This is a genomic window from Roseomonas sp. CAU 1739 (genome assembly GCF_039839775.1).
GTDB lineage: Bacteria > Pseudomonadota > Alphaproteobacteria > Acetobacterales > Acetobacteraceae > Neoroseomonas.
In genome coordinates, this window is sequence record NZ_JBDOQQ010000004.1 from 1 (window position 1) to 227,142 (window position 227,142).

At 69.3% G+C, this 227,142-nt stretch carries 214 protein-coding genes and 3 tRNA genes (1 of these 217 only partly in view); 117 read left to right on the plus strand and 100 right to left on the minus strand.

Translation table 11 applies throughout. The annotated features are described in order from the left end of the window. Positions 1-46: 46 nt before the first annotated feature. A tRNA-Met gene (locus tag AAFN86_RS08485) sits at positions 47-123 on the plus strand. Between the two features lie 249 nt (positions 124-372). Here AAFN86_RS08485 and AAFN86_RS08490 read toward each other — a convergent pair. Then, complete coding sequence (locus tag AAFN86_RS08490) at positions 373-1,155, minus strand: IclR family transcriptional regulator (RefSeq protein WP_347542864.1); 783 nt, start codon at positions 1,153-1,155, stop codon at positions 373-375. 313 nt (positions 1,156-1,468) lie between these two features. Here AAFN86_RS08490 and AAFN86_RS08495 point away from each other — a divergent pair, with 313 nt between their 5' ends. Genes AAFN86_RS08495 through AAFN86_RS08515 form a run of 5 tightly spaced genes read left to right on the plus strand, consistent with a single transcriptional unit; the run spans position 1,469 to position 6,550 of the window. Then, positions 1,469-2,542: a dihydroorotate dehydrogenase gene (locus tag AAFN86_RS08495; protein ID WP_347542865.1), complete on the plus strand. Its 1,074-nt coding sequence runs from the start codon at positions 1,469-1,471 to the stop codon at positions 2,540-2,542. A 4-nt stretch (positions 2,543-2,546) separates the two neighbouring features. Beyond that, complete coding sequence (locus AAFN86_RS08500; RefSeq protein ID WP_347542866.1) at positions 2,547-3,560, plus strand: tripartite tricarboxylate transporter substrate binding protein; 1,014 nt, start codon at positions 2,547-2,549, stop codon at positions 3,558-3,560. A gap of 40 nt (positions 3,561-3,600) precedes the next feature. Then, positions 3,601-4,623, plus strand: a complete 1,023-nt coding sequence (locus AAFN86_RS08505) for a tripartite tricarboxylate transporter substrate-binding protein (RefSeq protein ID WP_347542867.1) — start codon at positions 3,601-3,603, stop codon at positions 4,621-4,623. Positions 4,624-4,670: 47 nt separating this feature from the next. Further along, complete coding sequence (locus AAFN86_RS08510; protein ID WP_347542868.1) at positions 4,671-5,579, plus strand: hypothetical protein; 909 nt, start codon at positions 4,671-4,673, stop codon at positions 5,577-5,579. A gap of 35 nt (positions 5,580-5,614) precedes the next feature. Then, positions 5,615-6,550 carry a DUF6282 family protein gene (locus AAFN86_RS08515; protein WP_347542869.1) on the plus strand — a complete coding sequence of 312 codons (936 nt, stop codon included), beginning with the start codon at positions 5,615-5,617 and terminating at the stop codon, positions 6,548-6,550. Positions 6,551-6,907: 357 nt separating this feature from the next. On the opposite strand, the gene AAFN86_RS08520 is transcribed toward AAFN86_RS08515, so the two are convergent. The 5 genes from AAFN86_RS08520 to opgC form a co-directional block, all read right to left on the minus strand. Beyond that, complete coding sequence (locus tag AAFN86_RS08520) at positions 6,908-7,930, minus strand: aspartate-semialdehyde dehydrogenase (RefSeq protein ID WP_347542870.1); 1,023 nt, start codon at positions 7,928-7,930, stop codon at positions 6,908-6,910. Between the two features lie 113 nt (positions 7,931-8,043). Beyond that, complete coding sequence (locus AAFN86_RS08525; RefSeq protein WP_347542871.1) at positions 8,044-10,365, minus strand: methyl-accepting chemotaxis protein; 2,322 nt, start codon at positions 10,363-10,365, stop codon at positions 8,044-8,046. Between the two features lie 45 nt (positions 10,366-10,410). Then, positions 10,411-11,073, minus strand: coding sequence for a DUF1109 domain-containing protein (locus tag AAFN86_RS08530; RefSeq protein ID WP_347542872.1), 663 nt, complete (start codon positions 11,071-11,073; stop codon positions 10,411-10,413). After that, positions 11,070-11,729, minus strand: coding sequence for a sigma-70 family RNA polymerase sigma factor (locus AAFN86_RS08535; protein WP_347542873.1), 660 nt, complete (start codon positions 11,727-11,729; stop codon positions 11,070-11,072). The genes AAFN86_RS08530 and AAFN86_RS08535 overlap by 4 nt, the downstream gene beginning before the upstream one ends. Next, positions 11,726-12,844 carry an OpgC domain-containing protein gene (gene opgC, locus AAFN86_RS08540; RefSeq protein WP_347542874.1) on the minus strand — a complete coding sequence of 373 codons (1,119 nt, stop codon included), beginning with the start codon at positions 12,842-12,844 and terminating at the stop codon, positions 11,726-11,728. Before opgC ends, AAFN86_RS08535 begins: the two co-directional genes overlap by 4 nt. Positions 12,845-12,964: 120 nt before the next feature. On the opposite strand from opgC, the gene AAFN86_RS08545 reads away from it, so the two are divergent. Continuing rightward, complete coding sequence (locus tag AAFN86_RS08545; protein ID WP_347542875.1) at positions 12,965-13,390, plus strand: DUF1489 domain-containing protein; 426 nt, start codon at positions 12,965-12,967, stop codon at positions 13,388-13,390. Positions 13,391-13,726: 336 nt separating this feature from the next. Here the strand turns inward: AAFN86_RS08545 and AAFN86_RS08550 are convergent, their stop codons facing one another. The 7 genes from AAFN86_RS08550 to AAFN86_RS08580 all read right to left on the minus strand — a co-directional run bounded on the left by AAFN86_RS08550 (position 13,727) and on the right by AAFN86_RS08580 (position 21,491). Next, on the minus strand, positions 13,727-14,260 hold the full coding sequence (locus AAFN86_RS08550; protein WP_347542876.1) for an NADH-quinone oxidoreductase subunit NuoB: 534 nt from the start codon (positions 14,258-14,260) through the stop codon (positions 13,727-13,729). Beyond that, positions 14,260-14,640 (minus strand): glyoxalase superfamily protein, encoded by a 381-nt coding sequence (locus AAFN86_RS08555; protein ID WP_347542877.1) that lies wholly within the window; start codon positions 14,638-14,640, stop codon positions 14,260-14,262. Before AAFN86_RS08555 ends, AAFN86_RS08550 begins: the two co-directional genes overlap by 1 nt. Positions 14,641-14,902: 262 nt before the next feature. Beyond that, positions 14,903-16,414 carry a hydrogenase expression protein HypE gene (locus AAFN86_RS08560; RefSeq protein ID WP_347542878.1) on the minus strand — a complete coding sequence of 504 codons (1,512 nt, stop codon included), beginning with the start codon at positions 16,412-16,414 and terminating at the stop codon, positions 14,903-14,905. Then, complete coding sequence (locus AAFN86_RS08565) at positions 16,411-17,850, minus strand: hydrogenase 4 subunit F (RefSeq protein WP_347542879.1); 1,440 nt, start codon at positions 17,848-17,850, stop codon at positions 16,411-16,413. Before AAFN86_RS08565 ends, AAFN86_RS08560 begins: the two co-directional genes overlap by 4 nt. Next, positions 17,850-18,518: a hydrogenase-4 component E gene (locus AAFN86_RS08570; RefSeq protein WP_347542880.1), complete on the minus strand. Its 669-nt coding sequence runs from the start codon at positions 18,516-18,518 to the stop codon at positions 17,850-17,852. Before AAFN86_RS08570 ends, AAFN86_RS08565 begins: the two co-directional genes overlap by 1 nt. Further along, positions 18,515-19,468 (minus strand): NADH-quinone oxidoreductase subunit H, encoded by a 954-nt coding sequence (locus AAFN86_RS08575; protein WP_347542881.1) that lies wholly within the window; start codon positions 19,466-19,468, stop codon positions 18,515-18,517. The genes AAFN86_RS08570 and AAFN86_RS08575 overlap by 4 nt, the downstream gene beginning before the upstream one ends. A gap of 7 nt (positions 19,469-19,475) precedes the next feature. Then, complete coding sequence (locus AAFN86_RS08580) at positions 19,476-21,491, minus strand: proton-conducting transporter membrane subunit (protein WP_347542882.1); 2,016 nt, start codon at positions 21,489-21,491, stop codon at positions 19,476-19,478. A 190-nt stretch (positions 21,492-21,681) separates the two neighbouring features. Between AAFN86_RS08580 and AAFN86_RS08585 the strand changes: the two genes are divergently transcribed. The 3 genes from AAFN86_RS08585 (at position 21,682) to AAFN86_RS08595 (ending at position 25,176) form a co-directional block, all read left to right on the plus strand. Beyond that, positions 21,682-22,230, plus strand: a complete 549-nt coding sequence (locus AAFN86_RS08585) for a TRAP transporter small permease subunit (protein WP_347542883.1) — start codon at positions 21,682-21,684, stop codon at positions 22,228-22,230. A 4-nt stretch (positions 22,231-22,234) separates the two neighbouring features. Continuing rightward, complete coding sequence (locus AAFN86_RS08590) at positions 22,235-23,647, plus strand: TRAP transporter large permease subunit (RefSeq protein ID WP_347542884.1); 1,413 nt, start codon at positions 22,235-22,237, stop codon at positions 23,645-23,647. A 191-nt stretch (positions 23,648-23,838) separates the two neighbouring features. Then, on the plus strand, positions 23,839-25,176 hold the full coding sequence (locus AAFN86_RS08595; RefSeq protein WP_347542885.1) for a DUF4157 domain-containing protein: 1,338 nt from the start codon (positions 23,839-23,841) through the stop codon (positions 25,174-25,176). Positions 25,177-25,292: 116 nt separating this feature from the next. On the opposite strand, the gene AAFN86_RS08600 is transcribed toward AAFN86_RS08595, so the two are convergent. The 5 genes from AAFN86_RS08600 to pdxH form a co-directional block, all read right to left on the minus strand. Continuing rightward, a complete protein-coding gene (locus AAFN86_RS08600; RefSeq protein ID WP_408906595.1) occupies positions 25,293-26,126 on the minus strand; it encodes an aldo/keto reductase in 834 nt (277 codons plus the stop codon). A gap of 328 nt (positions 26,127-26,454) precedes the next feature. Continuing rightward, positions 26,455-27,165, minus strand: a complete 711-nt coding sequence (locus tag AAFN86_RS08605; protein WP_347542887.1) for a pirin family protein — start codon at positions 27,163-27,165, stop codon at positions 26,455-26,457. Between the two features lie 310 nt (positions 27,166-27,475). Next, positions 27,476-28,354, minus strand: a complete 879-nt coding sequence (locus tag AAFN86_RS08610; protein WP_347542888.1) for a universal stress protein — start codon at positions 28,352-28,354, stop codon at positions 27,476-27,478. 51 nt (positions 28,355-28,405) lie between these two features. Continuing rightward, positions 28,406-29,869 carry an AAA family ATPase gene (locus tag AAFN86_RS08615; RefSeq protein WP_347542889.1) on the minus strand — a complete coding sequence of 488 codons (1,464 nt, stop codon included), beginning with the start codon at positions 29,867-29,869 and terminating at the stop codon, positions 28,406-28,408. 268 nt (positions 29,870-30,137) lie between these two features. Next, entirely contained in the window at positions 30,138-30,827 is a 690-nt protein-coding gene (pdxH, locus tag AAFN86_RS08620) for a pyridoxamine 5'-phosphate oxidase (protein ID WP_347542890.1), read from the minus strand. Positions 30,828-30,971: 144 nt separating this feature from the next. Between pdxH and fabI the strand changes: the two genes are divergently transcribed. Then, the gene (gene fabI / locus AAFN86_RS08625) at positions 30,972-31,814 is read left to right on the plus strand and encodes an enoyl-ACP reductase FabI (RefSeq protein WP_347542891.1); all 843 of its coding nucleotides are present in this window, start codon (positions 30,972-30,974) and stop codon (positions 31,812-31,814) included. Further along, on the plus strand, positions 31,811-32,188 hold the full coding sequence (locus AAFN86_RS08630; protein ID WP_347542892.1) for a hypothetical protein: 378 nt from the start codon (positions 31,811-31,813) through the stop codon (positions 32,186-32,188). The genes fabI and AAFN86_RS08630 overlap by 4 nt, the downstream gene beginning before the upstream one ends. 93 nt (positions 32,189-32,281) lie before the next feature. Here the strand turns inward: AAFN86_RS08630 and AAFN86_RS08635 are convergent, their stop codons facing one another. Then, complete coding sequence (locus AAFN86_RS08635; protein ID WP_347542893.1) at positions 32,282-33,043, minus strand: MBL fold metallo-hydrolase; 762 nt, start codon at positions 33,041-33,043, stop codon at positions 32,282-32,284. Positions 33,044-33,186: 143 nt separating this feature from the next. Here AAFN86_RS08635 and AAFN86_RS08640 point away from each other — a divergent pair, with 143 nt between their 5' ends. Then, positions 33,187-33,756 (plus strand): helix-turn-helix domain-containing protein, encoded by a 570-nt coding sequence (locus AAFN86_RS08640; protein WP_347542894.1) that lies wholly within the window; start codon positions 33,187-33,189, stop codon positions 33,754-33,756. Positions 33,757-33,814: 58 nt separating this feature from the next. Beyond that, entirely contained in the window at positions 33,815-34,921 is a 1,107-nt protein-coding gene (aroC, locus tag AAFN86_RS08645; protein WP_347542895.1) for a chorismate synthase, read from the plus strand. 145 nt (positions 34,922-35,066) lie between these two features. On the opposite strand, the gene AAFN86_RS08650 is transcribed toward aroC, so the two are convergent. Next, on the minus strand, positions 35,067-35,657 hold the full coding sequence (locus AAFN86_RS08650; RefSeq protein ID WP_347542896.1) for a DUF4269 domain-containing protein: 591 nt from the start codon (positions 35,655-35,657) through the stop codon (positions 35,067-35,069). Further along, the gene (locus tag AAFN86_RS08655) at positions 35,654-37,696 is read right to left on the minus strand and encodes a 4Fe-4S dicluster domain-containing protein (protein WP_347542897.1); all 2,043 of its coding nucleotides are present in this window, start codon (positions 37,694-37,696) and stop codon (positions 35,654-35,656) included. Before AAFN86_RS08655 ends, AAFN86_RS08650 begins: the two co-directional genes overlap by 4 nt. 89 nt (positions 37,697-37,785) lie before the next feature. Between AAFN86_RS08655 and AAFN86_RS08660 the strand changes: the two genes are divergently transcribed. The 13 genes from AAFN86_RS08660 to AAFN86_RS08720 all read left to right on the plus strand — a co-directional run bounded on the left by AAFN86_RS08660 (position 37,786) and on the right by AAFN86_RS08720 (position 48,926). Next, positions 37,786-38,481: a biotin/lipoate--protein ligase family protein gene (locus AAFN86_RS08660; protein WP_347542898.1), complete on the plus strand. Its 696-nt coding sequence runs from the start codon at positions 37,786-37,788 to the stop codon at positions 38,479-38,481. Next, the gene (locus AAFN86_RS08665; RefSeq protein ID WP_347542899.1) at positions 38,478-39,026 is read left to right on the plus strand and encodes a DUF6505 family protein; all 549 of its coding nucleotides are present in this window, start codon (positions 38,478-38,480) and stop codon (positions 39,024-39,026) included. The genes AAFN86_RS08660 and AAFN86_RS08665 overlap by 4 nt, the downstream gene beginning before the upstream one ends. Continuing rightward, positions 39,023-40,063 (plus strand): DUF6352 family protein, encoded by a 1,041-nt coding sequence (locus tag AAFN86_RS08670; protein WP_347542900.1) that lies wholly within the window; start codon positions 39,023-39,025, stop codon positions 40,061-40,063. The genes AAFN86_RS08665 and AAFN86_RS08670 overlap by 4 nt, the downstream gene beginning before the upstream one ends. Continuing rightward, positions 40,060-40,572, plus strand: a complete 513-nt coding sequence (locus AAFN86_RS08675) for a DUF3305 domain-containing protein (protein ID WP_347542901.1) — start codon at positions 40,060-40,062, stop codon at positions 40,570-40,572. The genes AAFN86_RS08670 and AAFN86_RS08675 overlap by 4 nt, the downstream gene beginning before the upstream one ends. Then, the gene (locus AAFN86_RS08680; protein WP_347542902.1) at positions 40,569-41,141 is read left to right on the plus strand and encodes a DUF3306 domain-containing protein; all 573 of its coding nucleotides are present in this window, start codon (positions 40,569-40,571) and stop codon (positions 41,139-41,141) included. Before AAFN86_RS08675 ends, AAFN86_RS08680 begins: the two co-directional genes overlap by 4 nt. 99 nt (positions 41,142-41,240) lie before the next feature. Further along, positions 41,241-41,843: a molecular chaperone TorD family protein gene (locus AAFN86_RS08685; RefSeq protein WP_347542903.1), complete on the plus strand. Its 603-nt coding sequence runs from the start codon at positions 41,241-41,243 to the stop codon at positions 41,841-41,843. Between the two features lie 22 nt (positions 41,844-41,865). After that, positions 41,866-42,114 carry a twin-arginine translocation signal domain-containing protein gene (locus tag AAFN86_RS08690; RefSeq protein ID WP_347542904.1) on the plus strand — a complete coding sequence of 83 codons (249 nt, stop codon included), beginning with the start codon at positions 41,866-41,868 and terminating at the stop codon, positions 42,112-42,114. A gap of 16 nt (positions 42,115-42,130) precedes the next feature. After that, a complete protein-coding gene (locus AAFN86_RS08695; RefSeq protein WP_347542905.1) occupies positions 42,131-45,067 on the plus strand; it encodes a formate dehydrogenase subunit alpha in 2,937 nt (978 codons plus the stop codon). A 15-nt stretch (positions 45,068-45,082) separates the two neighbouring features. Next, positions 45,083-45,679, plus strand: a complete 597-nt coding sequence (gene fdh3B / locus AAFN86_RS08700; RefSeq protein WP_347542906.1) for a formate dehydrogenase FDH3 subunit beta — start codon at positions 45,083-45,085, stop codon at positions 45,677-45,679. Positions 45,680-45,693: 14 nt separating this feature from the next. Then, entirely contained in the window at positions 45,694-46,683 is a 990-nt protein-coding gene (locus tag AAFN86_RS08705; RefSeq protein WP_347542907.1) for a formate dehydrogenase subunit gamma, read from the plus strand. Between the two features lie 78 nt (positions 46,684-46,761). Next, positions 46,762-47,292: a molybdopterin-guanine dinucleotide biosynthesis protein B gene (gene mobB, locus AAFN86_RS08710; protein WP_347542908.1), complete on the plus strand. Its 531-nt coding sequence runs from the start codon at positions 46,762-46,764 to the stop codon at positions 47,290-47,292. Then, a complete protein-coding gene (gene glp, locus AAFN86_RS08715; RefSeq protein ID WP_347542909.1) occupies positions 47,293-48,570 on the plus strand; it encodes a gephyrin-like molybdotransferase Glp in 1,278 nt (425 codons plus the stop codon). It begins immediately after the preceding gene. A gap of 8 nt (positions 48,571-48,578) precedes the next feature. Continuing rightward, on the plus strand, positions 48,579-48,926 hold the full coding sequence (locus AAFN86_RS08720; RefSeq protein WP_347542910.1) for a hypothetical protein: 348 nt from the start codon (positions 48,579-48,581) through the stop codon (positions 48,924-48,926). Between the two features lie 9 nt (positions 48,927-48,935). On the opposite strand, the gene AAFN86_RS08725 is transcribed toward AAFN86_RS08720, so the two are convergent. The 11 genes from AAFN86_RS08725 to AAFN86_RS08775 all read right to left on the minus strand — a co-directional run bounded on the left by AAFN86_RS08725 (position 48,936) and on the right by AAFN86_RS08775 (position 57,415). After that, on the minus strand, positions 48,936-49,061 hold the full coding sequence (locus tag AAFN86_RS08725) for a hypothetical protein (protein ID WP_347542911.1): 126 nt from the start codon (positions 49,059-49,061) through the stop codon (positions 48,936-48,938). Positions 49,062-49,085: 24 nt separating this feature from the next. Continuing rightward, complete coding sequence (mobA, locus tag AAFN86_RS08730; RefSeq protein WP_347542912.1) at positions 49,086-49,727, minus strand: molybdenum cofactor guanylyltransferase MobA; 642 nt, start codon at positions 49,725-49,727, stop codon at positions 49,086-49,088. Next, a complete protein-coding gene (fdhD, locus tag AAFN86_RS08735) occupies positions 49,717-50,613 on the minus strand; it encodes a formate dehydrogenase accessory sulfurtransferase FdhD (RefSeq protein ID WP_347542913.1) in 897 nt (298 codons plus the stop codon). The genes mobA and fdhD overlap by 11 nt, the downstream gene beginning before the upstream one ends. Positions 50,614-50,787: 174 nt before the next feature. Further along, positions 50,788-51,390, minus strand: coding sequence for a hypothetical protein (locus tag AAFN86_RS08740; protein WP_347542914.1), 603 nt, complete (start codon positions 51,388-51,390; stop codon positions 50,788-50,790). Next, positions 51,387-52,184, minus strand: coding sequence for a creatininase family protein (locus AAFN86_RS08745; RefSeq protein ID WP_347542915.1), 798 nt, complete (start codon positions 52,182-52,184; stop codon positions 51,387-51,389). The genes AAFN86_RS08740 and AAFN86_RS08745 overlap by 4 nt, the downstream gene beginning before the upstream one ends. Position 52,185: 1 nt before the next feature. Next, positions 52,186-52,761, minus strand: a complete 576-nt coding sequence (locus AAFN86_RS08750) for a peroxidase-related enzyme (protein ID WP_347542916.1) — start codon at positions 52,759-52,761, stop codon at positions 52,186-52,188. Between the two features lie 70 nt (positions 52,762-52,831). Next, the gene (locus tag AAFN86_RS08755) at positions 52,832-53,290 is read right to left on the minus strand and encodes a hypothetical protein (RefSeq protein WP_347542917.1); all 459 of its coding nucleotides are present in this window, start codon (positions 53,288-53,290) and stop codon (positions 52,832-52,834) included. Next, on the minus strand, positions 53,287-54,243 hold the full coding sequence (ftsY, locus tag AAFN86_RS08760) for a signal recognition particle-docking protein FtsY (RefSeq protein WP_347543188.1): 957 nt from the start codon (positions 54,241-54,243) through the stop codon (positions 53,287-53,289). The genes AAFN86_RS08755 and ftsY overlap by 4 nt, the downstream gene beginning before the upstream one ends. A 263-nt stretch (positions 54,244-54,506) precedes the next feature. Further along, the gene (gene mtaB, locus AAFN86_RS08765) at positions 54,507-55,802 is read right to left on the minus strand and encodes a tRNA (N(6)-L-threonylcarbamoyladenosine(37)-C(2))-methylthiotransferase MtaB (protein ID WP_347542918.1); all 1,296 of its coding nucleotides are present in this window, start codon (positions 55,800-55,802) and stop codon (positions 54,507-54,509) included. After that, the gene (gene dapF / locus AAFN86_RS08770) at positions 55,799-56,629 is read right to left on the minus strand and encodes a diaminopimelate epimerase (RefSeq protein WP_347542919.1); all 831 of its coding nucleotides are present in this window, start codon (positions 56,627-56,629) and stop codon (positions 55,799-55,801) included. The genes mtaB and dapF overlap by 4 nt, the downstream gene beginning before the upstream one ends. 186 nt (positions 56,630-56,815) lie before the next feature. Continuing rightward, entirely contained in the window at positions 56,816-57,415 is a 600-nt protein-coding gene (locus tag AAFN86_RS08775; protein ID WP_347542920.1) for a protein phosphatase CheZ, read from the minus strand. A gap of 214 nt (positions 57,416-57,629) precedes the next feature. Here AAFN86_RS08775 and rpmI point away from each other — a divergent pair, with 214 nt between their 5' ends. From rpmI to AAFN86_RS08800, 5 genes are all read left to right on the plus strand, one after another. Next, positions 57,630-57,836 (plus strand): 50S ribosomal protein L35, encoded by a 207-nt coding sequence (rpmI, locus tag AAFN86_RS08780; protein WP_188971138.1) that lies wholly within the window; start codon positions 57,630-57,632, stop codon positions 57,834-57,836. A 15-nt stretch (positions 57,837-57,851) separates the two neighbouring features. After that, positions 57,852-58,208: a 50S ribosomal protein L20 gene (gene rplT, locus AAFN86_RS08785; RefSeq protein WP_347542921.1), complete on the plus strand. Its 357-nt coding sequence runs from the start codon at positions 57,852-57,854 to the stop codon at positions 58,206-58,208. Between the two features lie 105 nt (positions 58,209-58,313). Continuing rightward, positions 58,314-59,393 (plus strand): phenylalanine--tRNA ligase subunit alpha, encoded by a 1,080-nt coding sequence (gene pheS, locus AAFN86_RS08790; protein WP_347542922.1) that lies wholly within the window; start codon positions 58,314-58,316, stop codon positions 59,391-59,393. Between the two features lie 192 nt (positions 59,394-59,585). After that, positions 59,586-62,108, plus strand: a complete 2,523-nt coding sequence (gene pheT, locus AAFN86_RS08795) for a phenylalanine--tRNA ligase subunit beta (RefSeq protein WP_347542923.1) — start codon at positions 59,586-59,588, stop codon at positions 62,106-62,108. Continuing rightward, positions 62,105-63,298 (plus strand): MFS transporter, encoded by a 1,194-nt coding sequence (locus AAFN86_RS08800; RefSeq protein WP_347542924.1) that lies wholly within the window; start codon positions 62,105-62,107, stop codon positions 63,296-63,298. The genes pheT and AAFN86_RS08800 overlap by 4 nt, the downstream gene beginning before the upstream one ends. On the opposite strand, the gene AAFN86_RS08805 is transcribed toward AAFN86_RS08800, so the two are convergent. After that, positions 63,283-64,767: a patatin-like phospholipase family protein gene (locus AAFN86_RS08805; protein WP_347542925.1), complete on the minus strand. Its 1,485-nt coding sequence runs from the start codon at positions 64,765-64,767 to the stop codon at positions 63,283-63,285. The two genes, AAFN86_RS08800 and AAFN86_RS08805, sit on opposite strands and share 16 nt — an antisense overlap. Positions 64,768-64,916: 149 nt before the next feature. Then, positions 64,917-65,966: a hypothetical protein gene (locus AAFN86_RS08810; protein ID WP_347542926.1), complete on the minus strand. Its 1,050-nt coding sequence runs from the start codon at positions 65,964-65,966 to the stop codon at positions 64,917-64,919. Between the two features lie 261 nt (positions 65,967-66,227). Here AAFN86_RS08810 and lepA point away from each other — a divergent pair, with 261 nt between their 5' ends. From lepA to AAFN86_RS08865, 11 genes are all read left to right on the plus strand, one after another. Continuing rightward, positions 66,228-68,033 carry a translation elongation factor 4 gene (gene lepA / locus AAFN86_RS08815; protein ID WP_347542927.1) on the plus strand — a complete coding sequence of 602 codons (1,806 nt, stop codon included), beginning with the start codon at positions 66,228-66,230 and terminating at the stop codon, positions 68,031-68,033. A 125-nt stretch (positions 68,034-68,158) separates the two neighbouring features. Next, entirely contained in the window at positions 68,159-69,148 is a 990-nt protein-coding gene (locus tag AAFN86_RS08820; protein WP_347542928.1) for a tripartite tricarboxylate transporter substrate-binding protein, read from the plus strand. A gap of 64 nt (positions 69,149-69,212) precedes the next feature. After that, positions 69,213-69,303 (plus strand) — tRNA-Ser (locus tag AAFN86_RS08825). Positions 69,304-69,451: 148 nt separating this feature from the next. Next, positions 69,452-70,750: a phage integrase central domain-containing protein gene (locus AAFN86_RS08830; RefSeq protein WP_347542929.1), complete on the plus strand. Its 1,299-nt coding sequence runs from the start codon at positions 69,452-69,454 to the stop codon at positions 70,748-70,750. Continuing rightward, complete coding sequence (locus tag AAFN86_RS08835) at positions 70,747-70,989, plus strand: hypothetical protein (RefSeq protein WP_347542930.1); 243 nt, start codon at positions 70,747-70,749, stop codon at positions 70,987-70,989. The genes AAFN86_RS08830 and AAFN86_RS08835 overlap by 4 nt, the downstream gene beginning before the upstream one ends. A gap of 279 nt (positions 70,990-71,268) precedes the next feature. Further along, entirely contained in the window at positions 71,269-71,460 is a 192-nt protein-coding gene (locus AAFN86_RS08840; protein WP_347542931.1) for a helix-turn-helix domain-containing protein, read from the plus strand. A 225-nt stretch (positions 71,461-71,685) separates the two neighbouring features. Beyond that, entirely contained in the window at positions 71,686-72,318 is a 633-nt protein-coding gene (locus AAFN86_RS08845) for a hypothetical protein (RefSeq protein WP_347542932.1), read from the plus strand. Then, positions 72,318-72,488 carry a hypothetical protein gene (locus AAFN86_RS08850; protein ID WP_347542933.1) on the plus strand — a complete coding sequence of 57 codons (171 nt, stop codon included), beginning with the start codon at positions 72,318-72,320 and terminating at the stop codon, positions 72,486-72,488. The genes AAFN86_RS08845 and AAFN86_RS08850 overlap by 1 nt, the downstream gene beginning before the upstream one ends. 30 nt (positions 72,489-72,518) lie before the next feature. Then, on the plus strand, positions 72,519-72,935 hold the full coding sequence (locus tag AAFN86_RS08855; RefSeq protein ID WP_347542934.1) for a hypothetical protein: 417 nt from the start codon (positions 72,519-72,521) through the stop codon (positions 72,933-72,935). Between the two features lie 512 nt (positions 72,936-73,447). Then, positions 73,448-73,810, plus strand: a complete 363-nt coding sequence (locus AAFN86_RS08860; RefSeq protein ID WP_347542935.1) for a hypothetical protein — start codon at positions 73,448-73,450, stop codon at positions 73,808-73,810. Between the two features lie 619 nt (positions 73,811-74,429). Continuing rightward, complete coding sequence (locus tag AAFN86_RS08865) at positions 74,430-75,173, plus strand: TIGR02391 family protein (RefSeq protein ID WP_347542936.1); 744 nt, start codon at positions 74,430-74,432, stop codon at positions 75,171-75,173. Between the two features lie 759 nt (positions 75,174-75,932). Here AAFN86_RS08865 and AAFN86_RS08870 read toward each other — a convergent pair. The 6 genes from AAFN86_RS08870 to AAFN86_RS08895 all read right to left on the minus strand — a co-directional run bounded on the left by AAFN86_RS08870 (position 75,933) and on the right by AAFN86_RS08895 (position 82,489). Beyond that, positions 75,933-76,274 (minus strand): hypothetical protein, encoded by a 342-nt coding sequence (locus AAFN86_RS08870; protein ID WP_347542937.1) that lies wholly within the window; start codon positions 76,272-76,274, stop codon positions 75,933-75,935. 666 nt (positions 76,275-76,940) lie between these two features. Beyond that, the gene (locus AAFN86_RS08875) at positions 76,941-78,470 is read right to left on the minus strand and encodes a type VI secretion system contractile sheath domain-containing protein (RefSeq protein WP_347542938.1); all 1,530 of its coding nucleotides are present in this window, start codon (positions 78,468-78,470) and stop codon (positions 76,941-76,943) included. Between the two features lie 183 nt (positions 78,471-78,653). After that, positions 78,654-79,784, minus strand: coding sequence for an alpha-hydroxy acid oxidase (locus AAFN86_RS08880; RefSeq protein WP_347542939.1), 1,131 nt, complete (start codon positions 79,782-79,784; stop codon positions 78,654-78,656). Further along, positions 79,781-80,797 carry a C-terminal binding protein gene (locus AAFN86_RS08885; protein WP_347542940.1) on the minus strand — a complete coding sequence of 339 codons (1,017 nt, stop codon included), beginning with the start codon at positions 80,795-80,797 and terminating at the stop codon, positions 79,781-79,783. The genes AAFN86_RS08880 and AAFN86_RS08885 overlap by 4 nt, the downstream gene beginning before the upstream one ends. Beyond that, the gene (locus AAFN86_RS08890) at positions 80,797-81,474 is read right to left on the minus strand and encodes an RraA family protein (protein WP_347542941.1); all 678 of its coding nucleotides are present in this window, start codon (positions 81,472-81,474) and stop codon (positions 80,797-80,799) included. Before AAFN86_RS08890 ends, AAFN86_RS08885 begins: the two co-directional genes overlap by 1 nt. Before the next feature lie 46 nt (positions 81,475-81,520). Next, positions 81,521-82,489, minus strand: a complete 969-nt coding sequence (locus AAFN86_RS08895) for a tripartite tricarboxylate transporter substrate-binding protein (protein ID WP_347542942.1) — start codon at positions 82,487-82,489, stop codon at positions 81,521-81,523. A gap of 141 nt (positions 82,490-82,630) precedes the next feature. Between AAFN86_RS08895 and AAFN86_RS08900 the strand changes: the two genes are divergently transcribed. Beyond that, positions 82,631-83,530 (plus strand): LysR substrate-binding domain-containing protein, encoded by a 900-nt coding sequence (locus tag AAFN86_RS08900; RefSeq protein ID WP_347542943.1) that lies wholly within the window; start codon positions 82,631-82,633, stop codon positions 83,528-83,530. A 304-nt stretch (positions 83,531-83,834) separates the two neighbouring features. Here the strand turns inward: AAFN86_RS08900 and AAFN86_RS08905 are convergent, their stop codons facing one another. From AAFN86_RS08905 to AAFN86_RS08920, 4 genes are all read right to left on the minus strand, one after another. After that, a complete protein-coding gene (locus tag AAFN86_RS08905; RefSeq protein ID WP_347542944.1) occupies positions 83,835-84,338 on the minus strand; it encodes a hypothetical protein in 504 nt (167 codons plus the stop codon). Positions 84,339-84,610: 272 nt separating this feature from the next. Continuing rightward, a complete protein-coding gene (locus AAFN86_RS08910; protein ID WP_347542945.1) occupies positions 84,611-84,823 on the minus strand; it encodes a dodecin in 213 nt (70 codons plus the stop codon). Between the two features lie 126 nt (positions 84,824-84,949). Continuing rightward, complete coding sequence (locus AAFN86_RS08915) at positions 84,950-86,902, minus strand: NADH:flavin oxidoreductase (RefSeq protein ID WP_347542946.1); 1,953 nt, start codon at positions 86,900-86,902, stop codon at positions 84,950-84,952. Continuing rightward, positions 86,903-87,880: a tripartite tricarboxylate transporter substrate binding protein gene (locus AAFN86_RS08920; protein WP_347542947.1), complete on the minus strand. Its 978-nt coding sequence runs from the start codon at positions 87,878-87,880 to the stop codon at positions 86,903-86,905. A gap of 273 nt (positions 87,881-88,153) precedes the next feature. On the opposite strand from AAFN86_RS08920, the gene AAFN86_RS08925 reads away from it, so the two are divergent. Next, a complete protein-coding gene (locus tag AAFN86_RS08925; protein WP_347542948.1) occupies positions 88,154-88,483 on the plus strand; it encodes a hypothetical protein in 330 nt (109 codons plus the stop codon). Between the two features lie 71 nt (positions 88,484-88,554). On the opposite strand, the gene AAFN86_RS08930 is transcribed toward AAFN86_RS08925, so the two are convergent. After that, complete coding sequence (locus tag AAFN86_RS08930) at positions 88,555-88,734, minus strand: 3-keto-5-aminohexanoate cleavage protein (protein ID WP_347542949.1); 180 nt, start codon at positions 88,732-88,734, stop codon at positions 88,555-88,557. Positions 88,735-88,817: 83 nt separating this feature from the next. Further along, positions 88,818-89,273 (minus strand): enolase C-terminal domain-like protein, encoded by a 456-nt coding sequence (locus AAFN86_RS08935; RefSeq protein WP_347542950.1) that lies wholly within the window; start codon positions 89,271-89,273, stop codon positions 88,818-88,820. Positions 89,274-89,348: 75 nt separating this feature from the next. Between AAFN86_RS08935 and AAFN86_RS08940 the strand changes: the two genes are divergently transcribed. The 3 genes from AAFN86_RS08940 to AAFN86_RS08950 all read left to right on the plus strand — a co-directional run bounded on the left by AAFN86_RS08940 (position 89,349) and on the right by AAFN86_RS08950 (position 92,658). Further along, entirely contained in the window at positions 89,349-89,726 is a 378-nt protein-coding gene (locus AAFN86_RS08940; protein ID WP_347542951.1) for a hypothetical protein, read from the plus strand. A gap of 342 nt (positions 89,727-90,068) precedes the next feature. Then, entirely contained in the window at positions 90,069-92,336 is a 2,268-nt protein-coding gene (locus AAFN86_RS08945; RefSeq protein ID WP_347542952.1) for a DUF3604 domain-containing protein, read from the plus strand. A 106-nt stretch (positions 92,337-92,442) separates the two neighbouring features. Next, entirely contained in the window at positions 92,443-92,658 is a 216-nt protein-coding gene (locus AAFN86_RS08950; RefSeq protein ID WP_347542953.1) for a tripartite tricarboxylate transporter substrate-binding protein, read from the plus strand. A gap of 115 nt (positions 92,659-92,773) precedes the next feature. Here AAFN86_RS08950 and AAFN86_RS08955 read toward each other — a convergent pair whose 3' ends face one another. After that, a complete protein-coding gene (locus AAFN86_RS08955) occupies positions 92,774-93,043 on the minus strand; it encodes a 2-dehydropantoate 2-reductase N-terminal domain-containing protein (protein WP_347542954.1) in 270 nt (89 codons plus the stop codon). Positions 93,044-93,334: 291 nt separating this feature from the next. Between AAFN86_RS08955 and AAFN86_RS08960 the strand changes: the two genes are divergently transcribed. The 7 genes from AAFN86_RS08960 to AAFN86_RS08990 all read left to right on the plus strand — a co-directional run bounded on the left by AAFN86_RS08960 (position 93,335) and on the right by AAFN86_RS08990 (position 99,098). Further along, a complete protein-coding gene (locus AAFN86_RS08960; RefSeq protein WP_347542955.1) occupies positions 93,335-93,778 on the plus strand; it encodes a biotin/lipoyl-containing protein in 444 nt (147 codons plus the stop codon). Continuing rightward, the gene (gene accC / locus AAFN86_RS08965; protein ID WP_347542956.1) at positions 93,775-95,151 is read left to right on the plus strand and encodes an acetyl-CoA carboxylase biotin carboxylase subunit; all 1,377 of its coding nucleotides are present in this window, start codon (positions 93,775-93,777) and stop codon (positions 95,149-95,151) included. Before AAFN86_RS08960 ends, accC begins: the two co-directional genes overlap by 4 nt. After that, entirely contained in the window at positions 95,138-95,809 is a 672-nt protein-coding gene (pxpB, locus tag AAFN86_RS08970) for a 5-oxoprolinase subunit PxpB (protein WP_347542957.1), read from the plus strand. Before accC ends, pxpB begins: the two co-directional genes overlap by 14 nt. Beyond that, the gene (locus AAFN86_RS08975; protein WP_347542958.1) at positions 95,806-96,810 is read left to right on the plus strand and encodes a biotin-dependent carboxyltransferase family protein; all 1,005 of its coding nucleotides are present in this window, start codon (positions 95,806-95,808) and stop codon (positions 96,808-96,810) included. Before pxpB ends, AAFN86_RS08975 begins: the two co-directional genes overlap by 4 nt. After that, complete coding sequence (locus AAFN86_RS08980) at positions 96,807-97,217, plus strand: biotin/lipoyl-containing protein (RefSeq protein WP_347542959.1); 411 nt, start codon at positions 96,807-96,809, stop codon at positions 97,215-97,217. The genes AAFN86_RS08975 and AAFN86_RS08980 overlap by 4 nt, the downstream gene beginning before the upstream one ends. Continuing rightward, positions 97,214-97,981 (plus strand): 5-oxoprolinase subunit PxpA, encoded by a 768-nt coding sequence (locus tag AAFN86_RS08985; protein WP_347542960.1) that lies wholly within the window; start codon positions 97,214-97,216, stop codon positions 97,979-97,981. Before AAFN86_RS08980 ends, AAFN86_RS08985 begins: the two co-directional genes overlap by 4 nt. A 133-nt stretch (positions 97,982-98,114) precedes the next feature. Further along, a complete protein-coding gene (locus AAFN86_RS08990; protein WP_347542961.1) occupies positions 98,115-99,098 on the plus strand; it encodes a tripartite tricarboxylate transporter substrate binding protein in 984 nt (327 codons plus the stop codon). Between the two features lie 10 nt (positions 99,099-99,108). On the opposite strand, the gene AAFN86_RS08995 is transcribed toward AAFN86_RS08990, so the two are convergent. After that, complete coding sequence (locus AAFN86_RS08995) at positions 99,109-99,900, minus strand: helix-turn-helix domain-containing protein (protein WP_347542962.1); 792 nt, start codon at positions 99,898-99,900, stop codon at positions 99,109-99,111. A 134-nt stretch (positions 99,901-100,034) separates the two neighbouring features. Here AAFN86_RS08995 and AAFN86_RS09000 point away from each other — a divergent pair, with 134 nt between their 5' ends. Next, on the plus strand, positions 100,035-101,237 hold the full coding sequence (locus tag AAFN86_RS09000; RefSeq protein ID WP_347542963.1) for a pyridoxal phosphate-dependent aminotransferase: 1,203 nt from the start codon (positions 100,035-100,037) through the stop codon (positions 101,235-101,237). 382 nt (positions 101,238-101,619) lie between these two features. Here the strand turns inward: AAFN86_RS09000 and AAFN86_RS09005 are convergent, their stop codons facing one another. From AAFN86_RS09005 to AAFN86_RS09035, 7 genes are read right to left on the minus strand one after another with little or no spacing between them, the layout of a single operon-like run. Next, on the minus strand, positions 101,620-102,600 hold the full coding sequence (locus AAFN86_RS09005) for a tripartite tricarboxylate transporter substrate binding protein (RefSeq protein ID WP_347542964.1): 981 nt from the start codon (positions 102,598-102,600) through the stop codon (positions 101,620-101,622). Positions 102,601-102,652: 52 nt separating this feature from the next. Beyond that, entirely contained in the window at positions 102,653-103,543 is an 891-nt protein-coding gene (locus AAFN86_RS09010) for a dihydrodipicolinate synthase family protein (RefSeq protein WP_347542965.1), read from the minus strand. After that, positions 103,540-104,724 (minus strand): exo-alpha-sialidase, encoded by a 1,185-nt coding sequence (locus AAFN86_RS09015; RefSeq protein ID WP_347542966.1) that lies wholly within the window; start codon positions 104,722-104,724, stop codon positions 103,540-103,542. Before AAFN86_RS09015 ends, AAFN86_RS09010 begins: the two co-directional genes overlap by 4 nt. Before the next feature lie 10 nt (positions 104,725-104,734). Next, positions 104,735-105,856, minus strand: a complete 1,122-nt coding sequence (locus AAFN86_RS09020) for an iron-containing alcohol dehydrogenase (protein WP_347542967.1) — start codon at positions 105,854-105,856, stop codon at positions 104,735-104,737. 11 nt (positions 105,857-105,867) lie between these two features. Further along, on the minus strand, positions 105,868-106,899 hold the full coding sequence (pdxA, locus tag AAFN86_RS09025; protein WP_347542968.1) for a 4-hydroxythreonine-4-phosphate dehydrogenase PdxA: 1,032 nt from the start codon (positions 106,897-106,899) through the stop codon (positions 105,868-105,870). Then, positions 106,896-108,011, minus strand: a complete 1,116-nt coding sequence (locus AAFN86_RS09030) for a four-carbon acid sugar kinase family protein (RefSeq protein WP_347542969.1) — start codon at positions 108,009-108,011, stop codon at positions 106,896-106,898. Before AAFN86_RS09030 ends, pdxA begins: the two co-directional genes overlap by 4 nt. Beyond that, the gene (locus tag AAFN86_RS09035; RefSeq protein ID WP_347542970.1) at positions 108,008-108,835 is read right to left on the minus strand and encodes an IclR family transcriptional regulator; all 828 of its coding nucleotides are present in this window, start codon (positions 108,833-108,835) and stop codon (positions 108,008-108,010) included. Before AAFN86_RS09035 ends, AAFN86_RS09030 begins: the two co-directional genes overlap by 4 nt. Before the next feature lie 118 nt (positions 108,836-108,953). Here AAFN86_RS09035 and AAFN86_RS09040 point away from each other — a divergent pair, with 118 nt between their 5' ends. Together AAFN86_RS09040 and AAFN86_RS09045 are read left to right on the plus strand one after the other, a co-directional pair. After that, positions 108,954-109,643, plus strand: coding sequence for an SDR family oxidoreductase (locus AAFN86_RS09040; RefSeq protein ID WP_347542971.1), 690 nt, complete (start codon positions 108,954-108,956; stop codon positions 109,641-109,643). Positions 109,644-110,242: 599 nt separating this feature from the next. Then, positions 110,243-111,067 (plus strand): prolyl oligopeptidase family serine peptidase, encoded by an 825-nt coding sequence (locus AAFN86_RS09045; RefSeq protein ID WP_347542972.1) that lies wholly within the window; start codon positions 110,243-110,245, stop codon positions 111,065-111,067. 218 nt (positions 111,068-111,285) lie between these two features. On the opposite strand, the gene AAFN86_RS09050 is transcribed toward AAFN86_RS09045, so the two are convergent. Continuing rightward, the gene (locus AAFN86_RS09050) at positions 111,286-112,179 is read right to left on the minus strand and encodes a LysR family transcriptional regulator (RefSeq protein ID WP_347542973.1); all 894 of its coding nucleotides are present in this window, start codon (positions 112,177-112,179) and stop codon (positions 111,286-111,288) included. 238 nt (positions 112,180-112,417) lie between these two features. Here AAFN86_RS09050 and AAFN86_RS09055 point away from each other — a divergent pair, with 238 nt between their 5' ends. The 6 genes from AAFN86_RS09055 to AAFN86_RS09080 all read left to right on the plus strand — a co-directional run bounded on the left by AAFN86_RS09055 (position 112,418) and on the right by AAFN86_RS09080 (position 118,681). Beyond that, positions 112,418-112,753, plus strand: coding sequence for a carboxymuconolactone decarboxylase family protein (locus AAFN86_RS09055; RefSeq protein WP_347542974.1), 336 nt, complete (start codon positions 112,418-112,420; stop codon positions 112,751-112,753). A gap of 4 nt (positions 112,754-112,757) precedes the next feature. Next, complete coding sequence (locus tag AAFN86_RS09060) at positions 112,758-113,693, plus strand: NAD(P)-dependent oxidoreductase (protein ID WP_347542975.1); 936 nt, start codon at positions 112,758-112,760, stop codon at positions 113,691-113,693. Positions 113,694-113,698: 5 nt separating this feature from the next. Further along, entirely contained in the window at positions 113,699-115,681 is a 1,983-nt protein-coding gene (locus tag AAFN86_RS09065) for an FAD-dependent oxidoreductase (RefSeq protein ID WP_347542976.1), read from the plus strand. Next, positions 115,678-116,472, plus strand: a complete 795-nt coding sequence (locus tag AAFN86_RS09070; protein WP_347542977.1) for an N-acyl homoserine lactonase family protein — start codon at positions 115,678-115,680, stop codon at positions 116,470-116,472. The genes AAFN86_RS09065 and AAFN86_RS09070 overlap by 4 nt, the downstream gene beginning before the upstream one ends. Positions 116,473-116,533: 61 nt before the next feature. Beyond that, positions 116,534-117,520, plus strand: coding sequence for a tripartite tricarboxylate transporter substrate binding protein (locus tag AAFN86_RS09075; protein WP_347542978.1), 987 nt, complete (start codon positions 116,534-116,536; stop codon positions 117,518-117,520). A gap of 156 nt (positions 117,521-117,676) precedes the next feature. Further along, the gene (locus AAFN86_RS09080; protein ID WP_347542979.1) at positions 117,677-118,681 is read left to right on the plus strand and encodes an aldo/keto reductase; all 1,005 of its coding nucleotides are present in this window, start codon (positions 117,677-117,679) and stop codon (positions 118,679-118,681) included. Positions 118,682-118,687: 6 nt separating this feature from the next. On the opposite strand, the gene iolE is transcribed toward AAFN86_RS09080, so the two are convergent. Beyond that, positions 118,688-119,578: a myo-inosose-2 dehydratase gene (gene iolE / locus AAFN86_RS09085; protein ID WP_347542980.1), complete on the minus strand. Its 891-nt coding sequence runs from the start codon at positions 119,576-119,578 to the stop codon at positions 118,688-118,690. A 1-nt stretch (position 119,579) separates the two neighbouring features. Further along, positions 119,580-121,412 carry a 3D-(3,5/4)-trihydroxycyclohexane-1,2-dione acylhydrolase (decyclizing) gene (gene iolD, locus AAFN86_RS09090; protein WP_347542981.1) on the minus strand — a complete coding sequence of 611 codons (1,833 nt, stop codon included), beginning with the start codon at positions 121,410-121,412 and terminating at the stop codon, positions 119,580-119,582. 82 nt (positions 121,413-121,494) lie between these two features. On the opposite strand from iolD, the gene iolG reads away from it, so the two are divergent. The 7 genes from iolG (at position 121,495) to AAFN86_RS09125 (ending at position 130,832) form a co-directional block, all read left to right on the plus strand. Continuing rightward, positions 121,495-122,493 (plus strand): inositol 2-dehydrogenase, encoded by a 999-nt coding sequence (gene iolG / locus AAFN86_RS09095; protein ID WP_347542982.1) that lies wholly within the window; start codon positions 121,495-121,497, stop codon positions 122,491-122,493. Then, on the plus strand, positions 122,490-123,272 hold the full coding sequence (locus AAFN86_RS09100; protein ID WP_347542983.1) for an SDR family oxidoreductase: 783 nt from the start codon (positions 122,490-122,492) through the stop codon (positions 123,270-123,272). The genes iolG and AAFN86_RS09100 overlap by 4 nt, the downstream gene beginning before the upstream one ends. Beyond that, entirely contained in the window at positions 123,269-124,045 is a 777-nt protein-coding gene (locus AAFN86_RS09105) for an inositol monophosphatase family protein (RefSeq protein ID WP_347542984.1), read from the plus strand. The genes AAFN86_RS09100 and AAFN86_RS09105 overlap by 4 nt, the downstream gene beginning before the upstream one ends. A gap of 81 nt (positions 124,046-124,126) precedes the next feature. Beyond that, on the plus strand, positions 124,127-125,155 hold the full coding sequence (locus AAFN86_RS09110) for an ABC transporter substrate-binding protein (RefSeq protein ID WP_347542985.1): 1,029 nt from the start codon (positions 124,127-124,129) through the stop codon (positions 125,153-125,155). Positions 125,156-125,161: 6 nt separating this feature from the next. Next, the gene (locus AAFN86_RS09115; RefSeq protein WP_347542986.1) at positions 125,162-127,336 is read left to right on the plus strand and encodes an iron ABC transporter permease; all 2,175 of its coding nucleotides are present in this window, start codon (positions 125,162-125,164) and stop codon (positions 127,334-127,336) included. A 74-nt stretch (positions 127,337-127,410) separates the two neighbouring features. Further along, a complete protein-coding gene (locus AAFN86_RS09120) occupies positions 127,411-128,445 on the plus strand; it encodes an ABC transporter ATP-binding protein (protein WP_347542987.1) in 1,035 nt (344 codons plus the stop codon). Positions 128,446-128,567: 122 nt separating this feature from the next. Continuing rightward, on the plus strand, positions 128,568-130,832 hold the full coding sequence (locus AAFN86_RS09125; protein WP_347542988.1) for a penicillin acylase family protein: 2,265 nt from the start codon (positions 128,568-128,570) through the stop codon (positions 130,830-130,832). Between the two features lie 156 nt (positions 130,833-130,988). On the opposite strand, the gene AAFN86_RS09130 is transcribed toward AAFN86_RS09125, so the two are convergent. The 4 genes from AAFN86_RS09130 to AAFN86_RS09145 form a co-directional block, all read right to left on the minus strand. Then, positions 130,989-132,689 carry an acyl-CoA dehydrogenase family protein gene (locus tag AAFN86_RS09130; protein WP_347542989.1) on the minus strand — a complete coding sequence of 567 codons (1,701 nt, stop codon included), beginning with the start codon at positions 132,687-132,689 and terminating at the stop codon, positions 130,989-130,991. Positions 132,690-132,729: 40 nt separating this feature from the next. Further along, entirely contained in the window at positions 132,730-134,136 is a 1,407-nt protein-coding gene (locus AAFN86_RS09135) for a saccharopine dehydrogenase C-terminal domain-containing protein (RefSeq protein WP_347542990.1), read from the minus strand. 19 nt (positions 134,137-134,155) lie between these two features. Further along, a complete protein-coding gene (locus AAFN86_RS09140; RefSeq protein ID WP_347542991.1) occupies positions 134,156-135,379 on the minus strand; it encodes a type III PLP-dependent enzyme in 1,224 nt (407 codons plus the stop codon). Between the two features lie 600 nt (positions 135,380-135,979). Continuing rightward, positions 135,980-136,945, minus strand: a complete 966-nt coding sequence (locus AAFN86_RS09145; RefSeq protein ID WP_347542992.1) for an arginase family protein — start codon at positions 136,943-136,945, stop codon at positions 135,980-135,982. Between AAFN86_RS09145 and AAFN86_RS09150 the strand changes: the two genes are divergently transcribed. The 5 genes from AAFN86_RS09150 to AAFN86_RS09170 all read left to right on the plus strand — a co-directional run bounded on the left by AAFN86_RS09150 (position 136,944) and on the right by AAFN86_RS09170 (position 142,206). Then, positions 136,944-138,122 (plus strand): pyridoxal phosphate-dependent aminotransferase, encoded by a 1,179-nt coding sequence (locus tag AAFN86_RS09150; RefSeq protein WP_347542993.1) that lies wholly within the window; start codon positions 136,944-136,946, stop codon positions 138,120-138,122. The genes AAFN86_RS09145 and AAFN86_RS09150 overlap by 2 nt on opposite strands. A 56-nt stretch (positions 138,123-138,178) precedes the next feature. Beyond that, positions 138,179-138,373: a hypothetical protein gene (locus tag AAFN86_RS09155; protein WP_347542994.1), complete on the plus strand. Its 195-nt coding sequence runs from the start codon at positions 138,179-138,181 to the stop codon at positions 138,371-138,373. Further along, positions 138,370-139,755 (plus strand): amidase, encoded by a 1,386-nt coding sequence (locus tag AAFN86_RS09160; RefSeq protein WP_347542995.1) that lies wholly within the window; start codon positions 138,370-138,372, stop codon positions 139,753-139,755. The genes AAFN86_RS09155 and AAFN86_RS09160 overlap by 4 nt, the downstream gene beginning before the upstream one ends. An 11-nt stretch (positions 139,756-139,766) precedes the next feature. Further along, on the plus strand, positions 139,767-140,750 hold the full coding sequence (locus tag AAFN86_RS09165) for a zinc-dependent alcohol dehydrogenase family protein (protein ID WP_408906593.1): 984 nt from the start codon (positions 139,767-139,769) through the stop codon (positions 140,748-140,750). 76 nt (positions 140,751-140,826) lie between these two features. Further along, positions 140,827-142,206 carry a GDSL-type esterase/lipase family protein gene (locus AAFN86_RS09170; RefSeq protein ID WP_347542996.1) on the plus strand — a complete coding sequence of 460 codons (1,380 nt, stop codon included), beginning with the start codon at positions 140,827-140,829 and terminating at the stop codon, positions 142,204-142,206. A 12-nt stretch (positions 142,207-142,218) separates the two neighbouring features. Here AAFN86_RS09170 and AAFN86_RS09175 read toward each other — a convergent pair whose 3' ends face one another. The 5 genes from AAFN86_RS09175 to AAFN86_RS09195 all read right to left on the minus strand — a co-directional run bounded on the left by AAFN86_RS09175 (position 142,219) and on the right by AAFN86_RS09195 (position 145,958). Beyond that, positions 142,219-142,650 carry an EVE domain-containing protein gene (locus tag AAFN86_RS09175; RefSeq protein WP_347542997.1) on the minus strand — a complete coding sequence of 144 codons (432 nt, stop codon included), beginning with the start codon at positions 142,648-142,650 and terminating at the stop codon, positions 142,219-142,221. Further along, complete coding sequence (locus tag AAFN86_RS09180; RefSeq protein WP_347542998.1) at positions 142,650-143,009, minus strand: VOC family protein; 360 nt, start codon at positions 143,007-143,009, stop codon at positions 142,650-142,652. Before AAFN86_RS09180 ends, AAFN86_RS09175 begins: the two co-directional genes overlap by 1 nt. Before the next feature lie 66 nt (positions 143,010-143,075). Continuing rightward, positions 143,076-143,765 (minus strand): YafY family protein, encoded by a 690-nt coding sequence (locus AAFN86_RS09185; RefSeq protein ID WP_347542999.1) that lies wholly within the window; start codon positions 143,763-143,765, stop codon positions 143,076-143,078. A gap of 7 nt (positions 143,766-143,772) precedes the next feature. Continuing rightward, positions 143,773-144,570 (minus strand): RMD1 family protein, encoded by a 798-nt coding sequence (locus tag AAFN86_RS09190; RefSeq protein WP_347543000.1) that lies wholly within the window; start codon positions 144,568-144,570, stop codon positions 143,773-143,775. Positions 144,571-144,572: 2 nt separating this feature from the next. Next, positions 144,573-145,958 (minus strand): aminotransferase class III-fold pyridoxal phosphate-dependent enzyme, encoded by a 1,386-nt coding sequence (locus tag AAFN86_RS09195; RefSeq protein ID WP_347543001.1) that lies wholly within the window; start codon positions 145,956-145,958, stop codon positions 144,573-144,575. 154 nt (positions 145,959-146,112) lie between these two features. Between AAFN86_RS09195 and AAFN86_RS09200 the strand changes: the two genes are divergently transcribed. Continuing rightward, a complete protein-coding gene (locus tag AAFN86_RS09200) occupies positions 146,113-148,521 on the plus strand; it encodes a recombinase (protein ID WP_347543002.1) in 2,409 nt (802 codons plus the stop codon). Between the two features lie 94 nt (positions 148,522-148,615). Here the strand turns inward: AAFN86_RS09200 and AAFN86_RS09205 are convergent, their stop codons facing one another. After that, complete coding sequence (locus tag AAFN86_RS09205; RefSeq protein ID WP_347543003.1) at positions 148,616-149,407, minus strand: sterol desaturase family protein; 792 nt, start codon at positions 149,405-149,407, stop codon at positions 148,616-148,618. A gap of 80 nt (positions 149,408-149,487) precedes the next feature. Here AAFN86_RS09205 and AAFN86_RS09210 point away from each other — a divergent pair, with 80 nt between their 5' ends. Then, complete coding sequence (locus AAFN86_RS09210; RefSeq protein ID WP_347543004.1) at positions 149,488-150,084, plus strand: HupE/UreJ family protein; 597 nt, start codon at positions 149,488-149,490, stop codon at positions 150,082-150,084. A gap of 202 nt (positions 150,085-150,286) precedes the next feature. Next, a complete protein-coding gene (locus AAFN86_RS09215; RefSeq protein ID WP_347543005.1) occupies positions 150,287-150,955 on the plus strand; it encodes a hypothetical protein in 669 nt (222 codons plus the stop codon). Positions 150,956-150,974: 19 nt separating this feature from the next. Here AAFN86_RS09215 and AAFN86_RS09220 read toward each other — a convergent pair whose 3' ends face one another. Then, positions 150,975-152,180 carry an MFS transporter gene (locus AAFN86_RS09220; protein WP_347543006.1) on the minus strand — a complete coding sequence of 402 codons (1,206 nt, stop codon included), beginning with the start codon at positions 152,178-152,180 and terminating at the stop codon, positions 150,975-150,977. Positions 152,181-152,277: 97 nt separating this feature from the next. Between AAFN86_RS09220 and AAFN86_RS09225 the strand changes: the two genes are divergently transcribed. The 14 genes from AAFN86_RS09225 (at position 152,278) to AAFN86_RS09290 (ending at position 167,535) form a co-directional block, all read left to right on the plus strand. After that, positions 152,278-152,736, plus strand: a complete 459-nt coding sequence (locus tag AAFN86_RS09225) for a MaoC family dehydratase (protein ID WP_347543007.1) — start codon at positions 152,278-152,280, stop codon at positions 152,734-152,736. Positions 152,737-152,753: 17 nt separating this feature from the next. After that, positions 152,754-153,464 (plus strand): metal-dependent hydrolase, encoded by a 711-nt coding sequence (locus tag AAFN86_RS09230; RefSeq protein WP_347543008.1) that lies wholly within the window; start codon positions 152,754-152,756, stop codon positions 153,462-153,464. Beyond that, positions 153,461-154,252, plus strand: coding sequence for an enoyl-CoA hydratase/isomerase family protein (locus tag AAFN86_RS09235; protein WP_347543009.1), 792 nt, complete (start codon positions 153,461-153,463; stop codon positions 154,250-154,252). The genes AAFN86_RS09230 and AAFN86_RS09235 overlap by 4 nt, the downstream gene beginning before the upstream one ends. Positions 154,253-154,325: 73 nt before the next feature. Continuing rightward, a complete protein-coding gene (locus tag AAFN86_RS09240) occupies positions 154,326-155,345 on the plus strand; it encodes a tripartite tricarboxylate transporter substrate-binding protein (RefSeq protein WP_347543010.1) in 1,020 nt (339 codons plus the stop codon). Positions 155,346-155,357: 12 nt separating this feature from the next. After that, complete coding sequence (locus AAFN86_RS09245; RefSeq protein ID WP_347543011.1) at positions 155,358-157,058, plus strand: gamma-glutamyltransferase; 1,701 nt, start codon at positions 155,358-155,360, stop codon at positions 157,056-157,058. Positions 157,059-157,183: 125 nt separating this feature from the next. Then, positions 157,184-158,857: a thiamine pyrophosphate-requiring protein gene (locus AAFN86_RS09250; RefSeq protein ID WP_347543190.1), complete on the plus strand. Its 1,674-nt coding sequence runs from the start codon at positions 157,184-157,186 to the stop codon at positions 158,855-158,857. 53 nt (positions 158,858-158,910) lie between these two features. After that, positions 158,911-159,957, plus strand: coding sequence for a sn-glycerol-3-phosphate ABC transporter ATP-binding protein UgpC (locus tag AAFN86_RS09255; protein ID WP_347543012.1), 1,047 nt, complete (start codon positions 158,911-158,913; stop codon positions 159,955-159,957). Between the two features lie 38 nt (positions 159,958-159,995). Next, positions 159,996-161,336: an extracellular solute-binding protein gene (locus AAFN86_RS09260; protein WP_347543013.1), complete on the plus strand. Its 1,341-nt coding sequence runs from the start codon at positions 159,996-159,998 to the stop codon at positions 161,334-161,336. A gap of 59 nt (positions 161,337-161,395) precedes the next feature. After that, the gene (locus tag AAFN86_RS09265) at positions 161,396-162,349 is read left to right on the plus strand and encodes a sugar ABC transporter permease (protein WP_347543014.1); all 954 of its coding nucleotides are present in this window, start codon (positions 161,396-161,398) and stop codon (positions 162,347-162,349) included. A gap of 12 nt (positions 162,350-162,361) precedes the next feature. Next, positions 162,362-163,261, plus strand: a complete 900-nt coding sequence (locus tag AAFN86_RS09270) for a carbohydrate ABC transporter permease (protein ID WP_347543015.1) — start codon at positions 162,362-162,364, stop codon at positions 163,259-163,261. 22 nt (positions 163,262-163,283) lie between these two features. Further along, a complete protein-coding gene (locus AAFN86_RS09275; RefSeq protein WP_347543016.1) occupies positions 163,284-164,327 on the plus strand; it encodes a C-terminal binding protein in 1,044 nt (347 codons plus the stop codon). A 175-nt stretch (positions 164,328-164,502) separates the two neighbouring features. Beyond that, positions 164,503-164,916, plus strand: a complete 414-nt coding sequence (locus tag AAFN86_RS09280; RefSeq protein WP_347543017.1) for a DUF3830 family protein — start codon at positions 164,503-164,505, stop codon at positions 164,914-164,916. Positions 164,917-164,976: 60 nt separating this feature from the next. Beyond that, entirely contained in the window at positions 164,977-165,945 is a 969-nt protein-coding gene (locus AAFN86_RS09285; RefSeq protein WP_347543018.1) for a tripartite tricarboxylate transporter substrate binding protein, read from the plus strand. A gap of 84 nt (positions 165,946-166,029) precedes the next feature. Beyond that, complete coding sequence (locus AAFN86_RS09290) at positions 166,030-167,535, plus strand: ATP-binding protein (RefSeq protein ID WP_347543019.1); 1,506 nt, start codon at positions 166,030-166,032, stop codon at positions 167,533-167,535. A 279-nt stretch (positions 167,536-167,814) separates the two neighbouring features. On the opposite strand, the gene AAFN86_RS09295 is transcribed toward AAFN86_RS09290, so the two are convergent. Both AAFN86_RS09295 and AAFN86_RS09300 read right to left on the minus strand, forming a co-directional pair. Further along, positions 167,815-168,612 carry a glucose 1-dehydrogenase gene (locus AAFN86_RS09295; RefSeq protein WP_347543020.1) on the minus strand — a complete coding sequence of 266 codons (798 nt, stop codon included), beginning with the start codon at positions 168,610-168,612 and terminating at the stop codon, positions 167,815-167,817. Positions 168,613-168,632: 20 nt separating this feature from the next. Next, positions 168,633-169,475 (minus strand): amidohydrolase family protein, encoded by an 843-nt coding sequence (locus AAFN86_RS09300; RefSeq protein WP_347543021.1) that lies wholly within the window; start codon positions 169,473-169,475, stop codon positions 168,633-168,635. 128 nt (positions 169,476-169,603) lie between these two features. Between AAFN86_RS09300 and AAFN86_RS09305 the strand changes: the two genes are divergently transcribed. From AAFN86_RS09305 to AAFN86_RS09315, 3 genes are read left to right on the plus strand one after another with little or no spacing between them, the layout of a single operon-like run. Beyond that, positions 169,604-171,271, plus strand: coding sequence for an NAD(P)/FAD-dependent oxidoreductase (locus tag AAFN86_RS09305; RefSeq protein ID WP_347543022.1), 1,668 nt, complete (start codon positions 169,604-169,606; stop codon positions 171,269-171,271). Further along, on the plus strand, positions 171,264-172,517 hold the full coding sequence (locus AAFN86_RS09310; protein WP_347543023.1) for an aminopeptidase: 1,254 nt from the start codon (positions 171,264-171,266) through the stop codon (positions 172,515-172,517). The genes AAFN86_RS09305 and AAFN86_RS09310 overlap by 8 nt, the downstream gene beginning before the upstream one ends. A 7-nt stretch (positions 172,518-172,524) precedes the next feature. Then, positions 172,525-174,123 carry an NAD(P)/FAD-dependent oxidoreductase gene (locus AAFN86_RS09315; protein ID WP_347543024.1) on the plus strand — a complete coding sequence of 533 codons (1,599 nt, stop codon included), beginning with the start codon at positions 172,525-172,527 and terminating at the stop codon, positions 174,121-174,123. A gap of 5 nt (positions 174,124-174,128) precedes the next feature. Here the strand turns inward: AAFN86_RS09315 and AAFN86_RS09320 are convergent. Beyond that, a tRNA-Gln gene (locus tag AAFN86_RS09320) sits at positions 174,129-174,202 on the minus strand. A gap of 172 nt (positions 174,203-174,374) precedes the next feature. Between AAFN86_RS09320 and AAFN86_RS09325 the strand changes: the two genes are divergently transcribed. Beyond that, positions 174,375-175,448 (plus strand): Ppx/GppA phosphatase family protein, encoded by a 1,074-nt coding sequence (locus AAFN86_RS09325; protein WP_347543025.1) that lies wholly within the window; start codon positions 174,375-174,377, stop codon positions 175,446-175,448. Between the two features lie 13 nt (positions 175,449-175,461). Continuing rightward, positions 175,462-176,151, plus strand: a complete 690-nt coding sequence (locus tag AAFN86_RS09330; protein WP_347543026.1) for an RlmE family RNA methyltransferase — start codon at positions 175,462-175,464, stop codon at positions 176,149-176,151. 256 nt (positions 176,152-176,407) lie between these two features. Here the strand turns inward: AAFN86_RS09330 and AAFN86_RS09335 are convergent, their stop codons facing one another. The 6 genes from AAFN86_RS09335 to AAFN86_RS09360 all read right to left on the minus strand — a co-directional run bounded on the left by AAFN86_RS09335 (position 176,408) and on the right by AAFN86_RS09360 (position 184,400). Then, positions 176,408-178,237, minus strand: coding sequence for an SLC13 family permease (locus tag AAFN86_RS09335; RefSeq protein ID WP_347543027.1), 1,830 nt, complete (start codon positions 178,235-178,237; stop codon positions 176,408-176,410). Positions 178,238-178,248: 11 nt separating this feature from the next. Further along, entirely contained in the window at positions 178,249-178,929 is a 681-nt protein-coding gene (locus AAFN86_RS09340; protein ID WP_347543028.1) for a MarC family protein, read from the minus strand. Between the two features lie 13 nt (positions 178,930-178,942). After that, entirely contained in the window at positions 178,943-179,404 is a 462-nt protein-coding gene (locus tag AAFN86_RS09345; protein ID WP_347543029.1) for a hypothetical protein, read from the minus strand. A gap of 142 nt (positions 179,405-179,546) precedes the next feature. Then, entirely contained in the window at positions 179,547-181,082 is a 1,536-nt protein-coding gene (locus AAFN86_RS09350; RefSeq protein WP_347543030.1) for an AbgT family transporter, read from the minus strand. A 10-nt stretch (positions 181,083-181,092) separates the two neighbouring features. Then, positions 181,093-182,475 carry a M20/M25/M40 family metallo-hydrolase gene (locus tag AAFN86_RS09355; RefSeq protein WP_347543031.1) on the minus strand — a complete coding sequence of 461 codons (1,383 nt, stop codon included), beginning with the start codon at positions 182,473-182,475 and terminating at the stop codon, positions 181,093-181,095. A gap of 227 nt (positions 182,476-182,702) precedes the next feature. Next, positions 182,703-184,400 (minus strand): DcaP family trimeric outer membrane transporter, encoded by a 1,698-nt coding sequence (locus tag AAFN86_RS09360; protein WP_347543032.1) that lies wholly within the window; start codon positions 184,398-184,400, stop codon positions 182,703-182,705. 521 nt (positions 184,401-184,921) lie between these two features. On the opposite strand from AAFN86_RS09360, the gene AAFN86_RS09365 reads away from it, so the two are divergent. Genes AAFN86_RS09365 through AAFN86_RS09410 form a run of 10 tightly spaced genes read left to right on the plus strand, consistent with a single transcriptional unit; the run spans position 184,922 to position 196,793 of the window. Continuing rightward, entirely contained in the window at positions 184,922-185,983 is a 1,062-nt protein-coding gene (locus tag AAFN86_RS09365) for an efflux RND transporter periplasmic adaptor subunit (RefSeq protein WP_347543033.1), read from the plus strand. Then, on the plus strand, positions 185,980-189,045 hold the full coding sequence (locus tag AAFN86_RS09370) for an efflux RND transporter permease subunit (RefSeq protein WP_347543034.1): 3,066 nt from the start codon (positions 185,980-185,982) through the stop codon (positions 189,043-189,045). The genes AAFN86_RS09365 and AAFN86_RS09370 overlap by 4 nt, the downstream gene beginning before the upstream one ends. A gap of 1 nt (position 189,046) precedes the next feature. After that, the gene (locus tag AAFN86_RS09375) at positions 189,047-189,520 is read left to right on the plus strand and encodes a Na+/H+ antiporter subunit E (RefSeq protein ID WP_347543035.1); all 474 of its coding nucleotides are present in this window, start codon (positions 189,047-189,049) and stop codon (positions 189,518-189,520) included. Next, complete coding sequence (locus AAFN86_RS09380; protein WP_347543036.1) at positions 189,513-189,791, plus strand: monovalent cation/H+ antiporter complex subunit F; 279 nt, start codon at positions 189,513-189,515, stop codon at positions 189,789-189,791. Before AAFN86_RS09375 ends, AAFN86_RS09380 begins: the two co-directional genes overlap by 8 nt. Then, positions 189,788-190,081: a monovalent cation/H(+) antiporter subunit G gene (locus tag AAFN86_RS09385; RefSeq protein ID WP_347543037.1), complete on the plus strand. Its 294-nt coding sequence runs from the start codon at positions 189,788-189,790 to the stop codon at positions 190,079-190,081. Before AAFN86_RS09380 ends, AAFN86_RS09385 begins: the two co-directional genes overlap by 4 nt. Then, positions 190,078-191,004 carry a hydrogenase subunit MbhD domain-containing protein gene (locus AAFN86_RS09390; RefSeq protein ID WP_347543038.1) on the plus strand — a complete coding sequence of 309 codons (927 nt, stop codon included), beginning with the start codon at positions 190,078-190,080 and terminating at the stop codon, positions 191,002-191,004. The genes AAFN86_RS09385 and AAFN86_RS09390 overlap by 4 nt, the downstream gene beginning before the upstream one ends. Further along, complete coding sequence (locus AAFN86_RS09395) at positions 191,001-191,285, plus strand: NADH-quinone oxidoreductase subunit K (RefSeq protein ID WP_347543039.1); 285 nt, start codon at positions 191,001-191,003, stop codon at positions 191,283-191,285. The genes AAFN86_RS09390 and AAFN86_RS09395 overlap by 4 nt, the downstream gene beginning before the upstream one ends. Next, positions 191,282-192,769 (plus strand): proton-conducting transporter membrane subunit, encoded by a 1,488-nt coding sequence (locus tag AAFN86_RS09400; protein ID WP_347543040.1) that lies wholly within the window; start codon positions 191,282-191,284, stop codon positions 192,767-192,769. The genes AAFN86_RS09395 and AAFN86_RS09400 overlap by 4 nt, the downstream gene beginning before the upstream one ends. Continuing rightward, positions 192,766-194,373 carry a proton-conducting transporter membrane subunit gene (locus AAFN86_RS09405; protein ID WP_347543041.1) on the plus strand — a complete coding sequence of 536 codons (1,608 nt, stop codon included), beginning with the start codon at positions 192,766-192,768 and terminating at the stop codon, positions 194,371-194,373. The genes AAFN86_RS09400 and AAFN86_RS09405 overlap by 4 nt, the downstream gene beginning before the upstream one ends. Continuing rightward, positions 194,370-196,793: an AsmA family protein gene (locus AAFN86_RS09410; protein ID WP_347543042.1), complete on the plus strand. Its 2,424-nt coding sequence runs from the start codon at positions 194,370-194,372 to the stop codon at positions 196,791-196,793. Before AAFN86_RS09405 ends, AAFN86_RS09410 begins: the two co-directional genes overlap by 4 nt. A gap of 33 nt (positions 196,794-196,826) precedes the next feature. Here the strand turns inward: AAFN86_RS09410 and AAFN86_RS09415 are convergent, their stop codons facing one another. The 8 genes from AAFN86_RS09415 to AAFN86_RS09450 form a co-directional block, all read right to left on the minus strand. Further along, on the minus strand, positions 196,827-197,849 hold the full coding sequence (locus AAFN86_RS09415; protein ID WP_347543043.1) for a lipid A deacylase LpxR family protein: 1,023 nt from the start codon (positions 197,847-197,849) through the stop codon (positions 196,827-196,829). Positions 197,850-197,893: 44 nt separating this feature from the next. Next, positions 197,894-198,877, minus strand: a complete 984-nt coding sequence (locus AAFN86_RS09420; protein ID WP_347543044.1) for an asparaginase — start codon at positions 198,875-198,877, stop codon at positions 197,894-197,896. Beyond that, complete coding sequence (locus AAFN86_RS09425; RefSeq protein WP_347543045.1) at positions 198,874-200,502, minus strand: MFS transporter; 1,629 nt, start codon at positions 200,500-200,502, stop codon at positions 198,874-198,876. The genes AAFN86_RS09420 and AAFN86_RS09425 overlap by 4 nt, the downstream gene beginning before the upstream one ends. 24 nt (positions 200,503-200,526) lie before the next feature. Continuing rightward, positions 200,527-201,531, minus strand: a complete 1,005-nt coding sequence (glsA, locus tag AAFN86_RS09430) for a glutaminase A (protein ID WP_347543046.1) — start codon at positions 201,529-201,531, stop codon at positions 200,527-200,529. A gap of 191 nt (positions 201,532-201,722) precedes the next feature. Beyond that, the gene (locus AAFN86_RS09435) at positions 201,723-202,295 is read right to left on the minus strand and encodes an ABC-type transport auxiliary lipoprotein family protein (RefSeq protein ID WP_347543047.1); all 573 of its coding nucleotides are present in this window, start codon (positions 202,293-202,295) and stop codon (positions 201,723-201,725) included. A gap of 4 nt (positions 202,296-202,299) precedes the next feature. Further along, complete coding sequence (locus tag AAFN86_RS09440) at positions 202,300-203,988, minus strand: MlaD family protein (RefSeq protein ID WP_347543048.1); 1,689 nt, start codon at positions 203,986-203,988, stop codon at positions 202,300-202,302. Continuing rightward, positions 203,988-205,319 (minus strand): paraquat-inducible protein A, encoded by a 1,332-nt coding sequence (locus AAFN86_RS09445; protein WP_347543049.1) that lies wholly within the window; start codon positions 205,317-205,319, stop codon positions 203,988-203,990. Before AAFN86_RS09445 ends, AAFN86_RS09440 begins: the two co-directional genes overlap by 1 nt. 88 nt (positions 205,320-205,407) lie before the next feature. Next, positions 205,408-206,070, minus strand: coding sequence for an aspartate/glutamate racemase family protein (locus AAFN86_RS09450; RefSeq protein WP_347543050.1), 663 nt, complete (start codon positions 206,068-206,070; stop codon positions 205,408-205,410). Between the two features lie 163 nt (positions 206,071-206,233). Between AAFN86_RS09450 and AAFN86_RS09455 the strand changes: the two genes are divergently transcribed. The 5 genes from AAFN86_RS09455 (at position 206,234) to AAFN86_RS09475 (ending at position 210,098) form a co-directional block, all read left to right on the plus strand. Then, positions 206,234-206,953 carry a hypothetical protein gene (locus AAFN86_RS09455; protein WP_347543051.1) on the plus strand — a complete coding sequence of 240 codons (720 nt, stop codon included), beginning with the start codon at positions 206,234-206,236 and terminating at the stop codon, positions 206,951-206,953. 63 nt (positions 206,954-207,016) lie between these two features. Then, complete coding sequence (locus AAFN86_RS09460) at positions 207,017-207,814, plus strand: MBL fold metallo-hydrolase (RefSeq protein ID WP_347543052.1); 798 nt, start codon at positions 207,017-207,019, stop codon at positions 207,812-207,814. Then, complete coding sequence (locus AAFN86_RS09465; RefSeq protein ID WP_347543053.1) at positions 207,811-208,593, plus strand: class II aldolase/adducin family protein; 783 nt, start codon at positions 207,811-207,813, stop codon at positions 208,591-208,593. The genes AAFN86_RS09460 and AAFN86_RS09465 overlap by 4 nt, the downstream gene beginning before the upstream one ends. Before the next feature lie 238 nt (positions 208,594-208,831). After that, complete coding sequence (locus tag AAFN86_RS09470; protein WP_347543054.1) at positions 208,832-209,167, plus strand: carboxymuconolactone decarboxylase family protein; 336 nt, start codon at positions 208,832-208,834, stop codon at positions 209,165-209,167. A 4-nt stretch (positions 209,168-209,171) separates the two neighbouring features. Further along, the gene (locus AAFN86_RS09475; RefSeq protein WP_347543055.1) at positions 209,172-210,098 is read left to right on the plus strand and encodes an NAD(P)-dependent oxidoreductase; all 927 of its coding nucleotides are present in this window, start codon (positions 209,172-209,174) and stop codon (positions 210,096-210,098) included. A gap of 156 nt (positions 210,099-210,254) precedes the next feature. Here AAFN86_RS09475 and glpD read toward each other — a convergent pair whose 3' ends face one another. The 6 genes from glpD to AAFN86_RS09505 all read right to left on the minus strand — a co-directional run bounded on the left by glpD (position 210,255) and on the right by AAFN86_RS09505 (position 216,444). Beyond that, entirely contained in the window at positions 210,255-211,766 is a 1,512-nt protein-coding gene (gene glpD, locus AAFN86_RS09480) for a glycerol-3-phosphate dehydrogenase (RefSeq protein WP_347543056.1), read from the minus strand. A gap of 53 nt (positions 211,767-211,819) precedes the next feature. Then, positions 211,820-212,074 carry a hypothetical protein gene (locus AAFN86_RS09485; RefSeq protein WP_347543057.1) on the minus strand — a complete coding sequence of 85 codons (255 nt, stop codon included), beginning with the start codon at positions 212,072-212,074 and terminating at the stop codon, positions 211,820-211,822. Between the two features lie 149 nt (positions 212,075-212,223). Further along, the gene (gene gltA, locus AAFN86_RS09490) at positions 212,224-213,528 is read right to left on the minus strand and encodes a citrate synthase (protein ID WP_347543058.1); all 1,305 of its coding nucleotides are present in this window, start codon (positions 213,526-213,528) and stop codon (positions 212,224-212,226) included. A 122-nt stretch (positions 213,529-213,650) separates the two neighbouring features. Next, positions 213,651-214,160 (minus strand): thermonuclease family protein, encoded by a 510-nt coding sequence (locus AAFN86_RS09495; RefSeq protein WP_347543059.1) that lies wholly within the window; start codon positions 214,158-214,160, stop codon positions 213,651-213,653. A gap of 161 nt (positions 214,161-214,321) precedes the next feature. After that, on the minus strand, positions 214,322-215,818 hold the full coding sequence (locus AAFN86_RS09500) for a CHAD domain-containing protein (RefSeq protein ID WP_347543060.1): 1,497 nt from the start codon (positions 215,816-215,818) through the stop codon (positions 214,322-214,324). A gap of 89 nt (positions 215,819-215,907) precedes the next feature. Next, positions 215,908-216,444, minus strand: coding sequence for a histidine phosphatase family protein (locus AAFN86_RS09505; RefSeq protein ID WP_347543061.1), 537 nt, complete (start codon positions 216,442-216,444; stop codon positions 215,908-215,910). Between the two features lie 112 nt (positions 216,445-216,556). Between AAFN86_RS09505 and AAFN86_RS09510 the strand changes: the two genes are divergently transcribed. The 3 genes from AAFN86_RS09510 to AAFN86_RS09520 are packed head-to-tail and all read left to right on the plus strand — an operon-like array spanning position 216,557 to position 219,662. Next, on the plus strand, positions 216,557-217,282 hold the full coding sequence (locus tag AAFN86_RS09510) for an SDR family oxidoreductase (RefSeq protein WP_347543062.1): 726 nt from the start codon (positions 216,557-216,559) through the stop codon (positions 217,280-217,282). A 10-nt stretch (positions 217,283-217,292) separates the two neighbouring features. Continuing rightward, positions 217,293-218,843, plus strand: a complete 1,551-nt coding sequence (locus tag AAFN86_RS09515) for a cryptochrome/photolyase family protein (protein ID WP_347543063.1) — start codon at positions 217,293-217,295, stop codon at positions 218,841-218,843. Between the two features lie 48 nt (positions 218,844-218,891). After that, positions 218,892-219,662 (plus strand): creatininase family protein, encoded by a 771-nt coding sequence (locus AAFN86_RS09520; protein ID WP_347543064.1) that lies wholly within the window; start codon positions 218,892-218,894, stop codon positions 219,660-219,662. 342 nt (positions 219,663-220,004) lie between these two features. Here the strand turns inward: AAFN86_RS09520 and AAFN86_RS09525 are convergent, their stop codons facing one another. From AAFN86_RS09525 to AAFN86_RS09540, 4 genes are read right to left on the minus strand one after another with little or no spacing between them, the layout of a single operon-like run. After that, entirely contained in the window at positions 220,005-220,688 is a 684-nt protein-coding gene (locus AAFN86_RS09525) for a PAQR family membrane homeostasis protein TrhA (RefSeq protein ID WP_347543065.1), read from the minus strand. Positions 220,689-220,728: 40 nt separating this feature from the next. After that, positions 220,729-221,697 (minus strand): polyphosphate kinase 2, encoded by a 969-nt coding sequence (ppk2, locus tag AAFN86_RS09530; RefSeq protein WP_347543066.1) that lies wholly within the window; start codon positions 221,695-221,697, stop codon positions 220,729-220,731. 40 nt (positions 221,698-221,737) lie between these two features. After that, on the minus strand, positions 221,738-222,517 hold the full coding sequence (locus AAFN86_RS09535; protein WP_347543067.1) for a metallophosphoesterase: 780 nt from the start codon (positions 222,515-222,517) through the stop codon (positions 221,738-221,740). After that, a complete protein-coding gene (locus tag AAFN86_RS09540) occupies positions 222,514-223,953 on the minus strand; it encodes a deoxyribodipyrimidine photo-lyase (RefSeq protein WP_347543068.1) in 1,440 nt (479 codons plus the stop codon). The genes AAFN86_RS09535 and AAFN86_RS09540 overlap by 4 nt, the downstream gene beginning before the upstream one ends. A gap of 63 nt (positions 223,954-224,016) precedes the next feature. Between AAFN86_RS09540 and AAFN86_RS09545 the strand changes: the two genes are divergently transcribed. Next, complete coding sequence (locus tag AAFN86_RS09545) at positions 224,017-224,190, plus strand: hypothetical protein (protein ID WP_347543069.1); 174 nt, start codon at positions 224,017-224,019, stop codon at positions 224,188-224,190. An 89-nt stretch (positions 224,191-224,279) separates the two neighbouring features. Here the strand turns inward: AAFN86_RS09545 and AAFN86_RS09550 are convergent, their stop codons facing one another. The 4 genes in view from AAFN86_RS09550 to AAFN86_RS09565 are tightly spaced (at most 5 nt apart) and all read right to left on the minus strand, a layout consistent with a single transcriptional unit that may run on beyond the window. Then, positions 224,280-225,572 carry an LLM class flavin-dependent oxidoreductase gene (locus tag AAFN86_RS09550; RefSeq protein ID WP_347543070.1) on the minus strand — a complete coding sequence of 431 codons (1,293 nt, stop codon included), beginning with the start codon at positions 225,570-225,572 and terminating at the stop codon, positions 224,280-224,282. A gap of 5 nt (positions 225,573-225,577) precedes the next feature. Then, complete coding sequence (locus tag AAFN86_RS09555; protein ID WP_347543071.1) at positions 225,578-226,321, minus strand: ABC transporter permease; 744 nt, start codon at positions 226,319-226,321, stop codon at positions 225,578-225,580. Continuing rightward, a complete protein-coding gene (locus AAFN86_RS09560; RefSeq protein ID WP_347543072.1) occupies positions 226,318-227,061 on the minus strand; it encodes an ABC transporter permease in 744 nt (247 codons plus the stop codon). Before AAFN86_RS09560 ends, AAFN86_RS09555 begins: the two co-directional genes overlap by 4 nt. Then, on the minus strand, positions 227,058-227,142 hold the end of the coding sequence (locus tag AAFN86_RS09565; RefSeq protein ID WP_347543073.1) for an ABC transporter substrate-binding protein. Its footprint extends 923 nt past the window's final position; only the last 85 of its 1,008 coding nucleotides appear in the window; its start codon lies beyond the right edge, outside the window — the gene reads right to left on this strand; it ends in the stop codon at positions 227,058-227,060. The genes AAFN86_RS09560 and AAFN86_RS09565 overlap by 4 nt, the downstream gene beginning before the upstream one ends.

A 227,142-nucleotide genomic window follows, 5' to 3' on the forward strand; every position in this document is an offset into this window, starting at 1 on the left:
CCTGGCGGGATCATCTAACCCCCCCACCAAGGACACCCATCACCACCGCGGGGTGGAGCAGCCCGGTAGCTCGTCAGGCTCATAACCTGAAGGTCACAGGTTCAAATCCTGTCCCCGCATCCAGCTTGACCGAACCAACGAACAGATCAGGCCCGACGGCAGTAGCCCTCGGGCCTTTTGCATGTCCGGGCTCCGGAGCGCTCATCACATCAGCCGAGCCGGCCATCCGGGCTAACGGAGAACAGACTCTGATCATGAACAAGGGCATCCAAGTGGCAGGGTCAGAGCCGATCAAGACCGCTACACTGCACGTGGCATAGGCCACCCATTCCCAAACGCCCAATAGCTGGTTCGCTCGACGGCCCAGTCCAATCAGTCGGCGGATTTCAGAATGAGGCGCTCGGCACGTCGTGCGAGATCCTGCACGATCTTCACCAACTGCGTGCTGGGTTGCACAGCGATGTGTTGAATGGAACCAACCAGCGCCACCGCGGCAACAATGACGCCATTCGGATCAAGCACCGGTGCCGCCAATGCATTCACGCCAAGCAGCACTTCCTCGGGCGCGACCGCGTAGCCCTGCGCTCGGACACGGGTGATTTCGGCCCTCAGGGCTGCGGCATCCGTGATGGTATGAGCGGTGAAAGCCGGGGGCGGCGAGGCCAGGAGGCGGTTCAGCAACCCCGGAGTCCCGAAGGCCAGGAACACCTTGCCCTGCGCCGACGCGTGCAGGGCCAGGCTGCTGCCGACCCGCACACCGATGTCTACCGGCTGCAGACCCGAGACTGTCGTGAGCACGAAAGCGCCCTGCGGCGTCGGTGTGCTGAGCACGACACTCAGCCCGGAGGTGTCGCGCGCCTCCCGAAGCGCGGGCTGGATGGCCACGGCGAGATCATCGCCGCCAGGCGCCAAGCGCGCCAACAAAGACACCTTCGGCCCAAGACTGAAGCGGCTGGAAGCGGGATCCTGCACCAGGTAGCCGCGATCGAGGAGCGTACGCAGGTGTCGGAAGGCGGCGCTCTTCGCGATGCCGACGGCGCTGGCAACATGGGTAACGCCGATCGGTTCGTCGGCATAAGCGACGGTCTCGAGCACGCTCAGCACGGTGTCCGCCGCCTGTACGCCGGTCCTCGCCGATCCGTTGATTTCACGCATTGGGAGGCATCACCTTCGTGTTCGCGATGAGAGAACAACGCCATGCCCGCCTGGATTGTCAAGCCATTCTGCGGCGGGTGGCCATAAGACTCTGTAATCACGGAATATATCGAGTGCCACAGAAATCCCGGCGGGATTTCAACGTATAGACGCTTGACTCCATCATGCGATCCAGGGTTCCTAGAGAGAGAACAATGTTCGCATGTGGGGAACGTCCTGTGATCACCTTGAACACCGTGGCGCACTGCAAGGCGCCTCGACTGGCCAGGCCGGCCCAAGCCGTTCGGATACTCCTGGATCGGATCGCTGACTGATGAGCGCGTCGCTCGAAGTCTCGATCGGCACGTTGCGGCTGAAGAACCCCGTCGTCGCCGCGCCAGCCGAGCACATGGTCGATGCGGATGGCGTGCGTGCGGCGATCCGTGCCGGCGCCGGCGCTGTGGTGGTGAAATCCACCAATGAATCCGACGCGGCGAAGGACCAGTTGCAACGCGCCGAATACGTCGCGCTGGATGAACATTGGCAACCCGTGCCCTGGAACCAGAAGGCGCCGCGTTCGGTCACCCTCGCCACGCGCTCGGGGCTTTCTCCGCTGCGCTTCGACGCCTGGCTGGACCAGGCGGTCGCGCTGGATCGCCTGGCGCGGGCCGAGGATGCGCTGCTGGTGCCGAGCCTCATCCTCGGCGCCATGGAACCGGCGCTCGCGATGGCACGCCAGGTCGAGCAGGCCGGCCTGCGCGTGCTCGAATTCAACATTGGCACGCCCTATGCCAGCCAGGCGGCAAAGGGTGTCGTCGCGACGGAACTCTCCCCCGCCCGCGTCGGCGAGATCGTCACGCAACTCCGCGCAACGACGTCCCTGCCGGTGTGGATCAAGATCACGGGGCAGAGCGAGCGCGTCCCCGACCTCGCCGCCGCTGCCTTCGATGCCGGCGCGCAATCCGTCGTCATGGCCGGGCGGCTGCTCGGCCTGGTGCCGGACCTCGAAACCCTCGCGCCCATGCTGGGCACCAGCCTCGGCATCGGCGGATATTGGAACCTGCCGCTGACCTGCCATTGGCTCGCACTGTCGCGCGCAAAGCTGGGGCCGGACGCGTCGCTGGTCGGCATCAATGGCGCGCAGGATGGGCTGGACGTCGCGCGCATGATGCTGGCGGGTGCCTCGGGCGTCGGCATCGCCTCGAATGTCATGCTGCGCGGCTTCGATGTGCTGACGCACGCCGTGACACAGCTCGCAGACTATCTGAACCGCAAGGGGCTCGACGCCGAGCAGATCATCGGCCGCGCTGCCGATGCGCGGCGCAGCTTCGCCGACATGCCGCTGCGAACCGACCATTGGCGCGAATTCATCCCGTCGATGGACGGGCAAATCACACAGGAACGCTGAGACCATGCCGGAGAGGATCACTCCCCCTACCACCCTGTCCCGCCGCCGGGCCTTCGCCGCGGGCGCATTGCTCGCAGCACCCGCCCTGTTGCGCGCCGGCCCCGCGATCGCACAGCAGGGGTGGCCCGATCGCCCGCTGCGCCTTGTCGTAGGCTTCGGTCCGGGCGGCGCGGGTGACCTCACCGCGCGGCTGATCAGCCCGAAGTTGACGGAAGCGTTGGGACGGCCCGTGGTGATCGAGAACCGGCCCGGCGCCGGCAGCATCGTCGCGGCGGAATCCGTCGCTCGGTCGCAGCCGGACGGCTATACTTGGCTGCTCGCGACGAACACCACCGCGACGGCGCCGTACCTCTACAACCGCCTGCCCTTCGACCCGATGCGCGACTTCGATCTGGTCTCGCGCGTGTCCTTCTTCGATCATGTCATCGCCGTGACGCCGAATCTGCCGGTGCAGAAGCTGTCCGACCTGCCGGCCTATGCGCGCGCCAATCCGGGCAAGCTGAACATCGGCTCGATCAGCGTCGGGAATGCGACGAATCTCGGGGCGGAACTGCTGCGCAGCATGCTCGGCCTGCAGGACGTCACGCTCGTCACCTACCGCAGCACACCCGAACTGCTGAACGCCACGGCGACCGGTGAAGTGCAGGTCGCCTCGGAGATCCTGCCACCGGCGCTGCCGCAGATCACCGCCGGGCGCATCCGTGCCATCGCCATCGCCGCACCGGAGCGCTTCGCCCGACTGCCGGATGTCCCGACCTCCGCCGAAAGCGGCCTGCCGGGCTACGTCGTGCGATCCTGGAACGGCATCGCGCTGGCGGCCCGCACGCCGCGTCCGATCGTGGACAAGCTGAACACCGAGTTGAAGCGTATCCTCGACCTGCCCGATGTGCGCGACAGGCTGCTCGACATGGGCGTCAGCCCCAGCACGACAACGCCGGAGGAATTCCGCGCCTTCTTCGTCGAGGAGGCCGCGCGCTGGGCTCGCGTGATCGCGGACGCTGGGATCGAGAAGCAGTAGCCGTCGGGCGAACCGACGAGCCATCAGGAGGAAAATTGCGATGCAGGACGACAGGACTGAAACGCCGGGATCCGTACGCGCCAAGGCGGGTCTCGCGCCCCGCCGGGCCATGCTGGCCGCAGGGCTGTGCGGGTTGCTGGCATCGCCGGCCTTGGCACAGCCAGCCTGGCCGTCGCGGCCGATCCGCTGGGTCGTCGGCTTCGCACCGGGCGGTGTGGGTGATCTGACCACGCGCCTCGTTGCGGCGAAGATGGGCACCGCGCTCGGCCAGACCGTGGTGGTAGAGAACCGCCCGAGCGCCGGCGGCATCGTCGCGGCCGAGACCGTCGCTCGCGCCGCTCCCGACGGCTACACGCTGCTGCTGCTGACCACCACGGATGCGACGGCGAGCGCGATCTATCAGCGCCTGCCCTACGACATCATGCGCGACCTGGAATTCGTCGGGCAGATGTCCTTCTTCGACCATGTGCTCGTCACCGGTGCCAACTCGCCTTATCGCACGCTGGGCGATGTGATCGCGGCGGCGCGCACGCGGCCGGGCAGCATCAATCTCGGCTCCATCGCGGTGGGCAATGCGCAGCATCTGGGTGCCGAGCTGTTTCGCAGCATGACGCAGACCGAGATGGTGGTCGTACCCTATCGCGCCACGCCGGATCTGCTGAATGCGACGGCGACCGGCGACGTGCAGCTTGCCTCGGAAATCCTGGCGCCGGTGCTGCCGCAGGCCACGGGCGGGCGGCTGCGGGTGCTGGCAGTGGCCGCGCCGCAGCGTTTCTCCGGCCTTCCCGATGTGCCGACGGCGGAGGAGGCCGGCGTGCCCGGCTATGTCGTGCGGTCCTGGAACGGCATTGCAGTGCCGGCGCGCACGCCGCGCCCCATCGTGGACCGGTTGAACGCCGAACTGCTGCGCACCGTGGCGCTGCCGGAGATCCGTGAGAAGTTGCTGGAACTGGGCGTGCAGCCCGTCACGGCCACCACGCCCGAAAGCTTCCGCGCCTATGTCGTGCAGGAGCATGCGCGCTGGTCTCAGGTAGTCACGCAGGCCGACATACCGCGCCAATGACGGGCGCGGTTCGCGCCACCCCCGATACCGACCAGGATTGATGTGCGATGTATGACGCTTCCGACCCGCGTGCGGCGCTTGCCGGCCCGCCGAATACCAGGCGCACCGCGACGGAATTCGCGGGCGCCGAGATCGCCCGCTTCTATGAAGAACCCCCGCAGGATCTTGGTTCCGAAGGCAGTACCTGGTATGTCCGCGGCCAGAATTTCCTGATCGCCTACACGCGCGCCGAGCCTGGCGCCGTGCTGTCCCGCGCGGCGCAGCCCGATGAGTATGTGGTACTGCTGCAGGACCCCGCCGCCTCGGTGATCATCGAGGCGGGTGGGCAGCAGGTGGAGGTGCCCGGCTATTCGCTGGCCGTGGTGCCGCCGGGTGCAAGCAGCGTCACCGTGCCGAAGGGTGGCGAGGTGGTGCGCATCTTCAGCACGCAATCCGAGGATCTGGCGGCGCGTTGCGTCAACGCCGCCTCCTACGCCACGCCGCATCCGAACCTGCCGCCCTATGCGCCCTGGCCCGCACCGCGCGGTGGTTACCGCATTCGTGCCTACAGCCTCGACGTGCCGCCGGCGCCCGGTCGGTTTGGCCGGATCTTCCGCTGCTCCACGCTGATGGTGAACATCATCGATCCCTACGAGGGGCCGCGCGACGTCACGAGGCTGTCGCCGCATGACCACGACGACTTCGAACAGGGCTCGCTGGCGTTGGGCGGCGCCTTCGTCCACCACCTGCGCTGGCCCTGGACGGTGGACATGACGCAGTGGCGGGATGATCTGGCCGCCCATTGCGCGGCGCCGTCCGTCTGCGTGATCCCGCCGCCGTCGATTCACACCAGCCGTGGCGTCGATGCGGGCGTGAACCAACTGATCGATATATTCGCACCCCCGCGCGTCGACTTCTCGGAGAAGCCGGGCTGGGTGCTGAACGCCAACGACTATCCGATGCCCGGCCAGGATTGAGCCCTCGTCCCCGCCCCATATTTCCGGAGCAGAGCATGTCCGCAACTGATACCATCGAGGCCCGCATCGACCGCATCCTGGTCGGCGCCGTCGATCCGCATGTGCATTCCGGCCCGTCCATCGCGCCGCGCGCCATCGACCATCTGGAACTGGCGCGTGAATACGAGAAGGCCGGCTTCGCCGCGGTCATCACCAAGGATCATGACTACAGCGGCGTGATGACCGCCGCGTTGATCGCGCGCCACAACCCGGATCTGCGCACCAAGGTCTATTCCAGCCTGGTGCTCAACAACGTGGTCGGCGGCATGAACCCCTATGCCGTCGAACACCATGCGGCGATGGGCGGCAAGATCGTGTTCATGCCGACGTTGGCGGCGGAGAACCATCTGCGCTGGGAGAAGACGTCCAACTGGTCGCATCCGGCCTCGACCCAGAAGATGCGCCCCGCCGCACCGGTGCCCGTCCTCGATGCGCATGGCAAGGTGCGTGACGATGTGAAGGAGGTGCTGGACATCGTCGCCCGCACCGACATGGCGCTGGCGAGCGGCCACATCCATGTCAGCGAGACCTGGCTGGTCTTCGAGGAAGCGCAGCGGCGCGGCGTGAAGCGCCTGGTCTTCACCCATCCCGAGGAGATCGTCGGCGCCAGCCTGAATGATGTTCGCGGCATCGCCGCGATGGGCGCCTTCGTCGAGCATTCCATCTGCATGTTCATCGAGGGCTCGAAGTTCAAGGTGTGCGAGGAGGAGTCCCTGCGCGGTCAGATCGACGCCGCTGGCATCGGGCAGACCATCATCGCGTCCGACCTTGGCCAGCCTGGGACGCTGACGCCGCTTGAAGGGTTGCGGCGCGGCGTGCGGCTGTGCCTCGACCTCGGCTATGGTGACGAGGATATTCACCGGATGGTCTCGACCAATGCCGCGCGGGCCTTCGGCCTCGAGGCGGATGTGGCGGCGGTGACCGCGGGCTGAGTTGCCTGCCGCACCTTCACCGTGTCGGCTTTTTGCCGCATGCGCGTGATCTTGCCGTCCCTGAGCTTATGGAGACGGACGAGCCCGGGGCACATTGAATGTCCGGTCGCCTTGCAGGTGCCGGAATAGACCGCCGAAGGCGGCGACGCGGTCGCCAACCTCCAGGAAGGTATGGACATCGGCGCGATAGCCGATCCATGCGCTACCGCATCTGTTCACGGCCAATCCGTGCCACGACATGCCCGGGCCAGATGCCTGAAGCGTGATCGCCGCAGGTGGAATCACCGGAGGCGTGAATCACACGATCAAACAAAGGCATGGAGCAGGAGGCGTGAGCGAAAACGAACGGATCCTGCTCTACGCGGCGAGCACGCCGTTCCGCAGCACTTCTTCGGCGATCTGCACGGCGTTCAGTGCCGCCCCCTTGCGTAGATTGTCCGCGACGCACCAGAGGGCGAGCCCGTTCGCCACGGTCGGATCGCGCCGCAGACGCGATACGAACACGGCATCCTCCCCGGCGATCTCGATTGGCGTCGCATATCCGCCATCGTCACGCGTATCGAGCAACGTCAGCCCCGCTGCTCCGCGCAGCGCCTCGCGCGCCTCGCGTTCGGTGATGGGCCGTTCGAATTCAACATGCACCGCCTCGCCATGGCCGATCATCACCGGCACGCGCACGCAGGTGGCGATGACCTGGATGTCGGGATCCAGGATCTTGCGTGTCTCCACCGCCATCTTCCATTCCTCCTTCGTCGCGCCATCGTCCATGAAGCTGTCGATATGCGGGATGACATTGAAGGCGATGGGCTTGGTGAACTGCTCGGCCAGCGGCGGGTCGTTGACGAAGATGCCGCGTGTCTGGGACCACAGCTCGTCCATCGCTTCCTTCCCCGCGCCGGAGACCGATTGGTAGGTCGCGACCACGACGCGCCTGACCTTGGCGAGGTCATGCAGCGGCTTCAGCACCAGCACCATCTGAATGGTTGAGCAGTTGGGATTGGCAATGATGCCCTTCTTCGGTCGCTTGGCGATGGCCAGCGGATTCACTTCCGGAACCACCAGCGGCACGCCGGGCTCCATGCGGAACTGGGAGGTATTGTCGATGACCAGGCAGCCTGCCGCCGCAGCCCGCGGCGCATGCACCGCGGATACCGCCGCGCCAGGCGAGAACAGCCCCAGCTGCGTACCGGCGAAGTCGTATCGATCGAGGTCTCGCACCTTCAGGACCTTGTCCGGCCCGAAGGAAATTTCCGCTCCGGCCGAACGACCTGACGCCAGAGCAACCACCTCGCTGACTGGAAAGCCACGTTCGGCGAGCGTCTTGATGATTTCGCGCCCCACCGCACCGGTGGCGCCGACAACCGCGACCTTGTAGCTCATGGGGCGCTCCCGCTTCTGGAGAGAGCCCTCTAGCAGTGCGGCGCAAAACAATCAGCCCCGGGCACCAATTCAACACCCTCAACGGCCGCTGGCCGTAGCCTTCCCGCCGCTCCCTAGGCCACCCGCACCGCCCGCAGGAAGCCGTCGGCGCGCGCCCGCAGCGTGGCTGCGTCGCCCGACAGCGCGCCCGAGGCCTGCAGCACCGCTCCTGCCGACCCGCCTGTCGCATCGGCGGCAGCGCGGATACCTTCGATCTTCTGCGCCACCGTTCCTGTCGCCTCCGCGACCTGCGCGGCGGAACGCGCGATCTCTCGGGTCGTGGCACCTTGTTCCTCGACCGCCGCGGCGATCGCGGTGGCGATGTCGCTGGTGCGGTCGACGGTGGTGCCGATGGCACGGATCGCATCAACCGCCTGGTTCGTCGCACTCTGCATTTCGCTGATCTGGCGGCCGATCTCCTCGGTCGCTTTCGCCGTCTGGCCGGCAAGGTTCTTCACCTCACTTGCCACCACAGCGAAGCCCTTGCCCGCCTCCCCGGCACGCGCCGCCTCGATGGTGGCGTTCAGCGCCAGCAGGTTGGTCTGGCCGGCGATCTCGCCGATCAGGCGGACCACATCGCCGATGCGCGATGCCGCCTCCGCCAGGCCCCGCACGGTTGAATCTGTGGCCTTGGCTTCGGCCACGGCCCGGCGGGCCACATCCGCCGCCTCGGCAACGCGACGGGTGATTTCCTCGACGGACGCCGCCATCTCCTCGGCGGCCGCCGCCACCGCCTGCACGTCCGCATTGGCCTGCATGCCTGCCTCGGAGACGGCGACCGCCTCCCGCCCGGCCTCCGCTGCCGCATCCGTCAGGGTGCGCGCGGCGTCCTGCAACTGCCCGGCGGAGGTTGCAACGGAATCGACCACCGCGCCGATATCGGCCTCGAAGGTATCGGCGAGGCGCGCCTGTTCGGTCACCCGCTGCCAGGCCAGCATGGCACCCACATACTGACCCTGCGCATCGCGGAGGGCCGAGATGTTGAGCTCGAGCGTCTCCGGCCCAATTGCCAGCCGCGTCTTGTGCGGCAGGTGCGACGGGTCGGCGAGAAGCCCGCGAACCCGCCCGGATTCCGTGTCGAAGATGTCGATGCTCTGCCCGACCATGTCGTCGACCCCGATTGCGAGATGATCCTTCAACGAACGAAGCAGCGCCTGCGCATAGCCATTGGCATAGGTGATCCTGAACGCCTGGGCCGGATCGGCGACCGAGACGCCGAGCGGCAATTGCTCAATCATCTGGCCGCGGCTGAAGGCCTCGCCCACGGTGACGCGCAGCCCCTCCACCGCATCGGCGATCCGGCCGATCTCGTCGCGTCGCCCGCGGTCGGTGACGGCGACGGCGGCTTCGCCTGCGGCGATGGCGGCGATTGTGCCTGCCATGCGGCGCAGCGGCGCGCAAACGCTGCGCGCCAACGCCCAGGCCGACAACAGCAGCACCAGGGCAATACCGCCGGCCGCGATGAAGACCAGACGCGTCTGGTGGCCGAGCGAGGCCTCGACGGCCGTACCCGCCTCCCGGTCGATCTGGTGCAGGCGGGTGTTGGTGGCTTCGACCGCCGCGACCAGCGCATCGCGCGCCGCCGTCACCCTTTGCTGCGTGAAACTGGCCAGCGCGGTTCCGCGCTCAATTGTCGCCAGCGCGCCGTCAGCGGCCTGCTCGGCGATCCGGCCAATGCGCTCCAGTTCCTCCTTCACCCGCAGCTGGGATGCGGCGGTCGAGATGGTGCCGCGCAGATGAACCCGGGCCTGCGCCGCCGCGCGCCGCGCGCGCTGCGCCTGTGCCGCATCCCCCGTGGCGAGGTAGCGCAGGGTCGAGGCCCGCATATCGTTCACGCCCTGGTGGAACGCGACGAAGCGTGTCCGCGCATCCTCGCGCGCATCGCCGGACAGGTCGAACTCGATGGCAGCATTCGCGCCCTCGAACGCCTGGTCGTATTCCGCGGCACGGGCGAGGAACACGCCATCGCGCGCCTCCAGGATGGCGTTCCGCTGGCTGCCCTGATCGCGGATCAGCGATGCGTAGTCCTCGGCAGCCCCGACCAGCCGATTGAGCAGCGACTGCACCGAGGTGTCGTCCATGGCCTGGCCGGCCCGGCGCGCCTGAGCGACAGTGGCGTCCAGCGACGCGACGGCCAGGTCGCGCGCCGTCTCTACATCGACGGCGCGGTTGGCGGACAGCATCGCCTGGACATGGTTCGGCGCTTCCGATGCCGCGCTGATGGCGGCGGTCAGGAGCCTCGATGCCTCGCCCAGCTGAGCCTGCCGCGCCACGGTCTGCGACAGGTCGCGCCCGGTCAGGGCCACCGTGCCCGCGATGCCACCCAGCATGACCAGGGCCAGCAGGCTGGAGGTCAGCAGCTTCAGGCCGACCGATAGGTTGATGAAGGCGCGCATGAGGGCCTCTTGGCGTCAGGGTCCCCCAATGTGCTTCGCCTCATCTTAAACGGCGGTGAAGCGCTCCGCTTCACGATCGCGCCACCGCCGGCCGGCCATCAGGAAACCGAACACGACCAGGAGCGTGCTGCCGCCATGCCACAGAAGCACCATCAGCGCCGCGTCCAGGTGGTGGAACAGCGACAGCCCCGCCGCCGACAGCGCCGCGCCCGCCAGCCCGCCAAGGGCGGCCACCGGCACCGGCCGGATCGGGCCGGCATAGCGCAGCATCCACACCAACGAGACCGCCAGCGGCACGCCCATCAGCACGATGAAGCGGAAGCAGCCCCAGGAGGTGCCGAGGGCGAGCGCCTCCGGCCCCATCCGCGCCATATCCGCCAGGCAGCCCATGCCGAGGCTGCCGCCCCACAGGATCGCCGTCGGCAACGGCAGCAAGGCCCAGCGTTCCGACCGGTCGGGCAGGGACAGTTCGAAGGCGGCAATCGCCGCCAGCACGCCGGTCGCCACGGTGAAGGCGAATTGCGCGACCTCATGCGGGCGCTGCATGCGTTCCATCAGGTCGTGGCGAGGGCCGAAGAAAACGACACAGGCCGCCACCACCAGCATCGCGAACCCGACCCACAGCGCGGCGCGCAGGCCCGGCGGCGGCAGCCGGCGCACCGGGCGCAACTCGGTGGCGAGCCGGCCGATCAAATCCTCGGTCCTCACGGCGTATCCTCCCCGCCCAGGCGGCGGCGCAGCGTCTTCAAGGCGCGGTGGGTAGCCACCTTCAGCGCCCCGACCGACAGGCCGGACCGGCGTGCGGCCTCGGCGAGCGGCAGGTCTTCGAGCTTGGCCAGCCGCAGCGCGGTGCGCTGACTTTCCGGCAATTCGGCGACCGCCTCGCGCAGTTGGCGGCCGGCGATCCGGTCCTCCCCGGTTTCCCCGGCCGGTGCAGCCAGCGTCTCCGCGTGGTCGTCGATCGGGCTCTCCCGCCCGGCCCCGCGGCCACGGCGGCGCAGGCGGTCGATGCAGCGGCGCTCGGCGATGGCGACGATCCAGGGGCGCAGCGGACGAGTGGGGTCGTAGGCGGCGATCATGCGGTGGATGGTCAGCAGCGTGTCCTGCACCGCGTCCTCGGCCTCATGCGTGTCGCGGATGCGCCGGCGCGCGACGGCACGCAGCAGCGGCAGGCAGTCGCGCAGCAACAGGTCATAGGCACGCGCATCGCCCGCCTGCGCCGCGACCATCCAAGCTTCCCAACGGCCATCGCTGTCGCCGGCCACGGCGCGCCCCCTGTGCTGCGCGCGCACACTAGGCCCGCACGGCGCCGGCATGAAGGGCAGCGTCAGCGTCAGTGGCGGGCGATGGGCGGTGGCGCTCATCGCGGCACCAGCACGGGTGTCATGCGCCGGCGATCCATCAGCAGCGCCTGGCCCAGCAGGATGCCGATGCCGAGAACGCTCAGCAGCGGGTCCAGCCACCAGGACGCCGGCGCCACCCGGAAGGCGACGGTGACGCCCCAGGCCAGGAACAGCCCGGTGCGGAACACTTCGAGGCTGTGCCGCCCCGCCGCCGCCATGGCCTGCGCCAGCGGTTGGTGCATCCAGGACGCGTCCTTCGGCACCAGCACGGCGAACAAATAGGCCAGCGCCAGTGCGTGCAGCAGCGCGACCGGCCCGAGATGCGTCTTGCCCGCCAGGATCCAGATGAGGGGAAAGTCGAGCGCAGGGTCGATGCGGATGGCGATGCTGAGCGCGACGCCGGCACCCAGCAGCGCCGCCGCGGCCGCAACCGCCCAGATGTGCCGGCGTACCGCTGCGCCGGTCAGCAACGCCCGCCGTCCGAACCAGGCGCCCAACATGAACACGAACTGCCAGGCGAGCGGTTCGAGCCCGGTCGGCAACCAACCCGGCCAGTGCCACAGCCCGAACTGAACTCCGCCCCACAACAGGGCTGGGGCCATCAGCGCCGCCACGCCGATCCGCCCGACCAGCCACAAGAACCCCGGCAACGCCAGCATGGACAGCACGAAGACCGGCAGGATGTCCATGTAGACCGGCATGTAGAGCAGCAGCGCCGCCCCCGGCAGCGCGATCAGGGGTTGTTCGGCCAGCATGCGCCAGCCCAGGCGATTAACCTCGCCGGGTAGCGGGATGCCCATATCGGCCCACAGGATCAGCGCCCCGGTCATCAGGAACAGCAGCAGGTGCACGAGCCAAAGACGCGCGGCGCGCCGCCAGATATCGCGCGCCGCAGCCAACTGGCCCTCCCGGCCCGCCTTCAGCGTGTGCACCGACGCCAGCACGAAGCCGGACAGAAACAGGAACTGTTCGGAACTGTCCGACAGGCCCCAGGCGGCATGGATGCCAAAGGCGCCGAAGGCCGAGCCCACCGCGTGCGCGCCGAAGATCGACACCTGCAGCCAGCCGCGGATGATATCCAGCCGGAGGTCCCGCGCCGGGCGGGAAAGGGGGCGATGCGCGACGGCGCTGGCCATGTGGATGGTCTCTCCGGGCCGGCCGGTGCGGCTGCCCTCCATCTGCGCCTTCGCCGGCCGGCACGATCCGGTTACGCAGGGCCCTTGCCGACTCGACCGCCGAAGCGACATGGATAGATCGTGCTGCACCTCATCAAGCTGTCCGTCGGTCCCAAGGATGTCGCCGCTCTGGCGGCGCTGCAGCAGGAACGGCTGCGCACCGACCCGCCGCTGCGCGCCTGGACGCGCATGTTCCCCAAGCGTATCGACGAAATCGTCGATGGCGGCTCGATCTACTGGGTGGTGGCCGGCTTCGTCCGCGTGCGCCAGCGCATCCTGGGGCTGCGGGAAGAACAATGGGACGACAACACGCCCTGCGCCGCCCTGCTGCTGGACCCGACCCTGGTCCTGGTCGAGGCCCGGCCGATGAAGGCCTTCCAGGGCTGGCGCTACCTGAAGCCCGATGAAGCACCCGCCGACGTGGCCACGGCACGGCCTGCGGCGCGCGGTCTCGATCGCCTGCCGCCTGGCCTGCGCCGCGAACTGGCGGAATTGTGCCTGATCTGAACGGGACGGTGCGGCTGTATCTGGCGGTTGATAGGTGCCTTGTCCTGCAACCATCGCGCGTTGCGGTTTATTAAGGATCCTGCCACGCAGCCGAGAGGCGTGGCCTGCGAACGTGCCGTTGTCGCGGTGGCTTATTCCCGGCAGGCCACCGCCTGACTGGCCTTTCCGCAAGGCGAGGTCTTTGGCCCGGCTGGAGCAATCCGGCCGGGCCGATTTTATTCGATCGGCCGCCGGAGGCTTCCTTCGACCTCAAGTGCCGGCGCCGGCGGCCATGCGCTCGGCTTGCGCGCCGCGCAGCGTCGCATTGGCGGCCGGGCCCGGCAACATCGCGCCGTGCTACGGGCGGACGGGCGCCGCCTCCGCCTCCAGCAGTGCGAGCAGTCCCTCGAGCAATTGCTCGGGCGAGGGCGGGCAGCCGGGGATCAGCAGGTCGACAGGCAGTACTGCGCCGACGCCGCCATGCACGGCATAGGAGCCCTTGAATACGCCGCCATCCACGGCGCAGTCGCCAGCGGCGACCACCCAGCGCGGTTCCGGTGTGCAGGCGAGCGCGCGTTCCATCGCCTCGGCCATGTTGCGGCAGGCCGGGCCGGTCACCAGCAGCACATCGGCATGCTTCGGCGATGCGACGAAGCGCAGTCCGAAGCGCTCCAGGTCGTAGGCGACGTTCTGCAGCGCATTCACTTCCAACTCGCAGCCATTGCAGGACCCGCTATCCACCTCCCGGATCGACAGGCTCCGGCCGAGCCGCGCGCGCGCGGTCGCGGCCAGCCGTTCGCCCAGGGCGGCGATGGTCGGCTGCGACAGGGCCGGCGCGGGATCGGTCAGCGGGCGGCCGACCAGCGCACGGGCGAGGCGGGGCCAGAGCATCAGTCGCACTCCGCGATGCGTTCGGAGAAGACCAGGCAGTTCCCGAACGGATCGTCGATCATCATGTCGCGCCAACCCCAGGGTTGGTCATGCATGCCGGGCCGCGCGTGGCGATAGGCCTTGGCGGTCAGTTCAGCATGGAAGCCGTCGAGGCCGGTCATGCGCAGGATCACCTTGCCGCCTGGCGTGCCGTCCCCGAAATGCTCACTCAGGAACAGCAGCAGCCCGTCGCGTGAAACCTGCGCGAAGACCGGCAGGTCGGGTTCGAAGCGGTGCTCCCAGTCCCAGCTCATGCCAAGGAAATCGACATAGAATTCGCGCGCCTTGGCGAGGTCGAAGATGCGCAGGATGGGGATCGTCTCGTCGAAGCGGATGGTCATGGGCGGGCTCCATGACGACGGGCGGCTGTTGGAGGGGCGCCGCCCCTCCAAACCACCCCGCCAAATGACAGTGTCATTTGGAAAGCCATCTCCTGGTGTCGTGCCATACGACCGTACCGCCCCTGCGCAGCATGCTTGCTGCATGAGTGCGGGTCCTGGCAGCGGCGCCCGGTACCAGTTCGAGGTGTCCAGAGGCCCTTGAGCCTTTGGCGGGGAGAGCCAGAGAGGGGCGGCGCCCCTATCGGTCCCGCCTGCGGCGCCATCACAGATCTACCCCGCTGTAGGAACAGTTGAACGACTTGTTGCAGATCGGGAAGTCCGCGACGATGTTGCCCTCGATCGCCGCTTCCAGCAGCGGCCATTGCAGCCAGGACGGGTCGCGCAGGAATATCGCGCGGATCAGCCCGCCCTCATCCAGCCGAAGCCAGGCGAGACATTCGCCGCGGAAGCCTTCGACCAGCGCCGCGCCTTCGCCGGCACGGGAGGGCAGGGGCACGATGGTCTCGCCGCCCGGCAGGTCCGACAGCAGGCGCCGCACCAGGCCCATCGCGGTCACCAGTTCCGCCACCCGCACGCGCAGCCGCGCATCGACATCGCCGCCGGCTTCCACCGCGATGGCCGGTGGCAGGGTGTCATAGGGCGCGTAGCCCGGCGCCAGCCGCGCATCGAAGGCACGCGCCGAGCCACGCCCGACGAAGCCGCCGGCTGCGTAGCGCGCCACGAAGGCAGGATCGAGGAACCCGGTCCCGACCACCCGATCCTGCAGGCTGGCGTGGCTGTCATAGATGCGCAGGAGCGCCGGGACCTCGGCCTCGATGGCCGTGAGTGCCGCGAGGATTGCCGCGGCACCGCCCGGCGCGATGTCGGTGGCGACGCCGCCGGGCAGCACGCGGTCCATCATCAGCCGGTGCCCGAAGGCGGCAGCGCAGGCGCGCAGTACGCCCTCGCGCAGGAAACCGCAGCGCGCATGGGGGAAGGCGAAGGCGGCATCGTTGCAGATGAAGCCCCAGTCGTTCAGGTGGTTGTGGATGCGTTCCAACTCGCCCATCACGGCGCGCAGGGCTATCGCGCGCGGCGGGACGGTCACACCCAGCGCCGCTTCGGCCGCCGCGGCGAAGACCCAGCCGAAGGCCACCGTGGAATCGCCCGACAGCCGCGCCGGGAACACCGCGGCCGCACGCGGCGACTTGCCCAGCATCAGCGACAGCGTGCCCTTGTGCTTGTAGCCGAGCCGCGCCTCCAGCCGGACCACGACCTCGCCCTGGATGTGGAAGCGGAAATGACCGGGCTCGATCACCCCGGCATGGATCGGGCCCACCGGGATCTGGTGGATGCCTTCGCCTTCGACGGGCAGGAATTCGGGTTGCGGCGGCTCGGCGCCGGGCAGGGCGACCGGCGCGCCCGACATCGGCCCCGCCACCGGCCAGCGCCCATGATCGAGCCATGGGCGCAGATCGACCGCATTCTCGGCGACCAGTCCCCAGAGATCACGGATCATACGCTCGAAGCGGATGGCGCCGGGCCGGGCCGGTGACAGCGCGGCATAGCGTCCGCCTTCCGCGGGCGCCGATGCCAGCAGCATCGCGCCGGCCGCTTCGTCAAGGAAGGCCGCGTGCACCAGCCCAGGCTCGGCCCAAAGGGCGAGCAGCGCCAGTCCCGGCTGGTCGACCAACGCCGTTGGCAGGCGCCCCCAGGCCGCCGCGTCCAGCAGGAAGCGTTCGAAGGGCACCGCCCCCTGCGGCGCGCCGCTGCGGATCAGGGCGGTCGCGCTCATCCGATCACCCGCGCGGCGGCGCCAAGCATCGCCGCCAGCCCCGCCGGCATGGCAAGGGCGAGCCCCGTCGCCACCGCCATGTGAATCCAGAGCGGCGTCGATGCCGCCATCTCCTGCCAGCCACGGGGCGAACCGCCCGGCGCATCCGGTGTCGGCGTGCCGAAGCACAGCCCCTGCAGCACGGTGATCAGCGCGGCCAGCGCGGTGACCATGCCGATTGCCAGCGGGACGGCGAGCCACGGCGCCTCCGCTGCCGCCGCCGACAGCAGCCGGAACTCCGAGACGAACAACAGGGCCGGCGGCAACCCGCCGATCGCAGCGATGGCCAGTGCCAGCCCCCAGCCCAGCGCCGGATGCGTGGCCACCAGCCCGCCGATATCGGCGATCTTCTGGCTGCCCTTGGCCTGGCAGGCGCGCCCGACGCCAAAGAAGATCGCGCTTTTCACCAGCGAATGCCCGATCAGGTGCAGCAGCCCCGCGAGGTTTGCCACTGGCCCGCCCAACCCGAAGGCGAAGGCGGCAAGGCCCATGTGTTCGATGGACGACCAGGCGAAGAAGCGCCGCGCATCGCGTCGCCGCCACAGCGCGAGGGACGCCAGCAGCACGGTCGCCAGCCCCATCGCCAGCAGGAAGGGTCCGGCCGCGATGGCCGCTGGGTTCGCGCCGACAATCGCCTTGCTGCGCAGCACCGCGAGCATCGCGGCATTCAGCAGCAGACCCGACAGCACCGCCGAGATCGGGACCGGCCCTTCCGCATGGGCATCCGGCAGCCAGGAATGCAGTGGCACGAGCCCGACCTTGGTGCCATAGCCCAGCAGCAGGAAGGCGAAGGCGAGGTTGAGTGTCGCCGGGTCGCAGCGCGCCGCGACCGTCATCAGCGCGGTCCAGGACAGCCCCGTCGTCTCATCCAGAAGGGGCTGCGCGGCCAGATACAGCACGATGGTCCCGAACAGCGCCAGCGCGATGCCCACGCCGCACAGGATGAAGAATTTCCACGCCGCCTCGATCGCCGCCGGCGTGCGATGCACCGCCACCATCGACACGGTGGCGAGTGTCGCGATCTCGATCGCCACCCACATGACGCCGAGATTGTCGGCGAGCAGCGCGAGCGTCTGCGCGCCCATGAAGATCTGGTAGGCGGCGTGATAGGCGCGGATGCGCCAATGGTCGAAGCCCTCGGCATCGAGCGTCGCTGCCGAGAACACCGCCGTGGTCAGTCCGACGAAGGCCGAGACGAGGATGAAGGGCAGGTTCAGCGCATCGGTATGCGTCCAGCCATGCTGCGCGAATGGCTGGACGATCAGCGCAACGGCCAGCAGGAAGGTCCCGGCGCTGACCGCGACATTGGCCCAGGTCGCATGGCGCAGGGTGGGGATCGCCGCCAGCGCCACAGCGCCACTCCAGGCCCAGAAGACGATCACCCATTGCAGCGGCATCAGCGGCGTTCCCCGCGATGCTCTTCGAGACTGCCGGTGTCGAGCGTGTCGAAGCGCTCCCGGATCTGGAAGGCGAATACGCCGGCGACGATGGCCAGCATCAGCACCAGCGCGGCGGTGGACAGTTCCACCACCAGCGGCATGCCGGCGACGCCCACCGCGGCGAGGATCAGCCCGTTCTCCAGCGACAGCAGCCCGATCACCTGGCTGATCGCATTGCGCCGCGTGATCATCATCAGCATGCCGAGCAGCACGACGGACATGGCCAGGGCGAGGTTCTCCCGCGCCAGTGCGCGCACGCCCTCGGTCGCCGGCAGCGTCACCAGGATGCTCAACCCGACCAGTGCGACGCCCGCGGTCATCGAAAGCCCGATGCCCAGCGCCGTTTCCACCGATCGGTGCAGGTTCAACTCCCGCACCAGTCGGTGCAGGGCCAACGGAATCAGCACCCCTTTCACCGCGAGCGCCAGCAGCGCGGTCAAATACAGGCCGGGTGCCCCCTGCGCATGGGCCGCCCAGGCCGCGGCCAGCGCCAGCAGCGTTCCCTGGGTAGCGAAGGCGTTGATCACCGCCCCGATGCGCCGCTGGTACAGCAGCACGAAGGACAGCAGCAGCACCGCGCCGCCCAGCAGATGCGACAGGTCGTAGGTGAGCTGCCCGAACCTCACGCCAGCCCCGTCGAGACGAACAGCAGCACCGCACCAAGCAGCCCGAGCAGCAGCGCCGCACCGAGGAACTCCGGCACGCGAAACACGCGCATCTTGGCGATCGCACTCTCGAAGGCGGCCAGCCCCAGCGCGAGTCCGCCGATCTTCACGGCCCAGGCTGCCAGACCGACGACCCACAGATGCGGCGCCGACCCGGCCGGCGCCTGCCCCAGCGGCAGGAACACCGCCGCCAGCAGCGCCAGCCACAGCAGCAGACGCATCTGCGCCGCGTAATCCCATAGCGCGAGGTGACGGCCGGAGGCTTCCAGGATCATCGCCTCATGCACCATGGTCAGTTCCAGATGCGTCGCGGGATTGTCCACGGGGATGCGGGCATTCTCGGCGATGGCGACCGCCAGCAGCGCGACCAGCGCCAGGCCGAGCGAGACGCGCAGCCCGAGCCCGCCGTCACGGAACGACCCGGCGATGCCATCGAGATTGGTGGTTCCCGCCAGGATGGCGAGCGATAGCGCCGCGACCACCAGCGCCGGTTCGGCGAAGGCGGCGAAGGACATCTCCCGCGCCGCGCCGAGTCCACCGAAGGGCGTGCCGACATCCATCCCCGCCAGTGCCATGGCAACGCGCCCCAACGCGAGCAGCCCCGCCACCAGGATCAGGTCGGCGAGCGGCGCCAGCGCCATGCCGCGGGCGAAGCTCGGCACCAGCACCGCCGCCGCCACCGCCGCCCCCGCGGCCAGATAGGGCGCGACAAGCGAGACGGCCGAGGCATTCTCCGCCAGCACCGGCTTCTTGCGCAGCAGCTTGGCGAGGTCGCGCAGCGGCTGCAGCGGATGCGGCCCCCGTCGGCCCATCATCCGCGCCTTCAGCCAGCGCACCAGCCCGGTCAGCAGCGGCGCTGCGGCGACCACCAGCGCGATGTGAAGCACCTGCGCCAGGATGGACCAGACCATCGCCATCTCAATGCGCCCCCATCCAGGCGAGCAGCACCAGCATCATCACCACCGCGCCGAATGTCAGGCCCAGGCATTGCCGGATCGACAGGTCGCGCAACCGTTCCGCCCGTGCGGTCGCGGCGTCGCGCCAGCGTGGCAGCGGGCCCTGCAGGGCGGCCAGCGCCGGGTCGCGGAAGCCGGCCTCCAGCGTGGCGGGCGCGGTCGCGCCGGGCTCCGGCATGCGCACCCGCTCATAGGCACCGAGCAGCCCCTGGCCCAGCATTCGCCGCAAGGGCTGGCCGAAGCCCGCGGCGCTGGGCTGGGAGGCGGGGTCGCCAAAGGGCAGGTGCGGCGGCGCGGCGATGAAGCCGCAATCCCAGGCCGGGCCGCGCACCACGCCCGGAGGCGCGCGCCGGCGCACCGCCCAGACCACCAGGCCGATCGCCACGGCAAGCAGCAACGCCACGGCCAGTGGCCAGTAGCGCGCGCCGCCCTCGGCCGCGCCGATCGCTGCCCAGCTGGCGCGCGGCGCCGCCGTGCCGGCCATCAGCCGTAATGCCGGCTCGGCGAGGTCGAGCATCAGCCCCGGCACAAGCCCCAGCAGCAAGCAGAGCCCCGCAGGGACCGCCAGCGCCCAGCGCGCCGCACCGCCGGCCTCCTCCGCCCCCGCCGCGCGCGGGGTGCGCGGCCGGCCGAGAAAGACCAATCCCCAGAACCGCACCATCGCCGCCGCGCCCAGCGCAGCCGCCAGCGCCGCCAGCGCCGTCACCGCCGCGGCCCCCATCTGGAAGGCGATGTCGCCGATCCGCCAAGCCGCCAGCAGCGCCTGCAGCAGCAGCCATTCCGAGGCGAAGCCGGACAGTGGCGGCAATGCGGCCGCGGCCATCGCCCCGGCCAGTGCCGCCCAGGCGGTCCAGGGCATGCGGTGGACCAGGCCCCCCAGCCGGTCGATCTGGCGCGACAGCGCGCCGTGCAGCACCTCGCCCGCCGCGAGGAACAGCAGCGTCTTGAACACGGCATGGTTCAACGCGTGCAGCAGCGCCGCACCCCCCGCCAGGGCGGCCAGCGCCGGCAGGTCCGCACCCCGGAACGCCACCGCCAGCCCGAGCCCGATGGCGATCAGCCCGACATTCTCGATGGTCGAGCAGGCGAGCAGCACCTTGGTGTCGGTCTCCAGATTCGCCCGCAGCGCCCCGATCACCGCCGAAGCGGCGCCCAGTGCGATCAGCGGCGCCCCCATCCAGATCGGCTGGGCCGGCCCCATCAGGTCGAACAGGAAGCGCGCCAGCACATACAGCGCGACCTTGGTCATCGCCCCCGACATCACCGCCGAGACATGGCTGGGTGCCGCCGGATGGGCCAGCGGCAGCCAGACATGCAGCGGTGCCAGCCCGGCCTTGGACCCCGCGCCGGCGAGGACAAGCAGCATCACCGCCACGGCACGCAGTCCTTCGGGCGGCGTCTCCCGCAGTGCCGCGAAGGCGACATCCCCCGCGCCGCCCGCCAGCACGCCGAAGGCGAGCACCAGCGCCAGCCCTCCATATCCCGCGAAGCCCAGATAGATGCGCGCCGCCTCGCGGTTCTCGGCCCGCCCATGGTCATGCGCCACCAGCGCCCAGGAGGCGAGGGACATCGCCTCGAAGCCCAGCAGCAGGGTGAAGCCATCCGCCGCGAGCAGCGTCAGCACCATGCCGGCGATGAAGAAGGGCCAGGGCACCAGCTCCCGTGGCGCCATCGGCCCATGCACGCCGCCCAGGGCGAACTGGCCGGCACAGGCCACCGACAGCCCGAGCGGCAGCAGGAACCAGGACGCCAGCGGATCGAGCGCGAGCTGCGCACGCCCCCAGGGTGGCCCGAAGGGCAGGTCCAGCACCGCCGGCCCGCCCAGCAGCCCGCCTACCCCGCCTGCCACCAGGACCAGCCCCGCCAGGGCGACCGCCCCATGGACCAGCCGCGCCCCGGCCGCCACCCGCGCAAACGGCAGCGCCGCCAGGCCAAGGGCGGCGAGCAGTCCGACCAGCAGAGCAAGGACCGTCAGCATGGACGGCGAAGGTGCCGAGTCACCGACGGAGGATAGAGCCCCCCACCCCCACACGGCCAGCCCGATGCCGTTTGCATCGGCGCGCCGCCGGGTCTAAGGGGCGCGCTTCGTGACTTGCCAGGATCGATCGGGGGGGACGAGCACCATGCGTCGCCAGGGGGGGCCGCACACCGGCCCCGTCATACAGTAGATGCGCGCGCTGCTCGCCTTCAGCCGCGGCGTCGATGCGATGAACGAGGTGTTCGGCCGCATCGCCGACTGGGCGGTGCTGGCCGCCTGCGCCATCAGCGCCGGCAATGCCTTCATCCGCTACGGCCTGTCCATGTCCTCCAATGCCTGGCTCGAGGTGCAGTGGTACCTGTTCGGCGCCACGGTGATGCTGGGCGCCGCCTATACTCTGAATCGCAACGAGCATGTCCGCGTCGATCTCGTCTATGGCAGCGTTTCCGCCCGCGTGCGCCTGTGGATCGACATCCTCGGCATCCTCTTCTTCCTGCTGCCCGGCATGCTGCTGCTGGCCTGGATGACCTGGCCGTTCTTCTGGGATGCCTTCATCCGCTGGGAAGGGTCCCCCAACGCCGGCGGCCTGATCCGCTGGCCGGTCAAGCTGCTGATGCCGCTCGGCTTCGCGCTGGTCAGCCTGCAGGGGTTGTCGGAACTGGTGAAGCGCATCGCCACCCTGCGCGGCATCGACGCCTCCACCGCGCATCTCGCCGAATACCACCGGCCGGAGCAGTGATCCCATGCTGAGCCTCGAGATCATGCCGCCGCTGATGTTCGGCGGGCTGGTGGTGTTCCTGCTGATGGGCTTCCCGGTGGCGTTCTCGCTGTCGGCGGTCGGGCTGTTCTTCGGCTTCATCTCGATCGAGATGGGCTTCTTCACCACCGCCTATCTGGGCAACCTGCCGCTGCGCGTCTTCGGCATCCTGTCGAACGATCTGCTGCTGTCGATCCCGTTCTTCACGCTGATGGGCGCGATCCTGGAACGATGCGGGTTGGCCGAGGATCTGCTGGAAGGCACCGGGCAGCTGTTCGGCAAGATCCCCGGCGGGCTCGCCTATGCGGTCATCCTGGTGGGCGCGGTGTTGGGGGCGATCACGGGCACGGTGGCGGCATCCGTCATCGCCATGGGCATGATCTCCCTGCCCATCATGATGCGCTACGGCTACGACATGCGGATCGCGACTGGCGTGATCGCGGCATCGGGCACCATCACCCAGGTGATCCCGCCATCTCTGGTGCTGATCGTGCTGGGCGACCAGCTCGGCAAGTCGGTCGGCGACATGTATGCCGGCGCGATCGGCCCGTCCTTCCTGCAGATCTTCCTGTTCATCGCCTTCATCGCCGGCGTGTCGATCTTCGCCCCGCACAAGGTGCCGCCCCTGCCGGATGAGGCGCTGGGCACGCGCGGCTGGGCGCTGTGGTGGCGCGTGCTGAAGGGCATGGTGCCTTCGATCGTGCTGATCTTCCTCGTGCTCGGCACCATCTTCATGGGCCTGGCCACGCCGACGGAAGCCGGCGCGATGGGCGCGGTCGGCGCGGTGGTCCTCGCCATGATCAATGGCCGCTTCAGCTGGAAGCTGCTGCGCGAGGCGATGTCCAACACCATGCGCATCACTGCCATGGTCATCTTCATCCTGATCGGCGCGACGGTATTCTCCCTGGTGTTCCAGGGCGTGGATGGCAGCCACTGGATCGAGCATCTGCTGTCGCACCTGCCCGGCGGGCAGACCGGCTTCCTGGTGTTCGTCAACGTCTTCGTCTTCTTCCTGGCCTTCTTCCTCGACTTCTTCGAGATCGCCTTCATCGTCATCCCGCTGCTGGTGCCGGTGGCGACCAAGCTCGACATCGACCTGGTGTGGTTCGGCGTCCTGCTGTGCATCAACATGCAGACATCCTTCATGCACCCGCCCTTCGGCTTCGCGCTGTTCTACCTGCGCGGCATCGCCCCCAAGGAAGTGCTGAGCCGCGACATCTACTGGGGCGCGGTGCCCTGGCTGTGCCTGCAGCTGCTGCTGGTGATCATCGTCATCGCCTGGCCGGAAAGCGTGACCTACTGGATCGACCGCGGCACGGGAGTGGATCCGTCCACGGTACGCATCGAAGTGCCGATGCCCGACAATTCGGATGACGGCGCCGTGCCGGTGTTCCGGTAGGCCGGTCCCAGCCGGAAGGCAGAATGGGATGCGCGCTGGGTGAACGGGCATGAACGGCGCCTTGGTGTCCGCGCCGTGAAACGTGTCACAGCGCGGTGCATCGCCCCGTTGTCCGGCTGCTGCCGCACCCTGTAATCTTCGGTGCCATGCCTAGTCCCCGGTCGCATTCCAACACGAACCATCGCACCACCTTGCCGCGGCCGCTGCTGCGGCGGCTGCAAGCCAGCTTCGGCTGCGACCTCAGCCATGTCCGCCTGCATCGCGGCCCGGCCGCGGCGCGCCTCGCCGCCGAGGCGGGTGGGATCGCCTGCGCGCTTGGCGCACGGGACATCTTCCTCGGTCCGGTGACGGCACCGCTGCTGCCGGCCGTGCTGGCGCATGAAGTGGCGCATCTGATGCAGCAGCGCCTGATGCAGCAGCGCCTGCCCGGCCCGGCCGGTGACCGGCGCGCCGCCGAGGCCGAGGCCCATGCCGCCGCCCGTGCCGCCCTGGCCGGCCAGGGCTTCCGCCCGCGTGTCGCCCTCGACCCGCGGGACCCCGCCTGCTGGGAGGAGGCCGGGCACTACTACACGGTCTATTTCGTGCTGCTCGCCTGCGGCGTGCGCGATCCACTGGCCCGCCAGGTCGCCTTTTATTGCCAGTTGCCCGACGAGATCTCGGAACTCGACGCGGTGCGTGCCGGCTACGCCATCGCCGGAACCGCGGTGACCGGCGGCGGCGTCGGCGACTGGCTTTACGAAAATACGGTCGGCCAGGTCGAGGAAATGCTGGTCACGATCAACAACGGCATCGCGGATTCCGTCGGCATACCAGGCGGGATGATGCGGGCGCGGCGCGAACCGCGTGATCCCGTCGCTCCCTACCGTTCCTCGCTCGACGTCCAGCAAGGGTTGCACGCGCTCACCGGTGGATCGTCGGCAACCGAGACGGCGGCACGTCGTGCCATCGTCATGGGCATCGACCCGGTCCGCAACACCTTCGAGTTCGGCGTCGCGTTGCACGTCTTCGGCGACAGTTACGCCCATCGCGACCGCAGCGGCGGGGCGATGTACGCGCCCGTCGCCGGCCATGCGCCGGATTCGCTCGCGGCGCGCGGCGGCAGCGACCGGCACGTCCACCCCGACGGCATCGGTCCCTATCGGCGCGTCACCTACGAGGCCTATGTCGGCGACCTGCACGACATGTTCAGCGCGCGGTTTTCAGGTGCCTCGCGCAGCGGCGGCACCATGCCGCGGGACCGCACGATCCGCACCCTTTCGGCGATCGTGGCCGGTGACGATCATGCCGCCGACACCGATCCGATGCGCGCAGCACAGATATCGATGATCCGCGCCGCCGCCGCGTCGCTGGGCGGGATGCACCCCTATGCGCCCGAGGCGACCGAGGATGTGCCGTTCTCGATCTTCAGTTCCGGCTCTTCGGGGATCACGGTGACACGTGTGCAGGTCGACCGCGCCCTTGCACTCGCGCGCTACTGGTCGTCGCCGGGCAGTTTTGCCGGAAGCAGCGCGCTGCCGGCCCTGCCATAGGCGACGACCGACGGGGCCGGTACCGGCGGCACGAGTCATCCACTGATGCCGCGGCCGTGAATGCGGCCCCCTGCAATCCGCCGACCGCGTGGCTTGCAGGGGCGCCGCCCCATCTCCTACAGCATCGCGAGGCCGCGCTTGCGCACTGGCGGCGTGAAGCCGGCATCCAGCGTCACGAGGTCATCCTTCGTCAGCGTGATGTCGCGCGCGGCCGCATTCGCCCGCACATGCGCCGGATCGGCTGCCTTGGGGATGCTGATCACATTGCCATCACGCAGCGTCCAGGCAATCGCGATCTGCGCCGGCGTCGCGCCATGGCGCGACGCGACCTCGGCCAGCGCCTTGTGCCGCAGCATCCGACCGCCCTGGCCGACCGGCGAGTAGGCCATCACCGGCATGCGTCGCTGCGCGCAGAAGGGCAGCAGGTCGAATTCCACGCCGCGATGCTCCAGGCTGTAGAGCACCTGGTCCGTCGCGCATTCCGCGAGCGCCGCGCCGAGTTCTTCGAGGTCGTCCACATCGCAGTTGGACACGCCCCAGTGGCGGATCTTGCCGGCGCGGCGCAATGCCTCGAAGGCTTCCACGGTGTCCGCCAGCGGCACCGATCCGCGCCAGTGCAGCAGGTACAGGTCGACGGTCTCGACACGCATGCGCTTCAGGCTGCGCTCGCAGGCAGCAACCGCGCCGCGACGCGATGCATTGTGCGGATAGACCTTCGAGACGAGGAACACGCCGTCGCGCCGCCCGGCGATGGCCTCGCCCACCACCTCCTCGGCACCACCCTCGCCATACATTTCCGCAGTGTCGATCAGCGTCATGCCGAGGTCGAGGCCGAGCCGCAGCGCATCGACCTCGGCGGCGCGGGCGCGGGCATTCTCCCCCATGTGCCAGGTGCCCTGGCCAAGGGGTGGGATGGGCGTGCCGTCGGGCAACGTCGGCATGGTGCGTATCCTCCGTGTGTCGGGGAAGGCTACTCCTGCGCGACGTAGGTGTAGAAGCGCGTCATCCCGCCGGGCTGCGCCTCGCTGCCCCTTGCTTTCGAAGCCGTAGAAGACGTTTCCGGCGCGTTGCGGTCACGCAGTTGGCCGGCGCGGAACCGACGGCCGATGGGACTCCGCTGCTGCATGCGGTGGTCAAGGCATCGCTCGGCGTGGATCGCCTTGCGCGGGTGCCGGGGCGTGAACCGGCCCAGGTATTCCGTGACCCTCAGCCGATCGGCACCGCGCCTGGATGCCGGGGGCTTGCATTTCCGCCCCCGGCCCCACCGATGCAGCCTGGTCAGTCGGCGGCGACTTCCACCATGACCAGTTCCGCATCCTCGGTCGCGGTGATGGTCACCGCGGTCTCGTCGCGGATGGCGATGCCGTCGCGTGCCTGCGCGGCGGCGCCATTCACCGTCACCGCGCCCTTGGCCGGCACCAGATAGGCGGCGCGACCCTGGGCGAGGGGCTGCACGAGCGTCTGTCCCTTCTTCAGGGTCGCCGCCATCACCGCGCCGTCGACGTTGATCGGCAGCGCACCCTGCCCGGCATCGCCGGTACGTCCGGACGCGAGCACCTCGAACCCGGCTTCGCGCTTCTCCTTCGGGAACTGCTTCGCCCCCCAGGACGGCTTCACGCCGCGACGGTCGGGCATGATCCAGATCTGGAACAGCGTCGTCTTCCCCGGTTCCAGATTGTACTCGGCATGCACGACGCCGGTGCCTGCACTCATGACCTGCACGTCACCCGCTTCGGTGCGGCCTTCATTGCCAAGGTTGTCCCTGTGGGTGATGGCCCCTTCGCGGACATAGGTGATGATCTCCATGTCACGGTGCGGATGCGGGTCGAAGCCCTTGCCCGGCGCGATTTCATCGTCGTTCCACACACGCAGCCGGCCCCATTGGTCGCGGGACTCATCGCGGTAATGGCCGAAGGAGAAGTGATGGTTGGCGTTGAGCCAGCCGAAATTCGCCTTGCCCAGGCTGCCGAAGGGACGGATGTCGATCATGGGAGTGCTTCCCTCTCGCTGCGCCCGCCGTGGCGGGCTTCTGTTCGAGACGGAAGATGGCCTTCTGCCAGGCCGCGCGCCACCGGTGGCCGGTGATGGCGACCATTGGCGGCGATGATCGCGGGCGGTATTGCCGATCACGTCTGCGGTGCCGGCATCGTCGAAGCCCTGCCGGGCAGGGAATTGTCGGACGTATTCTCACGCCCGTCAGGCTTGGCCGCCGTTATGCCGTAGCCAAGGGCGCGTCGCGGCCCGGCGCGGCGGCGCCAGGCCCGTCAGATACCCACCGAACCCGGCGAGCCTTGTGTACTCACCGGCACATCATCACCGGGATCTCGGCATTTTCCAGCACATGCCGCGTCACCCCGCCCAGGATCAGCTGGCGCAGCCGCGAATGCGAATACGCACCCATGGTCAGCAGGTCGGCACGGAAATCGCGTGCCGCCCCCAGCAGCCCCGCGCCGACATCGCGCGTCTGGGGCTTGAACGGCACGATCTCGGCCGCGATGGAATGCCAGCGCAGATAGGCCTGCAGCCCTTCGGCCTTCGGACCCCGCCGCTGGTATTCGTCGGCGCACAGGATCTGCACCGCCTGCGCCTTGTGCAGCCAGGGCAGCGCGGCGGCGACGGCTGCCGCGCTTTCCGCCGTGCCGTTCCACGCCACGCAGACCCGAGTGCCGATGTCGACCGGGGCGACGCGCGGGGCGATCAGCACCGGCCTGCCTGAATCGAACAATATCGCGTGCAGCGCGTCGGAGGACGACACGTCCTCGCCGGCTTCGGGGTGCGGCACGACCGCCATGTCGTAGAGGCGCGACTGCTGGGCGACGATGTCCTCCTCGCGCCCCGGCATCGATTCGAAGGACAGCGTCGGTCCGCCGGTCTTCGCCGCGGTGTCGGGGTTGTCGGCCAGCGTGACGCCGCCGAGGCCCGAGGTGAACTTGTCGAACAGCGACTTCACGCGATCGGCGCGCTCGCCGCTCTCGCGTTCGGTCGCGGCCATCATTTCCTCGATCATCGCGCCCGAAAGGCCTTCGCCGGCCAGCGGTGCGACGTCGCGCGCATCGACGCGGACATGCAGGCAATGCACATGGGCGGACCAGACGCGCGCGGCGATCAGCGCGGTGGCAAGCGCCGCCTCTCCGGCGGCGGTCCCCGTCAGCGGCAGCAGCAGCCGGCGATAGGCCATGATGAGAAGCTCCCCTTCCTCGCTGCGTTCGTCGCCAGTCGAGATAGCACACTAGCACATGGAACCAGGGTCCATGCCAAGGGTTGCGCGTGCATGGGTGACGGCGTGGTCATCCGCGGCCACGCGATGCCAGGTGATCGGGCCGGGATCGACTGCGGCGGCGCGCAGCAGCACCGCCTCCGTCGCATCCGATGCATCGCCCCGGCGCCCCGCAATGCGTGCGCGCAGCACATCGAGCGGCGCCTCCAGCCAGATCCCGTCGAAGGCTAGGCGGGCTGTGCGCGCTACCGCTTCGGCCGCTGCCCGCTGTGCGGGGTCGAGGAATACGGCATCCAGTTCCACGGCCTGGCCGCCGGCGAGCGCCGCCGCGGCCATGGCGAAGACCTCCGCATGCACGGCGCGGCTTACGCTTTCCTCATACGCCTCTCCCGGCAGGCGCTGTTCCGGGGCCAGGCCGAAGCGGCGCTTGCGCGCCTCATCCGTGCGCAGCACCAACGCGCCGGGGCAGCGGCCGAGCGTCGGGGCCAGCGCGCGCGCGAGCGAGGATTTTCCGGTGCCCTGCAGGCCGCCAATCGCCACCAGTCGCGCCGGGGCCGGGCGCAGATGTGCCTCGGCCGCCGCCAGCAGCGCGTGCCAGTCTCGCCCTCGCGCGGCCTCGACATGGGCGCGGATCATGGCGCGCATCGACAGCCAGAAGGGCAGGCCCACGACGATCCCCGCATCGCCCGTGCGCGCCACATACCGGTTCAGCACCCTGTTCGCGGCCGCGCGGCCATGGCGCAGATCCAGGTCCATCAGCAGGAAGGCCAGGTCGTAGCCGACATCGATGCGCGCCAGCGCCTCGTCGAATTCCAGCGCGTCGAACAGTGTCGGCCGGCCCTGCCATAGGCACAGATTGCCCAGATGCAGGTCGCCATGGCAGCGGCGGACGAATCCCTGCGCACCGCGTGCGGCGAGAGCGGGGGCGATGCGCGCCAACTCCGTCCGTGTCGCGGCCGCCCAGGCCTCGATGCGCGCCGCCGGCATGCCGGCCCGCAGTGCTGAGGGCACATTGCCGTCGAGTATCGCCGCCATCACCGCAGGCGTGTCGACCGTCGCGCGCCCCGCCGCCGCATGCATCGCCGCCACGGCATCGGCCACGGCATCGAGCAGTGCGGCATCCGGCGCGACGCGATCGAGGAAATCCCCTGGCGCGATCGGCGCCATGCGCAGCACCCATTCGACCGGCGGCCCTTCGCCGCCTTCGCGCAATCCGCCGTCCGGGCCGCGCGTGATCGGCACGACATCGCGATAAAGGCCCGGCGCATGTGGCTGGTTCAGTACGAGTTCGCGCCGGCAGAAGCGCTCGCGATCCTCGATGCGCGTGAAGTCGAGGAAGCCGAGTGCCACCGCCTTCTTCATCTTCCATGCGGTATCCGCGCCGACGAAGACGGCGGAGATATGCGTCTCCACGGGTGCTGCACCGCAGCGGCGGGTGAGGAAGGCGGCGGTCTCGGCCTGCGTGTCCGGGATCATCGAGGGGCACTGCCCCTCGGGCGCCCGCATGGCGCTGAAACGTGCTTCGCGGAGCGGTGCCGCCGCTGTCTCGACGCTACCTCACACACGGCCTGGCGGCCTTTGGAAGCCAGCACCCGGTGCTGGGCAGTCGCCCTGTCGCCGACCGCAGAAGCCGCCCAGGGCACAAGGCGGCCTTGGGACGTCGGTGCCGAGGGCCAAAGGTCGGCATTCCAGGTGGCCCATGCCCTTCGGCCTGGAGGCCCGGAGGGGCGGCGCCCCGCCCCTGTCACGGATACAGCGTCTCCACGCGCCAGGCGTCGCCCGCCCGGTGGAACACCCGCCGTTCATGCAGCCGGAACGGCATGTCGCGCCACAATTCGATCCGCCTCGGCAGCACCCGGAACCCCGACCAGAAGGGTGGGCGCGGGATCTCCCCGATCGCGTATCGCAGCCCGTATTCCGCCACCGCCTTTTCCAGCGCGAAGCGCGATTCAAGCGGCCGCGACTGCTTCGATGCCCAGGCCCCCAGCCGCGAGGTCCGCGCGCGCGAGGCGTAGTAGGCATCGGCCTCGGCATCGCTGACCGCTTCCACCGCGCCTTCGACGCGTACCGACCGGGCCAGCGATTTCCAATGGAAGCACAGCGCCACCTGCGGATTGGCCGCGAGTTCCCCGCCCTTGCGGCTTTCGAGGTTGGTGTAGAAGACGAAGCCCCGCGCATCGACACCCTTGAGCAGCACCATCCGGGCGGATGGGAAGCCATCCGGCGTGGACGTCGCCAGGCAGACCGCATTGGGGTCGTTCGGTTCCGATTTCGCCGCCTCGGCCATCCAGGCCTCGAACAGGGCGATCGGGTCGTCGGTGGTGGCGCTGCCGTCCATGCGGGCACTCCTCGCAGACCGTTTGAGGCGGCGCCGATGGGTGCCCCCCGAGCCCGGCACCGCCGCGCCCGCGCCACCTGGCCGGATGAGGGCCATGGCGGCACGCAGGGGCCGGCTGTGACGGACACTGCCTGTATCGGCCCGGAGCCCGAACCTGCAAGGGGGCGGGAACCTCTTGCTCCTGCCCCGACGCCATGGCACCACCGACCCCTGCCAGAAATCGGACGGGCCCAAGAAGTGATGAATGACGCCGCGCCAGAGCCCCGGATCGCCACCGGCACCCTGATGCAGGGCAAGCGCGGCATTATCATGGGCGTGGCGAATGACCGCTCGATTGCCTGGGGCATCGCGCGGGCGATCGCCGCCCAGGGCGGGGAAATCGCCTTCACCTACCAGGGGGATGCGTTGGAAAAGCGCGTCCGCCCGCTGGCCGACAGCATCGGGTCCACCCTGGTGCTGCCGTGCGACGTCGCCGACGATGCCAGCATCGATGCCGCCTTCTCGGCCATCGGCAAGGCCTGGGGAAAGATCGACTTCCTGGTCCATGCCATCGGCTATGCCGACAAGCAGTTCCTGCGCGGACGCTACCTCGACACGCCGCGGGCGGCCTTCCTTCAGGCAATGGACATCTCCTGCTTCTCCTTCGTCGCGGTCGGCCAACGCGCGGCCGCGCTGATGTCTGAAGGCGGGTCAATGCTGACCCTGTCCTATCTCGGGGCCGAACGTGTCACGCCGCATTATAACGTGATGGGTGTCGCCAAGGCCGCGCTGGAGGCAAGCGTCCGCTACATGGCGACCGATCTCGGCGAGCGCGGCATTCGGGTGAATGCGATCTCGGCCGGGCCGATCAAGACCCTGGCGGCGAGCGGGATCGGCGACTTCCGCTACATCCTGCGCTGGAACCAGTACAATTCGCCGCTGCGGCGGAACGTGACGATAGAGGAAGTGGGCGGGTCGGGGCTGTACCTGCTGTCCGAACTCGCGGCCGGCGTGACCGGGGAAGTCCACCACGTCGATTCCGGTTACCACATCGTAGGCATGAAGAACCCGGACGCGCCGGACATCACGGTCGAGAAGGGGTGAGGCTCGGCCTCGTCACGGCCTGCATGGCCGTGTTGGGTGCACTGGCGGCCGTCTCGGTTCGGGCCCAGCCCGGCGATGAGGGCCGCTGCTGGGTCGCCATCCGCGTCACCGGCCCCGAAGCCATGCGCGTCAGCGAGGAGGAGGCCGAGGAACGCCTGCGCATCCGCTGTCGTGCCGGTGATGTCGTCGTTTTCCGCACCGATGTCGGCCTGCCGGTCGGCGGCCTCGCCGCGCGCTACTGCGACATGACCCGCCCGATCCTGATCGAACGCACCATCGAGGCCCTGGCACCCGGTTCCAGCCAAGCGCCAGGGCAGGAACCGGGCATCCTGGCTGTCTGCACCTATCGCGGCGCGCCTCGGGTCGATCGCTGATCGGCCAGCCGGCCCGGAATGCGTGGGCGGCCCGCCGGGGCCCCACGCCCGGTGGTGTCGCCGTGGACGAGTCCGAACCGGACGTCGAGGGTGCTATGCCGCGACGGGCGCGGCCAAAGGGACATCCGCCATGACTGTCCGGACCCGCCGATCATAATCATCGGCCAGCCCGCGTAGCGCCGCCGTACCATCCCCCTCGAAGGTTGGCCCGTGCATCAGCGCGAGCCTGCCCGGAGCGAGCCCAGCGAGCCGCCGGATCGTGGCCCCCATGCCGGGGTTCAGGCTGGAGAAGCGGAACAGGTCCTCGGCCGCGATGGCGGGACCGACGATGTCGCCCTGTGTCAGTGCCGGCCCGTCGCCGAGCTGCGTGAACAGGTCGCCGCACAGCAGCGTTCCCGTACGTTCCTCCAGCAGCACGCCGGCATCCCAGCCGTGCGGAATGTGCGGCGTGTCGAGGTAGCGGACGCCGAGCCCGCGCCCTAGTTCGATCCGCGCGCCGTCCTCAAGGACGCGTGGCGTCCGGTCGGCCGTGTCGTTCAGCGACACCATGCAGCCGGTCTGGCCATGCGCCACCTGGGCCTTCGGCGCCACGGACAGCCATTCGTTCATCGCGCCGCATTCATCGGCCTCGTAATGGCCGAAGGCGATCCAGCGCAGCGTCTCGGGCGGAATCAGCCGGGCGACGGCGTCGCGGACGATCGGGAACATCCGCCGAAGCCCGGTATGGAACAGCAGCGGCTCCTCCCCGCGCAGCAGGAAGTGGTTGAAGGTGAACCCGGCCGGCGGCGCGATGTCCGGCACATGGACGGAGAGGCGGAAGATGCCCTCCGCGATTTCGGCGACCTTGGCTTCCATGATGTCCTCCTGGCGTCCTGGGTGCCGGCCCGCACGGCCATCCGTGGCGGGATCGGCGCAGCATAATTGACTACACGATAGTGTTCTCTCAAAATGCTTCCGCGATCAACATTGAATGCACAGTTCTGTGTAATGAAAATCACATGCCCCGGCCCTATGCCCTGAAGCGCCGCGCCGAACGCCAGGCGGAAACCCGGCTGCGGATCGTCGAGGCCGCGGTCGACCTGCATGGCAGCCTCGGCCCGGCACGCACCACGCTGAGCATGGTCGCCGAGCGCGCTGGCGTTCAACGCCACACGCTCTATGCCCATTTCCCGGACGAACGGAGCCTGTTCCTGGCCTGCTCGGGCCTCGCGACGGAACGCGACCCGCCGCCCGAACCCGCCGCCTGGCCCGATGGCCCGGACCGGCTGCAGGCCGGGCTCGGTGCGGTTTACGGCTGGTACCGCCGCAACGAACAACTCGCCGCCTGCGTGCTGCGGGATGCCGAATTCCACGCCCTGACGCGGGAGGTCGCGGAGTTGCGCCTCGGCCCGTCGATGCGGCGGTGGGACGAATCGCTCGGCACCGGGCTCGACCCGGCGCAGCACGCGATGCTGCGCCTCATGCTCGGCTTCGCCGCCTGGCGCAGCCTCGTCCGTGACAGCAGCCTCGGCCCGCAGGAGGCCGTCGCCGTGGCGGTCCGGGCGATCCGGGGCGCCGCCGCATCATGAACCGGCCGGCGCGGGGCCCCTCCCGCGCGTCGTCATTCTGCTTTAAGTGCCGACCGCCATGTCCCACAACACCTTCGGCCACCTGTTCCGCGTCACCACCTGGGGCGAATCCCACGGCCCGGCCATCGGCTGCGTCGTGGATGGCGCCCCGCCGCGCCTTGCCCTGACCGAGGCCGACATCCAGCCCTTCCTGGACAAGCGCCGGCCGGGCCAGTCGAAATTCGTCACCCAGCGCCAGGAAGCCGACCAGGTCCGCATCCTGTCCGGCGTCTTCGAGGGCCAGACCACCGGCACCCCGATCGCGCTGCACATCGACAACACCGACCAGCGATCGAAGGATTATTCCGAGATCGCCGAACGCTTCCGCCCCGGCCATGCCGATGTCACCTATGAGCTGAAATACGGCATCCGCGACTATCGCGGCGGCGGCCGGTCGTCAGCGCGGGAGACGGCGATGCGCGTCGCCGCCGGCGCGGTCGCCCGCAAGGTGCTTGGCCCGGATGTGCGCATCCGTGGCGCGCTCGTCTCGATTGGCGGTGATTGGGTCGATCCGGCCGCCTGGGACTGGGCGGCGGTGGACGACAACGCCTTCTTCTGCCCCGACCGCGCCGCGGCGACGCGGTGGGAGGAACGGCTGCTCGACCTCCGCAAATCCGGCAATTCCGTCGGCGCCGTCATCGAAGTCGTTGCCGAGGGCATCCCGCCCGGCCTCGGCGCGCCGATCTACGGCAAGCTCGACGCCGACCTGGCCGGCGCGCTGATGTCGATCAACGCCGTGAAGGGCGTCGAGATCGGCGACGGCTTCGGCGCCGCCGCCCTGACCGGCGCGGACAATGCCGACGAGATGCGGATGAACCCGGACGGCACGGTGGCCTTCCAGTCCAACCATGCCGGCGGGATCCTGGGCGGCATCAGCACCGGCCAGCCGATCGTCGCGCGCTTCGCGGTGAAGCCGACCAGCTCCATCCTGACCCCGCGCGCCGCGGTGGATCGCCAGGGGCGTGAGGTGGAGGTGCAGACCAAGGGCCGCCACGACCCCTGTGTCGGCATACGCGCCGTCCCGGTCGGGGAGGCGATGCTGGCGATCGTGCTGGCGGACCACCTGCTGCGGCACCGCGCGCAGAACCCTGATGCGCCGAGCCTCGCGCGGCTGCCGCGCAACTGACGGTGCCGCCTCGGTGGTGGCATTCCTGCAGGTTTGGAATGGTTTGTCCGTGATCAGGCCATCGGACTGTGCCGGCGGGATCAGCGAAAGCGGCAACGACAAGAATTTTCAGAATTGACGTTCGCGACCGACCCGGCGGCGGCCGTCAGAACCGCAGCGCCAGCCCGGCCTGCGCCGCCACGGCATCCGCATGGTCCAGCACCAGGCGATAGGCGTCGCCGGCCGGCAATCCGATCGCCGCGGCGAAGGCCGGTTCGGTCTTCATCCCGCCCTGCTTCAGGTCGCGCACCGCGGCGCGCAGCGCCTCGCCATGGCGCCACAGCAGGACATGCTCCGCCCGCAGGTGCCGGTGGCCGAATTGTTCCCGGGGCGCGACGGGCTGGCCGAAGATCTCGATGGCATGGCCCTCCGCCTCGAAGCCGTACACCAGTGTGGGCACGCCATCGCGCAGGAACAGCCGGTCGCTGGCCGCGCCATGCGTTCCGAAGGCACGCCGAATCACGGCACCGGCCGCTACCGGATCGGGCATGTGGCAGGCGATGTCGAGGTCGCTGCCCGGCAGCGCCAGGCCCAGGGGAAAGGTGCCGACAAGAAGCGGCGCATGGGCCGCGAGCCGGCCGAAGGCGTCGATGCTGTCCAATGCGGTGATCGCCGCCTCGCCCTCCGGCCAGGCGGCGAGCAGGGCGCGCCAATCCTGCCAGTCCGGCTCGACATAGGCGGTGCCAGGCGCGCTCACTGCTCCTCGCGCCGCTTCCGTTCCGCCTCGCGCAGGTAATCCTCGGTCGTCTTCGTCACCGGCCGCGCGGGTCCGGCATAGGGATCGATGCGCGCCGTCGTCGCTTCGGTAATCCGGCAGTCCTCGCAGAAGTCGAGGATCGCCGCCCGTGCCGGATCGGCGAACATCCAATGCGCCGACAGCTTGGCCTTCACCCGCGCAATCGAGGCCTTCGTGCCGAACAGCTTGCCGCAGCGCGGGCAGGCGGCCGGCTCTTCCTCCTTCACCACCTGCGGCGATGCGGCGGCGGCGGAGAAGTTCAAGCGGGGCTCCAGCGTGATGACCTTCTCCGGGCAGGTCGCGGCGCACAACCCGCATTGCACGCAGGCATCCTCGAGGAAGCGCAGCTGCGGCGTCTCGGGATTGGCGGTGAAGGCCGAGGTCGGGCAGACCGAGGTGCAGGCGAGGCACAGCGTGCAGCCCGCCGTATCAACGCGCGCGACGCCAAAAGGCGCGAGGGCCGGCAGCGTCACGGTCTCGACCACCGACCCAGCCACGTCGCGCAGGGCGCGCAGGGCCTGCAGCGCCATCTCCCGTGGCGTGCCGATCGCCTGGTGGGTGGCAGGCGCGAAGGCGAAGGGTGCGCGCGGCAGGGCGGCCAGAGCCTCGCCGAGGCTGAAGGGATCATCCGTTTCGATCGCCGCGGCGCGCGGCGTGGCGTGGTCCAGCCCCAGGCCGGCCAGCGCGGCGTTCGCGGTTTCAAGATTGCGGAACAGGCCCTCGGCGCCATGCGTCCGCCGCCCCGGCAGGAGCACCCGCACGGCGCTCGCCCCCCAGGCGACGGCGCCGGCGATCAGCGAAAGGTCGAGCGATGTCGGCTCATTCACCTGCAGCGGCAGCACGCGGGCGGGCAGCCCGTCGCCATGACGGGCGAGAGCATCGAGCATCGGTTCGCCCTGTGCCGCGTCATGGACCAGCAGCACCGGCGCCTGGCCGCCCGCCTCCCGGTAGGTGAGCAGCAGGCGACGCAGCCGGTTCGCCAAGGCCGCCGGCGGCGGCAGCGCATAGGTCGCCGCGCCGGTCGGGCACACCGCCGCGCAGGCGCCGCAGCCGGCGCAGATTTCCGCGCTGATCACCACCTGGTCCTTGAGCGGTCCGGTCCCTGAGGTGATCGCCCCGGTCGGGCATAGGTCGATGCAGCGCGTGCAGCCGTGCTGTTTGTTGCGGGCATGCGCGCACAGGCCGCCCTCGAAGGCGATGAAGCGCGGCTTGTCGAAGGTGCCGACCAGATCGCCGGCGGCGGCGATGGCGCGTTCCACCGCGGCGGCGTCGGCCGGGTCGGCGCGCAGATAGCCCTGGCGGACCTCATGCGCCGGGAACAGCGGCGGGTTGCCGGTCAGGTCGAGGAGGATGTCCGCGCGGCTGGTCGCGCCGTCCTTGCTCGGGCCCCAGTCGTAGCGCGCGCGGGAGGAGGGGCGCGGCAGGGCGGCGCCATCCACCGTGACCTCGAAGGCGCCGAGCCAGCCGGTGGCGGCGCGCGCGCGCCCCTGCATCACCGGGAAGGGTGCGGCGTGGGCGGGCTGCACATCCTCGGCCCCGGTCAGCAGCACGGTCAGGTCCAGCCGATCCTGCAGCCGCGTCGCGGCGTCCAGCGCCACCGCGTCGCGGCCGAGCACCAGCGTCACGCCCCGGCTTTCCAGCGGCACCAGCGGCGTGGGCGGCATCGGCTCGGCGGCGGCGGCGAGCAGGGCGGCCATCTTCGGCCCGGCGGCGCGCCCCTCGGCGGACCAGCCGGCCTGCTCGCGGATGTTGACGAAGGTGGGCGTGGCGGCGCCGGCCTGCTCGGCCTCCTGCGCGAACAGCGGGGCCTGCGCGGTGCAGGCGACCGTCAGCGGCCGGCCGGTGCCGAGTGCCGCCATGAAACGATCGAGCTGGGCCATGCAGAGTTGTTCGGCCGTGCGCAATTCGGCGCCGCAGCCGCGCGCGATGGCGCGTTCATCGAGGCGCATGGTGTCTTCGCAACTGCACACCAGGGCGATGCGCCCATCCGTTCCACTCATCGACCCGAAGTCCCCCCGGCGCGCCCCTGCTGGACCGAAGGCGCTGTGAGCATATATGCCCAGGACAACCACCTTGCGAGGGAACGCCATTGTCCGAGGGCCTGCCCGAGTTGCCGAGCGTCTTCACCCCCATTGTCGCCCTGCGCGAGGGCGGGGATGCAATGGCGCGCGCGGTGGCTATGGCGCCCGACCACGGCGCGGGCACGCTCGCCTGGGTGCGGTCCTGGGCGCGGGTGGAAGCGGCGGTGGTGCTGGAACCCGAACAGACATTGGCCGCCGCGCGCCCGGCTCTGCTGGCGGCGCTGTGCGCGGCGGTCGATGCGCTGGCGGGCTTCGGCCCCCCGGAACAGCCGCTGACCTTCGACTGGCCGGCGACGATCCGGGTGAATGGCGGCGTGGTCGGCCTGGCGCGCCTCGCCGCCCCGCCTGACTGTGCGGAGGATGCGGTGCCGGACTGGCTGGTCGTCGGTATCGAATTGGCCTTCGCCGCGCCCGCCGATGCCGAACCCGGCCGCACGCCGGACCGCACCACCCTGTTCGAGGAAGGCTATGATGACACCACCCCGGCCGAACTCACCGCGGCCTGGGCGCGGCATCTGATGGCGAACCTGGCAGAATGGCAGGCGGCCGGCTTCAGGGCGGTTGCGGAACGCTATTTGGCGCGGCTTGATCCGGGGCTCGCCGAAGGGGCGCAGCGCGGCATCGATCCAGCAACGGGGGACCTCGTGATCCAGCGCGACGGCCAGCGGGAACGGATGGCACTGGCGCAGGGGGTCACGGCATGATGCGGCTGCTGCGCACCATCCGGCTCGACCGATCGGATGCGCTGGTGTTTCCGCGCGCAGCCGAGCCCGGCGAATGGGCGGTGCCGGGTGGCTTCTGCTTCTGGGATGACGATGTCACCGCGCTGGACGGACGGCGCCGCCAGGCCTTCCGTGCCGGCTTTCTGGGCTTGTCCTCCTTCGGCTGGTCCACGCTGGTCGAAATCGTCGCGGCCAGTGCCACGCAGCGCGAGGCGGCCGTCGCGGCGCTGGCCGCGCATATCCGCAGCGACCATGGCGCACCCGACGATGCCGCCGCCCGCGCCGCCGCCGAGGAGGAGATCGCCTTCGCCGAAACCCTTTGCGACCACCCGCCCGGAACGCTGGTCGCGCTGACCCGCAGCGCAGAAGGCGGTGACGTGCGCGAACGCTTCCGCACCCTGCACGAACGCCCGCAGGATCACCGCGCCTTCGAGACCTTGCCGGTCTTCGCCGCAATTTCCGTCGAAGGCGAGGAGGAAGCGCCGATCCATCCTGACCTCGCGCGGATGGCGAGGCACGGGTCGTGACGCACGGTCTCTCCCCCGGTGATTTCTGGGTGGCCTCCGGCCATCACCTGTGCGACGCCGCGGAGCACGGCCGGCTGGCGGCGACGGCGGATCTGTGGCGTGCCTTCCTGGCGCGGCCGGAACTCATCCCACCCGAGGAAGCCTGCGACGCGGAACGCGCGCTGCACGCCGCGCTGATGGACGATCCGGCGCAGGCGGTGGCGCCGGCGCGCCTCGCGGCGCTGGCCGATGCCGATGCGCGCGAGAATTTCGGGCGTTTCCTTGGTTTCCGCGATCGTGTCGCGACCGAGCCGTCGCTCGAAGCCGCCTGGATCGCGCTGTATCGCGACGGCGTGTCGGGCATGCCGCCGATCCTGCTGCAGATGCTGACGCATCTCGTCGCGCGCGCGGCCTTGGAAGGGGAGGGCGATCCCTTCGCCCTGCGCGCCGCCGAATTGCTGTTCCGCACCCAGCGCGTGGCCATCCACCAGGGCGCGATGCTGCTGGCTGATGAGGAGGTCGTGGAGATGCGCGGCCGGGATGGTGGCTTCGGCGCGCTCGGGCAATTGCTCGTGGAAGCCGGCGCGCCGCCGCGAGAGGTCGAACTCGACGTGCTAGGCGACGCCAATGCGCATCTCTATCATGGACGGTCGGACGCGCATGACTTCGCGCTCGACATCGTCGAGGGGCGCGACGGCCAGCGCGGCATCGCCCGCGCGCTGGAACGCTTCATCCGCCACCTGTTCGGCGAGGCGGTGACGATCCGCCCCGTGCCCGTGATCGAGGATGCCAACTGGACCTGGCATGTCGGCCTGGATGCCGAGGCGAGCGCGATCGCCAACGACCTGTGGCAGGGCAGGAAGGTTCGGCAGGAACGGCTGGCGCGGATCCTCTGGCTCGGCGTGCTGGACTTCGCCGATGCGTCGCGCGTGCTGCCGCGCGTCGCGGGGCGGCCCGTCTATCTGGCGCTGGCGATGGATGCGGCGAACCGGCTGCGCATGAAGCCGCAGAACCTCGTCGCCGGGCTGCCGCTCAAGGCACGGGAGGAAGCGGCATGACGCTGGAAGTCCCGGGCACCATCCGCATCCTTGTCGGCGTGGTGGCGGAACGCCGACCCGGCGTCACACAATGGGCAGAACATGCCTGGGCCGCGCGGGAAGTGCTGGAGGACGCGCCCGACATCGCCGCCTGGACCGTGTTGCGGGAGGATGCCGGACGCACCCTGTTCTTCGCGGGGACGGCCGAGGTGGCGCTGCACCCGACCGACACCGACAACTACATCCACAACCTGCAGCAGGAGACGCCGCGCATCTGGGTGGTGCTGCGGCCGGTGGAACAGGCGCCCGGATACCGGCTGCAGACCGTCACGGTCGATGCGGGGGAGGCGCAGCTCTATGCCGAATCCGGATCGGACATGCTGGAATCCCTGCCCCTGCCGCCCGGTCTGCGCTTGGTCGTCGAACGCTTCGTCGCCGAGCATCACAAGCAGCGCGAGTTTCACAAGCGCAAGCGCGACCGCGCGGACACCGAGGCGCTCGGCACCCGGTCTCGCCTGGAGGGACGATGAGCGAGGAAGGCTTCCTCTCCCGCTGGTCGCGCCGTAAGCGCGCCGTCGAGGCCGGGCTGCCACCGCCGGAACCGCCGGCTGCCGTCGTGCCGGAGGCCGCCCCGGTGTCGGAGGTGCCGCAGGAACCGCACTTCGACATCACGACCCTGCCACCGATCGACAGCCTGACGATCGACAGCGACATCGCCGCCTTCCTGCGCAAGGAAGTGCCGGCGGCCTTGCAGCGTGCCGCGCTGCGCAAGGCCTGGACGCTCGACCCCGCCATCCGCGATTTCATCGGTCCGGCCGATTATGCCTGGGACTACAACGCGCCGGATGGCGTGCCGGGTGCGTCGCTGGACCTACCCGGCAACATCCGGGAGATGCTGGCCCAGGCCTTCGGGACCCCGGCGGAGGACGCCGCCGAGCTGCCTGCACCCGACACGAGCATCATCGAAGCACCGCCGGAAGCGCCGACTGAGGAAGCAGCGCCATCGACGCCCGTGATGCTGTCCGACGTGGCCACGCCCGAACCCGCCGCCCCCGCCTCATCAGCCACCCGCCGGCATGGTTCCGCTCTGCCGAGTTAAGAATTATTCGCAATAAAGCGTAATGTTTTCATGGAGTTGTTTTGCCGGTCTGATTCGGAGTAATTTGGTCGGAAATCAACGCTGGGGAGCGCCTGCGGAATGCCCGCACAAGCGGTCGCAGACACGCAGATCGACATCTTGACGACCGAGCGCGCGCGGCTGTTCGCCCTGCTGGGGCGCCTTCTGGTCGCGGCGCCGGATGCCAGGCTGCTTGAGGCCCTGGCCGCGCTGCGCGGCGACCGCAGCGCGTTGGGGCAGGGGTACGGCGCGCTGGCGCAGGCCGCCGCCGTGTCCGACAGCGTCTCGTCCGAGCGCGAATTCCACGACCTGTTCATCGGCCTCGGGCGGGGCGAACTGCTGCCCTTCGCGTCCTACTACATCACCGGCTTTCTGCACGAACGCCCGCTTGCCGAACTGCGTGGTGCGCTCGCCAAGCTGGGGCTGGAGCGCGCCGAAGGCATCGCCGAGCCGGAAGACCACATCGCCACGGTCTGCGAGGTCTATGCCGGCCTGCTCTCGGGCAGCTTCGACGGCGGGCCGGCGGCGGCCGAGGCCTTCTTCGACACGCATATCCGGCCTTGGGCGGGCCGGTTCTTCACCGATCTCGAAAAGGCAGAGGCGGCGCGATTCTACCGCGCCGTCGGGCGGCTGGGCCGCACCGCCATCGAGATCGAGCAGGCGGCCAACGGGCTGCCGGCATGACATGGTTGGGAGGCAGGTTGAGATGAGCAAGAACGACGAGACCGTGGCCGAGCGTCGCGGCTTTCTCCGCACCTTGGGCCTGGGTGGTGTTGCAGCGGCGGCCGCCGCCGGCAGCGTCGAGGCTGCCGGCACCTATGACCCGCAGCGCGCCGATACCGTGCCGCCCGGCCTTGCCCGCAAGGAGAACGAGGGCGAGCGCACCAAGGCGCGCTACCAGGCGAATGCCGCCGACGTGCAGGCCTTCTATCGCACCAACCGCTACGGCGGCTGAGAGGGAGCGAGACCCCATGCTGATCAAGCGTTCCGAAGCGCGCGCCGGCAAGCAGCGCCTCGCCGCGGCCTATGCCGGGTTGTCCTCCGGTGGGCTCGACCGCCGCGCCTTCCTCAAGCAGGCGGGTGTCACCGGCGTCGGGCTGTCCGCGCTCGGCGCGATTCCGCTGACCACGGTGCGCCCCGCCGTGGCGGGGCCGGTGAACCATGCCGAGCCGGTGACGCGCATCAAGAACATCTGCACCCATTGCTCGGTCGGCTGCACGGTGACGGCCGAGGTGCAGAACGGCGTCTGGGTCGGCCAGGAGCCATCCTGGGACAGCCCGATCAACCGCGGCACGCATTGCGCCAAGGGCGCTTCGGTGCGCGAGTTGGTGCACGGCGACCGGCGCACCAAGTATCCGATGAAGCTGGTCAATGGCCAGTGGCAGCGCATGTCCTGGGATGCCGCGCTGACCGAGATTGGCGACAAGCTGATGGCGGTGCGCCAGGCTTCCGGCCCCGACAGCGTGTTCTGGCTTGGCAGCGCCAAGTTCTCGAACGAAGGCTCCTACCTGTTCCGCAAGCTCGCGGCCTTCTGGGGCACCAACAGCGTCGACCACCAGGCGCGCATTTGTCATTCGACCACCGTCGCGGGTGTGGCCAACACCTGGGGCTACGGCGCGATGACGAATTCCTACAACGACATCCGCAATGCCAAGACCATGATCATCATGGGCGGCAATCCGGCGGAGGCGCATCCGGTCTCGCTGCAGCACGTTCTCTCCGGCAAGGAGATGAATCGCGCCAACCTGATCGTCATCGACCCGCGCTTCACGCGCACGGCCGCGCATGCGACCGAATATGTGCGCATCCGCCCGGGCACCGACATCCCGATCATCTGGGGCTTGCTGTGGCACATCTTCCAGAACAACTGGGAGGACAAGGACTTCATCCGCCAGCGCGTCTACGGCATGGATGACGTCCGCGCCGAGGTTGCGAAGTGGCCGCCGGCCGAGGTCGAGCGCGTCTGCGGCGTGCCCGAGGCGCAGATGCGCAAGGTTGCCGAGACCTTCGCCACGCAGAAGCCCTCGACGCTGATCTGGTGCATGGGTGCGACGCAGAAGACGGTCGGCACTGCCAATGTGCGCGCCTATTCCATCCTGCTGCTGGCGACAGGCAATGTCGGCAAGGAAGGCACCGGGGCGAACATCTTCCGTGGCCATTGCAACGTGCAGGGCGCGACGGATTTCGGCCTCGATGTCACCTCGCTGCCCGCCTATTACGGGCTCGACGAGAATGCCTGGCGGCACTGGTCGCGCGTCTGGGGCGTGTCCTACGAAAGCATGGTCGCCCGCTTCGACAGCAAGGCGATGATGGAGACGCCGGGCATCCCCACCACGCGGTATTTCGACGCGGTGACGATGCCGGTGAACGCACAGACCGGCCTCGCCCAGCGCGACAACCTCAAGGCCATGATGGTGTTCGGGCATGGCGGCAACACCGTCACCCGCATGCCGGAAGCGGTGAAGGGGCTGGAGAAGCTCGACCTGCTGGTGATCGCCGACCCGCATCCGACCTCATTCGCGGTGATGTCGGGCCGCCGCGACAACACCTACATCCTGCCGATCTGCACGCAGTTCGAGACGAGCGGCAGCCGCACCTCCTCAAACCGCTCGATCCAGTGGGGTGCGCGCATCGTCAAGCCGATCTTCGAGAGCAAGGACGACTACGAGGCGATCTACCGCCTGTGCGGCGCGATCGACGCGGCCTCGGCGAAGCGGAACATGACCTTCCGCCTTCAGTCGGAAGTCTTCGCGACGATGGACATCGTCGACAACGCGCCGACCTCCGAGAGCATCCTGCGCGAGATCAACCGCGGCGCCATCTCCACCGGCTATACCGGCCAGTCGCCAGAACGGCTGAAGCTGCACATGCAGCACCAGGACAAGTTCGACCTGGTGACGCTGCGCGCGAAGGACGACGCGCCGGCCGAGATCCGCGGCGATTTCTACGGCCTGCCCTGGCCATGCTGGGGCAAGCCGGAGTGGCGGCATCCGGGCACCCACATCCTCTACAACACCAACCTGCATGTGAAGCAGGGCGGTGGCACCTTCCGTGCTCGCTTCGGCGTCGAACGCAACGGCGCGACGCTGCTCGCCGAAGGGTCCTACTCGCAGGGGTCGGAACTGACGGACGGGTATCCGGAATTCACCACGGCGGTGATGGCGCGGCTCGGCTGGGACGCGCAGCTGACCGATGAGGAGAAGGCGTCCATCCAGCGCCAGGGTGGGACCGCGTCCTGGGCCACCGACCTGTCCATGGGCATCATCCGCGTGACGATGGACCATGGCGTGATGGCCTATGGCAACGCCAAGGCGCGCGCCAATGCCTGGAACCTGCCGGACCCGGTGCCGGTGCATCGCGAACCGATCTACACGCCGCGCACCGACCTGATCGCGCAGTATCCGACGCTGCCCGACCGGCGCGCCTTCCGCCTGCCGCATCTGGGGCAGTCGGTGCAAAACCGGGCGAAGGACCTCGCGCCCAACTTCCCGATCATCCTCACCTCCGGCCGCCTGGTGGAATACGAGGGCGGCGGCGAGGAGACGCGGTCGAACCGCTGGCTGGCGGAATTGCAGCAGGACATGTTCGTCGAGATCAATCCGCGCGATGCCAGCGCGCGCAATATCCGCGACGGGTCCTGGGTGCTGGTGAACGGGCCGGAGATGCCGCAGGGCAAGGCGAGCCGCATGAAGGCGCTGGTGACCGAGCGCGTCGGCCCCGGCGTGGCCTTCATGCCCTTCCACTTCGCCGGCTGGTTCATGCAGGAAGATCAGCGCGGCAAGTATCCGCCGGGCGCCGACCCGATCGTGCTCGGTGAATCCGTGAATGCGATCACGACCTATGGCTACGACCCGGTGACCTTCATGCAGGAAACCAAGGTCACCCTGTGTCAGATCCGCGCGGCGTAAGGGAGGAACACGACGATGGCCCGCATGAAGTTCCTTCTCGACTCGGAACGCTGCATCGAATGCAACGCCTGCGTCACCGCCTGCAAGAACGAGAACGAGGTGCCCTGGGGCATCAACCGCCGCCGCGTCGTCACGCTCAATGACGGCAAGCCGGGGGAACGCTCCGTTTCCATGGCCTGCATGCACTGCACGGATGCGCCCTGCCAGGCGGTCTGCCCGGTGTCGTGCTTCTACACCACGGCCGATGCGGTGGTGCTGCACGACAAGGACCTGTGCATCGGCTGCGGCTATTGCTTCTACGCCTGCCCGTTCGGGGCGCCGCAATATCCGCGCCTCGGCAATTTCGGCAGCCGCGGCAAGATGGACAAGTGCACCTACTGCGCCGGCGGCCCGCAGGCCGACAATTCCGAGGCGGAATACATCCAGTACGGGTCGAACCGCCTGGCTGAAGGCAAGCTGCCGCTCTGCGCCGAGATGTGCTCGACCAAGGCACTGCTCGCCGGCGATGGGGATGTGATCGCCCAGATCTACCGTGAACGCGTGCAGCGGCGCGGCTATGGCTCCGGCGCCTGGGGCTGGCGCACCGCCTACCGCGAAACCGTCGCGATCTGAGGGAGCGCGCAGCGATGAAGATCCGCATCCTCGCCTTGCTGGCCGCGCTGCTATGCGCCGGGGTTGGCCAGGCCTTCGCACAGGGCGCCACCGCCACCCCGCCACTGGCGGATGAACTGGCGATCCAGTCCCTGCTGCGCGGCGAGCCCGTGCATGGCCGCATCACCATTCCCGACCAGCGCGCGGCTAATTTGATCCAGCCGCAGGGCCGCGAATGGCGTGAATTCCACAACGTGACGCTTGCCTGGGTGGGGGGGGTCGCGGTGATCGGCATGCTGGCCCTGCTGACCGTGTTCCGCCTGTGGCGCGGACGCATCCCGATCGAGGGTGGTCGCTCGGGCCGCACCATCCTCCGCTTCAACACCTTCGAGCGCGCGAACCACTGGATGGTGGCGTCCTGCTTCATCATCCTCGCGCTGTCGGGGCTGAACCTCACCTTCGGCCGGCATGTGCTGCTGCCGCTGATCGGGCCGGAGGCGTTCACCGCCGTCAGCCACTGGGGCAAGATGGGCCACAATTTCCTGGCCTTCCCCTTCACCCTGGGTCTGGTGCTGATGGTGCTGATCTGGGTGAAGGACAACATCCCGAACGGCACCGATATCCGCTGGCTGAAAGCGGGCGGTGGCATCGTCGGCCATGGCGAGCCTGACAGCGGCCGCTTCAACGCCGGGCAGAAGGGCATCTTCTGGATCACCGTGCTCGGCGGCGCGGCGGTGGCGGTGACCGGCTACATGCTGGTCTTCCCCTTCGTCTTCGCCGACGTGAACGGCATGCAGCTCAGCCACATCATCCACAGCATCGTTGCGGTGCTGATGATCGCGGTGATACTGGCGCATATCTATATCGGCACGGTCGGCATGGATGGCGCGGTGGAAGCGATGACCACCGGCCAGGTCGATCTCAACTGGGCCAAGCAGCATCACAACCTGTGGGTCGCGCAGGAAATGGCCAAGGGTCGCGCTGCCACGCCGCCTGATGCCGCCAAGGCCGCCGGCGCCGACTGACGGCGGCGCCCACCGATGGTATGACCCGCGGGCGCATGGCGATTGTCATGCGCCCGACGCATTTTCAGGGGAGCGGACGTGACGCGCATCATCGGTCTCGCCGGATGGAGCGGGGCGGGCAAGACGACCTTGATGGTGAAGCTGTTGCCGTCCCTGATCGGGCGCGGGCTGGCCGTCTCCACGCTCAAGCACGCGCATCACCGCTTCGACGTGGATGTGCCGGGCAAGGATTCGTACGAGCACCGCCGCGCCGGCGCGCAGCAGGTCATGGTCGCCTCCGGCGCGCGCTGGGCGCTGATGACGGAACTGCGCACGGCCCGTGAACCGACGCTGCCGGAACTCGTCGCACGCATGGATCCCGCAGACCTGATCATCGTCGAGGGCTTCAAGCGCGATGCACATCCCAAGATCGAGGTGCATCGCGCCGCCAATGCCAAGCCGTGGATGCGGCCGGACATGCCGGGGATCGTCGCCGTCGCCTCGGATGTGGCGGCACCCTATGACCTGCCGCGCGCGCATCTGGATGACATCGAGGCAATCGCCGCGCTGGTGATGGCCCACGCTCAACCGCTGGACAGCATCGCCTGGACGCAGCGGCAGGAGGCCTGAGTGGCGCAGCTCAGCGACGACTGCTTCGCCTTCGGCGGCGCGCTGATGTCGGTGGATGAGGCGCAGGCGCTGATCGCTGCCCGCATCCCGCCGGCCGAGGGTGAGGAGATCGTCGCCCTGACCGCCGCGCGAGGCCGCGTCCTGGCGCACGACCTGGTCGCCGCCACGCCATTGCCGCCCTTCGCCAATGCCGCGGTCGATGGTTGGGCCTTCCGCCATGCCGACCTGCGGCCGGATGCGCCAACACGGCTGGTCGAGGCCGGGCGCGTCGCTGCCGGTCACCGTGCCGCGCGGCCCTTGGCCCCGGGGGAGGCCTCGCGGGTTTTCACCGGCGCGCCCATGCCGCCCGGCGCCGATAGCTGCGTCATGCAGGAGGATGCGACGCGCGAGGGCTCCGCCATCCTGGTGCCACCCGGCCTCAAGCGCGGCGCGAATGCGCGGCCGGCCGGCGAGGATGTCGCCGCCGGCGCGCTCGCCTTGCCGGCCGGCCGGCTGATTGGCCCTGCCGAGGCCGGGCTTGCCGCCGCACTCGGGCGGGCGACGCTGCAGGTCCGGCGGCTGCCCCGCGTGGGCGTCTTCTCGACCGGCGACGAACTGGCCGAACCGGGCGGCGCCTTGGCCCCGGCGCAGACCTTCGACAGCAATCGCTTCACGCTGCTGTCGCTGCTCGGTGGCCTGCCATGCGTCGCGAGCGACCTCGGCATCGTGCCCGACGACGCTGCCCGCACCGCTGCCGCTCTGACCACCGCCGCCCGGGACCATGACCTGCTGCTGACCAGCGGTGGCGTCTCGACCGGCGAGGAAGACCATGTGCGCTCTGCCATCGAGGCGAGCGGCAAGCTGGTGTTCTGGCGCCTGGCGGTGAAGCCGGGGCGGCCGGCGGCGATGGGTGTCTTGCCGAGGGCGGGGTCGGATTTTGCGGCCGGTGGCACGCCGGTGGTCGGGCTGCCTGGCAACCCGGTTGCGGCGGTGGTGTGCTTCCTGCACCTCGCGCGACCGTTGCTGCTGCGCCTGGCGGGTGCGCAGGACCGCCCGCTGCCGCGCTTTGCGGCGACGGCCGACTTCACCTATCGCAAGAAGGCGGGGCGCCGCGAATATGTGCGCGTGACGCTTGCGACCGACGATGGCCAGACGCGCGCGCGCAAGTTCCCGCGCGAGGGAGCAGGGCTGCTGACCTCGTTGACCGAATCCGACGGCTTCGCCGAATTGCCCGAAGCCATCACCGGTGTCGCGCCGGGCGACCGCATCACCGTGCTGCCCTTCGCCGGCATGCTGTAGTGGATGCCATGGTCTCGGGCCTGATCGTCTGTTTCCTCGGCGCCGTGCTGCTGCGGCGCGACCTGCGGGGTCTGTTTCGGCGGTGGCTCTGGCGCCGTGCAGTGGCGCGCGTCGTATTCCAGCCGACCGCCATCGGCCCATCCTGGCGGTTCGATTTCGCCCTGCCGGATGGCACGCCGGCCAGCGTCGTCACGACCGACATGCGCCTGGTGGCGCGGCGCGAGGGGGACGGGCCGATCGCGTTGCTCTATGACCCGGCTGCGCCGGGCCGCGTGGATCTGCCGGCAAGGCCGGGGATCGGTCTGATCGTCGGCCTTGCGCTGGCCGGGCTCGGCGTCGTGCAGGTGCTGCGCTGACGCCGCCCGTCAGATCCGCGCGCCGCTCGTCGTGAAAGCGACCTGCACCGTTTCCTGCACCTTGGTATCGAGCACATAGGCCGCGCCGATCGCGATGACGATCGCGACGACGACGCCTGACAGGATGGCCTTCATTCTGGCATTTCCTTCAATCGCAGATCATTCGTCTATGGCGACGCGCCCGGCTGAATGCAACAGCGGCAGCAGGCGTTCCGCCTCGGCCAATTCGTCCGGCGCATTGGCGTTGAAGAAGGGATCGACCGGCGTGGTCGGCCAGTCGGCATGGGCGCAGCCGTGGCCGGCGGTCCAGCGGTCGATCTTGCGCTCGCCGGCCAGCAGCGCACCGCGCAAATCCCCGCGCAGAGCCACCGGCCAGAGCCCGATCGGCGGATACGTCTGGCCATCCGACCGTGCGCAGGCAAGCGGCACGCCGGCCGCCAGCCGCGCCGCATGCAGCCGCTCCACGAGGTCCTCCGGGATGAACGGCGAATCGCCGGGAACCGAGACAACCCAGGTGCAATCCGGCCGCTGCGCCGCCGCCCAGTCCAGCGCGGCGAGGACGCCGGCGAGTGGCCCCGGATGGTCGGGCAGCCCGTCCGCTGCGACCGGCAGCCCATAGGCGGCGAAGCGCGACGCATCGCCATTGGCGTTCAGGATCACCGCCGCCACCTGTGGCCGAAGGCGTCCCAGCGCATGATCCAGCATGGGCCGCCTGCCGAGCAGCCGCAGCGGCTTGTCGCCGCCGCCCATCCGTCGTGCCAGCCCGCCCGCCAGCACGCAACCCAGCGTATCAGCTCGCATTGTCGCCGGCCGCCATCGCCTCAGCGCTGTTCTTGCGCCAGTGCTTCGCGGCTTCCTCCTCGACATATGCCAGGTCGGCGTCGAACACGATGCGCTCCTCGCCGGCCAGGGCGACGAAACGCTTGCCCTTGCAGCGACCGATCAGCGTCAGCCCCGCCTCCTTCGCCAGTTCCACACCCCAGGCCGTGAAGCCGGATCGTGAGACCAGGATCGGGATGCCCATGCGCACGGTCTTGATCACCATCTCCGAGGTCAGCCGCCCGGTCGTGTAGAAGATCTTGTCGCCCGGCGCTTCCTGCGCGCGGAACATCCAGCCGGCGATCTTGTCCACCGCATTGTGGCGGCCGACATCCTCCATGTAGACCACCGGCTGGTCGCGCAGGCAGAGCGCGCAGCCATGGATCGCACCGGCTTCCAGGTACAGCGTCGGCAGCGTGTTGATGCGGTGCAGCAGCCGGTACAGCCAGGATGTACGCAGCTCCGTCTTGGGCAACCGCACCTCGGCAAAGCCTTCCATCAAATCCCCGAACGCCGTCCCCTGCGCGCAGCCCGAGGTCAGCGTCTTCTTGCGCAGCTTCTCCTCGAAATCGGTGCGTTCGGGCGTGCGCACGATGACCACGCCAAGGTCGTCGTCGTAGTCCACGCCCGTCACCACCGCATCCGGCCTCAGCATGCCCTGGTTGAGCAGGTAGCCGACCGCCAGGTCCTCCGGCCGGTCGCCGATCGTCATCATGGTGACGATCTCCTGGCCGTTCAGGAACAGCGTCAGCGGCCGCTCGACGGTGACGCTCGTCTCGATCGGCGCGCCGGTGTGGTCGATGCCGGTGACGCGGCGCGTCAGGCGTGGGTCGGTGGGGTCGGGCTTGACGCGGAGCAGGTCGGACATGGACGGCAGATGGGCCGCGGCGGCGAAGGGCGCAAGTTGGAGGGGCCATCCGCCCGCAGTCCACCGCACCAAATGGCGGTGGCCTCGCCGCCCGGTGGCACTCGCGGCGGGCGCAACGCTGTGCGGGTGAAGCGGTTGCCGGCGCGCCGCGCTCCTGACGGGCGGCGGGCATCCCTACCCGGGCAGGACAATCCCCCGCCCGGCATAGAAGCGTCCGAACTGGGCCACGGCCAGCCGCGCATCCGCCTGCGACGCCGCCGTATCGCCGGAGGGGTTGTGGAAGCGCAGCACACCGTCCTGCTCGCCGAAGACCAGCACCAGATGGCCGCCGAGGGATGGCGGTTCGCCCACGCCTCGCCGGATCCAGGGATGCACCGAGGCCACGAAAAGCCCGCCGCCATGGACCATCGCCGGGATGTCCTCGACGGGGACATCGACGCGAACATCGGCCGCGAGACCAGGCACCTCCCGCAGCCAGCCGACCGCCGGGGCATAGATCAGCCCGCGGATGCCGCCATCGGGCCGCACGACATAGCCGCCCCGCCTGGTCAGCTCCCGTGCCAGGTCGAAGGCGCGCGGCGGCGAGATGCCCCGTGCGGCGAGCGCCATGCGCAGGCAGGCGACACCGCACAGATGGTCCGCCCAGCGTTCGTAATCCGCAGCCCCCGCGGCTCCCGAGCGTGGCCACAAGGGGTCATCGGCCGCACGCAGCGTCCCGGCGAGGATATCCCCGATGCGCTCCGCCGATTCCCACTGCCCGAAGAATGGCGGGATCACCGCCGACCCTGCGCCCGCCCACGCTGCCAAACATCGTCCGGCGGCGACCACAGCGCCGTGTCGCGCAATTCCTTCGCCAGGCCCTCGGCCATCGCCTCGAAAATCGCCTTGCCCTTCTCGGGTGTCGCAGCCCGCGCATCGCCGCGCACGCCGGTGACCGGTGCGCGCTCGGAGAAGGACCAGAAGCGCGACGACACCTGGCTGCCGGCGTCGAAATTGCCGGGCGAGACGGAATTCGCGATCTCCTGCATCCGCACCTGGGACGGGTCGAGATGCATCCACAGGCTCGTCTCGCCCTCGCAGGCATGGTGGATGCCCTTCTGCGCCGTCAGCGTGGCGGAAATGGCGGCCGGTGCGACCTTGGTGATGGTCGTCGTCAGCACCGGAATGCCGAATTCATGCGCCAGTTCCCGCGCCGAGACGGCGAGCGGGTCGATGTTGCCGCCATGGGAATTGAACAGCATCACCTTGGAAAAGCCATCGGCCAGCAGGGACTTCACGATGCAGCGCAGGATGCCTGCGAAGGTCGCGTAGTCCACGCTGATCGTGCCGCCGAACGGGAAATGGTGCTCCGACAGGCCAAGCCACATCGGCGGCAGCACCACCGCCGGCAGGTCCTCGCACAATTCCGCCGCGCGCACCGCCACCGAATGGCCCAGGAAGGAATCCGTCCAGACCGGCAGGTGCGGCCCGTGCTGCTCAAGGCTCGCGACCGGCACGACCACTACGGCGTCGCGTTCGGCCAGCGCGCGCAGTTGCGGCGCGGTCAGGCGTTCCCAGCGAACCTCGTGCATGTCAGCCCCTCCCCATGGCGTAGAATTCGTCATTGGGCCTGAGGTTCGTCACGTTGGCCAGACGGTTGGACATGCCGAAGAAGGCGGCGATGGCGGCGATGTCCCAGATCGCCTCGTCGTCGAAGCCGGCCTGTCGCAGCGCGTCGTGATCGGCGTCGTTCACCTCGTTGGCGCGCAGCGTCACCTTGATGGCGAATTCCAGCATCGCCTTCTGCTTGTCGGAGATGTCGGCCTTGCGCCAGTTCGCCGCGACCTGGTCGGCGATCAGCGGATTCTTCGCGCGGATGCGCAGGATCGCGCCATGCGCCACGACGCAATACTGGCATTGGTTCAGGGCCGAGACGGCGACGACGATCATCTCGCGTTCCGCCTTCGTCACGCCCTCCGACTTGTCCATCAGCGTGTCGTGATAGGCCATGAAGGCGCGGAACTCCGCCGGTCGGTGCGCCAGCATCAGGAAGACGTTGGGAATGAAGCCGGACTTTTCCTGCACCGTCAGGATGCGCGCACGGATGTCGTCCGGGAGGCTGTCGACGGTGGGGATGGGGGTACGGGCGACGGGGCGGGTCTTGGGCATGGCGGGGTCCTGGCCTCCTCGGGTGACCCAGCGTGTCGCGCCGCCGGCCGCCCCTGGCAAGGGCGCGCCGTCAGCGCGGCGCCGCTGTACTCCGTAGCGCCGCCATGACGTCCTCCACCGTTTCGCGCACGGCAACGTCGGTGTTGAAACGCAATCCGACCAGGACGATCGCCGCGCGTGCGCCGGCGGCGTGGCGTTCCTGGGAATCGCGGATCAGCACGACGCGGTCGGCGGCGATGTAGATGCGCTGGCCGTTGAGGTCGGTCAGCGGGACCAGCCGCTGGCCCGTCGCGGCGATGCGGCGAGCGACGGATTCCAAAGGCTCGACGGTGCGCTGCTGCACCCAGGCGGTGGTGTCCACCACGGTGAAGCCCTCGGCGCGGCCGATGCGGACCACCTGGCTTGGCGCGATCAGCACGGGCCTGCCGCCGGGGCCGGGCGAGATCTCTATGAATTCCTCGCCCGCTTGGGCGACGCTCAAGGGCAGCAGGGTCAGCAGCAGGGCAGCTCGGCGGCCCCACGGCATCATTCCAGCCCCAGCAGCCCGCGCGCATAGTCGCGCGCCTCAAAGGGACGCAGATCCTCGGCCTTCTCGCCGACGCCGACCACATGCACCGGCAGGCCGAACTCCTGCGCGAGGGCGACGACCACGCCGCCCTTGGCTGATCCGTCCAGCTTGGTCACGGCCAGGCCGGAGACATCGACCATCTCCTTGAACACCTTCACCTGCTGCACGGCATTCTGGCCGGTGGTGGCGTCCAGCACCAGCAGCACCGAATGCGGCGCGGTATCGTCCACCCGGCGAATGATGCGGATGACCTTGCGCAGTTCTTCCATCAGCGCGGTCTTGTTGTGCAGCCGCCCGGCGGTATCGACCAGCAGCACATCCAGCCCCTCGGCCCGCGCGGTGGTCAGCGCGTCGAAGGCGAGGCCGGCCGCATCGGCGCCCGCCTTGGCAGGCGGGAAGAAGCGGGCGCCGGTGCGGTCGGCCCAGACCTGAAGCTGCTCGACGGCGGCGGCGCGGAAGGTGTCGCCGGCAACGAAGCCGGTCTTCAGCCCCTGGTCGCGATACTGCCTGCCGAGCTTGGCGATCGTCGTCGTCTTGCCGGTGCCGTTGACGCCCACCACCAGCACGACATGCGGCGCGAGCGCGGTGTCCAACACCAGCGGCCGCGCGACGGGGGAGAGGATCGCGGCGATCTCGTCCGCCAGCGTCGCCTTCACCTCCTCATCGGTGACTTCCTTGCCGAAGCGGGTGCGGCGGAAGCCCTCGACGATGCGCTGCGATGCCGCGACGCCGAGATCGGCCGCGATCAGCGTCTCCTCCAGCTCCTCCAGCGCCGCATCGTCCAGCTTCCGCTTGGTGAAGATGGCCGAGACGCTGTCGGTCAGCTTGGCGGTGGACCGCGCCAGCCCGGATTTGAGGCGGGAGAACCAGCCCTCGCGGGCTGGTTCCTGGGCTTGCGGGGGCGGGGCCTCGATCGGTGGAAGCTGCGAGGGGGGCGTCAGTTCCACGGGCGGGGCATCCGCCGGGGGTTCATCGAAGGGCGGCGGGGTTTCCGTCGGCCTGTCGGGAGTCGGGTCCTCGACCGGCGCGGGTGGCGCCGTGGGCGGCTCCGGTGGGCGCGGCGGCGCTTCCGGCGACGGGGGTGGGGGCGGCGGATCGTCCCGTTCCGGCTCCGGTCGCGGGCCGGGCTGTGCCGGATCGCTGCCGCGCAGACGGGTCCACAGGTCGCGCAACGCCATCAGGCGGCTTCCGCGAACAGCGTGTCCGCTGCGGCGCCCGTCACGCGCAGGCGCCGGATCTCACCGGGGCGGGCGAGGCCGCGCGCGAGGCGCAGCGGTGCGAAATGCTGGGTATGGCCACGGTCTTCCAGTTCGAAGAGCACGTCTTCCTCCTGTCCGATGCGCGCGGTGAACAGCCGCGCCGCTGCCTTGGCCCCGGCCTCGCGCAGGCGCGCGGCCCTTTCGCGGCGGACCGGCACCGGCAGCTGCGGCATGCGCGCCGCGGGCGTGTCGGGACGTTCGGAATACGGGAACACATGCAGGAAGGAGAGGTTGCAGGCCTCGACGAGCGACAGCGTGTCGGCGAAGTGATCCTCGGTCTCGGTCGGGAAGCCGGCGATCAGGTCGGCGCCGAACACCATGTCCGGGCGCAGCCGGCGGGCGCGGTCCGCCAGCGCGATGGCATCCGCGCGCAGATGCCGCCGCTTCATCCGCTTCAGGATCATGTCCGAGCCATGCTGCAGCGACAGGTGCAGATGCGGCATCAGCCGCGGTTCCTCGGCGATCAGGCGCCACAAATCGTCATCGACTTCCACAGGGTCCAGCGAGGACAGCCGCAGCCGCGGCAGGTCCGGCACCAGGGCCAGCAGGCGGCGCACCATCTGCCCCAGGCTCGGCCGTCCCGGCAGGTCCGGTCCGTAGGAAGTGATGTCGACGCCGGTCAGCACCACTTCGCGATAGCCTGACTGCACCAGCGCGCGCACCTGCTCGACGATCACGCCGATCGGCACGGACCGCGACGGCCCGCGGCCGAAGGGGATGACGCAGAAGGTGCAGCGATGGTCGCAGCCCTGCTGGACCTGCACGAAGGCCCGCGCGCGGCCGGCGAATTCGGTCACCAGGTGGGCCGCCGTCTCTGTCGCCGCCATGATGTCGCTGACCGGGGCAGGGGGGGCGTCGAGGCCCGCCCAGGTCTCGGGCTTCAGCTTGTCGGCATTGCCGATGACGCGTTCCACCCCGGCGATGGCGGCCCATTTTTCCGGGGCGATCTGCGCGGCGCAGCCGGTGACGATGATGCGTGCGCCGGGATTGTCGCGATGCGCGCGGCGGATCGCCTGGCGGGCCTGGCGTTCGGCTTCGGCGGTGACGGCGCAGGTGTTCACCACGATCGCGCCGGCATGCCCGGCCTTGGTGCCGTCGCCGGCAAGGGCGCGGGAGGCCAGGTCGCGCATCGCCTCGGACTCATAGGTGTTGAGGCGGCAGCCGAAGGTCAGGACGCTGACCGCGCCCGCCACACCCTCATGGTCGGTTGTCACGCCGCGTAGCCTTCCAGATCGAGCATGCCCGAAAAGGCCGTGGCGACCGGTCCGGTCATCAGCACATGGCCATCGGCTTCGCGCCATTCCATGACCAGGTCGCCACCCGGCATGGACACCGTCGCGCGCCGTCCGGTGAGCCCTCGGCGGACCGCGTTGACGATGCCGGCGCAGGCGCCCGACCCGCAGGCCAGGGTCAGTCCCGCGCCGCGTTCCCAGATCACCAGCCGCATGTGGTCCGGCGAGAGGATCTGCGCGAAACCGATATTGGCGCGCGCGGGGAAGATCGGGTCGTTTTCCAGCCGTGGCCCGATCTCGGTCACCGCGATGGCGTCGAGGTCATCGACGAAGAAGGTCGCGTGCGGATTGCCCATCGAGCACGCGGCCGGGTCCGCAACCGGCCCAAGCGCGAGCGGGACATGCAGCGTGTCCACCTCCCGCGCCAGAGGCACGTCCCGCCAGCCGAGCCTCGCCGGGCCCATATCCGCCCGCCACAGGCCGCCCGCCAGCCGCTCCACCGGCAGGTCGCCGGCGATGGTGCGCACCACCACGCGGTCGGCACCGCGTTCGTCCGCGACCAGGGAGGCGATGCAGCGCGTCGCATTGCCACAGGCCTCGGCCTCGGATCCGTCGGGATTGCGGATGCGCATGAACACATCGGCGCCGGCCTGCGGCGGTTCCAGGACGATGAACTGGTCGCAGCCGATGCCGAAATGCCGGTCGGCAACGGCGGCGGCGCGGGCCGGCGTCACGGGCAGGGCGGCGGCGCGCCCATCCAGCACGACGAAGTCGTTGCCCAGGCCATGCATCTTGCGGAACGGTATCATCGTGTCAGGGCATATAGAGCGCCCGACGGCCCGCCGGAACCCACAGACGGCGCGGGGCTGCCGTCATCGCGCGGCAAGGCCGGCCGCCGCATCGGGCCGCTGTGACGGGCCGGGGGGGGCACGCCGTCCGCCCGGCGCGGCCAGCCGCATCGCCGTGCCGCCCGGGCGTGGCGGGCGGCCAACCGATCAGCCGTTCAGCAGACGGTCGATCTCGGCCTGTGCCAAATCGGGGCCGGCGGCCGCCGCATCCGCCACCGTCGTCTCATGGCCGATCACCTCCAGCTTCCGCGCGGCCGGCGTGGCAGTGCCGGGCATCAGACCTTCCAGCATGGTTTCCACCTGCTGAAGCTGCTTGATGGCGCGGCGGATGCGCTGCCCGGTCAGGTCCTGGAAGGAACAGGCCTGGAAGATGTCGTTCACCCGCTGCGTCAGCGCGGCGATGGACGCTGCATCCTGCGCCCCTCCGTCGAGCCAGGTCTGGATTGCCTCGGCCGCTTCAAGGATGGTGTCGGCGGCCGATTCCGTGGCCTGCACCACCGCTTCCAGCTCCAGCCCCGAATTGCGGGCCCCGGAGGCCGGGATGGCGATCAACCGGGCGATCTGGACGTGAACCTCGGCGATGCGGCCGGTGAGCGCCTCCTCGGTCATGCCCATCAGTTGGACCGAGGCGGAGACCTCGGCGCTCAGTTCGGCGATGCGGCGGTCCATGAAGGCGCGCAGGGCGGCGAAATGGGGTGCCAGGGCCTGGTCGAGGCTGTCGGGCGGCAAGGCGGCGGCAATATCCAAGGGGGTGTGGCCTTCCGTCACATCGGCGAGAGGGGCAGAAGACACCGGGAACCATGAAATTCCCGTTGCTGCCGATCGGGGTTGCGGCGGCTGGGGGCAGCGGCTATACGCCCGCCTCCCGCGTCGTGGCCCGATGGACATGCCCGGCCGGGAACACGCGTCCTCGTCGCATGGTGCGGCGGACTAGGGCGCGCCCACCCCACAGGAGGGCCAAATGTCCAAGATGAAGACGAAGTCGAGCGTGAAGAAGCGCTTCCGACTGACCGCCACCGGCAAGGTCAAGGCCGGCGCCGGCAACAAGCGCCACATGCTGACCGCCAAGACCACCACCATGAAGCGCCAGAACCGCGGCATGTTCGTCCTCGCGAAGCAGGACGGCGATACCGTGAAGCAGTGGCTGCCCTATGGGCTGGACCGGTAAGGAAGGGGCGCAGCAATGGCTCGTGTAAAGCGCGGCGTAACCAAGCACGCCCGTCACAAGAAGGTCCTCAAGCTCGCCGAGGGCTATGTTGGCCGTTCCTCCACCGCCTATCGCCCCGCGCTCGAGCGGGTCGAGAAGGCGCTGCAGTACGCCTACCGCGACCGCCGCAACAAGAAGCGCGAGTTCCGCGGCCTGTGGATCCAGCGCATCAACGCCGCCGTGCGTGAGCATGACCTGACCTATTCGCGCTTCATCGCCGGCATCAAGGCGGCGGGGATCGAGATGGACCGCAAGGTGATGGCGGCCCTCGCCTTTGACGAACCGGCGGCCTTCGCGGCGCTGGTCGAGCAGGCGAAGGCGAAGCTCGCCTGAAGCCTTCGGCGCGGGGGTTCCCCTGTGCCGTCTCAGCGTTTAGCAGAGGGCCGCATCCCGGGTGACCGGGGCGCGGCCCTTCGTGCTTTTCCGGACATGGTGCCCATGACTGACGACCTCGCTTCCCTGCAGGCCGAGACTGAAGCCGCCCTGGCCGCCGCGGCAGACCTGCGCGCACTGGATGCCGTGCGCGTCGGCGTGATGGGCAAGTCCGGCAGCTTGTCCGGCCTGCTCAAGGGCCTCGGTGCCGTGGCCCCCGACCAGCGGAAGGAGCGCGGCGCCGCGCTGAACCGCCTGAAGGGCAGCATCGAGGCTGCCATCGAGGCACGCCGCGCCGTGCTCGACGCCGCCGCGCTGGATGCCCGCCTGGCCGCCGAGCGCCTCGACGTCACGCTGCCGCCGCGCCCATTCGCCCCCGCCACCGCGGCCGAGGGCGGCATCCACCCCATCGCCCGCACCATGGAGGAGCTGACCGCCCTGTTCGGCGCCATGGGCTTCAAGGTCGCCGAGGGACCGGATATCGAGGGCGACTGGTTCAATTTCGGCGCGCTCAACATCCCCGACCACCACCCGGCGCGGCAGGACCACGACACCTTCTACCTGCCCGAGGTGAATGGCCGCCGGCCCGTGCTGCGCACCCACACTTCCCCGGTGCAGATCCGCACCATGATCAGCCAGGAACCGCCGATCCGCGTCATCGTCCCGGGGCGTACCTATCGCGCCGACCACGACGCGACGCATTCGCCGATGTTCCATCAGGTCGAGGGGCTGGTGATCGGCCGAGGCATCACCCTCGGCCATCTCAAGGGCTGCCTGATCGACTTCCTGCGCGCCTTCTTCGGCATCGCCGACCTGCCGGTGCGCTTCCGGTCGTCCTACTTCCCGTTCACCGAACCTTCCATGGAAGTGGACATCGGCTGGTCAAAGAAGACCGGCGAACTCGGCAAGGGCGGCGACTGGCTGGAGATCCTGGGTTCGGGGATGGTGCACCCGAAGGTGCTGGCCAATTGCGGCATAGACCCGCGCGAGTGGCAGGGCTTCGCCTTCGGCATGGGGATCGAGCGCATCACCATGCTCAAGCACGGCATCCCCGATCTGCGGCCGTTCTATGAGGCGGATGTGCGCTGGCTGCGGCACTACGCGGCCGATCCGCTGACGGCGGTGACGTTGCATGACGGCGTCTAGAAGGTCGGGGGAAAGTATTTCCCCGCATCCCCCTTCTATTTTTGGCTGCTGGACTGGTGCGCGGGGCATGGCGTGCGGACACGATCGCCGTACGCCATGCACGGCACCGGGTGATGGTTTCCAAAGGCCCACTGGCCTTTGGTGGGGTGGTCTGGAGGGGCAAGGCCCCTCCAGCAACGCAGGGCTCACACGATGAAGTTCACTCTCTCCTGGCTGCGCGACCATCTCGACACCGACGCCGGCGTCGATGAGATCGCCCGCACCCTCAACGCCATCGGCCTCGAAGTCGAAGGCATCGAGGATCGCGGCGCGGCTCTCGCGTCCTTCCGCATAGCCCGCGTCATCGAGGCCACCCAGCACCCCAACGCCGATCGCCTGCGCCAGCTGCGCGTCGACATCGGCGATGGCGTCGAACGGTCCGTCGTCTGCGGCGCACCGAACGCGCGCACCGGGCTGGTCGGCGTCGCAGCACTTCCGGGCGAATACGTCCCGGGCACCGGCGTCACGCTCAAGGTCGGCGAGATCCGTGGCGTGAAGTCGGAGGCGATGATGCTCTCGGCGCGCGAGATGGGCCTCGGCGACGATCATTCGGGCATCGTGGACCTGCCGGCAGATGCGCCGATCGGTGCGTCCTATGTGCAGTGGGCAGGCCTTGATGACCCGATCATCGAGATCAGCATCACGCCGAACCGCGGCGATGCGCTGTCCGTGCGCGGCATCGCGCGCGACCTGGCGGCGGCGGGCCTCGGCACGCTGAAGCCCTGGTCGGCGCCGAAGGTCGCGGCCGCCTACAAGTCACCACTGAACTGGAAGATCGAGGATCCGCGGGCCTGTCTGTATGTGCTCGGGCGTGCGGTGCGCGGCGTGAAGAACGGTCCCTCGCCGCAATGGCTGCAGGACCGTCTGACGGCGATCGGCCTGCGCCCGATCAGCGCGCTGGTCGATGTGACGAACCTCTTCACCTTCGATCTCGGCCGCCCGCTGCATGTCTTCGACGTGGCAAAGGTGCGCGGCACCGACCTGACGATGCGCATGGCGCGCGATGGCGAGACGCTGTCCGCGCTGAACGGCAAGGACTACGCGCTCACGACCGAGGACGGCGTGATCGCCGACGCCGCCGGCCCCGAAGCGTTGGGCGGCGTCATCGGCGGTTCGCATTCCGGCTGCGACGAGACGACGACCGAATGCTTCATCGAATGCGCGCTGTTCGACCCGGTGCGCATCGCGCTGTCCGGTCGCCGGCACGATGTGCGCACCGATGCGCGTTCGCGCTTCGAACGTGGCCTTGATCCTGCCTTCCTGCCGGATGCGCTGGAAGCGGCGACGCGGCTGATCATCGAACTGTGCGGCGGCGAGGCGAGCGAGATCAGCAGCGCCGGTGCGGAACCGGCGTGGAAGCGGTCGGCGGCGCTGCGCTTCGATCGCGTTGCCTCCTATGGCGGTCTCGACCTGCCCGCGGATGAAGCGGTGGGGCGGCTGGAACGCCTCGGCTTCGCGGTGCAGGCGCGCGATGCGGCGACCGTCACCGTCGCGGTGCCGTCCTGGCGCAATGACGTGGCGGGGGACCTGTCGGCCTATCGGGCCGGCGGCGGCACGCTGACGCAGTTCGAAGGGCTGGACCCCGCGCGCGCGGCGAAAGCCGCGGAAGGCTGCGCGGCAGTGGAACCCGAGGCCGACCTGATCGAGGAGGTGCTGCGCCTCGGCGGCCTGGATGCCGTGCCGGCAGTCTCGCTGCCCGCCCTTGCGGTCATCCCGCCGCCCGCCTTCACTGCGAAGCAGTCGCGTGCGGCGCTGGCGCGGCGCGTGCTTGCGTCGCGCGGCATGCTCGAAGCCGTGACCTTCGCTTTCATGGAAGCAAAGACCGCGGCGCTGTTCGACCCCACCACGCCGCCGCAGGCATCCTGGTCGCCGCCCGAAGCGCTGCGCCTGGTCAATCCGATCGCTGCGGATCTGGACCAGATGCGCCCGACGCCGGTCGCCTCGCTGCTGCTTGCAGCGGCACGCAATGCGGCACGAGGCTTCGGCGATGTCGCGCTGTGCGAAATTGGCGCCGCCTATCGCGGGGTGACGCCGGACGGTCAAGCGGCTGTCGCCGCCGGCGTCCGGCATGGTTCCACGCCGCGCCATTGGGCCGAGGCCGCCCGTGGCGTCGATGCGATGGACGCGAAGGGCGATGTGCTGGCCGTGCTGGCGGCCCTTGGCGTGCCGATGGCGGCGCTGCAGGTCACCGCCGATGCGCCGGGCTTCTACCATCCCGGCCGGTCCGGCGTGGTGCGGCAGGGCCCCAAGGTGACGCTCGCAACCTTCGGTGAAATTCATCCCGCCGTGATGGCGGCACTCGGCCTGCCCGGTCCGGCCGTGGCGTTCGAGGTCCTTCTCGACGCCCTGCCGGAACCCAAGCGCCGCCGGAAGGGCGTGCCGGACCTGCCGCCCTTCCAGCCGCTGCGGCGCGACTTCGCCTTCCTGGTGGCCGACAGCGTCGCCGCCGAGACGTTGCTCAGGGCCGCGCGGGGCGCCGACAAGGCGCTGATCACCGATGCCGCACTGTTCGACCGCTACCAGGGCAAGGGCGTGCCGGACGGCCAGGTGAGCCTTGCCATCCAGGTCACGATCCAGCCGCGCGAGGCGACGCTGACCGACGTGCAGATCGAGGCCGTGGCCGATCGCGTGGTCGCGGCGGTCGTCAAGGCGACAGGTGCGGTGCTGCGGGCATGACCTTCGGCGTGGACGGCAAGCGCCCCAACCTGGCGCTGCTGGCCTCGTCGATCGTGCTGGTGCTCTCGGTCTGGTTCGCAGGCACGGTCGCGGTGCCGGGGCTGATTGCCCGGGGCATCATCACGCCGGGCCATGCGGCCTGGCTGACCGCCTGCGTGCAACTGGGCTTCGTGGTGGGGACGCTCGCCAGCGCCGTCCTGTCGCTGGCGGACCGGATCGAGCCGCGCCGGCTGTTCGTCTCCTGCGCGCTGCTTGCTGGTGTCGCGACATTGGCGCAGACGCAGGTCGCACCCGCCGGTCCGGCGGCCCTGGCGCTGCGCGTCGTCGCCGGGGCGGCGATGGCCGGCGTCTATCCCGTCGGGATGAAGCTCGCGGCGTCGTGGGCGAAGGGTGATCTCGGGCTGCTCATCGGTATCGTGGTGGGGGCGTTGACCCTCGGCTCGGCCCTGCCGCATCTGCTGCCGGGCATGGTCGGCACGCTCGACTGGCGAACGGCCTATGGCGGGGCAGGGGTGCTGGCCGTATTGGGCGGGCTGCTGATCCTGCCGTTCCGGCCCGGGCCGCTGCTGGGCGGGCGCCCGCCCTTCCACCCGGCCCAGGCGCTGGAGGCCTGGCGGAACCGCGGGCTGCGCCTCGCGAATCTCGGCTATCTCGGCCACATGTGGGAACTCTATGCCATGTGGGCCTGGATCGGGGTGTTCCTGGCCGGGCTGCTGGGGCGGGCGCAGGTCGGCACCTGGGTGTTCGGCGTGGTGGCGGCCGGGGCGGCGGGCTGCGTGCTGGCGGGCTGGGCGGCGGATCGATGGAACCGGGCAAAGGTCGCGGCTGCCTGCATGGTTGTTTCCGGCACCTGCGCGCTGCTGATCGGGCCGGCCTCGGCCTGGCCGGCGCTGGGGCTGGGGCTCGCCTTCCTGTGGGGCTTCACGGTGGTGGCGGATTCGGCGCAGTTCTCGGCCTGCATCGTCAGCCTGTCGCCGCCCGACTATGTGGGCACGATGCTGACGGTGCAGACCTCGCTGGGCTTCCTTCTGACGGCGGTGGTGATCGGCGGGTTGCCGTACGCCATGGCGGCGCTGGGGGTGGGCGGCGCCTTCGCGCTGCTCGGCATCGGGCCGCTGCTGGGTGCGGTCGCCATGTGGCGGCTGGCGCCGATGCTGCCCCCGGCCTCGGTTGGTCAGCGGCGGGGCTGAAACGGCGGCGTGGCGCCGGCGACATCCGTGGCGCCGGCCAGGAAATCCGCGAGCCCGCGATTGGCGCGGACCGCTTCCTCCCCGGCCGCGAGCAGCGCGTCGACATCCTCGCGCGGTATCGTCAGGCCCGTCGGGATGGCACGGAGCCGTGCACGGCGTGCGGGATCGGCCACATCCGCAAGCGCGATACGCACGAACAGCGCCTGCACGTCGTCGCAGGGAAACCCTTCATAAGTGCGACCGCGGGCGCAGCGAGCATCGCGCTGGCCGCGGGTGACCTGCTGCCCAATGGCCTGGGCGCGGGCCTGAGTTTCGAGGTTGTAGTTGTCGATCTGGCTGCCTGAGACGGCATCGAAGATCTGAACCAGGCCATTGACCATGCGCTGGTTCGACAGCGCCGGGTCGGTCTGGGATTGCCCATCGATGCTCAGCAGGACCACGCGGCGGACCGGCAGCATCTGCTGGACGTAGTGTGCGTCCTCGGTGACGCCCAGTTCGATGAAGTTCAGCGCCGTCCGCAGCCCGAGATTGTCGGAGATGCCACCGTCCATCAGGTGCAGCCAGCGCGTGCGTGCCGGGTCCGCCATGCGGCGGACCGTCTCGAACAGCTGCATGCGGTAGTATTCGCCGGGCCCGAGGCGCCGGGACAGGTCAATGGGCAGCGGTTCGCTGCAGGCCGGGCCGCGATGGTTGGTCAGCGTGATTGGGGTGAACAACAGTGGGAAGCCGTTCGAGGCCGCAACGGCGCGGGCCAGCGGGAAGCGTGCGAGGTCCGAGCAGATCACATCGAAGCTGAACGGCAGGAAGGGGAAGGCGGCGCCGGTGGCGAGGTCCGTAGCGTTGATCGACAGGCGCGGGCGGCCCCGCCGCATCAGGTCGCCATAGGTGGCGCCCTGGAACAGCACGTCGTCATAGACCTCTGCCATCCGGTCGTTGGTGCCGATGCGGGGGTCGACCAGCCAACCCCAATGCCAGGGCAGCACATAAGTGCCCCAGACATAGGCGGCGATGTCGCGGTAGAGGAAATCCTCGGGGAACCGCTCGAAGGAGCGTGCGCCATGCAGCGCGTAGTGCGCGGCGGGGAAGGCACCGCCCGAGACGCCGGCGAGTTGGTCGACCTCGGCGAGCAGGGTCGAGGGCGGGCCGCCGGGCAGGCTGACCGGCACGTCCCGCATGCCGCGCAGGACGCCATGGGCAAAGGCCGCCGAGCGCTTGCCGCCGCCGGAGATGCCGACCAGGATCAGGATGTCCGGTCTGCCCGATGAAGCGTTCATGCCGGCGAGGTCGTATCCGGCATTGTGCTGTCCGTTCGGCAGGGCCTCGTTCGCCGGCCCGTCGCGGCCGCCACAACCCGACAGGGCCAGCGTGGCCAACACGGTCGCCACGACGCCAAGTCGCGCCGCCAGCCGCATGATCGGCCTCATCCCGATCCGCGCATCGCGGTCACCACGCTGACGTCGGATTCCCATGACCGAAACCTCCGCGCGAACAGTTCAGCAAAGGTGCAAGCATCGTCCATATCGTATCCGGGACGTCCAGAGTGCCGGCGGTCCCACCCGGCATCCGGCGGCTCGCGATCCTGGCCCGGCGCAACGGGACCGACCGGCCTGCGGTGCGTTCAGACGAAGGTCAGCAGCCGGCGCGGATTGCCGACCACGATCGCCTCGACCTCCGCGTCGGTGAAGCCGCGCTCACGCATCAACGGCACCACATTGTCGAAGATGTGGCCATAGCCGTGCCCGCCCCACCGCGACAGCCGTGTGCGGTAGCAGATGTCGTGGCTGATCACGACCCGTTCGAGGTGCCCGCGCGCGATCAGGGCGCGGATCAGCCGCAGCCGCACCGCGTCGTTCGGCATGTCGATGGCGCTGAGCGCGTAGTAGCTCTGTTCCTGCCCGAACAGGTCGAATTCGATGACCACGCCGCTGTCGGCCAGGCGCAGGATACGGGCCTCGTCGAAGATCGTCCGGTCGATATGGCTGATGATGACGCGGGAAGGGTCGGCGCCGGCCGCGCGCACGAATTCGGCGACCTCCTGCGGCTGGTCGGGGTGCCGACCGGGGTGGACGTTCACCGCGGCGCCGGTCTCGGCCATGGCCAGCAGGGCGCCACGCATGACCCTCTGTTCCTGCTCGGTCCACGGGGCCTGGCAGCCGATTTCGCCGATGATGCCGGCGCGCACATCGGTGCCCCAGGCGCCAAGCTGCACCTGGTCGATGATCTCCCGCGCGAAATCATTCGGGCCGCGCGTGGCGTTGGCGGGGTCCTGGTATTCGTGGACGTAGTGGCCGCAGCCCATGACGATGTGCAGGCCGGATTCCGCCGCCAACCGCGCCAGCGCGCCCGGGTCGGGGTCGAGCCCGCCGCAGGTCAGTTCCACCATCGTGCGGCCGCCTGCCTGCCGCATCAGCGCCAATTCGGCGAGCGCGGTCGGTTCGCAGCGAAAGCGCAGATTGCCCGGCAATTTGCGCTTGCGGCCGTAATTGATGGCGAAGCAGTTGCAGAGCGTGATCTCGGGCCCCTGGTCGGGGTCGGCACGCATGGCAGGGGTGCGGATGTCCCAGATCAGATGCTCATGCATCAGGGTCGGGCCGAGTTCGGCCGGATCGATGACGCCGAGCACCGTCTGGGCGCGCCCGCGCATCGCGTCCCGCGTCAGGCGGGTCATGCCGCCTGCCCCGGGGGGCGAGGGCGTGTCGCGCGTGGCGTAGAATTCTTGAACATGCGGGAAGCCCCTGCGGTCGGATCGTGGTATCCGGTTCCGGCGCCGGCCCCGGTTTTGCCGAACTGTGGCCCAGGCCGGCCCCGTGGTCGATGCCGCGCGCGGCTGCCCGCACGCCAAGTCGCTTTGACTTGGGGGCCGACTGCCCTATGTCCCCCCTCATGACAGGCGGGTGCGCCCTTGCGCCCGTCCCGACGCCGGAATCCCATGACCGACACGCCGCTCGACCTGATCCGCAACTTCTCGATCATCGCCCATATCGACCATGGGAAGTCCACGCTCGCCGATCGCCTGATCCAGACGACGGGCACGGTGGCTGCGCGCGACATGAAGGAACAGCTGCTCGACAGCATGGATATCGAGCGCGAGCGCGGCATCACCATCAAGGCGCAGACCGTGCGCATCAGCTACCCGGCCAAGGACGGCAGGACCTATGTCCTGAACCTGATGGATACGCCGGGCCATGTGGACTTCGCCTATGAGGTGAGCCGGTCGCTTGCGGCCTGCGAGGGGTCGCTGCTGGTCGTCGATGCGTCCCAGGGGGTCGAGGCCCAGACGCTCGCCAATGTCTACCAGGCGCTGGATGCGGGGCATGAAATCGTGCCCGTGCTCAACAAGATCGACCTGCCGGCCGCCGAGCCGGACCGGGTGAAGCAACAGATCGAGGATGTGATCGGCCTCGATGCCTCCGATGCCGTGATGATCAGCGCCAAGACAGGGCTGAACATCGAGGGCGTGCTGGAAGCCATCGTCACCCGGCTGCCGCCGCCCAAGGGCGACGGCGCCAAGACGTTGACCGCGCTGCTGGTGGACAGCTGGTACGACGCCTATCTCGGCGTGGTGGTGCTGGTGCGGGTGCGCGACGGGCATCTGCGCAAGGGCCAGCGCATCCGTATGATGTCGAACGGCGCCGTTCACACTGTCGAGCAGGTCGGCGTCTTCACGCCGAAGATGGTCACCTGCGACAGCCTCGGCCCGGGCGAGATGGGCTTCGTCACGGCGGCCATCAAGACCGTGGCCGACACCAATGTCGGCGACACCATCACCGACGACCGCAACCCGGCCGAGCAGGCGCTGCCCGGCTTCAAGCCGTCCATCCCGGTGGTGTGGTGCGGGCTGTACCCGGTCGATGCCGACGATTTCGAGAAGTTGCGCGAGAGCGTGGGCAAGCTGCGGCTGAACGACAGCAGCTTCCATTATGAGATGGAGACTTCGGCAGCACTCGGCCTGGGGTATCGCTGCGGCTTCCTGGGGCTGCTGCACCTGGAGATCGTGCAGGAGCGGCTGTCGCGCGAATTCGACCTCGACCTGATCGCTACCGCGCCGTCCGTCGTCTACAAGTTGAAGAAGACCAACGGCGAGGAACTCGACCTCCATAACCCCGCCGACATGCCGGACCCGAGCGTCATCGCCGAGATCCAGGAGCCCTGGATCAAGGCGACCATCATGGTGCCGGACGAATATCTCGGCCCCGTGCTGACGCTCTGCAACGAACGCCGTGGGCGGCAGGTGGAACTGACCTATGTCGGGTCGCGCGCCATGGCTGTGTACATGCTGCCGCTGAATGAGGTGGTGTTCGACTTCTACGACCGCCTGAAGTCCATCAGCCGCGGCTATGCCAGTTTCGACTACGCCATGGAGGGGTATGAGGCTGGCGACCTGGTGAAGATCTCGATCCTGGTGAATGCCGAGCCGGTCGATGCGCTGTCCTTCATGGCCCATCGCAGCCAGGCGGATCGCCGCGGCCGGTCGATCTGCGAGAAGCTGAAGGAGCTGATCCCCCGCCAGCTGTTCAAGATCCCCATCCAGGCGGCGATCGGTGGTCGGGTGATCGCGCGCGAAACGATCTCGGCGATGTCGAAGGACGTGACGGCGAAGTGTTACGGCGGTGACATCAGCCGCAAGCGCAAGCTTCTGGACAAGCAGAAGGAAGGCAAGAAGCGCATGCGGCAATTCGGCAAGGTCGAGATTCCGCAATCCGCCTTCATCGCCGCGCTGAAGATGGACGCCTGAGGGGGCGTATCCTGCCGGGGAACCCAGTCGAACCGGATCGTGGCCCTTGACTCGGGCGGTGGGCCGCCCGATCCGTCCGCATGTAATCGCGGGCTGTCTGGGTCCGCCAAACCGGGAGGACGCCCATGGCCTATGTTTCTCGTCGAACCCTTGCCATTGCGATGGCGGCTGTAGCGTCCGGCTTCGCTGCGCCGGCGCTCGCCCAGGCGAATTACCCGAACCGCCCGATCACCATGATCATCCCCTTCGCCGCCGGGGGGCCGACGGACACGGTTGGCAGGCTGATCGCACAGGCCATGGGCGCGGATCTCGGCCAGCCGGTGGTGGTCGAGAATGTCGGCGGCGCCGGCGGCACGCTCGGCGCGCAGCGCGTCGCCAATGCGCGCCCGGATGGATACACCATCCTGCTGCACCATATCGGCATGGCGACCATCCCGACGCTGTACCGCCGGCTTGCCTACGACCCGGTGAACGGCTTCGAACCGCTCGGCTTGGTGACCGAGGTGCCGATGACGCTGATCGCGCGCCGCAACATCGAGGCGAACACCCTTGCTGACCTGGTCGCGCTGATCCGGCAGCGGGGGGAGGCACTGAACTACGCCAATGCCGGCATCGGCGCGGCGAGCCATCTGTGTGGTCTGCTGCTGATGAAGGCGGTGGATACGCGCATGACCACGGTTCCCTATCGTGGCACCGGCCCGGCGATGAACGACCTTGTTGGCGGCACGGTGGACCTGATGTGCGACCAGACCACCAACACCACCGAGCAGATTCGCGCCGGCACGGTGCGCGCCTTTGCCGTGACGACGCCGGAGCGGATCGGCGCGCTGCCGGACCTGCCAACTTCGGCGCAGGGCGGGCTGCCGGGCTTCGAGGTGAGCGTGTGGCACGGCCTGTATGCCCCGCGCGGTACGCCGGCGCCGATCGTGGAGCGGCTGAACCAGGCGCTGCTGAAGGCGTTGCAGGATCCAGGGATCGCGCAACGCTTCGCCGATCTGGGCACCGCGCCGGTGCCGGTTGCGCGGGCGACTCCGGCGATCCATCGCGAATTTTGGATGGCGGATATCGCGAAGTGGCGGCCGCTGATCCAGGCGGCGGGGCAATTCGCCGATTGATGTGAAAAGGGCGTGGCCGACGGGTTGCCCTTCGGCCGCGCCCTGACTATGGTCCGCGCCCTCCGGACAGGTGGCCGAGCGGTCGAAGGCGCGCGCCTGGAAAGTGCGTATACGTCAAAAGCGTATCGTGGGTTCGAATCCCACCCTGTCCGCCAGAGACCCCTTTCCCACCCCCTCTGATCTCCACAGAGTCATCGCCAAAGCCCCGGTTTCCGGGGCTTTTTTCATGTCTGCAACATTCTCATTGTCTCCCGACTCCACGCCATATAACGTGGGTTTGTTCGTTGGTTGGGATGCGGATGCATGGCGCGGGAAGCCAATCGGCTAATGGCTGTTCAGGTGGCGTCGCTGCTCAAGAAGGGCACGGTCGGCCGCCACCCTGACGGGAACCGGCTGTACCTCGTCGTCACCGGTAAGGGCCGCGGCTGGTGGATGCTGCGCTACATGGCCGACACCCGCTCCAAGGCCGGCAAACCGATGTCCCGGGAGATGGGCCTCGGTCCTGCCGATCCCGATGGGGTGGATGGCTACACGCTCGCGGACGCACGCGATCGCGCGAACGATGCGCGCCGGTTGCTGCGGGACGGGATCGATCCCCTTGCGCATCGCGATCAGGCCGCGGCAGCGAAGCGGAAGGCGAAGGACGCCGCGCGACTGTTCAAGGACGTGGCCGAGGCCTTCATCGCCGGCGAAGAGGCGGGCTGGCAGAACGAGAAGCACGGGGCGCAGTGGCGGACCACACTGGCGACCTATGCCTATCCGACCCTCGGCGACATGCAGGTGGCGGCGGTCGCCATGGAGGACGTGAAGGGCGTTTTGGCACCAATCTGGTCAACGAAGCCAGAGACGGCATCGCGGGTTCGTGGGCGCATTGAGGCGGTGCTCGATTATGCCGAGGCGCACAACTGGCGACAGGGCCCTAACCCGGCGCGTTGGAAGGGGAACCTCGCGCATGTGCTGGCGAAGAAGAGCAAGGTCGCGAAGGTCGAGCACCACGCCGCGCTGCCCTGGGCGCAGGTCGCGGCCTTCCTGACGGCGCTGCGGCAACAATCCGGTACGGCAGCCCGGGCGCTCGAGTTCCTGATCCTGACCGCCGCTCGCACGGGCGAGGTGATCGGGGCTCGGTGGTCGGAAATCGACCTGGCCGGCGCGGTGTGGACCGTGCCGGCCTCAAGAATGAAGGCAGGGAAGGAGCACCGGATCCCGCTGTCCGCGCCAGCGCTGGCGGTGCTGGCGCCGTTCGCAAGGACGCGACAGGACGACGACGAGGGCGGCTTCGCGTTCCCCGGCCAGTTCACGGACAAGCCGCTGTCCAACATGGCTATGTTGAAGGTGTTGGAGCGCATGAAGCGCACCGACCTGACCGTGCACGGCTTCCGCAGCACCTTCCGCGATTGGGCCGGCGAGACAACCGCACACCCGCGGGAGGTGATCGAGCACGCGCTTGCCCATCTGCTGAAGGACAAGGCCGCGGTAGCGTATCAGCGCGGCGACCTGTTCCGCAAGCGCGCGGCGCTGATGCAGGATTGGGCCGACTTCTACGACAAGCCGCCGGCGACGGTGACCCCTTTGCGGCGGTCCGTGTCGGAGGCCAGCGCATGAACGTCTCAACCGTAGCTGGTGCGCTGGGCGACCCGGTCGCTTCGCCCTCGGCCTGGCCCGAGCAGGAAGCCGACATGACCCTCATCCGCCGCGTGAACGATCTGCTGGCTGAGGCGATGCACGGCGCGACACCGGCGATCCGCGACGCCGCGCAGGCTGAAGAGCGGGCGCTGATGCCTGGCTATGGCGAGGCGACCAGTCGCTTCCGGGCCGCCACGCGGCGGGCGGCGGCGCACTGACGGGATCCGCGCCGCGGCGGTTCCGCGGAGGTGGCGAGGTTGGTACTTTCCGCTGAAAATCGCCGTGTGGAGGTTCTACAGGCTGCCTCGATCCAGTTCGCGCCGTTGCTGCTCAGCCAGGACGTGCGCGGCGAGAACAGCCGGCACGCCACGCTTCGCACCCGCCTATCCCGATTGAAGCGCCCTCGCGCGATTTGAGGGACATGCGACCACCCGCCTAGCCCGCACAAAGACGCCTGTTGCAACCGTCTTCCACAGACGACAATTGCAGGAGGCAGAGTGAACTACATCGCTCCCGCGAGTGCGCCCCCGGCGCCCGCATTCCAGAACATCCAGCAAGCCGCGCGCTGGTCGGGCCGCTCGGATGAGACGCTGTATCGGTGGATCGCCGCCGGCAAGCTGGCGGCCTTCAAGGCGAGCCGCTCCACCGTCGTAAAGACTGACGATCTGGTGGTGTTGCTGACGGCGTAGCCTGTTCGGCTCGTGCGCAAGGGCGCTGCCCAGGCGGTGGCGGCATGAGGCGCCTCGCTCCGATCCCGGAAATGGGGATCGACGATCCGATTGCCGTGGTGCGCGACCGCATGACGAAGTTCGCCGCATCGCTCGAGGCTGGCGATGCGCAAGTCTCTGCGTTGGAGGGCATCGTGTCGGCGGGTCATCTGGCCTTGACGGTGCAGTCCCGGCGATCGGCAGTTGATGCCCGGGCCCGACCGGGCAGCACGCGGCCCGCAGCCTGCCCGCCTGGTACGTGCGACGCGGCACGAGAACAGCATCCGTCTCACCACCGACGCAGCCGCAGCGATCGTCGCCTTCCTCGACACCGACAAGCGGTGGCGGCGCGAGGATGTCGTGAACGTCCCGCCGCTGCTGCGCGCCGCGCTGGAAATAGGCGACAGCGAGACGCAGGAGGATGCCGACCGGCTTGCCTTTGATCGGCTGGCCTACTTGTTCCAGCACCGCCCGGCGTTCCAGCGGGGGTGCTTCGGGCTGCGCCTGCCGGAGGGCGGGGTCGCGGCGGCAACCATTGGCGTCGAGCCGCCGCGGCACGCCCCGATCCCCGAGCCGGACACCGACGAGGGCCGGGCGCTCGACCACATCGGGCACGACAACCGGGCTCTGCTTCTTGCGGAATTGGGTGCCCCGAGATTTCCGACCATCGAGGAAGAAAACAAAGCACGCCAATTCGGCTGGCGCGCGATGGTCGCGGCGCACCGTGCGGGCCGCCGCGCGACCGGCGCCAGCATCGGCGAGGCGCAAGCCGAGCAGGAAGTCATCGACCTCGTGCCGGGCTGGGCGTTGGCTGTTGGCCTCAAGCCGGTGCCGCGCTGATGGAAACGGCGGCGATCGCAGCCGTAGCAGTCGCTGCCGCCGCCGCCGCCACCGCTGGCACGGCGATCTACACCGGTCAGCAGCAGGCCGCGGCCGCGCGGGAGAGCGCGGGCGCGCAGGCGGCGCAGTTGGCCGAGGAACAGCGGTCGGCGCGGCTGGCGGCCGAGTAGGAGACAGCGGCGAAGCGCCGGCAACTCGGCATGGTGCTGTCGGCTCAAGACGCATTGCGCGCCGGGCGCGGTCTGGACCTGACCAGCGCCGCAGGCGACGCGATCCGCCTGGACAGCATCACCCAGGCCGAGGGCGATATCGCCACGGTCGAGGCGAACACGAACAATCGGACGCGTCGGCTGGGGCTGGCATCGGATAGCGCGCTGACGCGCGGGCGCAATGAGGCCAGCACAGCACTGGTGCGCGGCTATGGCTCGGCGGTCGGTTCCCTCGCCGGCGGCGCCGCGCAGGCATACGGCATCAGCTCGCGCGCCGGATCATCACGCAGTTGGTGCGGATGCCCGACACCTCGCGTCGCTTGGCCGCTGGAACTGAGGCGGGCCGCTGGCGGGTCCGTCGTCCCCCAACAACTTTCCCCGCTAAAGTCACGGGGCCTGCTGGTGTGATGGTCGGTGGGGCCTGCCAAAATTCTTCAGCTCGGAGAAGTCCTTGTTCTAGGATCACGGCTCCGATACGGAGAGAATGCCATGAACCGCATGACGTTCTTCGTGGTCGGCACAGCATCTCTCGTGCTCATTGCTTGCGTGCAGCGGACAACGCATTGAATCGAGACGAACGAACGCGGCATTCCCGAGACCCGCACGATCTACACTGAGGCTGATCGGGCAGGCGACACAGTCACGATCCATGCCTACGCGCAGCCGGGTCTCTACATGCTGGCGGAAACCCTGACTGTGGCGGGCAACCGCGTGGAGCGGCTACGCGAGGTCGCCCGAACTGCCGCGGCCGCGAAGTGCGGCTCACCAATATCGGTCGGCACCGAAACTGTCCTGGCGAATGGGGTTTATGAGAACAGCCGCATACTCGGTCGGTACTCGTGCAGCGGCGCCGCTGCGGCGACCGGAGCGCCATCCGTCCAAACGGTGCCGCAGGCGCGGTGAAGCGGCAGGGGGGTGAGATGGCGTGGACGACGAGCCCTGCCGCCCGCATCGTCGGCACCCACCTGGCGCTGATGGTGGTTTTCGTCGTCGGCTACACCATTGCGGGCGCCTTTTCGGAGGTAGGAGCGGAGGGCGCGGCTGTTTGGGCGGTTATCCTGATGGTGATCTATTGCCCGCCGGTGTTTCTGATTTCCGCATTGCTGGCACTGATCTTTCGCAGCCGGCTTGTGCGGGTGTTCGTGGCGACCGTGGCGACAGCGGCGACCGTTGGCGCGCTTCACCTTTTCGCCGGCGGGGGTGCCGCAGCGGCCGTCGCAACGGTGATCGGGATGGGAACCATGCTTCTGCTGGCGATGTATCCTGCGAGGGCGCCGCGGTGATGATGCCAGCGGCGGGCGCTGTTCACGAGACGCCGCAAGGAGATTTAAGAGGCGATCCATCCCGAGACGCGCAACGGAGCAAACCAGCGCACGAGGGTTCGCCAAGTTGGCGAACCCTCCGACCGCTTCACCGCCGACACAGCCTCCCGCACTGGACGCAGCGAACGCGACGTGCGGCGCGATGCCACGCGCGGCGGGCGGATCCCGGATGCCGACGCACCAAATGAAAACCCCGGCCATCCGCAAGGACGACCGGGGCTCCGTAAGCAGGAAGCAGGCCGGGGGCATTCACGCCGGCTTCCCATGCCGCCGCGAGGATAGCGCGGGAGCGTTTCGGCAGCGTGTGATCCGGATTGCACCGCAAGAAAATGCTCCGACCGTTGGGGGGACAGCCGGGGCGGAGTGGGGTAATCAGGGTGGGAGCAGGGAGCCGCTCCCACTCACCTAACGCGCATCGGCCCGGTGGGTTTCGTTGTTCCGATGCCGTGGACCGCACGATTTTGGCCCGAAAAGTCGCGGGGCATGGCTGGGAGCGGGCCGCTCGGCAGTGCTGAATCTTTCTCTGCCTGAGAAGTTCAATGGCGCCTGATAGGCTCAGATCAGTGGCGGGGGTGGATCCGTGGATCTTACGCAAGTGATCGGTGGGGCTGAGATCGCCCTCGCGCTCGAGCCGGAAGAGCTTGGAGGCGTCATCATTGAACTGGCTCAGACCCCCGAGGACGGACGCCTCCGAGAACGCTTTCACCCGCAGGAGATCAACCAGCGGCTGGCCCAAAGAACGTCAGATGCCTGGCCGCGGGCGCAAAGAGACGAGGTGATGCTTGCTATCTGTGAGGCGTTGGCGTGGCTGGAGACGATGGGCCTCATCATTCCCGACCCCTCGCAGATATCCGGCGGTGGCACACAGTTTCGCATCCTCACTCGGCGCGGTCGGCTGTTGAAGACGCGCGCTAACGTGGCGGCATACCGCGACGCCGGCATCCTCCCATTGGGATTGGTCCACCCCGTTATCTCCGAGAAGGTGCATGCCATGTTCCTGCGCGGCGACCACGATGTGGCGGTTTTCCAGGCCTTCAAGGCAGTTGAAGTAGCTGTGCGTGCTGCCGCGGGACTGCCCAACGAGTTAGGCGTCACCCTGATGCGATCTGCGTTCCACAAGGAAACGGATCCACTCCGTGACCAAGCGCTGCCCGGCCCGGAGCGCGAGGCCGAGATGCACCTATTTGCCGGTGCCATCGGCTACGCGAAGAACCCGGGCAGCCATCGTGAGGTCGAGATGGGCCGGCCCGAGGCGGCACGCTTGATCCTGTTGGCATCTCAACTTCTGTTCCAAGTCGACAAGCGCGGATCGGCGCGGAATTGAAGGCGGCTCAGGAGCGGGGTGAGGTCGCGCAGACCGGCCGACCAAAAAGCGTGCCAGACGGAAACGCTTCGGTGACGATCGCTGAAATCGGCCTGACCGGCAAGCAGGCCGTGCAAGCCAAAAGACTTGCCTCTGCTGGCGAGGCCGCCATCCGCGCCCCGAGGCCATTGGCGTGGCGCGGTGCCTCATCCTCCGGGCAACTGCTCGACCCGAAAGCCCGCCTTCGCCAACTCTGCACATCGATTGGCGCCTATCCCAACCGGCGGAGGCGCCAATCTCGCGCCAGCCCTGCCGCCCTGCCAACTGTAATGCGCCTCGCGGTCAGCATCTCCGCCAGTATCTCGCACGTCCCAGCTACCGTCGCGGCGTCGTGCTCCTGCAAAGCTCTGCCCAACTCGGCCCAGAACGCCTTGTGATGGTACGCCGTGAGCGCGCCATAAGCCGGGTAGCGGGAAAGTGCCGCCAAAGCGCCTTCCGCGAAGTTGGCATCGAGCACCGCCCGTCGAGCATGCGGGGGATAGGTGTAGAGGTAGGCAGGATACTTGCGGGCCATCGGCTTATCGGCATAGCAAATGCTGGCCACCGAAGTGGACCGCCGTTGCAATACAGCGCGGCTGCCGGCCAAGGATCCGGTTCGGGCGCTGCCGTGCGTTTGGACGGATGAACGCGCCGCAGCGATGGCGGCTGACTGACGGTTCGCCGATCGTTGTGGCGCCTGACGAGAAGCGGGATCGGCCAGCAAAGGCGCGCCGGGCGCAGTTACCGGGACGGAGGCCCCGGCGCCTCGTGCCCGCCGCGTGCCTCGTCCTCGGGCCCGACGGCGTGAAGGGCGCTGGCCTCCGTCGGGCGGCCGTCGTCAGCCGCATCGGGCAATGCCTGTAGGCTGAGATCAGCAATCCGGCACAGCGCTTTGGCGAACGCGTGGTGCAGCTCGGGGTCTGACCCGTGAAGGATGTTGTTCTCGGCTGCCGCGGCGGCTTGGCGCAGTTCGTCGGCAGTCCATCCTAGCGGTAGGATCCCCGTCCGCTCCATATGTCCGGTCAGCCTGGTCAGCAGCGTCACGGACACCATGCCCAACAACTTCGCGTCGATCTTCTCCATAGCCGGCGCCTCCCAGTGTGGATCATGCGCCAGAAGATCGCGCCACGGAACCAGTCAGGTGGGTGGCTGTCCGTCGGTGGGTCGCAGCCTATGCGATGCCGCTGCTCGCCCAACGGTTGCGTGGATGAAACGGTTAGGTGTGTGCATAAGTCCGCGGTCGGGTGAACTCCTGCACTTGACGCACATCGCGGGGCAAGTCGTGGGTTCAAGAACAGATAGGACGCGTATGCGGCAGATAAGGCTGTGGTATGCGTGACACCCTGTCAACAACCTCCTAAATAATTGATTCAGAATGATTTTTTGACTTTCCAGCATCCCGCTGGAAGGCCCGCACGTGGCCGCCCTTTGCCCTCGCGGGGGTGCGTCGGTGTGTCTCTAGCAGTCCGATTTTTGGCGGATACTGCGCTATTTTGGCGGCCTGTCTCTGCGCGCCACTACGGCACTACTTTCTTTGTGATGGTTTTGGACGAAATACCCGGAGTGTAGGGGTCGGGGAGCGTCCGATCATTTCCGCGAGCGGAGCAGTCAGCCGACGCAGGCTTGAGAGCTACTGCCCTGAGGATGCTGAGATAGGATGTGCCGCCGGTGCGGCGTGGCGATGATGATGCGCCGGCGGCGCGGCTGGCAGCGGTGCGGCGCTCATGGAAGCCCGAGGCGGGCGCGCTGCTAGGTCCAGGCGATTGGCAGGCGGGTGTCCTGCAGCAGCCGGTTGGCGGTCAGCTCGACCGGCTGCTTTCCCTCGAGGATCGCGGCCACGATGTCGGGCGCGAGATAGGCGATGCGGACCAGCCGAGTGACCCAGGATTGGGTGACGCCTTCTCGCGTGGCGAAGTCGTCGGCGCTGACACCATCGTCCAGGACCAGCCGATCGCGCAGCGCCTGGGCGCGCGCGACGAGACGGATCAGCGCCGGGTCGGTCCGCGATGGCTGCTGCTCGCCATCGACCACCAATGCCATCTCGATCCCGGCCCGGCGCAGCCGGGCCGGGACGGTGATGATGTAGATCGGGATCGGCGCGGCGCTGGGTGCACCTGCCTCGGTGGAGGCAGTGTCGATGTCGGTCCTGACCGACGCCGCCTCACCGCGCAGGACCGCCGGCAGGTCCTGCGCGGTGAGATGCAGCTCGACCTGCTCGGGATGCACGACGACCCTCGGCAGCAGCCGCAGCAGCATCTCCCGGATCTCAGTGGGCGGCATGCTGTCCCACCGCTGGGTGAGGCGCTCCGCCCGGCGGAGCAGCTGCTGGACCTGACCGGCACCATCCGGACCGGTGATGGTGGTGCTGAGCAGCGGCAGCAGTTCCTGCGGGGAGGCCAGCAGGCGCCGGAGGGAGGTTGTCACCAGAAAGGGCGTGGGTATCCCGCCGATTGTCGGCGGCGTGGTTAGGACGAGGAAGCGTGATGCCTCCGAGGCGCCTAGCGCACGCCAGGCCGCTTCCGACGTCCCTGCCGTTGCGTTTGGACAGGCTCTTCCGGCCAAGCCCAATAGGGCTTCCTGAGCGGCGGAGACGAAGGGCGAGAAGGTCGAGGTAGCGATCCCCGCCATCAGGTCGAGTGTCTCGATGTCTTCGGCCGCGTCCGTCCAAGCCAGATCGCTGAGCAGCAACGCAAAGGGCTCGGCGCCGCGGCGTAGGAAGGTGTCATCGTGGATACGCCGCCGCAGCCATTCCACCGTGACCCCATCTGATGGACGCAGCACATTTGCGAACTCCGCGCGGGAGATCGGCAGGACACAGATCTCGACGGCGGCGTCGGTGCCGGCGCGTGCGGTGAGCAGATCAAGCCCGCGCCAGGCGGCTTCAAGGCGCAGGAGGCGTTCGTTCTTCCTGATGCCCTCGAGGCGATCGAGCGTCGGCGTCACGCCGGCCGCGGCAAGTTGCCGCGATAAGCCGATCGGTTCGAAATCGGCCAGGCTGCGGAAAGCCAGCACTACCTCGGTCGATAGGCCTTCCTCGGGCTCGTGAAGTGTGAGCCGAAGGCCCGGCTTCAGGCGCGCCATCGCACCTGCGATCCCGTCGCCGGTGAGCACGAGGAAGCAGCGCTCTGCCGGCGGAGGTAGTCCGATCGTTGAATCTCCGGCCAGATCTGCGAAGATGCCAACCCGAAATGGCAGTTCGCGATCGTATTCGAAGCCCTCCGCTTCGGAGGGGTACGTCATGGTGAAGCGGGGCGGCGGCGCTGTGGATGGCGAGGTCATCAACGCAGGCTCTGGTATCGACGAACACTCACAAGCCTATGTCATGCATGACGGCGGCGCGATGACGATCCCGCTGAGCGCCCGCTGGCCACGCGCCCCGGTGAAGACGAGCTTCCTGTGGGCGGCTGTGCGCCTATCGTCATCCCGGCACTGCCGGTCTCAGCGGAGAGCCCGACCCAGCCCTTACATGGACACGATGCTGAACGGGTCCAGGGCGCTGATATCCGGACGGCCGAGCAGCGCCGTCACCCGCCTGAGCTCCTCGAGGAGAAGCTCGAGCGCCCGAACAACACCGGCCTCGCCTGCCGCCGCCAGGCCATAGAGCGGGACACGGCCGACCAGCACGGCCTTGGCTCCCAGCGCCAGGACCTTCGCGATATCCACGCCATCGCGAATGCCGCCATCCAGCAGCAGTGGCATCCTCCCCGCGGCCTGCAGGCAGGCAGTAAGCATCTCCACGGTCGAGACCATACCGTCGAGTTGCCGTCCGCCGTGGTTGCTCAGCACCACGGCGTCCACGCCGATTGTCGCGATGCGCGCGACATCCTCCGGAGCCACCACGCCCTTCACGATGAGCGGCTCTCGCCATGCTTCCCGCAGGCGTGTGAGGCCATCGAAGGTGAAGGCGGGATCCTTGCCCTCGTTGATGGCCCTGCGCTCGGCCTGGAGGCTGTTGTCCGGCAGGTCCATCGAAATGTTGGGAAAGCGCGGCGGTCCGTGCCGCAGCGTCGCTGCCAGCCAGGCGGGATGGCACAGCGCGTCGATCCGCGTGCGCAGGCGTGGCCGCCCCGACGGCGTGAAATGCCGTGCCTCCCAATGGCGGATGCCGGCGACCGGGGTATCGACGGTCAGCGCCAGCCCCACACAACCCGCATCCCGCGCGCGCGCCAGAAGCCGCTGCGTCGCGTCCCGGTCGCGCAGCGGATAGGCCTGCATCCAGACCTGCCCGCCGGCCTTCGTGACCTCTTCGACCGGCATGTTCGACGCAGCGCTGAGAATGAACGGCACGCCCATCCGCGCCGCCGCCCGCGCCAGCATCCCATCTGCACCCGGCCGCATCATGCCGGCGACGCCGGTGGGCGCCACCATCACGGGCGCCGCCATGTCGAAGCCCAACAGCCGGGTCGTGACATCGACCTGCGAGACGTCCCGCAGCGTGCGCGGCAGGAGAGCCAGCCCATCCAGCGCAGCCCTGTTGCGCGCAAGGGTACGCTGCTGTCCGGCCCCGCCTTCCAGGTAATCCACGACGAAACGCGGCAAATTGCGATGCGCCTTCTCGCGCAGTCCGGCGATGCTGGTCGGCAGCGCCTTCACCGCGGATTCACGAGGTACTGCGGATTCACACAGGTGCGCAGCCGGCCGCTGCGCAGGTAATCGACCAGATAGGTCATGGACAGGCGGCGGATGTCGAGGATGCTCGCCGTGCTGTAGAAGGCCGAATGCGGCGTGAGGATCAGCCGCTCGTCGAGCCATTCCTCGCCGGCGGCCCAGGCCTTGATCAGCGGATCCGCACGGTCCAGCGGCTCCTCCTCGAAGACATCGAGACCAGCGGCGCCGAGATGGCCGCTGCGCAGCGCATCGCTCACGGCGGCAAAGTCCACGATGCCGCCGCGCGCGGTGTTCACCAGCACCGCACCCTCGGGCAGCAGGGCCAGCGCCCGCGCGTCGATCATGCGGCGCGTCTCCTCATTCAGCAGGCAATGGATGCTGAGCAGGTCGCTGCGCGCGAGCAGCGCGTCCAGCGTGTCGAACCTCTCCCACCCGAAGGAGAGTTGATGCCCGACCGGCAGATGCGGATCGAAGTAGCCGACCTTCATGCCGAAGGCTTCGAAACGACGCGCGGCGGCGGTGCCGATCCGTCCGAGCCCCACCAGCCCCACCCGCACGCCGCCGAGCCGCTTCACGGTCTTCAGCAGCCGCGCATCCCAGCTGTCGTTGGACCGACGCAGCCGACGGTCATAGGCCTGGATGCCGCGCAGCAGGGCGAGCGATAGCCCGACCGCATGATCCGCGACCTCAGTCGTGCCGTAATCCGGCGTGTTGATCACGGGAATACCGCGCTCTCCGGCCGCCTTCAGATCGACGTGGCCGTAGCCGACGCCGCCCTGCGCGATGCATCGGCAACAGTCGAGTTGCGCGATGATCTCCGCCGGCAATCGGTGCGCGCTGCGGCAGTTCAGCACCGCATCCACGCCCGCATAGTCGCCGGGATCGGGCAGGGTGCCCTGCACCGAGCGGCGGAAGACGAGCTCGACGCCCGGGCCCGCCGCGGATTCCTCCACGTCCGGCACGGTGTCGTAGAGCGGATCGATGACCAGGATCTTCATCAGTGCGTCTTCTGCCAAAGGGAGATGAGCGCCTCGGCATCGAAGCCGGGCGCACGGGTCGCGCGGATCATGGTCTGCTCGTTCGCCAGCAGGGCTTCGATCGCGCCGGGAAGGGCATCGAGGTGGTCGGGCGGCACGATCATCGCGCCATGACGGTCGGCATGGATCAGGTCACCGGGATGCACCGTCAGCCCGAACACGCTCACCGGTTCCCCGATGCCGCGGATCTGGGTGAAGCCGTTGCCGAGGCAGATGCTGCCCGCGAGGATGGGGAAGCCGTCCAGCGCATCGAGGTCGCGCACCGCGCAATTGGTGATCACGCCCGCGCAGCCGAGGCCGCGATGGATCGCCGCATGCACCTCGCCCCAGATGGAACCGAGGCCAGGCCGCTCGCCCACGTCCTGCATCACGACGATGCGCGGCCCCGGCCCGCTGTTGACCATGCGGTAGTAGCCGAAGCGGATGCGCTCCTTCTCCGCCTGGGTCAGCGGGGCAGGGGCGTCGGAGGTCATGCATGCCGTCACCGCGTAGCCGACCATCCGCATGGCGGGATCGCTGGTGATGGGGCGGCCGAACGTCAGCCCCTCGATGCTGTGGCCCCGCAGCTTCGTCAGGGCATTCCAGACGGTGGGCGTGTCGTATCGCCGCAGCGTGGCGATGATCGCATCGGTGTCCATGCGGGGCATCCTTGGCGCGCGCGGGACCCTGGCCCCGCGCGGCGCATCAGTTCAGGGTGATACTCCCGCGCGTGACCACGCGCTTCCAGCGCGCCGCATCCTCCGCCAGCGTCGCGCCGAAGGCGGCGGGGCCATCGCCCACCGGGACCAGGATCAGCGGCTCGAGCCGCGCCCGCAACTCCGGCAGCGCGAGGACCGTCCGCACCGCTTCGTCCATCCGTGCGATCGCGGGGGCCGGCGCGCCCGCGCGGGTGACGAGGCCAATCCACACGCGCACATCCATGCCGGGGATGCCGAGCTCCGTCGTGGTCGGCAAGGCCGGGAACTGCGCCAGCCGCGCATGGCCTGCGGCGGCGACCGCTCGCAACTCGTTGCGATCGAGCGCCGGCTTCACCGAGGCGACGGAGCCCAGCGTCATGTCCACGCGACCCGACATCAGGTCCGCCATGGCCTGGCCGGTGCCGCGATAGGGGACGTGCAGGAAGCTCGCGCCCGTCTCCTGGTTCAGGATCTCCATCATCAGATGCGTGACGGAGCCGGTCCCGGGCGAGGCGTAGGTGATGCTGCCGGGGCGGGCCTTGGTATCGGCGATCATCTCGTTCAGCCCGGGCTGGCGCAGCGACGGACCGACGGTGAAGATGTAGGGCGTGTCGACCAGATGGGTGACCGGCACCAGGTCGCGCATCGGATCGAAGCTGAGGGGCTGCGGCATCGCAGCCGCGATCGTGACCTGCCCGCCCGAGGCGACCAGCAGGCTCGTCCCGTTCGCCGGCGACTGCACCACATTTTCCGCGGCGATCAGGCCGGCAGCACCGGTCCGGTTCTCCACCACCACCTCCTGGTGCAGCCGCTCGCCGAGATACGGCGCCATCAGGCGCGCGAGCACGTCGACCGAACCGCCCGGCGCGAAAGGCACGACGAGCCGGATCGGACCAGCGCCGCCGCTCTGGGCCAGGGCCGCCATGGGCAGGCTCGCGCCGGCCGCAGCCAGCAGGCTTCTCCTCAAGATGGGCACGTCGTGATCTCCCCTAAAGGACGGCCGGAGCGACTGGGGCTTTTCAAGCCTTCGCATTATCATCAAGGCAGAACCATCATAGTGTCCAATCGTATTTCTTCGGGTAATTATCCATAAATACTATGAGGGGCGGGCTCGCGAATGATCACCCATCGCATGGTCGAAGCGTTCCGTGCCGTGATGCAGAGCGGCAGCGTCACTCGAGCAGCGGGCATGCTGAACATATCGCAGCCCTCGGTCAGTCGCCTGCTGGCTGACCTTGAAACGGGGCTTGGCCTACGGTTGTTCGAGAGGCGCGGCACGCGGCTGAACGCCACAACAGACGGCGTCGAACTCTACGACGAAGTGGAACGGTCCTTCCTTGGCCTCGCGCGCGTACTGGATACGGCGGAACAGATCCGCACCCGCCATTCCGGGGTGCTGACGGTCGCCACTATACCGGCTCTGGGAAACACGCTGCTGCCGGAGGTGCTAAAGGGGTTGCAGGTGCTGCCGGACGCCCCCTTGGTCCGGCTGCATATCGTGCCGTCGCAGCAGGCACTAGGCATGCTAGCCCAGCGCCGCTGCGATATTGCCTTCGCGTCGATTGCGCCCGCTCCAGAAATCGGTCGACAGGTTGCCGCTTTCCCGATGTACGGGCGCGTCATCCTACCAGCCAGCCATCGCCTCGCAGGCATTCCGCATAAGCTGACGCCAGACATACTCTCGGACGAACCCATGGTCGCGCTGGCGGCGCATTCGCTTATGCGGATCGAAACAGAGCAGGTCTTCGCCCAGCGCGGCACGCCGTTTCGCGTGGCAATCGAGACGATGCAGGCCTTCTCCGCGGCGCAGCTCGTCCAGGCCGGATTCGGCTGGGCTATCGTCGATCCGATGACCGCCCGCGCCCATGAGGCTGCCGGCGGCGTCAGCCGTGCGTTCGAACCGGCGATCGATTTCTCGTTCGGCGCCTATGCGTGGCGTATGGACGATAAGGTCGGCCGGATGGAGCGCTTCGTCGTCGCAGTCGCCGCCTCTGTCGCGTCATTGCCGGCGAATTGATCACGGCGGCAACGACAGACTACCCCGCATCGCAGCGAACATCCGAACCCAGAAATCTCACCAAGGCCTCCGCCATCGCCACTGCCCTAACCGGCACAGGCTAGGGAATCGGAACACGATTTAGTCAGACACATTATCTCTCGAATTCGTTCGAGGGAAACGTGCTCTAGGTCATGTGGACTCTAGGGATTCCCTGGCTGATGGAAGCATGATTCAAAGCTGCCTTTTGGAGGCGGCGGTTGGGCGTGCTGGCTCGGTTGATCCTGGATGACGCGGCGTGAGCGCGTATGATGGCCATATGCCTTCACCAATGCCGATGGCTGAAGGGCTCGAGGAAGGCAGCGAGCGGACGGGAGAGGTAGGAGTAGCTCCAGGAATCGTCCCACTTCGCGTTCGTCCCGTGGCGGTCCTTCACCCAGGCGAAGAAGGCGTCATGCCCGAGGAGGAACCAGTCCCGCCCCGGGATAGCGCCGTATGGATCGGGGAAGAGCATCCAGATGCCGCGACCGCCGTAGCGCGTCCCCTTCACGGTGGGCCGTCCCTTCAATTGGACGGTCTGGAGCAGCCCGTTGGCGCGCAGCCCCGTGTCAGTGATGCGCAACAGGATGCGCTGCCCATCGATCTGCCAGGCCTCTCGCGCGTTGTGGGCACTGGTAGGCTCATCGCTGACCAACCCCTGCCTGATCAGGGACTTCGCCAAGGTCTGTCGCGCGCCTGCAGGCAGCCATTCGGGCGGGACCGCCAGGCGGTCATCGCGCTGGCTGGCGTGGCTGAGAATGATGTGCTGGGTGTCGGAACGCTTCGCCATCGGTGGGTTCCTGGTCCGCACCCGATGATCCAGGTGCTACCAGCCCGAGCCCCGCGGCTTGCGCCTCAGCGGGGCAGCGCGGCGTTCTCCATCGCGCAAACGACCATTTGCTCCGAAGCCGCGCGAAGCCAAGCGAAGTTCAGGATCATGTTGTTGCTTTCTGAGCAGACTGTAAGGCGCCGCAGGGGGCATGCAATGTTCGGCAACGCCCTTCCATCGGCCGGCAAGACGCCGACCTCGCATGCCTCGCTGTCGTCAATATTGGCGCCCCGTTATTCCTCGACGCGGAACCCGACTTTTATGCTGACCTGGTACTGGGAGACTTTGCCATCCTGCACACGCCCGCGGATTTCGCCGACCTCGAACCATTCGATGTGGCGCAGTGTCTTCGCTGCGCGGGCTATCGCGGTTTCGATGGCATCACTGACGGACTTCTTCGAGCTGCCGACCAGGTCGGTTCTTCGATAGACGGGTTCGTCTTGCATCGTTCACTCCCTGGGTTGGCCCCAATGGGGCGAGGCGATCGTAGCACCTGGCTCCTGGGAGAGCATGGGAATCACATCGGCCGTCGGCCGCGGCCATCGCGTGCCGCCGTCGATGGAAGGATCTGCTCACAGCATCTGCCCCGCCCGCTGGCCATCCCGAACCGCGGATAGCATCAGCCGCGGTGCCACGGCATCGCCAACCCGCAGTGTCGCTATCCCATGTTCGGCCAGCACGCCCCCCAACTCGTCACTTGGCCGGCGCGGCGTGGCGTAGGTGAAGAGGGATACGTCCGACAGGACCGTCTCCGCCCGCGTCAGGACGTGACGTATGCGCAGCGCAGTTCCGTCCATAGCCACGGGTTCACGGTGGATCAGCACCTCGAGCCGGTCGCCCATGGCTGCCAGGCGGCGATGCACCCCTTGCGCGTAGATCGCCGGCACGTCGCGCGCGATCGCGTCTCGCGGTGTCAGCAGCACGAGACGGTCGAAATGTGCCAGCAGCAACTCGGCAGCCGCATAGGTGGCCGCCGTGTGGTCATGATCGAATAGCACCGCAAGGCCACCACGCGGCCGCACCTCGTCCAGTATTGCGCTGACAGCGCTGCGCAGATCCTGCCCGCGAGCTTTGGCCTCGCGTGGCGGTATCATCACTGCTCCGGTCGCGAGCACCACCGCCTCGGGTGACAGGGCCATGACGTCCTCCGCACGGCTGCCCGCCAGCCGCTCTACCCCGGCTGCGTCTACCCGACGATCAAGATACGCCAGGAAGCGCCCGATATCGGCGCAGCTGGGCAGCATGGCGTGCAGCCTGGCTGCGCCGCCGACCGCCTCGCGGCTGCTCAGCAGCGTCACGGTGTGGCCCCGCTCTGCCGCGACGGCCGCCGCCTGCAGCCCAGCGACACCCGCGCCTACCACAACGACACGACGCGGTATCTCGGCCGGCGCGGGTGGTGGCGCTGCGTCTGCCGGGGTACCCGCCTGCGGGTTCACGCTGCACGCCACTGTCGAGGCACGGTCGATCTCGTTCCAGCAGGCGTTGCAGTAGATGCAAGGCCGGATCTCCTCGGTCTGGCCGGCCTCCGCCTTGGCAGGCCACTGTGGATCGGCCAGCAGCGGGCGGGCCAGCATCACCATGTCGGCATCACCGGACGCGAGTAGCGCTTCGGCCATGTCTGGCGAGACGATGCGACCGATGGCTGCGACCGGCACCGCCCCCGCGGCTTGGCGCAAGGCCGTCCAGGCCGCGCGGAAGGGCATGGGCGCTTCATGCATGTCGGGTGCGTGCATCCACAGGCTCGGCCCATGGCTGCCCTGGCTGAAGCAGAGCCAGTCCGGCGGCGTGTCCGCGACGATCGCCCCGACCAAAAGCGCCGCTTCGGCGGGCCCGATCGAACCGGGTACGCCGTCATCCGCTGGCATCTTCAGCCCGATGATGAAGTCGCCGCCGCAGCGCGCCCGCACCGCCGCCAGGATGGCCCGGGTGAAGGCGCTGCGCCCGAAGGCGTCGCCACCCCACCGGTCGTCGCGGAGATTGGTGACTGGCGAGAGGAACTGCAGCGGCAGGAAGCCATGGGCGGCCGAAATCTCAACCCCGGAGAAGCCAGCGCGTTGCAGCCTGAAGGCGCTGTCGGCGTATTCCTCGACGAGTCCCTCCACTTCACTTGCGGTGAGGGCTCGCGGTACCGTCCAGGACGCGGCATCCACCACCGCCGATGGCCCGACCGCGTTCAGCGACCGCACGTCACGATGGGCATTGCCGGCGTGCCAGAGTTGCCCGACCAGTGCCGTCCCGTGGCGCTCCACTGCCTCTGCGAGGCGCGACAGGCCTGGCAGTTGCGCCTCGTCATACGCCGCCACCCGTGCCGGCACCGCTGCCGAGCGGCAGGCGGCCAGGGCTTCGGTCACGATCACCCCGGCGCCGCCCGCTGCCCGCGCAGCAAGATGCACAAGAAGCGCTTCGGTCACGGCGCCATCGCGCGGCATCCGCGTGGTCAACGCGCCGAAGCCGATGCGGTTGCGCAGCGTGCGCCCTGCCAGCCGCATGGGGCTGAACAGGTGCGGGAATGCCGTGGATGTCACTCAGCCGGCCGCCGCGCCGGAGGCCTCGACGGCCCGGCGCCACTTCACGAGTTCCCGCTGATGGATCGTCGCGGCCTCCTCCGGCGTCGTGCCGGTAACGGTTGCGCCGAGCTCCGTCAGCCTCGCGCGGATTGCCGGCTTGGCAAGTGAGATACGCGCCTCCGCGGCCAGCTTCTCGATGATCGGCGCCGGCGTCCCTGCCGGCGCGAACAGCATGACCCACGCTCCCGCATCGAAGCCCGGCACGGTCTCGGCCACCGTCGGCACATCCGGCATCAGCGCGGACCGTTCGGCGCCCGTCACGGCGATGGCGCGCAGCTTCCCCTCAGCCAAGAAGGACGGCAGCGTCAGGATGCCTTCGATGCAAAGCTGCACATCGTTCGACAGGATGGCCTGCACGGTGACCAGCCCACCACGATAGGGGACATGGGTGGCGTTCAATCCGGTAGCGGCGCGCAGCATCTCCATGGCCAGATGGTTCGTCGCCCCGACGCCGGAGGACGCATAGTTCAATCGCCCTGGATTGGCTTTGGAATAGGCCACCAACTCGGCCAGATTTCGCACCGGCAGGGCGGGCGATATCACCAGCACCTGCGGGAAGGTGACCATATGCACAACCGGCACAAGGTCGCGCACTACATCGTAAGGCAGGTTGCGCGTCATCGCCGGGCCGATCGCCATGTTGCCTGGCGACCCAACGAGGAAGGTGCTGCCATCGGCGCGGGACCGGACCACGGCCTCGGTGCCGATGTTGCCGTTTCCGCCGGTGCGATTGTCCACGATGAAGGGCTGGCCAAGCCGATCAGCGAGATCCTGCGCAATCAGCCTGGCCACAACATCGACGGCCGAACCCGGCGTGTAGGGGAAAATGAAGCGCACTGGCCCCGCGGGCCAGGCCGCCTGCGCATGTGCGCGCGCTACCGGCAGCACGGCCGCAGTTGCCAGTATGCCGCGGCGTCCGAGGGTCGTTCCCATCATAGCATCGCTTCTCCCTGTGGCCGCTTCGATGGCGGCCATTCGCCCACTGGGCGTCAGCAAGTAGAAGCGGGTTCGCGGTCGCGGGCAAGATGACGGCATTGCCGCCTTCGGCACCGCGGTCCGCACAGCACGCCTGTCGCTGTGTTCGACAATCTCTCAGTGCGCTGTTCAGTCATGCCCCGCCCCTTGCTGAGTGCCCACGCTATTCGACGGCGCGGGCTGTGCCCGGGAAGACAGTGCAGACGACTTGCAGGCCTCCATCACCACCCTGCGGTGGAAAACATCCCGTCCAAGGCCTGGACCGGCGGCGCCGCGATGGCAGATGCCTTGCTGAACAAGCGCATGACAGTGCGGCCGGGGGCAGAGGTAGCCTTCGCTCAGATCGGCATCGTCGGCTTCGACGGGCAGATCGAGCTCGAGGCGCTGCGGCTCTTGCGGCACACCCGAGCCACGAACGTGCCGAGCTTCGCCTACGCCAGGGCAAAGGCGATCTGCGTCTCCGTGTCGCGCGACGCCTTCATCGGCAGTCCTCCCGCTTCAGGTCGGAAACACTGCCGGAACGCCGTTCCAATCGCCGGGTCAGGTTCCAGGTTCAGGGCCTGAGGCGGGCGCCACTGCCGCCGCGGTCAGCCCTGAGTGGGATGCTGGGCCGAGCAGGAAGCGCAGCCGAAACATCACGCGGCCCTCCGCGCTGCGATGGGCGGCAGGCCGAGGATGCGTCGCGCCGTGGCGGCATCGGCCACAGGGCGGCCTGCCTCGGCGGCGAGTTCCGCCGTGCGATGTACCAGCGCGGCGTTCGACGGCGCAAGGGTGTGCCTGTCGAACCGAATGTTGTCCTCGAGCCCGGTGCGCACGTGAGGCGGTCGAAGGCCGCGGCATCGACATCGTGCGGCACGCGCACGTCCATCCGAACATGGTAGAGCATGGGAATTCCTCCTCAGCCGCGCGCGAAGCGGCGCAGCGCGTGGGCGTCGAGCGTGACACCGAGGCCGGGCCCCTCCGGCAGGTGGACGTGGAAGTCGGCGAAGCGCAGCGGCGCGCCGACCAGGTCCTCGACGAGGATCTGCGGGCCGAAATGCTCGCATCCCCAGGCGAGGTCCCGCAGGCCGGCGAAGGCGTGCAGATGTGCCGCCGCGCCGATCGAGCTCTCGAGCAGGCAGCCGCCATAGAGGGCGATGCCCCCGGCCTCGGCGACCGCCGCGACCTTCTGCAGCCCGATCGGGCCGCCATGCTTCACCAGCTTCAGCGAGACGGCATCCGCGGCGCCGGCCTGCGCCACTGCCATCATGTCCGCGGGCGTGAAGACGCATTCATCGGCGAGGATCGGCGCGGTGGTGCGGGCGCGAACGCGCGCCAGCCCCTGCACGTTCCAGGCCGGCAGCGGCTGCCCCATGCTCTCCGTCTCATCATCGGCAAGGGCGAAATCTGGGACAGCTACGGGCCTGTATCCTTCGCCAAGGCCAAGGCGATGATTGACGTTGCGACTGCGGACGCGCGCATCGACGAAACTTCCGGCGCCATGCGCGAGGCCCTGATGAACTGGTCGGCCCGCATCGCCGGGCAGGCGTCCCGGCCGAACCGCCAGCCGGTCATTGCGCTGGCTGGCATGGCTGTGGATCACGCGTCGGCTGTCGGAAAGCTTCGATATCGTCGGGCACGGGTTCCGAACCAATGGATCCGGATGCTGCCAGCCAGAGCCCTGCCGATTCCCCATCGGGTGCCAGGAACGTCATTTGCGCTGCGCGGGTGTGGACATTCGCTTCATTCGAAATGCAAGCGCAATGAGAGTTGGCGCACATTGACGGCAATTCTACTCACGGTCGGATCGTGTTTGGCGGTAGCCTGATACCAACACTTCTCCATCGGTAGGTTGGTTCACGGCTCCTCGGACAAGCCGCTGGAAGTTCGCGTTGTGCTCCAGGCGATCACTGCTCGTGCGCCTTCCCACCGCGAGCGTTCAGTTGCGAACTCGCACTGGATGGTTTCCTCCGCTGGATAGCAAGCTCGTTGAAGTGAGTCGCCGAAGCCTTACTGGTCGCCGCCCACCTGGCCGGCGGCCTGCGCGTGCTGGCGTTGAAATTGATTGGCTGACGCAGCGCGCACAGGAATCTGGTCGCGGTCGCGGCGGGCCCTTCGCTGGCGGTCGGGCTGCAGTTTCTGCTCAACCTCGGCTGAAGGCCTATCCAAGATGCCCCATATCGCCAGCCACACCGATTACATGGCCCACGAGATCGGCACCGCACGGCTGGTGGACGGTCACGCGCAGGAATTCGAAGCCGGCAGCCATCAGAGCTTCGAGATTACCTTCACGGCCGGCCGCTTCGGCATGGATGATACCGGCAGCATCCGTCTGGTGCACCGCTTCGCCTCCGACATGGGCACGCCGCAATTCACCGATCCCGCGGCACCGAACTACGTAACGGCCACCGCCTCCAACGGGGCAAGGCTTGAGCTCTCGTACAACCCGCGCCTGAACATGCGCCCGTGGGGTAAGTGCATTACCGTAGCGGTTGGGCGCGGGTATCTCGCGCCCAGTGACACGATCACGGTTCGTCTGGGTGACCGCAGCGGCGGTTCGCCTGGTATCCGGCTCCAGACCTTCTGCGAAGACCGGTTCGAGTTTCGCGTGCTGGCTGACGTCTTCGCCTGCTTCAACTGGGCGCTGCTGCCGGAGCAGCCCTGGATTTCAATCGTCCCCGGTGCGCCGGAGATGTTCTGTAGCGTCCTGCCAACACTTCGCCGCGCGGCCGAACCGTTTGCGCTGTCGCTCCGCGCAGACGATCGCTGGGGCAATCCGTCGCATCTCGTACGCGGGCGGTTTCGACTGATTTCCAGCGCTCCGGTCACCGGCCTTCCCGATAGCTTTGAATGGCCACAGGGCGCGCGCAGCCACCGCATCGAGGGGCTGCGCGCGGAACCAGGCGACGTGATTGTCACGCTGCTGGACGAAGCCGGTGCCACGCTGGTGCAGACCGCGCCGCTGCGCTTGGTGGACAGCGCAGAGACTTTCCCCTTCTGGGCCGACATGCACGGCCAGTCGGACGAGACGATTGGCACCAACTCCGCGCGGCGATTGGCAGAATACGCCCGCGACCTCGCCTTCATCGATGCCATGTGCCACCAAGGTAATGACTTCCAGATCACAGCGGCGTTCTGGCGCGACCTGAACGCGCTGACCGCGGAGTTCAACCAAACCGGGCGCTTCGCTTTCTTCCCCGGCTGGGAATGGTCCGGCAACACCGCGCTCGGCGGCGACCGCAACGTGGTGCTGAAGCACGAGGGCGGCACGTTGCACCGATCGTGCCACGCGCTCGTCGAGGATCTTTCCGACGCCGACAAGGACGCGCTTGATGTGAAGACTCTGCACGCGACGCTGCGCCAGGAAGGCGACGTGCTCTGCCTGCCGCATGTCGGCGGCCGCTACGCCAACCTGCTCTACGCGCACGACAAGAAGCTCGAACGCAGCGTCGAAGTGCATTCTGACTGGGGCACCTTCGACTGGCTGCTGATGGATGCTTTTTCGACGGGCGCGCGCGTCGGCATCGCAGCGAATTCGGATGGCCACAAAGGGCGGCAGGGCGCCTCGCATCCCGGTGCATCGCTCTTCGGCGCCTATGGCGGGTTGACCTGCTACCTGGCTCAGGACCTGTCACGCGACGCGATCTGGGACGCCATGCTGTGGCGCCGGCAATACTGCACAACCGGTGCGGCGCGACTGCATTGCGCTGCGTGGGCCGTGCTGTCCAGGGACGCCGACCTGCACCGCGATGACCCCGCCCTGGGCGGTGCGCCGGTCGGGCGGACATCACGCGCTACGCTCGGCAACATCCTGACCGGTGTCGTGGATGAGGAGGTGGAGTTCGGCTTTGAGATCAACGCCGGCGTGCCGATTGAGCGCGTCGAGATCCACAACCGCACCCGCTTGATCGAGACGTTTCGTCCTTACGCCCAAGCCGATCTTGGGCGCCGCGTCCGGGTGCTGTGGGAAGGCTCTGAATACCGTGGCCGTGGGCGCGAGACGATGTGGAAGGGCGAGATCTCGCTGAAGGGCAATACCTGGCGCGATGCACAGCCCATCAATCGCTTCAATTTGGACCGGCGCTTTGATCCTTCCAGCAAGGGCCTGTCTTTCGACGGAGTGACCACCGGCGGCTTCATGGGCGTGGAAGCGATGCTGGACGACGCTGAAGCCGGTCGCCTGGCCGTACAGACCAACCTTGCAGACGGCGAGGTTGAGATCGCCGATCTCGGCGCGGACGAGAGGGTGTGGGAGGCCGGCGGCCTGGGGCGGCGCCTGCGTGCTTTTCGCCTGCCCGACATCAATCCGCATCGCAGCCTTCGCCAGATCCGTCGCATCCGATTGCGCCGTGACGAAGACAATGCGCTCTACATCCGCGCGACCTTGGAGGATGGGAATGTCCTCTGGTCGAGCCCGATCTACCTTGTAACGGCCTAAGCCCACGCCCCGGAAGCCTGGCAACAGCACACCGGAGTGAACGATACGACGTTGTGACCTGCTGCTTGGCGCCACACTTGCCGCCCCCGCGCATGCGCAGGGATGGGTGCCGATCCGCCCGATCAACCTGAACGTGCCGCTCGCTCCGGCCAGCACCGCCGATATGCTCGCGTGCACTTTGGCGGAGGCGTGGGCGGCGCGGCTGGGTCAATCCGTAACAGTGGATAACCGGCCCGCGGCCGGCGGCGCTATCGCCACCGAGCAGCTGAAGAACGCGCCACCATGCACGACGCCAGGCTCGATAACGGTGCAGGAGGAATAGACGACGCCCACCGAAGCACGATCGACGCTAAGACCGTCGCGCGCACCGCGCCGCCGAGGTCGAGCCACGGCAGCGGCTAACCTTCGAGCTTCCCGCCGTGATGGTCGAAATACCATCAGGGCACGGCGTTCAAGGCCAAGATCACCGCGGCATCACGGCGCAGCAACGGAGCGATCCCGGCAGCGACGGCGGGCAGGGTGGGGGCATTCACGGGGACCATCACCGCATCCTGCGGGCCGAGCTCGCCCGGGTTGGCGCTCGCGTGCGGCTGGCAAGCCATGATGCCTTCGGGCGTGTTCACCGTCAGGCCACGCGACTGGATGGCAGCGAGCAGCGGTCCCCGCACAGCCGGCGAGACATGCCGCGAGATGTCCGCAGATGGCACCCGCGCCGCAGATGCGGATCTTCAGGGAATGAGCCTCTCTCAAGGGCCGCACACCATCGCGGCAAGGTTCGCGAGGTGCCGGCAGAATTTCAATTATCGAAAATACATTCCGATTGACGGAAATTCGGCAAGAGCTGGGCGCGGTAAAGAACGCCCCTTTCCGTCACAAGCGCTGGCATGCGAAAATTGCGTTGCGTGGCATGACATTTCGCGCAACGGTATGCGCCAGCGCGATGCGGGCTACCCACCATCGCGGCTGTTTGCGCGCCCGTGCTTCCCTGAGGACCCCGCATGGATCTGGCTAAGATCAAAGCCCTCATCGACCTGGTTTCTCGATCCCAGGTGACTGATCTGGAACTCACGGAGGGCAACACGATACTCAGGCTGAGCCGGTCAGGTGGGGCACCGGTCGCGCGTCCTGCGGCGGATCTCGGCCCCGCGCTGCGTATGCCGGCCGAGGCGGAAGCGCTGCCGCCCACTGCCGAGGCCCCCGCGCCAAGCGATGCCGTGCCGTCCCCATCCTTCGGCGTGTTCCACCGCACGCCGGCGCCGGGCGCGCCAGCCTTCGTCATGGTTGGTGCGACGGTCGAGGCCGGGCAGACCCTGTGCCTGATCGAGGCGATGAAGGTGTTCACCGCCATCGCAGCGCCGCGTGCCGGCACCGTCGAGGCCATCCTCGTCGAGTCCGGCGAGGAGGTGGAGGCCGGCCAGCCGCTATTCCGGCTGCGCGCATGAGCCGCTTCGACACCGTCCTCGTCGCCAATCGCGGCGAGATCGCGCTGCGCATCATTCGTGCCTGCCGCGAAGCCGGGTTGCGCAGCATCGCGGCCCATTCGGCGGGCGATCGCGGCGCACCATGGCTGGACGCGGCCGATGATGCCATCTGCATCGGCGGCGCGCCGTCGCGCGACAGCTATCTCAACATCCCCGCGCTGCTGCTGGCGGCAGAGGCCATCGGCGCCGGAGCGGTCCACCCCGGCTACGGCTTCCTCAGCGAGAATGCTGCCTTCGCCGAGGCGGTGGAGGATGCGGGCCTGGTCTTCATCGGCCCGACGCCGGCCTCCATCCGCACCATGGGCGACAAGATCGCCGCCAAGCGCGCGATGATCGAGGCGGGCGTTCCCTGCGTGCCGGGCCCCGACGAGCCTCTGCCCGACGATGCCGAGACGATCGCGCGCATCGCCACGGAGATCGGCTATCCCGTCATCGTGAAGGCGGTCGGCGGCGGCGGCGGCCGCGGGATGCGCGTCGTCGCCTCGGCCGAGGCGCTGGCCGAGGCGGTCGCCATCACGCGCAGCGAGGCCGGGCGCGCCTTCGGCCGCAGCGACCTCTACATGGAGAAGTTTCTCCAAACCCCGCGCCATGTCGAGATCCAGGTGCTGTGCGACACGCATGGCAACGCGATCTGTCTCGGCGAGCGCGACTGCTCTATGCAGCGCCGCCACCAGAAGGTGGTCGAGGAAGCGCCGGCGCCAGGCATCGCGCCGGACATGCTGCGCGACGTCGGGGAGCGCTGCGTCGAAGCCTGCCGCCGCATCGGCTATCGCGGCGCGGGCACCTTCGAGTTCCTCTACGAGAACGGCGCCTTCTACTTCATCGAGATGAACACCCGCGTGCAGGTGGAACATCCGGTGACGGAGATGGTCACAGGCATCGACATCGTGCGCGAGCAACTGCGCATCGCACAGGGCGAGGTGCTCGGCATCGCCCAGGCCGATGTCGCCTCGCGCGGCCACGCCATCGAATGCCGCATCAATGCCGAAGATCCCTTCACCTTCGTGCCATCGCCGGGCCGCATCACCGGGCTGCGCCTGCCGGGCGGGCCGGGGCTGCGCGTCGATACGCATCTGACGGCGGGCTACACTGTGCCGTCGCACTACGATTCCCTGATCGCCAAGGTCATCGCGCATGGCGCGACGCGGGACCAGGCGATCGCGCGCATGATCGCCGCCCTCGCGGAACTGCGGATCGAGGGCATCACCACCAACGCGCCGCTCTGCACCGCCATCATGCGCGAGGACGGCTTCCGCGCCGGCGGTGCGGACATCCACCACCTGGAACACTGGCTCGCTTCACGCGCGGCGGAGGGCAGCGATGCTGGTCGATAACCAACTGACGCAGCCGCGCGTCAGCATGCTCGGCACCACCCATCTGCTGTTCGAAGCGCCGGGCGATTTCGACCTGACGAACCAGCGCCGCATCTGGACGCTGACGCGCGTGGTCGCCGCCTGGCCGGGGGTGCGGGAAGCTTCCCCCTGCATGACCAACGTCATGCTGACTTTCGACACGCCGCCGGAAGACCCGGACCGTATCGAGGAAGCGCTCGTCGTCGCCTGGAACGAAGCGGAACCGGACCAGACTGAAGGCCGCGTCGTCGATGTGCCGGTGATCTATGGCGGCGAATACGGCCCCGACCTGCACGAGATCGCTGCCCATGCGAAGCTGCCACCCGAGGAAGTCGTGCGGCTGCATACCGAAAGCCGGATGATTGTCTTCGCCGTCGGCAGCCATCCCGGCAATGTCTATCTCGGCGGACTCGACCCGCGCATCGCCATGCCGCGCCGCAAGGTGCCCCGCATCCGTGCCGAGGCCGGCACCGTCTCCATCGGCGGGTTCCAGGGCGGCATGGGCGGTACAGTGGGGCCGAGCGGCTGGAACTGGCTCGGTCGTACGACACTGCCCGTCTTCGATCCCCACCAGGACCCGCCTGCGCTGCTCGCGCCTGGCGACATCGTGCGCTTCCGGGCCGAGCGGGTGATCCTGTGATCGAGGTTCTCGACATCGCGCCGCTCGCCTCGGTGCAGGATCTCGGGCGCGCGCCGTATCTACGCTACGGCGTCAGCTATTCCGGGGTGATGGATCGGCTCGCGCTGCTGGCCGGCAACGCCATGCTCGGCAATGCGGATGATCTCGCCGGCATCGAGATTCAGGCGTTTCCGTGCCGCTTCCGTTTCCGCGAAGCGGCCGATTTCGCCGTGACCGGCGCCGGTTGCGCCGTCACGCTCGACGACGCGCCGATGCTGCCCTGGTGGGCCGGCCGTGCGGAGGCCGGACAGGTGCTGACCATCGCCGCGCCGCGCCGCGGCGCGCGCGCCTACCTGGCCGTGTCTGGCGGCATCGACGTGCCAGTGATCCTCAATTCCCGCAGCACGCAGTTCCGTGGTGCTTTCGGCGGGCATGAGGGGCGCTGGTTGCAGGCAGGCGACGTGCTGCCGGTCGGCACGGCAACTGCCGGGCTCGCCGCAGCGGGCTTCGGCGCACAGCCGCCGGACGCCGCGCTGCCGGCCGACTTCGCACCGGAGGATTTGCAGCCGAACACGACTGCGGTCCGCGTGCTGACCGCCGGCGAGTACGAACTGTTCACCGAGGAAGCGCAGCAGCGCTTCTGGGCGACCGCTTGGAAGATCTCCGGCCAAAGCAACCGCGCCGGATTTCGACTGCTCGGCCAGCCGCTCGACTTCGCAAAGCGGCTTGAGATGCGGTCCCACGGCATCGTGCCGGGCATCGTGCAGGTGCCGCCCTCCGGCGAGCCCATCATCCAGATGAGCGACGCCCACACGGCCGGCGGCTACCCGAAGATCGCGACGGTGATCGAGCCCGATCTGTGGCGCCTTGCCCAGGCGCCGCTCGGCAGCCGGCTGCGCTTCGTTCCGGTGGCCTACCGGGATGCGCTGGTGGCGGTGCGACAGGCGGATGCGTGGGTCGCCACTCTGCGTCGCCTGTCGGGGCACTACCGATCGCTCTGCGGTACGGGACGACGGCCATGAATACGGATGAGGTGCGGCAGATCGCCGCGTGGCTCGAAGCCGCCGGCCTCGACGGCTTCGAACTGACGACGCCCACGGCGCGGCTGCGGCTGACGCTGGGCGGCGGGACACCTGTCGCGGCCGCGCCGTTGCGGGTTCAGCCGGCATCGGAACCGCCCAGCCTCGCCGCGCGCGGCACGGGCGAATTCCTCGCGGCGCATCCCTATGCCGACGCGCCGCTGGTTCAGCCGGGGCAGCGCGTGCGGGCCGGCGACATCGTCGCGCTGCTGCGCACGGGCGCGCTGATCCAGCCCGTCACGGCCAGCGAGGACGGCATCGTCGGCGCGCTACTCGCGAAGCCCGGCACGATCGTCGGCTTCGGCAGCCCGCTGATGCACTTCACCCCCGAGGCGAGGACCACGCCATGAAGATCGATCTCAACTCCGACATGGCGGAAGGCTTCGGTGCCTACCGCATGGCCGAGGACGAGACGCTGCTCGACATCGTCTCATCCGCAAACCTCGCCTGCGGCTTCCATGCCGGCGATGCGGTGATCATGGACCGAACCGTGCGCATGGCGCAGGAACGTGGCGTGGCGATCGGGGCGCATATCGGCTTCCCGGACCTCATGGGCTTCGGCCGGCGGCTGATGCAGATCGATCCGAAGGAGATGGAGAAGCACGCCATTTACCAACTCGGCGCGCTGGAGGGCATCTGCCGCGCCGCCGGCGTCAGGATGGCGCATGCGAGTTTCCACGGCGCGCTCGGCAACCTGATCGCGGTGGACCAGCCGATGGCCGATGCCATGGCGCGCGCGGTGCGGGCCTTCGACAAGACGCTGTTCGTCTCCTCCGCCCCCGGCACCGCGATCGCGCATGCGGCCGAAGCGGAAGGGTTGCGCGTCTTCACCAAGTTCCTCGCCGACCGCGCCTATGACGCGAAGGGGCTGCTGGTGTCGCGCAAGCTGCCGGGGTCGATGGTGAAGGATGCCAACGCGGTGCGCGAGCGCGTGGCGCGGCTGCTGAAGGACGGCACCGTCGTCGCGATCACCGGCGAGGTGCTGGCCATGAAGGTCGATTCCATCCTGATCCACAGTGACACGGCTGGCGCGGTCGATCTGGCGCGCACCATTCGCGGCGCGATCGAGGCGGCGGGCGGCACCATCGCCCCCTTCCCGCAGACATTGGGCTGAGATTTCGGGAGCGGGACATGCCCCGCGCCGGACACACGGGAAGCGAAGGCGGCGCAACAGAATGCCGTCTCGCGCAGGAAAACGACCGAGGCGCCCGGCAAGGGCGTCCGGCGATCTTCAGGAGATGGCTACCATGTTGAGACGCAACCTGCTCGCCGCGGCGGCAATGACGACGATGTCGCCCGCGCTTCCCGCCATGGCGCAGGCACCCTTCCCGGAACCCGGCCGGCCGCTGACGGTCATCGTCCCCTATCCGCCCGGCGGCGGCAGCGACGTCACGGCGCGGGCCCTGGGGCCGGAGCTTGAACGGGCGCTCGGCGTGCCGGTCGTCATCGTCAATCGCGCCGGCGCCGGATCGCAGATCGGCATGGCGGAACTCGCCCGCGCGCGGCCCGATGGCTACACCGTCGCCTACGGTCTGTGGCCGTCCACCTTCACGCTGTATCTGGACCCGTCGCGCCGTGCGCCGTTCAATCGAGACAGCTTCGTGCCGCTCGCGCTGCACGTCATCGATCCCGGTACGATCCTGGTGCCGGCGAACAGCCCGAACCGAACCTTTGCCGACCTCGTCGCCGCGGCAAAGGCGCGGCCCGGCGTGGTGTCGATGGCCGGCCCGGGCATCCTGGGGTGGGAACACATCTCGTCGCTCCAGCTCCAGCAGGCGCTCGGCATCGAGTTCAACCTGGTGCATTTCCAGGGCGCCGCGCCGGCCATCACGGCGCTGATCGCGTCGCAGGTCGATGTGATGATGTCATCCAGCAGCACGGCCATTACGCAGAGCCGGTCGGGACTGGTGCGCGTGCTGGCGGTGCTCTCGGAACAGCCGAACGAGTTCCTGCCCGGCATCCAGACGCTGGCCTCGCTCGGCACGCCGCTGACGGCCGGTTCGGCGCGCGGCTTCGTCGCGCCCGCCGGCACGCCGGAACCGATCGTGCGCCGCCTGGCGCAGGCGCTGGAGACCGCGATCACCAGCCAGGCGCATCGCGACACGCTGCGCCGCCTCGGCCTCGACGCCACTTTCATGGGTCCGGCGGCGTTCGGCGACTACTGGACGCGCGAGGAGAACGCGATGCGCCCGATCGTCGCGGAGATCGTCCGCCAGGGTCAGAACAACTGACCCTGGACGCTCAGCGCGTCCCGGTCCTGGTGCTCGTGGATGCGCGACGTTCCCGGCGCGGTGCGGTGCTCCGCGTCGGTGGCATCTCGGTGCGGTAGCCGAGGCTGGTCGAAAAGGCTTCCGCCTGCTTGATGAGGGTCGGCGCGAATGCCTGCGCGACCTCCATCGTCAGGCGGAAGGCCGGGCCGGAGATGGTCATCGACCCGACGATGTCGCCCTCGGCATCGAAGACCGGCGCGCTCAGCGATGCCGTCTGCGGGTCCGTCACGCCGGTCGTGAAAATCGGGCGGAAAGGCGTGCCCGGCGGCGCGACCCAGTTGCCCTCCATCCCACGCAGCACCAGGCCGGCGGAGGTGTCGTCCAACGCCATGGGCAACAGGCGGCGCGGGGCGTCGCGCACGCTCTGCTCGGCCTCGGCGCGGACCAGGCAGATGCGCGCATCGCCGTCGCGGATGAAGAGCGATGCGCCCTCGCGGCATTCCGCGGCCAGGATCTGGAGGAAGGGCAGAGCCTCCCGGTCCAGCCGCTGCGACGCGCGCAGGATGGCCGAGAGCTTCAGGATATTGGCGCCGAGCCGGAACTCGCCATTGGCCGATCGCGCCAGCATGCCGGCGGCCTGCAGGGACACCGCCAGGCGCAGGATGGTGGTCTTGTGCAGCCCGGTGCGGTTGGCGAGCTCCGCCAGCGACAGCCCGTCATCGCCCCAGCGGAAGGCATTGAGCAGATCGATTGCGCGGTCCACGGCAATGACGCCGCCGGCCGTCTCGGCACGGTCACCTGGGGGATCGGGGGCGTCTGGCATTACAGCGTTGCCGGTAACATGAGGCCCACGTCGGGGAAAGAGGGTCTTGACGTCATAATTTCATAGTTCGAAATGTAATGCCATCTAGCGGCACAATCAGCGCCGCCCTTCCCATGTCATGCGGAACCCAGCCAATGCCTGATCTCGCTGATCGTCTCGACAACGTCGAAGTTTCGGCGAGCGCAGCCATGACCGCGATGGCGCGCGACCTGCGCGCCCGCGGCGTGCCGGTCATCAGCCTTTCGCAGGGCGAGCCGGACTTCCAGACGCCCGATCATGTCGTCGAGGCCGCGCACGCCGCGGCGAAGGCGGGCGACACGAAGTACCCGCCAACCGAGGGCACCAAGGCGCTGAAGGCGGCGATCGCGCGCAAGTTCAAGCGGGACAACGGGCTCGACTACGCCGCCGAGGAGATCCTTGTCGCCAATGGCGGCAAGCAGATCATCTTCGATGCGTTGATGGCGACGCTGAATCGGGGCGACGAGGTGGTGATCCCGCGTCCCGCCTGGATCAGCTACGCCGACATGGCGAAGTTCGCCGGCGGTGTGCCGGTCGGCGTGCCCTGCCCGCAGAACAACGGCTTCAAGATGCGCGCGGCGGACCTCGACGCCGCGATCACGCCGCGCACCAAGTGGCTGATCCTGAACTTCCCGAGCAACCCGACCGGCGCCGCGTGCTCCCGCGCCGAGATGCGGGAGATCGCGGACGTCATGCTGAAGCACCCGCATGTCTGGATCCTGACGGACGACATGTATGAGCACCTGATCTATGACGGCTTCGAGTTCGTCACTATCGCCGAGGTCGAGCCGCGCCTGCGCGACCGCGTGCTGACGATGAACGGGGCGTCGAAGGCCTATGCCATGACCGGCTGGCGCATCGGCTATTGCGGTGGCCCGGCGAAGCTGATCAAGGCCATGGCGAATGTGCAGGGTCAGTCCACCAGCGGCGTGTCCACGGTCGGGCAGGCCGCAACCATCGCCGCGCTGGATGGCCCGCAGGACCTGCTGGCCGAGCGCGCCGCCGTATACCGCGAACGCCGCGACCTGGTGGTCGAGATGCTGAACGCGGCAGAAGGCATCAACTGCCACAAGCCCGAGGGCGCCTTCTATGTGTTCCCGAACGTCGCGGGCTGCCTCGGCAAGACCACCAAGGGCGGGCGCAGGATCGAGACCGACATCGACTTCGTCACGGCGTTGCTGGCGGAGAAGCAGGTCGCGGCGGTACAGGGCTCGGCCTATGGGATGAGCCCGTATTTCCGCGTGTCCTACGCGACCGACACGGCGAGCCTGCGGGAAGCCTGCGGCCGCATCCAGGATTTCTGCCGCGAACTCTCCTGAGGCCGCGACGACGCGCCTGCGCGGACAGGCGCGTGCTCCGTGCTGTCCGGGAGGCAGGGCGGAGGCGCCTCCCGTGTCTCGCTTGACTGCGGATTGGCCAGATGCCTGGCCTGACGCGCGAGCAACGGGGCGGCGCCAGCGCTGTCGGCGTCCGGCTTTCCATTGGATAGCGAACGCGGGTCCCGCGTGGAGGTGGACGCGTCGAGACGCTCCTCTGGCTCGCTCACCAGTGCGATCGATCGCGCCCGGTAGCGCATCCCGTGAGCGGACTTCCGCACCTCCCAACCACCATTGAAGATGGCTGTGGCCATGGATGGCCGGCCGGCTCCGCCGACCATCCATGCACCTGTCAAACCGGGATGATCATGCGCCGCCGCCACTGCTACTCGGGCTGGTAGTTGACGCTGCGCAGCAGTTCGGTGGCGCGGGTGATCTCCGCGCCGATGAAGCGCCGCGTTTCCTCGATGCTCTCCGTCACCGGCTCGAGGATCTGCCCCTTCAGCCGTTCGACGATGGCGGGGTCGCGCATCGTCTCCTGCATCAACGCGTTGACGCGCTGGTTGATCTCGGCCGGCGTGCCCTTCGGCGCCCAGACCCCGTACCAGGACTGGAACCGATAGTCGGGCAACCCGGCCTCGGCCATGGTCGGGACATCCGGCGCCAGGCTGGAACGCTGCGCCGTCGCGATGCCAATGGCGCGGATCCGACCATCGCCGGTCGCCGGCAGCAGCGCGAAGCTCGGATCGATGAGGAGCTGCGCGCTGCCGCCCATCAGATCGGTCAGCGCCGGCTGCGTGCCGCGATAGGTCACCATGTCGATCTCGACACCGGTGCGACGGAGGAATTCGATTGTCGCGAGATGCCCCGCCGAGCCGAGCGAGGAGATCGCGAAGTTCCACTCGCGCGGCTTCTCCTTTGCCGCGGCGACGACCTCGGCGAGTGTGCGCTGCGGGCGCTGGCCGCTGATCACCATGACCAGCGGCGCCTGTGCCGTGCGGGCCATCACCTCGAGGTCGCGCTGCGGATCGAAGGTCGCCCCCTTCAGCACCAGCGGCATCACCGCGGTGTTGAAAGCCGAGGCGAGCAGCGTGAAGCCGTCCGGTGGGGCCGCCAGCACTGCAGTCGTGCCGACCAGCCCGGCGCCGCCGGTGCGGTTCTCAACCACCGCCGTGGCACCGAGCTTCTCCTGCAGCCGCTGCGCCAGCAACCGTGCCAGCGCGTCATTCGCCGCGCCGGGCGGCCAGGGGCAGATCACGCGGACCGGCCGGCCAAGCGGCCAGGCGCCCTGCGCGTGAACGACGGGGGCGGCCAGCAGGCCGAAGCCTCCCGCCGCACCCGCAACCAGCATCTGACGTCGATTCATCGTTTCCTCCATGCGGTCGGCCGTCCTGCATGCTGGCGGCCGGTTGACAGCGTCAGTCTTCCAGAAGGGCCTTTTCCTCCGCCGCGGAAAGCGGCAGCAGCGGCGGGCGCAGGCGCCGCCAGCCTGTCTCACCGGTGCGAGCGGCGAGCAGGGCCTTCAGCGAGGCCATCTGCGCGAAGCGTGAGGCCCGATTGCGGGCTGCGACGATGCGCGCCTGCGCCGCCTCCACCGCCGCGTCCTGCGACGGATCGGCGAAATGGCGGAAGACGAAGGCCAGATCGGCGGCGACCAGGTTGGACGTCGCGGTGATGCAACCGGCACCACCCTTGCGCAGCAGCGGCAGCATCAGCGGGTCGGCACCCGCCAGCACGGCGAGGCCGGGGAAGCTCTCGACCAGCGACACCATATGCGCGAGGTCGCCGGCGGAATCCTTGATGCCGGTGAAGACGCCGGGATAGGCGGCGCGCAGGCGCGCGATCACGGGGAAGGGGATCGGCACCGCCGACATCTGCGGGATGTGGTACAGCACGACGCGCAGCCGCGGATCGGCGACGCGCTCCACCACCTCGGCATAGGCGGCGAACAGGCCGTCCTCCGTGACGCCCTTGTAGTAGAAGGGCGGCAGCATCACGACGGTGGCCACGCCGAGCGACAGCGCATGGCGCGTCAGCGCCACCGTCTCGGTCACCGCGGCGACGCCGGTACCGGGCAGCAGGCGGTCGGGCGCGACGCCGGCGCCGACCACTGCTTCCAGCAGCGCGCGGCGTTCGTCGGAGGAGAAGGAATTCGCCTCCCCCGTGGTGCCGAGCAGCGCGATGCCGTCGCAGCCCTCCGCAAGCAGGCGCTTGCAATGGGCGATGAAAAGGGTGTGGTCGGGCGCGAGCGCCTCGGTCACCGGGGTCAGGGCGGCGCTGAACACGCCGCGCGGATGCAGCGCGGTCATGCCGCGGCACTCCCGGCCCAATCCGGTTTCACGCGGACATACTTGATGGCCTGCCGCCAATAGGTATAGGCGATGTGCAGCATCCCATCCGGCGTCTGGCACAGCGACGGGTAGGAGAATTCCCGGTTGAGCCGGTCCTTCGAATTGTTGGTCATGCAGTATCCGTCGCCGGTTTCGAGGTTGCGCCGGATAGGCCAGCTGCGGCCCTGGTCGGCGGAGATGGCGAGCGTCATCGGCGCGCGCGGCGCACCCCAGAAGGCGCTGCGGCCGGTGGATGGCGCGGCGGGTGCAAGCTCATCGCCGCCGATGTCGTCGTAGAGCGAGACGCGCCGATCCGTCGCATCCGCCGCGCTCGAATGATTGTAGACCATGGCGAGCCGCCCATCGGCGAGGCGCGTCGCCATCACCGAGGAATTGTTGTTCGGCAGTTCGGTGGGCACCGGCGCCGACCAGTGGCGCCCGCCATCCGATGAGCGGCTGAGGTAGATCGAATCCGCCCAACGGCTGCGGTAGAAGGCGACGAGCGTGCTGTCGCGCAGATCGACGATGCTCATATGCACGCAGCCCGTGCTGCCGGGCACCGCATGCTCCGACCAGGTCGCGCCGGCATCGGAGGAGATCATCACCGAGCTGGTGTCGAGGTCGCCGGTCCAGGCACCCGCCGGCGGCTTGGTGCAGCGCCAGATCGGCAGCAGCCAGTCGCCATTGTCGAGCACGACGACGGGAGAGCGGATGAAGGTGCCGAAGCCGGGCTGCTCGCCGAACAGCGTCTCGATCGGGCCCCAGCTGCGGCCGTCATCCTCCGAGATGCGGCGGCGGATGATCGCGGTGTCCTGGTTGCCGGAAACCTGCGCGGTCCACAGCAGCCACAGCCTTCCGTCGGGGGCGTTGAACAGCAGCGGATTCTGCTCGGACCGCGTCGGGTCATCCGACAGCCGGACCGCCGGTGACCAGCGATCCGCCCCGGCGGCGAGACGCGAGAAATGCACCGAGATGTCCGGCACGCCTTCCTGCGTGCCGCCGAACCACACGCAGCCCATGTCGCCCCCGCCAAGCGGCAGCAGGAAGGAGGCATGGTTCTGCACGCAGGGGGTGGGGATGAAGCCCTCGATGCGCGCGGGATCGCCTGGTGCCGGAGCCAGGATTTCAGGGCGCTCGATCAGGCCGGTTGTGTCGGGCATTGGAATCTCCTCACAGCGCCGCGCGATAGATGCCGAGGATCTGCTCGCGGCTCATCTCGCGTGGGTTGTTGTCGAGCAAGCGGCGGATCGCATGCGCTTCCTCCGCCATGGTGGGCAGGTCGCTCTCGGGCACGCCGAGACCGGACAGGCGCATCTCGATGCCAAGTGCCGCGCAATAGCCATGGCTCGCCGCCAGCACATCCGTCGCGCCGCCGAGGCCGAGCGCATCAAGGATCAGCGCCGTCTTCTCGGGCGTCGCGGGCGCGTTGAAGGCCAGGGTGTGGGGAAAGATGACCGCACATGCGAGGCCATGCGCGATGTGGTGCCGGGTCCCGAGCGGATAGGCCACCGCATGCCCCGCCGTGGTGTTCACCGGACCGAGGCAGAACCCGCCATAGAGCGAGGCGAGTGCGAGTCCCGCCCGTGCCTCGCGATCGCCACCATCGGCCACGGCGCGGCCGAGGAAGCGGCCGACGAGGCGGATGCCCTCCAGCGCATAGAGGTCGATCAGCGGATGCGCCTTGCGGCTGGTGAAGGCCTCGGCGCAATGGGCCAGCGCATCGACGCCGGTCGCCGCCGTCACCGCGCGCGGCACGGTCAGCGTCAGGTCGGGATCGACCACGGCGAGGTCGGCAATCATGTGGCGGCTCTGCACCGCGAGCTTGTTCTGCGTCGCCGGATCGGTGACCAGCGCGCGCGAGCCCGCCTCGCTGCCGGTGCCGGAAGTCGTCGCGACCTGCACGAGTGCGACGCGGCGGCCCGCGACCTTCTCCGGCCCCACCACCTCCGGCAGTGTTTGTCCGCTGCCCGGCAGCACGGCGACGAGCTTCGCCAGGTCCATCGCGCTGCCGCCGCCGAAGCCGATGACGAGTTGCGGCTGCGCGCGCAGCGCGATCGCCAGTGCGGCGTCGAGGTTCGGAATGTCGGGCTCCGGCTTCACCTCGCCGAAGACCGTCACCTCGCCGGGCAGGCCGAGCAGGTCGATACGCGCGGCATTGAAGGCGTCGGCGATGACGAGGCTGCGCGCGATGCCCTTCTCCCTGGCCCATTGCCCGACCGTGGCGACCAGGCCAGGGCCGTAGGCGATGCGTGTCGGGCGGTCGATCTCGATCGGATGAAGCAGGTTGGTCATGGGGCGTGTCCTCAGGCCGCGGCGCGATGCGCGGCGAGCAGTTCGGCGTATTCGATGGCCTCGATCAGGCTGCGTTCGCTGGCGATGCCCTTGCCCGCGATGTCGAAGGCGGTGCCGTGGTCGACCGAGGTGCGGATCACCGGCAGCCCGAGCGTGATGTTCACCCCCGATAGAGCATCCCACTTCCCCGTTGCGGGATCGACGTGGAAGCCGAGCAGCTTCACCGGGATGTGCCCCTGGTCGTGATACATCGCGACGACCGCGTCGAACTGCCCCGCCCGCAGCTTGACGAAGACGGTGTCGCCCGGCACCGGGCCGGTGACGTGCATCCCGTCCGCGACGGCCTGCGCGATGGTGGGTGCGACCACGTCGATGTCCTGCCGGCCGAACAGGCCGCCTTCGCCGGCATGCGGATTCAGCGCCGCCACCGCGATATGCGGCCGTTCGATGCCGAGGCCGCGCAGCGCCTGCTGCGTCAGGTCAAGCACCAACCGGATGCGCTGCGGCGTGACGCGCTTCGGCACATCCTCCAGCGCGCAATGGGTGGTCACGTGGCTGACGCGCATGTTGCCGTGCGCCAGCAGCATGACGCTGCCCTTCACGCCGGTCAGCTCGGCGAGCATCTCGGTATGGCCGGCATAGTGGTAGCCGGCCTTGTTCAGCGCTTCCTTGTTCAGGGGCGCGGTGACGATGGCGCCGAGCCTGCCGGACTGCACGAGGCGCACGCCATGCTCGACCGCGAGATAGGCGAAGCGGCCACCATCGGCGGAGAGCACGCCCGGTTGGATTGGCTCACCTTCCGGTCCGGCCTGCAGGAAGCACAGCGCCGGCCAGTCGCTGTCATCCGCCGTGACCTCCGGCACCACGAGTTCCGGCGCCAGCGCCGCCCGGGCGCGTTCCAGCGCTGCGCCACTGCCGATCACCAGCAGCCGCAGTGCACCGGCCGCGATGCGATCACCCAGCGCCTGGCACGCCTTGACGATGATCTCCGGGCCGATGCCGGCGGGATCGCCCATGGTGATCGCAAGGTGACGCGGCGTCATGCGTGAATGCTCCCGGAAGGCAGGACGGTATCGGCAAGAAGGTCGCGCCACAGCGTGTCGCCGCCGAAGGCGCCGGATTTCGAAACGATGGGGGCGCCATCCCAGGCGCCGCCGCGCATCACGGAGCGCGGGACGCCGGGTGCCACGATGCCCGTCGCCTCCAGCCCGCGCGCGCCGAGCGCATCGCAGATCGCCCGAAGCGTCTCCCCGCCAGCCACGATCAGCGTACCTGGCTGGGGCAGGTGCCGCGTGAGGCCCGCCATCACCGCCGCGATGCGAAGGGCCGCCGCAGCGCGGTCGAGGCCATCGGGCAATGCCACGCTGACCATGGCGACGCCCGCCGTGTCCATCATCCGTGCGATGCGCGCGGCCGTTGGGCCATCGCCGGCGGCAACGGCGATCGCGCGGTCGCCGCAGGCCGCCAGTTGCCGCGCCGTCGCCGGCTGGTCGGAGCCGAACAGCCCGAGCACCGGGCCGCGCAGCGCCGTGCTGGCGCCCGCCGTCGTGCTGCCGGCCAGCGCCCGCGCAAGGCCGCCGCTGCCGCACCACAGGACCGGGCCGGCGGTGCCCCGGCCGCGTGCGACGATGCGTGCGAGATCCGCATCATGTGCCGCGTCGAAGACCGACAGGCCGGGCTGCAGCGGCGCCGAAGGATCGCCGGGCCGGGCCAGCAATCCTTCGGCGGCGAGCAGGCCGGGGAGGTCGGGAGCGATACCGGAGAAGCGCCCGTCGGGCTGCCGCACCAGCACCGCGCCGCCGCGCGTGATGCGCCCCTGCGCCGGGAAGGCCGGGGCGAGGACGACATGGGGCCAGGCGCCACTCTCGATGCAGGTAGCGAGTTCCGCCGCGACTTGGCCACGCAGCAGGCTGTCGATCTTCTTGAAGGCGATGTCGGCACCGCGCAGTGCCGGCGCGAGGGCGCGCACCCTGGCCGTCGCGACCGCGCGCGATGCCTCACGCGTTCCGGAATCCAGTGCGAGGCTGCCGCCCGCCGAATGGTCTGCGCCATCCCAGCCCACGGGCACCGGGCCGCACAGGCCGGTCAGCTCGGCCGCCGTATCCAGCGCTCCGGTCAGGTCGTCCGCGAGCAGGCGCAGAACCGGCCCCGTCATCGCGACGGTCCGCCCATCCCGATTGCACCAAGCGACAGGCGCAGCCCGGTTCCGAGTTCCTCCGCCAGCGCGCGGACGCGCGGCGCGGTCAGGGCAATGAAGTCGGGCATCGAAAGCCTGTCGCCGCCAACCGTCAGGCTGACCCCGGCCGCCGGCGCGCCGCGTGCATCGAGCACGGGCGCGGCGACGGTGCGCAGGCCATAGGCGTTCTCCCCATCCGAGACGGCGTAGCCGCGCGCCCGCACATCATCGAGCCGCGTCAGCAGCGCATCGAGATCGGTGAGCGTCCGATCGGATAGTTTCACGCGCGCGACGCTTTCCAACTGGGCGACCTGCTCGTCCCGCGGCAGCCAGGCGAGGATTGCCTGGCCGAGCGCGGTCGCATAGGCGCCGATGCGCGTGCCAGGGCGGCGCACAACACCGTGGCGCTGCAGTCCCGCCTCGACGCGGGCGAGATAGATGACTTCGCCCTTCTCCAGCACGCCGAGGGAACCGGCATCGGCCACCTCCGGCACCAATTCGCGCAACAGGGGCCGGGCATGGGTCGGCAGGTCGCCGGCCGACAGCGCGGCATAACCGAGTTCCAGGCATTTCAGCGTCAGCCGGAAGCGCCGCCCTTCCGGCACGGCGCGCAGATAGCCGAGGTCCACCAGCGTGTGGATCAGGCGGAAGGCCGTGCCGCGGTCGTGGCCGGTGCGCGCGGCGACCTCGGCGACAGTCAGCTCGGGCAGGTCCGGCCCAAAGGATTTGAGGACGGCAAAGGCCTTGGCCACCGACTGGACAAGGTTCTTCGGGTTCTCGGCGCGACCGAGCGATACGTTCATCGGCACCTCCCTCCCGTCAGTGTGATCGGTATGCGAACACTTGTTCGCTGATTGAGCGTTTGCTATCCGTCCCTTGCCCGCCCTGTCAAGCGGGTTGAAACGCCAAGGGAGACGCCGCATGCCCCCCGACATCACCGCCGGCCACGCGATCGTCACCGGCGTAAGCTCCGGCATCGGCGCGGCGATCGCCGATCGGCTGCTGCGCGAGGGTTGGCGCGTCACCGGGTTGAGCCGCAGCGCCCCCGGCCTGACGGACCCGCGCTTCGTGCATCGTGCCGTGGATCTGCTGGACGACGCTGCGCTCGCCGCCGCGGTCGCCGATCTGCAGCCCACCGCCCTCGTTCATGCCGCCGGGCTGATGCGCGGCGGTGTGATCGGGTCACTGGATGCGGAGGCCGGCCGCGCGCTGTGGCGCCTGCATGTCGAGGTGGCGTCGCTGCTGGCCGACCGCCTGGTTCCGCGCATGGGCGATGGCGGGCGCATCGTGCTGGTGGGCAGCCGCACGGCCGCGGGTGCAGCCGGACGCAGCCAATATGCCGCGAGCAAGGCGGCCGTGGTCGCCATGGTCCGATCCTGGGCGATTGAACTCGCCCCGCGCGGGATCACGGCCAATGTTGTCGCACCGGCAGCGACCGATACGCCGATGCTGCGCGACCCCGGCCGCAGCGCGGTGCCGCCGAAGCTGCCGCCGATCGGGCGCTACATTCGTCCCGAGGAGGTCGCCGCGCTCACGGCCTTCCTGCTGGGCCCGGAGGCTGGCGCGATTACCGGCCAGCAGATCCTGGTCTGCGGAGGGAGTTCCCTTTGACGGCGCTCGGGGGGCTTCGCTCGCGGGGCCCCTGCGCGACAGTGGCGTTCGGCGACGTTGATGCCGCAATCGTCCGGCGACGGTTCGCATCCGGCCGCGCCTGAAGGTGGGGCGGCACGTCGCGCCTCTACCGCAAGGGTGCTCCGGCGTGGCCCTGGTCAGGGGTCAGCAGCGCGATGTCGTGTGCCGTGCCGTCCGACCGGAACCGCGTCGCAGTGGGGCGCTAACGCGTGATCGCCGCAGGTGGACTCACCGGAGGTCTGAATCACACGATCAAACAAGGGCATGGAGCAGGAGGCGTGAGCGATAGCGAACGGATCCTGCCCGAGCCGCGACAGCCAGGTACCCACGCTTGATGAACGCCGGGGTGTTCCAAACGTAACGCAGCGTCGGAACGCCTTGTGTTACCTAGGTTCGAGCGTCCTCTCATCGGCAGGGATCGATCGATGCGCCTGTTCCAGGCAGTCGTGCTTCTGCTTCTTGCCGCATGCCTTCCGGCCAGGGCCGAGAATGGGATCGTGGGGTTCGTTGTCATCGCGGTGCCGAACGGCACGGCGCCTCCGGTTGAGACTGCCCTGTGGTATCCGGCGGAGGGCGCAATGCCACGAGCCACCCGGCTTGACTTCTTCAGCCAGGATCTGGCGCCGGGTGCCCCGGTGCGAGGCCGCAACCTGCCACTCATCGTTATCTCGCATGGCAGCGGCAGTTCCTTCGTCGGCCATGTGGATACGGCCTTTGCTCTCGCCCAGGCAGGCTTCGTCGTAGCCGCGCCAACGCACACCGGCGACAACTGGCGCGACTCTGCGGGTGCCGCGGATCTTGGCGCCCGCACGCGCCAGTTCGCGGCGGTGATCGAGCATGTCGTGGACCACTGGAATCCCGGCGCCGTGGACCCCGGCCGGATCGGCGCCTTCGGCTATTCGGCCGGCGGTTTCACGGTGCTGGCGGCGGCGGGCGGGACGCCGGATCTCAGCAGGATCGTCGGGCATTGCGCTGCGAATCCCGCGTTCTTCGATTGCCGGTTGATCGCCGCCGCCGCGGTCCCGGCCGCGCCCACGGTCCTGGCACCTTCGCCGCGCGGGCTGCGCGCACTCGTCGTCGCGGCGCCGGCGCTGGGCTTCACCTTCGGTCCCGGATCGCTGGCCGAACTGGCCATGCCCGTGCAGCTCTGGCAGGCGGCGGACGATGCCATCCTGCCCATGCCACACTACGTGGAACCGGTGCGTGCGGCGCTGCCACGGGCGCCGGAGTTCAACAGCGTTGCCGGCGCTGGGCATTTCGACTTCATGGCACCCTGCCCGCCGGGGTTGGCCAGCGTCGCGCCCGCCATCTGCGCGAGCAAGCCGGAATTTGACCGTGTCGCGTTTCATGCGCGCCTCAACGCCGAGGTGATCCGGTTCATGGCCGACGCGCTGCGCCCGTGAGCCGCGTCACGCGATCGGTCCGGATGTTCCTGTGCTCGCCATGGGCGAGATCGCCCTTCACCGAGCCGGTCCCACCTGGTCTGCCGCCGGCCTGACGCGCACCAGCGGATGCAGCGCGATGGCCGCCTGGTCGCGAGAGCCCCAACCGGCGGCATCGCCAGCCTTGACCGCGCTTCGGGTCGGCCTGACGAGCCATGAGGCCCCATCATCGGGCGGGGTCAGATCCCGAGCAGGCGCGGAACCTCTCGCCGCAGATGCGCAACGAAGTGCGCCATGATCGCGGACCGGGGCGCCGAGCGGGCACGGATCAACAGCGTCTTCATCTCGATCCCCGGCCGCAGGCGGCGTGCGACCAGGCCCGGAAGCGGAAAGGTGTTCAGGAGGAAGGGCTCGACGAGCGCGATGCCCGCGCCGTGGAACGCGAGCGCCATGCCGGTCATCGACATGCTCACCTGCGCGCTGATGTGCGGCACGATCCCGGCTTCCGACAGCGCGCGGTCCACATAACCGCGCAGCGGCGCGCGCGGCAGGATGGTGACGATTGGCATGCCATCGAGCTGTCGGATCGCAACCTCCTCCTGCTGCGCGAGCGGATGATCATCCCGCATCACGCAGGCGACGCCGGCAGTGACGAGCACCTCGGTCTCGACCTCGGGATGCACGATGGGCTCGAGGCCGACGCCGAGCTCGACCTCCCGGCTGACCACGCGGTCGAGAAGTTCGGAGGAGGCGAGGGCCTGCAGCACGACGCGCACGCCCGGGCGCTCCGCCATGAAGGACGCGACGGCGGCGGCCAAATACCCGTTGGCGATCGGGAAGGCACCGGCGAGCGAGAGGGTCCCGATGCTGCCGCCCTTCAGGTCGCGCAACTGGCGCCCCACGGAATCTAGCCGGGCGAAGATCGCCTCGATGTCCGGCAGGATGGCCTCGGCTTCCGGCGTCGGCTGCAGTCGGCCGCCGATGCGGCGGAACAGCGGGATGCGCAGCTGCGTCTCGCAATGCTTGAGCACGATGCTGACCGAAGGCTGCGTCACGCCGAGCAGCCGCGCCGCACCGGTCACCGTGCCCGCGCGCATGACGGCGTGGAACACCTCGAGCTGACGCAGGTTCATCGCGGGCCTCCCCGGTAACCTATAAACGACATCAATGGGCTATGGCAGGCATTGCGGTGGACCGCCGCCCCCATGGCTGGAATGCTCCCGGTGTTGGTGCCGCAAGGCGCCGGCGCGGGGTGGAAATGCAAGGCTTCGGGACAGGACGCCGATGGTGGCCTGGCAAAGCCTGTGGCGTGCCCACGCCGGCGCCTGCGCTTCGCACCGCCGAGATCGTGACGCTGCACAGGAGATGCCCATGGCCGCCCCGCCTTCCGCCCGCCGCGACCGGATCAACCCGGCCTTCCCGAAGCTGGTGGAGATGACGAACCAGTACGTCTATGGCGACGTCTGGGAACGCCCGCAGTTGTCGAAGCGCGACCGCAGCCTGGTCACCATCGCCGCGCTGGTCGCGCTCGGCTGGCAGGACCAGCTGAACAGCCATATCGGCCGTGGCCTGGCCAACGGGCTGACGCGGGAGGAGGTGAGCGAGATCATCACCCACCTCGCCATGTATTCCGGCTGGCCTTCCGCCATGACCGCCGCGCATGTCGCGGTAGATGTGTTCGACGCGCAGGACAAGGCGAAGGGCTGAAGCCATGAAAGTCGGATTCATCGGCCTCGGCACGATGGGGGCCTTCATGGCCGCCAATCTCCAGAAGGCCGGGCATCAGCTCGTCATCCACGACATTCGCCGCGAAGCGGGCGCGAACCGCCTTGCTGCAGGCGCCATCTGGGCTGACAGCCCCAAGGCGGTGGCCGAGCAATGCGAGGTGATCTTCACCTCGCTGCCCGGTCCCAAGGAGGTCGAGCCGGTCGTCTTCGGTGCCGATGGCATCCTGGCCGGCGTGCAAAAGGGCGCCGCCTATTTCGACCTGTCCACCAACGCCCAATCCCTGGTGCGGCGCTTCGCCGAGGCGCTGGCCGGGAAAGGCGCCTTCGGCTTCGACGCGCCGGTCAGCGGAGGGCCGAAGGGGGCCGAGACCGGCAAGCTCGCCATCTGGGTCGGCGGCGACCGCGAGATGTTCGACAAGTACAAGCATGTGCTCGACGCCTTCGGCGACCAGGCGGCCTATATCGGCCCTGTCGGTACCGCGACGGTGGCGAAGCTGGTCCACAACATGGCCGGCTACGCGATCCAGACGGCCATGGCGGAAGTCTTCTCGATGGGTGTGAAGGCGGGGATGGACCCGCTCGACCTGTGGACGGCGATCCGCCAGGGTTCGCTGGGCCGGCGGCGCACCTTCGACCGCGTGACCGACCAGTTCCTGGTCGACAAATACGATCCGCCGGCCTTCTCGCTGAAGCTCGCGCACAAGGATGTCTCGCTCGCGGTGCAGATGGGCCGGGACCTCGGCGTGCCGATGCGCTTCTGCAACCTGACGCTGGAGGAGATGAACGAGGCGATGAATCGCGGCTGGGAGAACCTCGACAGCCGGGTGCCGATGAAACTGCAGCTCGAGCGCGCGGGCGTGACCATCAAGTGCGACCCCGCGGCGGTGCAGGCGGTGCTCGACGCCGACAAGGTGAAGTAGCCGCCATGCCGTCGCTGCTGCAGCGCCCTGGCATGATCGGCCGCCTGCGCATGAAGAACCGCCTCGTCATGGCGCCGATGGGGACGAACTTCAGCACCAGCGACGGGCTCTCGACCGAGCGTGACCGTGCCTATTACGAGGAACGCGCCAGGGGCGGCGTCGCCGCCATCGTCACCGAGGCGATGGCGGTCAGCGCCGGCGGGCGCGCGCACAACAATTCGCTGTGGATCTATCACGATCGCTTCATTCCCGGCCTGGCGCGGCTGGTGGAGTCGATCAAGCGGCATGACTGCCTGACCATCGGGCAGCTGAATCATCGCGGCGGGCTGCTGCGGCGGATGGTGCTGAACATGGAACCCGTGGGGCCCTCGCCCTGGCGAAACCCCAATACGGGCGACGCGGTACGGCCGCTCGACAAGGCCGGGATCGTGGAGATCCAGAAGGATTTCGTCACCGCCGCCCGGCGACTGTGGCAGGCGGGCTATGACGCGGTCGAGCTGCACGCCGCCAATGGCTACCTGTTCCAGCAGTTTCTGACCGCGCGCATCAACAAGCGCACCGACGAATACGGCGGCAGCCTGGCGAACCGCGCGCGGCTGCTGCTGGAAACGGTGCATCGCCTGCGCGATGCGCTGCCGGATTTCCCGCTCTGGGTCCGCATCTCCTGCACCGAGTATTGCGAGGATGGCTACCCGATCGAGGAGATGGTGGACCTCGCCTGCATGCTGGAAGCGGCGGGGGTGAGCGCGCTCGACCTGTCGGGCGGTACCAATGAAAGCCCGGCGCTGTCGCGCTTCTGCATCCAGCCGCCATCGATGCCGCGCCGCACGCTGGAACCGCACGCAAAGCCGATCACCGACGCGGTGGGCATTCCCACCATCATCGCCGGCCGCATCGTCACACCCGAGGATGCCGAGGCCGTGCTGGCGAGCGGTGCCGCGGACTATGTCTCGCTCGGCCGCGCGCTCACCGCGGATGCGCATTGGCCGCGCAAGGCCTTGGGCGAGTCCGCCGTGCCGATCCGGCTCTGCATATCGTGCAACGTGTGCTTCGAGCGGCTGACGCTGGAACGGGACGTCGCCTGCGTGACCAACCCGATGCTTGGCACGGAACTCGAAGCGCCGGAGTTCTCGGAACCGCCGCTCGCCCCGGCCGCGCAGTGCCAGCGCATCCTGGTCCTGGGCGCCGGCGTCGGCGGGATGGAGGTGGCACGCCTTGCCGCCGCGCGCGGGCACGAGGTCGAGGTCTGGGAGAAGGCGGCCCGACCGGGTGGGCAGATCCACCTGGCGGTCGCCGCACCGGACAAGGAGGAGGTGCGCCCGCTGTGGACGTGGCGCTGGGACCAGGCGATGGCGGCCGGCGTCAAGGTTCGCTGCGGCGTCGAGGCAACCACCGGCATGATCCGTGGTTTCGCGCCCGACCATGTCGTGCTCGCAACCGGCGCGCGGCCGCGGCCGCTGGAACTGCCGGGTGCGGTGGCGCTGCAGGCCTGGGACGTCATCCTCGATCCCGCGCTGGTGCCCGAAGGCGCGGGCGTGGCGGTGATCGGCGGCGGCATCGTCGGGCTGGAAGTGGCTGAGATCCTTGCCCTGCGGCGCTGCCGCATCACCGTGCTCGAAGCCATGTCCGCCATCGCGCCGTCCATGGCGCGCAACAACCGGACTGACATCATGATCCGGCTGCGCGCCGCAGGCGTTGCCTTCCACACCGGCGCGCGCGCCGACCGGCTGGAAGACGGCGTGCTGCACTTCGAACACGGCGGCGCGTCGCAGCGGTTGGGCGGCGTCACGCATGTCATCGCCGCGGTCGGCGCCCTGCCGAACCGCGATGCGCTGGCCGTCGTCGAGGCGACCGGCCTGCCCCATACGCTGATCGGCGATGCCAATCAGCCGGGCGACTACCTGTCCGTGCTGCGCGATGCGTGGATGGTCGGGCTCGCGCTTGGCCTTCGTCCTGCCGCCGCCATCACCCCGGAGAACGCCGCATGAACGAGCCGACCTATCGCGTCTATGCGCTGCGCTATGCGATGCGCGATGCCCGCCGCCACGAGCACTTCATCGGCGGCGACCCGCATGATGCGCCGATGCCGATGGACTATTTCGTCTGGGTCGCGGTGAACGAGGACCGCGCCGTCGTCATCGACACTGGCTTCACCGCTGAGGTCGCCGCACGGCGCAAGCGCAGCTACCTGCGCTGCCCGATCGAGAGCCTGCCGCTGATCGGCGTCGATCCCGCCGCGGTGGAGGACGTGGTCATCACCCACCTGCACTACGACCATGTCGGCAGCTTCCACAAATTCGCGCATGCACGCTTCCACCTGCAGGAAGCCGAGATGCACTACGCCTGTGGCCACTTCATGAAGCACAGGAAGCTGCGCCATTCCTTCGAGGTCGAGGACGTGGTCGGCATCGTGCGCATGACCTACGCCGACCGCACGGTCTTCCACATGGGCGACAGTGAGGTCGCGCCGGGCATCACGCTGCATGCCGTCGGCGGCCATTCCGCGGGGTTGCAATGCGTGCGGGTGAACACCGCGCGCGGCCAGGTGGTTCTCGCCTCCGACGTCACGCATTTCTATGAGAACATGGATAGCGGGCGACCCTTCACCACCTGCTTCCATGTCGGGCTGATGCTGGACGGCTTCGACCGGCTGCGCGCGCTCGCACCCAGCCCGCGCCACATCGTGCCGGGCCACGACCCGGAGGTGATGCGGCGCTACCCGGCCGTGCCCGGCCTCGAGGGAATTGCGGTGGAACTGCACCGGCAACCATCCGACTGACCATCGCTGAACACGCAAACGGCGCAGGTCCAAGGCGCCGGCACGACGGGAGGAAGACATCATGACGACACTGAGCCGCCGCATCCTGCTGGGGGCGTCGCTGGCTTTGCCCGGCATTGCCCATGCACAGGGCTTCCCGGGCCGTCCGCTGCGCATCGTCGTGCCTTTTCCGCCGGGTGGCGCGGCCGACATCACGGCGCGGCTGGTGGCGGACCGCATGGCGGTGCTGCTCGGCCAGCCCGTGGTGATCGACAACCGCCCGGGCGCGGGCGGCAACATCGCCGGAGAGGCCGTGGCGCGCAGCGCGCCGGACGGGTACACGCTGTTCCTGGGCGGCGCCACCATCCTCTGCGCCAACAAGTACCTCTATCGCGGCGGGATGCCGTTCGACGGACTGACCGACTTCTCACACGTCTCGCGCGTGTCGGTCGGCACGACGCTGATGGTGGTGCGTGCCGACAAGCCGTGGCAATCCTTCCAGGACCTCGTGGCCGATGCGAAGCGGCGGCCGGGGCAGATCAGCGCGGGCTCCTCCGGCCTCGGCACGATCAGCCATCTCAGCCTGGCCAAGATGATGCGCTCGGCGGGCATCGAGATCACGCATGTGCCCTATCGCGGCCTGGCGCCGAGTCTCAACGACCTGATCGCCGGCAATGTCGACATCATCTTCGACGGCATTCCCGCCATCATCCCCCATGTGCGCGAAGGGCGCCTGCGCGCGCTCGCCGTGGGCAGCCAGCAGCGTGTCACCTATGTGCCGGGCATCGAGCAGACGCCGGGCATGGCGGAACTGCTCCCGGGTTCCGGAATGGACATTGCGTTCTGGTACTGCCTGTCGGGGGCGGCCAATACGCCGGCGCCCATCGTGGCGGAGTTGCATCGTGCGACGGTGGCTGCCGTGCGGCAGGACAACTATCGCGAAAGGCTGACGCCACTGGGCTTCACGCCGGTATGGGATGAAAGCCCCGAGGCACTGGTCGGCTTCATCCGGAGCCAGGATGCGGTCTGGCGGGAATTGGTGGACCTGTCCGGCGCGCGGCTTGATTGACCGTCCCGCGATGACGGGCGGCGTGGGTGGTTGCACCGTGCCAAGCGCAGGATGCTGCGTGGCCGATGCGCAGGACGCGGCGCCCTGCCGGGGAATGAGGACAGCAGCGCCTCGCAATGCTACGCCCGCACCGATCTGAAAAGGGGACCGCATCGGATGAACTACCGCAATCTCGGGCGGAGCGGGCTGAAGGTCTCGCCGCTGTGCCTCGGCGCCATGATGTTCGGCGGCGCCACCGATGAGCCGACCAGCCGGCGCATCGTCGACCGCGCCCGCGAACAGGGGGTCAACTTCATCGACACGGCCGACGGCTACAATGGCGGTCAGTCGGAAGAAGTGGTGGGCCGCGCCATCGCCGCCCACCGCGGCTGGTGGGTGCTGGCAACGAAGATGGCCAACCCGATGGCGCCGGGCCCGAACGGCCGCGGCCTGTCGCGGCGCTACGCCTTCCTGGCCGTCGAGGCGAGCCTGCGCCGCCTGGGCACCGACGTGATCGACATCCTGTATCTGCACAAGGAGGATCACGACACGCCGCTCGAGGAGACGGTCCGCGCCCTGGCGGACCTGGTCCGCGCCGGTCGGATCCGGCACTTTGGCGTTTCCAATCACCGCGCCTGGCGGATCGCCGAGATCTGCCGGCTGTGCGATGAGGCGGGCATCGATCGCCCGGTTGTCAGCCAGCCCCTCTACAACGCGTTGAACCGCATGGTGGAGGTCGAGCAACTGCCGGCCTGCGCGCATCTCGGCCTTGGCGTGTTTCCGTACTCGCCGCTGGCGCGCGGCGTACTGACGGGAAAGTACCGCGGCGATGCGCCGCCGCCCGCCGGCACCCGTGCCGCGCGGCAGGATAAGCGCATGATGGAAACTGAGTGGCGCCCCGAAAGCCTGCGCATTGCCGAGGCCATGGCCGCCCATGCCGCGGCGCGGGGCATCACGGCGGGACAATTCGCGCTCGCCTGGGTGTTGCACAACCGCCTGGTCACCGGGGTCGTCACCGGGCCCCGGACGGAGCAGCAGTGGGAGGACTATGTCGGCGCCCTGGCCTACCGTTTCACGCCGGAAGACGAGGTGCTGGTCGATGGTCTGGTTGTCCCGGGCCACCCGTCGACGCCGGGCTACAACGATCCGGCCTACCCGCTGGAAGGACGCCCCTTGCGCTGAAGGCTGTCAGGCCGCGAAGGCGCGCGCCGCCAGCGTGGCGGCGCAGTCGTGGCCCATGCGGGCATAGGTGGGGGGGTGGGCCTTCGCCGGATCCTGCTCCGCCTCGACCACCAGCCAGCCCGCGTAGCCCCCTTGCGCCAGCGCGCCGAACACCGCCGCGAAATCCACCGTGCCATCGCCGGGCACGGTGAAGACGCCCTCCAGCACCGCCGCCAGGAAAGGCAGGTCGCGCCGTAGCGTCTGCGCCATCACCGAAGCGCGCACATCCTTGCAGTGCACATGCACGATGCGGGCGGCATGGCGCTGCGCGGCACGGATCGGGTCCCCTCCGGAATAGGTCAGGTGCCCGGTGTCGAGCAGCAATCCGACATCCGGTCCGGTCTCGGCCATCAGGTGGTCGATCTCGGCCTCCGACTGGATCACCGTGCCCATGTGGTGGTGATAGGCGATGCGCAGCCCGCGCGCGGCCATGCGCTGCCCCATCTCGGTCATGCGCGGTGCCAGCACGGCCCAGTCCCCATCGGACAGTATCGGGCGGCGCGACAGCGGCATCGTCCGATCGCCATGGATGGCGCGCGAGACCTCTGCGAAGACGCAGGCGGTGCAGCCCATCGCCCGCAGCAGGGCGATATGCGGTTCCGCCGCCGCCATCTCGGCATCCACATCGCGTTCCAGCAACCGCGACCCATACCAGCCGGAGGCCAGCGCCAGCCCATGCCGTGCGAGGATCGGCCCCAGCTTGGCGGCGTCGCGGGGGAACTTGTTGCCCAGTTCCACCCCGGCGAATCCCGCCTGTTTCGCCTCGGCGAGACAGGTCTCGAGCGGTGTCTCCGCGCCCAGCTCCGGCATGTCGTCATTGGTCCAGGTCAGCGGATTGATGGCGAGGCGGATGGTCATCTCAGGCTCCGAGGCGCTGGCGCGCGCGGTTCGTGTCGTAGTCGGCGCGGGCGCGCTTCTGCGCGTCGTCGCGCGGGGCGGCGGTGACCGGCACGTCCCACCAGGCGCCTCCCTCCTGCGTCGAGGCCTGCGGGTCCGTCGCCACCACCAGCACCGTGGTGCGCTTTGCGCCGAAGGCGCGGGGCAGGGCGGCTTCCAGTCCGGCGACGCCATCCACTGCGACAGCCTCCGCGCCGAGGCTCGCCGCATGGGCGGCGAAATCCACCGCCGGTGCTGCATCGGCCAGAAGGTTGTTGAACGGCGCCCCGCCGGTGCCGCGCTGCAGCCGGTTGATGCAGCCGAATCCGCGATTGTCGAGCAGCACGATGGTCAGCTTCGCGCCCATCGCCACGGAGGTCGCGATCTCGCTGTTCATCATCAGGTAGGACCCGTCGCCGACCATCACGACGACCTCGCGTTTCGGCATGGCCAGCTTGGCGCCGAGACCGCCGGCGATCTCGTACCCCATGCAGGAGAAGCCGTATTCGAGGTGGTAGGACGCCGCATCGGTGGCCCGCCACAGCTTGTGCAATTCCCCCGGCAGCCCGCCGGCGGCGCAGACGACGATGCCGTCGCGCGGCATGGCACGGTTCACCGCACCGAGCACCTGCGCGTCGCTTGGCAGCGCGCCCGGTGCCGGCGCGGCGGTGATCCGGTCGACCGTCGCGTTCCACCGCCTGCTGGCGGTTGCGGCGCGCTGCGTCCAGGCCTCCGGCGCTGCCCAGCCTTCCAGGGTCGCACCCAGAGCCACCAGCCCGCGCGCGGCATCCGCGACCAGCGGCAGCGCGCCGTGCTTCACGGCATCGAAATTCCCAACATTCAGACCGACCAGCCGCGCTTGCGCGAACAACGCGCGCGACCCGGTGGTAAAATCCTGCAACCGCGTGCCGATGGCCAGCACCAGGTCGGCCTTCGCCGCCAGAGCATTCGCCGCTTCCGTCCCGGTCACGCCAATGGCGCCGGCATTGCGCGGATGGTCCCAGGGCAGGCTGCCCTTGCCGGCCTGCGTCTCGGCGATGGGGATGCCATGGGCCTCGGCGAATTGTGCCAGCGCGGCCTCGGCACGGGCGTATTTCACCCCGCCCCCGGCGATGATCAGCGGGCGCCTCGCCTGGCGCATCGCCGCCGCCGCCTCGGCCAGTTCGTGTGCATCGGGTTCCGGCGCGCGCGGGCGATGCAGGCGCTGGCGGAAGAACTCGGCCGGGTAGTCGAAGGCCTCGGCCTGCACATCCTGCGGGAAGGCGATGGTCGCCGGGCCGCATGCCGCGGGGTCCGTCAGCACGCGCAACGCGGCGGGCAGGCTCGCGAGCAGTTGCTCGGGTCGCGTGATGCGGTCGAAGAAGCGCGACACCGGACGGAAGCAGTCATTGGCGCTGATCGTCGCATCGCCGAAGGCTTCCACCTGCTGCAACACCGGGTCCGGCCGCCGGTCGGCAAACACGTCGCCCGGCAGGAACAGCACCGGCAACCGGTTCACATGCGCGACGGCCGCCGCCGTGACCATGTTCGTCGCCCCCGGCCCGACCGAACTCGTGCAGGCCATCATCCGCCGCCGCGCGTAGGTCTTGGCGTAGGCGATCGCGGCATGCGCCATCGCCTGTTCGTTATGCGCGCGGAAGGTCGGTAGCCGCTTACCGGCGGCCTGCAGCGCCGGCCCCAGCCCCGCGACGTTGCCATGCCCGAAAATGGCGAAGACCCCGCCGAACAACGGCAGGCGCTTGCCGTCGATCTCCGTCTCCTGGGCCGCCAGGAAACGGATCGTCGCCTCGGCCGCGGTGAGGCGGATGGTCGCCATGACGTTTCCCTCGAGGATTTGACGGCGCGGTAGTGTTACGGATGGATGCAGAGGGCCACAAGCGGCCCCTCAAGGGAACGCCATGCTCGTCTTCGCGCAGTTCGGTGCCGGCCGGATCGGGGCCATCCACGCCGCCAACATCGCCGCCAGCGGCGGGGCGCGCCTCGCCCATGTTGTCGATGTTCATGAGGCGGCGGCCGCTTCGCTCGCCGCCCGCCATAGCGCCGAATCCTCCGATGCGCTGACGGCGCTGCGGGATCCGTCGGTGGGCGCGGTGATCATCGCGTCCTCCACCGATACCCATGCCGATCTGGTCATCGCGGCGGCGAAGGCGGGCAAGGCGATCTTCTGCGAAAAGCCGATCGACCTGTCGCTGGCGCGGGTGGACCAGGCGATCGCCGCCGTCCAGGCCGCCGGCGTGCCGATGCTGGTCGGCTTCAACCGCCGCTTCGACCCGAGTTTCGCCGAGCTGCACCGCCGCATCCGCACCGGGGCCATCGGCGCAGTCGAACAGGTGATCATCACCAGCCGCGACCCCGGCCTGCCGCCGGTCGAATACCTCCAGGTCTCCGGCGGCCAGTTCCGCGACATGACGATCCACGATTTCGACATGGCGCGCTGGATGTTGGGGGAAGAACCGGTCGAGGTCTTCGCCTATGGCGCAGCCCTTGTGGACCCCGCCGTCGCCGAGGTCGGCGACACCGATTCCTGCATGGTCCTGCTGCGCACCGCATCCGGTCGGATGGCGCATATCAACAATTCCCGCCGCGCTTCCTACGGCTACGATCAGCGCGTGGAGGTGCATGGCAGCCTCGGCCGCCTGATGGCCGGCAACCGCGTGCCCACCACGGTCGAACAGGCCGACGCGCAATCGGACAGCCGCGAGAAGCCGCTGCATTTCTTCCTCGAACGCTACGCGGATGCCTATCGTATCGAACTCGCTGCCTTCATCGAGGCGGTAACCAAGGGCACGCCCATGCCGGTCGGCGCGCAGGATGGCCGCCAGGCGCTGGTCCTCGCCGAGGCCGCGCTGCGATCCCTGCGCGACAACCGCCCCGTCAAGGTGAGCGAGGTCGCATGAGCGCGCTGCTGCCGGTATCGCTGCAGGGCCGCGTGGTGCTGATCACCGGCGGCACCCAGGGCATCGGGGAGGGCATTGCCCGTGGTGCCGCCGAGGCCGGTGCGGCGGGCATCTGCGTCACCGGCCGCGATGCGGCGCGCGGCGCGCGTGTCGCGGATGCGCTCGGCGTGCCGGCCTGCTTCGTGGCTGCGGATCTGACCGACGCCACGGCCACCGCCCGCATCGTCGCGCAGGCGGAAGCCGCACTTGGCCCGGTCGATGCGCTGGTGAACGCCGCCGGCCTGACGGATCGCGGCACCATTGCCGACACATCGGTCGAGCTCTGGGACCGCCTGTTCGCCGTGAATGCCCGCGCGCCGTTCATCCTGACCCAGGCGATGGCGCGGCGGCTGAAGGCGCTGGGCCGGCCGGGCAGCATCGTCAACGTCATCACCATGTCGAGCCATGGCGGCCAGCCTTTCCTGACCGCTTATGCCGCATCCAAGGGCGCACTCGCGACGTTGACCAAGAACACCGCCCACGGCCTGCGCGCCGACCGCATCCGCGTGAACGGCATCAATCTCGGCTGGGCCGACACGCCAGGGGAACACGCCATCCAGGCGCGGGACGGCAATCCTCCCGACTGGCTGGATCGCGCAGCACCTACGCAGCCCTTCGGCCGGCTGATCGAACCGCGCGACGTGGCGGGCCTCGCGGTCTATCTGCTGTCCGACGCCGCGGCGATGATGACCGGCGCGCTGATCGACTTCGACCAGAATGTGATGGGAGCCTATGGATGACCGACCTCGCCCGCCGCCGTGACGCCGCCGCTGCCATTGCGATTGAGGCGGCAGCGCTCGCGGCGCGCCTGCGCTCCGAAGGCGGCGGCGTCGCCAGCCTGAAGGGCGCGCAGGACTTCATCACCGAGGCCGACGGCGCGACCGAGCGCTTCATCCGTGGCCGGCTCGAAGAACACTTCCCCGGCGAGGCGATCCTTGGCGAGGAGATGGGCGGGGTGCCGGACACCACCGGCCCGCTCTGGGTGCTCGACCCTATCGACGGCACCTCCAACTTCGCGCGCGGCGGCGACCGCTGGTGCGTCTCGATCGGCCTGGTCATCGCTGGCCGTGCCGTCGCCGGTGCGATCGCGCGCCATGCGCCCGCCGAAATCTTCGCCGCCGCGGAGGGGCTCGGCGCATCGCTGAACGGCGTGCCGATCCGCGCCGCGCCCACCACCGATATCGGTCGTGCCATCATCGAATGCGGCTGGTCGCTGCGCCTGCCGATCGCCGACTTCCACCGCATGGCGGCCGCCGTCACCGCGCTCGGCGCCGGGGTGCGATCAGGCGGGTCGGGCGCGCTGGGGCTGGTGGACAGCGCGGCGGGGCGGCTCGACGCCTATCTTGAACGCCACATCAATTCCTGGGACGCGGCGGCGGCCATCGTCATCGCGCGCGAGGCCGGCTGCTGGACCAACGGCTTCGACAGCGGCGACTGGCTTGCCCGCGGCAACCCGATCGGCGTCGGTGCCCCGGCGCTCGCCGCCCAGCTCGCCGCCCTGCTGGAGGCTTGAACGGACGGCACGGACAGGGCGTAATTGCGTCATCATAATCGGACCGGGGCGCCAAGCCCTGGCCGTGGGAGGTTCACCATCATGGCGCTCCGTCGTCCGCTCATCCTCGCCGCTGTCGCCTTCTCCGCCCTGCTGCCGGTCGCGGCGCGGGCGCAGGGCAACCTGACCGTCTATTGCTCGGTGCAGGAGGAATGGTGCCGCCCGATGGTGGCGGCCTTCGAGCGTGCCACGGGCGTCCGCGTCGCCATGACGCGCAAATCCTCCGGCGAGACGCTGACGCAGATCCGCGCCGAAGCGTCCAACCCGCGCGGCGATGTCTGGTGGGGCGGCACCGGCGACCCGCACATGCAGGCGGGGCAGGAGAACCTGACTGAGGAATACCGCTCCCCGCGCCTGCCCGAGCTGCAGCCCTGGGCGGTGCGCCAGGCGGAACAGGCGCAGTTCCGCACCGTCGGCATCTATGCTGGCGCGCTAGGCTATTCCTACAACACCACCGAACTGCTGCGTCGTCGCATCACCGCGCCGCGCTGCTGGGCGGACCTGGCGAAGCCGGAATTCCGCGGCGAGGTGCAGGTGGCCGATCCGAACACCTCCGGTACCTCCTACACCATGCTCGCGACGCTGGTGCAGCTGATGGGGGAGGAACCCGCCTTCACCTATCTCCGCGCCCTGCATCGCAACGTGAACCAGTACACACGGTCCGGTGCCGCGCCGGCACGCGCGGCAGCGACCGGGGAAACGCTGGTCGGCATCACCTTCCTCCATGACGCCGTGACGCAGAAGATCGCCGGCGCGCCGGTCGAGATCGTCGCCCCTTGTGAGGGCACCGGCTACGAGATCGGGTCGATGTCGATCATCCGCGGCGCTCGGAACATGGAGAATGCGCGCCGCTTCTACGACTGGGCCCTGAGCCCCGAGGCGCAGGCCATCGCCGGCACCGCCAATTCCTTCCAGCTGCCGTCGAACCGCGCCTCGCCGATCCCGCCCCAGGCGCCGCGCTTCGAGGATGTGCGCCTGATCGACTACGACTTCGCCCGCTGGGGCAGCGCCGAGGAGCGCACCCGCCTGTTGCAGCGCTGGGACCGTGAGGTGCGTGCCGGCGCGCGCTGACCTGCCATGGGGGCGCTGACGCTCGGACGCCTCGCGCTCCTCGCCGCACTGGCCGGGCTGCTGTTGGCACCCTGGCATGGGTTGGAGAACGGCGCGGCGGACCTCGCAGCCTGGCCATCCGGCGTCGCGGCGCCGCTGGTGACGCTGCTGCTCGGCGGCGACCGTTGGTGGCTTTGGCCCATCGTGGCATTGGTGCTCGGCGCGGCGCCGGCCCTGATGGCCGGGCGGGCGCCAGGACGGCTGCTGGCTTGGTGCGGTGCGGCGATCGTCGCGCTGGTCTTCGCCCAGGGCTACGCGATTGGCCTGCACGGAGCCGATCTGTCGATGTTCGGCACGGTGGGGCCGCAGCCGGCGCTGGGCTGGGGCGGTGCGCTGGTGATCGGCGGCGCGCTCGGGCTGCTCGCCGCCGGCTTCGCCGCGCAGGGCCGCTTCGGCGGCGACGCCTTCATTGCCTTTCTCGTCACCGGCAGTGCCGGCCTGTTGCTGCTGTTCGTCTTCGTACCGCTCGCCACGATCCTGGCCGCAGCGGTGATGGATGAGGGGCGCTTCGCCCCCGCCGCCCTCACGCAGCGGCTGAGCGCGGCCGAGGCCTGGAGCCTTGCCTGCGTCAGCACCCACCAGGGCTGCGGCGTGGTGTGGAACACCTTGGCCTTGGCGACGCTGGCGGCGCTGCTGTCCACCGCCATCGGCCTCGCCTTCGCATTGCTGTCGGCGCGCGGCCAGGTGCGCGCGCCGGCGGTCTTCCGCGCCATGACGATATTGCCGCTGATCACGCCGCCCTTCGTCGTCTCGCTGGCGCTGATCGTGCTGTTCGGCCGCGCGGGGCTGGTGACAACGGCGCTGTGGGATTGGTTCGACATCCCGCGCAGCCGGTGGATCTATGGCCTGCCCGGCGTGCTGCTGGCGCAGGTGCTGGCCCAGGCGCCGATCGCCTTCGTGCTGCTGGAAGGCGCCGTGCGCGCGATCGGGCCGTCGCTGGAAGAAGCCGCCTCGACCATGGGGGCGCGCCGCTTCACCGTGTTCCGCACGGTGACCTGGCCCTTGCTGCGCCCGGCGCTGGCGGCCTGCCTGCTGCTCGCCTTCGTCGAGAGCCTCGCGGATTTCGGCAATCCGCTGGTACTGGGCGGCGATTTCGACGTGTTGTCGACGCGCATCTTCTTCGCCATCGCCGGAGCGCGGAACGACCCCGGACGTGCGGCCGCGTTGGCGCTGCTGTTGCTGGCGCTGACGCTCGGCGCCTTCGCCTTGCAGGCGCTGTGGCTGGGCCGACGCAAATACACGACGGTGACGGGGAAGGGGGATTCCGGCGTGCCGGCGCCGCTGCCGCGCGGGTTGAAATTCGCCTGCGGTGCGGTCGCCTGGCCATGGATGGCGTTCACCGCCGTGGTCTACGGCATCATCCTGGTGGGTGGCTTCGTGCGTGATATCGGGCGGGGCGACATGTCCTTCACCTGGCGCCATTTCCTCACGGGATTCGAGGTGGAATGGCTGGACGGCCCGGCCTTCCGCGGTTCCGCCTGGGACAGCCTGTTCACCACCATCGAGGTCGCGGCGATCTCGGCACCATTGACGGCGGGGCTCGGCATCCTGCTCGCCTGGTTGCTGGCGCGGCAGGCATTTCCCGGACGGCGGACACTGGAATTCATGACCATGCTGTCCTTCGCGATTCCGGGCACGGTGGTCGGCGTGTCCTACATCATGGCCTTCAACCTGCCGCCGGTGGAACTGACCGGCACCATGCTGATCCTGGTGATATGCTTCGTGTTCCGTAACCTGCCGGTCGGCGTGCGCGGCGGCATCGCAGCGTTGGCACAGATCGACAAATCGCTGGACGAAGCATCGGCCACCATGGGCGGCGGCGCGCTGCAGACGCTGCGCCGCGTGGTGCTGCCGCTGCTGCGCCCCGCGATCGTCGCAGCGCTGGCCTTCAGCTTCGTTCATGCGATGACGGCGGTCTCGGCGGTGATCTTCCTGGTCTCGGCACGGCACAACCTTGCCACCGTCTATATCGTCGGACGGGTGGAGGCGGGGGAGATGGCGCTCGCCATCGCCTATTCCACAGTGTTGATCGTGGTCATGCTGGCGGTGGTACTGGGCATCGAGAAGCTGGTCGGCCGCGCGCAGATCGGCCGTCGTGCCGCGACGCCGGTGCCGGCGACGCCCATGCGGGCAGGGGCGTGAGCGTGCCGGCGAGCATCGCGCCGTGTCCGCGATGCATGCGCGCGCCCTGAGGACCTGAAACGGATGCACCATCCATGACCGACGCCGCCATCCACTTCACCGGCGTCACCAAGGCCTTCGGCCTGGTGCGTGCGGTGGACGACATCACCTTCGACCTGCCGCAGGGTGCGCTGGTCACCCTGCTGGGCCCGTCCGGCTGTGGCAAGACGACGACGTTGCGGCTGGTGGCGGGCCTCGAACTGCCGACAGCGGGGCGGATCGAGATCGAGGGGCGCGACGTAACGCGCCTGGCCGCGGCCGAGCGCCGCATCGCCATGGTGTTCCAGTCCTATGCGTTGTTCCCGCACATGAACGTGCTGGAGAACGTCTCCTATGGCCTCGTGGTGAACGGCGCGCGGCGCCAGGCCGCCGAAGCCGAAGCGACCGAGATGCTGAAGACGCTGGGGCTCGAAGGCCTTGGGGCGCGTCTGCCGGCGGAATTGTCGGGCGGCCAGCAGCAGCGCGTCGCGGTTGCGCGTGCGCTGGTGCTGCGTCCGCAGGTCCTGTTGTTCGACGAACCGCTGTCCAACCTCGACGCCCGCCTGCGCCGCCGCGTGCGGGAGGATATCCGTGACCTGCAGAAGCGGCTCGGGCTGTCGGTCGTCTACGTCACCCATGACCAGCAGGAGGCGCTGGCCGTTTCCGACCTGGTGGTGGTGATGCGCGATGGCCGCATCGCGCAGAAGGGCACGCCGACGCAATTATACGAGGATCCCGCCGACGCCTTCATCGCCGACTTCATGGGGGAGGCGAATGTCCTGGCTGGCGAGGTGCTCGGTCCGGGCCGCATCGCCGTTGGCGGGGCTGTGCTGGAGACGGTGATGCGCGACCATCCAGCGGGTATGGCGACGCTCGCGGTGCGCCCGGAATCGATCCGGCTGGCGGAGCCAAGTGAAGCGGGGCTGCCCGGTCGGGTCCAGCGCGCCGCCTTCCTCGGTCAGACGCGGGAGTATGAGGTGGAGACGGCGGCCGGCACGTTGTTCGTCGTCACCCCGGCCGCCGCACCAGCCTGGGATGAAGGGGCGGCAGTGGCCTGTCGGATGGAGCGCGTCATCCCCCTGCGCGGCTGAGGGCGCGTGCCGGCCGGACCGGGCGGCGGCCGCGCCGCCGGGGCCCGGCAGCCGGGGTGCCGCCGTGACAGCCCTGGACCCGCAGCCCAGAATGGCACCGCGCGAACAGGACAGGATCCGGCATGACCATACCCACGGACGAATTCATCATCCCCGGCCTGCCTGCGGAGGCCGAGATCGTGATCGACCGCTGGGGCATTCCGCATATTCGCTCCTCGACCGAGGCCGGCGCCTTCTTCGCCCAGGGCTTCAACGCCGCGCGCGACCGGCTGTGGCAGATGGACACCTGGCGCAAGCGCGGCCTGGGCCTCCTCGCCGGCGACCTTGGCGCCGCCTATGTCGAACGCGACCAGGCGGCCCGCCTGCTGCTCTATCGCGGCGACATGGCCGCGGAATGGGCCGAATACGGGCCCGACGCGCAGGCCTGGACCACCGCCTTCGCGGCCGGCATCAACGCCTATGTCGACCTCGTCGCGCGCGATCCTGCGCGCCTGCCGCTTGAATTCCGCTTGCTTGGCACGCAGCCGGCGCATTGGTCGCCGGAAGACATCGTCCGCTGCCGCACCCATGCCCGCGTGCGCAACCTGGATGCCGAGGTGACGCGCAACAACATCGTTGCGCGATTCGGCATCGAGGCCGACCGCTTCCACAAGCTCCTGGAGCCCGCCTGGACGGTGGTGGTGCCCGAAGGCTGGGCCGCCGAACCGATCCCGCCCGAGGTGATGCGCGCCTATCTGCTCGCCACCGAGCCCAACGCCATCGGCACCGGCACGCCGAGCGAACCGGTGGCACTCGACAACCAGGGCAGCAACAACTGGGCGCTGGCGCCATCGCGCACCACGACCGGCCGCGCCATCCTGGCGAGCGATCCGCATCGCGTGCATGAACAGCCCTCGCTGCGCTACATCGCGCATCTGAGTGCGCCGGGCCTCGATGTGATCGGCGCCGGCGAGCCCGCGGTGCCCGGCGTCAGCCTTGGCCACAACGACGTGCTGGCCTTCTCGCTGACCATCCATCCGACCGACCAGGAAGACCTCTACGTCTACGAGTTGCATCCCGAGGACGCCGAGCTCTACCGCTATGGCGAGGGCTGGGAGCGGATGCGCCAGGTGGTGGAACACATCGCGGTCCGTGGCGAGGCGCCGCGCGCCGTCACGCTGCGCTTCACCCGCCACGGTCCGGTCCTGCATCACGACGCCACACGCAATCGCGCCTATGCGCTGCGCAGCGTCTGGCAGTTGCCGGGCACCGCCGCCTACCTCGCCAGCCTGAACTACCTGAAGGCGCGGAATTTCGAGGACTATGCGAAGGCGTTGGAAGGCTGGGGCGCGCCATCGACCAACCATGTCGTCGCCGATGTGGCGGGCAATATCGGCTGGGCCGCGGCCGGCATGGTGCCGATCCGTCCGAGCTGGGACGGGCTGTTGCCGGTGCCCGGCGACGGGCGGCACGAATGGGCCGGCATCATGCGGTCTTCCGGCCTGCCGCGGGCGACCAATCCGCCGGCGGGTTGGCTCGGCACGGCCAACCAGATGAACCTGCCGCCCGGCTACGACCACGCGACGAGGAAGACTGGTTTCGAATGGACGGATGGCGCGCGCTTCGCCCGCCTGTCCGAGGCGCTGTCCGGTGAGCGCCGATGGTCGATTGCCGAGACGCTGGGCCTGCAATCCGATGTGACCTGCATCCCCGCGCGCCGGCTCTGCGCCCTGCTGGCCCGCCTGTCGGACGCGCATCCGGCTTGGGCGATGCTGGCCGGATGGGATCACCGCCTCACGGCCGAAAGTGGCCCCGCCGCCCTGTTCGAGATCTGGTTCGCGAAGCACCTGGTGCCCGGCGTCATGCGCGACCTGTCGCCGGAAGGCCTGCCGGCCCTGGTGGCCGTGCCCGACACGCAATTGATCCTGCATATCCTGGAGGGTGACGAGCATGTTGCCCGGCGCGATCCCCTGCTGCGCACTACGCTTGTCGCCGCCTGGGAGGAAGCCGTGGGCCTGCTCGGCCCGGACCCCGTGCAATGGGCCTGGGGCCGGTTGCATCAGGGATATTTCGAGCATCCCCTGTCGCGCTTCGCACCGGCGCTGGCCGCACGGCTGGATGTGGGGCCGGCGCCCAGGGGTGGGTCCAACCTCACCATCAACAACAATGGCTGGCGCGCGAAGGACTTCCGGGTGATCTCCGGCGTGTCCTGGCGGATGGTGCTCGATGTCGGCGACTGGGACGCCAGCGTCACCATCAACAGCCCCGGCCAGTCCGGCGATCCGGACAGCCCGCACTACCGCGACCTGTTTGCGCGCTGGGCGCGCGACGAATACGTCCCGCTGCTGTTCACACGGGCCGCGGTAGATGATGCGGCGGAACGACGGATCATCCTGCGCGCCGGATAGAGCGTGATCGCTACAGGTGGACTCACCGAAGGCGTGAATCACACGATCAAACAAAGGCATGGAGCAGGAGGCGTCAGCGAAAGCGAACGGATCCTGCTCGTGTGTGGCGATCGGGTCGGCCCTGCCGGTGGCGCGCCGCCCCATGCGCCCGACGCATCACGGGTTGCCGGGATCGGGCAGGAGTGAGTCGGCGATGGTCTCAGTCTGCGCGGCGAGCGGGTCGCGCGGCAGCACCCGATGCGCCAGCACCATCGCCGCCAGGCTGCGCCGTTCGCCCCGGCCTGTCGCCGCCGCTTCCCAGGCCATCGCGGTCGCGGAGGCGATGTTGTACAGGGCAGTTGCCGCCTGCCGCGCCAGGACCGGCCCGCCATCCCCGCCGGCATGCCGCGCCAGGGCGAAGGCCCGCGCCGTGGCATCGGCCAGGCCGGGCAGCGCTTCGGAGGTGGCGGCACGCAACCCGCCGAGATGCGCCTCCAGCGCCTCCAGGGAGCCTTCCCGCGCCGCCGCGCGCAGCACGTCGAGCGCGACAATGTTGCTCGTGCCTTCCCAGATCGAGCCGAGATGCGCGTCGCGCACCAGCCGCGCATCGGGGAAGTCCTCGATGTAGCCACAGCCGCCGCGCACTTCCATCGCATCGCCGGTGACGACCCGCGCATCCCGGCAGGCGCGGAACTTCACCAGCGGCGTCAGGATGCGCAGCAGGGCATAGGCTCCGGCTTCGCCGGCATCCGACCGGCGCAACGCATCCGCGGTCTGGAACACCATGCTGCGCGCCTGTTCGGCACGGACCAGCATCTTGGCGAGTTGCCGGCGCATCAACGGCAGCGCGACGATCGGCGTGCCGAAGGCGATGCGGCGATGGGCGATGAACAGCGCCTCGGTCACCGCGCGGCGCATCATCCCCGCCGCGCGCACGCCGTTGGACAGGCGCGAATTGTTCACCATGTCGGCCATCTGGCGCATGCCCGCGCCGGGATCGCCGATCATCCAGGCCGTCGCGCCCTGCAGCGTGATCTCGCCGGACGCCATCGAACGCGTGCCGAGCTTCTCCTTCAACCGCACGATGCGGTAGCGGTTGGCGCTGCCATCGGGCAGCCTGCGCGGCAGCAGGAACAGCGACACGCCCTTGATGCCGGCGGGCGCGCCTTCGGGACGCGCCAGCACCATCGCCAGTTCCGCATCGGCATTGGAACAGAACCATTTGTCGCCGGTCAGCGCCCACGACCCGTCGCCATTTGGCGCGGCGGTCACGGCGGTGTTCGCGATGTCCGACCCCGCGCCCTGTTCGGTCATGAACATCGCGCCCTGGTACAGGTCGTCCATGTCCTGCGAGGTGAGCGCCGGCAGGTAGCGTTCGACCAGATCCGGCGCGCCGAATTTGCGCAGCGTGCGCGTCAGGCTGTCGGTCATCGAGACGGGGCAGCACAGGCCGAATTCGGCCTGCACGAACAGATAGGTGATCGCATACTTCGCGGCCGCGGGCATCGGCGCCGGCCAATCCAGCACACCCGCGCGATGCGACAGCGCCGCCAGGCCGTACTCGCCGAAGGCAAGGCGCTCCATCGCGCGATAGGCCGGGTGGTAGTCGATGGATTGCGCGTCCTCCCCGCGCCGCGTGCGGTGAACGAGTTCCGGCGGGTTCACATCCGCCGTCGCGGCAAGGTCGGCAAGCCGCCCACCAGCCAGCCCGCCGAGCCGATCCAGATGCGGCGCCAGATGCGCCAGCAGGTCGGACGGCAGATACAGCGGCAGCAGCGCCGCGAAGGTCGGATCGGCGCGGTAGAGGTTGATGCCGTGGCTGTCCGGCACGGCCTCGGCGCCGACCGGGGCGGGGCGGTTGGGGCGGATGATGGTCATGGGCGTCTCCTCGGCTTGAGGATACGCCCATGACGCGCGGTCAGACGACCCGGAAGTTGCGGAACTGCCAGGGGTCGTCGGTGTCGACATCCTCGGGGAACAGGGCGCCGCGATCCTGCAGCGGGGTCCAGTCGGAATACACGCCGGCCATCTCGCCGAGATAGGGCAGGCAGATCTCCAGCGCCCGCGCATGGTCCAGCTCATCGGCCTCCAGCACGCCCTGGTTCGGGTTCTCGATGGCATGCACCAGGCCGGCGAGCACCGCGACGCAGACCTGCAGCGAGGTCGCATTGTTGTGCGGCGCCAGCGCGCGCGCTTCGTCCACCGTCAGGCGCGACCCATACCAATACGCGCCGTTCGCATGCCCCATCAGCAGCACGCCGAGTTCATCCATGCCCGAGGTGATCTCGTCCATCATCAGTCGCTTCGCGGGCTGGATCTCCCAGTTGCGGCCGGCGAATTCATGCACCGACAGCACCGCGTCGTCGCAGGGGTGATAGGCGTAATGCGCCGTCGGCCGATGGACCACCGCGCCCTTGTCGTCGCGCAGGGTGTAGTAGTCGGCAAGCGAGATGGATTCGTTGTGCGTGATCAGCCACGCATGCATCGGCCCTTCCAGCGGCGTCCAGGACCGTACGCGCGTCGAAGCGCCCGGGCGCATCAGGTAAATCGCGGCATCGCAGCCGAAATCGTGGCGACGGCCATCCGTCGGCAGCGCCTTCTCGTGGCTGCCCCAGCCGAGCTCGGCGGGCTGGCAGCCTTCGCCGGTGAAACCGTCGATCGACCAGGTATTGACGAATTCGCCGCGCTTCTTGGGGCGGCCGGCCGCGACCTGCGTGTCGCGTTCCGCGATGTGGATGACCTTTACGCCAAGATCGGCCGCGAGCTTCGCCCAGCCCTCGCGGCTGGCCGGCACCGTGGTGTCGTGGCCGGTGTCGTTCGCGATGTTCAGCATCGCCTGCTTCACGAAATGCGAGACGAGGCCCGGATTGGCGCCATGCGTCGTCACCGCGGTCGGCCCGGCGCCGGTCTTCAGCGCCAGCGCCGATTCGCGCAGCGCATAGTTCGACCGCTGCGACGGCGACAGCAACGGGTCGGTGTAGCCGCCGAGCCAGGGCTCAATGCAGGTGTCGAGATACAGCGCGCCAATCTCCCGGCACAGCGTGATCAACGCGACGGAGGACACATCGACCGACAGGTTGCACAGGAAGTCGCCCCGCGACAGGCGCGCGCGCAACTCGGCCTCGTAGTTCTCGCGCGTGATCGGCAGCACGCTGTGCTTCACGCCCATCTCGGCCGCGATCGCCGCGCCGCGGTCATCGGAGGTGACGATCTCGATGCGGTCCTTCGGCATGTCGATATGGCGCAGGATCAGCGGCAGGACGCCCTGGCCGATCGAACCGAAGCCGAGCATGACCATGCGGCCCGCGAAGGCGGCGTGCTTCATCGTTCTGTCTTCCTCAAAATCAGGCGGCGCGCGCCGCGACGGCTTCATAGCCCGCGGTCGTCAGCATGGGCGAATCGGACACTTCAGTGACATGGGCACGGTCGAATCCGTTGAAGGCGGTGCGCAGCGCGGTGCCGTAGGCGCCGAGCTGGCCGATCTCGATCCAGTCGCCTTCCGCGACGTCGGCGGGCAGCGTCCAGGGGCCGCGCATCACATCGGCGCTGTCACAGGTCGGGCCGAACAGCGTGAAGGTGCGCGTGACCTCGGCGGCCTCCGCATCCGGGCGGACCAGCCGATGAGGAAACCTGAATCCGGGCGCGCCGGCATCAGACAGCGCGCCATAGACGCCATCATTGACATACAGCGCATCGCCGCGCCGCTGCTGCACCTGCACGACCACCGACGCACCGCCCGCCACCAGCGCGCGGCCGGGTTCGGCCCACAGCCGCACGCCCTGCGGCAGAAGCGCCGCACCGTCGCGGATCGCATCCATGAAGGCGGCCAGCGGGGGCGGCTCGGATCCCGGATACGCCACCGGGAAGCCGCCACCGACATCGACGACCTCGACCGCCACGCCGGACGCCGCGATGACCTGGGCCGCCAGCGCCAGCGCGCGTGTCCAGGCGGACGGGTCCATGCACTGCGATCCCACATGGAAGGACAGGCCAAGCCGCGCGGCATGGGGGCGCGCCGCGCGCAGCAGGGCGGCGGCCTCGGCCGGCGCCGCGCCGAACTTGCCCGACAGGTCATAGGCCGCATTGCCCTTCGGCAGCGCCAGCCGCACGACCAGGCCGAGATCATCCCCGTCGCCCGTCTCCTGCAGGATCTTCGTGAGTTCGGCGTCGGTATCGAGGACGAAGTCGCGCACGCCATGCTGCGACCAGGCCGCACGGATCGCGCCGCGCGACTTCACCGGATGCATGAAATGGATCGCGGCCTCGGGGAACAGCGACCGCACCAGTCGCACCTCGGCCTCGGATGCGCAGTCGAAATGCGCCACGCCGCCCGCGGCGATGGCGCGCAGCATCGTCGGCTCGGCATTGCACTTCACGGCATACAGGACGTCGCCTGGAAAGGCGGCCATGAAGGCGCGCGCGGCATCGCTCACGGCATGCGGGCGCAGGCAATGGACGGGTTCCTCCGGCCGCAGAGACGCGACCACGGCATCGACGGTGGCGCGGCGGGCGGTGGCGGCGGGGCGGCGGAGCGGCGCTACGGCGCCGCGCGGACGGATCTGGGTCATCGCATCAGGTCTTTCGGGCAAGAAGGACGCGCCCGCCGCCGCGCCTCGACCCGTTCGGGTGGGCGCGGCGGCGGGGAGTGAGGAAGCCTGCCGGCGGACCGCCACGGACGACGCCCCGCGACCCCCTCGGCCCTTGCGGGCTTAGGGACGGGACGGCGGCGCAGCGGCGCGGATCAGGCGCTGCGGCTTGTGCGATGGCTTCTCATCGCAAGGCGGCGGTCAGGCGACACAGGCGGCTCCCTCGAACCTTCCGGCCCACACGCATGGCCGGATCGAACAAAGGACGCGTCCCGTCGTTGCTTGTGGCCCGTCATAAGACCGGGCCTCGCGGCACGTGCGATGGCGTCAGCACCCCACCCTTGGGGTGCGGGCCGGAAACTATGCAGCCGTTCGGCAAGATTCAAGTGAAATTTCGCGAGCCCGGCATGAACGGCGCGCATATGGGCCGGATGACAGCGTAGGATGGCCGGAAACTCTCCGGCCGAGACGCATTGTTGCGTCGGCCGGCGCTTCAGGCTTTCCGAAATTGCGGTGGGCGCGGCTCCGGTGATGCACACGCCATCGGACGGACGCCTGGCGCCAAGCCGGGGCAGCGAGCGATCAGCCCTTCCCGGCCATCAGGCAGAGGTATTCCCAGCCCATCGTGGCGGCGGCAAGCGCGGTGATCTCCGCCACGTCATGGGCAGGCGCGACCTCGACCACATCCGCGCCGCGGAAATCGATGCCGCCGAGGCGCCGCAGGATCCCCTGCGCCTGCCAAGTGGCGAGGCCGCCGATCTCGGGCGTGCCCGTTCCCGGCGCGAAGGCGGGGTCGAGCCCGTCGATGTCGAAGGACAGATAGGCTGGGCCGCCGCCCACCACCGCGCGGATCTGCGCCGCAATGGCGGCCGGGGTGCTTTCATGGACGTCCTGCGCGGGGACGATGGTCACCCCCTGGCCGCGCGTCCATTCGTACATGTCGGGCCAGGCGGGGGCGCGGATGCCGACCTGGATCATCCGCTTCGGCGCGACCAGCCCTTCGCTGATGGCGTGCCAGAATACCGACCCATGGGCGAAGCGCTGGCCGAAATTATCCTCGGAAGTGTCGAGATGCGCGTCGATATGCACGAGGCCTACCGGCTGCCCGATCCGCTTCACCAGCGCGCGCAGTAGCGCCAGCGTCACGCCGTGCTCGCCACCGAAGGCGAGCAGGTGGTTCAGCCCGGCGGCCTGTTCCTCGATGCGGGCCAGGCTGCCCGGGATGTCGCCCAGCGCGATCTCGAACTCGCCGAGGTCGGACAGGTCGAGCGTGGTGGGGTCGGCGCCGCTGTCGGGGTGGCGGCCATCGGTCAGCATGCGCGCGGCGGCGCGGATGGCGCGCGGGCCGTCGCGCGACCCGGCACGGTTAGTGGTGCCGATATCCATCGGCACCCCGGCGACGCAGAACGCCGCCCCCCTGTCGTGCAGGCGGGCGCCGAGGAAGGCGTGGGGGGCGGCAAAGGTGATGGGCGTGACCATGACGGAGGTTAAGCCCGCCCCGCGCCGCCCTGTCCAGGACCGCCCTTCCTCGGCTACCACCGCGGCCATGACGCCCTTCCCGACCGGCCCGCGCGCCGCCCTCGACGCCATCCCAGGCTCCCTGATCCGCGAGGTTTCGGAGGCCGGGCGCGGCGTCCCCGGGCTGATTCGCCTGTTCTTCGGCGAACCCGACACGGTCACGCCCGCCTTCATCCGCGACGCAGCCAAGGCTGCCCTCGATGCCGGGGAGACCTTCTATGCGCCGAACCCCGGCATCGCGCCGCTGCGCGAGGCGATCGCCCGCTACCTGACGCGCAACGGTAGGCCGGTGGCGGCCGAGCGCGTCGCGGTGACCGCCTCGGGCGTCAATGCGCTGATGCTGGTGGCGCAGGCGTTGCTCGACCCGGGCGACGAGGTGGTCATCCCGATGCCGGCCTGGCCGAACATGGATGGCATTGCGCGGGTGATGGGCGCGCGCGTCACGCCGCTGCCGCTGCGCATCGCCAATGGCGTCTGGCGGGTGGACCTGGATCAATTGCTCGCCACCGTGACGCCCCGCACGCGGCTGATCTTCCTCAACAGCCCCGGCAATCCGACCGGCTGGACGCTGACCGCCGAGGAACAGCGTGTCATCCTCGACCATTGCCGCAGGACCGGCACCTGGATCCTGTCGGACGATGTCTATGAGAGGCTGTATTTCGCAGGCGACGCCGCGCCTTCCTTCCTGTCCATCGCATCACCCGAGGATCGCGTCGTCTCGGTCAATTCCTTCTCCAAATCCTGGTCGATGACGGGCTGGCGGCTGGGATGGATCGTCGCTCCGCCAGCGCTGATGGACGCATTGGCGAAGCTCAACGAATTCAACATGTCCTCGGCGCCGACCTTCGTGCAGCACGCAGGCGTGGTCGCACTCGATCAGGGCGACGCATTCATTGCGGAGACGCGCGCGCGCTACCGCGCCTGCCGCGATCTCGCGCTCGGCATCCTCAGCGCAGTTCCGGGCGTGGCCGCGCCGCGGCCGGACGGCGCGATGTATCTGTTCCTGCGCGTCGAAGGCTGTACCGACAGCGTCGGGCTGGCGAAATCGCTGATTGCCGAGGCGGGCGTGGGCCTTGCCCCGGGCGCGGCATTTGGCGACGGCGGCGAAGGCCATCTGCGCCTTTGTTTTGCGCAGAGCGATGATCGACTGCGCGCGGCCTGCGCGCGCGTCGCGCAGGTGCTGTCGGATCGCGCAGCGCGGGGTTGACCCGCGCGCCGTGGCGCGCAGCATGCGTGCCCGACCGCAGCACAGGATGCGACGCCATGCCCGACCCGATGGACAAGCCCCAGTTCGACGCGCTGATGGCGCGCCACGGCATTCCGCTGACCGAGGCCGAGAGCGAAGGCATCCGCGCCGTCACCGGCCACATGCTGGACTTCGCCGCCCGTGTGCGCACGCCGCGCGACAATTTCGCCGAAATGGCGCTGACCTTCGCCCCGAAGGCCGCCGCCCGATGATCCCGACCATCGCCGCGGCGGCGAAGCAGATCGCCGCGAAGCAGATTTCGCCGGTGGAGTTCATGAAGGACCGCCTGGCCAAGGCGGAGGCGGTGAACCCCCAGATCCACGCCTTCATCCGCTTCACGCCCGAGATCGCGCTGGCCCAGGCGAAGGCCGCCGAGGCGCGGCAGATGGCCGGCACACTGAAGGGCCCGCTCGACGGCATCCCGATTGGCCACAAGGACATCTACGAGACGGCCGGCGTGCCGACTACGGGCCATTCCCGCGTGCTGATCGACCATGTGCCGACCGCCGATGCCGCCGCGGTCACCGCCTGGGCCGAGCGCGGCGCGGTGATGCTCGGCAAGCTCGCCACCCACGAATTCGCCTGGGGCGGGCCGAGTTTCGACCTGCCCTGGCCACCTGCGCGCAACCCCTGGAACACCGACCACTTCACTGGCGGATCATCGTCTGGCACCGGGGCGGCACTGGCCGCGGGCGTGATCCTCGGCGGCACCGGGTCCGACACCGGCGGGTCGATCCGTATGCCGGCGTCGCTGTGCGGCACGGCGGGGATCAAGCCGACCTACGGGCTGTGCTCGCGGCGTGGCGTGCTGCCGCTGTCGCATTCGCTCGACACGGTCGGCCCGCTTGCCTGGACCACCGAGGACTGCGCCATCATGCTCGATGCGCTGACGGGGCATGACCCAAGCGACCCGTCCTCGGCGAACCGGCCGAAGCCTGACCTGCTGTCGGGGCTGAATGGCGGCGTGAAGGGCCTGCGCATCGGCGTCATTCGCCATTTCCACGAAACCGATTGCCCCGTCAGCCCGGGCATGGCTGCCGGTATCGCCGATGTCGTGAAGACGCTGGAAGGGCTTGGCGCCAGCGTCGAGGAAGTGACGCTGCCGTCGCTGGCCGATTTCAATGCGGCAGGCTGGATGATCCTCGCGGCCGACGCCTTCGTCGTGCATGAGCCTTGGCTGCGCACGAAGTTCCGCGACTACGGCGAATTCCTGCGCGAACGCCTGGCGCTGGCCGGCACCATCTCGGCGGCGGACTACCTGCAGGCGCAGCGGCGCCGGCGCGAATTGTGCGACGCGGTCGCGAAGGTCATGGAAGGCTGCGACCTGCTGCTGACAGCCGGCGCGCCGGGCGAGGCGCGGCTGATCACCGAGATGGGCAAATGGGCGTCCTTCCAGTCGCCCAACTTCACCATCCCCTTCAACCTGACCGGCCAGCCGGCGCTGACCGTCTGCGCCGGTTTCGGCGCCGCGGGCCTGCCGGTGGGCGTTCAGCTGGTCGGCCGGCCCTTCGAGGATGCGACGGTGCTGCGTGCCGGCCATGCCTACGAACAGGCCACGACTTGGCGGGCGAAGCGGCCCGCCATGGCCGCATAGGGCGCGGCGCGATGCGCGCCATGGCCCTGGATGCGGCCTCGCGTTCCGTGCGGCTGGAAAGCCGCGCGGTGCCGAGCCCCGGTCCGGGCCAGGTGCTGATCCGTGTCGCCGCCTGCGCCGTCTGCCGCACCGATCTGCATGTTGTGGATGGGGACCTGCCGGATGCCCGGCCCGGCGTCATCCCGGGTCATGAGATCGTCGGCCCTGTCGTCGCGCGCGGAGAAGGCGCCGGGCGTTTTCCGATGGGTACCCGGGTCGGCGTGCCCTGGCTCGGCTTCGCTTGCGGGACCTGTCGCTTCTGCCTGCGCGGGCAGGAGAACCTCTGCGACGCGGCGCGCTACACCGGCTACCAGATCGATGGCGGCTACGCCGAATTCACCGTCGCCGACGAACGCTTCTGCTTCGCCATCCCGGATGCCTATTCGGACATCGAGGCTGCGCCCCTGCTCTGCGCCGGGCTGATCGGCCATCGCGCGCTGCGTATGGCTGGCGATGCGCGGCGGCTCGGTCTCTACGGCTTCGGCGCGGCGGCGCATCTCGTCGCGCAGGTGGCGATCCACGAAGGGCGCGAGGTGTTTGCCTTCACCCGCGCGGGTGACAGTGCCTCACAGGAATTTGCACGCTCGCTCGGCTGCGTCTGGGCCGGGTCGTCGGAACTGCAGGCACCGGTGCCGCTCGATGCAGCGATCCTCTTTGCCCCGGTCGGCGCGCTGGTGCCGGCGGCGCTGCGCGCGGTGGACAAGGGCGGGGTCGTGATCTGCGCCGGCATCCACATGTCGGACATCCCGGCCTTTCCCTATGCCATCCTGTGGCAGGAACGGGTGATCCGATCGGTCGCCAACCTCACGCGGTGCGATGGGGAGGAATTCCTTGCCTTGGCCCCGCGCATCCCGGTGCGCTGCGCGGCCGAGGCGCTGCCGCTCGACCAGGCGCCGGCAGCGCTGGCGCGGCTGCGGGCAGGACAAGTGGAAGGAGCGCTGGTGCTGGTGCCCTGAGGCTTGCAGGCCCTGGCGCCTCGGTACACGCTTTCCCCCACCGGCGACGCAGAGCGCCGGATTGGAGGAAGCGACGATGACAGGTGTTGGCCGGCGCCCGCTGCTGGGGGCGCCCTTTGCGCTCGCCTTGGTCTCCTCACCCGCCCTGGCGCAGGACCGCCGCCGCGGCCCCCCGCGCGACGGCGCCTGGACGGGCGCCTGGGCGGCCTCGGCGCATGGTCCCTATCCCTCGGGCAACCCCTCGGCGCAGCCCGACCAGTCCTTCGCGTTCCCGACCCCAGCGGAGGGCGCGCGCGACCAGACCATGCGCATGATGGTCCGCCCCGATATCTGGGGTCCGGCAATGCGCTTGCGCTTCTCCAATGCCTTCGGCACGCGGCCCCTGGTGATCCAGGGCGTGCATGCCGGATTGCAGGGCGTCGGCGGCAATGTCGCGCGCGGCACCAACCGGCCGGTGACCTTCGGTGGCGGGCGTAGCGTCACCATCGCCCCCGGCGCTACCGCCTGGAGCGACGCGATGGAACTGCCCTTCATGCACGGTCCGGGCAATCCGCTGCTGGAGGGTCGGCGCCTGGCCATCAGCTTCCATGTGCCGGGCCCAACCGGCCCGATGACCTGGCACGCCAAGTCGCTGACCACGAGCTACGTCACGGCGCCCGGTGCCGGCGACCATGCGGTGGAAGACAGCGACGCTGCCTTCCCCTACACCACGGCGTCCTGGTTCTTCGTCGACATGGTGGACATGCGCGCGCCGACCGGCACGCCCGTCATCGTCACCTTCGGCGATTCCATCACCGATGGAACCAACTCCACCATGAACGGAGACGACCGCTGGCCCGACACCTTGTCGCGCCGGCTGCGCGCACGCTTCGGGCCGCGCGTCTCGGTGGTCAATGCCGGCATCGGCGGCAACCGCGTTGCCGGCCCACCCGACTACACGCCGGCGAATCCCATCCCCGGCGGCCCCTCCGCCCTGTCGCGGCTAGATCGCGACGTTCTGCAGGTCTCCGGCGTGCGGACGGTGATCTGGATGGAGGGGATCAACGACCTCGGTTCCGCCGAGGCCACTGCCGATCAGGTGATCACAGGCCTGCGCGAGGGCATCCGCCGCCTGCGCGAGCGCAACATCCGCGTCATCGGTGCGACGCTAACCACCGCGCTCGGCTACAATGGTGGTCACGGCACGCCACAGGTCGATGAACGCCGGCGCGCCATCAACGCCTGGATCCGCGCCCCCGGCAATTTCGACGCGGTGGCCGATTTCGACGCGGTGACGATCGACCAGGCGACCGGGCAGCTGAAGCCTGCCTTCATCCCCAACAGCACGGTCGGCGGGGCGGGCGACCGGCTCCACCCCAACCGCGCTGGCTTGATGGCGATGGCCGATTCGGTGCCGATCGACGCCCTCGGCATCGCGGAACCCGTCGCGCCGCCACCCCGGCCTCATCGTCGGTAGAACGAGGGCGCGTCACGCCGCCCATGGTGGCGCTCGCATCGCTTCGGCGATCAGGCGGACATCCTCCGGCTCGATCGCCAGCAGGCCGAAGCGAAGCGGTGCGCCCCAGTGGACGCGGCCGGCCGTGAATCGCAAGTCACCCAACAGCGGCGCGATGGGGGCGTGCATCGTGCCCGACCGCCACGCCACGTCCCGGCGCCACGGCACGAAGCCGTCGCCCATGTCGAAGCGATACGGATCACCATCCGTCACGGTGCCGATGGCGGTGAAGGCGCGCAACGGCACCGGCACGCCGCGCACCGCCGCGGGCGAATAGATGACAACGCCGTCGCCGGGCCGCATGCGGCGCAGCGGTGCCGCCTTGCCATGGCAGGCCTGCACGAAGCCGCCCGCCTGCCCACGCGCCGCATGATCGGCCGCGGCGACGACGATCCAGCCGCGCATCACGTCGCTGCCGGCGTGAAGGCGCGCAGCCGGTGCCCGTCGGGGTCCAGCGCCACGCAGCAGCGGCCGAAATCCATTTCGGTTGGCGGCAGCGCGATGACGAAGCCGCGCCGCAGCCACTCGGCATGGGTCGCATCCACATCCGCCACCGCAAAGGCCAATTCGCTGCCGCCGACCGGCCCGGGCCCGGGCTCCACGCCGTCGCGCGCCCACAGGCCGATGCCCATCCCACCCGCGCGGGGGAACATCGCGAATCCAGGTGACGCCTCCGCCGGCGCTGCGCCGAGCAGCGCCTCATAGAAGGCCGCGCTGCGCGCGACGTCGTTGACATACAGGATGACGAGGGCCGGATCGGCCATGGCGGGTTCTCCCTTGCAGATGCCGGGAGGATGCCGTGTGCCTGTGTCAGTTTCCGTCAGCAGCCGTCACGGCATCTCGTCGAGATCCGACTGCGCTCGCCACGTCGCGAGCAACACGCGCCGCCGCTGCGGCATCCGCTGCGGCAGGGTCGTCGCCGCGGCGATGCGGTCCAGGCGGAAATGGCGGAAATCCCGGCGCAACTCGCACCAGGCGGCGAGCACCTCGGCGGCGGCGAAGAAACCGATGGCGATTGGCCACACGACGCGCTCGGTGCCCGCCCCGGCGCCATCGACATAGCGTAGCCGCAGCTTGTGCTCGCTGCGCATCGCCGCGCGGATCGGACCCAGCAGCGGTGATGCGCCGCTGCCGCGCGCGGGCCCCGCGAGCAGGGGGCTTGCCGCCGCCGCTTCCTCGACCGCCGGCGGCAGGATCGCCGCGATCTTCGCCATCGCCTCCTCGGCCGCCTCGGTCAGCCCCGCATCGCCGCGTTCCGCGACCAGCCGCAGGCCGAGCATCACCGCATCGGCCTCCTCCTCGGTCAGCATCAGCGGTGGCAGGAAGAAGCCCTGGCGCAACCGGTAGCCGAGGCCGGCCGTGCCCTCGATCGGCGCGCCCTCGGCGACCAGCGTGGCGATATCGCGATAGATGGTGCGGAGCGAGACCGAGAGTTCTTCGGCCAGTGCCGCCGCCGCGACGGCGCGGCGCCGCCGCCGCAGGGCCTGCATCAGCGCCAGCAGCCGTGCCGCGCGGATCATCGCCGGATCACAGCCCCAGCAGCGGGATCAACACATAGTGCCAGACGCTGAACACCACCTCGATCCCCACCAGCACGACGACGGCGATCTCCAGCCCCATGGCGCGCCGGCCCTGGATCAGCGACAGCACGCCTTCGGTGGTATCGGAAATCAGCGTCAGCTTGCGGTCGAGCGCGGCGCTGCGTTCCTTCAGCTCATACTCATCGGCAAGGCGCGCATGCAGGCGCTCAAGCGAGGGATGGTCCCACAGCAGTTCCGGCTTGTCCTCGGCCTCGACGCGCGCCGTCGTACGGCTGCGCGCCGCCAGCGCATGGCCGATCTGCCGGTGCAGTGCACGCGACGATGCCGCCAGCCGCCCTTCCGTGCGAAGCGTCGTCACGATGGGTTCCAGCCGGTCCAGCGCCTCGGCCAACAGCAATTCCTGATGGGCGAGGGCGGCGCTTTTCGCCAGCGCATCCGCCACCACCGCGAGGCGCGCGACGGACAGGTCGCGCAGCCGGATCACGCCATCCGGGTCGACGCCATCCTGTTCCGCGCCATCGGCGATCTGCGCGACCTCCTCGATCGGCTTGGCCAGCGCATTGGTCAGGCGCGGCTTCAGCATCTCCACGACTGCCGCTTCCTGGGCGGGGTTGGCGCCGATGAAGACGACTGCGCCCCAGCGGAAGGCGAAGGCGGTGAACCCCTCGGGCGTGGCGAGCGGCACGGGGTCGAAGGTCGGCGCGCCCTCGCGCGGCAGGCCACGGTGATCGAGGCGCTCGCCGAGCAGCAGGGCGCGGGCGCGGAGGTGCGGCGCAGCCGTCATGATCACGCAATCTCGCCTTCCGCCCGCAGATCGGCGAGCGCGGCACGGAAGGCGCCGACGGTCGCTTCCAGTTCCGCCGGCCCATGCGCCGCCGAGACCGGCCCGCCCGGCCAGGGCGAGAAATCCACCCCATGGGTGCGCAGCGCCAGCAGCAGCTTCGTCACCGTCTGCAGCCCGCGCGGCACCTTGAGGTCGGCATAGCCCATCGCCAGCGGGTCGAAGCGCGCCGGCGTGATCGGCAGCCGGTTCCAGTTGGTGAAGATGTGGATGCCGGTATGGCTGCCATAGACCGCCCAGGGCACCGCCATGTCCACCAGCGCCTGGTTCATCGCCGCGCGCAGGTCGGCGGCATAGGTGTGCGCACGGGCGATGGCATCGGTGTCGCGCAGGATTTCCAGCGTCGCGATCCCCGCCGCGGCCGAGACAGGGTTGGCGTTGTAGGTGCCCTGGTGCGGGATCTTCTCGACGCCGCGTGCGGCGGCGCGTTCCGGGTCCAGCAGTTCCAGCAGATCCCGCCGCCCCACCACCGCCCCGCCCGGCAGCCCGCCGGCGACGATTTTTGCCAGCGTCGTCAGGTCCGGGGTGATGCCCAGCACCTCCTGCGCGCCACCGCGCGCAACGCGGAAGCCGGTCACGACTTCATCGAACACCAACACGATGCCGTGCTTCGCCGTCTCGGAGCGCAGGGCATGCACGAAGTCCTCGCGCAGCGGCACCTGGCCATAGGTGGACCCGGTCGGCTCCAGGATGGCTGCAGCGATCTCGCTGCCATGCGCCGCCATCACGGCGGCAAGCCCCGCCTCATCATTCGGGTCCGCCAGCACGACATTGCCGGCGAGGTTTTCGAGGATGCCCGGCGTCGGCGTGCCGTCGAAATGGCTGGTCACGCCGAAGGCCATGTGGTCGTGCCAGCCGTGGAAATGCCCGCGCAGCCGCAGCAGCTTCGACCGGCCCGTGGCGGCGCGCGCGACGCGCAGCGCCATCAGCGTCGCCTCGGTGCCGGAATTGGTGAAGCGGATCATCTCCGCACCCGGCATCATCGACTTGATCAGCGCCGCCCAGCGGTTCTCGAGCAGGTGGTTGGCGCCGTAATGCGTGCCATTGGCGAGTTGCTCGGCCACCGCCGCCATCACCTGCGGATGCGCGTGGCCGAGGATCAGCGCGCCATGCCCGCCGGCATAGTCGACATACTCATTGCCATCGACATCCCATTTCCGTGCGCCTGCGGCACGCGCGACGGCAATGGGGTGCGGGCGGACGTAGCGCGTGTCGTGTGTGACGCCGCCGGGGAAATGGGTGCGCGCCTCGGCATAGGCCGCCGCGCTGCCGGGCGTCTGCGCGGCGAAGGCCGCGATGATCGGCGAATTGGTCGGTGGAACGGCGTTCATGGCGGCCTCGGACGGGTCTGGGCGATGCGCCAGCCTGCGCGGCGGACTGTCCCGTGTCCATGCTCCACAATTCCGAGATGTGGTGTGAAATCGGGTCGACCAACGCTATATTGGGTGTGCCGCCGGTTCCCCCCGCCCGGTGGCGGAGAAGATAATGGACGGCTTCGCTCCCGCCCCCACGGCCGATGCCGGCCCCCCCGGCGTGGCTTTCGGCGACACTCCGCTGCCCGCCCGCGGTTTCGACCCGGGCATGGGCCTGGCCGTCGCCCGGCGCACCATCCTGCGCGCTGACGACGCCGAGGATTTCGGCCGTGTCGCCGATCGCGTCGCGGCCGGCAGCCTGGCGCTGCTCGGCCGCCCGCCGAACGCTGTGGACCGGCTGGAACAGGCGCGGCTCCGCAACGCCATCGCCACCGGCGCGCTGGTCACCTCGGGCCGGCATCTGCAGCACGGCGATGCCGGCCAGGCCCGACGCAACATGGAGGTCTTCACCAACTGCGCGACCGCCGGCGCGTCCTTCACCAAATTCTACCTACTGCTGAATGGGGCGGGCGTCGGCCGCGCCTATGATGATGATCTCTGCCCGGTCGATTGGGCGCAGGCGCCGTCGCTGCTGCTGTACCTGTCGCCCGCCCATCCCGACTGGCCGAAGGACCGTGCCGCGCTGCACCGCTTCGGTGTGGAATTCGGCCTGCTGCGCTGGGGCATCGGCCTCGATGCCTTTGGCGACAGCGAGGAAGCCGATGTGCGCAACGTGCTCGCACGTGAACTGGTGCACGACCTGGCGCGCGTGCCCACGGATGCGCTTCGCCACACCATCGCCGACACGCGCGAAGGCTGGGCCAAGGCCGTCGAGATCCTGGAGGGCATGGCCTTCCGCCGGGAACGCGGCCGCACGCTGCTGCTCGACCTGACGCAGGTGCGCCCGCTGGGCGCGCCGATCCGCGGCATGCAGGGCCGTCCGGCCTCCGGTCCGCTCTCCCTGCTGCGCGCCTTCATCAATCTGCGGCGGGAGGTGATCGAGGCCGCCCGCGACCGCGACCCCGATGGCGAGGCGCTGCGCCCCTGGGAACAGGCGCTGCGCGCCGACCACATCCTGTCCACCGAGGTCCAGGTCGGCGGCGCTCGCCGTGCCGCGCGCATGGCGACCAAGTCCTGGCGCGACCCCGGGGCACTTCGCTTCGTCCGCCTGAAGGCGGAGGGCGGGCTGTGGACCGCGAACCATTCGCTGATGGTTGATGCCGAATTCTGGGCGCGGCTGGACCGCATGGATGACGAACCCCTGACGCGCCACGCCCGCGCGCTGTTCGACGCCGCCACCGCCTGCGCCTATGTCAATGGCGAGCCCGGCTTCATCAACGGCGACCGGCTGGAGGATGCGCGCACCGGCTTCGCCCGCGCCAAGCCCGCCACCGCCGAAGCCGGTTCCGCCCGCTACCGTGTCGATGCCGGCGCGGCGCTGCTCGAGGACGTCGCCCGCCGCGCCGCGACCACGCATTTCCCGGTCACCACCAACCCCTGCGGCGAGGTGGTCCTCCACGTCACCGGCGGCTATTGCGTGATCGCGGATTTCGCACCCTTGCTCGCCTGCCCCGTGCCGCTCGAGACCCTGACCCCCGGCGCGGCGTCCGGCGACATCGCCCGCGCCTGGGATGCGCGGGTCGAGGATGCGGTGCGCCTCGGCGTGCGGTTCCTGATCCGGGTGAATCGGATGGATTCGCTCTACGCGGCCGAGGTCGCTCGCACGAACCGCATCGGCATCGGTCCCACCGGGCTGCACGAATGGGCCTGGGCGCGCTTCGGCCTGGCCTTCCGTGACCTGCTGGATGAAACCCGCGCACGGCCTTTCTGGGACGCGCTTGCGCATCTCTCGGCCGCCGCGAAGGATGAAGCCTCTCGCTATGCTGCCCATCTCGGCATGGCGGCGCCGGTGACGGTCACCACCATCAAGCCCGCCGGCACCACCAGCAAGCTGTTCGGATTGACCGAGGGCGCCCATCTGCCGGCGCGGCGACAGTATCTCCGCTGGGTGCAGTTCCGCGGCGGACCGGACGGGCAGGGCGGTTTCCTGCCGGACGGCGATCCGTTGATCGCGGCCTACGCCGCCCGCGGCTATCCCATCCGCGCCCTGGAGACCTTCCCCGGCGTCACCGTGGTCGGCTTCCCGACCATGCCGCTGATCCAGCGCCTGGGCATCGGCGAACGCCTCGTGATCGCCCCCGAGGCCACGCCGGAGGAACAGTATCACTGGCTCATGCTGCTCGAACGCCACTGGATCGGTGCGGAGCGTGGCAACCAGGTATCCTACACGCTGAAGATCGCCACCGACCGCGTCGGGCCAGACGCCTTCCGCGCGCTGCTGCGCGCGCACCAGCCGTATCTGCGCTGCTGCGCTGTGCTGCCTTCCCGGCCCGATCGCGACCTTGGCTACGAATACCTGCCGGAGGAGGAAGTGTCGGAAGACGACTTCCGCGGCATCGTCGCCGGCATCCGCGATCCGGGGCTGGCCGAGGCGGTCGATCTCGCCAGGCTGCAATGCGAGGCGGGGGTCTGTCCCATCTGAGGGCGGAACCGAGGAAGGCGCCGCCTTCCCCGGACCCCATCCGCCAGGCCGCAGGGGCGGCCTGGACCGCCGGTTTTTGGCGCGGGTGTCGCGGTCAGGCGCCATCCTTCAGGGGCTGCAGCAGCAGGCGATCGATGCGCTGTTCAGTATCGGCACGATACCCCGGAACACCGATGACCATGCCCAGCTGGCCCTGCGACGGCTCGGCCACATAGGTGCGGAACAGCCGATCCCAGCAGGACAGGCAGAAGCCGTAGTCGCTGTCCATCTCGCCACGGATCTCGGAATGATGGACGCGGTGCATGTCGGGCGTCACCAGCACCCGGCGCAGCACCCGGTCCAGCCAGCCAGGGATCGCGACATTGGCGTGATTGAACAGGGCGGTCGCATTCAGCAGCACCTCGAAGACCAGCACCGCCGCCGCGGGTGCGCCAAGCGCCACCACCGCCACCGCCTTGATGGCCAGCGACAGCAGGATCTCCACCGGATGGAAGCGCAGGCCGGAGGAGGCATCGAGCTCCGGATCCGCATGATGCACGCGATGCAACCGCCACAGCACCGGGACCGCATGAAAGACCCGGTGCTGCAGATAGACCAGCAGGTCGAGCAGCACGACCGACACCACTCCCGCCAGCCAGGCCGGCACGCCCAGGGCCGGGAACAGGCCGATCCCCGAGGCCTCCGCCCAAACCGCCACGCCGACCGCCCCGGCCGGTGCCACCAGCCGCAGCAACACCGAGGACACCGCCACCAACCCGAGATTGGACGGCCATCGCCGCCAGGCCAGCCGTTGCGGCCGCCGCGGAAATGCGTGTTCCAGCACCGCCATGGCCACCAGTACGGCGGCAAAGACGGCCAGGCGGATGACGGGTTCGTGTGCGAGCATCGTCGCTGAACATGGCGCGTCGCGGCCGCTCTTGCAGGGGCGCGCCGCTGCGGCGACGATGCACCTTCAAGGAGACGACGATGAAGCGCCTCGCTGCCCTGATCGCCCTGCTGCCGCTGCCGGCCTTGGCCCATCACGCGATGGGCGGGATGATGCCCGTGACATGGGGGCAGGCCTTCGCCTCCGGCGTCGGCCATCCCGTGATCGGGGTCGATCACCTGGCCTTCCTGCTGGCGACGGGCGTGCTGGCGGCGGCGCTGCCGGCGGGCATCGGCCTGACGGCCATCCTCGCCTTCGTGCTCGGCGGCTTTGCCGGCAGCCTGATCCATATCGCCGGCTTCGGGCTCGGCCCGGTCGAGGTGATGGTGTCGGTGACGGTCCTCGCCGTCGGGGTTGCGCTGCTGTGGAACCGCATCCCGGCCCGTCTGCTGCCGGTCGCCTTCGGCATTGCCGGCCTGTTCCACGGCCATGCCTTCGCCGAAGCCATTATCGGGGCGGAACAGGGGCCGCTGGCGGCCTATCTGGCGGCCTTGGCGCTGACGCAGGCGGCCATCGGGCTGGGCGCCATGATGTTGGCACGTCACTTCGGCGCACGCCTGCCGCGGCTGCGCGAGGCGACCGGCGTCTGTGCAGCGGTGGCCGGCGGGTTGTTCCTGGCCGCGTCCCTGGTGGCCTAGATCAGGTTCCGCCCGCGCGGAATTAGCCAGGCGGTTGAGCGCGCTCGTTTAGGCAAGGCGCTCGACCGGCTTCGGTAAGCACGGACGCATGCAGGTCGCCTTGGCTGCCATCTCTCTGGACCGCGAGTTGCCGCTGGGCCTTGCGTGATCCCATGATGCGCCAACGCGCCCGGTCGACGCGGCGCGGACAGGGAGACGCCGCATGAATCGAACCATGGCCTTGTCTGTTGTCTGCGCCGCGATGGCTGCGTTGAGCCCCGCCGCGCAGGCGCAGGCACCGCAGCCCGGGCAGATGACCTTCTTCGTCACCAGTGTCGGCAGCGGTCGCGGTGGCGATCTCGGCGGGCTGGCCGGGGCGGACGCGCATTGCCAGGCCCTGGCGCTCGCCACCGGCGTCGGGCCGCGCAATTGGCGCGCCTACCTCAGCACCAGCGCCACCGGCAGCACGCCGGCGGTCAATGCGCGCGACCGCATCGGCCGTGGGCCCTGGCAGAATACGCAGGGCGTGGTGATCGCCCGCAGCGTCGAGGACCTGCACAGCGACAGCAACAACCTGACCAAACAGACCGCGCTGAACGAGCGTGGCGCGGTGGTTAATGGCGGTGGCGACACGCCGAACACGCATGACATGCTCACCGGATCCCAGGCCGACGGCACGGCGTTCTCGGGCAGCGAGGACAGAACCTGCCGCAACTGGACCTATGGCGGGGCGGACGGGTCGGCGATGCTCGGCCATCACGACCGCCGCGGGTTGCAGGACGATGCGCCGTCGCGGTCTTGGAACACCTCCCATCCCTCGCGCGGGTGCACGGTGGAGGGGCTGCGCAGCACGGGCGGTGGCGGGCTGTTCTACTGTTTCGCGGTGGACTGACCGGCGTGCCGCGCGGTCATCAGGCCGCGCGGCCCAGCCACCGCAGCACCGCGAAACCCGCCAGGGTGGTCAGCGCGACCTGACCGAAGGCCAGGCCCCAGGCCAGGGCACCATCTCCGCCCGCGAGGTCCAGCACCACGCCTGTCAGCAAGGGCCCGACGAACCCACCCGCATAGCCCGCCATGGAATGCAGCCCCATCGTTGCACCGCGCAGCGCGGGATCCGCCGCCTGCACCGTGCCGGCGGTCAGGGCTGAACTGTCGAGGTAGATCGCCGCATTCCAGGCAAAGACGAAGGCCACCGCGACCAGCGGCGCCGCGCCCGCGCTGAATCCCGTCACCACCGACAGCGCCGCGCCGCCGAGCATGGCTACGGTGACGATGCGCGCGCGGCCGAAACGCTCCGAGGCTTCGTTTCCAAACAGCGACACCACGATGCCGATGACCCCGGCGATGGTGAACAGCACGGTCGGCCCCGGCAACCAGGATGGCGGCGCCGTCACAGCAAAGGATGCGACGAGAAAGGCAACGCCCCAGGCGCGCAGCACCGCCATTTCCAGCGTGTGCACGCAATATCCCGCGATCCAGGCGAGCGCGCGCCGGTTGCGCAGCACGGGACGGAAGTCGAGCAGCCGCCCGCCGCCTGCCCGCGGTGGCGGCGCCGTGTCCGGCAGGATGACCAGCGCGATGGCGAAGGCGCCCGCGGCCATGATGCCGCCGGCAAAGAAAGCCGCATCCGGCCCCGCCAGTGCGGCAACCGCACCCGCCATGGCGAAGGACAGCGCGCCGGCGAAGCCCACACCCGCCGCATGCCACGACACCGCGCGCGTCTGCGCGCTGCCGGTCAGCGGATCGGCGATCGCCTTCAGCCCGGGCATGTAGGCCCCCGCCCAGCCGATCCCGGCAAGCGCCCGGAAGGCCAGCCCCGACCAGAAATCATCCGCCAGCAGCCCGAAGCCGAGATGCGCCAGCGCCGTCGCCCCGGTGCCCACCAGGTAGATGCGCCGCGCGGGCACCCGGTCGGTCAGCGCCAGCAGCAGCGGCACGGCGGGCACATAGGCGGCAAAGAAGATGCCGATCAGCCAGCCCGCCTCGGTGCCAGACAGCGACCAGCGATCGATATACACCGGCAGCAGCGCGGGCAGGGTGAAGGCGCCGATCTGTGTCAGCACCTGGGCCGTGACCATGGCGGCGATGAATCGCGGGGTACCGGGCAGCAGGGGCATGCCGGCAGGCTAGGCGGTGGCCGCATGGCCGGGAAGCGGGGTTGATCGCGACGCGCCCCCGCACGACACTCCGCGCCCGTAAGGTAAGGAGGAACGCATGCGCGTGGTGGAAACGCCGGACGCCCTGAAGGCGCTGATCGGCCAGGAACTCGGTGTCGGCGAGTGGCTGGAAGTGACGCAGGAAATGATCGACCGCTTCGCCGAGGTCACCGGCGACCACCAGTGGATCCATGTCGATGTGGAGCGCGCCAAGACACAGATGCCCGGCGGCAAGACCATCGCCCATGGCTACCTGCTGCTGTCGCTGCTGCCGAAGCTCGGCGGCGGGGTCTACAAGGTGTCCTGGCCGTCGCGCACGCTGAACTACGGGTCGGACAAGGTGCGCATCATCAATCCGGTGCAGGCGGGGGCGAAGGTGCGGCTGCGCCAGGCGCTGGTCGGCGTGGAGGATGGCGCCAACGGCACCCACCGCATCGTGGTGCGCCAGACTATGGAGATCGAGGGCCAGACGAAGCCTGCCCTGATCGCCGACACCATCCGCATGACCTTCCCCTGATCGACGGAGCAGCACGGATGAAGATCACCTGGTTCGGCCATTCTGCCTTCCGGCTGGAATTCGGCACCTCGGTCGTGATGATCGACCCCTTCCTGTCGGGCAACCCCGCCTTCGGCGGCGATGCGGAAGCCGCCAGCGCCGGTGCCACGCATGTGCTGCTGACGCATGGCCATGGCGACCACATCGGCGACACGGTGGCGATCTGCAAGCGCACCGGGGCGAAGCTGGTCACCAACTACGATCTCGGCGTTTATCTCGCGCGCCAGGGGATCGAGAAATTCGACCCGATGAACACCGGGGGCACGACTGACCAGGGTGATTTCAGCGTGTCGCTGACCATCGCCTTCCATTCCGCCTCGGAGATGGACGAGAACGGCGTGTCGCACTGCCTCGGCTCGCCGAACGGCATCGTGGTGACGCCGAAGGACAAGGCGCAGCCGACCGTCTACCACATGGGCGATACCGAGATCTTTGCCGACATGGCGCTGATCGACGAGTTGTACAAACCCGCCATCGCCATGGTGCCCTGCGGTGACCGCTTCACCATGGGCCCGCGCAGCGCCGCCCTTGCGGTCAAGCGCTTCCTGCCATCCGTGCGCACCGCCATCCCCTGCCACTACGCGACCTTCGGCCTGCTGCTGCCCGATGCCTCGGGCTTCGTGGCGGAGATGAACGGCGCCAATGCCAAGGTGGTCGTGCCCGAGAAGGGCGTGGCCTTCGCCGCATGAGCACCCTGCCAGGATTGGAGGACCTGACGGTCTTCCGCATCGAGGTCGCCGACGGTGTCGCGACGATCTTCATGGACCGCGCGCCGGTCAATGCGCAGAACGGCGTGTTCCGTGACGAGGTCACGCGCATCTTCGACGTGCTGCACGAAACCGACGAGGTGCGCGCCATCGTGCTGACCGGCGCGGGCAAGACCTTCTCGGCCGGGGCGGACCTGAAGGACCGGCCCAATGTGGCAACGCGCGGCGCCTATCCGCGCCACAGCCGCGCCGTGCGCGCGGGCTTCGACTGCGTGATGGAATGTTCGAAGCCGGTGATCGCGGCGGTGAACGGGGCGGCGATCGGTGCGGGCTGCGTGCTTGCGCTGGTCTGCGACATCATCCTGGTCGCCGACGACGCCTTCATGTCGATGACCGAGGTCGATGTGGGCCTCGCCGGCGGCGTGAAGCATGTGCTGCGGCATTTCGGCCAGTCGGATGCGCGCATGTTCCTGCTGACGGCGCGGCGCCTGTCGGGGACGGAACTGTACCGCATGAACGTCGCCTCCGGCTGTTACCCCAAGGCCGACCTGCTGCCGGCGGCGCAGGACATGGCAAGGCAGATCGCCGGCAAGGTGCCGCTGGCGGTGGAGGCGGCAAAGCGCGCCTTCACGCTGAACGAATACATGCCGCTGCGCGAAGGCTACGTCTACGAGCAGACCCAGACCGCGCTGCTGGCCAAGACCGAGGACACCAAGGAGGCGCTGGCCGCCTTCGCGGAGAAGCGCAAGCCGGTGTTCAAGGGTCGCTGACCGGCGCCAGATAGGGGCTTGCTGCATTTGCGAAGCGGCGCAAACTCGCGCCGTCCAGCATCGAGGTCAGCCCATGTCGGAACCCGGTCCACGCACGCGCCAGCCCCGGCATGCCGGCACGTCACGGCGGGGCTGGCTCGGATTGGCAGCGGGGCTGGCCTTGGCGCCGCGCCTTGCCGGGGCGCAGACCGCGCCCTGGCCGAACCGCCCCGTGCGCATGATCATCCCCGCCGCGCCGGGCTCCGGCATGGACATCGTGGGCCGCGCCGTGTCGCGCCAGCTCCAGGATGCCTGGGGTGTGGCGGTGGTGGTCGAGAACCGCGTTGGCGCCGGCGGGACCATCGGTACCGACGTGCTGGCGAAGGCACCGCGCGATGGCTACACGATGGGCGTGGTGAATTCCTCCTCGCTGGCCATCTCGCCGGCGATGATGCCGAACATTCCCTATGATTCGCTGACGTCATTCGCACCGCTCGGGCTCGGTGCGTCGAATGACTGCGCGCTCGGCGTGCGGGCGGATTCACGCTTCCACAGCGTTGCGGATGTGGTGGCGGCGGCGAAGGCGGCGCCGTCGACGCTGACCTGGGCCTCGGCCGGCAGCGGATCCTCCACCCATATGGCGGGCGAATTGTTCCGCCTGACCGCGGGCGTCGAGATCGTGCATGTTCCCTACCGTGGCAGTCCGCCGGCGGTGACCGACCTGCTCGGCGGCCAGGTGGACATGACCTTCAACACCATCAATGCGCTCGTGGCGGGCATCCGCGACGGCCGCATCCGCGCGCTCGCCACCACCGGGCCGACGCGCGATCCGCTGCTGCCGGATGTGCCGACCTTCGCCGAGATCGGCTACCCCGCCTATGAGGCGAGCGGCTGGATCGGCTTCGCCATGCCCGCCGGCACGCCACCCGACATCGTCGCCGCGGCCAGCGAGGCGATCCGCCAGGCAACGGGTTCCGCACCGTTCCAGGAGATCATGATGACGGCCGGGATGCGTCCGCGCAGCCTGAGCGGGGCTGATTTCGCCGCCTTCCTGCCGGTGGAGATCCGCCGCTGGACCGATGTCGTGCAGCGTTCCGGCGCCAGGCCGGATTGAAGGGAGACCGCCATGCTCACGCGCCCCACCATCACCGGCACGCGCCATGCCGTCTCCGCCGGGCATTACCTGGCGGCGGCGGCAGCCTTCTCCGTGCTGGAGAGCGGCGGCAATGCGGTGGATGCAGCCTGCACTGCCGGCATCGCGCTCGGCGTGCTGCATCCGGACATCGTCAGCTTCGCCGGCGTCGCGCCGATCATGATCCGCATGAAGGATGGACCGGTTGAGACCATCGCGGGCCTTGGCGGATGGCCGGCTTCTATCCCGCCCGACCTGTTCCGCGAGAAGCACGGCGGGAAGATGCCGCCGGGCGTGCTGCGGTCCGTGGTGCCGGCGGCACCCGATGCCTGGATCACCGCGCTGCGCCGCCACGGCACGATGAGCTTCGCCGACGTCGCGACACCGGCCATGCGCTTCGCCGCCGAGGGGTTCGCCGTCTATGCGGTGCTGGCCAACAACCTCGACAAGCGCGCGGCCGACTATGCGCGCTGGGCCTACAATGCCGAGATCTTCCAGCCTGGCGGCACGCCGCCCAAGGTGGGCGAGAAATTCGTCCAGGCCGACCTTGCGCGATCGATCGGCTACATGATCGACCAGGAGAAGGCGGCCGCGAAGCATGGCCGGGAGGCCGGGTTGCAGGCCGCGCACGATGCCTTCTACCGCGGCGACCTGGCGCGCGAGATCACCGCCTTCCAGGCGCGCGAGGGCGGCTTCCTGTCCATGGCGGATTTGGCCAATTACCGATCGCCGCTGGAACCCGTGCTGTCGGTGGATTGGCGCGGCCACACGCTGCATGGCTGCGGGCCATGGTGCCAGGGGCCGGTGCTGCTGGAGGCGCTGCTGATCGCCGAGCGCATCGGCCTCGATGGCCTGGCGCATAACAGCCCGGAGTATCTGCATGTGATTGCGGAGGCGCTGAAGGGTGCCTTCGCCGACCGCGAATACCATGTCGGCGATCCGCGCTTCGTCGATGTGCCGATCGAGACGATGCTGTCGCCGGCGCATGTCGGGCACCGCGCCGCCGCCATCGACCGCGCCCACGCCCATCCCGGCATGCCCGAACGGCTGATTGGCGCCGGACGGGATGTGGCGCATGAGGTCTCGCAGGAGATCGAGCCGCCGGTCGAGGCCGGCACCTCCTACATCTGCGTGGTGGATCAATGGGGCAATGCGGTGTCGGCCACGCCATCGGACGGGTCCTGGACCGGACCGCTGGTGCCGGGGACGGGGCTGATGGTCTCGGGACGTGGGTCGCAGAACCGCACCGATCCGGCGCATCCCGCCGGCTATGCGCCGGGCAAGCGGCCGCGGCTGACGCCGGCGCCGGCGATGGTGGCGCTGCGCGATGGCGGTATCATGCCCTTCGGCACACCGGGCAATGATGTGCAGCCGCAGGCGATGCTGCAGGTGCTGTTGAACCTGCTGCATTTCGGCATGGAACCGCAGGCGGCGATCGAGGCGCCACGCGTGGCCACCTATGCCTTCCCGTCTTCCTCCGCGCCGCATGACTACTTCCCCGGGCGCCTGGCGCTGGAAGGCCGCATCGCCGCGCCGGTGCGCGAGGCGTTGGCCGCGCGTGGCCACGTCATCGCCGACTGGCCCGACTGGACCGCGCTCGCCGGGTGCGTCGAACTGATCCGCACCAACCCGGCGACTGGCCTCATCGAAGCCGGCGCCGATCCGCGCCGGCCGGCCTACGCCATAGCCATCTGACGACGGCACGGCGCCTTCGCCGCGACGCGGCACGAAAGTTAAGGGTCGCTGCAAAAACCCTGCCTGCGCCTTGGGCACCGCGCGGCAGGGGGTTGCCGTCCACGCAAGGCGGTGGCTAGGCTGCCATAGCAGTCGCGCCATCAGAGCGCCGGCGCAGAGGAAACGGCACGATGAAGCTGGGCGCGGCAATCGCCGAGATCATGAAGCGTGAGGGCATCCAGATCCTCACGGGCTATCCGGTCAACCACCTGATCGAACACGCGGCCGCGATCGACATCCGTCCGATCATGGTGCGGCAGGAACGCATCGGGCTGCACATGGCGGACGCCATCAGCCGCGTCACGTCGGGCGACCAGATCGGCGCCTTCTGCATGCAGCACGGGCCGGGCTCCGAGAACGCCTATGGCGGCGTCGCGCAATGCTATGGCGAGAGCATCCCGGTGCTGGTGCTGCCGATGGGCTATCCGCGCCGGCTTGCGCATATCGATCCGAACTTCAATTCCTCGGTCCAGATGCGCGGCATCACGAAATCGGCGGAGCCGATCACCTCGGCGGCCGAGGTGCCGAATGTCCTGCGGCGCGCCTTCTCGAAGCTGCGCAACGGCCGCGGCGGCCCCGTGCTGGTCGAGATCCCGACCGACATGTGGAATGAGGAGGTGCCCGAGCCACTGGCCTATACGCCGGTGATCGCCACGCGCTACGGGCCGGACCCGGCCGATGTGAAGCGCGCGGCGGATGCGATCGCGGCGGCGAAGCGGCCGGTCATCTATGCCGGCACCGGCGTGCATTGGGCGAAGGCCTGGCCGCAGTTGAAGGCGCTGGCCGAACTGCTCGCGGCGCCCGTCACGACCAGCCTCGGCGGTAAGTCGTCCTTTCCGGAGGATCATCCGCTCGCGCTGGGGTCCGGCGGCCTGGCGATCCCGAAGCAGGTGCGGCATTTCCTCGACACCGCCGACCTGATCTTCGGCATCGGCTGTTCCTTCACCGAGACCAATTTCGGCGTGAAGATGCCGGCGGGGAAGACCATCGTCCACGCCACGCTCGACCCGGATCACCTGAACAAGGATGTCCGCTGCGACATCGGGCTGGTGGGCGATGCGGCGCTGGTGCTGGATGCGCTGATCGCCGCCCTGTCCGACCGGGTGAAGCAGAAGCGCGACGCCACACCGGTGGCAGCCGAGATCAAACAGCACCGCGACGAATGGCTCGCCGCCTGGGCCGCCAAGACGGACAGCGATGCGGAACCGCTCAACCCGTATCGGGTGATCCGCGACCTGTGGCGGACGGTCGATGTGGACAACACCATCATCACCCATGATGCCGGCAGCCCGCGCGACCAGCTGTCGCCCTTCTGGGTGGCGCGCAAGCCGCTGTCCTATCTCGGCTGGGGCAAGACGACGCAACTCGGCTACGGGCTGGGCTTGGCGATGGGGGCGAAGCTCGCGGCGCCCGACAAGCTGTGCATCAACGTCTGGGGCGATGCGGCGATCGGCTTCACCGGCATGGATTTCGAGACGGCGGTGCGCGAGCGCATCCCGATCCTGTCGATCCTGCTGAACAATTTTTCCATGGCGATCGAGCTGAAAGTCATGCCGATCAGCACGGAAAAGTATCGCTCGACCGACATTTCGGGCGACTATGCCGCCATGGCGCGCGCCTTCGGCGGCTACGGCGAGAGGGTGACGACGATCGCGGAGATCATCCCGGCCATCAAACGCGGCATCGAGCAGACGAAGAACGGGACGCCGGCGCTGCTCGAATTCATCACGTCCAAGGAAACCGCCGTCTCCCGCCTGTAGGGGGGAACGGCCACGAGGCGGGGACGAACCCGCCCTGGCATCAGGGAGGCTGAATGGCGACGGTCGATATCCGCGAGGTGCGGAAGGCGTTTGGCAGCACGCAGATCCTGCATGGGGTCAGCGTGGGCATCGAGGATGGGCAGTTCGTCGTGCTTGTCGGGCCATCCGGCTGCGGCAAGTCCACACTGCTGCGCATGCTCGCAGGGCTGGAGAACATCACGGGCGGCGAGATCGCGATCGGCGGGCGGGTGGTGAACAACGTCCCGCCCAAGGACCGCGACATCGCCATGGTGTTCCAGAACTACGCGCTGTATCCGCACATGACCGTGTTCCAGAACATGGCCTTCTCCATGAAGCTCGCCGGCGCACCGGCCGAGGTCATGGAGCGGGAGGTGCAGAAGGCCGCGAAGATCCTTGGCCTCGAGATGCTGCTGCACCGCTTCCCGCGCCAGCTTTCCGGCGGCCAGCGCCAGCGCGTGGCGATGGGGCGCGCCATCGTGCGCAACCCGCAGGTCTTCCTGTTCGACGAGCCGCTGTCCAACCTCGACGCCAAGCTGCGCGTGCAGATGCGTTCCGAGATCAAGGAACTGCACCAGCGGCTGAAGGTGACGACCGTCTATGTCACCCATGACCAGATCGAGGCCATGACCATGGCTGACCTGATCGTGGTGATGAACCACGGCCGCATCGAGCAGGCCGGCGCGCCGCTCGAACTCTATGACCGCCCGGCCAACCTGTTCGTCGCGGGCTTCATCGGTTCCCCGGCGATGAACATGATCGAAGGCCGCATCGAAGGCGGGGCATTCCGCGGGCCGGGTGGCGTCGCCTGGCCGCTGCCTCCCGGCGCGCCCACCTCGGGCGAGGTGATCTACGGCATCCGCCCCGAGCATCTGCGCCTTGACCCCAACGGGCTCGAGGGCGTGGTGAATGTGGTCGAGCCGACCGGGTCGGAGACGCAGGTCATCATGCATGTGGGCGAGGCGCATCTGCTCGGCGCCTTCCGCGAACGCGTCACCACCCGCCATGGGGAGGTGCTGCGCGTCAGCCCCGATCCGGCGCTGATTCATCTCTTCGACAAGGCAACAGGCCAGCGGATCTAGCGACGCTGCCGCACGAAACTAGGGAGAGGAAACGAACAATGGCCAACATCATCACACGACGCAGCATCCTCGGGGCGGGTGCCGGCATGGCCGCGCTGGCCGCCGGGGGCGATGCATACGCGCAGACTGCCGTGCAATCGGCGTCCGGCGTCACGCCGCCCGCCCTGCCGATCGAAAGCGGCGCGACGCTGCGCATGCTGCGCCCGGTGCGCTTCGTAGCACCCGATGAGGAAGTGTTCCGCGCCAATTGCGCCCGCTTCACGCAAGCGACCGGCGTGCAGGTCCGCGTCGACTTCGTGGGCTGGGAGGACATCAACCAGCAGACCGCGGTGACCGCGAACACCGGCGCCGGGCCGGATGTGATCATCGGCTTCGGCGACGCGCCGCACATCTACGTGGACAAGGTGATCGAGGTCTCCGACGTCGCTGAATACCTTGGCCGCAAGTACGGCGGCTGGATGTTCGTCGGCAACAAGCTTGGCAAGAAGCACGGCACCAACAACTGGATCGGCCTGCCCTTCGGCGGCACCGCCGGCCCGCTGGTATGGCGGAAGTCGGCAGTGAATTCGATCGGGTACCAGACCCCGCCGACGGACATGCCGGGCTTCCTCGAGATGTGCAAGAAGCTGCGCCAGGCGGGCAAGCCGGCGGGCTTTGCCCTTGGCAACGCGGTCGGCGACGGCAACGGCTTCGCCAACTGGTTGATGTGGACGCACGGCGCATCCATCACCGACGAATCCGGCGCCGTCTCGGTGAACAAGCCCGAGACACTGGCGGCACTGAACTATCTGAAGGAACTGTATCCGACCTTCGTGGACGGCGGCACAATCTCCTGGGGCGACATCAGCAACAACCAGGCCTATGCGGCAAACACGCTGTTCGTCACATCCAATGGCGTGTCGCTGTACTTCGCCCTGAAGAACGATCCGGCGACCCGGCCGATTGCCGATGACACCGAGCATTCGGTCATGCCGCTGGGTGTCGCGAATTCCTGGCCGAGCGCACCGCTCACGCTCAACGCCATGGTGTTCAAGCACAGCCGATACCCGAACGCGGCCAAGGCGCTGCTGACGTTCCTGATGGAGCAGCCGCAATACGAGCCCTGGCTGAATGCCAACCTTGGCTATTGGGCGCAGCCGCTGAACGCCTACAAGGACAGCGCGGTGTGGAGCAGCGATCCGAAGATCGCCTTGTTCCGTGACAGCATGAACAATCAGTTCTGGAACGGGTATAAGGGTCCGATCTCGGAAGCCTCCGGCCAGGCCAATGCCGAATACGTGCTGGTGCAGATGTTCGCCTCGGTCGCCTCCGGTCAGGCGACGCCCGAGGCTGCCATGCGTGAGGCGGACCGGCGCGCGCGCCGGATCTTCCGCCGCTGACGTGAACGGAGCCGGTGGCGCCCGGTGCGGCGCCGCCGGCCTTCCAGGGAGTACCCCCGATGTCCGTCACCGCCGCCGAAGGCTGGGTCCGACAGGCCAAGGACCAGAGTTGGTTGTCCAGGCTGTTCGATTGGAAGCCGCTGCTTGTCGTGATGTGCCTGTTGCCCGCTGTGGGCCTGCTGCTGGTCTTCCTGACCTATCCGCTCGGCCTGGGCATCTGGCTCGCCTTCACGGACACGACGATCGGGCGACGCGGTGTCTGGGTCGGGCTCGAGAATTTCGAGTTCATGCTCGAGGATCCGATCTGGTGGAACGCTGTCTTCTTCAGCGTCTTCTACACAGGTGTCGCGACGATCGGTAAGTTCGGCCTCGGGCTGTGGCTGGCGCTGCTGCTGAACAATCACCTGCCGTTCAAGTCGATGCTGCGCGCCATCATCCTGCTGCCCTGGATCGTGCCCACGGTGCTGACGGCGATCGCCTTCTGGTGGATCTACAATCCGCAGTTCTCGGTGATCTCCTACATCTTCATCGAGCTCGGGCTGCGCGAGACCAACATCGACTTCATCAACACCGCCTGGCCGGCGCGCTGGTCGCTGATCGCGGCCAATGTCTGGCGCGGCATCCCCTTCGTGGCGATCTCGCTGCTGGCGGGGCTGCAGACCATCTCGCCGTCCCTGTATGAAGCGGCGCTGCTGGATGGTTCCACCGGCTGGCAGCGCTTCCGCTACATCACGTTTCCGATGCTGTTGCCGATCCTCGCGATCGTCATGACCTTCAGCATCATCTTCACCTTCACCGACTTCCAGCTGGTCTATGCCATCACCCGTGGCGGGCCGGTGAATTCGACGCACCTGCTGGCGACGCTCGCCTTCCAGCGCGGCATCCCGGGCGGGCAATTGGGTGAGGGTGCGGCGATCGCCGTGTCCATGATCCCCTTCCTCGTCTTCGCGACGCTGTTCTCCTATTTCGCCCTGGCGCGCCGGAAGTGGCAGCAGGGCGAGTCGAATGACTGAGGAGGCTGCCCCATGAGCGCGACCACCGAAGCCCCGCAGACCCACGCCGCCACCGCGCAGCCGGAAACCATGACCTGGGACAGCAGGTCGCGGCGGATGGTGACGATCTATGTGCCGCTGATCTGCTTCCTGATCATCCTGCTGTTTCCGTTCTATTGGATGACGATCACGGCGTTCAAGCCGAACGCCGAGCTGTACGACTACCGCGCGCACAATCCGTTCTGGATCACCTCGCCGACGCTTGATCACCTGCGATTGTTGCTGTTCGGAACGGCCTATCCGCGCTGGCTGCTGACGACGATGACGGTTTCGGTCTGCGCCACCGTCCTGTCGTTGCTGTCGTCCACGCTTGCCGCCTATGCGATCCAACGGCTGCGCTTCAAGGGCAGCCAGTATGTCGGGCTGGGCATCTACCTTGCCTACCTGGTGCCGCCGTCGATCCTGTTCATCCCGCTGGCGACGATGGTGTTCCAGCTCGGCCTGTTCGATAGCCCGATGGCGCTGATCCTGGTCTATCCGACCTTCCTCATCCCGTTCTGCACCTGGCTGCTGATCGGCTACTTCAAGTCGATCCCCTATGAACTCGAGGAATGTGCGCTGATCGATGGCGCGACGCGGCTGCAGATCCTGCGCCAGATCACCCTGCCGCTGGCCGTGCCCGGGTTGATCAGCGCGGGCATCTTCTCCTTCACGCTGTCTTGGAACGAGTTCATCTACGCGCTCGCCTTCATCCAGAGCAGCGAGAACAAGACCGTCCCCGTCGCCATCCTGACCGAGCTCGTCACCGGCGACGTCTACCAGTGGGGCGCGCTGATGGCGGGGTCCCTGCTCGGATCGCTGCCGGTCGCGATCTTCTATTCCTTCTTCGTGGACTACTACGTCTCCTCCCTCACCGGCGCGGTGAAGGAATAGGCGTCTCAACAGGAGAACACCCTTGGCGAAGTACACGATCCTGACGCCCGCGGGCGCGTCCTTTACGACGCAGGGCGGCGGCTATGACTATGAGATGGAGGCGCTCGAAGGCCTCGACGCCGAGATCGTCGAGTGCCCGGCCACCGAGGAGGGTTTCATCGCCGCGGCGCCGAAGGCCGACGCCGTCTATGCCAAGGGCATGAAGTTCAATGCGGCGATGATCAATGCGCTGAGCAGGTGCCGGCACATCGCGCTCGGCACGGTCGGCGTCGACTACGTTGATGTCGCCGCCGCGACGGCCAAGGGCATCCCGGTCACCAACTGCCCCGATACATTCATCGAGGAAGTCGCCGACCACGCGATGATGCTGCTGCTGGCTGCGCATCGGCGCTGCGTCGAACAGGACCGCATGGTTCGCGAGGGTCGCTGGGGCGAAGGCCGGCCGCAACTGCTCACGGTGCCGCGCCTGATGGGCCAGACGCTGGGCTTCATCGGCTTCGGCCGCGTCGCGCGGGCCACCGCCCGGCGCGCGAAGGCCTTCGGCCTGCACATGAAGGCCTATGACCCGTATGTCGAGGAATTGACGCTCTCTGCCCTCGGCGTGGAACCGGCGAGCCTGTCGGAGGTGCTGTCCACCGCCGACTTCGTGTCGATGCATCTGCCCGACACGCCCGAGACGCGTGGCTTCCTCAAGGAGCACCACTTCCGGCAGATGAAGAAGAACGCGATCTTCGTCACCACCGGCCGCGGCCCCACGGTGAACGAGGCCGCGCTGGTCAAGGCGCTGGAGGAGAAGTGGATCGCCGGCGCCGGGCTCGACGTGTTCGAGATCGAGCCCACGCGCCAGGACAACCCGCTGCACCGGATGCCGCACATCATCCTCTCGCCGCACAACGCCTCGGCCTCGTCGCGCTTCGACCCGGCGCGCAAGCGCCGTGTCGGGCAGGAACTGGCGTTGACGCTGCAGGGCAAGTGGCCGCTGTCCTGCGTCAATCCGACAGTGCTCGAAAAGTCGAGCCTGCGTCGCTGGCAGCCCTATTCGATGGAGCGCGGCCCGAATTCCTGAACGGCCAGGGCCGATCCTGTCCGGGCGCGGCCACCCGGGCAGGTGAGGGCGCTCGTTCAGCACATATGCAGAGCGGCTTCATCATCGCCGGAACTGCTCCGGCCGGGCGGGGAAAGCATTTTCTCCCGCCCGTCCAACCGCTACACCCGCTGACCACACAGCAGGAGCGACCCACATGGCGGACGTGATCATCGATATCGGCGGCGAGATCTTCGAAGCCTTCTACGAAACCAAGGATGCGCCGAAGACCGTGGCGCGGTTCCGTGACTTCATCCCCTATTCCAACCGGATCATCCATGTCCGCTGGTCGGGCGAGGCGTGCTGGATCCCGATGGGCGATTTCGACCTTGGCCTGGGTTTCGAGAACGCCACCTCCCACCCCGCGCCCGGCCACGTCATCGTCTATCCGGGCGGTGTCAGCGAAACCGAGATCCTGATCGCCTATGGCCCGACCGCCTTCGCCTCCAAGGCCGGGCCCCTCGCCGGCAATCACGTGCTGACGATCAAGGACGGCATCGACCGCCTGGCGGTGATCGGACGGTCGGTGCTGTGGGATGGCGCCAAGCCGATTACCTTCCGCCCGGCCTGATGGTTGGCGGCGGACCAAGGTCGCAGTAGCCTCCGGCCGTCGCGCCGGAGGAAACGCCACATGTTCAATGACATACGTCTGAATCGTCGTGCCATCCTGGCCAGCGCGCTGGTCGCGCCGGCCATTGCCCAGGCGCAGCCCGCCTTCCCGACCCGCCCGATCAGCCTGATCGTGCCCTTTCCGCCGGGCGGCACCACCGACATTTCGATGCGCGCCCTGGCCGAAGCCGCCGGCAAGCACCTGCCGCAGCCCGTCATCATCGAGAACAAGCCCGGTGCGGCCAATACCCTCGGCGCCGCCCAGGTCGCCCGCGCCCGGCCGGATGGCTACACGCTGACGCAGTTCCCGGCCTCGGCGATCCGCGTGCAGATCCTCCAGCGCCTGCCCTATGACACGCTGCGCGACTTCACGCCGATCATCTGCGTCGTCGGCTACCCCTTCATCGTCGCCGCGAAGAAGGGCCGCTTCGCCCATGGCTGGCGCAGCTTCATCGAGGAAGCCCGCGCCAATCCCGGCAAGCTGTCCTTCGGCAGCACGGGCGCCAACGGCACGCCGCATGTCTACATGGCAGAACTGATGCGTCGCGAAGGGCTCGACGTCACCCACATCCCGTTCCGCGGCGATGCCGATGGCTCGCAATCCATGCTCGGCGGCCATATCGACCTGATGGCGGGGTCCACCAGCATGGCCGGCCTGGTCGAGAGCGGCCAGTTGGTCTTCCTCAACAGCTGGACGCCGGAACGACTGCGCCGTTTCCCCGATGTGCCGACGCTGAAGGATCTCGGCTACGACCTGGTGGTGACGACGCCCTTCGGCATCATGGCCCCGGCCGGCCTGCCGGCGCCGATCACCCGCACGCTGCATGACGCCTTCAAGGCCGGCATGGAAGATCCGGCCTTCATCGAGATGCGCGACCGCTACGAGATGCTGCCGGAATATCGCAACAGCGCCGACTATGCCGCCCTGCTGCGCGAAATGGTGCAGCAGGAGAAGGCGCTGATCCAGCGCCTCGGCCTGACCGCCGGCTGACCTTCCGGCCCCCGCCATTCGGCGGTAGGACCCCAGCCTTGCGAAACCCGGGCGACTCGCGCCCGGGCGGAAAGGGGTGGCTGGATGACGGTTGGGATCGAGATGGGTTCGGGGGCCTCGGGTGAGGCCGCGCGCATCGACCTCGAGGAACTGCTCTCCACCCGCCTGCTGGTGCAGGGCAATTCGGGGTCCGGCAAGTCGCACCTGCTGCGCCGCCTGCTGGAACAATCCGCCCCCTGGGTGCAGCAGGTGGTGATCGACCCGGAGGGCGACTTCGTCACCCTGGCGGACCGGCACGGCCATATGGTGATCGATGCGGCCGACCATTCCGAGGCCGCCCTGCACCGCAATGCCGATCTGGTGCGCCGCCATCGCGTCTCGGTCGTGCTCAATCTGGAATCGGTCGAGGTGGACGACCAACTCCGCCGCGCCGCCGCCTTCCTCAACGGGCTGTTCGAGGCGGAGCGCGACCTGTGGTCCCCGGTGATGGTTGTGGTGGACGAGGCGCAGCTCTTCGCCCCCGCCGCCGCCAGCGAGACCTCGGACGAGGCGCGCCGCCTCGCGCTCGGCGCGATGACCAATTTGATGTGCCGCGGCCGCAAGCGTGGCTTGGCCGGCGTCATTGCCACCCAGCGCCTCGCCAAGCTGGCCAAGAACGTCGCCGCCGAGGCGTCGAACTTCATGATGGGCCGCACCTTCCTCGACATCGACATGGCGCGCGCGGCCGACCTGCTCGGCATGGATCGCCGCCAGGCCGAGATGTTCCGCGACCTGCCGCGTGGCACCTTCGTGGCCCTCGGCCCCGCAATGTCGCGCCGGCCGCTGCCGGTGCGCATCGGCGGCGTCGAGACGGCGACGCGCAGCGCCGGGCCGCGCCTGGTGCCGCCGCCCGACCAGGCCGCTATGGAGCAGGCGCGCGAATTGATCCTGAACGCCCCGGAGCCGGAGGCCCTGCCGCCGCGCCAGCGCCGCGCCCCGCGCCCGCCGGCGCCCGATATCTTCCAGCAACTGGCGCAGTATCGACCGCCCGCGGCGCAGGACGCCCCGGCCGAACCGCCCGCGCCGCCAAGCGCCGAGGAGGTCGCGGAGCGCGACCGTCGCCTCGCTGCCATCCTGCGTCAGATCATGACCGATCCGGAGGCGCCGTTCCGCCCCGCCGCGCTGTTGTACCAGGACTTCCTGGTCCGCTGCCGCATTCAGGAGATCGCCGGCACGCCGCTGGAGTTGCCGGCCTTCCGGCGGATGCTCGCCGGCACCCTCGCTGGCATCGACGAAGCGGCGATGGAGGGCACCGACTGGCCGCTCGCGGTCGAACGCGCCGAGGCCCTGCCGGAAGACGCACAGGGCGTCTACCTGCTGCTCGCCCGTGCGGCGCTGGAACGTGCTCCCTGCCCATCGGATGCGACCATCGCGCGCGCCTATGGCAGCCGATCGCTCGGGCGGGCGCGGCGGCTGCTGGGGTGGCTCGAGGAACGCGGCACCATCGTGCTGCGGGCCGAACGTGCTGGACGGCGCGCCGTGGCCCTGGTCGGGCTGGGGTGGGAGACGGCGCCCGGTGATCCGGATGCGCCGGAGGCGAATGCAGCGTGATCCCGGATGGGCGCTGCCCCTCCGGACCTCCCCGCCAGGGGCTAACGGGCCCCTGGACCGCGGGATTTTGGCGCTTTGTTACGGGGGACAGCGCGTGGCTGGAGCGGCGCCAAGGATGGCACCATGATTCTCGGATCGAACCGCGGTGTTCAGCATCAAACCGAGGTTTCCAAAGGCCTTAAGCCTTTGGTCGGGAGAGGTTCGGAGAGGGGCGAAGCCCCTCTCTGAGGCGCCACGGCGCCCCAACTTCGCGTCAATGGGGCAGGGCCCCTCCAACCTTCAAACCTCCATCCGGCCCAGCGACGCCCCGCCCGTCGGCGCCGCCGTCCGGCCGCCATCCACGACGTACTGCGCCCCGGTCACGTTCCCCGCGAGGTCGGAGCACAGGAACAGCACCACATTCGCCACTTCCTCCGCCGTGCCGTACCGGCGCAGCGGCAGCCCGGCGGTGTAGCGTTCCTCCACGCTGTCGGGGTTGTTGGGCGAGACCTGCCGCGCGATGTCCGCGATCATCCGCGTCGAGATCGGCCCCGGGCAGACCGCGTTGACGCGGACGCCCTGCGGTCCGACCTCGCTTGCCGCCACCTTGGTCAGCCCGATGACGGCATGCTTGGAGGCGACATAGGCCGGCATCCCCGGCGTGCCGATCAGCCCGGCGGTCGAGGCGGTGTTCACCACCGCGCCGCTGCCCTGGCGGATCATCACCGGCAACACGTGGCGCAGGCCGAGGAAGACGCCCTTCACATTCACGCCCATCACCGCGTCGTAGATGGCTTCGTCGTATTCCGCGGTCGGCGCCACGCGGCCTTCGATGCCGGCATTGTTGTGGAAGCAATCGATCCGGCCGAAGGCCTCCAGCGCGCGCGCCACATAGGCCTGCACGTCGGCCGTGCGTGTCACGTCGGCGGTGCAGGCGATCGCGTGCTTGCCGATGTCGGCGGCGACGGCAGCGGCGGCATCGCCGTCACGGTCCACCACCACAACCTTTGCACCGCGTTCCGCGAAGCCGAGGCAGACGGCACGACCAATGCCATTGCCGCCACCGGTCACGATGGCGACCTTGTCCTTGAGATTCACGTTCGTTCCCTCCGTTCCGCTCAGCGCTTCGTCGGCGCCCAGCCGTAGATTGCCTGCACCGTGCCGCCCATCAGTGCGCCGCGTTCCGCATCGGTGAGCCGTTCGGTGAGGCGGAAGGCATCGACGCCCTGTGCGTAGGTCAGGAAGGCCGTCGCGCGCGTCCAGTCGGTGCCCCACATGCAACGGCCGAAGCCGAAGGCATCGAAGATGCGCGCCAGCGGATCCCAGATGTCGGGGAAGGGGTATCCCTTGTGCGACAGCGTGCCTGCGCCGCTGATCTTCACGGCGACATTGTCGTGCTCGGCAAGTGCCAGCAACTGCGGCAGCGCGGCGAAGGGTTCGGCAGGCACCGGTGGCTCGAAGGGCTGTTGCAGGCCAAGATGGTCGATTACCAGCCGCGTGCCGGGATTGCGCGCAGCGAGCCCTGCCACCTGGCCGAGCCGCCCCCAGCACAGCAGGTTGACCGGCAGCCCCGCACGCCCCGCCGCCGCGAGCATGCGGTTCACCGCGGGATCGGCGGGATCGGCGGGCACGTCGTCATTCATCATGATGCGGATGCCGACGGCGCCATCGGTCCTGGCCCACTCGGCGATGACCTCCTCGACCGCCGGGTTGCGCGTGTCCACCGGCTTGACCAGCGCGAAGCGGGTCGGATGCGCCTGGTGAACGCTGATCGCATAGGAGGCATCGAAGCGATACATGGCGTAGATCGAGACGATGATCGCGCCATCGACGCCGACGGCGTCCATCGCCTTCACCATGTCGTCGCCGGTGACCTCGGGTGGGCCGTGCAGCACGCCGGCCCAAGGACGCCCGGGGTGGTTGCGCTCATAGGCATGGACCTGGACGTCGATGATCGCCATGGCGTTGTTTCCCCTTGTGGGATGGAACGCTACGCAGCGCGGCGCGTGGCATCAAGGCCGGGCCTTCCGGCTTGCGAGGCGACGCGCGTCGCGGGACACTTGCCCGGAAAACGTGGAAGCGATCCGGCATGTCCCCTGACGCAAACCCTGCCCCCGCCAGGCCCAGGACCGTCGATGCGCTGGTGATCGGTGCCGGTTTCGCCGGGCTGTACCAGTTGCTCTGCCTGCGTGACCGGCTCGGCCTGTCCGTGCAGGTGCTGGAAGCCGGCGACGGGGTGGGGGGCACCTGGTACTGGAACCGCTATCCCGGCGCGCGCTGCGATTCCGAAAGCCATTCCTACGCCTTCTATTTCGACGAGGCGCTGCTGCAGGACTGGTCCTGGTCGGAACGCTATCCCGGCCAGGCCGAGATCATGCGCTACCTGAACCACGTTGCCGACCGCTTCGACCTGCGTCGCGACATTCGGTTCAACGCGCGCGTCGCCGGCGCCGAATACGATGCGGCGTCGAACCGCTGGCATGTCCGGACGGAAGCCGGCGATCACTACATCGCGACCTACCTGATCACCGCGGTCGGCTGCCTGTCCGCGGCGAATGTGCCGGATATCCCCGGGCGGGAGAATTTCGACGGTCGCTGGTTTCATACGGGCCAATGGCCGCATGAGGGCGTGGACTTCACCGGCAAGCGTGTCGGAATGGTCGGCACGGGATCGACCGGCATCCAGGCTGCACCCGCCATCGCCGAGACCGCCGGGCACCTCACGGTATTCCAGCGCACCGCGAACTACTCCATCCCCGCCCGCAACGCGCCGCTGACCGAGGCGTTCAAGGCCTGGGCGAAGTCGCATACCGGCGAGATCCGTGGGCTGATGCATGCATCGACCAATGGCCACCCATTCCTGATCCAGGATCGTTCAGCCCATGACGTCAGCGCGGAGGAACGCGAGGCGATCTACCAGGCCGCCTGGGACCATGGCGGGCTGAAGTTCCGGGCGTCCTTTCGCGACCTGCTGACCGACAAGGCGGCAAATGACACAGCCGCCGACTTCCTGCGCGCGCAGATCGGCAAGGTGGTGAAGGACCCGAAGACCGCGGCGATCCTGTCCAACATCGACCACCCCTTCGCCACCAAGCGCCCGCCGATCGACACCGGGTATTTCGAGGCCTTCAACCGCGACAATGTCTCCCTCGTCGATCTGCGCGCGGCACCGATCGAACGCATCACGCCGAATGGCATCCTGACGCAGGATGGCGTCAAGCATCCGCTCGACATCATTGTCTTCGCAACCGGCTTCGACGCCATGACCGGGCCTTTGTTAGCCATGGACATCACTGGCCACGACGGCATGACGCTGCGCGATGCCTGGCGAGAAGGGCCGAAGACCTATCTCGGCCTGCAGGTCACGGGCTTCCCCAACCTTTTCACCATCACCGGTCCGGGTAGCCCGTCCGTGCTGACCAACATGCCCGTCTGCATCGAGCAGCATGTGGAATGGATCACCGCCTGCATCGCGCATATGCGGGCGAATGGCATCCCGACCATCGAGCCCGCGCCGGAGGCGATGGAGCGCTGGGTCGCGCATGTGAACGACGCCGCCAATGCCACGCTGCTGCCGCAGGCGGGGCATTCCTGGTATCTGGGCGCGAATGTGCCGGGCAAGCCGCGCGTCTTCATGCCCTATGCCGGCGGCATGGCGCGGTATCGCGCGATCTGCGCCGAGGTGGCGGCGCGCGGCTATGACGGTTTTGTCCTCGGCGCCCCGGCGCGCGGGGCGTTGGAGACGATCAATGAATGATGACGCAGTCGCCCCCGAGGCGATGACCTTCGACGCGCGGTTGGATCGCCTGGCTGAATTGGCGGTGCGCGTGGGGCTGAATCTCGCCCCCGGGCAGGAATTGGTGATGACCGCATCGGTCGAGGCGCTGGACCTGTCCCGCCGCATCACCAAACAGGCGTACAAGGCGGGCGCCTCGCTGGTGACGACGCTGCTGTCGGATGACCGCGCGGCGCTGGCGCGCTACCGCTTCGCGAGCGACGCGTCCTTCGACACCGCACCGGGCTGGCTGTTCGATGGCATGGCTGCGGCGTTCCGCAGTGGTGCGGCGCGGCTGGCGGTCGTGGGCGACGATCCTTCCCTGCTGGCGCAGGAAGACCCGGAGAAGGTCGCGCGCGCGAACCGTGCCCGCTCCAAGGCGTACCAGCCGGCACTGGAACTGATCGTGACCTCCGCCATCAACTGGACGCTGGTGGCTTCCGCCACGCCGGCCTGGGCGGCGACCGTCTTCCCCGACGATGCGCCAGATGTCGCGCTGGCAAAACTGTGGGATGCGATCTTCAAGGCATCGCGTGTCGATGCGCCCGACCCGGTCGCCGCCTGGGCCGACCACAACGCCGCGCTGCTGCGCCGGCGCGACATGCTGAACGCGAAGCGTTTCCGCGCGCTGCGTTTCCAAGGGCCGGGGACCGACCTGCGCGTTGGCCTCGCCGATGGCCATGCCTGGATGGGCGGTGCCAGCCCCGCCAAGAACGGCATCAGCGGCAATCCCAACATCCCGACCGAAGAAGTCTTCACCACCCCGCACGCGGCGATGACCGAGGGTGTCGTGCGCGCGACCAAGCCGCTGTCCTACCAGGGCACGCTGATCCGCGACATCGCCGTGCGCTTCGAGGGCGGGCGCATCGTGGAGAGTTCCGCGAGCAGTGGCGCCGCCGTGCTGGAACGCATGATCGGCACGGATGATGGCGCGCGGCGGCTCGGCGAGGTCGCGCTGGTGCCGAATTCCAACCCGATCTCGCAATCGGGCCTGTTGTTCTTCAACACGCTGTTCGACGAGAACGCGGCGAGCCACATCGCGCTTGGCCAGGCCTATTCCAAATGCTTCGTGCGTGATGACCTGTCCGCCGCCGAACTCGACGCCGCCGGTGCGAACCGTAGCCTGATCCATGTCGATTGGATGATCGGGTCGGCCGAGACCAATGTGGATGGCCTGCATGACGACGGCCGCGCCGAGCCGCTGATGCGCGCCGGCGAGTGGGTGTGACGCAACGATGAACCAGGATTTCGACGTCGTCATCATCGGTGCCGGCATGTCCGGCATGTATCAGCTGCTGCGCCTGCGCCAACTCGGCATGCGCGTGCGTGTCTTCGAGACCGGCTCTGGCGTCGGCGGCACCTGGTATTGGAATCGCTATCCCGGCGCGCGCTTCGATTCCGAGAGCTACTCCTACGGCTTCTCCTTCTCGCCGGAACTGCTCCAGGAGTGGAGCTGGTCGGAGCATTTCGCACCGCAGCCCGAGACGCTGCGCTACCTGAACCACGTCGCGGACCGCTTTGACTTGCGGCGTGACATCCAGTTTGGCAGTCGTGTCATGAGCGCGCATTACCGCGAGGCGACGCAGGATTGGAGCGTGACTCTCGCGGATGGCAGCACCCATACGACGCGCTTCCTGATCACCGCCGTCGGGCCGCTTTCTGCCGCCACGCTGCCGAATATAGAAGGGCGCGACAGTTTCCAGGGGCAGTCCTTCCACACCTACTACTGGCCGCATGAGAAGGTGGATTTCGCCGGCAAGCGCGTCGCGGTGATCGGCACGGGTGCCACGGGCGTGCAGACTATCCAGGAAGTGGCGAAGACCGCCGCGTCGCTGACCGTGTTCCAGCGCCGGCCGAACTGGTGCGCGCCACTGCACAACCGTCCGATCACGGATGAGGAACAGGCGCGCATCAAGGCGAGCTACCCCGAGATCTTCCGCCGCTGCGAGGAGACCTTCGCCTGCTTCCTCCATACCGGCGACCCGCGCGGCACCTTCGAGGTCACACCGGAGGAGCGCGAGGCCTTCCTGGAGAAGCTGTACAGTGAACCGGGCTTCGGCATCTGGGTCGGCCTGTTCCGCGACATGCTGACCGATCCGGCGGCCAATGAGATCGTCTCCGATTTCATCGCGCGCAAGATCCGCAGCCGCGTGAAGGACCCGGTCACGGCCGAGAAGCTGATCCCGAAGAACCACGGCTTCGGCACCCGCCGCGTGCCGCTCGAGACACGCTACTACGAGGTCTACAACCAGCCCAACGTCACGCTGGTGGACATCAAGGCGAACCCGATCGAACGCATCACGCCGACCGGCATCAAGACCGCCGAGGCAGAATACAACTTCGACATCATCGTCTTCGCCACCGGCTTCGACGCGCTGACCGGATCCTTCGACCGCATCGACATTCGTGGCGAAGGCGGACGCAGCCTGAAGGATGCCTGGTCAGGCGGGGCACGCACGCTGGTGGGCATGCTGGTCGATGGCTTCCCGAACCTGCTGATGCTGTTGGGGCCGCATACCGCGTTGGGGAACATCCCGCGCAGCATCGAATACAATGTCGATTGGGTCAGCCGCCTGCTGGCCCACATGCAGCAGCACGGCCAGACCCATGTCGCCGCGCGACCCGATGCGGTGGCGGTCTGGATGGACCACGTCATGGCATGCGGTGAGGGCCTGCTGTCGAACCAGGTGGATTCCTGGTTCACCGGGGTGAACAGCAATGTCGAGGGCAAGCAGACGCGGACGATTGCGCGCTACAGCGGCAGCGCGCCGGATTACCGCGCGAAATGCGAGGAGATCGCGGCGAAGGGGTATCCGGAGTTGGTGCTGGCGTAGCGGCTTGGCTGGGGGACCTGGATTCGAACCAAGAATGCCCGAGTCAGAGTCGGGAGTTTTACCGTTAAACTATCCCCCAAGCGGGCCCGACCATTGGCCGGGGGCGCGCATGTAGCATCGCCCGGCCGGGTGGGCAACACCGGCTGACAGGCATTCCGCGCATGGCAGCATGGAAAGCGCTTGCTCCGGCCCCCACATGTCCGGATCATGAACGCGCGACCGGCCGCCGCTGCGCCGGCCCGGACCCTGGAATGACCGAGATTGTCGCCCGCCACCCCACAGACGCCCCGCCCGACACGGCGGCGCCGGTGTGCGCGCGTTCCGATCACGGGCAGCCGGCCTTCGCCGCCATTGATCTCGGCACGAACAACTGCCGTTTGCTGGTCGCTGCCCCCACCAGTTCGGGTTTTCGCGTCGTCGATTCATTCAGTCGCATCGTGCGCCTGGGCGAGGGGTTGGCCCAGTCCGGCCGCCTGGCGGAAGGGGCCATGGACCGCGCCGCCGCCGCCCTGCGCGCCTGTGCCGACAAGCTCGGCCGCCGCCCCGTCCGGCGGTTCGAGGCGGTGGCGACCGAAGCCTGCCGGCGCGCCACCAACGGTCCCGCCTTCCTGGCCCGCATCACCGCCGAGACGGGGATGCGCCTGCGCATCATCTCCGCGCGGGAGGAAGCGGAACTCGCCATGGAATCCTGCGCCCCGCTGCTGGAGCCGGAGGACCGCCGCGCCCTGCTGTTCGACATCGGCGGCGGCAGCACCGAGATCGCCTGGATCCGCGTGCCGGATGGCGCGCGGCTTGGTGCGCCGCCGGAACTGATTGGCTACCTGTCCCTGCCGCTCGGCGTGGTGACGCTGGCCGAACGTGCCGGCCAGGACTGCTTCACTGAACGCGGCTTCTGCGATGTGGTGGACGAAGTCGCCCACCATTTGGCGGAATTCGACAAGGTCCATTGCATCGGCCAGGAAATTCGCGCCGGCGGGGTGCGGTTGATGGGCACCTCCGGCACGGTCACCACGCTGGCCGGCGTGGCGATGGCGCTGCCGCGCTACAAGCGGCCCCTGGTCGATGGCAAGACGCTGGAATGCGAAGCGGCGGACCTCGCCCTGGGCGATCTGTTCGCGCTCGGGCGGGAAGGGCTGGCACAGCACCCCTGCGTCGGGCCGGAACGGGTGGAATTCGTGCTGCCGGGCTGCGCGGTGTATGCCGCGATCCGGCGGGTCTGGCCGACGCCGCGGATCACGGTCGCCGACCGGGGCCTGCGGGAAGGCATGCTGACCCGGATGATACGCGCCGAACGCGCCGCGCCGCGCCGCCGCGCCGGGCGCTGAAGGAAGTCTGACTATGGCGAAGCAACCGCCCGGCTCCGGCCGGGGCATGTCGACGCGGCTGAAGACCGCCGAGGGCCGCAGCACCGCCAGCCAGCGCTGGCTGACCAGGCAGCTCAACGACCCCTATGTGAAGGCGGCCAAGGAGCAGGGCCTGCGGTCCCGCGCGGCGTTCAAGCTGCTCGAGATGGAGGAGAAGCTGAAGCTCCTGAAGCCGGGAATGCGGGTGGTTGACCTCGGCGCGGCCCCCGGTGGCTGGACGCAGGTGGCGGTGCAGGCAGTCGGCCCGCGCGGCCAGGTGGTGGCGATCGACATCCTGCCGATGGACCCGGTCACCGGCGCCACCGTCCTGCAAGGCGACTTCCAGGAGGTGGAGGCCGAGGAACGCACCATCGATGCGATGGGCGGGCGGGCCGATATCGTGCTGTCGGACATGGCGCCCAACACCACCGGCCACCAGGCGACGGACCATCTGCGGATCATGGGGCTGGCGGAGATCGCGCTTGATTTCGCGCGGCGGGTGCTGGCGCCCGGCGGCGCATTCATCGCCAAGGTGCTGCAGGGCGGCACGGAGGCCGAGATGCTGGCCACGCTCAAGCGCGACTTCGCCACGGTGCGGCACATGAAGCCGCCGGCGAGCCGCAAGGACAGCGCGGAGCTGTATGTGGTGGCGACGGGGTTCCGCGGCAGCGCAGCGGCGACGTGACGGAGATGGAGGGGCGCTGCCCCTCCAAACCACCCCGCCAGGAGGCTACGGCCTCCTGGACCGCGGGGATCTGGTTCCGGGCGCGGCTGGTCAGCCGAGGCCGCACGCAACGGATGGCGCAATTGCGCGGGCACACCTTGGTCGATACGGCAGCGTGCCGGTGGCCACCGGCCCCTCCGCAGCGCCAGCCCGTCACATCACCAGCGCCATCGCACCAGATACAAGGGGCAGCGCCCCTCCCTGGCCTCCGCCCACGTCACGGCGGCAGCACGATCGGCACCAGCAGCACGCAGACCAGCATCACGACGATCGTAAAGGGCACGCCAACCTTGACGAAATCCCCGAAGCTGTAGTTGCCGGGTCCCACCACCAGCGTATTCACCGGCGAGGACACCGGCGTCATGAAGGCCGCCGACGCGGCGAGCGCCACGATCATTGCGAAGGGATAGGGCGACGCGCCGACATCAGCCGCGACGGCCAGTGCGACCGGCGCCATCAGCACCGCCGTCGCGGTGTTCGAGATGAACAGCCCGAGCATCGCCGTGATGACGAAGATCACCCCCAGCAACACGCGCGTCGATGCCGCGCCCGCCAGCGACAGCACCGCCTCGGCCGCGAGATCCACCCCACCCGTCCGCTGCAATGCGATCGAAAACGGCAGCATCCCCACGATCAGCACCAGCGTCTTCCAGGAGATGGAGCGATAGGCGCTGTCCATGTCCACGCAGCGGAACAGCCCCATCAGCAGGCAGCCTATCAGCGCGGCATGGACGTTGGTGACCCAGCCGCTGATCATCAGCCCGACGGTCAGCGCCAGGATCGCCACGGCCTGCGGCATGCGGCCCGCCGCCGGCAGCAGCTCGGCATGTTCCGCCGGCAGGTTCATCACCACCAGCGTACGGCCATCGGCCTGCAGCTTGCGGATGTCGGACCAGAAGCCGGTCAGCAGCAGCGTGTCACCGGCCTTCAGCTTCTCCTCCAGCAGGTCGAGCCCTGCCACTTCCTGCCGGTGCCGCAACCCGATGACGGTCAGGCGGTGCTCGCCGCGGATGCGTGCCTCGAGCACGGTGCGGCCGACCAGCGGCGAGTCCGGTGGGACGATCGCCTCGATCATGCCGATCTCCTGCGACCGGTCGAGGAAGTAGTCGCCATCGACCAGCGGTAGGTTGGCCACGCGGTATTCCTCACGCAGTTCCCGCATCCGGTCGGGCGCGACGCGTACATCGAGCAGCAACACGTCGTCTGCGCCGAGCTCCGTCGTGCCTGAGGGGCGGATCACATCGACCGCGAAGCGGCGCTGCCGCTCGATGGCCAGGATGTTCACACCCTCCTTGCGCATCGACAGCTGATCCAGTCGCTTGCCGACAAGCGGTGAATCGGCGCCGATCCGCACGCGATAGGCGCGACCATGGAGGCCATAGGCGCTCACCCAGTCCCGCAGGCTCGGCGCGCGATGGCTGTCGGTGCCTGGCGGGCGGCGGTCCGGCAGCATGCGGCGGGCGAACAGCATGTAGCCAATGGCCAGCACCAGGATCGGCAGGCCAAAGGGCGTGAAGGCGAAGAAGCTGAAGCCGGGATGCCCCTGGCGGACCAGCTCGGCCGCGACCACGAGGTTCGGCGCCGTCGCCACCAGCGTCATCATGCCGCTGATCAGCGCCGCGACGGACAGCGGCATCATCAACTGGCTGGGTGCTGCGCCGCTGTTGCGGCAGATGCGCAGCACGACCGGTATGAAGATCGCGACCACCGCGGTCGAACTCATGAAGGCGCCGAGGCCCGCACCGGCAATCATCAGCAGCACCAGCATCCGCGTCGCGCTGTCGCCGGCCTTGTCGTTCAGCAGGTCGCCGATGCGCTGCGCCGTGCCGGTGCGCACCAGCCCCTCGCCGACCACGAACAGGGCAGCGAGCAGCACGACGGAGGAATCGGCGAAGCCGGCCAGCGCCTCATTGATGGTCAGCGCGCCGGTGAAGGGCAGCAGCACGATCATCAGCAGCCCGACCGCATCCATGCGTGGCTTGTTCATGATGAACATGGCGATGGCCGCAACGAGCAGCGCAAGAACAAGGATCAGTTGCGTCGTCATGGGGCCACCATTCAGCTGCGAGCAGCCAGAAGAACGCGGAGCGCGTCGGACACCCCGGTCAGCATGATCTGCACGCCGATGCACAGCAGCAGGAAGGCGGTCAGCTTGGTCGCGATCAGCGTACCCTGCGGCCCGATGCGCCGCGCGATCGGTTCGGCATAGGCATAGGAGATCCAGACGCAGGCCCCCACGGATGCCGCGACCATCAGCGCGGACAGGGCGCTGACCAGCAGCACGTCCTGTGACGAATTACCGCGTTCCGCACCCAGCGCGATGGCCGCGGCGATCGAACCCGGTCCGGTCGTCAGCGGCAGGGTCAGCGGGAAGAAGGCCATGCGCTCGATCGGCGCGGTATCCATCGCGGTGGGCGCCGATTTCGGCTCGGCCGGTTCGGCGCGCAGCATGACCCAGCCCGATGCCGCGACCGCCAGCCCGCCGCCGATCCGCAGCGCCTCGAGCGAAATGCCGAAGAAGGACAGCACGCGCGAGCCCAGGAACATCGCGACGACCAATACGATGAAGGAATTCACCCCGATCTGGCGCGCCAGCCGCGACCTTTCGCGCGGCGTCAGCCAGCGCGTCATGTCATGGAAGACGAAGGCGATGCCGAAGGGGTTGATGATGCTGAGCATCGTCGAGAAGCCGAACAGCCACAGCGAGATCAGCTTGGCGAACAGGAAGCCATCGATCATCGCGTGGCCCCCATCAGCGCAGTTCGATCGTCACCCCGGCTTCGTTGATGCGGAACTGGCCGCCGGCGCGTTCCGTGCGCAGGCGCAACTCCACCCCGGCTGCATTGCGCAGCCATCGCGTCTCGGGTCCGCTCGCGCCCTCGACGCGCGCGCGCGGGACCACTTGCTCGGTATAGCGGCCGGCGAAATCCTCCAGTCGCCGCAACCCGAAGACCTCCCCACGCGCCGAGAGGGTGGAGACGCCGAGGCTGCCGAATTCGATGCCGCGGACGCTGAAGCGGTGTTCCTCCCCGCGGAACTGGAGCCTGCCGCCACCGACCGAGGCGCCGACTGCCAGGACACCGACGCGGACCTGTTCGATCTCGACCGAAGCGTCGGGATTGGGGTCGGGCCGGTTGCGCTGCGCCTGTGCGGGCCAGGCGGCGCAGATCGCCATCATGGCCGACCAGGCGGTGATCAGGCGACGACTCGGCAAGACTCGGCTCCCCTCGCGAATGGGAGCGCCGGGCGGCCCGAAAGGCGCCCGACGCAGACCGCACCTTATGCACGAAGGCTGCCGCCGCGTCGCCCCCGGGCGGGTGCAGCGACCTGCCGGTGGTGCCCTGCGGCCCGCACCGTCACAGCCCCCAGGGCAGTCCGGCCAGGTGCCAGAAGGCCAGGAACACCGTCCAGACCACCGAGATCACCACCACATAGGGCAGCATCAGCGCGATCACGGTCCCGACACCGGCATCCTTCTGGTACTTGATGGCGAAGGTCACGATCATCGCGAAATAGGCATTGAGCGGCGTGATCGAGTTCATCGGACTGTCGCCGACGCGGTATGCGGCCAACACCGCCTCCGGCTCCACGCCCAACTGCATCAGCAGCGGCACGAAGATCGGCGCGAAGATCGCCCATTTGGCGATGGCCGCGGTGATGATGAGGTCGAGCAGGAACACCACGACCACAAAGCCGATCAGCAGCCATAGCGCATCGAGGTTCATCTGCTGCAGGATGCGCGCGAGCGACACCGCGGCCAGCGTGGCCATGTTGGTGTAGTTGAAATAGGCGATGAACTGGCTGATCACCAGCAGCAGCAGGATCAGCCCCGCCAGCCCGGCGATCGCTTTCTGCATGGCCGCGATGACGTCGTTCGACCCCTTCATCGTCCCTGCGCCGATGCCATAGGCCGCGCCGCAGACCAGGAAGATCAGCGCGATCGACACGATCAGGCTGGTCATGAAGGGGGACGAGCCGATGATCGCCCCCGTCTCCGGGTGGCGCAGCGGTGCCCCCGGTGGCAGCACCAGCAATGCCAGGAAGGCGAAGACGCCGAGCATGCCGTACAGCGCGAAGAGCAGCCCGCGATGCTCCTGGTCCGACAGGCCGGTATCCCCCGGCACCTGGTAGTCGCCGGTATAGGTGCCCAGGCGCGGTTCGATGACGCGTTCGGTGATGACGGTGATCAGGATGGTCAGCAGCACCACCGACCCGATCGAGAACCAGACATTGGCCGCGAGGTCGATCGAGCGCGTCGGGTTGACCAGCCGGATGGCGTCGTTCGTGATCTCGGTCAGGATGCCGTCCACCGGCACGATCAGCACATTGACCAGGAAGGCCGAGGCCACCGCCGCGAAGGCCGCGGCAAGGCCCGCCAGCGGATGCCGCCCGACACTGATGAAGGCCGCCGCCGCCAGCGGGATCAGCACGAGGTAGCCCGCATCCGCCGCGATCGAGGAGATGATGCCGACAAACACCAGGATCAGCGTCAGCGCCTTGGGCGGGGCCACCACCACCAACTTGCGGATCAGCGCCTTGACCAGCCCGGCTTCCTCGGCGACGCCGACGCCGACCATCGCGACGATGATCACGCCGACCGCGTTGAAGTTCATGAAGTTCTGGACGAGCCCGGTGAACATGAACCGGATGCCGTCCACCGTCAGCAGGCTGCGCGCCGCCGTGCTGGCCGGTTCGATGTCGCCCGTCGCGGGATTGTAGGCCTGGTAGGACACATGCGCGCCGAACCAGCCCAGCACCGCCGAGAGCACGATGACGATGCCGATCAGGTAGACGAAGATCATCACCGGATGCGGCACGCGGTTGCCCACGCGCTCCACCGCATCGAGCAACTTCTGCATCGTGGTCTTGGATGGTTCGGCGATCACGGTCATGGCTGGGTCCTCAGGCGGCAAGCGCGTGCAGGATGCGCGCCCAGGATCGCATGCCCTTGCGGAAGGAATGCAGGTTGTATTTCTCGTTCGGGCTGTGGATGCGGTCGTCCTCCAGCGCGAAGCCCGTCAGCATCACATCCATCCCCAGCGCCTTCTTGAGTTCGGCGGTCACCGGGATCGACCCGCCGCCGCCGATGAACACCGCCGGCTTGCCCCATTCGGCGGTAAGGGCGTCGCGGGACTTGGTGAAGGCGGCGTCGTCGATCGGGAAGCGGATGGCGCTGCCCGACCCGTGCTCGATGAATTCCACCTTGCAATCGGCTGGGATGCGCGCGCGGACATGCTCGCGGAATGCGGCGCGGACCTTGTGCGGGTCCTGGTCGAAGACCAGCCGGAAGGAGATCTTGGCCGAGGCGATGGACGGGATGACCGTCTTGAACCCCGCGCCCTGGTACCCGCCGCCCATGCCGTTCACCTCGCAGGTCGGCCGTGACCAGGTCATCTCCAGCACCGACCGGCCCTTCTCACCGGCCGGCACGGACAGGCCGATGGCACCGAGGAAGGCGCCGGCGTCGAATTCCAGGCTGTCCCACTGCTTCTTCAGCGCTTCGGGAAGTTCCGGCACGCCGTCATAGAAGCCGGGCAGGGTGATCCGCCCATTGGCGTCGCGCAGGTCGGCGATGATGCGCGACAGGATGTGGTTCGGGTTCGCCGCCGCCGATCCGTAGAAGCCCGAATGCAGGTCGCGGTCGGCGGCGGTGATGATGATCTCCTCTCCGCAGAGCCCGCGCAGCATGGTCTGGATCGCCGGGGTCTTCTCATCCCACATGTTGGTGTCGCAGATCAGGCCGATATCCGCCTTCAGCTCGGCGGCATGCTGCTTCAGGAAGGGTGGCAGGTTCACGCCGCCCGATTCCTCCTCGCCTTCCAGCAGAACGGTCACCGGGATGGGCAGGGCGCCGTTGACTTCCTTCCAGGCCCGGCAGGCCTCGATGAAGGTCATCACCTGGCCCTTGTCGTCCGAGGCGCCACGCCCGCGGATCACCTTCGACCCGTCCGGGCGGATCTCGATCTTCGGCTCGAAGGGGTCGTGGTCCCACAATTCCAGCGGATCGACCGGCTGCACGTCGTAATGGCCGTAGAACAGCGCGGAAGGCCCCGCTGCGGACCGGTCATGCGCCACGACGATCGGATGGCCCGGCGTTGCCCGCGCCTCGGCGGCGAACCCGATGGAGGCGAGATCCGCCGCATGCCAGTCCGCGCAGGCCTTGCACTCGGCGGCATAGGCCGGGTCGGTCGAAATCGACTTGATGCGCAACAGGGTCATCAGGCGATCGAGCGCCGCATCGGCATTCGCATCGATGCGGGCGAGGACGGCGTCGAGCTTATCCATGACAGGTCCCGAAATGAGAGTTCAGCAGGCGTGCGGTCGGGAAGGGCGCCGCATCCGAAATGCCGGCCATGTGGTTTCCTTCCCTTCGCGGTTCGCCCGCCGCGGCATGCTGCCACGGAGGGCGGCCGTTCCGCCACGTCACGCGAGCGATCAGGCTAGCCGCCATTGCCCGTGACCGGCATGCGCCCGGCATACCGCGTCTTGGTCGCGCGTCCCGCTATCCGGCATCAGAAGCGCGCAATCGCGGCAAACAGCACGCGGTTGGCGATGCCGTGACCGTCTCCGGCCAACCCTGCCGCCGTCGCGCCTCCGAACAAGTCGCGCCGCGTGAACAGGTATTCGATGCCGAGGTCGAGCCAGCCGCTGCCGAAGGTGCCGTTGCGCACCTCGGCAAAGGGGCTCCAGATCAGATTGGCGAAAACCTGCTGGTAGTCGCGGTTCAGCGAGGTGGCCGAGACCGACCCCGGTGCGAAGCCCAGCGCATAGGACGGGTAGTCGTTGCGCGAATAGGAATAGGCGAAGTTGCTGCGAAGCTGCGTCGTCCAGAACCGCCGGTAGGCGACCGTCGCACCGTAGGATTCGATGGCGTCGAGGCTGGGTGAATCAACCCCCGGCAACCCGAGATTGGTCACCGCATCCTGGCCCGAAGTCTGCCCGGCGAAATACCGGCCGATGCCCTGGCCATAGAAGGCCATGACCGCGATGTCGTCCTGCCCGAAGGCCTCCGCGACCAGGCGCATCGGCAGCCGGGCCATGCCGGCGAAGCCCCAGGCCGGGGTCGTCTCCGACACGTTGGGCGTCGCCGCCGTGCCGGCGGTGCGGATCTCGATCTGGCGCAGCAGGCCGCGCAGGTTGAACTCCAGCCCATCCTGCCGCCACGTCAGCCGTCCCAGCAGGTCGGGCACCGAGCTGAAGGCCGGGCTCGCCCCGCCCTGGAGATTCGTGGTCGGGCCGAAGATGCCGGCGGCCGAGGTGTAGGTCGTCTCCGGCGCCTCGATTGAGACCATGCCGGTCAGGTTCTCGGCGAGCCGCCCCGTCACCCGGATCTGCGCCTGCCGCACGAAGGACTGGTTGAGGTTGGTGGCGTCGATCAGCGTCTCGAAGACGCCTTCGTTCCACAGGCTGTTGGCCTGGCCGATCAGCACGCGGAAACTCTCATCGCCCAGTTCGCCCCAGGCTTGGCGCAGGCGGAATACGGCGTTGTTGCTACCGGCCGCGCCGCCGCCGAAATCGCCCTCCAGCCGGGTTTCCAGCGTACCCCAGCGGGTCAGCGACCGCGTATCGACGCCGAAGCGGCTGAACCGCGCCGTCATCGCGAAATCGCCGCCCTGCTGGTCGGCGGCGCTGCCGGTCAGCGGGATGGTCTGCGGCGGCGGCGCGTCGGTCTGGTTGCGCGGGCCGAGATCGTAGTAGCCGGTCAGCTTGGCGAAGCCATACAGCCGCACCTGCGTGTCCGTCCCCGGCACGCGGAAGGCCACCCCCGGCAGGTCGGACCGCAGCGCTTCTTCCGTCGCGAAGTCCCGGCCCATCGGATCGGGCGGGTCGAGGCCGGGCACGCTGGACGCAATCGACGCACCGGAAGCGGGGGCGGCGGCCAACGCTTGCTGCGCGGCGCGCGCCTCGGCCGCCGCGGCGCGGGCTTCGGCGGCGGCGGCCCGTGCTTCGGCCTGTGCCGTCGAAGGGGCAGGTGGTGGCGTGCGCGCCTGGGCCGGTGCCGTGCGCGCCCGTGGCGGTGCCGGCGCGATCGTGGCCGTCGGCGCGGCACCCGCGGCGCGCGCCTCAAGCTGTTCCAGCCGCCGGCGCATCGCGTCCAGCTGTTGGCGCAATTCGGCGATGGTCGCGGCGTCGCTGGCGGAGACCTGCGCATGGGCAGGCGCAGGGACGATGGGCCAACTCAGCGCGCCGGCAAGCGCCACGAGGCGCATCGCAGGCGTGGCCGCCGGGTTGCGCCACCGATGACCCGAAGGCGCGGTGCACCGCTTCATTGGCTCCCATTTCTCCGGCAGTTTCGTCCGGTGACGTTAGGGGCGCCGCGCCGACGGCAGCAAGGTTGCTGTGACCGCGCGCCTGTGCACAGCGTCCCGCTTGCGCGAACCCGGCGGCACGACCGCGTGTCGCCAGGGGACCTGGGACGTCGGGTGAAGTGCCGGGATAGCCGACCAATGACGCAGTGCGGCAAAGCCCCTAGAATCAGGTGCCGAAGGATGGAGCCGTGAAGCGAGGTGCGGTCGCGATGCCCCTGATCGTGAAGCCTGATGTCACCGCGGAGCCTGACCCGAGTGATGCGCGTTTCGCCGATGCGCGTCATACTGCTTGCGCCCCATGCATGGTCCCCCGAATGTCCCGTCACCTGCGTCGTCCCACGCCTCCTGCACCCACGGTCCCGGACCTTGTCATGCCGTATCGGCCCTCGCGCCTCCCATTGCTCCGGTCGGGACTCGGCTCCGTGTCGGCGGTGCTTGCGGTCCTGTTCGCCGCCGGCTGCGACGGCGGCCCACCAGCACCGCAGGCGGAGGTTCGCCCGGTCCGCGTCGTCGCCGTCGAGCACAGCGCCGGCGGGGAAGTCGTGTCCCTGACCGGGACCGTGCAGGCCGAGACCGAGGTGAACCTCGCCTTCCGCATCGACGGGCGCATGGTGGAACGCCTGGTCAATGTCGGCGACGTGGTGCGCGCCGGGCAGGTGGTCGCCCGCCTCAATCGCGAGAATGAGGAGAATGGCCTGCGCGCCGCTCGCGCCCAGCTCGCCGCCGCCCGTGCCCAGCTGACCGAGGCCGCCAACAACTACTGGCGCCAGTCGGAACTGCTGCGCGACGGATGGACCACCCGCGTGCGCTACGACCAGGCCAACCAAACGCGCCAATCCGCGCAATCCGCCGTCGATGCCGCCGAGGCGCAGGTCGGCATTGCCGAGACGCGGCTCGGCTACACCGAGCTGGTGTCCGACGTGAACGGCCGCGTCACCCAGCGCGGCGCCGAGCCAGGCGAGGTGGTGCAGCCCGGCCGGATGATCGTGCAGGTGGCGCGCGACGAAGGCCGCGACGCCGTGTTCGACGTGCCGCCGACGCTGAAGGACCAGGCGCCAGCCAATCCCGTCATCGATGTCGTCCTCGCGACCGACGCCGCGGTGCGCACCACCGGGCGCGTGCGCGAAGTGGCGCCGCGCGCCGATGCCGTGACCGGCACCTTCCAGGTCCGCGTCGGTCTCGCCGATCCGCCCCCGGCGATGCGCCTGGGGGCCACCGTGACCGGCCGGATGACGCTGGGGTCCAGCGCCGGCTATGCCATCCCGGCCTCGGCGCTGACGCGCGCCAACAACCAGCCCGCCGTTTGGGTGGTCGACCCGCGTACCGAAACGGTCGCGCTGCGCAGCGTGGAACTGGTACGCCACGATCCCGGCCATGTGGTGGTCGGCTCGGGCCTTGAGACCGGCGACATCGTCGTGACAGCCGGCGTGCAGGCGCTGCGGCCCGGCCAGAAGGTGCGGTTGCTCGGCGGCGCCGCGCGATGATCGGTCCGAATCTGTCGGAATGGGCGATCGGACGGCGTTCGCTCGTCATCTATTTCATGATCGTGGCGTTGCTGGCGGGCGGCTTCGCCTTCTTCAAGCTCGGTCGCAACGAGGACCCCGCCTTCACCTTCCGCACCATGATCGTCTCTGCGGTCTGGCCGGGGGCGACGATCGAGGAGACGCTACAGCAGGTCACGGAACGCATCGAGCGCACCCTGCAGGAAACGCCGAATCTCGAGCGCGTCCGCTCCTATACCGTGCCTGGCCAGACCACGATCTTCGTGGACCTGAAAGGCACCACGCCGCCGCCCGCGGTGTCGGACACCTGGTTCCGGGTGCGCCAGCGCGTGGCCGACATCCGCCACACCTTGCCGCAGGGCATCGTCGGGCCGTTCTTCAACGATGATTTCGGCGACACCTTCGGCATCATCTACGGCTTCACCGCCGATGGCTTCAGCCAGCGCGAATTGCGCGACTATGTGGAAGCCGCGCGGTCGCGGCTGCTGCTGGTGCCGGATGTCTCGAAAGTCGAGATCCTCGGTGCGCAGGACGAACGCATCTTCATCGAGTTCTCGACCGAGCGCCTCGCCGGCCTCGGGTTGAACCGCGCCGCGCTGGTCCAGGCCCTGCAGGCGCAGAACCTGGTGCGCCCCTCCGGCGTGGTCGAGACGGGCCAGGAACGCCTCGCCATCCGGGTATCCGGCGCCTTCGAGACCGAGCAGGACATCCGCAACGTCAATTTCGTGGTCGGCGACCGCATCTTTCGCCTGGGCGACATCGCCGAGGTGCGCCGCGGCACCGCAGACCCGCCGCAGCCGATGTTCCGCGTCAATGGCCATGCGGCGATCGGGCTTGCCATCGCCATGCGGGAATCGGGCGACATCCTCGCCCTCGGGCGAAATATCACGGCGGCGATGGCCGACATCCGTGCCGGCCTGCCGGTCGGCATCGAGCCCATCCTGGTCGCGGACCAGGCGGTCACGGTCGACGAGGCGATCGGCGACTTCATGGAGAGCCTGTGGCAGGCGATCCTGATCATCATGGTGGCGTCCTTCGTGGCACTGGGCATGCGCGCCGGCTCGGTGGTGGCGCTGTCCATCCCGCTGACGCTCGCCATCGTCTTCCCGCTGATGTCGGTGTTCGGCATTGACCTCCAGCGTATCTCGCTCGGCGCGCTGATCATCGCGCTGACGCTGCTGGTCGATGACGCGATGACCACCATCGACGCCATGATCCGCCGGCTGGCGGCCGGCGACAGCAAGCCCAAGGCGGCGGTCTTCGCCTATTCCTCGCTGGCCTCGTCGATGCTGACCGGCACGCTGGTGACCATCGCGGGTTTCGTGCCGATCGGCTTCGCGCGGTCCTCGGCCGGCGAATACACCTTCTCGATCTTCGCGGTGGTCGGCATCGCGCTGATCGTGTCCTGGTTCGTCGCGGTCATCTTCGCGCCGCTGCTCGGCATGGCGATCCTCAAGGCGCCGAAGCCGGGCGCCAGCACCGAGCCTCCGAAGCCCAGCGCGATCCTGCGCGGCTATACGCGCTTCCTCACCATGGCGATGCGCGCGAAGTGGATCACCATCGGCTTCACCATCGCCATGTTCGGCGTCGCCATCTTCGGCATGCAGTTCGTCCCCCGGCAGTTCTTCCCATCCTCCGACCGGACCGAATTGCTGGTCGAGGTGACGCTGCCGCAGAACGCCTCGATCTTCGCCTCCGAGGACCTCGCCACGCGCCTCGATGCTGCGCTGGCGCAGGACCCCGATGTGGAACGCTGGTCCACCTATGTGGGCCGCGGCGCGATCCGCTTCTACCTGCCGCTCAACGTGCAGCTGGCGCTGCCCTTCTTCACCCAGGCGGTGGTCGTCGCTAAGGACCTGCCGGGGCGCGAACGCTTGCACCGGCGCCTTGAGACGCTGCTGGCCGAGCAATTCCCCGCCGCCGTGTCGCGCGTCTATCCGCTGGAACTCGGGCCGCCGGTCGGCTGGCCCCTGCAATACCGCGTCAACGGCCCGGACATCGAACGAGTGCGCGCGATCGCGCAGGATGTGGCCAGGTTGATGGCCGAGGCGCCGGGCAGCCGCCATGTCCATTTCGACTGGATGGAGCCCGCCCGCCAGCTGCGCGTGGTGGTGGACCAGGATGAGGCGCGGCGCCTCGGCTTGTCCTCCGCGCAGCTGTCCAGCGCGATCAACGGCGCGCTGACCGGGCAAGCCATCACGCAGGTGCGCGACGACATCTACCTGATCGACGTGGTCGCACGCGCCACGAACGACCAGCGCCTGTCGCTCGACACCCTGCGGTCCTTGCAGGTGTCGCTCCCGGGCGGGCGGACGGTGCCGCTGACGCAGCTCGCCACCTTCGAGCCCACGCAGGAATTCCCGCTGATTTGGCGGCGCGACCGCGTGCCGACGCTGACGGTGCGCGCGGATGTGAACCCCGGCGTGCTGCCCGATACGGTGGTCGCGGAACTTCAGCCGCGCATGGACGCGCTGAACGCCACCCTGCCGCGGCCCTATCGCGTCGACCTCGGCGGCATCGCCGAGGAAAGCGCCGACAGCCAGGCATCGGTCATCGCGGTGGTGCCGATGATGCTGCTGCTGATGTTCACGCTGCTGATGTTCCAGCTGCAATCCTTCCGGCGGCTGGGGATGGTGCTGGCATTGCTGCCGCTTGGCATCATCGGCGTCGTCCTCGCATTGCTGGTGTTCAACCGGCCGCTCGGCTTCGTCGCCATCCTCGGCATCCTGTCGCTGCTTGGCATGATCGCGAAGAACGCCATCATCCTGATCATCCAGATCGAGACCGACCGCGCCGAGGGCAAGAACGTGTGGGATGCGGTGGTCGCCGCCGCATCGTCGCGCCTGCGACCGATGCTGCTCACCGCGATCTCGACCGTGCTCGGCCTGATCCCGATCGCGCCTACCGTATTCTGGGGGCCGATGGCCTTCGCCATCATGGGCGGGCTGATGGTGGCGACGCTGCTGACCCTGGTCTTCCTGCCGACGCTGTATGTCGCCGTCTTCGACCGCAAGCCGGTGAAGGCGGAAGCGCCGGCGGCCTGAGATGGCGGCGACGGGGGTCTTCCGCTTCGGGCTGCTGCTGCTGCTGTGGGCCGCCATCGCCGGTTGGGATGTTGCCGCGCTGCCGGTCGGCGCGGCGGCTGCCACCCTTGCGGCGTGGACCAGCCTGCGGCTGCTGCCCCCCGCCGAGGCAAGGCCGCGCCCTGCCGACCTCGCGATGCTGCTGCTGCGCTTCCCGGGGCAGGCGCTGCGCGCGGGGGCGGAGGTCGCGCGGCTCGCCCTCGATCCGCGCCGCCGGCCGTCGCCCGCGACCATCGCCTGGACACCGCGCCTGCCGCCCGGCGGCGCGCGCGACGCCTTCCTCGCCTATGCCAGCCTGCTGCCCGGAACGCTGCCGGCCGGCAACGTCGCGGGTGGCGGGATTGCCATCCATGCGCTGGACGCCACCACCGACATCGCCGCGGCCATGTCGGCGGAGGAGGCGCGCTTCGCCCGCGCCTTCGGCCTCGATGGCTGAATTCCTGCTGGTCGCCGCGTTGCTTGTAGGCGCCACCGTCGCCGCCGGGCTGGTCCGTATCCTGCGCGGGCCGTCCGCTGCCGATCGCATCATGGCCGCGCAACTGCTCGGCACAGGCGGCATCGCGACGCTGCTGCTCGCCGGCGTGGCGACGGCAAACTCGGCGCTGGGTGATGTGGCGCTGATCCTCGCGGTCCTCGCCGCCTTCGCCTCCGTGGCAATGGCGCGCGCCGCGCCGCCGCAGGAGGACCGCGGGGAGCCGCGCGCGTGACCCTGCTCGCGGACGCCTTCACCATTCTCGCCATCCTCGCCGGGCTGGTGTTCTTCATCGCCGGCACTGCCGGGCTGCTGCGCTTCCCGGATACGGCAAGCCGCCTGCATGCGCTGACCAAGGCGGATCATCTCGGCCTCGGCCTGATCGTGCTCGGCCTGCTGCCGCGCGCCGGTGGCCTGGGTGGCGCGCTGAAGCTGCTCGCCATCTGGGCGCTGGTGCTGCTGTCGAGCGCTGCCGTCGGCCCGATGATCGCGCGCCTGACGCGCAGCACGGAACCGCCGGCGTGATCGTCGACATCATTCTGGCCATGGCGATTCTCACGGTCGCGCTGGCCAGCATCCTGGCCCGCGGGACCTTCACCGCCGTCTCGCTGTTCGTCGCCTATGGGCTTCTGCTGACCTTCGCCTGGGTCCGGCTCGCCGCACCGGACGTGGCGTTGACCGAGGCCGCGATCGGCGCTGGCCTGTCCGGCGTGCTGCTGCTGGGCGCCGCGCGGCGCCTGTCCGCGACACCGGTGGCCCCGCCACCCGGCCTGGCGATGACGCTGCTGATCGGCCTGTGCTGCGCCGCCATCGCAGCCGCCCTCGGCGCGGTCATCCTGGCGCTGCCCGACCCCGCGCCGAGCCTCGCCGCCGCCGTCGCGGCCGACCTGCCGGCGACCGATCTCGGCAACCCCGTCACCGCCGTGCTGATGTCCTTCCGCGCACTCGACACGCTGCTGGAATCCACGGTGGTGCTGCTCGCCGTGATCTGCGTCTGGGCGCTGACGCCCGATGGTGGCTGGGGCGGCGCGGCCGGCGCGCCGCAGCCGGTGCAGGCCGATGGACCGCTGGCGCTGCTGGCGCGCGCCCTGCCGCCGCTAGGCATCGTCGTGGCCGTGCATATCCTGTGGGTCGGCGCCGATGCGCCTGGCGGCAAGTTCCAGGCGGCGGCGATCCTCGCGGCGATGTGGCTGCTGCCCTGGATGGCGGGGCTGGCGGCGGCGCCGCGAATCTCCGCGCGCTGGCTGCGCTGGGGCTTGGCCGTCGGGTCGGCGCTGTTCATCGCCATCGGCCTGGCCGGCGCGGTGCTGGAAGGTGCCTTCCTCGCCTATCCGCTGGGTTGGGCAAAGCCGCTGATCCTGGCCGTCGAATTCGTGCTGACCGGTTCGATCGCGGTGGCGCTCGCGCTGCTGGTGGTCGGGCCGTCGGCGCCGGACCGCGGCCCGTGACCGCCGCGGTCTTCGGCTTGGTGGGCGTGGCGCTGGTCGGCATCGGCCTGTTCGGCATGCTGGTGCGCACCGAGGCACTGCTGCGCATCCTCGCCTTCAACCTGCTCGGTGGCGGTGTCTTCCTGGTGTTCGGCGCGGTCGCGCGACGCGGGGCCGGCGCGGGCTTCGGCGGCGACCCGGTGCCGCAGGCGATCATCCTGACCGGCCTCGTCGTCGCTTTCGCCGCGACCGCGCTGGCCGTGGCGCTGGTGCTGCGCCTGGCCGGGACCAAGGATCGATGAGCGCGGCCATGCTGCCGATGCTGGCGGTGATGCTGCCGGTGCTGGCGATGGTGCTCGCCATGCCGCTGGGCGCGCGCGGGGCCGAAAGGCTGACCATGGCGCTGCTGCCGGTGGGCCTCGCGCTGTCGGTCATCATTGCGGTGATCGTGCAACTTGGTGGCGCGCCGATGGTGAGTCATTTCGGCCACTGGGCGCCGCCGCTCGGCATCGCCTTCCGCGCGGATGGGTTGTCGGCGGCGATGCTGGTGACCGCGGCGCTCGTCATCGGTGCGGTCGCCATCTTCGCGCGCGCCGATTTCGGCACCGCATCCGGCGCGTCGGAACGCCGCGAGGCCTTCGCCTTCTGGCCGCTGCTGTTGGCGCTGTGGGCGGCGATCAACCTCATCCTCGTCGCCAATGACCTGTTCACGCTGTATGTCGGGCTCGAATTGCTGACCTTCGCGGCCATGCCGCTGGTCTGCCTCGATGGCAGCCGGGCGACGCTGGAGGCCGCGCTGCGCTACCTGATGTTCGCGCTGCTGGGGTCGGTGCTCTATCTGCTTGGCGTCGCGCTGATCTATGGCGCGGCCGGCACGCTCGACATCGTGCTGCTGGCGCAGCGCGTCACAGGCCAGCCGGCGGTGGTCCTCGCCATCGCCGTGATGACGGTGGGCCTGCTCGCCAAGACTGCGCTGCTGCCGCTGCATCTGTGGCTGCCGCCCGCCCATGCCGGGGCGCCGGCGGCCGCGAGCGCGGTGCTCTCCGCCCTGGTGGTGAAGGGGTCCTTCATCCTGCTGCTGCGGCTGTGGTTCGGCGTCATGGCGCACGTGCCCATGCCGGGCGCCGCGCAGATCCTCGCCGCACTGGGTGCCACCGCGATCCTGCTCGGGTCCGTCGCGGCGCTGCGCGAGAAGCGGCTGAAGCTGCTGGTCGCCTATTCCACCGTCGCGCAGATCGGCTACCTGTTCCTGATGTTCCCGCTGCTGGCATCCGTGCCGGGTGCGTCCGACGTCGCTGCCAAGGCCTGGACCGGCGGGGTGGTGCAGGCGGTCTCCCATGCATTCGCCAAGGCGGCGATGTTCCTCGCCGCCGGCATCATGGCCGCGCGCTTCGGCCATGACCGCATCGCGGATATCGGCGGCGCGGGCCGGGTCATGCCGGTCACGCTGTTGACCTTCGGCCTCGCCGGCCTGTCGCTGATGGGCGTGCCGCCCTCGGGAGGTTTCGCGGCCAAGTGGCTGCTGCTGTCCGCCGCGATCGGCGCCGGCCAATGGTGGTGGGCGCTGGTCGTCCTGGGTGGCGGATTGCTGACCGGCGGCTATGTCTATCGCGTCCTGGCCGCCGGACTGCGCGCGGGCGAGAAATCCGCGCTGGAACCCGCCACCGTCACCTGGTCGAGGGACGGCATCGCGCTTGGCCTTGCGGTGATCTCGGTGATGCTGGGCTTCCTGCCGCTCGCCTCCTTCGGGCTGGTGCAGGTCGGCCGGCTGGACATCGCGCCATGAACGCCCTGCTGCTGGCGGCCACGCCGCTCGCACCGCTGCTGCTGCTGGCGGCGCTGACGGTGCCGGCGCTGCGTGGCCGTGCGCTCGCGCTGCTGTGGATCGCGCCGCTGCCGGGCCTCGCCTGCGCGCTCCTGGCCGCCGGTGGCGAACCCTTCATCGTCTATGCGCGGGTGCGGCTGACGCTTGCCCTCGACCACCCCTCGGCGCTGCTGCTCGGCGCCGCGTCGCTGCTGTGGTGCGCGGCCTCGGTCTATGTGCGCGCCTATGTCGAACGGGACGCGCAATGGCGCTTCGCCGCCTGGTGGCTGCCGACCATGGCGGGCAGCCTCGGCGTCTTCATCGCCGGTGACCTGGTCGGCTTCTACCTGGTCTTCGCGCTGGCCAGCCTGCCGGCCTGGGGCCTTGTCATCCACGACCGCACGCCACGCGCCTGGGCGGCCGGGGCCAGCTACATCCTGCTGACCGTGGTGGGAGAGGCGGCCCTGCTGGCCGGCTTCGCCCTGCTCGCCGCCTTCACCCCTGGTTCCAGCCTGGCGATCGCCGATGTGCTGCCGTCGCTGGCCACCGCGCCGCTGCGCGACCTGGCCATCGCCTTCCTGGTGGCCGGCTTTGGCCTCAAGGCCGGGATGGTGCCGCTGCATGTCTGGCTGCCGCTGGCGCATCCGGCAGCCCCCATGCCCGCTTCCGCCGTGCTGAGCGGTGCCATCATCAAGGCCGGCATCATCGGCCTGATCCGCTTCCTGCCGGGCGATGTCACGCCGGCGAACTGGGGGGAGGTGCTGACGGTGCTCGGCTTCGTCACCGCCTTCTGGGGTGTCGCGATCGGCATCACCCAGCGCAATCCGAAGACCGTGCTCGCTTACTCCTCCGTCAGTCAGATGGGCGTGGTGGTGGCGGCGATCGGCATGGGGCTGGCGCATGGGATCGGCACCACGCCGGTGTCGGCGGCCTTCTATGCGACGCATCACGTGCTGGCGAAGGGCGCGTTGTTCCTCGCCGTCGGTGTCGCGGCGGTGGCGGGCGGGCGGGCGCGGTGGCTGGTGCTAGGCCCGGCCGTGGTGCTCGCACTCGGCTTCGGCGGCATGCCGCTGACCGGCGGGTGGCTGGCGAAGGAAGCCGTGAAGGCGGAACTCGGCAGCGGGTTCGTCGGCACCCTGTCGGTCCTGTCGGCGATCGGGTCGACCCTGCTGATGCTGCATTTCACGCGGCGCCTCGCCGCCGCAATCACCGAGGATGCGAACGCCCGCCCACCCGCCGGCATGCTGCTGCCCTGGCTGGCGATGGCGGCGGCTTCCATGGCCGTGCCGTGGCTGCTGTTTCCTGGCGCGTGGCCCGATGTGCTCACCATGGCCGCGCTCGCCAAGGCGATCTGGCCGGTCCTGCTCGGCGCCGCGGCACTGCTGCTGCTGATCCGCTGGGGTGACCGCCTGCCGGCCATACCGGAGGGCGATGTCATCCACCTCGCAAGGCGGGTGATCCGTGCCGCTGCCCCGCTTGGCGATATGCTCGCCCGCGCCGAGACCCTCCTGCGTGCCTGGCCGGCCGCCGGCCTGGCCCTGTTGCTGCTGACCGTCGCCCTTGGCCTTGTCATGATCGGGTCATGAAGCGGGCCCTTCGCATCGCTGCAGGGCTAGTCCTGGGCGTCCTGCTGCTGATCGGCGGCGCGATGGTCGCGCTGGAGGTCGCGATCGCGCGCGGCGAGCTGAACACGCAGATCGACGCGGCGCTGGAACGCGCCATCGGGCGCGAGGTCAACCAGGGCGCGTTTTCCCTCCGGCTCGGCCTGCGTCCGCGCATCGCCATGGCCGATGCCACCATCGCCAATATCCCGGGCGGGTCGCGGCCGGACTTCGCCCGTATCGGCCGGCTCGACGTGACGCTGGCGCTGCTGCCGTTGCTCTCCGGCCGGGTCGAGATCGACAGCGTCCGGCTTGCCGATGCCGATATCATCCTGGAACGCGATGCCGAGGGTCGCGCCAACTGGATCTTCGGGCCGGGTGGCAGCACGGGCTCGGCCGGTGGCCTGACCATCGCCGCGGTCGATATCGAAACCTCCCGAATCCTGCTGCCCGGCGGGCCCGTCACCACCGTCGAGATCCCGGCGCTGCACCTCGCCCGCGACGAACCCGGCGACCCGCTGGAACTCGATGGTCGGATCCGCCTCGATGACGAAGCGCTGTCGGTCTCGGCCCGCCTGGGTCCGGAGGTGGATGGCGTGCTGGCGATGGACGCCTCGATCGAAGGGCAGGGGCTGCGCCTCCGGCTGCACGGTGCCTGGCCGCGCGGGACGGACGCCCCCGGCTGGTCACTGGCCGTGCAGGCCGAGGCCGACCGCGCCGCCGCGCAGCGCCTGGGCCGGCGCTTCGGCCGTTTGATCCCGGCGACCGGCCCGATCAGCCTCGCCGCACGGCTTGGGCCGGGGATGCCGGTGCCCGCCGTCTCGGACCTGGTCCTGCGGGTCGGCGAGACCGACCTCGGCACCGTCCTGACAGGACTGCGCCTGTCGCGGGCCGAACTGCGCGCGGCGAGTTTCGACGGGCCGGCGACGATTGCCGCGCAGGGGCGGCGCGGTGCGGCCGATCTCGGCCTGACGGCGACCCTGCCGTCCCTGCGACGCCTGGCGACCTGGCCCGAGGGGCAGACACAGCCGATCGAGGCGGTGCTGACCTCGGGCCGCGCGCGGCTGGCGCTGTCGGGGCCGATCAGGCGCGACCTCGACCTCGGCGCCGCGGTCTTCGACGCGCGGCTGACGACGCCGGATTTCGCGTTGGTCGGGCCGGTGCTCGGCGTCGCGCTGCCGCGGGTCACCGGCGTCACGACGAATGCCCGGCTCGGCGGCCTGACGACGCGTGAATTGCGCCTGGACGCCCTGTCCGTCAGCGCCGATGCGCTGGCGCTGCAGGGCAACCTCGCGATCACCCTGGCCGAGCGCACCGCCTTCCGCGGTCAATTGGTGGCCCAACGCGTCGATCTTGACGCATTGGGCGGTGGCCCGGCCGCGCGCCCCGCTCACCGCGGCGAGGCGGGGCGCCAGATCCCGGACATCGCATTACCGATCGATACGCTGCGCGGTGCCGATGTGGCGCTGCGCCTGTCGGCGGCGCAACTGATCGTCGGCGGCGTGACCTGGCGCGACGCCAGCGGGACGGTCGCGTTGACCAATGGGCGGCTGGCCATCGACCCGCTGGCCGTCACTACCCCGGGCGGGCCGGTTGCCGGGCAGGCTCTGCTCGATGCCGCCGCCCAGCCGGCGCGGCTGGAACTGCGGATCGACAGCCGGGGGCGGGGGCTCGACCTCGCCGCGCTGCGCCGTGCCTTCGGGGTGCCGGCGGGCTTCGAAGGCAGCGCGGAACTGGCGCTCGACCTGCGTGGCCAGGGTAGCACGACGCGCGCGGTGGCGGCCTCCCTGACGGGGGAACTCGGCATTGCGATGGTGGGCGGTCGCTTCACGGGTGCCACGGCGCTGCGCATCGGCCCGGATCTGTCCCGCGCCTTGTTGCCGCGTGGCACGCCGGCCGAAGGGGTCACGCTGCGCTGCCTGGCGCTGCGCCTGTCGGCCGAGGCCGGCGTGGCGCGCAGCGAGACGCTGCTGATGGTCGGCGATTTCGGCCGGATCGACGGAACCCTGGCCTTCAACCTGCGCGACGAGACGATCGCCGCACGCCTGCTGCCCGACATTCGCCTAATGGGCGTGACGGTGCGCGCGCCGGTCACGATCGGCGGGACGCTCGCCGAACCGCGCATCGGCGTGGATCCCGGCGCGGCGATGGCGCGCGTGATCGGCGACACCGTCGCCAACCGGCTGTGGCGCAGCAGCACGATCGAATTCCTGCGCGATGCGACCGGCAGCGCGCCGCCGGGCGGGGATTGCGGGCCGGCGCTGACGCTCGCAAGGCTCGGCCGGGCCGGGCCGATGCCGGACGCGGCGGCAGCGCCGATCCCGCTGGTGCCGCGCGAGATCCAGGGGGCGGCGCAGGATGTGCTACGCGGGATCGGTGGGTTGCTGGGTGGGCGGCGGCGGTGACGAGTTGGAAGGGCAAGGCCCCTCCGCGCCGGCTCAGAACTGCATCGACAGGCTGATCGACCCGAACTGCGCGGTTTCCCGCTGCGCCTGGAATTCGCGCGTGCGCGCGGCATAGGAGAATGTCACGCGGCCGATCGGCGTGAACACCGCGAAGCCGGCGCTCGCCTCGCCCACGAAGGTTTCCTTCTCCACGCTGCGGCTGTCGCGCCAGGTATTACCGTCGAGGAAGATGTCGAGCGCGACGGCGCGGGCGTCGAAGCCGGCGAAGACATACCAGCCCCAGCGCCGGACGGGTTCGTAGAAGGCCGAGCCGGAGACCGAGGGGCGCATGCGCGGCGGGCCGAAATCGGCGGCAAGATCATTGCCGACCCTGACCATCAGCCCGGCCGAGCCATAGGTCTGCACATTGCCCAGGCTTGCGGTCAGGCTCGGCACGAAGCCCACCGCGATGTCGTCCCACACCGGTTCGCTGTTGAAGCGCCATTGGCGGGTCAGCACCAGGTTCACGCCCGGCTCATCCTTGAGCTGGTAGTCCCAGCCATAGGCACGATCGATGTTCAGCAGGTCGTGCACGCCGTTTTGCGTCTGCTCGCCCAGCGCGCTGGGGCCGACCACGCCGAGCTGCAGTTCGATGCTGCCATAGGACGTCGGCGTGGTGGAGGACAGGCTGATCGAGCCGTAGAGCCAGCCGGCATAGGGCCGGTCGGTCGGGTCGGGATTGCGCAGCGTCGTGTCGTCCGGCGTGAAGATGTTCTGCCCGAAGGCGAGGCCCCAGCGCAGCGCGCCGCCGGAGGGCAGCACGATGCCGGGCCCGTCGGCGATCCAGGATGGTGGCTGGTAGGGCGCCGAGCGCCAGGCAAGTTGGAAGCCGCTGGTGTAGTAGCGGTCGGTGCCGGCGAGCAGGTCGTTCTCATAGGTGAAGGTGAAGGTGCCGAGCCCTCCGGACGCAGCCGGCGCGGCCGGTGTCTGGCCGAAGGCCGGCGCCGCCAGCAAGGCAAGGGCGAGGCCGGCCGCGACCGGCACGCCGCCTGTCCTGGGGCTGTGCTGCGTGGCCATGGGACCGGGACTCCTCGATGTCGTTGCGGCCGAAGGCGCTGGCTTCATTGGAAGTGGGCGAAGGCGCCGATGGTTGCATCGCGGCCTCCACCGCGGCGCAGCGCCAGGCCTGCCAGCAGCCGCGCCTTCGGCCCCGAGAGCGTGCCGGCGGGGATGGCACCGCGCCGGATCAGGTCGATCTCACCACCCGGATAGCCATAGGTCTCGCTGAACACGGGCCCTGTCGCGCAGCGTGAGGCCAGCACCACCGGCATCTGCGCGGCCAGCGCACCGACCGCCTCGACCGCATCGGCCGGGACATGGCCCGCGCCCATGCCTTCGATCACCGCGCCGGCATAGCCGAGGCCGGACAAGGCGCCGAGCATCCTGCCGTCATCGCCCATCGCCCAGCGGATCAACGCGACCGGGGCGGGCGGACCGGCATCGGCGGCCATCGGGGGGGTGCGATCGATGCGCACCAGGATGCGCACCCGATCCTCCGCCACCAGGCCGAGCGGGCCGGCCATCGGGGAGGTGAAGGCCGAGGTCAGCGCGGTGTGCGATTTCTGCACGAAGCGCGCCGCATGGATCTCGTCGTTCAGCACAACCAGCGTACCGAGGCCGCGCGCAGCATCCGATGCCGCGACGCGCGCGGCGGCGAGCAGGTTCGCCGGCCCATCGGCACCAGGCGCCGCCGCGCCGCGCATCGCACCCGTGACGACGACCGGCTTGTCGCCGGCCACCAGCAGGTCGAGCAGGAAGGCGGATTCCTCGATGGTATCGGTGCCCTGGATGACGACGGCGCCATCCACGCCGGCGGCAAAGGCTGCCGCAATGCGCTGCGCGACATCGACCAGATGCGCAGGCGTCAGCGACGGGCTGGGCAGCCGCGCCGGGCTGTCGGCCTCGATGGAAGCGACCTTGGCGAGATCGGGCACCGAGGCCACCAGTTCCACCGCGCCGAGCCTGGGCGCGATCCCGCCCTCGGCCGAGGGCACCATGGTGATGGTGCCGCCCAGCGAGAGGAGGAGCAGGCGCCTGAGGCTCATGCCTTGGTCTCCCGCGGCGTGATGCCGTCGGGGATCTCGCCGGGCTTGTAGCCGGGCAGGCGGCTGGCGGGGACGATCGCCAGCGCGGCGAACAGCGCCATCAGCAGCAGGCCGATCTTCAGCGCCTGCAGGCGTGCCTCGGTGTTGACGCGCACCGCCTCGGCCACCTGGGCCGGCGCGGCGCCGGTGCGTTCCATCACCGCCAGCAGCCGGTCGTTGTTGACGAAGTTGATGCTGTCGAGATCGATCTGCGACACCACTGCCGGCGGCAGCAGCGGGTTCTCCGCGATGCGGTACATGATGCCGGCCGAGAGCAGCCCGACCAGCAACGCCCCGGCAACCGCCGTGCCGACGCCGGCCGCGAGGTTCTGCGTGGTGCCGCGCAGCGAGCCCACATCGCCCGCCAGTTCCTTCGGCGCGGCGGTGACCAGCACGTTGAACACCAGCGTGACCAGCGCGCCCTGGCCGATGCCGAAGGTGATCAGCCCGAACATCACCGGCACTGCCGACCAGTCGTTGCGCACCACCCAGGCGAGCCACAGCAGCCCGATGACGCAGAGCACGAAGCCACCCTGCGCGATGCGGCGTGGCGTCACCTTGTCGTACAGCCGCACCACCAGCATGGCGGTGAAGAACACCGTCAGGTTGAAGGGCATCATGGCGATCGCCGTTTCAATCGGCGTGCGGCCCTGCACGATCTGAATGTAGAGCGGCACGGTGAAGTTCAGCATGGCCTCGAGCCCGACCACGGTGAACATCGCATAGACCGCCGCGCGTTCGCGGCCCGAGGTGATGACGGACAGGTCGAGCAGCGGCGTGCCGCCGCGCGCGGTGACGCGCCGGCACCAGGCGAGGAAGCATTGCAGCAGGATCGCGCCCGTCACGATCATGATCGGCGCCGGCGACAGGCCGAGGACGTCGAAGGGCGCGCCCGGCCGCGCGACGCCGAGGCCCCAGCGGTTGAGGTTGTTGAAGCCGAAGACGATCATGATGATCGCGGCAGCGGCCAGCACCACGCCGACGATGTCGATCTTCACCTCGGGCCGCGCCGCCTCCGGCTTCAGCTTGAAGGACAGCCAGAACACCACGCCCGCTGCGACCACCAGGATGCCGAAGACCGGCCGCCAGCCGATGAAGGTGCCGAGCATGCCGCCGATCAGGAAGGCCGCCACACCGGCCGCCGCGCGGGCGGACCCCAGCGCGCCAACCGCCGTGGCCTGCTGCGCGCCGCGATAATGATGCGCGATCAGCGCCACCAGCGCCGGGACGATCACCGCCGCCGCCAGCCCCGCCAGCAACTGCGCGGTCAGCATCACCGGCGCGGCCGGTGCCATCACCATCAGCACCTGCGCCACGGCAAACAGCCCGACCACGGCGCGGAACACCTGCGTGGACCCGAAGCGCTGCACCAGCTTCGCGCCCAGCATCACGAAGCCGGCGACGGACAGCGAATACATCACGATGCCGGTCGCGATGGTGGTGGGCGGCACGCCGAAGCTCGCCACCATGCCGGCCAGCGAGACCGGCAACGCCGCGACGTTGAACGACATCAGCATCTGGCCGAGCGCGATGGCGATCATCGGCACCCAGGATTCCCGCTGCTCGGCGGCGCTTGCGCTGCTCATGGTTCCGTCTCCCCCTGTTCCGGTTCAGGCCGCCGGCTGTGATGCGAAAAGATTGAGGCCCAGGCGTTCCGACAGGAAGCGCGTCACGAGTTGCCCGCGCACGCTGTTGCCCGCGGCATCGAGCGGCGGGGAGAATACCCCAAGCCCGCCCTTGCCCGGCGCCGTCGTGACCAGCCCGCCGGCGACGCCGCTTTTCCCCGGCAGCCCGACCTCATAGAGCCAGTCGCCCGACTGCTCATACAGCCCGGCGGTCGCCATCACCGCGAGCACCCGCCGGCAGCGATCCTCATCGACCACGCGTTCCCTGGTGACCGGGTTCACCCCGCCATCGGCGAGCGTCGCGCCCATCACAGCGAGGTCCCGCGCGGTCACGTTCAGCGCGCATTGGCGGGTGTAGATGTCGGTCGCTTCCTCCGGGTCGGAATACATCCGTTCGTAGCCGAGCAGCAGCCGGGCGATGCCCTGGTTGCGCTGGTTGGTGGCGGCCTCGGATTCATAGACCTCCTCGTCCATCACCAATTCGCGACCGGCGAAGCGGGACAGGCCGTCGCGGATGAAGCGCCAGCGTTCCTCGGCATTCGCACCCGGGGCGAGGCTGGTGGTGGCGATCGCCCCGGCATTGACCATCGGGTTCATGGTGCGGTCGGCGTTGAGTTCGATCGCCATCACGGAATTGAACGGCAGGCCTGTGGCATTGACGCCGATGCTCGACCGCGCGCGGCCACCGCCGAGCGCCTGGCAGACCAGCGCGAAGACGAAGGGCTTGGAGATCGACTGGATCGAGAAGGCGCGATCCGTGTCGCCCACCGCATGGATTTCTCCATCGACGCCGGCGACGCAGACGCCGAACCAATCGGCCGAAGCCTTGGCCAGCGCCGGGATGTAGTCGGCGATCTTGCCCTCGCTCACGCCGCGATAGCGTTGGAAGGCTTCGTCCACCAGCACGTCCACCGCCGGATTGGGCGGCAGGTGGCCAGTAGAGACGGCGGCCGGGCCAATGGCTTCGTCACTGTGCAGGCGATCATGCATCGCGTCTGTCTTCCGGATTCGTTTCCACCCAGAGCCCATCATGGCACGGGGTGCCCGGAATGCCGCCATCGGATGCGGTGGAAGGGTTCGCCGAGTCCCGTGCCCCAACCGGCACGCTAGGTGGGCCGCATGCCGCATGCACCGGCCAGGAATCCCTCCCCTGGACGATGCGTTCCAATCTGCCGTTGGTGTCAGGGGGCGAGGATGGCCGCCACCGCATCGGCGAGTTGGCCGGCCGCAGCACTCGCCGCCCCGACGAAGGCCGGCATCTCCGCGCCCGCGACCGGCGAGGTCAGCGCCTCGGTCCGCGCTACCTCGCGTCGGCGCGGCTCGCGCAGCGTGACGGCAATCTGCGCCGTCATTGCCAGCGTCTCCGGCCCCGTCTGGCCGAGCCGCTGGAGGTTGACCTCGACGATCGCCTCCGGCGTCACCGAGATCGCGCCGCCGGTGGCGAAGACATTCGACCCGGGCAGGCGCTGCGCCAGGTTCTCGACCAGCAGACGCGTCATCATGGTGTCGAGATTCTCGCCCCACCAGTCGTTGCCCGAGACAGCCAGGCGGTACTCCGCCACCGACCGCACGATCGCCACGCGGTCGAGGTAGCGGGCGAGCGAGACTTCCCGCACACCCACGTTGCGCGGCCCGTTGCGGCGCTGCGGGCCGGCGACAGGCAGCAGCGTGTACAGCGCCGGTTCGGTCGAACGGCAGGCGGCCAGCAGGGCGAGTGCTGCCAATGGCGCGGCATCGCGGCGATGAAGCGTCATATGGTCACGGCCCCTGCGTCGAGCGGCCCCGGATCAGCGATTCCGGGTTGCGGTTGAGCTGGTCCACCAGGCCGCGCAGCGATCGCGCGGCGACGGTGATCTGTTCGAGCATGCGTTCCAGGTCGCGCTGGAATTGCGATTCATCGCCATAGCCGCGATTGGCCGAGGCGATCAGCCGGCTTGCCTGTGCCACGGTGTTGTTCAGGTTCGTCATGATCTGCGGCAGCGTCCGCAGCGCCGGCTGCAGGGATGTGTCGAGCCGGCGCATCGTCTCCTCCGCCGCGGCCAGCGTGCCGTTCAGGGCGGCGAGGGATTGCCGCAGCTCCGGCCCGCGGATCAGCTCGTTCACCCCGGCGACGGTGTTGTCGACGTTGCGGCCGATATCCGCCAGGGGCAGCGCCTGGATACCCTCCAGCACGCGGTTCACTCCGTCCATGATCGAGGCGAACTGGCCGGGCACGGAGGGCATGACGATGACGTTGCCCTGCATGGTGATCTCGGCCGGCGCGGGATTCTCGATCATCTCGAGCGCGATCTGCTGCTGGCCGGTGATCAGGTTGGCGCTCATCAGCCGCGCCCGCATGCCCTGGTGCACCAGCAGCCGTGCATTCTCGATCGCGGTGCGGCCCTGGGCGTTGATCGATCCGGCGACGCGTTCCGGCTCGATCTCATAGCGCACGGGAACGCGCAGCGTCTCGGTGGCCGCATCGTAGGTGAGGTCGTAGCCCAGAACTTCGCCGATGCGCACGCCCTGGAAGGTGACCGGCGCGCCGGGGGAGAGGCCGGTAATCGAGTCGGTGAAATACGACACCACGGGGATGCGTCGCGTCAGCGCCGCGTTGTTGGCGGCTTCCTGGTTGGCGTAGAGGCGGAAGGTCTCGTTCGGCGGGACCTCGCGCCCCTGTCGGGCGGCGTCCGGTGTCTCGAACGCGATGCCGCCGAGCAGCAGCGCGCGCACCGATTCAAGCTGCAGCTGGATGCCGTCGGCCCCCATCCGCAGGGAGACGCCCGACGCATTCCAGAACCGCGAGCCTTCCCGCACATAGCGGTCGAAGGGCGCGCGGATGAAGGCGTGGATGGTCACGCTCTCGGCCATGTCGGCGAGGTCCCAGCCCATCACCTGGCCGACTTCGAGGTCACGGTAGAACAGCGGCGAGCCCAGGCTGATCGACCCGATCCGGTCGGCCTGCAGCCGGAAGGTGCGTCCCGGCTCCTGGGCGGTCAGGAGCGGCGGGTCCTCAAGGCCCGTGAAGTGTCGCGCCGGCTCGCCGCTGGCCGTGGGTGCCGGCGCGATCTGGATGTAGGACCCGGACAGCAGCGTATCGAGCCCCGAGATCGACCCGGCGAACAACCGCGGCTTGACCACCCAGAAGCGGGCATTCTCGGTCAGCAGGGGTTCGGCGGCGCGCGTCGTGCGCACCGTCATCGTCACATGCTGCATGTCGGTCGACAGCGCGATGTCCTGCACCGTACCCATCACCACGTCGCGGTAGCGCAGCTGGGACTGGCCCGCGGTCAGCCCCTCCGCGCCGCGGAAGGTGATGGTGATGGTCGGCCCGCGCTGCGAATAGGTGTGCCAGACCAGGAAGCCGGCGATCAGCACGGTGACGATCGGGATCGCCCAGATGGGCGACAGCCGCCCGCTGCGCGCCACCTTCGCCGTCACCTTCGCCTCGGGGTGGTCGAGCGCCATCAATGCGTCTCCCCGCGCATGTCGCGGTTCTGCCCGGCGGTGTCCCACATCAGGCGCGGATCGAAGCCCTCGGCGGCGAGCATGGTCAGGATGACCACGCCGCAGAAGGCGATCGCACCCATGCCGGGCTCGATGCTGACGACGTCGCCGAAGCGGACCAGGGCCACCAGGATGGTCTCCATGAAAATGTCGATCATCGACCAGCGGCCGATGGCATTCACCGCGAAATACAACTTCGTGCGGTCGCGCAGCCGGCCCGTTGCGCCGAGCTGGCACGACACCAGCAATACCACCATCCCGATGATCTTGAGCATCGGCACGGCGACGGAGGCGAAGAACACCAGCGCCGCGAGCGGCCACATCCCGCCATCCAGCAATTCGACCACACCGCCCAGGATGGTGCTGGGCTGGCCGGACCCGAGCTGGATGAACTGCAGCACCGGATACACATTGGCCGGCACGTACAGGATGGCTGCGGCGATCAGCAGCGCCCAGGCGCGCACGATGGCGTTCGGCTTGCGCGTGTGCAGCCCGCTGCCGCAGCGCGGGCAATGGTCGTCATGGTCGTGCGGCAGGCTGACCAGCCCGCATGTATGGCAGGACACCGCGCCATCGGCCGGGCCGGACAATGCGGTCGCCGCGTGGTCGATATCGCCATGCGGCACGCCGCGTCGTTCCATCTCGTCCCACACGGCCTGGCGGTCCAGCACCGCCTCGGCCGCGATCATCGTCAGCATCAGCAGCGCCATCGCATACAGCGCGACGCCGATCTCGATGTGCACCAGGTCGATCAGCTTGGTGTAGGCAACCAGCACGCCGAGCAGGAAGACCTCGACCATCGACCAGGGCCGCAGGTGCTCGACCAGCGCATAGACGCGGCGGATGTGGCGCGGCGGGCGCGGCAGCCGCAGCCCGATCAGCACATAGGCCATGGCCGACAGCTTCGCGACCGGGGCGACGACGGTGGTGAACAGCACCACGATGGTCAGTTCCCACAAGCCGCTGCGGCCCATGTCGATCGGGCCGCTGAACAGGCTGGCGTCGCGCACCATGCCGGCGGTGCTGACCGTCATCATCGTCATCAGGCAGGCAACGGCGAAGATGGACAGGGCGGCGATGTTCAATGCCAGCGCGCGGCCCAGCGGGTCGATGCGCGCCCGCCGCAGCACCGCGTCGCAGCGGATGCAGTTGGCCGATTGCCCCGGGACCAGGGAGGGCAGGCGCTGGAACTGCCCGCAACTGCCGCATTCGCACAGCCTGCCGGGAGTCCGCCAGGCTTCGAGCCAGGCTGACCGTGCCGCATCCACGGTCGGTGCGGCCGCGTCAGACATCAGCCGATAGTGTCGAAACGGTCGATCATGGAACGGGTTGTAGCCTGTCCAGCCGTTGGCGCTACAGCGGAAGGCTATCCCGAATCAGTCAGGCCGGCCCGGGCGCCGCGCCGGCCCGCCGCATGGCGAGCCTGGCCGCAGCCGGCACCGGCTCGATGATCGGCACCGCCAGGCGCGGCCGCAGCGCCGAGGCCGCGGCCGCCAGCGGGCCGCCACCAATGATGATGGCATCGGGCGCCGCCTCCGCCATGGCCCGCCGGATGGCGGCCTCCAGCGCGGCTTCGAGCATGGTGGGGTCCGCCATCAGCCGCCCCGGCTCGCCCGTGGTCAGCCAGCTGCCGGCGAAGGTGCCGCCATGGCCATAGGCGCGCGCGCGGGCCGCGATGGCATCGACCAGCAACGGGGTCGTGGTCACGATGGCGAAGCGGCCATGGGTGGCGGCCTCGGCCATGGCGGCCTCGGCGATGCCCGTGACCGGCACCACGGATCGCTGCCGGGCGGCCGCCAGCCCCGGATCCCCGAAGGCGGCGACCACCACGCCGGCGAAGGGCGCCAGGTCCGTCCCGGCCAGCAACGCCTCCACCGCCCCGGCGGCTGTGGCCAGCATCGCCTCATCGAGGATCAACGGCGCGCCGGTTGCCGCGGTCGCACCTTCGATGGAGACGCCGGACGGCACGGCGCTGGTCGCGATCTGCGTCATCAGCGCGGTGGTGCGCGCATTGGTGTTGGGGTTCACGAGCAGCAATCGCATGGCGTCGATCCGGCGCAGGGCGCGGCGGGATCGCGCGCGGCAGCCGTTCATCCCGCGTTGCCGTCCCGGGGTCCAGGGGGGGGCGGCACGGCGGCGACGGCGCGCTGCGCGACGCACCGGGCCATGCCATCCTGACGCCGCACGAACCGCGAGCACAGGCAGCATGACCCATCGACCGGCGATCGGCAGCATCGTCCCCTCATCGAACCGGGTGGTTGAACGCACCCTGGCCGGGATCATGCCGCATTTTCCGGCGATCGATTCCTGCGTCGCCCGGATCACCTTCTATGGTGCGGGCAACGGCCAGCCGGCGGATGGCTATTGCGACGAAGCCTATCGCCACGCCGCCTGGAATCTCGGCCATGCCGGCGTTGGCGTGGTGTGCTGGAACGGCACGCGCGGAGCCGGGTTGGGGCTGGATGCGGATCGCGGGCTCGCGACCGTGATGGCCGAGGCCGCGGGATGCCCGGCGACAACCGCATCGCTCGCGGCGGTGCGGCTGCTCAATGCCTTCGGCGCGGCGCGCATCGGCATCGTGGCACCCGGCGATGCCGGCCAGGCGCGCGAAGCCGCGGCGGGCCTCGGCCGCGACCTGACCGGCGTGCGCGCACTCGGCCTCGCCGACAACCACGCTGCCTCGCGGGTGCCGGCCTCGCGCATCGTGGCGCTGGCGCGCGAGATCGCCGCCGAGGCGAAGCCCGACGCCATCCTGGTCTGGAGCACCAACCTGCCTGGCCTGGACGCCGTGGCGCCGCTCGAATCCGAACTCGGCATCCCGGTCATCGATTCCGCCACCCTTGGCGTCTGGGCCTGCCTGCGGGAGATCGGCGCGGATATCGCGCGCGCCGCTCATCTCGGCCGGATCTTCACCATCGGCGCCTGAACGCCCCCGTCTGTTCGGCCGCCCCGCGCCGTCCTAGGCTCGGCGGCAAGAAGGGACGTCCACATGAAATGGCAAGGCGGCGGCTGGGACCTCGAGGTCCTGGTGAATGGCTATCCGGGCAAAGCGTATCCCCATGGCGGGCTTGGCTGGAGCACGGTGGTGCTGCTGCGCGGGCATGGCCGCATCGTCGTGCTGGATGGCGGCGGCTACGGGCTGCGCAAGGTTCTCCCGGCGCTGCTGAAGGATCGCGGCATCGCGACCGGCGACGTGACGGACCTGCTGCTGTCCCACGCGCATCACGACCATTCCGTGAACTGGCCGATGTTCCGCCAGGCGCGCATCTGGATCGGGCGGCAGGAACTCGCCTGGGCGCTCGGCCTGCCCTGGGGCGAGACCGCGGTGCCCGAACACGCGATCGAGGCGCTGTCCCGTTGGCCCACCCTGCGCCTGATGGATGAGGGCGACGAGGTGCTGCCCGGCATCACCACTCGCCTCGCGCCCGGCCACACGCCGGGGCACCTGATCTTCCTGATCGCCGGCGACGGCCAGGACTGCGTGCTGCTGCAGGACGCCGTGAAGAACCGCGTCGAGCTGACCACGCGCGACACCGACATGACCTACGACCCGGCGGTCAGCCGCGCGACGATCGACATGGTGTGGGAGATCTGCCGCACCCGCCCCGGCGTGCTGCTGATCCCCGGCCACGACCTGCCTCTGGTGGTCGAGAACGGCATCCCCCGTGCCATCGGCCGGCACGCCGCCGCGATCCGCGGCTGGTTCGGCACGACCCTCGACGAGACGACGCGCTTCGATCTCGCCCCCCTGGATCCCGAGCCGTCACCGGAAGGAGCGACCCCATGAACCAAGCCGCCGCCCTGGCCATCGCGCCGCTGCAGGCGTCCGTCAGCGCGGCCGAATGGCAGGCGCGCGTCGATCTCGCCGCCTGCTACCGGCTGTGCGACCGCTATGGCATGTCGGACATGATCTACACCCACATCACGGCGCGCGTGCCGGATGCGCCGGGGCAGTTCCTCATCAACCCCAACGGCCTGCTGTTCAGCGAGATGACCGCGTCATCTCTGCTGAAGGTGAATGGCGATGGGGAGGTGCTGTATCGCCCCGACCTGCCCTATGGCCTGCATCCGGCGGGCTTCACCATCCATTCGGCGATCTATCGCGCGCGGGCGGATGCGGCGGCGGCGATGCACACCCACACCATCGCCGGGATGGCGGTCAGCGCGCTGAAATGCGGGCTGCTGCCGCTGACCCAGACGGCGACGCGCTTCTATGGCCGCACCGCCTATCACGATTTCCGTGGGCCGGAGCGCGACCCTTCGGAACGCGACCTGCTGGCGACGTCGCTGGGCTCGCTGAACTACTGCATCCTCCGCAACCACGGCCTGCTGACGGTGGGCGCTTCCGTCGCGGAAGCCTTCATCGCCATGTGGGGCCTGGAACGTGCCTGCCAGGCGCAACTCGCCGCCATGGCCTGCAACACGGAACTCGAAATGCCAAGCCCCGAGGTCGTGGAGAAATCCTGCTCCATGTACGCCCCCGGCAACTCGCGAACCTACGGGCCCCTGGAATGGCAGGGATTGCTGCGCCTGCTCGACCGCACCGACCCGGGCTTCCGCGACTGAGACCAACGGCCGCTGTTCGCGAACGCTGGTGTCGGCCTTGCCATGCGCCGGGCGCGAGCCTGCGGTTTGCGTCGCGCCACAGCCGCGCCGCCGGCGTGATGCCGGGTCGCATGCGCGGCCTGGCCACGGCTCAATGCCTCGTGCCGCTGCCATGAGACCCGCCCCGCCCGGTTTCCGAACTCCCCGCCGCGTGCGCGCCCGAGACCCCGTCGCGCCGCATCCAACCTGGAGACAGCCCGTGTCCTATTCCTCCCAAGCGCGTCGCGACCGCATCAACCCGCACTTCCCCAAGCTGGTCGATATGACGCGCGACTATGTCTACGCCGATGTCTGGGAACGTCCGCAGCTGTCCAAGCGCGACCGCTCCCTGGTGACGATCGCCGCGCTCACCGCGCTCGGCTGGCGCGACCAGCTCGAAGGCCATATCGGCCGCGGCCTGGCCAACGGGCTGACGCGGGAGGAGGTGAGCGAGATCATCACCCATCTCGCACTGTATTCGGGCTGGCCTTCGGCGATGACCGCCGCCCACGTCGCGACGGATGTCTTCGAGCAGCAGGACAAGGCGAAGGGCTGAAGCCATGAAAGTCGGATTCATCGGCCTCGGCACCATGGGGGCCTTCATCGCGGCCAACCTGCAGAAGGCCGGCCATGCGCTGGTGATCCATGACGTCCGGCGCGAAGCCGGCGCCAACCGCCTTTCGGCCGGCGCCGTCTGGGCCGATACGCCGAAAGCAGTGGCCGAGCAGAGCGAGATCATCTTCACCTCGCTGCCCGGCCCGAAGGAGGTCGAGCACGTCGTCTTCGGCCCCGACGGCATCCTTGCCGAGGTGCAGCCCGGGACCGCCTATTTCGACCTGTCCACCAATGCGCAGTCGCTGGTGCGGCGCTTCGCCGAGGCCCTGGCCGAGAAGGGCGCCTTCGGCTTCGACGCGCCGGTCAGCGGCGGGCCGAAGGGGGCCGAGACCGGCAAGCTCGCCATCTGGGTCGGCGGCGACCGCGCGGCCTATGACCGCTTCAAGCCGGTGCTCGATGCCTTCGGCGACCAGGCGCGCTACATCGGCCCGATCGGGTCGGCCACCGTCGCCAAGCTGGTCCACAACATGGCCGGCTACGCGGTCCAGACGGTGATGGCGGAAGTCTTCTCGATGGGCGTGAAGGCGGGGATGGACCCGCTCGACCTGTGGTCGGCGGTGCGGCAGGGCGCCTATGGCCGCAAGCGCACCTTCGACCGCCTGGCCGAGCAATTCCTACCCGACCGCTACGACCCGCCCGCCTTCACCGTGAAGGGCGCGTGCAAGGACGTGTCGCTGGCGGTGAACATGGGTCGCGAACTGGGCGTGCCGATGCGCCTGTGCAACCTGACGCTCGAGGATTTCCACGAGGCGCTGAACCGCGGCTGGGGCGACCTGGACAGCCGGATGCCGATGAGGATGCAACTCGAACGCGCCGGCGTCGCCATCGCCTGTGACCCGGCGGCGGTGCAGGCGGTGCTCGACGCCGACTGACGGCGCGACCTGCCTGGGGTGGGGATGCCCGCCCGCCGGGATGGGCGAAGGTTGGAGGGGCGCCGCCCCTTCAAGCCACCCGACCAAAGGCCCACTGGCCTTTGGTGGGAGTGCCTCACGCGGCGGGGGCAAGGCCCTCCGCGGTTCCTCCGCTCATCAGCCCCCCAGCCGCGCCGCCAGCGCCGCCCGCTGCTCGCCGGTCATGTGCAGGCCGAGCTTCGACCGCCGCCACAGCACGTCCTCGGCCGTGCGCGCCCATTCGTGCCGCTGCATCCAGCCGAGTTCGCGCTCGCTCAGCCCGCCGCCCAGCGCTGCGCCCAGCGCCTCCAGCGACGTCGCGCCGTCCAGCATCAGGTCCAGTTCCGACCCGTAGGCCCGCACCAGCCGCCGCAGCATCGCCGGCGGCAGCCAGGGGTGGCGCCGTGCCGCCTCCGCCTCGAAGGCCGCCAACCCGCCGGGGCCGAGGTCGCCGCCAGGCAGGATGGCCGTTGCCGTCCAGGCCGGGCCCGCCTCGCGCACCGCAGCCTTGGCGATGCGCCCGACCGCTTCCTCGGCCAGCCGGCGATAGGTGGTGATCTTGCCGCCGAGCACCGACAGCAGCGGCGCCCCGCCGTCCGCGGCATCCAGTTCCAGCACGTAGTCGCGCGTCACGGATGACGCATCATCCGACCCGTCATCATACAGCGGCCGCACCCCGGAATAGGTCCAGACCACATCCTCGGGCCGCGGCGCGCGGGTGAGCTGCTCGCCCACCGCGGCGCACAGATAGGCGATCTCCTCCGCCGAGGCGTGGACCTGCCGCGCATCGCCCTCATGGGGCACGTCCGTGGTGCCGATCAGCGAGAAGCGGCCTTCATAGGGGATCACGAAGACCACGCGGCGGTCGTCATTCTGCAGCAGATAGGCCTGCGCCCCGTCATGCAGGGCCGGGACGACGATGTGGCTGCCCTTGATCAGCCGCACATGGCCGCGCGGCTTCTGCCCGGCCAGCCCGAAGGCGTCCATGACCCAGGGGCCGGCCGCATTCACCAGGACGCGGCACCGCAGCGTCGCGCGCGTGCCGTCCTGCGCCTCGGAGACGACCTCCCAGCCATCGGGCCGGCGCGTCGCGCCCACCAGGGCGGTGCGCGTGCGCACATCCGCCCCGCGCGCTGCGGCGTCGCGGGCGTTCAGCAGCACCAGCCGCGCATCCTCCACCCAGCAATCCGAATAGGCGAAGGCGTTGGTGATGTGCGGGTCGAGTGGCGCGCCATAGGGGTGCGTTCGGCAGTCGATCGCCTCATGCGCCGGCAGGCTGACGCGCCGCGCAAGGCTGTCATACAGGAACAGTCCGGCGCGGATCATCCAGCGCGGCCGCATCTCGGGCCGGTGCGGCAATACGAAGCGCATCGGCCAGACGATGTGCGGGGCGATGCGCAGCATGACCTCGCGTTCGGCCAGCGCTTCGCGCACCAGCCGGAACTCGTAGTGTTCGAGGTAGCGCAGCCCGCCATGGATCAGCTTGGTCGAGGATGAGGAGGTGGCGCTGGCCAGGTCGGCCCGTTCCAGCAGGCAGACCGAGAAGCCGCGCCCGGCCGCGTCGCGCGCGATGCCGCAGCCATTGATGCCGCCGCCGACGACGATGATGTCGAAGACCGTGCCGCCCGCCGCGCCGTTCATCGTGTCCATGCCGCTTCGTGATACCAATCCCGGCGAGGTGCAGGAAGGCGCATGCGGCCGCGTCAGCCCAGGCCGACGGCACGCGCCAGCGTTGCCCGGCAGGCAGGGCCGGAGGTCTGGGCCGGCGGCACCAGCAATTGCCGCAGGACCGTCCCCACGCCGCCGCCTGGCTGCATCAGCGTGAACTGGCCGCCGCTGCCGGGCTCGACGGATCCGAACCCCTTCGTGACCCAGCAGGACAGCGGCGGCGTGACGAATTCGCCGACCACCGCGATGGTGATGAGCACCGCGCCGATGCGGATCAGATGGAGCAGCATGACGACCCCCCCTGCCTGGCACGGCAGTCCAAGCGTCGATTCGGCAATGGGCCGGCAGGGTGCATGCCGTCGCACCCGCACCGCCAGAACAAAAAACCGGCCGGGGTTGCCCCCGGCCGGTCCTGCCGCTTCCGCCGGGGAAGGGGACTTCAGCGCTGGTCCATCGCGACGAAGTCGCGCTCGCCGGAGCCGGTGTAGATCTGCCGCGGGCGGCCGATGCGCTGGGACGGATCCTCGATGAGTTCCTTCCACTGGCTCACCCAGCCGACAGTGCGCGCCACGGCGAACAGCACGGTGAACATGCTGGTCGGGATGCCCATCGCCTTGAGGATGATGCCCGAATAGAAATCGACGTTCGGATACAGCTTGCGGCTGACGAAATAGTCGTCGGTCAGCGCGATCCGTTCCATCTCGATCGCCATGTCCAGCAGCGGCTCGTCCTTGATGCCGAGCTCGGCGAGCACCTCGTGGCAGGTCTCCTTCATGATCTTCGCGCGCGGGTCGAAGTTCTTGTACACCCGGTGACCGAAGCCCATGAGCTTGGTGTGGGAGTTCTTGTCCTTCACTTCCTTGATGAAGGCCGGGATGTTCTCGGGCGTGCCGATTTCCGCCAGCATCTTCAGCACCGCCTCGTTCGCACCGCCATGCGCCGGGCCCCACAGGGCGGCGATGCCGGCGGCGATGCAGGCGAAGGGGTTCGCGCCGGTCGAACCGGCGAGGCGCACGGTCGAGGTCGAGGCGTTCTGCTCGTGGTCGGCGTGCAGGATCAGGATGCGATCCATCGCGCGCGACAGGATCGGGTTGTTCACATACTCCTCGGCCGGCACGCCGTTCAGCATGTAGAGGAAGTTCTCGGCGTAGCCGAGGTCGTTGCGCGGATACAGGAAGGGCTGGCCGATCGAATACTTGTAGGCCCAGGCGGCGATGGTCGGCACCTTGGCGATCAGGCGGAAGGCCGCGATGCGGCGCTGGTTCTCGTCATTGATGTCGAGGTTGTCGTGGTAGAAGGCGGCCATCGCGCCGACCACGCCGCACATGATCGCCATCGGGTGCGCGTCGCGGCGGAAGCCGTCATAGAAGCGGCGCAGCTGCTCATGCAGCATGGTGTGGTAGGTGACGCCCTTGTGGAAGTCGGCGAACTCGGCCTTGTTCGGCAGGTTGCCGTTCAGCAGCAGGTAGCAGACCTCGAGGAAGTCCGACTTCTCCGCCAGTTGCTCGATCGGATAGCCGCGATACAGCAGCACGCCCGCATCGCCGTCGATGTAGGTGATGGTGCTCTCGCAGGACGCGGTGGCGCCATAGCCCGGGTCGTAGGTGAAGATCCCGAGGTCACCGTACAGCTTTCGAATGTCCGCCACCTGCGGTCCAAGCGTCCCGCCCAGCAGGGGCAGGGTGGTGCTCTTGTTGGACCCGTCCAGGGTGACGGTGATCGAGCCGCTGGCCTTGCTGGTCATTCAGGAACTTCCTCAGCCTGTTTGAGGGCGCGCGGAACGGTGCGAGCCGGTCATGATGCAGCGCAAGATAATCCTGTCGTCAGGATTGGCAATTGTGGTTGGAGCCCCGTGGCGGGGCGCGGTCATTCCCGGCCGCGCCAATCCTGCGGCAGCCCGCCGCGGTTCGCCCACAGGCCGCGGTCGCCCTGCCGCGCGGTCAGTTCGGCGTTGCGCATGGCGCCGCCGGTGGCCACCGCGAAGCCGCCGGAGACCAGCGTCCGCCCCAGGTCGAGCCCATTCGCCTCGCACTGCCCCATGCCACGGCCGAAGGCATCGCGCCCGACGATCCGGCAGGTGACCGCCCGGCCATCGACCAGGCGCATCAGCACCGCGGTCGCTGCGCCGCCGCAGTCGAAATCGGCGCCATCCGCCCTGCGGCATGTGTCCCCGCGCGACGGCGCTGCAATGCCCGACAGCCGCACCACGCGTTCGCGCAGGGCGATCGTTTCGCCGTCCACCACGCGGATATCCGCCGCATCCGCATGCCATTGGCGATCGGCCGGTGCGGAACCGAACAGATTGGTCGGTAGCCCAAGCGCGACCAGCAGCGGTGTGGCCACCGCTGCCGAGATCAGCAGGGCTGCCCCACCCATGCGGGGCCGGGTCCTGCGCCCCTTGAATATGCGCCGTCGTTCAAGCACGCCGGATCGTTAGACCGACCCGGCGGGAGGCTGCAACGGGGACCGGTAACCTTTTTCGGCGAGGACGTCAGAAAATCACACGCGATACGCGAATGCCGCCGCAAGAATCCCGTCTAGCCCTCTGACCAGAAACGATCCTTGCCGTGCAGGCGCCGCCAGGCATCCAGCGCATCGCCGCGCGTGGCCGCGACCCGCGCCTCGCTCCAGCCTTCCACCACGCCGACCGCCCAGGCACGCCCGCCATCGCCGGTCTTGGCCAGTCTCGCCGCCAGGCCGCGCGCCACCGCCGCATCATTGGCCAGCCCCAGCCCTTCCTGCAGCGCGGCCACGCGGCGAAGGAAGCGGCGGCCCGCCTTGGCCCCGAAGACCGGGGCGAAGACCTCGGCCGCATAGCGCATCCGCTTGCCGTCCAGCCGCAGCTCATGCAGCGCCTCGGCATCGAGCCCTTCGAAATCGCCACCGGCGCGGCGCATCCGGTGCCAGCGCCGGTCCATCACCGCCCGGCCGAATTCGGCGACCGGGGTGGCGAGCATCGCCAGTCGCGGCGGCTCCGCCGCCTCCCGCCACGGCCGGGCGAGCAGCATCGCCGTCGCATCGATCATCAGCAGTCGCCAGGATGCGCCGCCGAGCATCGCCAGCACTGCGCCATACGCCTCGCGCCGCTGGGCCTCGGCCGCCCGGCGCAGCGCGGCGATGCGCTTCTCCTCGGGGAAGGCGCGCTCGATCTCGCGGATGATGCCGCCCAGGAAGACATCCCAGTCGCGCGCCGGGCCGAGCACGGTCAGCACGTCGCGCATCTGCACGTCGATGGCGCGCAGCACAGCGCAATCCGTCGCCGCGCGAAATACCCGGAAGACCGACCGCAGCCGCCGCAAGGCAACGCGGGTCTGGTGCACGGGCTCGGGCGGGGCGTCGTGGCGGATGCGGGCGGATTGCTGCCGCACCACCTCGACCAGATGGCCGGCGGCGGCCAGGAAGGCGTCCTCGGCCGTGGTCGCGGCGGCGGTATCCGGCGCGCCGAGGCGATGCGCGCGCCGCGCCTGGCCGGACGCCAGCGCCCGGCCTTCCTCCGCCAGGGCGGCAAGCGGCGGCAGCAGCGGCAGTTCCGCCGCGATGGCGCGCGCGGCGGCCAGCACCGCCGGCAGAGGGCCGGTCAGCGACAGCCTGGCCGCAGGACATTCGGCCGCCAGGCTGCGCAGCCGGCCTTCGACCAGCACCGCCTGCACGGCGCCTTGCGGGGTATCGAGCCGCATCGATTGCTGGCGGCCGGCGAAGGCAGCCAGGGCGGCGAGCGCATCGCCGTCCGCCTCCTGCGGGGTCTCATCCGCCGCCAGCAGGCGCAGCACGGAAGGCGGCCGGCATGGGTGCCAGGTCTCGGTCGCCTTGGGCAGCGTACGCAGCAGCAGGCGCGGCCCGCGCGACGGCGCCTCGACCGCCAGCCCGGCGGCGGCGAGCCGGCCATCCACGGTGTCGAACCACATCAGCGACACCGCCGCGCCGCGCGCCCGTCCCTGGCGCAGGGCGGCGACCGCGGGCAGGCGCCCCAGCCGCCCCGCCGCCTCGGCCGGCAATTCGAATTCGAGGGTTAGGGGCTCGGCGACGTCAGCCACGGGGGCTGGCGTCGCCGGACTAGACGACGGTTCGGCGTCGCCCTCGGGCTGTGGCAATCGGCTATGGCCCGCGCTGGCTTCCGGCGTGATCACAGCACGGCCTCGGGCAGGTCGGCAGGCACCAGGAAGCGCGTCAGCCGCCCGCCGCCTTCCGCCAGGTCACGCCACGGCGTCGCGACGGTGAATTCGGCCAGCGAGCAGGTCGGGAAGCCTTCCGCCAGGCGCCGCGCGGCGACCGCGGCGGATCCGGCCATGGCGGCCGGCCCGGCCAGCGCCAGCGCCAGGTCGTGCAACCCGGGATTGTGGCCGATCAGCAGCACGCTGCGCGCCGTCTCCGGCACCGCGCGCAGCAGTTCCAGCAGCCGTGGCCAGGGCGCGAGGTAAAGGTCGTCCATCGGCTCGATCAGCGGGCTGTCGGCGAAGGGCGAGATCGCCTCCAGCGTCTGCAGCGTCCGCCGCGCGGAGGAGACGAGCACCACGTCCGGCGATAGGCCGAGGTCGCGCATGGCCGCCGCCATCGCCGTGGCGGCGCGTCGCCCGCGCGCATTGAGGGGCCGGGCATGATCGGCGAGCAACGGGTCGTCCCAGGAGGACTTGGCGTGGCGCAGGAGGAGGAGCTGTCGCATGTCCCGCCCATCCTGCCATGGACCGTCGCGCCTGTCGCCGCCGGTCCGCCCGCCCCTCGCGCAATCGCGCGGCGTCCCCATCTCCGGCCGGCATCACTCAGATGGTGGATCCATGACGGCAACGACGGTGGTGATCGGCGCGACGGGCGCGGTGGGCTCGGCGCTTGCCCGGCGATGCGCGGCGCGCGGGGATCGTGTCGTGCTGGTGGCGAGGGACGGCGCGCGCCTCACCGCCCTTGCCACGACCTTGCCCGGCGCCGTCGCGGTGGCGGCCGACGCGACCGACCCGGACGCGCTGCGCGCCGCGATCGCCGGGGCCGGTGCGGCGATCTCCGGGCTCGCCTATTGCGTCGGCTCGATCGCGCTGAAGCCGCTGCTACGCACCACCGAGGCGGATTTCATCGATGCCTTCCGCCTCAACGCGCTGGGTGCGGCGATCGCGGTGCAGGCGGCGCAGGATGCGCTGGTCGCGGCACAGGGCTCGGTGGTGCTGTTCTCGACGGTCGCCGCGCGGGCCGGCTTTCCCAACCACGCCGCCATCGCCGCCGCCAAAGGCGCGGTGGAGGGGCTGACGGTCGCCCTCGCCGCGGAGCTCGCCCCCGCGGTGCGGGTGAACTGCATCGCGCCGTCGCTTACCCGCAGCGCCATGGCGGCGCCGCTGATCGGCAACGACCGAATGGCTGAGGCGATCGCGAAGCTGCACCCCATTCCGCGCCTGGGGGAGGGCGATGATTCGGCCGCCCTCGCCGACTTCCTGCTGTCCGGGGCGGCGGGCTGGATCACCGGCCAGGTCTTCGCGGTCGATGGCGGACGGTCCACCCTCCGTTCGCGCGGCTGATGCGCCGGGGATGCGGGAGCCGCCCGGCATGACCGGCGGCGCGCTGCGTGTGGTCCTCGGCGACCAGTGTTCGCGGGACATCGCCGCGCTGGAAGGCCTCGATCCGGCACGCGACGTCGTGCTGATGATGGAGGTGCAGGCCGAATGCACCCATGTCCCGCACCACCCGCAGAAGATCGTGCTGGTGCTGTCGGCCATGCGGCATTTCGCGCGCGCGCTGACGGCGCGGGGCGTGCGCGTGGACTACGTCACGCTGGATGACGCGGCGAACACGCATTCCTTTCGTGGGGAGGTGCTGCGGGCCGTCGCGCGCCACCGCCCCGCGCGCATCGTCGCCACCCATCCGGGCGAATGGCGCGTGCTGCAGGACATGCAGGGCTGGCAGGACGCCGCCGGCGTGCCGGTGGAGATCCGCGAGGATACGCGCTTCATCTGTTCCCTGCCACGCTTCCGCGCCTGGGCGGGCGATCGCCGCCAATACCGGATGGAATTCTTCTACCGCGAGATGCGGCGCCAGACCGGGCTGTTGATGGAAGGCGACGACCCGGTCGGCGGCCGCTGGAATTTCGACGCCGAGAACCGCGCGGCCCTGCCCAAGGGCCTGGTTCCGCCTGCGGCGCGGCATGTCCCGCCCGACGACACCACGCGCCAGGTCATGACGCTCGTCGCCGGACGCTTCGGCGCGCATTTCGGTGCCGTGGAAGGCTTCGCCTGGCCGGTCACCGCGCGGGACGCGCAGGCGGCGCTGGATGATTTCATCCGCCACCGGCTGCCGCGCTTCGGCGACTACCAGGATGCGATGGCGATGGGGCAGCCGACGCTGTTCCACGCCCTGCTGTCGACCAGCCTCAACATCGGGCTGCTCGACCCGATGGACGCCTGCCGCGCGGCCGAGGACGCCTGGCGCGCCGGCAGCGCACCGCTCAATGCCGTGGAAGGCTTCATCCGCCAGATCCTCGGCTGGCGGGAATATGTGCGCGGCCTCTATTGGCACCTGATGCCCGGCTACGCGGACCACAACGCGCTTGGCGCCGACCGGCCATTGCCAGCCTTCTACTGGGGCGCGCCGACCTCCATGCGCTGCATCGAACAGGTCGTCGCGCAGACCCGCGACCTCGCCTATGCCCACCACATCCAGCGGCTGATGGTGACGGGTAATTTCGCGCTGCTCGCGGGCCTCGCCCCGGCAGAGGTGAATGCCTGGTACCTCGCCGTCTATGCCGATGCCTTCGAATGGGTGGAACTGCCCAACACGCACGGCATGGCGATCCACGCCGATGGCGGCGTGCTGGCCTCGAAGCCCTATGCGGCATCCGGTGCCTACATCAACCGCATGTCGGACTACTGCGGCGGCTGCGCGCATGACCCGAAGCAGGCGACCGGGCCGCGCGCCTGCCCGTTCAACGCGCTGTACTGGGACTTCATCGCCCGCAATGCGGATCGCTTCGCCACCAATCCGCGCATGGCCATGCCGCTGCGCACATTGGCGAAGATGGACCCGCGCAAGGTCGCCGCGCTGCGCGCCGAGGCCGCGCGGTTCCTTGCCACCCTCGACGCCTGAACGCCCAGGCGCCATCTTCCGCGCCACCGCATGCGAGAGGCGATTGCCATGGCGACCAACCCCGAAATCGAATGGATGAAGCTTACCTTCGCCGAGCTGAACGCCCGCGCGGCCGAGGATGCGCTGGTCATCGTCCCGGTTGCCTCGCTGGAACAGCACGGCCCCCATCTGGCGACCGGCGTAGATATCGTCTGCGCCACCGGTGTGTCCCATCGGATCGCCCGCCGCATGGCCGCTTCCGGCAAGCCCGTGGTGGTGATGCCCTGCGTCTGGACCGGCCTCGCCGAGCATCACGTTCCGTTCGGCGGCACCGTCACGCTCGACTACGCGACCTTCGCCGCGGTGCTGAAGGGCGTCGTCCGTTCCGCTGCCCGCGCCGGCTTCAGGCGCGTCATGCTGCTCAACGGCCATGGCGGCAATGCCGAGGCGGTCGCGGTGGTCGGCGGCGAATGCCAAAGCGAGTTCGGCATCGCGGTCGCCGCCGGCACCTATTGGCACCTCGCCGGCGACGCCTTCGCGCCCATCCTGGAACGCCAGTCCAACGTCCTGCATGCCTGCGAGGCCGAGACCTCGATGATGATGACCCTGCTGCCCGAAGCCGTCCGCACCGACCGCCTGCCCGAAGCCCATGGGCCGCACTCCACCCGGCCCGAAGGCCAGCCCGCGGCGATGATCCGCCGCCGGTCCTTCAAGGACATCACGCTATCGGGCGTGATCGGCGATGCGCGGTCAGCCTCGGCGGAGAAGGGGGAGGCGCTGCTGGCGGCGGCGGCGGAGAGCATTGCCGACGAGTTGGCGAATGCGCGGTTGTGGGGGTGAAGGTTGGAGGGGCGCCGCCCCTCCAAGCCACCCTGCCAGGGGGCAACGGCCCCCTGGACCGCGGGGAATTGGCGCCGGGGCTGGGCGCGGGAACGATCTTTGCCGGGCCTGTCGGCTGAAACGGCGATCCTTGGTGCCGTGCAAGGCGTCCCGCCGTCATGCGGCGCGACCGCTGCGTTTGCGGCCTGGCGGCATGACCACGGCCGCGCCCGTCTCGCTCTGTCGTGAACACTTGTCGCCAGGCACCCGGTAAAGGTTTCAAAAGGCCCACTGGCCTTTTGTGGGGTGAGGTCCGGAGAGGGCAAAGCCCCTCTCTGGTCCGTCAGCACCGCGCGCGCAGCGTCACGCCACCGGCACCACCGTCACCACCACCGCCGCGAAATGGCACGTCGCCGCGGCGACGACGCACAGGTGCCACGCCTCGTTCTGGAATGGCATGCGCCGCCAGACATGGAAGGCCACGCCGGCGCTGTACAAAACGCCGCCCACCCCCAGCAGCACCAGCGCCCCGGTCGGCAGCCGTTCCAGCATGACCGGCAGTGCGCCGAGCAAGGCCCAGCCGAGCGCCAGATACGCCGCGATCGACGCGCGTTCGAAGCGATGTGGCCAGCCGAGTTTCAGCACCATGCCGCCGAGCGAGCCGGCCCAGACGAAGCCGATCAGCGACCAGCCCCAGCTGCCGCCGATCGCAATCAGCGCGAAGGGCGTGTAGGTGCCGGCGATCATCAGGAAGATGGCGGCGTGGTCGAGCCGCCGCAGCACCGCCCGCATGCGTGCCCCGCGCGCCAGGTTGTAGGACAGCGCGAAGCCGAGCATGGCGACCAGCGCCAGCGCATAGAAGGCGAGGGCCGCGACCGGGCCCGGTCGCGCATGGGCCGGCAGGGTTAACGCGACGGCGATGCAGCCAGCGATGGCCGCCACCAGCCCGGTGCCGAGGATGATGGCATCAACGCGGCGTTCGGCCAATGTGTCGGCCCGTCCGGCCCGGACAGGCAGGGCGTGGCGGGAGGAGGGGGCATCGCGCATGCCGCCATCATAGCCTGGCGGCAGCCGAGCGGGGCGCCGATTACCGCGCCACGCCGCGCCGCTGGCCCGGATGCAGCGTCTTGCCCAGGATATGCGCACTCGCACCGATCACATGGGCGGTCGATCCGACGATCAGCGGGTCGGGTTCGTGGACGACGCCCTCGTCCTTGCCCTCATAGGGCAGGCGGAACAGGAAGTGGCGCATCGCCTCGATCCGCGCGCGGCGCTTGTCGTCGGACTTCACGATCGTCCAGGGCGCATCGGCGGTGTCGGTGTAGAAGAACATCGCCTCCTTCGCCTCGGTGTAGTCGTCCCATTTGTCGAGGCTGGCCTTGTCGATCGGCGACAGCTTCCATTGCTTGAGCGGGTCGGTCTCCCGCGCCAGGAAGCGACGGGCCTGTTCCTCCCGCGTCACGCTGAACCAGTACTTGAACAGCCTCAGCCCCGATCGCACCAGCATGCGTTCGAGGTCCGGCGCCTGCCGCATGAATTCCAGGTAGTCAGTGGCGGTGCAGAAGCCCATCACCCGTTCCACGCCGGCGCGGTTGTACCAGGACCGGTCGAACAGCACGATCTCGCCGCCGCTCGGCAACTGGCTGACGTAACGCTGGAAATACCATTGCGTCCGTTCCTGGTCGGTCGGCTTCTCCAGCGCGACGATGCGCGCGCCGCGTGGGTTCAGATGCTCCATGAAGCGCTTGATGGTGCCGCCCTTGCCGGCGGCGTCGCGGCCCTCGAACAACAGCGCGACGCGCTGCGGGGACGACTTGATCCAGGACTGCGCCTTCAGCAGCTCGACCTGCAATGGCAGGATGCGGGCGATATACTCCTTCTCGGTCAGCCGCGTGGCATAGGGATAGGCGCCGGTCTCGAAGGCGCGGCGCACGGCCTCGGGGTCATGCGTCGGGCGATGGCTGCGGCGTGGCGGCGCGGCCAGGTCGGCGGCCGCCTCGGCGATGGAACGCGCACCCTCGGCGGCGCCGGGGGGCTGGGTGTCCTGCTGCTGCATGCGACCTCCGCGGGGCCCTGCCGGCCCATGCTGCCTGTCATCAGACCGTCACGGAAGGCGTGCGTCCTTGCGGTGCATCAACGCCGGTCTCGGCCAGGCTGAAATCCTGCCAGGCCAGCGCGCCGCCCTTGCCCGCGCCGGTGTCGAGGAAGATGGCGCGCCCGCCGCGCTGGCCCGTCATCGTCACCGGCCGCCCATCGCGCGACCGGTTGTCGTGCCCGACCAGCACGGTCAGCCAGGGCGGAATGCGGTCCACCCACCCGGTCAGCCGGATGGGGAAGCCATCCGCGGCGCGGCGCCCGGTCACCTGGCCGAAGATTGCCCGGCCGACCAGGCCTTCCGGCCGGGCCGCGCCGGCATCGGGCGGGGAGGGGTGTTCCAGCATGGCATCGTGGAAGGCGGCATGGACGAACATCAGCCGGCCGAGCGACAGCCACGCTGGCGCGCGGCCGATCTCCGCGATGGCGCGCGCGGTCAGCGCCGCGGCGTCGGGCGCGGCGGCGATCTGGTCGAGCGTGCGCCCCAGCCCATCGCGTTCCATCCGCACGAACTGCCCGCCGAGCGCCCGCCGCAGCTTGTGGTCGTGGTTGCCCAGGATGAACAGGCCGCGACCCTCGTCGATGGCGGCGAACATCGCCCGCAGCACGGCCGGATTGTCCGGCCCATGGTCGGTCAGGTCACCCAGCTGGATGACGAACAGCCTGGACGCCTCGGCGCCCGCCAGCGCGGCGTCGAAGCCGCGGGCGTCGCCATGCACGTCGCCCACCACGCGCAATCCAGTGAAGCCCGCCTGGCGCAAGGTGTCGGGCGTCGGGATCACGCCGCCTCGATGCCCTTGATGGCGGCGAATGCCGCCAGGGCGCGGGCGCGGCCCTCCGCCAGGTCGATGATGGGGGCGGGGTAGGTGCGCCCGATCGCGACGCCCGCCGCGCGCTGGATGTCCGGCGGCGCCTCATGCGGGCAGTGGATGAAGCGGTCCGGCAGGCGCGCGAGTTCCGGGCACCAGCGGCGCACGAAGGCGCCCTCGGCGTCGAATTTCGCGCCCTGCAGCACCGGGTTGAAGATCCGGAAATACGGCGCGGCATCCGCCCCGCACCCCGCCACCCATTGCCAGGACGCGGCATTGGCCGCGAGGTCGGCATCGACCAGCGTGTCCCGGAACCAGGCCTCGCCCGATTGCCAGGGCTGCAGCAGGTGCTTCACGAGGAAGGAGGCGACGATCATCCGTACCCGATTATGCATCCAGCCGCTGCGCCACAGTTGGCGCATACCGGCATCGACGATCGGGATGCCGGTCCGCCCGCGCTGCCAGGCGCGCAGCATTGCGGGATCGGACCGCCAGGGGAAGGCATTGAATTCGGGCCGCAGCGGCTGCCCGGGCATCTCCGGCCGGTGCCACAGCAGGTGGTGGGAGAATTCCCGCCACAGGATCTCCTTGAGGAAGGTCTCAAGCCCCGCGCCGCCCTGCGCCTGCGCCGCATGCCAAACCTGGCGCGGGGAGATCTCGCCCAGATGCAGGTGCGGGGAGAGGCCGGAGGTTCCCCATTCCGCCGCGGGCATGTTGCGCCGCGCGGCATAGGTCGCCAGCCCGGCGTCCAGGAAGGCGGCAAGACGGGCGGCGGCGCCGGCCTCCCCGGGCGTCCAGTGGGATGGGAATTCGGCCGCCCAGTCGGGCTCCGGCGGCGCGGGCAGCAGGCCGAAAGCGGCGGGGCCAAGGCCTGCCGGGCCGCCAGTGGCGGGCGTCAGCCGGTCAGGGGCCGGGATGGGCGGCGGCAGGCCTTCCAGCAGCGCAAAGACCGCGCGCGAGAACGGCGTATAGACCGAAAAGGGCTTGCCCGCCCCGGTGCGCACCAGGTGCGGTTCGTGCAGCAGCGCGTTGCGGTGCAGCACGAGCCGCCGCCCGTCCCGTTGCAGCGCGTCGTGGGTCTCGGCATCGCGTTGGCGGGCGGCGGGTTCGGTCTGCCGGCCGGCATGGATTTCGGTGGCGCCCACCTGCGCGGCGATTGCGGGGATGAGCCGGCGCGGATCGCCGCGCAGCACCAGCAGCGGCGTGCCGCGCTCGGCGAGCGCGCGCCCCAGCGACACCAGGCTGTGATGCAGCCACCACCGCGCCGCGCCACCGGGTGCCCCGGGCCCGTCCTCCAGCACATGGACAGGCAGGACGGGGCGGTCCTGCACGGCGGCGAGCGCGGGATTGTCGGCGAGGCGGAGGTCCTGGCGGAACCAGATCAGTGCTGCGTCGGGCATGAAAGCCATGTGGTGCTTCGGCGGCCGACGTCACCATTCTTGCAGCATTCGAATTTGCACAGATTATGATGGATGCGGCCGCTGCTGGACATGGCCGGGCAGGGCAAGCTGACCCTGGATGGCGTGACCGGCCTGCCGTTCTGGATGTTGGCGACGTGCTTCGCGGCGATGCTGGTGGCCGCGCTGGTCGGCTGGAACGCTGGCGGCCATGGCGGCAGGAACTCGGCGCCGAGACCGATGGCCTGATGGCGCCCGAATCCGCCGCGCCACCGGCCCATGCGCTGCCGGCGGAGTGATGCCGGGCCCGGCGCGCGACGACTGCGGCCCGGTCGGGTTCAGCCCCGTTCCGGGCGCGCCAGCCCCAACTGGTCGCGCAGCATCGGCCCGGCATAGTCCCTTCGGAACAGGCCGCGGTCCTGCAGGATCGGCACCACCAGGTCGATGAAGTCGGTGAAGCCTTCCATGAACCAGGGCGGCATGATGTTGAAGCCATCCGCCGAGCCGCCCTCGAACCACGCTTGCAACGTGTCGGCGATGCTCTCGGCGGACCCGCACAGAACCCAGTGGCCGCGTGCGGCGGCGATCAGATTATAGACGTCGCGAAGCGACATCCCCTCTCGCCGCGCCTTGTTCAGCAGGGCCCGCGAGAAGGAATGATAGGTGTCGGGCAGCGGCAGGTCCGGCACCGGCCCGTCGAGGTCATAGGCGGACATGTCCGTGCCGAAGCGGTCAGACAGCAATTGCAGCGCGTTGCGGGAATCGATGAAGCCCTGCAGCGTGGCGAGGCGGTCGAAGGCCTCGCGTTCCGTGCGCCCGACCACCGGCATGACGCCCGGCAGCACGGTGACGTCCTGCGCCCGGCGGCCGTGGCGCGGAAGCAGGTCTTTCAGCGTGGCGTATTGCGCGCGCGCCTCATTGAAATCCTGCACCACCGAGAACACGACATCGGCGGTGCGCGCCGCGAGATCGAGCCCCGGCGCCGACCCGCCCGCCTGCAAAATGATGGGCCGGCCCTGTGGCGACCGTCCGATGTTCAACGGCCCCTGCACCGCGAAATGCGGCCCGGCGTGATCCAGCCGCCGCAGCCGTGCCGGATCGACATATACGCCGCTGGCGCGATCCGCGACGACCGCATCATCCGCCCAGCAATCCCACAGGCCGCGCACCACATCGACGAACTCGGCGGCGATGGCGTAGCGCTCGGCATGGTTCGGATGCAGCTTGCCGAAATTCGGCGCCGCCTGCGGGCTGGCGCCGGTCACCGCATTCCACGCCGCCCGCCCGCCACTGATGTGGTCCAGCGAGGCGAAGGCGCGTGCGACGGTGAAGGGGTCGCTGTAGGTCGTCGCCACCGTGGCACCGAGCCCGATATGCGTCGTGCTACCCGCCAGCGCGGCAAGCATCGTCAGCGGCTCCAGCCGCACCGTGTAGGACGGATGCGCGGCGGGATCGGCGTAGAGATTGTCCCCCATGAAGATCATGTCGAAGCGGCCGCGCTCGGCCTCCCGCGCGATGGCGCGGATCGCCGCCATGTCCTGGAAGCTGTCGATCGCGCCCGGATAGCGCCATCCCGCGACATGGCTGCCGGTGCCGAGGATGAACAGGCCGAGATGCATCTGTCGCGCCATGTCGTTCACCGCCAGAAGATCACGCGCCGTTCGATGGCGCCCACCAGGCCGAAGAAGGCGAGGCTGATCGCCGAGGCCACCAGGATCGCGGACCAGACCTGCACGAAGTCGATCAGCGTCACCGATTGGTAGATCACCCAGCCGAGCCCACCATAGGCGCCGAGCATCTCCGTCACGATCGCCACAATCAGACTGCGAACGGTGGCGACGCGCATGCCCGCAGCAATCAGCGGCAGCGCGGCCGGCAGGCGCAGCCGCCAGAACACAGCGTCTGGCCCGGCGCCGAAGCTGCGCATCAGGTCCACGCTGCGCCGGTCCACCCGGTCGAACCCCGCCAGCGCGCTGAGGAACACGGTGAAGCCCACGGCCAGCGCGACCATGGCGATCTTCGACCCCATGCCGACGCCGAGCCACAGCAGCACCAGCGGCGACCAGGCGACCACGGGGACCGAATTGATCGCCATGGCGGTGGGCAGCACGGGGCCGCGCAGCAGCGGTGCGACCACCAGCAGCCCGGCGAGGCCGATGCCGATGACAGTGCCGATGGCGTAGCCCGCGAGAGCTTCCTGCGCCGTGATCCAGCCGGCGGTCGCGAGCACCGCGCGATGCTGCCAGGCGGCAGCGAGAATGTCGCTGACCGCCGGCAGGGTATAGGCGGGCAGGGCGAAGCCGCGCGCCACCGCCTCCCACACCGCCAGCAGCAACACGCCACCGAGGATGCCGCGCAGCGTGCCGCGGTGCTGCGTCACTGTTCCGCCCCCCAGAATACGATGCGGCGTTCGGCCAGCGCCACCAGTGCATAGAACCCCGTCCCCAGCACCGCCGCGCACAGGATCGCCGCCCAGACAGCGATGACGTTCTCATTGTACATCGCCTGCAGCAGCAGCACGCCGATGCCGGTGGTATCGCCGAACCACTCGCCGACGATGGCACCGACCAGGCTGAGCGAGGCGCCGAGCCGCAACGCCACGAAGATCTGCGGTAGCGCCATCGGCAATTGCAGGCGGAACAGGATCTGCCGTCCCTTCGCACCGAAGCTGCGCAGCAGGGCGACCTGGCGCGGATCGACGGAATTCAACCCGAGCAGCGTATTCACCGTGACCGGGAAGAAGGTCAGGTAGAAGGCGATCACCGCCTTGGCCATGAGCGTATTGCCGAACCACATCACCACCAGCGCACCGAAGGCGATGACGGGAATGGTCTGGGATACCACGAAGATCGGCAGCAGCATGTCGCGCAGGATCGGCGCACGGAAGAAGATCAGCCCATTCGCCACGCCCACCAGCGTGCCGGCGGCGAAGCCGATCAGCGTCTCGATCGCCGTGCGCAGGAATCCGCTCCAATAGGCGCCGGGGGTGGCGGCGATCGCCGCCAGCACCTCCGTCAGTCGCGGCAGGGTGGATTGGCGGATACCGAAGAAGACGACCGTGCCTTCCCAGATGAGGCCGGCGAACAGCAGCCCGCCGGCCAGGCGCAACGCAGCCTTCATGCCATCCGGTCGGGCAGCGCGATGCCCTCCAGGAAGCTCGGCTTGTAGGCGGCGGCGAGGTCCAGCGGCGCCTTGATCACC

Coding starts and splice junctions, on each gene's coding strand:
- AAFN86_RS08490 (WP_347542864.1), bottom strand. CDS start 1,155: ATGCGTGAAATCAACGGATCGGCGAGGACCGGCGTACAGGCGGCGGAC.
- AAFN86_RS08495 (WP_347542865.1), top strand. CDS start 1,469: ATGAGCGCGTCGCTCGAAGTCTCGATCGGCACGTTGCGGCTGAAGAAC.
- AAFN86_RS08500 (WP_347542866.1), top strand. CDS start 2,547: ATGCCGGAGAGGATCACTCCCCCTACCACCCTGTCCCGCCGCCGGGCC.
- AAFN86_RS08505 (WP_347542867.1), top strand. CDS start 3,601: ATGCAGGACGACAGGACTGAAACGCCGGGATCCGTACGCGCCAAGGCG.
- AAFN86_RS08510 (WP_347542868.1), top strand. CDS start 4,671: ATGTATGACGCTTCCGACCCGCGTGCGGCGCTTGCCGGCCCGCCGAAT.
- AAFN86_RS08515 (WP_347542869.1), top strand. CDS start 5,615: ATGTCCGCAACTGATACCATCGAGGCCCGCATCGACCGCATCCTGGTC.
- AAFN86_RS08520 (WP_347542870.1), bottom strand. CDS start 7,930: ATGAGCTACAAGGTCGCGGTTGTCGGCGCCACCGGTGCGGTGGGGCGC.
- AAFN86_RS08525 (WP_347542871.1), bottom strand. CDS start 10,365: ATGCGCGCCTTCATCAACCTATCGGTCGGCCTGAAGCTGCTGACCTCC.
- AAFN86_RS08535 (WP_347542873.1), bottom strand. CDS start 11,729: ATGAGCGCCACCGCCCATCGCCCGCCACTGACGCTGACGCTGCCCTTC.
- opgC (WP_347542874.1), bottom strand. CDS start 12,844: ATGGCCAGCGCCGTCGCGCATCGCCCCCTTTCCCGCCCGGCGCGGGAC.
- AAFN86_RS08550 (WP_347542876.1), bottom strand. CDS start 14,260: ATGCTCTGGCCCCGCCTCGCCCGTGCGCTGGTCGGCCGCCCGCTGACC.
- AAFN86_RS08555 (WP_347542877.1), bottom strand. CDS start 14,640: ATGACCATCCGCTTCGACGAGACGATCCCCATCCTGCGCATCTTCGAC.
- AAFN86_RS08560 (WP_347542878.1), bottom strand. CDS start 16,414: ATGAGCGCGACCGCCCTGATCCGCAGCGGCGCGCCGCAGGGGGCGGTG.
- AAFN86_RS08565 (WP_347542879.1), bottom strand. CDS start 17,850: ATGCCGCTGCAATGGGTGATCGTCTTCTGGGCCTGGAGTGGCGCTGTG.
- AAFN86_RS08575 (WP_347542881.1), bottom strand. CDS start 19,468: ATGGTCTGGTCCATCCTGGCGCAGGTGCTTCACATCGCGCTGGTGGTC.
- AAFN86_RS08580 (WP_347542882.1), bottom strand. CDS start 21,491: ATGCTGACGGTCCTTGCTCTGCTGGTCGGACTGCTCGCCGCCCTTGGC.
- AAFN86_RS08585 (WP_347542883.1), top strand. CDS start 21,682: ATGCGCGCGCTGCTCGCCTTCAGCCGCGGCGTCGATGCGATGAACGAG.
- AAFN86_RS08590 (WP_347542884.1), top strand. CDS start 22,235: ATGCTGAGCCTCGAGATCATGCCGCCGCTGATGTTCGGCGGGCTGGTG.
- AAFN86_RS08605 (WP_347542887.1), bottom strand. CDS start 27,165: ATGATCGACATCCGTCCCTTCGGCAGCCTGGGCAAGGCGAATTTCGGC.
- AAFN86_RS08610 (WP_347542888.1), bottom strand. CDS start 28,354: ATGGCCTATCGCCGGCTGCTGCTGCCGCTGACGGGGACCGCCGCCGGA.
- AAFN86_RS08615 (WP_347542889.1), bottom strand. CDS start 29,869: ATGATCCCGGACACGCAGGCCGAGACCGCCGCCTTCCTCACCCGCCGC.
- pdxH (WP_347542890.1), bottom strand. CDS start 30,827: ATGGCCCTCATCCGGCCAGGTGGCGCGGGCGCGGCGGTGCCGGGCTCG.
- fabI (WP_347542891.1), top strand. CDS start 30,972: ATGAATGACGCCGCGCCAGAGCCCCGGATCGCCACCGGCACCCTGATG.
- AAFN86_RS08635 (WP_347542893.1), bottom strand. CDS start 33,043: ATGGAAGCCAAGGTCGCCGAAATCGCGGAGGGCATCTTCCGCCTCTCC.
- AAFN86_RS08640 (WP_347542894.1), top strand. CDS start 33,187: ATGCCCCGGCCCTATGCCCTGAAGCGCCGCGCCGAACGCCAGGCGGAA.
- aroC (WP_347542895.1), top strand. CDS start 33,815: ATGTCCCACAACACCTTCGGCCACCTGTTCCGCGTCACCACCTGGGGC.
- AAFN86_RS08655 (WP_347542897.1), bottom strand. CDS start 37,696: ATGAGTGGAACGGATGGGCGCATCGCCCTGGTGTGCAGTTGCGAAGAC.
- AAFN86_RS08665 (WP_347542899.1), top strand. CDS start 38,478: ATGATGCGGCTGCTGCGCACCATCCGGCTCGACCGATCGGATGCGCTG.
- AAFN86_RS08675 (WP_347542901.1), top strand. CDS start 40,060: ATGACGCTGGAAGTCCCGGGCACCATCCGCATCCTTGTCGGCGTGGTG.
- AAFN86_RS08680 (WP_347542902.1), top strand. CDS start 40,569: ATGAGCGAGGAAGGCTTCCTCTCCCGCTGGTCGCGCCGTAAGCGCGCC.
- AAFN86_RS08685 (WP_347542903.1), top strand. CDS start 41,241: ATGCCCGCACAAGCGGTCGCAGACACGCAGATCGACATCTTGACGACC.
- AAFN86_RS08690 (WP_347542904.1), top strand. CDS start 41,866: ATGAGCAAGAACGACGAGACCGTGGCCGAGCGTCGCGGCTTTCTCCGC.
- AAFN86_RS08695 (WP_347542905.1), top strand. CDS start 42,131: ATGCTGATCAAGCGTTCCGAAGCGCGCGCCGGCAAGCAGCGCCTCGCC.
- fdh3B (WP_347542906.1), top strand. CDS start 45,083: ATGGCCCGCATGAAGTTCCTTCTCGACTCGGAACGCTGCATCGAATGC.
- AAFN86_RS08705 (WP_347542907.1), top strand. CDS start 45,694: ATGAAGATCCGCATCCTCGCCTTGCTGGCCGCGCTGCTATGCGCCGGG.
- AAFN86_RS08720 (WP_347542910.1), top strand. CDS start 48,579: ATGGTCTCGGGCCTGATCGTCTGTTTCCTCGGCGCCGTGCTGCTGCGG.
- AAFN86_RS08725 (WP_347542911.1), bottom strand. CDS start 49,061: ATGAAGGCCATCCTGTCAGGCGTCGTCGTCGCGATCGTCATCGCGATC.
- mobA (WP_347542912.1), bottom strand. CDS start 49,727: ATGCGAGCTGATACGCTGGGTTGCGTGCTGGCGGGCGGGCTGGCACGA.
- fdhD (WP_347542913.1), bottom strand. CDS start 50,613: ATGTCCGACCTGCTCCGCGTCAAGCCCGACCCCACCGACCCACGCCTG.
- AAFN86_RS08745 (WP_347542915.1), bottom strand. CDS start 52,184: ATGCACGAGGTTCGCTGGGAACGCCTGACCGCGCCGCAACTGCGCGCG.
- AAFN86_RS08750 (WP_347542916.1), bottom strand. CDS start 52,761: ATGCCCAAGACCCGCCCCGTCGCCCGTACCCCCATCCCCACCGTCGAC.
- AAFN86_RS08755 (WP_347542917.1), bottom strand. CDS start 53,290: ATGATGCCGTGGGGCCGCCGAGCTGCCCTGCTGCTGACCCTGCTGCCC.
- dapF (WP_347542919.1), bottom strand. CDS start 56,629: ATGATACCGTTCCGCAAGATGCATGGCCTGGGCAACGACTTCGTCGTG.
- rpmI (WP_188971138.1), top strand. CDS start 57,630: ATGTCCAAGATGAAGACGAAGTCGAGCGTGAAGAAGCGCTTCCGACTG.
- rplT (WP_347542921.1), top strand. CDS start 57,852: ATGGCTCGTGTAAAGCGCGGCGTAACCAAGCACGCCCGTCACAAGAAG.
- pheS (WP_347542922.1), top strand. CDS start 58,314: ATGACTGACGACCTCGCTTCCCTGCAGGCCGAGACTGAAGCCGCCCTG.
- pheT (WP_347542923.1), top strand. CDS start 59,586: ATGAAGTTCACTCTCTCCTGGCTGCGCGACCATCTCGACACCGACGCC.
- AAFN86_RS08800 (WP_347542924.1), top strand. CDS start 62,105: ATGACCTTCGGCGTGGACGGCAAGCGCCCCAACCTGGCGCTGCTGGCC.
- AAFN86_RS08805 (WP_347542925.1), bottom strand. CDS start 64,767: ATGGGAATCCGACGTCAGCGTGGTGACCGCGATGCGCGGATCGGGATG.
- AAFN86_RS08810 (WP_347542926.1), bottom strand. CDS start 65,966: ATGACCCGCCTGACGCGGGACGCGATGCGCGGGCGCGCCCAGACGGTG.
- lepA (WP_347542927.1), top strand. CDS start 66,228: ATGACCGACACGCCGCTCGACCTGATCCGCAACTTCTCGATCATCGCC.
- AAFN86_RS08820 (WP_347542928.1), top strand. CDS start 68,159: ATGGCCTATGTTTCTCGTCGAACCCTTGCCATTGCGATGGCGGCTGTA.
- AAFN86_RS08830 (WP_347542929.1), top strand. CDS start 69,452: ATGGCGCGGGAAGCCAATCGGCTAATGGCTGTTCAGGTGGCGTCGCTG.
- AAFN86_RS08835 (WP_347542930.1), top strand. CDS start 70,747: ATGAACGTCTCAACCGTAGCTGGTGCGCTGGGCGACCCGGTCGCTTCG.
- AAFN86_RS08845 (WP_347542932.1), top strand. CDS start 71,686: ATGCCCGGGCCCGACCGGGCAGCACGCGGCCCGCAGCCTGCCCGCCTG.
- AAFN86_RS08850 (WP_347542933.1), top strand. CDS start 72,318: ATGGAAACGGCGGCGATCGCAGCCGTAGCAGTCGCTGCCGCCGCCGCC.
- AAFN86_RS08855 (WP_347542934.1), top strand. CDS start 72,519: ATGGTGCTGTCGGCTCAAGACGCATTGCGCGCCGGGCGCGGTCTGGAC.
- AAFN86_RS08860 (WP_347542935.1), top strand. CDS start 73,448: ATGGCGTGGACGACGAGCCCTGCCGCCCGCATCGTCGGCACCCACCTG.
- AAFN86_RS08870 (WP_347542937.1), bottom strand. CDS start 76,274: ATGGAGAAGATCGACGCGAAGTTGTTGGGCATGGTGTCCGTGACGCTG.
- AAFN86_RS08875 (WP_347542938.1), bottom strand. CDS start 78,470: ATGACCTCGCCATCCACAGCGCCGCCGCCCCGCTTCACCATGACGTAC.
- AAFN86_RS08885 (WP_347542940.1), bottom strand. CDS start 80,797: ATGAAGATCCTGGTCATCGATCCGCTCTACGACACCGTGCCGGACGTG.
- AAFN86_RS08890 (WP_347542941.1), bottom strand. CDS start 81,474: ATGGACACCGATGCGATCATCGCCACGCTGCGGCGATACGACACGCCC.
- AAFN86_RS08900 (WP_347542943.1), top strand. CDS start 82,631: ATGATCACCCATCGCATGGTCGAAGCGTTCCGTGCCGTGATGCAGAGC.
- AAFN86_RS08905 (WP_347542944.1), bottom strand. CDS start 84,338: ATGGCGAAGCGTTCCGACACCCAGCACATCATTCTCAGCCACGCCAGC.
- AAFN86_RS08910 (WP_347542945.1), bottom strand. CDS start 84,823: ATGCAAGACGAACCCGTCTATCGAAGAACCGACCTGGTCGGCAGCTCG.
- AAFN86_RS08920 (WP_347542947.1), bottom strand. CDS start 87,880: ATGATGGGAACGACCCTCGGACGCCGCGGCATACTGGCAACTGCGGCC.
- AAFN86_RS08935 (WP_347542950.1), bottom strand. CDS start 89,273: ATGGGGCAGCCGCTGCCGGCCTGGAACGTGCAGGGGCTGGCGCGCGTT.
- AAFN86_RS08940 (WP_347542951.1), top strand. CDS start 89,349: ATGATTGACGTTGCGACTGCGGACGCGCGCATCGACGAAACTTCCGGC.
- AAFN86_RS08945 (WP_347542952.1), top strand. CDS start 90,069: ATGCCCCATATCGCCAGCCACACCGATTACATGGCCCACGAGATCGGC.
- AAFN86_RS08960 (WP_347542955.1), top strand. CDS start 93,335: ATGGATCTGGCTAAGATCAAAGCCCTCATCGACCTGGTTTCTCGATCC.
- accC (WP_347542956.1), top strand. CDS start 93,775: ATGAGCCGCTTCGACACCGTCCTCGTCGCCAATCGCGGCGAGATCGCG.
- pxpB (WP_347542957.1), top strand. CDS start 95,138: ATGCTGGTCGATAACCAACTGACGCAGCCGCGCGTCAGCATGCTCGGC.
- AAFN86_RS08980 (WP_347542959.1), top strand. CDS start 96,807: ATGAATACGGATGAGGTGCGGCAGATCGCCGCGTGGCTCGAAGCCGCC.
- AAFN86_RS08985 (WP_347542960.1), top strand. CDS start 97,214: ATGAAGATCGATCTCAACTCCGACATGGCGGAAGGCTTCGGTGCCTAC.
- AAFN86_RS08990 (WP_347542961.1), top strand. CDS start 98,115: ATGTTGAGACGCAACCTGCTCGCCGCGGCGGCAATGACGACGATGTCG.
- AAFN86_RS08995 (WP_347542962.1), bottom strand. CDS start 99,900: ATGCCAGACGCCCCCGATCCCCCAGGTGACCGTGCCGAGACGGCCGGC.
- AAFN86_RS09000 (WP_347542963.1), top strand. CDS start 100,035: ATGCCTGATCTCGCTGATCGTCTCGACAACGTCGAAGTTTCGGCGAGC.
- AAFN86_RS09005 (WP_347542964.1), bottom strand. CDS start 102,600: ATGAATCGACGTCAGATGCTGGTTGCGGGTGCGGCGGGAGGCTTCGGC.
- AAFN86_RS09010 (WP_347542965.1), bottom strand. CDS start 103,543: ATGACCGCGCTGCATCCGCGCGGCGTGTTCAGCGCCGCCCTGACCCCG.
- AAFN86_RS09015 (WP_347542966.1), bottom strand. CDS start 104,724: ATGCCCGACACAACCGGCCTGATCGAGCGCCCTGAAATCCTGGCTCCG.
- AAFN86_RS09020 (WP_347542967.1), bottom strand. CDS start 105,856: ATGACCAACCTGCTTCATCCGATCGAGATCGACCGCCCGACACGCATC.
- pdxA (WP_347542968.1), bottom strand. CDS start 106,899: ATGACGCCGCGTCACCTTGCGATCACCATGGGCGATCCCGCCGGCATC.
- AAFN86_RS09030 (WP_347542969.1), bottom strand. CDS start 108,011: ATGACGGGGCCGGTTCTGCGCCTGCTCGCGGACGACCTGACCGGAGCG.
- AAFN86_RS09035 (WP_347542970.1), bottom strand. CDS start 108,835: ATGAACGTATCGCTCGGTCGCGCCGAGAACCCGAAGAACCTTGTCCAG.
- AAFN86_RS09040 (WP_347542971.1), top strand. CDS start 108,954: ATGCCCCCCGACATCACCGCCGGCCACGCGATCGTCACCGGCGTAAGC.
- AAFN86_RS09045 (WP_347542972.1), top strand. CDS start 110,243: ATGCCACGAGCCACCCGGCTTGACTTCTTCAGCCAGGATCTGGCGCCG.
- AAFN86_RS09050 (WP_347542973.1), bottom strand. CDS start 112,179: ATGAACCTGCGTCAGCTCGAGGTGTTCCACGCCGTCATGCGCGCGGGC.
- AAFN86_RS09055 (WP_347542974.1), top strand. CDS start 112,418: ATGGCCGCCCCGCCTTCCGCCCGCCGCGACCGGATCAACCCGGCCTTC.
- AAFN86_RS09060 (WP_347542975.1), top strand. CDS start 112,758: ATGAAAGTCGGATTCATCGGCCTCGGCACGATGGGGGCCTTCATGGCC.
- AAFN86_RS09065 (WP_347542976.1), top strand. CDS start 113,699: ATGCCGTCGCTGCTGCAGCGCCCTGGCATGATCGGCCGCCTGCGCATG.
- AAFN86_RS09070 (WP_347542977.1), top strand. CDS start 115,678: ATGAACGAGCCGACCTATCGCGTCTATGCGCTGCGCTATGCGATGCGC.
- AAFN86_RS09075 (WP_347542978.1), top strand. CDS start 116,534: ATGACGACACTGAGCCGCCGCATCCTGCTGGGGGCGTCGCTGGCTTTG.
- AAFN86_RS09080 (WP_347542979.1), top strand. CDS start 117,677: ATGAACTACCGCAATCTCGGGCGGAGCGGGCTGAAGGTCTCGCCGCTG.
- iolE (WP_347542980.1), bottom strand. CDS start 119,578: ATGACCATCCGCCTCGCCATCAATCCGCTGACCTGGACCAATGACGAC.
- iolD (WP_347542981.1), bottom strand. CDS start 121,412: ATGGCGACCATCCGCCTCACCGCGGCCGAGGCGACGATCCGTTTCCTG.
- iolG (WP_347542982.1), top strand. CDS start 121,495: ATGCTCGTCTTCGCGCAGTTCGGTGCCGGCCGGATCGGGGCCATCCAC.
- AAFN86_RS09100 (WP_347542983.1), top strand. CDS start 122,490: ATGAGCGCGCTGCTGCCGGTATCGCTGCAGGGCCGCGTGGTGCTGATC.
- AAFN86_RS09105 (WP_347542984.1), top strand. CDS start 123,269: ATGACCGACCTCGCCCGCCGCCGTGACGCCGCCGCTGCCATTGCGATT.
- AAFN86_RS09110 (WP_347542985.1), top strand. CDS start 124,127: ATGGCGCTCCGTCGTCCGCTCATCCTCGCCGCTGTCGCCTTCTCCGCC.
- AAFN86_RS09115 (WP_347542986.1), top strand. CDS start 125,162: ATGGGGGCGCTGACGCTCGGACGCCTCGCGCTCCTCGCCGCACTGGCC.
- AAFN86_RS09120 (WP_347542987.1), top strand. CDS start 127,411: ATGACCGACGCCGCCATCCACTTCACCGGCGTCACCAAGGCCTTCGGC.
- AAFN86_RS09125 (WP_347542988.1), top strand. CDS start 128,568: ATGACCATACCCACGGACGAATTCATCATCCCCGGCCTGCCTGCGGAG.
- AAFN86_RS09130 (WP_347542989.1), bottom strand. CDS start 132,689: ATGACCATCATCCGCCCCAACCGCCCCGCCCCGGTCGGCGCCGAGGCC.
- AAFN86_RS09135 (WP_347542990.1), bottom strand. CDS start 134,136: ATGAAGCACGCCGCCTTCGCGGGCCGCATGGTCATGCTCGGCTTCGGT.
- AAFN86_RS09140 (WP_347542991.1), bottom strand. CDS start 135,379: ATGACCCAGATCCGTCCGCGCGGCGCCGTAGCGCCGCTCCGCCGCCCC.
- AAFN86_RS09150 (WP_347542993.1), top strand. CDS start 136,944: ATGACGCCCTTCCCGACCGGCCCGCGCGCCGCCCTCGACGCCATCCCA.
- AAFN86_RS09145 (WP_347542992.1), bottom strand. CDS start 136,945: ATGGCCGCGGTGGTAGCCGAGGAAGGGCGGTCCTGGACAGGGCGGCGC.
- AAFN86_RS09155 (WP_347542994.1), top strand. CDS start 138,179: ATGCCCGACCCGATGGACAAGCCCCAGTTCGACGCGCTGATGGCGCGC.
- AAFN86_RS09160 (WP_347542995.1), top strand. CDS start 138,370: ATGATCCCGACCATCGCCGCGGCGGCGAAGCAGATCGCCGCGAAGCAG.
- AAFN86_RS09165 (WP_408906593.1), top strand. CDS start 139,767: ATGCGCGCCATGGCCCTGGATGCGGCCTCGCGTTCCGTGCGGCTGGAA.
- AAFN86_RS09170 (WP_347542996.1), top strand. CDS start 140,827: ATGACAGGTGTTGGCCGGCGCCCGCTGCTGGGGGCGCCCTTTGCGCTC.
- AAFN86_RS09175 (WP_347542997.1), bottom strand. CDS start 142,650: ATGCGCGGCTGGATCGTCGTCGCCGCGGCCGATCATGCGGCGCGTGGG.
- AAFN86_RS09180 (WP_347542998.1), bottom strand. CDS start 143,009: ATGGCCGATCCGGCCCTCGTCATCCTGTATGTCAACGACGTCGCGCGC.
- AAFN86_RS09185 (WP_347542999.1), bottom strand. CDS start 143,765: ATGATCCGCGCGGCACGGCTGCTGGCGCTGATGCAGGCCCTGCGGCGG.
- AAFN86_RS09190 (WP_347543000.1), bottom strand. CDS start 144,570: ATGACGGCTGCGCCGCACCTCCGCGCCCGCGCCCTGCTGCTCGGCGAG.
- AAFN86_RS09195 (WP_347543001.1), bottom strand. CDS start 145,958: ATGAACGCCGTTCCACCGACCAATTCGCCGATCATCGCGGCCTTCGCC.
- AAFN86_RS09200 (WP_347543002.1), top strand. CDS start 146,113: ATGGACGGCTTCGCTCCCGCCCCCACGGCCGATGCCGGCCCCCCCGGC.
- AAFN86_RS09205 (WP_347543003.1), bottom strand. CDS start 149,407: ATGCTCGCACACGAACCCGTCATCCGCCTGGCCGTCTTTGCCGCCGTA.
- AAFN86_RS09210 (WP_347543004.1), top strand. CDS start 149,488: ATGAAGCGCCTCGCTGCCCTGATCGCCCTGCTGCCGCTGCCGGCCTTG.
- AAFN86_RS09215 (WP_347543005.1), top strand. CDS start 150,287: ATGAATCGAACCATGGCCTTGTCTGTTGTCTGCGCCGCGATGGCTGCG.
- AAFN86_RS09220 (WP_347543006.1), bottom strand. CDS start 152,180: ATGCCCCTGCTGCCCGGTACCCCGCGATTCATCGCCGCCATGGTCACG.
- AAFN86_RS09225 (WP_347543007.1), top strand. CDS start 152,278: ATGCGCGTGGTGGAAACGCCGGACGCCCTGAAGGCGCTGATCGGCCAG.
- AAFN86_RS09230 (WP_347543008.1), top strand. CDS start 152,754: ATGAAGATCACCTGGTTCGGCCATTCTGCCTTCCGGCTGGAATTCGGC.
- AAFN86_RS09235 (WP_347543009.1), top strand. CDS start 153,461: ATGAGCACCCTGCCAGGATTGGAGGACCTGACGGTCTTCCGCATCGAG.
- AAFN86_RS09240 (WP_347543010.1), top strand. CDS start 154,326: ATGTCGGAACCCGGTCCACGCACGCGCCAGCCCCGGCATGCCGGCACG.
- AAFN86_RS09245 (WP_347543011.1), top strand. CDS start 155,358: ATGCTCACGCGCCCCACCATCACCGGCACGCGCCATGCCGTCTCCGCC.
- AAFN86_RS09255 (WP_347543012.1), top strand. CDS start 158,911: ATGGCGACGGTCGATATCCGCGAGGTGCGGAAGGCGTTTGGCAGCACG.
- AAFN86_RS09260 (WP_347543013.1), top strand. CDS start 159,996: ATGGCCAACATCATCACACGACGCAGCATCCTCGGGGCGGGTGCCGGC.
- AAFN86_RS09265 (WP_347543014.1), top strand. CDS start 161,396: ATGTCCGTCACCGCCGCCGAAGGCTGGGTCCGACAGGCCAAGGACCAG.
- AAFN86_RS09270 (WP_347543015.1), top strand. CDS start 162,362: ATGAGCGCGACCACCGAAGCCCCGCAGACCCACGCCGCCACCGCGCAG.
- AAFN86_RS09280 (WP_347543017.1), top strand. CDS start 164,503: ATGGCGGACGTGATCATCGATATCGGCGGCGAGATCTTCGAAGCCTTC.
- AAFN86_RS09285 (WP_347543018.1), top strand. CDS start 164,977: ATGTTCAATGACATACGTCTGAATCGTCGTGCCATCCTGGCCAGCGCG.
- AAFN86_RS09290 (WP_347543019.1), top strand. CDS start 166,030: ATGACGGTTGGGATCGAGATGGGTTCGGGGGCCTCGGGTGAGGCCGCG.
- AAFN86_RS09300 (WP_347543021.1), bottom strand. CDS start 169,475: ATGGCGATCATCGACGTCCAGGTCCATGCCTATGAGCGCAACCACCCC.
- AAFN86_RS09305 (WP_347543022.1), top strand. CDS start 169,604: ATGTCCCCTGACGCAAACCCTGCCCCCGCCAGGCCCAGGACCGTCGAT.
- AAFN86_RS09310 (WP_347543023.1), top strand. CDS start 171,264: ATGAATGATGACGCAGTCGCCCCCGAGGCGATGACCTTCGACGCGCGG.
- AAFN86_RS09315 (WP_347543024.1), top strand. CDS start 172,525: ATGAACCAGGATTTCGACGTCGTCATCATCGGTGCCGGCATGTCCGGC.
- AAFN86_RS09325 (WP_347543025.1), top strand. CDS start 174,375: ATGACCGAGATTGTCGCCCGCCACCCCACAGACGCCCCGCCCGACACG.
- AAFN86_RS09330 (WP_347543026.1), top strand. CDS start 175,462: ATGGCGAAGCAACCGCCCGGCTCCGGCCGGGGCATGTCGACGCGGCTG.
- AAFN86_RS09335 (WP_347543027.1), bottom strand. CDS start 178,237: ATGACGACGCAACTGATCCTTGTTCTTGCGCTGCTCGTTGCGGCCATC.
- AAFN86_RS09340 (WP_347543028.1), bottom strand. CDS start 178,929: ATGATCGATGGCTTCCTGTTCGCCAAGCTGATCTCGCTGTGGCTGTTC.
- AAFN86_RS09350 (WP_347543030.1), bottom strand. CDS start 181,082: ATGACCGTGATCGCCGAACCATCCAAGACCACGATGCAGAAGTTGCTC.
- AAFN86_RS09355 (WP_347543031.1), bottom strand. CDS start 182,475: ATGGATAAGCTCGACGCCGTCCTCGCCCGCATCGATGCGAATGCCGAT.
- AAFN86_RS09360 (WP_347543032.1), bottom strand. CDS start 184,400: ATGCGCCTCGTGGCGCTTGCCGGCGCGCTGAGTTGGCCCATCGTCCCT.
- AAFN86_RS09370 (WP_347543034.1), top strand. CDS start 185,980: ATGATCGGTCCGAATCTGTCGGAATGGGCGATCGGACGGCGTTCGCTC.
- AAFN86_RS09375 (WP_347543035.1), top strand. CDS start 189,047: ATGGCGGCGACGGGGGTCTTCCGCTTCGGGCTGCTGCTGCTGCTGTGG.
- AAFN86_RS09380 (WP_347543036.1), top strand. CDS start 189,513: ATGGCTGAATTCCTGCTGGTCGCCGCGTTGCTTGTAGGCGCCACCGTC.
- AAFN86_RS09400 (WP_347543040.1), top strand. CDS start 191,282: ATGAGCGCGGCCATGCTGCCGATGCTGGCGGTGATGCTGCCGGTGCTG.
- AAFN86_RS09405 (WP_347543041.1), top strand. CDS start 192,766: ATGAACGCCCTGCTGCTGGCGGCCACGCCGCTCGCACCGCTGCTGCTG.
- AAFN86_RS09410 (WP_347543042.1), top strand. CDS start 194,370: ATGAAGCGGGCCCTTCGCATCGCTGCAGGGCTAGTCCTGGGCGTCCTG.
- AAFN86_RS09415 (WP_347543043.1), bottom strand. CDS start 197,849: ATGGCCACGCAGCACAGCCCCAGGACAGGCGGCGTGCCGGTCGCGGCC.
- AAFN86_RS09420 (WP_347543044.1), bottom strand. CDS start 198,877: ATGAGCCTCAGGCGCCTGCTCCTCCTCTCGCTGGGCGGCACCATCACC.
- AAFN86_RS09425 (WP_347543045.1), bottom strand. CDS start 200,502: ATGAGCAGCGCAAGCGCCGCCGAGCAGCGGGAATCCTGGGTGCCGATG.
- glsA (WP_347543046.1), bottom strand. CDS start 201,531: ATGCATGATCGCCTGCACAGTGACGAAGCCATTGGCCCGGCCGCCGTC.
- AAFN86_RS09435 (WP_347543047.1), bottom strand. CDS start 202,295: ATGACGCTTCATCGCCGCGATGCCGCGCCATTGGCAGCACTCGCCCTG.
- AAFN86_RS09440 (WP_347543048.1), bottom strand. CDS start 203,988: ATGGCGCTCGACCACCCCGAGGCGAAGGTGACGGCGAAGGTGGCGCGC.
- AAFN86_RS09445 (WP_347543049.1), bottom strand. CDS start 205,319: ATGTCTGACGCGGCCGCACCGACCGTGGATGCGGCACGGTCAGCCTGG.
- AAFN86_RS09450 (WP_347543050.1), bottom strand. CDS start 206,070: ATGCGATTGCTGCTCGTGAACCCCAACACCAATGCGCGCACCACCGCG.
- AAFN86_RS09455 (WP_347543051.1), top strand. CDS start 206,234: ATGACCCATCGACCGGCGATCGGCAGCATCGTCCCCTCATCGAACCGG.
- AAFN86_RS09460 (WP_347543052.1), top strand. CDS start 207,017: ATGAAATGGCAAGGCGGCGGCTGGGACCTCGAGGTCCTGGTGAATGGC.
- AAFN86_RS09465 (WP_347543053.1), top strand. CDS start 207,811: ATGAACCAAGCCGCCGCCCTGGCCATCGCGCCGCTGCAGGCGTCCGTC.
- AAFN86_RS09475 (WP_347543055.1), top strand. CDS start 209,172: ATGAAAGTCGGATTCATCGGCCTCGGCACCATGGGGGCCTTCATCGCG.
- glpD (WP_347543056.1), bottom strand. CDS start 211,766: ATGGACACGATGAACGGCGCGGCGGGCGGCACGGTCTTCGACATCATC.
- AAFN86_RS09485 (WP_347543057.1), bottom strand. CDS start 212,074: ATGCTGCTCCATCTGATCCGCATCGGCGCGGTGCTCATCACCATCGCG.
- gltA (WP_347543058.1), bottom strand. CDS start 213,528: ATGACCAGCAAGGCCAGCGGCTCGATCACCGTCACCCTGGACGGGTCC.
- AAFN86_RS09495 (WP_347543059.1), bottom strand. CDS start 214,160: ATGGGTGGGGCAGCCCTGCTGATCTCGGCAGCGGTGGCCACACCGCTG.
- AAFN86_RS09505 (WP_347543061.1), bottom strand. CDS start 216,444: ATGCGACAGCTCCTCCTCCTGCGCCACGCCAAGTCCTCCTGGGACGAC.
- AAFN86_RS09510 (WP_347543062.1), top strand. CDS start 216,557: ATGACGGCAACGACGGTGGTGATCGGCGCGACGGGCGCGGTGGGCTCG.
- AAFN86_RS09515 (WP_347543063.1), top strand. CDS start 217,293: ATGCGGGAGCCGCCCGGCATGACCGGCGGCGCGCTGCGTGTGGTCCTC.
- AAFN86_RS09520 (WP_347543064.1), top strand. CDS start 218,892: ATGGCGACCAACCCCGAAATCGAATGGATGAAGCTTACCTTCGCCGAG.
- AAFN86_RS09525 (WP_347543065.1), bottom strand. CDS start 220,688: ATGCGCGATGCCCCCTCCTCCCGCCACGCCCTGCCTGTCCGGGCCGGA.
- ppk2 (WP_347543066.1), bottom strand. CDS start 221,697: ATGCAGCAGCAGGACACCCAGCCCCCCGGCGCCGCCGAGGGTGCGCGT.
- AAFN86_RS09540 (WP_347543068.1), bottom strand. CDS start 223,953: ATGGCTTTCATGCCCGACGCAGCACTGATCTGGTTCCGCCAGGACCTC.
- AAFN86_RS09545 (WP_347543069.1), top strand. CDS start 224,017: ATGCGGCCGCTGCTGGACATGGCCGGGCAGGGCAAGCTGACCCTGGAT.
- AAFN86_RS09550 (WP_347543070.1), bottom strand. CDS start 225,572: ATGGCGCGACAGATGCATCTCGGCCTGTTCATCCTCGGCACCGGCAGC.
- AAFN86_RS09560 (WP_347543072.1), bottom strand. CDS start 227,061: ATGAAGGCTGCGTTGCGCCTGGCCGGCGGGCTGCTGTTCGCCGGCCTC.